Annotated in this window: 138 protein-coding genes, 1 tRNA gene and 1 pseudogene; 87 read left to right on the forward strand and 53 right to left on the reverse strand. The window is 41.6% G+C overall.

The window, feature by feature from the left end; all coding sequences use genetic code 11:
* Positions 1–332 precede the first annotated feature (332 nt).
* Positions 333–1,223 carry a winged helix-turn-helix domain-containing protein gene (locus AC1XUO_RS25960; RefSeq protein WP_483332756.1) on the reverse strand — a complete coding sequence of 297 codons (891 nt, stop codon included), beginning with the start codon at positions 1,221–1,223 and terminating at the stop codon, positions 333–335.
* A gap of 132 nt (positions 1,224–1,355) precedes the next feature.
* On the opposite strand from AC1XUO_RS25960, the gene AC1XUO_RS25965 reads away from it, so the two are divergent.
* From AC1XUO_RS25965 to AC1XUO_RS25980, 4 genes are all read left to right on the forward strand, one after another.
* Positions 1,356–2,438: a ligand-binding sensor domain-containing protein gene (locus AC1XUO_RS25965; RefSeq protein WP_483332757.1), complete on the forward strand. Its 1,083-nt coding sequence runs from the start codon at positions 1,356–1,358 to the stop codon at positions 2,436–2,438.
* Positions 2,439–2,498: 60 nt separating this feature from the next.
* The gene (locus AC1XUO_RS25970; RefSeq protein ID WP_483332758.1) at positions 2,499–3,161 is read left to right on the forward strand and encodes a YceI family protein; all 663 of its coding nucleotides are present in this window, start codon (positions 2,499–2,501) and stop codon (positions 3,159–3,161) included.
* 95 nt (positions 3,162–3,256) lie between these two features.
* Complete coding sequence (locus AC1XUO_RS25975; protein ID WP_483332759.1) at positions 3,257–3,526, forward strand: hypothetical protein; 270 nt, start codon at positions 3,257–3,259, stop codon at positions 3,524–3,526.
* Between the two features lie 13 nt (positions 3,527–3,539).
* Entirely contained in the window at positions 3,540–5,303 is a 1,764-nt protein-coding gene (locus tag AC1XUO_RS25980) for a serine hydrolase domain-containing protein (protein ID WP_483332760.1), read from the forward strand.
* 692 nt (positions 5,304–5,995) lie between these two features.
* Here the strand turns inward: AC1XUO_RS25980 and AC1XUO_RS25985 are convergent.
* Entirely contained in the window at positions 5,996–6,145 is a 150-nt protein-coding gene (locus AC1XUO_RS25985; protein ID WP_483332761.1) for a hypothetical protein, read from the reverse strand.
* A gap of 388 nt (positions 6,146–6,533) precedes the next feature.
* Here AC1XUO_RS25985 and AC1XUO_RS25990 point away from each other — a divergent pair, with 388 nt between their 5' ends.
* From AC1XUO_RS25990 to AC1XUO_RS26050, 13 genes and pseudogenes are all read left to right on the forward strand, one after another.
* Positions 6,534–7,226: a phosphotransferase enzyme family protein gene (locus tag AC1XUO_RS25990; protein WP_483332890.1), complete on the forward strand. Its 693-nt coding sequence runs from the start codon at positions 6,534–6,536 to the stop codon at positions 7,224–7,226.
* On the forward strand, positions 7,208–7,516 hold the full coding sequence (locus AC1XUO_RS25995; protein WP_483332762.1) for a hypothetical protein: 309 nt from the start codon (positions 7,208–7,210) through the stop codon (positions 7,514–7,516). Before AC1XUO_RS25990 ends, AC1XUO_RS25995 begins: the two co-directional genes overlap by 19 nt.
* 506 nt (positions 7,517–8,022) lie before the next feature.
* On the forward strand, positions 8,023–8,667 hold the full coding sequence (locus AC1XUO_RS26000; protein ID WP_483332763.1) for a thioredoxin family protein: 645 nt from the start codon (positions 8,023–8,025) through the stop codon (positions 8,665–8,667).
* An 817-nt stretch (positions 8,668–9,484) separates the two neighbouring features.
* Positions 9,485–10,721: pseudogene (locus AC1XUO_RS26005) on the forward strand (IS256 family transposase).
* 353 nt (positions 10,722–11,074) lie between these two features.
* The gene (locus AC1XUO_RS26010; RefSeq protein WP_483332764.1) at positions 11,075–12,226 is read left to right on the forward strand and encodes a hypothetical protein; all 1,152 of its coding nucleotides are present in this window, start codon (positions 11,075–11,077) and stop codon (positions 12,224–12,226) included.
* A gap of 628 nt (positions 12,227–12,854) precedes the next feature.
* Complete coding sequence (locus tag AC1XUO_RS26015; protein ID WP_483332891.1) at positions 12,855–12,920, forward strand: hypothetical protein; 66 nt, start codon at positions 12,855–12,857, stop codon at positions 12,918–12,920.
* A 287-nt stretch (positions 12,921–13,207) separates the two neighbouring features.
* Positions 13,208–13,768 carry a recombinase family protein gene (locus AC1XUO_RS26020; protein ID WP_483332765.1) on the forward strand — a complete coding sequence of 187 codons (561 nt, stop codon included), beginning with the start codon at positions 13,208–13,210 and terminating at the stop codon, positions 13,766–13,768.
* Between the two features lie 8 nt (positions 13,769–13,776).
* Positions 13,777–13,968 carry a hypothetical protein gene (locus AC1XUO_RS26025; RefSeq protein WP_483332766.1) on the forward strand — a complete coding sequence of 64 codons (192 nt, stop codon included), beginning with the start codon at positions 13,777–13,779 and terminating at the stop codon, positions 13,966–13,968.
* A gap of 68 nt (positions 13,969–14,036) precedes the next feature.
* Positions 14,037–14,213, forward strand: a complete 177-nt coding sequence (locus AC1XUO_RS26030) for a hypothetical protein (protein WP_483332767.1) — start codon at positions 14,037–14,039, stop codon at positions 14,211–14,213.
* A 63-nt stretch (positions 14,214–14,276) separates the two neighbouring features.
* Positions 14,277–14,486 (forward strand): DUF2683 family protein, encoded by a 210-nt coding sequence (locus AC1XUO_RS26035; RefSeq protein ID WP_483332768.1) that lies wholly within the window; start codon positions 14,277–14,279, stop codon positions 14,484–14,486.
* On the forward strand, positions 14,471–14,752 hold the full coding sequence (locus AC1XUO_RS26040) for a Txe/YoeB family addiction module toxin (protein ID WP_483332769.1): 282 nt from the start codon (positions 14,471–14,473) through the stop codon (positions 14,750–14,752). The genes AC1XUO_RS26035 and AC1XUO_RS26040 overlap by 16 nt, the downstream gene beginning before the upstream one ends.
* A 46-nt stretch (positions 14,753–14,798) precedes the next feature.
* Complete coding sequence (locus AC1XUO_RS26045; protein WP_483332770.1) at positions 14,799–15,236, forward strand: DUF5958 family protein; 438 nt, start codon at positions 14,799–14,801, stop codon at positions 15,234–15,236.
* 162 nt (positions 15,237–15,398) lie between these two features.
* Positions 15,399–15,779, forward strand: a complete 381-nt coding sequence (locus AC1XUO_RS26050) for a hypothetical protein (RefSeq protein WP_483332771.1) — start codon at positions 15,399–15,401, stop codon at positions 15,777–15,779.
* 687 nt (positions 15,780–16,466) lie between these two features.
* Here AC1XUO_RS26050 and AC1XUO_RS26055 read toward each other — a convergent pair.
* The 4 genes from AC1XUO_RS26055 to AC1XUO_RS26070 all read right to left on the reverse strand — a co-directional run bounded on the left by AC1XUO_RS26055 (position 16,467) and on the right by AC1XUO_RS26070 (position 27,715).
* On the reverse strand, positions 16,467–20,933 hold the full coding sequence (locus tag AC1XUO_RS26055; RefSeq protein WP_483332772.1) for a LamG-like jellyroll fold domain-containing protein: 4,467 nt from the start codon (positions 20,931–20,933) through the stop codon (positions 16,467–16,469).
* Positions 20,934–21,111: 178 nt separating this feature from the next.
* Positions 21,112–22,836, reverse strand: coding sequence for a 7TM diverse intracellular signaling domain-containing protein (locus tag AC1XUO_RS26060; protein WP_483332773.1), 1,725 nt, complete (start codon positions 22,834–22,836; stop codon positions 21,112–21,114).
* Between the two features lie 269 nt (positions 22,837–23,105).
* Positions 23,106–23,465 carry a hypothetical protein gene (locus AC1XUO_RS26065; RefSeq protein WP_483332774.1) on the reverse strand — a complete coding sequence of 120 codons (360 nt, stop codon included), beginning with the start codon at positions 23,463–23,465 and terminating at the stop codon, positions 23,106–23,108.
* 215 nt (positions 23,466–23,680) lie between these two features.
* Positions 23,681–27,715: a two-component regulator propeller domain-containing protein gene (locus AC1XUO_RS26070; protein WP_483332775.1), complete on the reverse strand. Its 4,035-nt coding sequence runs from the start codon at positions 27,713–27,715 to the stop codon at positions 23,681–23,683.
* Positions 27,716–28,045: 330 nt separating this feature from the next.
* Between AC1XUO_RS26070 and AC1XUO_RS26075 the strand changes: the two genes are divergently transcribed.
* The 10 genes from AC1XUO_RS26075 (at position 28,046) to AC1XUO_RS26120 (ending at position 52,777) form a co-directional block, all read left to right on the forward strand.
* Positions 28,046–31,429, forward strand: a complete 3,384-nt coding sequence (locus AC1XUO_RS26075) for a SusC/RagA family TonB-linked outer membrane protein (protein WP_483332776.1) — start codon at positions 28,046–28,048, stop codon at positions 31,427–31,429.
* An 11-nt stretch (positions 31,430–31,440) separates the two neighbouring features.
* Entirely contained in the window at positions 31,441–33,192 is a 1,752-nt protein-coding gene (locus tag AC1XUO_RS26080; protein WP_483332777.1) for a RagB/SusD family nutrient uptake outer membrane protein, read from the forward strand.
* A 111-nt stretch (positions 33,193–33,303) separates the two neighbouring features.
* Complete coding sequence (locus tag AC1XUO_RS26085) at positions 33,304–37,122, forward strand: polysaccharide lyase family 8 super-sandwich domain-containing protein (RefSeq protein WP_483332778.1); 3,819 nt, start codon at positions 33,304–33,306, stop codon at positions 37,120–37,122.
* Between the two features lie 100 nt (positions 37,123–37,222).
* Complete coding sequence (locus AC1XUO_RS26090) at positions 37,223–38,002, forward strand: glycoside hydrolase family 16 protein (protein ID WP_483332779.1); 780 nt, start codon at positions 37,223–37,225, stop codon at positions 38,000–38,002.
* Between the two features lie 618 nt (positions 38,003–38,620).
* Complete coding sequence (locus tag AC1XUO_RS26095) at positions 38,621–41,380, forward strand: DUF1553 domain-containing protein (protein ID WP_483332780.1); 2,760 nt, start codon at positions 38,621–38,623, stop codon at positions 41,378–41,380.
* Between the two features lie 28 nt (positions 41,381–41,408).
* A complete protein-coding gene (locus AC1XUO_RS26100; RefSeq protein ID WP_483332781.1) occupies positions 41,409–42,884 on the forward strand; it encodes a DUF1501 domain-containing protein in 1,476 nt (491 codons plus the stop codon).
* A 50-nt stretch (positions 42,885–42,934) separates the two neighbouring features.
* A complete protein-coding gene (locus AC1XUO_RS26105) occupies positions 42,935–44,437 on the forward strand; it encodes a c-type cytochrome domain-containing protein (RefSeq protein WP_483332782.1) in 1,503 nt (500 codons plus the stop codon).
* A gap of 283 nt (positions 44,438–44,720) precedes the next feature.
* Complete coding sequence (locus AC1XUO_RS26110) at positions 44,721–47,786, forward strand: SusC/RagA family TonB-linked outer membrane protein (RefSeq protein WP_483332783.1); 3,066 nt, start codon at positions 44,721–44,723, stop codon at positions 47,784–47,786.
* Positions 47,787–47,830: 44 nt separating this feature from the next.
* The gene (locus tag AC1XUO_RS26115; protein ID WP_483332784.1) at positions 47,831–49,408 is read left to right on the forward strand and encodes a RagB/SusD family nutrient uptake outer membrane protein; all 1,578 of its coding nucleotides are present in this window, start codon (positions 47,831–47,833) and stop codon (positions 49,406–49,408) included.
* Between the two features lie 75 nt (positions 49,409–49,483).
* Complete coding sequence (locus AC1XUO_RS26120) at positions 49,484–52,777, forward strand: VCBS repeat-containing protein (RefSeq protein ID WP_483332785.1); 3,294 nt, start codon at positions 49,484–49,486, stop codon at positions 52,775–52,777.
* 36 nt (positions 52,778–52,813) lie between these two features.
* Here AC1XUO_RS26120 and AC1XUO_RS26125 read toward each other — a convergent pair whose 3' ends face one another.
* Positions 52,814–53,839 carry an aldose epimerase family protein gene (locus AC1XUO_RS26125; protein WP_483332786.1) on the reverse strand — a complete coding sequence of 342 codons (1,026 nt, stop codon included), beginning with the start codon at positions 53,837–53,839 and terminating at the stop codon, positions 52,814–52,816.
* Positions 53,840–53,988: 149 nt separating this feature from the next.
* Between AC1XUO_RS26125 and AC1XUO_RS26130 the strand changes: the two genes are divergently transcribed.
* From AC1XUO_RS26130 to AC1XUO_RS26140, 3 genes are all read left to right on the forward strand, one after another.
* Entirely contained in the window at positions 53,989–54,915 is a 927-nt protein-coding gene (locus AC1XUO_RS26130) for an AraC family transcriptional regulator (RefSeq protein WP_483332787.1), read from the forward strand.
* A gap of 423 nt (positions 54,916–55,338) precedes the next feature.
* Positions 55,339–56,700: a sugar porter family MFS transporter gene (locus AC1XUO_RS26135; protein ID WP_483332788.1), complete on the forward strand. Its 1,362-nt coding sequence runs from the start codon at positions 55,339–55,341 to the stop codon at positions 56,698–56,700.
* Between the two features lie 13 nt (positions 56,701–56,713).
* A complete protein-coding gene (locus AC1XUO_RS26140) occupies positions 56,714–60,037 on the forward strand; it encodes a tetratricopeptide repeat protein (protein WP_483332789.1) in 3,324 nt (1,107 codons plus the stop codon).
* A 184-nt stretch (positions 60,038–60,221) separates the two neighbouring features.
* Here the strand turns inward: AC1XUO_RS26140 and AC1XUO_RS26145 are convergent, their stop codons facing one another.
* From AC1XUO_RS26145 to AC1XUO_RS26160, 4 genes are all read right to left on the reverse strand, one after another.
* Entirely contained in the window at positions 60,222–61,565 is a 1,344-nt protein-coding gene (locus AC1XUO_RS26145) for a hypothetical protein (RefSeq protein WP_483332790.1), read from the reverse strand.
* Positions 61,549–62,136, reverse strand: coding sequence for an RNA polymerase sigma factor (locus AC1XUO_RS26150; RefSeq protein ID WP_483332791.1), 588 nt, complete (start codon positions 62,134–62,136; stop codon positions 61,549–61,551). The genes AC1XUO_RS26145 and AC1XUO_RS26150 overlap by 17 nt, the downstream gene beginning before the upstream one ends.
* Positions 62,137–62,183: 47 nt before the next feature.
* On the reverse strand, positions 62,184–63,122 hold the full coding sequence (locus AC1XUO_RS26155; protein ID WP_483332792.1) for a hypothetical protein: 939 nt from the start codon (positions 63,120–63,122) through the stop codon (positions 62,184–62,186).
* 234 nt (positions 63,123–63,356) lie between these two features.
* Positions 63,357–66,110: a glycoside hydrolase family 2 TIM barrel-domain containing protein gene (locus AC1XUO_RS26160; protein WP_483332793.1), complete on the reverse strand. Its 2,754-nt coding sequence runs from the start codon at positions 66,108–66,110 to the stop codon at positions 63,357–63,359.
* Positions 66,111–66,428: 318 nt separating this feature from the next.
* On the opposite strand from AC1XUO_RS26160, the gene AC1XUO_RS26165 reads away from it, so the two are divergent.
* From AC1XUO_RS26165 to AC1XUO_RS26195, 7 genes are all read left to right on the forward strand, one after another.
* Positions 66,429–68,447, forward strand: coding sequence for a TonB-dependent receptor plug domain-containing protein (locus AC1XUO_RS26165; RefSeq protein WP_483332794.1), 2,019 nt, complete (start codon positions 66,429–66,431; stop codon positions 68,445–68,447).
* 32 nt (positions 68,448–68,479) lie between these two features.
* Positions 68,480–70,966 (forward strand): bifunctional YncE family protein/alkaline phosphatase family protein, encoded by a 2,487-nt coding sequence (locus AC1XUO_RS26170; RefSeq protein ID WP_483332795.1) that lies wholly within the window; start codon positions 68,480–68,482, stop codon positions 70,964–70,966.
* Positions 70,967–70,985: 19 nt separating this feature from the next.
* Complete coding sequence (locus tag AC1XUO_RS26175; protein ID WP_483332796.1) at positions 70,986–71,873, forward strand: YncE family protein; 888 nt, start codon at positions 70,986–70,988, stop codon at positions 71,871–71,873.
* Positions 71,837–73,750 carry a hypothetical protein gene (locus AC1XUO_RS26180; protein ID WP_483332797.1) on the forward strand — a complete coding sequence of 638 codons (1,914 nt, stop codon included), beginning with the start codon at positions 71,837–71,839 and terminating at the stop codon, positions 73,748–73,750. The genes AC1XUO_RS26175 and AC1XUO_RS26180 overlap by 37 nt, the downstream gene beginning before the upstream one ends.
* Positions 73,751–74,029: 279 nt before the next feature.
* Positions 74,030–76,453 carry an ABC transporter permease gene (locus AC1XUO_RS26185; protein WP_483332798.1) on the forward strand — a complete coding sequence of 808 codons (2,424 nt, stop codon included), beginning with the start codon at positions 74,030–74,032 and terminating at the stop codon, positions 76,451–76,453.
* Positions 76,454–76,594: 141 nt separating this feature from the next.
* Complete coding sequence (locus tag AC1XUO_RS26190; protein WP_483332799.1) at positions 76,595–78,232, forward strand: ABC-F family ATP-binding cassette domain-containing protein; 1,638 nt, start codon at positions 76,595–76,597, stop codon at positions 78,230–78,232.
* 453 nt (positions 78,233–78,685) lie between these two features.
* The gene (locus AC1XUO_RS26195; protein ID WP_483332800.1) at positions 78,686–80,245 is read left to right on the forward strand and encodes a GNAT family N-acetyltransferase; all 1,560 of its coding nucleotides are present in this window, start codon (positions 78,686–78,688) and stop codon (positions 80,243–80,245) included.
* A gap of 235 nt (positions 80,246–80,480) precedes the next feature.
* On the opposite strand, the gene AC1XUO_RS26200 is transcribed toward AC1XUO_RS26195, so the two are convergent.
* The 12 genes from AC1XUO_RS26200 to AC1XUO_RS26255 form a co-directional block, all read right to left on the reverse strand.
* The gene (locus AC1XUO_RS26200) at positions 80,481–80,888 is read right to left on the reverse strand and encodes a response regulator (protein WP_483332801.1); all 408 of its coding nucleotides are present in this window, start codon (positions 80,886–80,888) and stop codon (positions 80,481–80,483) included.
* Between the two features lie 44 nt (positions 80,889–80,932).
* Positions 80,933–82,060, reverse strand: coding sequence for a PAS domain-containing sensor histidine kinase (locus tag AC1XUO_RS26205; protein WP_483332802.1), 1,128 nt, complete (start codon positions 82,058–82,060; stop codon positions 80,933–80,935).
* Between the two features lie 358 nt (positions 82,061–82,418).
* A complete protein-coding gene (locus AC1XUO_RS26210) occupies positions 82,419–83,315 on the reverse strand; it encodes an NmrA family NAD(P)-binding protein (RefSeq protein ID WP_483332803.1) in 897 nt (298 codons plus the stop codon).
* A gap of 27 nt (positions 83,316–83,342) precedes the next feature.
* Positions 83,343–84,281 carry an alpha/beta fold hydrolase gene (locus AC1XUO_RS26215; protein ID WP_483332804.1) on the reverse strand — a complete coding sequence of 313 codons (939 nt, stop codon included), beginning with the start codon at positions 84,279–84,281 and terminating at the stop codon, positions 83,343–83,345.
* 73 nt (positions 84,282–84,354) lie between these two features.
* A complete protein-coding gene (locus tag AC1XUO_RS26220) occupies positions 84,355–84,918 on the reverse strand; it encodes a Crp/Fnr family transcriptional regulator (protein WP_483332805.1) in 564 nt (187 codons plus the stop codon).
* A gap of 243 nt (positions 84,919–85,161) precedes the next feature.
* The gene (locus tag AC1XUO_RS26225; protein ID WP_483332806.1) at positions 85,162–85,584 is read right to left on the reverse strand and encodes a DM13 domain-containing protein; all 423 of its coding nucleotides are present in this window, start codon (positions 85,582–85,584) and stop codon (positions 85,162–85,164) included.
* Positions 85,585–85,607: 23 nt separating this feature from the next.
* Positions 85,608–86,345, reverse strand: coding sequence for a hypothetical protein (locus AC1XUO_RS26230; RefSeq protein WP_483332807.1), 738 nt, complete (start codon positions 86,343–86,345; stop codon positions 85,608–85,610).
* 51 nt (positions 86,346–86,396) lie between these two features.
* The gene (locus AC1XUO_RS26235; protein ID WP_483332808.1) at positions 86,397–86,909 is read right to left on the reverse strand and encodes a DoxX family protein; all 513 of its coding nucleotides are present in this window, start codon (positions 86,907–86,909) and stop codon (positions 86,397–86,399) included.
* Positions 86,906–87,349 carry a YHS domain-containing (seleno)protein gene (locus tag AC1XUO_RS26240; RefSeq protein ID WP_483332809.1) on the reverse strand — a complete coding sequence of 148 codons (444 nt, stop codon included), beginning with the start codon at positions 87,347–87,349 and terminating at the stop codon, positions 86,906–86,908. The genes AC1XUO_RS26235 and AC1XUO_RS26240 overlap by 4 nt, the downstream gene beginning before the upstream one ends.
* Positions 87,350–87,379: 30 nt before the next feature.
* The gene (locus tag AC1XUO_RS26245) at positions 87,380–87,841 is read right to left on the reverse strand and encodes a YHS domain-containing (seleno)protein (RefSeq protein WP_483332810.1); all 462 of its coding nucleotides are present in this window, start codon (positions 87,839–87,841) and stop codon (positions 87,380–87,382) included.
* A gap of 9 nt (positions 87,842–87,850) precedes the next feature.
* Positions 87,851–88,396 carry a YceI family protein gene (locus AC1XUO_RS26250; RefSeq protein ID WP_483332811.1) on the reverse strand — a complete coding sequence of 182 codons (546 nt, stop codon included), beginning with the start codon at positions 88,394–88,396 and terminating at the stop codon, positions 87,851–87,853.
* A 39-nt stretch (positions 88,397–88,435) separates the two neighbouring features.
* Positions 88,436–88,939 (reverse strand): hypothetical protein, encoded by a 504-nt coding sequence (locus AC1XUO_RS26255; RefSeq protein WP_483332812.1) that lies wholly within the window; start codon positions 88,937–88,939, stop codon positions 88,436–88,438.
* Between the two features lie 352 nt (positions 88,940–89,291).
* Here AC1XUO_RS26255 and AC1XUO_RS26260 point away from each other — a divergent pair, with 352 nt between their 5' ends.
* The 3 genes from AC1XUO_RS26260 to AC1XUO_RS26270 all read left to right on the forward strand — a co-directional run bounded on the left by AC1XUO_RS26260 (position 89,292) and on the right by AC1XUO_RS26270 (position 94,037).
* Positions 89,292–93,137, forward strand: a complete 3,846-nt coding sequence (locus AC1XUO_RS26260; protein ID WP_483332813.1) for a hybrid sensor histidine kinase/response regulator — start codon at positions 89,292–89,294, stop codon at positions 93,135–93,137.
* A 275-nt stretch (positions 93,138–93,412) separates the two neighbouring features.
* Positions 93,413–93,691, forward strand: a complete 279-nt coding sequence (locus AC1XUO_RS26265; protein WP_483332814.1) for a type II toxin-antitoxin system RelE/ParE family toxin — start codon at positions 93,413–93,415, stop codon at positions 93,689–93,691.
* A gap of 13 nt (positions 93,692–93,704) precedes the next feature.
* On the forward strand, positions 93,705–94,037 hold the full coding sequence (locus tag AC1XUO_RS26270; protein ID WP_483332815.1) for a HigA family addiction module antitoxin: 333 nt from the start codon (positions 93,705–93,707) through the stop codon (positions 94,035–94,037).
* Positions 94,038–94,139: 102 nt separating this feature from the next.
* Here the strand turns inward: AC1XUO_RS26270 and AC1XUO_RS26275 are convergent, their stop codons facing one another.
* The 4 genes from AC1XUO_RS26275 to AC1XUO_RS26290 all read right to left on the reverse strand — a co-directional run bounded on the left by AC1XUO_RS26275 (position 94,140) and on the right by AC1XUO_RS26290 (position 98,187).
* Entirely contained in the window at positions 94,140–94,754 is a 615-nt protein-coding gene (locus AC1XUO_RS26275; protein WP_483332816.1) for a LysE family transporter, read from the reverse strand.
* Between the two features lie 2 nt (positions 94,755–94,756).
* Entirely contained in the window at positions 94,757–95,863 is a 1,107-nt protein-coding gene (locus tag AC1XUO_RS26280; protein ID WP_483332817.1) for an ATP-grasp domain-containing protein, read from the reverse strand.
* Positions 95,850–96,569, reverse strand: coding sequence for an NRDE family protein (locus AC1XUO_RS26285; RefSeq protein ID WP_483332818.1), 720 nt, complete (start codon positions 96,567–96,569; stop codon positions 95,850–95,852). The genes AC1XUO_RS26280 and AC1XUO_RS26285 overlap by 14 nt, the downstream gene beginning before the upstream one ends.
* A 139-nt stretch (positions 96,570–96,708) precedes the next feature.
* Complete coding sequence (locus AC1XUO_RS26290) at positions 96,709–98,187, reverse strand: sigma-54-dependent transcriptional regulator (RefSeq protein WP_483332819.1); 1,479 nt, start codon at positions 98,185–98,187, stop codon at positions 96,709–96,711.
* Between the two features lie 354 nt (positions 98,188–98,541).
* On the opposite strand from AC1XUO_RS26290, the gene AC1XUO_RS26295 reads away from it, so the two are divergent.
* Positions 98,542–98,931 (forward strand): YidH family protein, encoded by a 390-nt coding sequence (locus tag AC1XUO_RS26295; protein WP_483332820.1) that lies wholly within the window; start codon positions 98,542–98,544, stop codon positions 98,929–98,931.
* A 15-nt stretch (positions 98,932–98,946) separates the two neighbouring features.
* On the opposite strand, the gene AC1XUO_RS26300 is transcribed toward AC1XUO_RS26295, so the two are convergent.
* A complete protein-coding gene (locus AC1XUO_RS26300; protein ID WP_483332821.1) occupies positions 98,947–99,591 on the reverse strand; it encodes a Crp/Fnr family transcriptional regulator in 645 nt (214 codons plus the stop codon).
* A 26-nt stretch (positions 99,592–99,617) separates the two neighbouring features.
* Here AC1XUO_RS26300 and AC1XUO_RS26305 point away from each other — a divergent pair, with 26 nt between their 5' ends.
* The 4 genes from AC1XUO_RS26305 (at position 99,618) to AC1XUO_RS26320 (ending at position 103,375) form a co-directional block, all read left to right on the forward strand.
* Positions 99,618–100,532: a sulfite exporter TauE/SafE family protein gene (locus AC1XUO_RS26305; protein ID WP_483332822.1), complete on the forward strand. Its 915-nt coding sequence runs from the start codon at positions 99,618–99,620 to the stop codon at positions 100,530–100,532.
* A 154-nt stretch (positions 100,533–100,686) separates the two neighbouring features.
* Positions 100,687–102,108, forward strand: coding sequence for an MBL fold metallo-hydrolase (locus AC1XUO_RS26310; RefSeq protein WP_483332823.1), 1,422 nt, complete (start codon positions 100,687–100,689; stop codon positions 102,106–102,108).
* Positions 102,109–102,228: 120 nt separating this feature from the next.
* Complete coding sequence (locus tag AC1XUO_RS26315) at positions 102,229–102,792, forward strand: YeeE/YedE family protein (protein ID WP_483332824.1); 564 nt, start codon at positions 102,229–102,231, stop codon at positions 102,790–102,792.
* Positions 102,793–102,865: 73 nt separating this feature from the next.
* Positions 102,866–103,375 (forward strand): DUF6691 family protein, encoded by a 510-nt coding sequence (locus AC1XUO_RS26320; protein WP_483332825.1) that lies wholly within the window; start codon positions 102,866–102,868, stop codon positions 103,373–103,375.
* Between the two features lie 62 nt (positions 103,376–103,437).
* Here AC1XUO_RS26320 and AC1XUO_RS26325 read toward each other — a convergent pair whose 3' ends face one another.
* Complete coding sequence (locus AC1XUO_RS26325) at positions 103,438–103,968, reverse strand: NAD(P)H-dependent oxidoreductase (RefSeq protein WP_483332826.1); 531 nt, start codon at positions 103,966–103,968, stop codon at positions 103,438–103,440.
* 94 nt (positions 103,969–104,062) lie between these two features.
* Here AC1XUO_RS26325 and AC1XUO_RS26330 point away from each other — a divergent pair, with 94 nt between their 5' ends.
* Positions 104,063–104,428 carry a winged helix-turn-helix transcriptional regulator gene (locus AC1XUO_RS26330; RefSeq protein WP_483332827.1) on the forward strand — a complete coding sequence of 122 codons (366 nt, stop codon included), beginning with the start codon at positions 104,063–104,065 and terminating at the stop codon, positions 104,426–104,428.
* Between the two features lie 61 nt (positions 104,429–104,489).
* Positions 104,490–104,861: a hypothetical protein gene (locus tag AC1XUO_RS26335; RefSeq protein ID WP_483332828.1), complete on the forward strand. Its 372-nt coding sequence runs from the start codon at positions 104,490–104,492 to the stop codon at positions 104,859–104,861.
* Positions 104,862–104,914: 53 nt separating this feature from the next.
* Here the strand turns inward: AC1XUO_RS26335 and AC1XUO_RS26340 are convergent, their stop codons facing one another.
* Complete coding sequence (locus AC1XUO_RS26340) at positions 104,915–105,478, reverse strand: dihydrofolate reductase family protein (protein ID WP_483332829.1); 564 nt, start codon at positions 105,476–105,478, stop codon at positions 104,915–104,917.
* 260 nt (positions 105,479–105,738) lie between these two features.
* Between AC1XUO_RS26340 and AC1XUO_RS26345 the strand changes: the two genes are divergently transcribed.
* The 3 genes from AC1XUO_RS26345 to AC1XUO_RS26355 all read left to right on the forward strand — a co-directional run bounded on the left by AC1XUO_RS26345 (position 105,739) and on the right by AC1XUO_RS26355 (position 109,838).
* Positions 105,739–108,138 (forward strand): TonB-dependent receptor domain-containing protein, encoded by a 2,400-nt coding sequence (locus AC1XUO_RS26345; RefSeq protein ID WP_483332830.1) that lies wholly within the window; start codon positions 105,739–105,741, stop codon positions 108,136–108,138.
* A gap of 192 nt (positions 108,139–108,330) precedes the next feature.
* Positions 108,331–109,338: an FAD:protein FMN transferase gene (locus tag AC1XUO_RS26350; RefSeq protein WP_483332831.1), complete on the forward strand. Its 1,008-nt coding sequence runs from the start codon at positions 108,331–108,333 to the stop codon at positions 109,336–109,338.
* A 128-nt stretch (positions 109,339–109,466) separates the two neighbouring features.
* Positions 109,467–109,838: a hypothetical protein gene (locus AC1XUO_RS26355; protein ID WP_483332832.1), complete on the forward strand. Its 372-nt coding sequence runs from the start codon at positions 109,467–109,469 to the stop codon at positions 109,836–109,838.
* Positions 109,839–109,996: 158 nt separating this feature from the next.
* On the opposite strand, the gene AC1XUO_RS26360 is transcribed toward AC1XUO_RS26355, so the two are convergent.
* On the reverse strand, positions 109,997–110,911 hold the full coding sequence (locus AC1XUO_RS26360; protein ID WP_483332833.1) for a helix-turn-helix domain-containing protein: 915 nt from the start codon (positions 110,909–110,911) through the stop codon (positions 109,997–109,999).
* Positions 110,912–110,929: 18 nt separating this feature from the next.
* The gene (locus AC1XUO_RS26365; RefSeq protein WP_483332834.1) at positions 110,930–111,820 is read right to left on the reverse strand and encodes an NmrA family NAD(P)-binding protein; all 891 of its coding nucleotides are present in this window, start codon (positions 111,818–111,820) and stop codon (positions 110,930–110,932) included.
* Positions 111,821–112,119: 299 nt separating this feature from the next.
* On the opposite strand from AC1XUO_RS26365, the gene AC1XUO_RS26370 reads away from it, so the two are divergent.
* A complete protein-coding gene (locus tag AC1XUO_RS26370) occupies positions 112,120–115,329 on the forward strand; it encodes a TonB-dependent receptor (protein ID WP_483332835.1) in 3,210 nt (1,069 codons plus the stop codon).
* A gap of 112 nt (positions 115,330–115,441) precedes the next feature.
* On the opposite strand, the gene AC1XUO_RS26375 is transcribed toward AC1XUO_RS26370, so the two are convergent.
* Together AC1XUO_RS26375 and AC1XUO_RS26380 are read right to left on the reverse strand one after the other, a co-directional pair.
* Positions 115,442–115,798 carry a hypothetical protein gene (locus AC1XUO_RS26375; RefSeq protein ID WP_483332836.1) on the reverse strand — a complete coding sequence of 119 codons (357 nt, stop codon included), beginning with the start codon at positions 115,796–115,798 and terminating at the stop codon, positions 115,442–115,444.
* 78 nt (positions 115,799–115,876) lie between these two features.
* On the reverse strand, positions 115,877–116,674 hold the full coding sequence (locus tag AC1XUO_RS26380; RefSeq protein WP_483332837.1) for an XRE family transcriptional regulator: 798 nt from the start codon (positions 116,672–116,674) through the stop codon (positions 115,877–115,879).
* A 66-nt stretch (positions 116,675–116,740) separates the two neighbouring features.
* Here AC1XUO_RS26380 and AC1XUO_RS26385 point away from each other — a divergent pair, with 66 nt between their 5' ends.
* The 6 genes from AC1XUO_RS26385 (at position 116,741) to AC1XUO_RS26410 (ending at position 126,151) form a co-directional block, all read left to right on the forward strand.
* Complete coding sequence (locus AC1XUO_RS26385) at positions 116,741–117,478, forward strand: ImuA family protein (protein WP_483332838.1); 738 nt, start codon at positions 116,741–116,743, stop codon at positions 117,476–117,478.
* A gap of 186 nt (positions 117,479–117,664) precedes the next feature.
* Positions 117,665–119,161 carry a Y-family DNA polymerase gene (locus AC1XUO_RS26390; RefSeq protein ID WP_483332839.1) on the forward strand — a complete coding sequence of 499 codons (1,497 nt, stop codon included), beginning with the start codon at positions 117,665–117,667 and terminating at the stop codon, positions 119,159–119,161.
* 16 nt (positions 119,162–119,177) lie between these two features.
* A complete protein-coding gene (locus AC1XUO_RS26395; RefSeq protein ID WP_483332840.1) occupies positions 119,178–122,411 on the forward strand; it encodes an error-prone DNA polymerase in 3,234 nt (1,077 codons plus the stop codon).
* 628 nt (positions 122,412–123,039) lie between these two features.
* A complete protein-coding gene (locus AC1XUO_RS26400; RefSeq protein ID WP_090332246.1) occupies positions 123,040–124,014 on the forward strand; it encodes a ribonucleotide-diphosphate reductase subunit beta in 975 nt (324 codons plus the stop codon).
* 71 nt (positions 124,015–124,085) lie between these two features.
* Entirely contained in the window at positions 124,086–125,783 is a 1,698-nt protein-coding gene (locus AC1XUO_RS26405; RefSeq protein ID WP_483332841.1) for a ribonucleoside-diphosphate reductase subunit alpha, read from the forward strand.
* 107 nt (positions 125,784–125,890) lie between these two features.
* Positions 125,891–126,151, forward strand: a complete 261-nt coding sequence (locus tag AC1XUO_RS26410) for a DUF3072 domain-containing protein (RefSeq protein WP_483332842.1) — start codon at positions 125,891–125,893, stop codon at positions 126,149–126,151.
* Between the two features lie 87 nt (positions 126,152–126,238).
* On the opposite strand, the gene AC1XUO_RS26415 is transcribed toward AC1XUO_RS26410, so the two are convergent.
* The 8 genes from AC1XUO_RS26415 to AC1XUO_RS26450 all read right to left on the reverse strand — a co-directional run bounded on the left by AC1XUO_RS26415 (position 126,239) and on the right by AC1XUO_RS26450 (position 131,379).
* Positions 126,239–127,003: a methyltransferase domain-containing protein gene (locus tag AC1XUO_RS26415; RefSeq protein ID WP_483332843.1), complete on the reverse strand. Its 765-nt coding sequence runs from the start codon at positions 127,001–127,003 to the stop codon at positions 126,239–126,241.
* A gap of 23 nt (positions 127,004–127,026) precedes the next feature.
* Positions 127,027–127,512 carry a peptide deformylase gene (locus AC1XUO_RS26420; RefSeq protein WP_483332844.1) on the reverse strand — a complete coding sequence of 162 codons (486 nt, stop codon included), beginning with the start codon at positions 127,510–127,512 and terminating at the stop codon, positions 127,027–127,029.
* Between the two features lie 15 nt (positions 127,513–127,527).
* Positions 127,528–127,980 (reverse strand): GNAT family N-acetyltransferase, encoded by a 453-nt coding sequence (locus AC1XUO_RS26425; RefSeq protein ID WP_483332845.1) that lies wholly within the window; start codon positions 127,978–127,980, stop codon positions 127,528–127,530.
* 83 nt (positions 127,981–128,063) lie between these two features.
* Positions 128,064–129,200 (reverse strand): multinuclear nonheme iron-dependent oxidase, encoded by a 1,137-nt coding sequence (locus AC1XUO_RS26430; RefSeq protein WP_483332846.1) that lies wholly within the window; start codon positions 129,198–129,200, stop codon positions 128,064–128,066.
* 15 nt (positions 129,201–129,215) lie between these two features.
* Complete coding sequence (locus AC1XUO_RS26435; protein ID WP_483332847.1) at positions 129,216–129,371, reverse strand: chryseobasin-related MNIO class RiPP peptide; 156 nt, start codon at positions 129,369–129,371, stop codon at positions 129,216–129,218.
* Positions 129,372–129,514: 143 nt separating this feature from the next.
* Positions 129,515–129,817 (reverse strand): hypothetical protein, encoded by a 303-nt coding sequence (locus AC1XUO_RS26440; protein WP_483332848.1) that lies wholly within the window; start codon positions 129,815–129,817, stop codon positions 129,515–129,517.
* Positions 129,818–129,944: 127 nt separating this feature from the next.
* Positions 129,945–130,862: a cation diffusion facilitator family transporter gene (locus tag AC1XUO_RS26445; protein WP_483332849.1), complete on the reverse strand. Its 918-nt coding sequence runs from the start codon at positions 130,860–130,862 to the stop codon at positions 129,945–129,947.
* Between the two features lie 88 nt (positions 130,863–130,950).
* On the reverse strand, positions 130,951–131,379 hold the full coding sequence (locus tag AC1XUO_RS26450; protein WP_483332850.1) for a hypothetical protein: 429 nt from the start codon (positions 131,377–131,379) through the stop codon (positions 130,951–130,953).
* A gap of 141 nt (positions 131,380–131,520) precedes the next feature.
* On the opposite strand from AC1XUO_RS26450, the gene AC1XUO_RS26455 reads away from it, so the two are divergent.
* A complete protein-coding gene (locus AC1XUO_RS26455) occupies positions 131,521–132,480 on the forward strand; it encodes a helix-turn-helix domain-containing protein (RefSeq protein WP_483332851.1) in 960 nt (319 codons plus the stop codon).
* 87 nt (positions 132,481–132,567) lie between these two features.
* Positions 132,568–133,410, forward strand: a complete 843-nt coding sequence (locus tag AC1XUO_RS26460; RefSeq protein ID WP_483332852.1) for an oxidoreductase — start codon at positions 132,568–132,570, stop codon at positions 133,408–133,410.
* A gap of 109 nt (positions 133,411–133,519) precedes the next feature.
* Here the strand turns inward: AC1XUO_RS26460 and AC1XUO_RS26465 are convergent, their stop codons facing one another.
* Entirely contained in the window at positions 133,520–134,257 is a 738-nt protein-coding gene (locus tag AC1XUO_RS26465; protein WP_483332853.1) for a metallophosphoesterase, read from the reverse strand.
* Positions 134,258–134,617: 360 nt separating this feature from the next.
* Between AC1XUO_RS26465 and AC1XUO_RS26470 the strand changes: the two genes are divergently transcribed.
* Both AC1XUO_RS26470 and AC1XUO_RS26475 read left to right on the forward strand, forming a co-directional pair.
* Positions 134,618–135,775 carry a Gfo/Idh/MocA family protein gene (locus tag AC1XUO_RS26470; protein ID WP_483332854.1) on the forward strand — a complete coding sequence of 386 codons (1,158 nt, stop codon included), beginning with the start codon at positions 134,618–134,620 and terminating at the stop codon, positions 135,773–135,775.
* A 344-nt stretch (positions 135,776–136,119) separates the two neighbouring features.
* The gene (locus AC1XUO_RS26475; protein WP_483332855.1) at positions 136,120–136,548 is read left to right on the forward strand and encodes an SRPBCC family protein; all 429 of its coding nucleotides are present in this window, start codon (positions 136,120–136,122) and stop codon (positions 136,546–136,548) included.
* Between the two features lie 187 nt (positions 136,549–136,735).
* Here AC1XUO_RS26475 and AC1XUO_RS26480 read toward each other — a convergent pair whose 3' ends face one another.
* Both AC1XUO_RS26480 and AC1XUO_RS26485 read right to left on the reverse strand, forming a co-directional pair.
* Positions 136,736–138,691 (reverse strand): M12 family metallo-peptidase, encoded by a 1,956-nt coding sequence (locus tag AC1XUO_RS26480; protein WP_483332856.1) that lies wholly within the window; start codon positions 138,689–138,691, stop codon positions 136,736–136,738.
* A 791-nt stretch (positions 138,692–139,482) separates the two neighbouring features.
* The gene (locus AC1XUO_RS26485) at positions 139,483–139,869 is read right to left on the reverse strand and encodes a response regulator (protein ID WP_483332857.1); all 387 of its coding nucleotides are present in this window, start codon (positions 139,867–139,869) and stop codon (positions 139,483–139,485) included.
* Between the two features lie 233 nt (positions 139,870–140,102).
* Between AC1XUO_RS26485 and AC1XUO_RS26490 the strand changes: the two genes are divergently transcribed.
* The gene (locus AC1XUO_RS26490; protein ID WP_483332858.1) at positions 140,103–141,044 is read left to right on the forward strand and encodes a proline iminopeptidase-family hydrolase; all 942 of its coding nucleotides are present in this window, start codon (positions 140,103–140,105) and stop codon (positions 141,042–141,044) included.
* Positions 141,045–141,079: 35 nt separating this feature from the next.
* On the opposite strand, the gene AC1XUO_RS26495 is transcribed toward AC1XUO_RS26490, so the two are convergent.
* Together AC1XUO_RS26495 and AC1XUO_RS26500 are read right to left on the reverse strand one after the other, a co-directional pair.
* Entirely contained in the window at positions 141,080–143,461 is a 2,382-nt protein-coding gene (locus tag AC1XUO_RS26495; protein ID WP_483332859.1) for an ABC transporter permease, read from the reverse strand.
* Positions 143,462–143,647: 186 nt separating this feature from the next.
* Positions 143,648–144,337: a hypothetical protein gene (locus AC1XUO_RS26500; RefSeq protein ID WP_483332860.1), complete on the reverse strand. Its 690-nt coding sequence runs from the start codon at positions 144,335–144,337 to the stop codon at positions 143,648–143,650.
* Between the two features lie 200 nt (positions 144,338–144,537).
* Here AC1XUO_RS26500 and AC1XUO_RS26505 point away from each other — a divergent pair, with 200 nt between their 5' ends.
* Positions 144,538–145,092, forward strand: coding sequence for a TetR/AcrR family transcriptional regulator (locus tag AC1XUO_RS26505; protein WP_483332861.1), 555 nt, complete (start codon positions 144,538–144,540; stop codon positions 145,090–145,092).
* Between the two features lie 67 nt (positions 145,093–145,159).
* Positions 145,160–146,077, forward strand: coding sequence for an NAD(P)/FAD-dependent oxidoreductase (locus AC1XUO_RS26510; protein WP_483332862.1), 918 nt, complete (start codon positions 145,160–145,162; stop codon positions 146,075–146,077).
* A gap of 138 nt (positions 146,078–146,215) precedes the next feature.
* On the opposite strand, the gene AC1XUO_RS26515 is transcribed toward AC1XUO_RS26510, so the two are convergent.
* The 3 genes from AC1XUO_RS26515 to AC1XUO_RS26525 form a co-directional block, all read right to left on the reverse strand.
* On the reverse strand, positions 146,216–147,193 hold the full coding sequence (locus tag AC1XUO_RS26515; RefSeq protein WP_483332863.1) for an Rpn family recombination-promoting nuclease/putative transposase: 978 nt from the start codon (positions 147,191–147,193) through the stop codon (positions 146,216–146,218).
* 72 nt (positions 147,194–147,265) lie between these two features.
* On the reverse strand, positions 147,266–148,201 hold the full coding sequence (locus tag AC1XUO_RS26520) for a sugar phosphate isomerase/epimerase family protein (RefSeq protein ID WP_483332864.1): 936 nt from the start codon (positions 148,199–148,201) through the stop codon (positions 147,266–147,268).
* A 33-nt stretch (positions 148,202–148,234) separates the two neighbouring features.
* On the reverse strand, positions 148,235–151,069 hold the full coding sequence (locus AC1XUO_RS26525; RefSeq protein ID WP_483332865.1) for a PQQ-dependent sugar dehydrogenase: 2,835 nt from the start codon (positions 151,067–151,069) through the stop codon (positions 148,235–148,237).
* A 355-nt stretch (positions 151,070–151,424) separates the two neighbouring features.
* Here AC1XUO_RS26525 and AC1XUO_RS26530 point away from each other — a divergent pair, with 355 nt between their 5' ends.
* The 12 genes from AC1XUO_RS26530 (at position 151,425) to AC1XUO_RS26585 (ending at position 161,708) form a co-directional block, all read left to right on the forward strand.
* Positions 151,425–151,817: a hypothetical protein gene (locus AC1XUO_RS26530; protein ID WP_483332866.1), complete on the forward strand. Its 393-nt coding sequence runs from the start codon at positions 151,425–151,427 to the stop codon at positions 151,815–151,817.
* Between the two features lie 136 nt (positions 151,818–151,953).
* Positions 151,954–152,775, forward strand: a complete 822-nt coding sequence (locus tag AC1XUO_RS26535; RefSeq protein WP_483332867.1) for an MbnP family protein — start codon at positions 151,954–151,956, stop codon at positions 152,773–152,775.
* 60 nt (positions 152,776–152,835) lie between these two features.
* Positions 152,836–153,933 carry a cytochrome-c peroxidase gene (locus tag AC1XUO_RS26540; protein WP_483332868.1) on the forward strand — a complete coding sequence of 366 codons (1,098 nt, stop codon included), beginning with the start codon at positions 152,836–152,838 and terminating at the stop codon, positions 153,931–153,933.
* Between the two features lie 10 nt (positions 153,934–153,943).
* Positions 153,944–154,849, forward strand: coding sequence for a transporter family protein (locus tag AC1XUO_RS26545; protein WP_483332869.1), 906 nt, complete (start codon positions 153,944–153,946; stop codon positions 154,847–154,849).
* A 125-nt stretch (positions 154,850–154,974) separates the two neighbouring features.
* A complete protein-coding gene (locus tag AC1XUO_RS26550) occupies positions 154,975–155,814 on the forward strand; it encodes an MbnP family protein (RefSeq protein WP_483332870.1) in 840 nt (279 codons plus the stop codon).
* Between the two features lie 6 nt (positions 155,815–155,820).
* Positions 155,821–156,966, forward strand: a complete 1,146-nt coding sequence (locus AC1XUO_RS26555) for a cytochrome-c peroxidase (protein ID WP_483332871.1) — start codon at positions 155,821–155,823, stop codon at positions 156,964–156,966.
* Between the two features lie 48 nt (positions 156,967–157,014).
* Complete coding sequence (locus AC1XUO_RS26560; RefSeq protein ID WP_483332872.1) at positions 157,015–157,353, forward strand: hypothetical protein; 339 nt, start codon at positions 157,015–157,017, stop codon at positions 157,351–157,353.
* A 144-nt stretch (positions 157,354–157,497) separates the two neighbouring features.
* Positions 157,498–158,289, forward strand: coding sequence for an MbnP family protein (locus tag AC1XUO_RS26565; protein WP_483332873.1), 792 nt, complete (start codon positions 157,498–157,500; stop codon positions 158,287–158,289).
* A gap of 14 nt (positions 158,290–158,303) precedes the next feature.
* Positions 158,304–159,350, forward strand: a complete 1,047-nt coding sequence (locus AC1XUO_RS26570; RefSeq protein WP_483332874.1) for a cytochrome-c peroxidase — start codon at positions 158,304–158,306, stop codon at positions 159,348–159,350.
* Between the two features lie 58 nt (positions 159,351–159,408).
* Positions 159,409–159,888 (forward strand): hypothetical protein, encoded by a 480-nt coding sequence (locus tag AC1XUO_RS26575; RefSeq protein WP_483332875.1) that lies wholly within the window; start codon positions 159,409–159,411, stop codon positions 159,886–159,888.
* Between the two features lie 8 nt (positions 159,889–159,896).
* The gene (locus AC1XUO_RS26580) at positions 159,897–160,526 is read left to right on the forward strand and encodes an SCO family protein (protein WP_483332876.1); all 630 of its coding nucleotides are present in this window, start codon (positions 159,897–159,899) and stop codon (positions 160,524–160,526) included.
* A gap of 276 nt (positions 160,527–160,802) precedes the next feature.
* Positions 160,803–161,708 carry a PfkB family carbohydrate kinase gene (locus AC1XUO_RS26585; RefSeq protein WP_483332877.1) on the forward strand — a complete coding sequence of 302 codons (906 nt, stop codon included), beginning with the start codon at positions 160,803–160,805 and terminating at the stop codon, positions 161,706–161,708.
* Between the two features lie 57 nt (positions 161,709–161,765).
* Here AC1XUO_RS26585 and AC1XUO_RS26590 read toward each other — a convergent pair whose 3' ends face one another.
* A complete protein-coding gene (locus AC1XUO_RS26590) occupies positions 161,766–163,412 on the reverse strand; it encodes a L,D-transpeptidase family protein (RefSeq protein WP_483332878.1) in 1,647 nt (548 codons plus the stop codon).
* 77 nt (positions 163,413–163,489) lie between these two features.
* On the reverse strand, positions 163,490–164,758 hold the full coding sequence (locus AC1XUO_RS26595) for a pepsin/retropepsin-like aspartic protease family protein (protein ID WP_483332879.1): 1,269 nt from the start codon (positions 164,756–164,758) through the stop codon (positions 163,490–163,492).
* A 363-nt stretch (positions 164,759–165,121) separates the two neighbouring features.
* Between AC1XUO_RS26595 and AC1XUO_RS26600 the strand changes: the two genes are divergently transcribed.
* Positions 165,122–166,318 carry a sensor histidine kinase gene (locus AC1XUO_RS26600; RefSeq protein WP_483332880.1) on the forward strand — a complete coding sequence of 399 codons (1,197 nt, stop codon included), beginning with the start codon at positions 165,122–165,124 and terminating at the stop codon, positions 166,316–166,318.
* Complete coding sequence (locus tag AC1XUO_RS26605) at positions 166,290–167,063, forward strand: LytR/AlgR family response regulator transcription factor (protein ID WP_483332881.1); 774 nt, start codon at positions 166,290–166,292, stop codon at positions 167,061–167,063. Before AC1XUO_RS26600 ends, AC1XUO_RS26605 begins: the two co-directional genes overlap by 29 nt.
* A 425-nt stretch (positions 167,064–167,488) precedes the next feature.
* Here the strand turns inward: AC1XUO_RS26605 and AC1XUO_RS26610 are convergent, their stop codons facing one another.
* Positions 167,489–168,754 carry a hypothetical protein gene (locus AC1XUO_RS26610; protein WP_483332882.1) on the reverse strand — a complete coding sequence of 422 codons (1,266 nt, stop codon included), beginning with the start codon at positions 168,752–168,754 and terminating at the stop codon, positions 167,489–167,491.
* Positions 168,755–168,957: 203 nt separating this feature from the next.
* Between AC1XUO_RS26610 and AC1XUO_RS26615 the strand changes: the two genes are divergently transcribed.
* The 9 genes from AC1XUO_RS26615 to AC1XUO_RS26655 all read left to right on the forward strand — a co-directional run bounded on the left by AC1XUO_RS26615 (position 168,958) and on the right by AC1XUO_RS26655 (position 176,535).
* A complete protein-coding gene (locus AC1XUO_RS26615) occupies positions 168,958–170,103 on the forward strand; it encodes a class I SAM-dependent methyltransferase (RefSeq protein ID WP_483332883.1) in 1,146 nt (381 codons plus the stop codon).
* A 223-nt stretch (positions 170,104–170,326) separates the two neighbouring features.
* Positions 170,327–171,076: an SDR family NAD(P)-dependent oxidoreductase gene (locus AC1XUO_RS26620; protein ID WP_483332884.1), complete on the forward strand. Its 750-nt coding sequence runs from the start codon at positions 170,327–170,329 to the stop codon at positions 171,074–171,076.
* Between the two features lie 553 nt (positions 171,077–171,629).
* Positions 171,630–172,100 carry an Lrp/AsnC ligand binding domain-containing protein gene (locus AC1XUO_RS26625; RefSeq protein WP_483332885.1) on the forward strand — a complete coding sequence of 157 codons (471 nt, stop codon included), beginning with the start codon at positions 171,630–171,632 and terminating at the stop codon, positions 172,098–172,100.
* Between the two features lie 95 nt (positions 172,101–172,195).
* Positions 172,196–172,549 (forward strand): PadR family transcriptional regulator, encoded by a 354-nt coding sequence (locus tag AC1XUO_RS26630; RefSeq protein ID WP_235149520.1) that lies wholly within the window; start codon positions 172,196–172,198, stop codon positions 172,547–172,549.
* Between the two features lie 57 nt (positions 172,550–172,606).
* Complete coding sequence (locus tag AC1XUO_RS26635; RefSeq protein WP_483332886.1) at positions 172,607–173,638, forward strand: energy transducer TonB; 1,032 nt, start codon at positions 172,607–172,609, stop codon at positions 173,636–173,638.
* Between the two features lie 165 nt (positions 173,639–173,803).
* Positions 173,804–174,334, forward strand: a complete 531-nt coding sequence (locus AC1XUO_RS26640) for a 3'-5' exonuclease (protein WP_483332887.1) — start codon at positions 173,804–173,806, stop codon at positions 174,332–174,334.
* Between the two features lie 74 nt (positions 174,335–174,408).
* The gene (locus tag AC1XUO_RS26645) at positions 174,409–174,585 is read left to right on the forward strand and encodes a hypothetical protein (RefSeq protein WP_483332888.1); all 177 of its coding nucleotides are present in this window, start codon (positions 174,409–174,411) and stop codon (positions 174,583–174,585) included.
* Positions 174,586–174,756: 171 nt separating this feature from the next.
* Positions 174,757–174,830 (forward strand) — tRNA-Ala (locus tag AC1XUO_RS26650).
* 202 nt (positions 174,831–175,032) lie between these two features.
* Positions 175,033–176,535, forward strand: coding sequence for a choice-of-anchor I family protein (locus AC1XUO_RS26655; RefSeq protein ID WP_483332889.1), 1,503 nt, complete (start codon positions 175,033–175,035; stop codon positions 176,533–176,535).
* Positions 176,536–176,562: the final 27 nt, after the last annotated feature.

Raw genomic sequence — 176,562 nt, forward strand, 5'->3', positions numbered from 1 at the left:
AGTGTGGCCAGCTCACATCGAGCGGTAATTTAATGACGATGCTCACAGGATGGTTACACTTTTCTAAATTTGTATTATAGAGGAAATTTATATAAAAGTCCTGTTAAATTATTCGGTGGTTTTTATAAGACTTGGCTTGACAACTGACATATGTGCTGTCACATTTTCCAAAGTTGCAAGCATTAACTCTCATACAAGTAGCTTTAATTTCTGTACTAGGTTAACATGCACGGGCGCACTTACGATGCTCATGCTATCTTTGTTTCAAAATTTTAATTAACACATGTCCGCAAATAGATATTCAGTATTTGATTATGGCGTAGGTATTATTATCAAGAGTTAATTTCAAGCTTATATCCTTTGCCGCGTATAACAACGATCTTGATGTTTGGATCAAACTCAAGTTTTTTTCTAAGTTTTGAAATGAACATATCCAGACTGCGGCCTACTATAACACCTTCGTCTTCCCATATCTCTTTTTGCAGCCGGCTTCGATCGATAGTCTCGTTTGGAGACAATGCGAAAATGCGTAGTACACGGCTTTCGGTTCCGGTCAACTCTATTGTTTGGTCATTGATCATAAGCTTTCGGTTCTTATCATCGAACAATACTGCGCCTAAAGTGAACAAATCGGTATGCTCACCGTCAGCAACATCTCTATGCCGTTTAACAGATCTAAAAAAAATGATTCCAGCAAAAACTAAAAATGACAGTCCGGCCAGGAAATATTCACTCCTTGCTGTATTTTGGCCCTGTGGTTTAAATTTAATGTTAATCATGTAACATGCTCTGGGCTGCTTTCTGCCTTTACAGGCTATGATATCCTCTTTTTTATCGTTTGATATTGCGTAACCAAAAGCTACACTGGCGTCGGCGCAATTCAACACGTTAACAATGTAATCCGTTGCGAGCGGATCTTTGACCAAGAAACGCTCAGTGGTAGAGATCAGAGAGTCGGGTTGAAAAGTAAGATCATTTTCAAACGAAATCTGGTACACATTGTCAGCGGTCTTTTTTATTGGAAGCACCCTTGATGTGCTGTCGCCGGACTGTAAAAGCAGCTCATGTCCAATTCGGCGTAGCAAAATTTCTCTTCTGGAAGCATCAAAGTCATCACTGCCCGCCATATTAAAAGCTGCGCTGATCACGCAGATAGAAGAGAGTAATAATAAGCCGCACAGGTACTTATGTTTTCCGGAAAGGAGATTTAGGCTAACAGGCATAATGTCAAAATTTTATTTACAAAGTTTACATTTTTATTTACAATCCAGATTCCTTTCGCTGTGAGATATCAAAGTAATATTGCTCATCAATTTTTGCCTTTTAGTGAATTTTAAGAGTAAATAAAACAAATTATGAAATCCTCGCACATGTATGCTTTGTTGCTGATGCTTTTTGTTTGCAATTCCTGCGGACAAAGCCAAACTGATCTGACCAAAGAAAATACCAAGTCTGAAACCAAAGACCTAGCCACTGCCTATGGGCCTAATGCAATGGTTCGTAATGTAAAAAAGGGCAGAAATGGTACCGTTTTAATTGCGGCATCATTTGCTGGTGTATTTCGGTACAATGGAAAATATTTTAATAATCTCACAACTAAATTAGGTTCACGTAGATTCTGGGATGTTCTGGAAGATCGAAGCGGAAACCTTTGGGTCGCTACAACTGATTCAGGTGTTTATTATTACGACGCCAGACGGGCACTCCCCAATCAGGCAAAATCCTTTCAACATTTTACAAACAGGGAGGGGCTTGCCAATAATGCGGTAATGTCTATTTATGAAGATAAAGCCGGCATTATTTGGTTCGGCACAGCAGGTGGAGTAAGCCGTTACGATCCCAAACGAACAAAATCATTTCGAAATTTTACAACGAAAGACGGACTTCCCAATAACAGTATTACGACTATTTTGGAAGACAAAACCGGGAAATTATGGATTGGTACAACAGGGGAGGCCTGTTTTTATGATGGAAAAACATTTGCCGTTTTCAGAAATAAGGACGGTAAAGCTTTCAACAACGTTTGGGGTATAACCGAAGATATAAAGGGTAATATTTGGTTCGGTGCAACGATAATTGAAGACAGAAAAGGTGATACGCTGATCGTTACAGCCGGTCTTTGGCGCTATGACGGCAGTGCCTTTACCAAAGTTAACCAGAGGGGTACTTCTGCTATAATCGCAGATAAAAAAGGAAACATCTGGACTACCGGTGCAGTAAATCCTAATGGGGTCGGGTCCTGGAAACTTTTCCGTTATGATCAAAAGTCTTTGTACAATAAAAAGCCCGCTGTAACCGAAATAATGTCAATAGAAAAAATGCTTTGTGGGATTTTGGAAGCTAGTGATGGAAGTATCTGGTTTGGATCTATAAACGGAGTGTATCGTTATGATGGAAAGAACATCACGGACTTTAAAAGTAAAGTGGGTCAGAAATAATGTGTATTGCCGACTTAAAGAACATTGTCAATTATTATTAATCAATATTATTTCTGAAGTATGAATCACAAGCTATCAATCACTCACTTATTTTTAATTATTGCTCCTTTGCTCTTTGATTGCCATGGATCTGCAAAAAAGGAAAAAGAAAATGCATCGGCAAGCTCATTATCCTTACATGTTGGGAATGAAAACTATGTTAAAATTGATGCAAAGGAAAGTGTTGTGACATGGAGGGGTTATAACCTAAATGGCTTAAATAGTCAAACAGGGTATGTCTATATATCAAAAGGAGAATTGCTGATTGAAAACGGCGAACTTATGGGTGGTACAGTTGAAGTCGACATGAATACAATTGAAGATAAAAACCATGGGCGTGATAATAAACTCGTTAACCACTTAAAGGACCCTGATTTTTTTAAGGTTGAAAAATTCCCCTTTTCTACAATTACTATTACCAGGGTTGCGTCAATAAATGGTGAGAATAGAAAAGTTACAGGGAACCTTACCATTAAATGTATCACCCACCCAGTTACTTTTCCAGTCAAAATGGAAGTAAAAGACGGAATTGTCAAAGCGGATAGCAAGCTGGTCATTGATAGAACACTATGGGATGTCCGATATAAATCAGGAAAGTTTTATGATAATTTGGCTAATCAGGCTATGTCGGATTCCATTGAATTCCATATCAAAATGGAAGCAAAAAATAAGACGAACTATTAAGGCGCTAAGCGTTTCTTTTGAAACACTATTTTGTGATACTGTTGTACAGGCAATATTTTTGTGTCGTATATCCAACTTCTTAGGTGCTAAAATCCATGGCAATCCGTAAAATCGGCCGAAGCGGCAACTTTTACATTTGGTTAACCTTCTTTTACCAATCGTTAACAGACGCCAAAATAACAACGTTTAACTTTACGGCCACAGCAGTGGCGGCCAGCGCTGCGGTCGAAATCCCTGTAAGCAAAAAGGGAAATAAAAGAAATGTGTTTGTACATACAGCTCCAATTTTACTACGCAAGATCCTTTCGAACGGCCCAATGCCGGTGCTTTCTGCGGCGGCCGCTGCCGTAACAATTTTCAATTGAACATTTGAGATAAATGACCATTCTGACCAAACTATCCATGAAAAACCAACGTTTCTTTCTGATTCTTTCCTTTCTGTTATTTGTATCTCATGTCCACGCGGATGATTTGGACGATTTTATTCGGAGCCAAATGAAGAAGCGGGGTATTCCTGGTTTATCCCTGGCAATCATTCAGGACGGAAAAATCCTGAAGGCTCAGTCATATGGATTTATTGATAAGGACGGAAGAGTGCCTGTCACGACCAGCACCTTGTTTCAGGCAGGCTCGGTTAGTAAATCGGTTGCAGCTATGGGCGCTCTTTATCTTGTTGAACATAATAAACTTTCTCTGGATGAAAATGTCAACGTAAAACTTAAAAGTTGGAAAGTTCCTGATAATGAATTTACAAATGACAAAAAGGTTACACTGCGCGGGATACTCAGTCATACTACTGGTCTTACAGTGCACGGATTCCCCGGATACGCTGTGGGCGCGAAGATCCCTTCAGTAGTTCAGATTCTGGATGGGACAGCCCCGGCCAATACACTGCCGGTTCGCGTAGACTTTGTTCCAGGCTCCCGTTGGAGGTATTCAGGTGGTGGTTATACCGTCATGCAACAACTGATGGTGGATGTGACTGGTGCCACTTTTCCGGAATTGATGAAAAACAATGTGCTTTCGCCACTTGGTATGAAAAATAGTACCTACCAACAACCTTTACCTGCGGAACTGGCAAAATTAACGGCAATCGGTCATTACAACAATCGAAGTGTAGTGGAAGGTCACTGGCACATTTATCCTGAGATGGCAGCAGCGGGGTTGTGGACTACGCCGTTGGATCTGGCCCGATTCGCGATTAGTATTCAGAATGCTTATGCAGGAAAATCGGGAGGTTTATTATCACAGTCCATGACCCGCCAAATGTTGACAAACCAGACGAACAGGGATGGACTGGGTGTTTTTTTGCAGGGTGACAGTACTACGCTCCGCTTCAATCACAATGGGCGAGACGAGGGTTTTGATGCATTACTTACCGCTAGTGTGGACAAACGACAAGGCATTGTGATCATGATCAACGCGAATGATAACTCGCTTATGATGGGCAGGATTGTTGATTTTATTGCTAATTATTACCACTGGGATGGATTTCCTGTAAAGACTAAACCGGTCGCGGTGGTTTTGGATTCCAAAACTTTGAAGCATTTCGAAGGTCGATATGAATTATTTAATAACCGAATTGTCACTTTTGAAGCTGACAAGCAACGACTTTTTACCTTGGAAGATGGTTTTGCTGATGAAGAATTCGTGCCAGTCGCTAATAATACGTTTACATCGACCGACCGCAATGTTTCTGTTACCTTCACTACCGGCGCTGATGGAAATGTGACTGGCTTCATGCTTAAAGACAAAGACCAAGGTCATGAGCGAAAGGTTGCACGTATTGGGCCGCTTGTCGATGCCCATAAAACCAATGCCGATCCTGATCCGTCACGCACACCCAAAATCATGGCGGCTTTGCAGGCTATGATAAAAGGTGGTAAAATGTTAGAAGAGGCATCAGGACTCACTTTGGGAGCTAAACGCGATTTTGCAGAAGGAATGCGAGAGCCGGAAACTTTGAAATCACTAACTTTTATTCATTCAGAAAACGTTGCAGGCCGGGGAATTAAACGCCATGAAAGCGACGTAAACGAAATAGTAACTTACCAATTGAATTCCAATCAGCCGGATACCTATATACTCCTCCATCTGACCTCAGACGGCCTAGTTACGGATTACGATTTCGTTGAAAATTAATAGCTATTTGAAGCGAATTATGCCGGTACTTCGTTGCCGGCAATATTTTTTTCAGAGGCTGTTTCCCCCTCTACGCATTGCAATAATCCCTTCCAGCTGACAAGCGATACCCCTGGCGCTACCAGAGATGTATATAAACGATCCACAAATTGTTTGTATACCAGAAAAGGAATACTCGACCTCCTGCCTGTCTTCCAACAACTGGATTCTGTCGACTACTTGCTGCTTTAGCTAGTAATAAACTGAATTCGGATGTTTCCATTGGCCTGACAATTACCTAACTGTTTTCTTCGCTTAACTAGGTGTCTTCTAGTAATTCGAAGCCTTAGTTCTTTTTATATAAAATTTATTGCTCCGTCGTAATCTTGGGCGAAAAAGCTTACATGAGCAATACATTGCATGATAAAATAAATTATGTCTTTTTTTTAGTGAGGGAAAATATAAAGGGTTACAAATATTTTCAATCAACACTTGTTTATTTAAACGGTGGTTTTTTAGAGACTTGCCATTGATCCGGGTCGCAAAGATTAGTAGCCTTTAACCTGGTCAGAGATATTGCCTAAAATCTTAAAATTTTCCGGCAGCAGCTGTGCTGTATACATACGGTTCTAGCGATTTTGGTTGTCCGAAATACTATATGTAAAGTTTGATGGACAATAATGTCGCTTTCTGTTAGATCCGGATCCAACAACTTAATAATCCTTCAAGCCGGTAGGGAATGCTATGCCAATTTCCTGAGATTTGGCATCGGCGGGAACTAGCCCAGGTCTACGGGTAATACTTTTTTCTCTCATTCTGTTATTTGTCGTGTACATAAAAACGGTGCTGTATTCAATAGTCATATTGTTGATTTTGACTGTGGGAATTTAAATGTTTTATAACGATCTTCAAACTTAACAAATGAAAAGGGAAAACATATACGCAGCATTGCTGCTGTTTGTTACCGGCGCTGCGTCGGCACAATTAGAACAAGAGGCACAGGTACTCGCATTGTCCGATACCATTTTCAGATGCGAGCTCAACAATCAGGTAGATTCACTTGTTGATGTATCTCGGTTTTTTAAGCAACCCTGCTGAATCGTTAGCTTCCCTGAATTTAAGATAATGTAAGACTAGACTCAAAAAGAGCTAATTTTGAAATGATTTTACAGTTGATTTAGTCTGATCGATAATCAATCACGCAACTAATGCCGACAATACATGTGGACAGACCAGCAAGTATTCAAGAAAATGATCTTTCCTGCCAGTTATTCGACACTATGTCCGTCTGCATTAGCGGAGTTTGTGGCAGAGTCTTATAGATTAAACAATGTTGATTGCTCGCTTTTAGTCCGCGGTGTAGGCGATACATACCTAATCAATTCACACCAAGGGCGCTTCATCCTTCGTCTTTATCGTTCGTCTCATCGGAGTTCCTCTAATGTTCAAGCGGAAGTAGGGCTGCTTTTTACTCTAAAGCACGCAGCTGTGCCCGTTTCATATCCTATCATTGACCGTCATGGCGAAGCTATCCAGACCATCAACGCGATTGAAGGGCAAAGATGTGCAGTACTTTTCAGTTACGCGCCTGGTCAGGCAGAAAGAACATTAAATGAACGGCAGCTGTACATTTTTGGTCAGCAAATGGCGCGTTTCCATAAGTTTTCGTCAGCGCTGACATTAACAGGAGACAGATGGACTTTTGATAACAATACGACGCTTTTTGATCCGTTGGCCAAGCTAAAAGCAGCATTTGAGAATGACCAAGAAAGTTACGCCTGGCTACAAAATGCAGCGCGTCGCGTTGCTAGCCATTTAGCTTCCATTGACACCTCAAAATTGACAACCGGATATTGTCATTTCGACTTCCTTCCCAAAAACATGCACTTTGTAGGAGATTCAATAACATTTTTGATTTTGACTTTATGGGGCGCGGTTGGTTGATGTATGACATCGCATCATTCTGGCAACACATGGCTATCGAAGTTTATGCAGGCCGTATGACGCAGCAGGCTTTTGATAACAACTATACTATTTTCCTTTCCGGATACCAATCACATCGGCCAATTAAAGAGCAAGAGCTGGCGGCAGTCCCATATCTCTCGCTTGGATTTTGGTTGTTTTATATGGGTTTTCATACAACCCATGATCAGTTTTACAGCTTTATACAGCCTGCGCAATTGAAAGTTTATGTCGCATTTTTGAAACATCTAGAGACGAAATTTTGGTTCTAAAAATAACATCGTTTGTTCAGCATTTACTAAAAGGCATTTTGAGATAATGACAAGCCTTGGTATTCTGGTTTGGGCCATTAACGTACCAAACTCTGACATCAATTTCGGTTGTCTGGAATACTACATGTAAGCTATCGATGCAATAAAATCTCTAAGCTAGGTCCGTCCGTTATAAACCAGAAAAGCTTTTGGTTTTTAGAGGTGTATATACTCCTCAGAATTTGCATGGGCAGTATTGAGTTTCCGTTCGGTTTTTTTTTCCCATTTGTCATTTACCATCGTACGTGGAAACGGTGCTTTCTCTGACCAAGCCATTGGTACTTAAAAAACGATGTTAAGGGAACTGCGGTATTTAAATTTTAAGAAGGTAAATGTGGGTTCTATCGGACTTATTAAATCTTAGACACATCTATTGATTTAGTTACTCATTGTGAATATTAATTAAATTATATAATTGTCTTACTAACAGTATTTATTAGGTGATAACTATACCATTTTTGATTTTTATGCAGAAAAAATACAGAGTGATAATTTCAATATTGCTTGTAATATTAGTTCCTCTTATGGGGTTCTTCATTTATTCCTTTCCGCCCATTCTAGCTTATAAGATTGCGATTGGTTCTTTGTTATTGATCTACGTTCTAAATTTTAAGATAGACTCTAGCTCTAAGGTATTTACTGCTAGTAAGATTGTAACGACAATCTTACTACTCTCATTTAATGTCTTTTTAAGTTTAGTAGCTTTTACTGAGCTTAACAAACGTTCCGTAAGTGAGGCACTTTTTTCGACAGATACTGCAGTTATCTTTGAGGATTCGAGTTTTCAAAATGTTCTTTTGAGAGCCCAGAGGGAGAATAAGCTCGTGTTCCTAGATTTATATACTACTTGGTGTGGGCCGTGTAAAATATTTAATCGTACAGTACTCAACGACAAGGAAATTGCGGGTCTTATGAACCCTGTCTTTGTTAATTTTAAGGGTGATGGTGAAAAAGGTGAAGGTATTGAAATTGCAAAAAGGTATAATGTATATGCGTATCCAACATTATTAGTGATCGATGCTCAAGGTAACGTTATTGAAGATATTATGAAAAATGGGTTACCTGGGAAAGAAGATATGAAGGGAATTTTAGATAAGTATAAAATAAAATAGTTAGCGATTGCAAGCCTCATGACTTGTCGCAAATAACCTCCGTTTTTTGGTTCCGAAAAACGGAGGTTAACAGAATATTTGAGTTTAAGCAATAACTCTCTTGTTTGATGTAAGTTTTAGAATTGTTTTGCACTGTTTTAACATAAATATTTCGCACAGGCTGGTTCATTCAATACTGCACGTAAAAGCGATATCACTAACATTCGAAAGCATTGATGGGAAGAACATTCGCTAATTTTCTAACAAGAATGTCTATCTAGGGATGATCAATTTAGGTTGTCGGGAATACTACATGTAAGGTTTTGGGAAAGTCAACCGATTTCCCCTGGTGGCAGCTGATCCACTTTAACAAGTTAATATTGTCTCTTCCCAATTGTTCTTGGCCATCATGCAGAAAGCGGACGTTTTCGAGTACGCGGAAGCGGTCTGAGGCGGTTCCGCGTTGTCCCTTGCTTAACGGTAAAATCGTGATTTCTGGCCATGAAAGCTCCTTAGTCGGTTAAGGTATAACGACGCAAAAAGATTTTCGTATTCTGGGAACCTTATACCGGTTTTATACGTCGCTTTAATGTAAGCATAATCTTATGATACTTGATAATATCCTTGATGCTAGCTCTTCAATCACAAATCTATCGGGGTTAGTGAATGGGCTGCGTGTTGCTGGAAAGTATTATTTGAAAAAATTCAATGACGAACTCGAAGATTTTGAGCATCATATTAAAAAAAATGATTTCTCTGGAATCTTATACCGAGGTAGTGTTAAAATAACTGTGTAAAGGTACCTGCGGTATGCGGCTAATTTATAACTTTATACAGTATGGAAAACAAAGAACAACTCAAACATGCGATTAGGTCGAATCTGGGTTCGATCAAATCAGGAAAAGACCTGACAAATCTTTTCCAGGAACTCTTCAAAGAGACCGTCCAGGAGCTTCTTCAAGCAGAAATGGACGAACACTTGGGCTATGAAAAACATGCTTCCAACAGCAGTCATTTTGCAAATAGCCGTAATGGTAAAATACGCAAGCAAGTGAAGAGTAAGTACGGTCTGACGGAAGTAGAGGTGCCGCGAGATCGTGACGGAAGTTTTTCTCCGCAGGTTCTACCCAAGCGAAGGCGGGTAATGGATGATATAGAGGATCATGTTCTTTCGCTTTATTCACACGGCATGAGCACCCGTGACATTGAAAATCATATCAAAGAGCTTTATGGCGTTGATATGAGCGAAGCAACCATTTCTCATATAACCGACCGGATCATTGAGCATATAGATCAGTGGAAAAGTCGGCGGTTAGAAGCTGTTTATATGGTTGTTTGGCCGCGGCGGCGGACCGCTAGATGCGGTGGTTTTTAAGGTCCGTCAGGAGGGTAAAGTCATAAACAAAGCGGTTCAAATCGCCGTTGGTCTTAATAACCAAGGCAGAAAAGAAGTACTGGGTATGTGGACTTGTCAAAACGAAAGTGCATCTTTCTGGATGAGCGTGTTGACCAACCTGAAAAGCCGAGGTGTTGAAGACATTTTAATCAGCAGTACCGATAATTTAAAAGGGTTTACAGATGCAATTAAGGCAGTTTTTCCTGAAACGAAAACCCAAATATGTATTGTGCACCAATTACGGAATTCGTTGAAATTTGTTGTTTGGAAAGACAAAAAAGCCGTTGCTTCTGCCTTGAAAAAGGTCTACGATGCGCCAGATGCAGAGATTGCCTATCGTGAACTGGAAGCTTTTGAGACGGTTTGGTCGAAAAAATACCCCTACGTCGGGCAATCCTGGAAGGCTAATTGGGAGAATCTGACTACTTTTTTCGAATTCCCAATGGAAATTAGAAAAATCATTTATACCACGAATATAATCGAAAATATCAACCGAATCGTTCGTAAATACACTAAGACTAAAACGTCTTTCACCAACGATTCGGCAATGGAAAAGGCAGTTTACCTAGCTCTAATGCAGGTTTCCAGAAAATGGACCATGCCACAGAGAAACTGGCCAATTATGCTTTTGCAATTTATTAATATATTCGGGCAGGAAAGATGTCAAATCAAAATTTAATCCCTTTGCACAGTTCTTTTAACACGGGGCTTACACAGTTAATTTAACGCTCTCTATACCGACTTTATGCGTTACTGCCTCCCAACACTGCTGATTGACATTGTTCTTTTGATGATAGGATAGCGGTTGGCAAGAAAACATCCCTGTGCATAATTGATGTGGTCAAAACCGCTTGTCTTATCAGGTTCTCCATTTTTATCATACGCTTGCTATTCAATGCTCTTAGTTAACCGTGGGCAATTATCAGTATTAATCTTCCCGCGTCTTCGGGTTAGACGTTTCAATGGCATAATTGTAACCTATTTGCTTCTATTTGTCAAATGCTTAATTTAGACGAAACTCTCCTCTGAAATATGAAAGAATCTCTCGAATCTGCCCGGAATATCCATCATATAATAATTGTGATTTGTACAATAGTAGTAATTTTTGCCATCTCCATTATCCCGAAACCTAATCCATACGAATGGGCGATAAATGACATTTTAACATTAGAGGATACCATTGTAAAATTGGTTCAGGCAAATGAACTGAGACTGGAATACGGAGAGAATTTTAAAGTCTACCCGAAACAAACAATTATTTCGTCAAAGGTTGAAGACAGCTTAATTAACCTAGTAGAGAGCAATAATAACACGGTAAGATATAACATTTCAATCAGCTCAGAAAATGAGAAGTTGATTGAAGGAAATCTGGAGACTGCTCGAAATAATTTAATTTATACAGAAGCCATGAGAGATACCATAGCGAAAGATAGCGTCAGGAGAAATACAGAGACGTTTGATTCTTTGGTGTCTGCGGCAAGGAGAGAATACTTAAAAACCTTAAAAACCCCAACTAATCGTAATCCCAAGTATTTCAAAAAAAGCTTCTATAAACGAATAATTAATCTTCCACCGCCTCAGGATTACGATCCTGAAAAAGTTAAACTTGTCGAACTCTCTAGTCTTTCACAAGAAATCCGCGATACCTTAATGTTCGATAAACTGATTGAGGAGGTATCAGTATTTTACTATGTATATAAAGCGAATGAACTTAAATCTGTCAGTGAGGTAAAAAAATTATTTTACGAAGAAGCATTAAAATTTAAAGAAAAGCCAACCGATGATGTTGATATTTCTGGGATAAAGGTTGCTGCCAAAAACATGTATATAATCGCTCCTATAATAATACTTGGTCTGCTAGTCTATTTATTAACACTTGTAATACATATTAACTCTATTCTTAAGTTATCCTCACAAGCCGAAGAAGCAAAAGAATTTCCTTGGTTGGCCTTATTTAACAATAAGTTTAGTGGATCGGTTATGAACGCTAGCCTATTTTTATTTCCCCTTATCACCTCATTTTTCATTGTATGGGCATCGGATTTTGAGCCATACCTTAAGGTATATTGGATAGTGGGCTATTTTGTATGTTTTACAACAGTACAGTATTTTCTTGATGTCAAAATTAACAAACTTAAAGACCGAGTTTACTCAAACCCATTTGTTAACAATCCGGTTACGTAGTATGGTCATATTGTTATTCTGTGTCATTGATATTCCTCGTAAATACGCTTGAAAGCCGCCGTAAATTCCTTTTTAACTTTTTTGCCTTCTAAATCCACATGAATTGCCTCAGAATAAACGAGCTTATCCGGCAATATTGAACGTGAAAAGTCTAAGGTGCTCGAATATCCGGGGTTCATAGAATTATACAGATTTTAAAGTATTTTGAACGAGGTACAATTGCACTGCTCTTTTTTCTTAATCGCCCACATCATCGCACTCTTTCATTAGTTGCTCGGGGGAATTGGCATATCTTACCTGTCCCAGTGGATTTAACTTTTGAATGTATCTTTCGTGAGCCTGTTAGCGGACCGGAAAATAATTGGATGGTCACTGAAGCCAACAATGAAAGCTATTGATACTGTAATACCTGCCTGGAAAATGACTCAGAAAAACAGGCATATTACCGTAGAATTAACTTTCCATTTTGATCCTAGTATTTAATATGCATGCAACGAATTTAAAAATCTGTTGGCTAAACCACTTGTTACCAGAAGTATGAGCAGAAAAGGAAATTGCTGGGATAACGCGGTTGCAGAAAGTTTTTTCAAAACGTTAAAAAACAGAATGCATTTACCAAAACAAGTTTATAAATAAGCAGCAAGCGGGAATTATTATTTTTGAATACATCGAAATCTGGCGGCCCGCGGTATAACAGAAAATGGCTGCATTCCGCCCTCGGGTATGTGTCTCCAAAAAAATTTGAAGAGCTTTTAAACAAACAGGAAATTGCGGCTTAACATTGTGTCCTTTTTATTGTTGCAATTCCAAATTTTACCTGATATCAAAAGGAAGTCAGCGTTCATAAAAACGGAGGTTTAGTTGGTAATAGAAGATTATGAGAAATTCTCCCATTTTTTTGTGTATACCTGTCCAAACCTGTTGTACACGAAAACAAATTACAGTATATTTAGAAAAGTTAAGAAACGTGTACTTTTACATATGGAAATTGGTTATGCAAGGGTGAGTACCCAGGAGCAAAATTTAGATTTGCAATTGGATGCTTTTGGCAAGGCAGGAATAAAGAAAATTTTTACGGATAAGGTGTCAGGTGTTAAATCAGAAAAGCCGAGTCTAAATGAATTGTTAAAATATGCCAGACCTGGGGATACAATTGTGGTCTGGCGACTTGACAGGTTAGGTCGAACTACTGTGCAGCTCATTCAATTTATTGAGGAGTTGAGCAGGCAAGGAATAAATTTGCGGTCGTTGACTGAGCCTGTTGATACAAGTACGGCCACAGGAACAATGATTGTGCAAATTTTCTGTGTGTTGGCCGAGCATGAGCGAAACGTTCTACGTGAACGTACCAAAGCAGGGTTGACTGCCGCACGTGCCAGAGGAAGAACCGGAGGAAGACCAACTGGCCTAGTTCCAAAATACGAAAACATCAAAGACCTGGTTAAAACATCATACAACGCTAAAACTGCTACTATCGAACAGATAATGAATGCGTATAATATTGGTTCCAAAAGTACATTGTATAAAATTTTAAAATCATAAAATGTGAGATGATAACGCTAACCATTGAGTTGCCCGAAGAAGAGACTTCTATTTTTAAGGAGTTTTTGAGTAAAATAAATGGTAAGATTATTTCGGAAGACAGGGTGCCAAACAAGGAAACTATTAAAGCGATGAAAGAGCTTAAAAGTGGGAAAGGAGTGAGGGTAGGAAGTGTTGATGAACTATTTGAAAGTATATGAAAATGTTTCAAATAGTTACTTTCACTGCATTTCTGAAAAATTTGAAATTGCTTAAAAAACGTAATTAAATGGGAGAACTTAAAAATGAAATTGAAGATATTGCACATTTTCAATTAGCCATACTAACAGGTAAAAGGGTTGAATTGTCAAGCCGGGATAAAAAGCAGCTACTTGCAAAGGTCGCTGAAATAGAGGAAATTTTGAGCCAGATGGGAAAAAAATTGAAATTAAAAATATTTAAATAAATTCATCAAACATCTTGAAATATAATCAAAATGATTATATTTTTTTATAACAAAACCAAGATCATGGAAACATTAATAATTAAGGCACAAGGGGAAAAATTAAGGGCGCTTAAGGCATTCTTATCAGCTTTGAATATGCAATTTCAAAAGGAGGACGCATCTTCGGATGTTTTCTCGACGGAGCTAGATAAAAAGATCAAAAAAGCCAGAGCGGAAAGGCAAAGAGGTGAGGTTATTACGGTAACGTCTGAGAATTTATGGGAAAGTATATAATTCAACTATCAAAGGACGCTAAAAGCGACTTGCAGGCAATTAAGCGCTCTGGAAGAAAATCAGATATTGAAAAAATAAGTACTTTCTTAGGTGAGCTTGAAAATGACCCTCGATCAGGAACAGGAATGCCCGAAAGACTGAAACATTACGATGGAGAGGTGTGGAGCCGTAGGATTAACAAGAAAGACAGGTTAATTTATGAAATTTTGGAATTTGAGGTAGTAGTTTTTGTTGTATCTGCTCTTGGACATTACACTGATAAATAAGGTCTCAATAAACGAAGAAATATTATGAAAAACTATCTCCACATATATGTTAAAAATCAAAGACGCTCTTGAAATTAATAAGTATGGACAAAACCTTACCGACATAAATTCCATTTTAGATTCATTTAAACATTTTGACCTGAATGAGAAGCGAAGTTATTTGGATGAATTGTTGTGGCTTATTCAACAGTCAAAACCAAATGATGAGGATGTGGAGCCTGCTATCCAACAAAGTAAATTAAAATCGACTTATACGCCTTGTGTCCTACTAAAAAAAGGGGTTGCTCCTTACAAGCTAAGAAATATCATTATTTTACCGGAATGTGAACTTGAAAAGGCGGTAGTTTTGCTTATAAGTTTGTATAAAATAGCTTATCAAAGAAGATTTAACGAAGAGAAAAATTTTGGTGGAAAATGGTGGTATTCGGATTTATCAGATGAAAAAAACGTTAATGAAATAGAAAAATTATATCAAGGCGCGTAGCAGTAGATTACGCTTATTTGTGTTTAGAGGTAATGACATTGAAATTAATTTGTCTTAAATATTTTTTTCTGATTAATAATGATATTCTGCCGGTAATCTCAAAAAACGAATGATGGCATCGCAAAATAGCTCGTATAGTACCATCAGATTAAAAATCAAGAAATGAAGCCTTTTTATATTATAACAGGAATATTATTTCTCATTGCTTCAATTAGTTTTGTGTTTCAAAGTAAAAAAGAATTTATAATTCAAAAATACGGCATAATAGTACCTATGAGAAACATAGAAAAGCCTGGCTCTTGTATCGGCACTAAGGCAAAGTATTTTATGAAATTAGAGTATCTAGGAAAAACGTATCTCAAGCAAATAGGAGGAAATTATTGTGAATCACATTCAGTAAACGACATTGTTGATTTATGTTACTTAGAAGGCTATAATACTGTGCTCTTTCCTGATGAATCCGTTTATTTCCAAATGATTTCCAGTATTTTAATTGGTGTGATTGGAATCGCATCTTTTTTTTATGGATTGTTTTCAAAATAGAAAAATTTCCTAATTATGCTGCATTGTTAAAATAACATCTATTGATGAGTACCCTGTTGGCAAGCTGACGATTCAATAGATAAACTTTTTTCAAAAAACGATCTAACAAATGTTAAGCCTGATTAAGAGTAGAAGTGGATTCTGGATTGGCCTAGTTTCCGTAATGGTTTTAGCTATTGTACTTTTCCGTCATTATCAACCTGAGTGTGAACCATGTTTGTCTACAAAGGACTGTCCACCTTGTTTATCTGAAAAGCAATATTTTATATTATATTTCTTTACTTTAATTGAGCTAATTTTAGTAGGAGTGCACATTTTTGTTAGAAACAGATCAGGGAGTTAACCTCGTTTGAATATGTAGGAATCTTTGCAAAATTGTCTTAACAAACGATTACCTTATTTTAGGTATTGGTATATACGACAATAGCTGCAATATCAAAATCAGTCTCAAAAAACGAACTCAATTCGGTTGTCGGAAATAATACATTTCAGGTCAAAGTCTCAAAAAACGAATGGCTCTACCTCAATGCCTATTATGCCATTGTCAACTGGCTATAAGTTTTCCAGGAACAGCCGGCATCTTTAAAAGCGAAACTCAATAAAGGGAAAAAGACATTCATTCGTATGCAAATACCAATGAATGTCTTAACCATAGATTGAAAAGGCCATGCACCTTCTTCCGGATCGTTACGGTCTGATCAGCTTTCTTACAAATTCCCTGTTATCCTGTTTGAATCTGACAATGTTAACACCATTGCGAAGATCAGAAGTATTGATTTGAACTTTGGTTTGTCCGGAAAGCACTTTCACATCCATAATCGCTCTCTCAATACCCAGAATGTCGATGACTGACACCCGATATGTTCCGGCGGTGGCCGAAAGTACATCTACATACACTTTTTCTGCAACCACAGGATTAGGGTAAAATTCGCCTACAAAACCCGCTTCGTTTTCACCATTCAGCGATATGATTTTGGAGTAACTGAATTTTCCATCGTTATCGATCAATTTAAGTCTGTAATATCCCACAGATTCAGCAGCATATTTATCAACAAAACTATAACTAGTCAGATAGCTGTCTTTCAGGCTTTTAGTTAATACATCGCCAATCTTTTCGAAGGATTTTGCGTCAACACTTTTTTGTATTTCAAAACCTGCGAAGTCTTGCTCATCAGTGGTGGTCCAGGTAAGCAATGCTTTTTTAGCATCCGTTCTTTTGCCTGAAAATGATACCAGTTTGACAGGCAAAGGTGTATTTTGTGATTTGAGGAAAAATCCGCTGAATCCATTTACTTCAAAATTCACTTCCCACAGCTCCGTTGTGGGATTCCACCTGACAATAAGTTCATTACGGTCGATTGTCATAGTTGTTCCCGAATAACTCGATGGGCGGCCGGTCCCGTCACTGGAAACACCACCGATCTTATCGATGTACACATTGCCGTAGTTCATTTCGTCACCGTGCCAGGTAGGGAATTTTACACTCTTTTCGGCATTGTAATCGTCAAAGTCCTGCTGGGTGAAATATAACGTAAGCCGTCCCGTCGCACCGGAAGCATTCGTTCCAGGCGTAATTTCATAATGGCGTTTGATATAGTTCGCAGGCTGCTCAGTTTCAATCCACACCTTGCCGTGTACTGTTCCTGCCACTGGCGACTCCTCACCAACTGATTCAAGCCTGGCGATCAGCTCGCAGTCAGAGGTTACAATGTATTCGCTTTCATTTCTGGCAATTTCCGAGGTTACCGTAGTCAGACCGCTTGTGGGGACGGAGCCGGAAAACGAAATGCGGACCGGATCAGAATAATTAGAACAGCCTTGTACGTCAGTTACATACACAACATATTCTCCTTCGCCAGCAACAATGTCAGAACTGTTTTGACCGGAATTCCATGAATACGTATTGTTGGCGTCAGCAGGTTTAGGCGAAGTCCTTGTCGTCCAGTTGATGTTTTTAGAAAACCGGGCTTCCTGATTTTGGTCCGCCTGATTAACGGTCCAGTCACCTTGTCCTTCTTCGAATCGAAAATAGTTTACCAGAGAAGGAGTGCCTTCAGGAAGTACTTTATCCATATCATCCCGGATTTCCGTTCCGGTTCTCTCGCGGTTCCAGATTCTCAATTCATCAATACTGGCCCGTAAACCGCCACCTCCGGAGGCCATGCCTGCGACCCGGAGAAAAGTCGGGGTGCCCAGTGCATAGGGATTGTTCCCGATAGCGACAGCTTCTTCAACTCCATTGATGAAAATTCTAACAATCTTGGCTGACATGGACCGGGTAACAGCAATGTGGTTCCAAACGCCGGTATTAATATCACTCGTCGATTGAATGGTGTGATCCGCATTGGTATAACCACCGCCTATTCCAAAGGCCAGTTTTGATCCAAGTAGGCTGGTGCCAAAGTCCATGTTGACGCCGCCCACATCTCCGTCGACGATGCCTTTTCCATTAAACCATTGCGATCCTTCATTCCCTCTGTCGGTAGTTTTCAACCAGTATTCGATCGTGAAATCTTCGGATATTTGTCGGTTAAAATCCATCTGAGCATCATTTCCATCGAAATACACAGCAGGACTGCTTAACAGACCATTGGCGGTGAGCAGTACGGTACTTCCAAAGCAAAGTTCCGTCGGGCCATCTGCTGTGATCTTAGGTTTAGGAGTTTGTATTACATTCACCACAATGGTTTTCGTGTTCCTGCAGCCACTGCCGTCGTAGGTTGTGACGCTGTAAGTAGTCGTCTGGCTTGGACTTGCGATTACGTCAGGTCCCGAATTGGTATTTAATCCGTCACTCGGGGACCAATCGTAAAATGTAGTTCCGCGGGCAGAGAGCGTTGTGCTGGCTCCGGAGCAGATCATATCGTTGTTGGTGCTGACTGTGAAAACGGGAGGAAGGTTTACGGTAATTTCTATATTATTGCTGGCTACGCATCCGTTTGCGTCCGTGCCCACTACCCGGTAAACGGCGGAAGTCACAGGCGTCGCCACCACGTTTGATCCGCTGGTCGAGCTTAATTCACTGGAAGCATCCCATTTGTAGCTACTTGCGCCGGTTGCACTAAGAGTCGTAAAACCTCCCGCGCAAACCTGTTCAGGTGTAGCACTCAGCCCAATCCTAGGCAGGGCATTTACAACTACGGCGAAAGATCTTTCTGCAACACATCCATTTACATCCGTTCCGGTGACGGAATAAACGGTATTGGTCAAAGGCGTAGCGGTGACCGTCGAACCTGTCAGTTTATCAAGAGTCGAATTGGACTCCCAGATATAACTGTCAGCGCCACTGGCTGTTATGTTGGTATTGTTGCCGATACAAATGCTATTTGAACCCGTCAGCAGCAGGGTCGGGCTTTGCGCATTCACAGTTACCGATTGGCTTTGCGAGCATCCGTTGGCATCGGTACCCGTTACACGATAGGTGGTCGTACTTAACGGCGTGGCGATGACAACTTCGCCATTATCCGCACTAAGCGTTTGATTCGAATCCCAAATGTAACTGGTACCTCCGCCTGCCGTAAGCGTCACATTTTCGCCGGCGCAAACGTCCGGATCGGAGGTATTCACGGTGATGGCAGGATGGTTTACTTTGAGTATAATGCTTGATGTGAGATTACAACCCCGCTCATTTCTTCCGGTAACGGTGTATTCGGCTGTCTGTGACGGTGTGGTCGTTATGCTGCTGCCACTTCGCGAACTGATCGACGGACCGCTCCATGTGTATTGTATGGCACCTTCGGCGGTCAGTGTTGAGGTTGCACCTTCACAAAATTCTGTTGAGGATGCAAATAAGGTGATTACCGATTTGTCGACGACAACGGTATGGGAAGCGCGGCCGACGCAGCCGATTGGCGAAATGTTGGTAACCGTGTAGGTGGTGGTAACCAATGGGGACACAGTCGCCGAATTATCAGTGTCGGTGATTCCATTATCCCAGGTAAAAGTCGTTGAATAACCTTGTAAAGCCTGCAACGAAATACTCGTACCCGGGCAGATCTCCGCTGAATTTGAATAAACCACCATCCTCAGTTCATGTCGCTGGATAGCCACCCACTCCGATGCCGTGTTGGTACATCCGAAGGCATCAGTACCCGTAACGGTATAAACAGATTCGCGATCTCCATCCGGATCTGTGGGCGTTGCGCTAATCAGGTAGCCAGTGGTTTCGCTCAAACCGTCACCTGCTTCCCAGGCGTAGCTCACTGCGCCTTCCGCCGAAAGTTCAAATGGAGAATCAGCACAAGCCTCATCCGGAGCGTTGATCGTAACAGTTGGAAGCTCTTTAACGGTAATAGGGACATCCACGGTGCTACTGCACCCAAATTCATTCCACCCCGTGAGTTGATAAGTTATCGGTCCGATTGGTGTCACACGGACGATCTCGTTGTTGATGAACTCATGAGACCGACCGAACGGATCGTACCATGAATATCTCACACCGCCAGTGATACCAATGTCGATGGATTCGCCTTGGCATGAGAAGGTCGGACTATCGGTAGTCACAGCAATAACCGGATTAGGTGTAACATCGACCGTGACAGAAACTGCGGCAGTACAGCCGAGATATTCGGTTGCGGTTATCTCGTAGGTCGTTGTAGTTTCGGGTTTGACTGGTAAAGCCCCGTTAAAAAACTCAACACCATTACAATAGTAATTCCGAAAACCACCCGAAGCTCTGATATAATTCTGCGAACCCGGGCATTGATTATTAAAACTTGAGGTAACCTTTAAAACCTTTTTTTCGGCTACCTCAACGCTGATTTGCTGCATGGTAACCTCACAACCATCCGCATCAAATCCTTTAACATAATGCTCCCAGCGTCCGACGGAAGGGGTAACCGTGACAGATTGCGTGGTTGGAGTGCCGAAGCCGGGTTCAGTACCGGTCCAACTGAATGAGACTGCACCGCTTTGACTTGACGCCTCAAGGGTTTTTGAACTTCCGTTACAAAGTTCAAAATAGGCCGACGGTATCTGGATTCTTCTGGGACACGCGGCTTCGTCAGTTTTATTTGCGCGACTGCCGGCAGATAATGCGATGGTACTAAGTGAATCTGTATTTGCCGCGAGCCCACTGACGTGAAGCAAGAGCGCTGAAATAAAGGTGAACAGGATTTTAATACAGACTGAACCTGGTGCGTAGAGTTGGGGCATATAGGGTTATTTGATGTTAATATGAACAGAAATACTTTGCAGGAGCGAAGCAGGTTCAAATCAGTAAATTAAATTTTCTCTGACCAAAAACAGAGCGTAGACAAAGCGTAGACAGTTTGTGTAATATTCTGAAATACAGAAAGATAAATTTTGATAAAAAGTGAAGTTTCCGTCTCGGCTACTGAGTGTGGTCCGCCTGCTCCGTTTCGGGGATAGCCATTTTTTTTAACAGCCTGGTCTTGGACCGGCGGACACTGGCCGGGTCTATGTTGAGCAACGTAGCTATTTCTTTGTGCGATAAATTCATATGGAGGTAGGCGTACAGCCTTGTTTCCTTCGTGGTAAGCTGCGGATGGTTGGTTTTCAGTTCTTCAAAAAAATGCGGATGGATCTGGTCAAAATGCATCTTAAATTTTTGCCAATCCGTGTCGAAGTGCGAACTTCTGTCGATGAGCGTGCTCATTGCGCGCATGCCTTGCGCTGTGCCGGGGTTAGGCTTGCTGAGTAGTTGCATCTGGGATTTCAGGTAATTCAGCAGTTCGTTCTTTTGGACCATATGCAGGGTAGAAGTCGCCAGTTCGCGCTGGTTTGTCTCCAATCGCTCCTTCAAAAGTTCATTTTTGATTTTTTCAGAGTTGATGTCAGCATTCACTTTGGCGATCTCCAGCTGGTTGACCTGAACCAGGTAATCCACCTCTTTGAGGTTGAATTCCAGTTTCTGATTGTCGATCTCAGCAGCCAACAATGCACCTTGTACGGCCCTGGTCCGCGCTACCAGTGCAATGGACAGGGCCAGTGTTTGGGTCAGCACCACCAGTTCTGGGATCCAGAGATTTTCTTCATTCGTCAAGGAAATTATTAGGTGGGAAAGTGGAATGGCCAGCATAAACAGAAGCGGAATTCCATTCGCAAGCATAAATGGCCTGGCATATGGTAGCTTTCGGCGGTAGGCTTCGGTGCCGGTCATCAAAATCAGTAGAATGATAATGATGCAGAATAAATTGGCGAACGGCAAAGTATAATGTTCCATACTATAACCCGTCAGGTTGATGATCATGATACAGATTATCAGAATGGCATAAATGCCGATACTTCTTCGCAGAATCCTGTCGAGCAGGGGAAGTGTGTTTTTGGTATTCAAGAACATGCGTGTAATACCTGTAAATCCGGACAACGTGAGCACAACCGCCAAATGAATAATGATCCTATTCAGATCGTAATAGGTGATGATTTCATGCACATCAATATTAAAAACCCGGATCGGTAAAACTGGCACAAAAATCCATCTGTAACATGTAATATAAATGATACCGCCAAGCTGCGTGATCAAGTAATACAAGACGGTTCTGTCGCGGAAAGTAAAATACAGGTAGATGTAATTGAGTATGAAAATAAGTAGTACAACCAGGCAGCAAACCCAGGCAATGCGGATATTCTGCTCGTGCGCGGTGGCTGCTTTTTCCGGCTGAAACGAGACAATCAGTTTCAATTTATGGCCCTCATGCCCGAAACCTGTCAAGTCGATTTTAACAAAAATGGTAGTAGTTCTTTGTCCTGGGAAGCTGACCGGATGCCTGCCTAGTAATCTTGATCCGGTATTGTTCAGTGCGTCTTTGCGGCTTTCGAGCCACTTGTTCTGGTCGGGGTCAAAGTAGTAAAGAATATTTTTAAGTTGCGGGGAAACCCTCAGAACGTAATTTTGAGGCGCCCAGTGCGGGTTTTTAGCCGTTATTTTCAGCCAGTAAATGTTGCCGACTGCTATTGAATCCGGGCATTGCTGAAACCTGATGGTCGTGTCGTGGGAAAGCTTTTCAACGATGTATCCTCGGTCTGGTAAAATACCGAGCTCCACGGGCAGCGCTTTCCCGTTTTCATGAGCTAAAGTTAGTACGGGCTGGCACATTGCCCTGCACAGAAATAAGAACAAAACTAAACACAAAACTAATCTGCCCACGCACAAAAACTTTTATCTTCAGTATAAAAGTAATTATTGTAAATGGTTAAAAAGTTAAACTACCTATGTCTTTTTTTGTAAAACTATTCACGGTCAAAAAAAGTCAGATCTAGCAGTAAAATACGCCATTGCGAATTGAGATAGCTCGCAAAAGCGGCACACATTTTTGTAAAACATAATGCAAAATTGATAATAACAAAAAGGAAAGACTCTAAGAACTAGGAATCTGATTTTAAGCAAGAATCAGTTAAGATGATGATTTCTGGAAAGAGTGCTATCGAGCTTTCCGAAATATTTGGAATTACCGAGAATTCTCTTCTCACAGAGATAGGAGCGCTACCGTTCAGGGACTGATTGCTGCCACCAAGTCGCAACTTGATACCCGGGCTGCTTGCAAAGCTGGAATTATTGGTGAGGTTTAAAGAATTGTTTGCAAGAAAATCAAGCATGTTTAAACAGGAGTTTTTTATTCGTATAAAAGCGTAAATCGTGGAGTTTGGCAATTGTTTATTTTTAATTGCCTTATTATGAGTGTATTGTGAGATAGGTTCTAAGCCCTCTACTTCCACGAGAGTCATTTTCAAGGTGGAAAATTATTCAGTGCGTAAATCATAGAGTTCAAGGTTTTTTGCTTTGTAAGTATTTGAAATTAATCACTTACAAGTCAGGTACGAATCCCTTCGTCTCTGGAAATAATTATGACAAAATATCAAGATGATCCTTTGTGATAGGAACATTAATGTCTTGTTTAATTATGTCAAAAAATTGAAGCTGAATTTTAAACAAACTTCGCTTAATCTACAACCGAATATTCACTTGGCGTTTTTCCAAAATGTTTTTTAAACTCCTTACTGAAATATTTTCTGTCATCGTAGCCGACTGCATAAGCTACCTCATAAATTGTCATATTATGCTGTTGCAGAAGCTGAGCTGCTTTTTTCAGCCTAATAGACTTTAAAAAGTCATTGACCGACATATCAGTAACGGCCTTGAGTTTTTTATAGAGCACCGACTGACTCATACCAATTTTTTCCGAAAGCATGGCAACGCCAAATTCTGGATTGTCCATGAGCTCTTCGGTGATCTGTATAATCTTGTTTATAAACTGTTCATCAACGGTGTTGATCGGGATATTTTTAGGCTCCAGTGTGACTTGACGGCTGTATTTCTGCCTCATTAGTTCACGCGCCGTAAGTAAATTTCTGAGACTCAGTTCCAAGACCCGTAAACTGAAAGGTTTTGAAACATAAGCGTCCGCCCCGGTTTTCAGGCCGCTAACCTGATGACTGACAGAAGCTTTGGCAGTAAGCAATACCACCGGAATGTGACTGGTCCTTTCATCCGTTTTTAGTTTTTTGCATAGCATAAGCCCATCCATTTCCGCCATCATTACGTCACTGATGATCAGATCCGGGATCAGTTCAGTGGCAAAGTCCCAGCCCTGTTCTCCATTTTCTGCCTGAAAAACTTCATACGTTCCACACAAAGACTCGGCTAAAAATGTCCTGACCTCAGCATTATCCTCAACAAGCAAAACGGTCAGTTTCTCTCCCGGCGTTATTTGAATTATCTTGTTTTCAGTAACTTCATCTACTAATGAAATTTCTCTGCTTTCCTGCAAAACCTTGTCCGTCCTTAACTGCTCCGGAGCAAAATGCACATTTCCCTTTAACAGCGTTATGGTAAAACATGTCCTGCCCGTTATGTTATTTTGAGCTGGTCTACTTTCCACAGTCAAGCTTCCCTGATGCAGCTCAACAATGCTTTTTGACAAAGCAAGACCGATGCCGTAACCGGTATTCTGATTCCCGTGATCGTAAACCTGGGAAAAATTAACAAAAAGCTTGTTCAGATACTGAGGTGCTATGCCCTTGCCGTTATCCACAACCCTGATGTCCACAGAATTTTCCTTTTCCTCAACAAGCATTTCAATCTTTCCGCCATCCTGTGTGAACTTGTAAGCATTGCTCAGAATGTTGAAAAAAACTTTCTCCATTTGTTCGACATCAAAATAAATATCAATTTTTTCTGCATTGCTTTCAAAGGCAGACTCAATCTCCCGGTATTCCGAGGGAAAGCTAAAATCGCCAAATATATCTTTCAGAAACGGAATGATATCGTTTTGAGTAACCTGTAATTTGAGATGATTGGTTTCTGCCTTTCGGAAATCCATAAGCTCACTGACCAGTTTGAGCAGCCTGTCTGCATTTTTTCTTACCTGAACCAGATGTGACTGAATGAGTGAATCTTCTTTTTTCGCCATGATCAATTTTTCAACAGGGCCCTGTATCAGCGTTAGGTGTGTCCTGATTTCATGGGAAACATTGGTAAAAAAGTCAAGTTTGATCTGATGCAACTCGTGCTCCCGGCGGAACAATGCACTGAGATAGAAATAACGCGTCACAAACAAAATCACTGATGTGATGGCGATAAAGTACAAACAATAGGCCCACCAGGTTTTCCAGATCGGCGGTAAAACGTGAATGACTAAACGTGCAGGTTCCGTACTCCACACCCCGTCGTTATTAGCACCCTTCACCAGGAAGGTATAAGTCCCCGATGGCAGGTTAGTGTAAGTTGCCGAAGAAGTGCGTACATAATTCCAGTCTTTTTCAAATCCTTCCAACTGATAGGCGTACCTATTTTTATCCGGTTTGATGTAATTAAGCAGGGCAAAATCAATGGTGAAAATATTCTGGTCATGGGAAAAAGTTATCTCTTTCGTTAGGCTTATATCCTTTTCAAGGAGACCATCGTCAGCGCCAATGGCGACCGGTTTATTAAAAAGTTTAAGAGATGTAAGCACTACCGGCACAACAAATTCGTTGGTCTGAATTTCATTTGGGAAAAAGCTGACCAGACCGTTGAGTCCACCAAAAAACATTTCACCTGTTTTATCTTTGTAAAACGTGTTGGCCGTAAATTCATTTCCAGGCAAGCCGTCTGATACTGTATAGTTTTTAAAATTCTTCTTTTTGATGTCAAACCTTGACAAACCGTCCGAAGTGCTCAGCCACAGGTTTCCCTTATCATCATCCAGAATACCGAGTACGTTGTCGTTGGGAAGGCCATCTTTTTGCTTATAGGTTACAAAAGTGTTCGCTTTTCTGTCAAAACGTGTCAGTCCACCGTAATAAGCTCCAATCCAAATGATACCCAAGGCGTCCTCTATGACACAGTTGATGATTTTTGGAAACCTGTTTTTTGAAGTTTTAATTTTGGAATCCATCCAGACGATTTTTGTGGAATCGGCAGTGAGCATGTTGAGCCCTTCTGTTGTACCAATCCATATATTCCCCTTAGAATCTTCGTAAAAATTACGGATAAAATTCCCGCTGAGCTTGAATGGATTTCTGGTTTTAATATTAAAATGGTGAAACTTACCGGTTCTTCTGTCCAGCAAATCCACTCCATTCTGATCTGTACCCACCCAGATACGCCCACGGCTATCTTCCATAACGGCGCTCACATTGTCCGAGCTTATTGAAGAATTGTCGTCATGATTGTTTCTGAACACAGTGAATTTTTTACTGACAGGATCATAGCGATTCAAACCACCCAGGTGCGTCGCAATCCACAGGTTTTTGTCATCATCCTGGGCAATGCCCTTGACAAGATTGGAGGAAATGGCGTCCGAAACACTGGGTCCACTCTTGAAATTTGTAACGATTCCCGTTTTATCATCGAGATAATTGAATCCGCCTCCCTCAGTCCCAACCAGCAGGTCGCCGTTTTTATCACGGGTAACCGAACTCACCACATTATGGTTGATACTGTATTTTGATTTTCCTGTACGAAAAACCCTGAACGGCGTCTCATGCGAGTACACGACGTTGACGCCATTGTAATACGTCCCTAGCCAGATACTTCCACTTTTATCCTGAAAAATTGCATATAGTGAGTTCTGGCTTAAACTCGTTCTGTTTTCAGGCTCATGCTGATATGATTCAAACGTGAGGTTTACAGGATCCAGAATACTCAACCCTTCGAGCGTCCCGATCCACAAATTGCCCTTTTTATCAATAAAAATTCTTCTTATATTGTTATGGATCAGACTGTTTTTATTTATTTGATGCTGAAAACGCGTAAAATTGGACTGAGTTAAATTGAAGCGATTAAGCCCGCCATTTTTTGTGCCGATCCAGATATTTTTTTGTTTGTCCTCCGCTATTGCCGTGACAAAATTATCGCTCAGACTGCCTTTATCAGAAGCAACATTCTTGAAATTATAATACCGGATTCCTTTACTCTCAAATACCATTTTAGTCAGCCCTTCCGATGTTCCGATCCATAACTGATGTTTCGAATCCTCGAAGATCGTACGAACGTCCGCTCCTGCGAGCCCGTTTTGATATGACTCAAAGGTGTATTTATTTCGATCTTTCAGCCGATTCAAGCCTTTGTTTGTCCCAACCCACAGAATACCTCTGCTATCTTCAAAAAGGCAATTGATAATATTGCTGCTAAGCTTGTTTTGTTCCGTAGAGTCAGCCACCAGAAAAGAAGTGAAGGAATCCGTCTCCGGCATGTACTTATTGAGGCCATAACTTGTCCCGAACCACAGTTCATTCTTCGAATCGTTTAGGGCGCACAGTACATAGTTTCCGGATAATGAAGCCATATTACCCGGATCATTCTTGTAAATTTTAAATCCCCGGCCATCGAATTTATTTAAGCCGTAACTCGTGCCCAGCCATATAAAACCTTTGCGGTCCTGCGCAATCGCAAGCACAGAATTTTGCGATAAACCATTTTCAGAACTGAGATTATTAAAAACAAGCTGCTGCCCCAGACCATTGATCCGAAGACACAGAACCGACATGAACATCGTCAAAATGCTCAGTTTCGTTTTTAGTGGAAAGCATAAAAAACAAAACGGGTTCATAGGTACTTGGATATTTTCGTTTTCAAGAAAAGATACAAAGATAGGGTTGCAAAGAAACTAAAAATCACCATCTCCAATTTTAAATATTTGTCGATTCAATTGTAATCTACGGAGCATCCATTTATCACTAAAATGCGATGAAATTGTGTCTCCGCGGAAAATCACCCCTATTCCAACAGGATTTTCGCCCCGTGTGATCAGGCTATTTGCGGAATTTTGTTTGACTATTCCTAAATCAAACAAAATATTCCACTTTCAAAACCCAAAATCTCAATGAAGTATTCTACCAATCAAAAAAAAGGTCTCCTGCGGCAACTCCCTCCGTTAACGAGCCTGCTCAACGGACAGCTTGCCGCACATGTAACAGCAGGCACGCGGCTGATTGTTGCCATTGTTGGCCTACTATTTATCTGCGGTCCCGTTAAAGCGGCACACCCCTCAAATGTGATTTTTGCCATCAGCAATGCAGCAGAAATTTCCGGCAAAGTTACAGACGAAAAAGGTGAAGCACTACCCGGAGTGAGTGTGGTTGTAAAAGGATCACAGCAGGGAACCGTAACGGACGCTGATGGAAAATTCAGATTATCCCTGACAGATGGGAATGACAAATTTCTTGTATTCAGTTTTGTTGGTTACGACTCAAAGGAACTGCCAGTGGGTAACCAAACCAACCTGGATGTAAGCCTTGCGCCATCGACGAGTACGTTAAATGAAGTAATGGTTGTCGGATATGGCACACAGAAAAAAGTGAATATGACTGGCTCGGTGGCAGCTGTTGCCGCGAAGGATATTGAAAACCGGCCCGTAACCAACCTTTCCTCTTCACTGGCTGGTCTTGCACCGGGTGTAAGCGTGCAGCAGGGATCCGGTAAACCCGGTTCTGATGGTGCTACCATTCGGATACGTGGTACAGGAACCCTGAATAATAACGATCCGCTTATTATTGTAGATGGTATCATTAGCTCTATGGATGCAGTCAATCCCAATGACGTGGAAAGCATGTCGATTCTCAAAGATGCCGCTTCCGCTTCCATATACGGATCACTTGCGGGAAATGGGGTTGTGCTGATCACCACCAAAAAAGGTTCTAAAAACAAACTGACTGTCAACTATACCGGCATGGTTTCTGTGGCCAAGCCGATCAACCTGATCAAACAGGTAACAGATTATAGTCGTCATATGAACCTGATTAATGAAGGTTACCGTAATCTGGGTCAAAATAATCTGTTTTCTCAAGGCACGCTCGATGCGTGGCAGGCAGCAGCGGCTGATCCGAATGGCGTTACTGCCAACGGGGTACCGAACTCAATTGCATATCCAAACACCGATTGGATGAATACTGTGTTTGAGAACAACATTGTTCAAAATCATAACATCTCAGTCAATGGAGGAACAGAAAAAGCATCCTATCTGCTTTCTGCCGGATATCTTAACAACCCGGGAACAATGCCCAATACCGGAACAAAACGCTACCAGCTTCGGGCTAATCTAGAAACCAGAATCAATAAATTTATTACCATTGGTACGCAGACGTATGCATCCATTCAGTCTTATGACATGGGCAATACTTCAACAGCGTTTAATTTCCTTAGGCAAACCACTCCCGGAGTAGTTCCGTTTTATGATGGCAGATATGGTTTCGCTCAGGCACCAGAAGAATCCGCCACTGCCAACAACATCCTGTCATATTTCAATGATACAGGCGGTTCCAATCAGCAAAGCCGATTTAATACCACGCTGTACACCACTTTGAACCTGGTTAAGGGTCTCGCCATTGAAGCACGTTATAATTATCAGACGCGCTTTCAGGAATCCAATTCCCACACAAATCCGATAGACAGATGGAACTTTGCCACCAATACTGTTAAGTCATTTGCCTCCACGCCGGATAAGCTCAGCACGAATTATTCCTTTAATAAGGATTATGCAACGACAACCGATCTGGTACTACGCTACAACGCAGAGATTGGCGCTCATGCATTCGGGGGTATTGCCGGATATAATGAGTATTATTTCAACTATTACAACACCGGCGCAAGTATGCTTGGTCTTGTCGACTATGACATTACTACGCTGGGCTCAGGCACAACGATGTCCGCTATCAGCGGAACAGAATATGACAGATCCATGCGCTCGTTCTTTGGTCGGGTAAACTACGCCTACAAAGACCGGTATTTATTGGAAGCCAATCTTCGTTATGACGGTTCTTCGAAGTTCGCACCTTCCAATCGCTGGGGCATATTTCCTTCTTTTTCAGCCGGATGGCGTTTGTCGGAAGAGCCTTTCATGAAAAACCTGAATAATCATATTCAAAATCTAAAACTGAGAGCATCCTGGGGAAAATTGGGTAACAACAATATGAACGCTGATTTAAGCCGTGGGAATTATGATTACCAGGCAGTATACAACACCGTTGGCTATTCATTTAACGCAATACCGGCAACAGGCCTTTGGCAGGGAAAATTTGCGAATCAAAATCTTAAATGGGAAAGTACAACGGTTACCGGGCTGGGTCTGGAAGGTGCTGTGCTGAAAGGTGCGCTTAACTTCGAGATTGACCTGTATCGCAAATACACCGATGGTATCCTCACCACGCCTCCTATTCAGCTGGTGTTGGGAACCGCTACGGCACCAACCCAAAACACTGCCGCCGTACTTAACAAAGGTATTGAACTTACGCTCGGATATAGGGGTAAGGCAGGCCAGATCAGCTATGGACTGACGGGTAATTTTGCCTACAACTACAACAGAATTGATAAGTTTAAAGGGAAACTTGCAGAGGGCTGGACGGATGTAAACGGCACCAGAACCTACAAATCCAACCTGGGTGATGTATCCACCGGCGGCGACAACAGAATACTTGAAGGGCACACCATTGATGCCTTTCACATTCAAACATTGTACAGTGGAAATGGCTCTGGCACCAATACAGACGGAACAGTCAATATCAACGGTGGACCTAAGGACGGAATGATCCGGACTACACAGGATATGGCATGGCTTGAAGCCATGACGGCTGCCGGATATAGTTTTCAGCCGGGTGGAGGTATTGGGAAAGCCAGGATTTATTATGGAGATCTGATCTATGCAGACAACAATGGGGATGGTATCTATGGAAATAGCTACGACAAACAGTTTACAGGGACCAACAGAACGCCTAAGTATAACTTCGGTCTGAGGGGCGATATTTCCTGGAAAGGAATTGATGTATCGATGCTCTGGTCTGCAAGTACGGGCTTCCAGTATGTGTGGAACGTAACGGGCTACAATAATTCCATCGTTCAGAATGGTTTCTCCATACCGCTCGATGTGGCAAACAACCACTATTACTACAACGAGGCAAATCCATCCGATCCGGCCAACAACATTGATGGGAAAAGCCCTCGGTTGAAAAACACGACCGATGCGCAAAATAATGTTTCCAGCACTTACTGGCTGCATGATGCGAGTTATATAAAACTGAAAAACCTGCAGATAGGCTACACACTCCCGCAATCCATTGCAGGCAAAGCAGCCATTAATCGGGTCAGGATATATCTGTCTGGTGAAAACCTGCTGCTTCTTACCAAATACCCCGGCATGGATCCTGAGATAGGCGCTAACGTGGATTACCCAACACTTAAACAATTCGCATTAGGTATTAACCTGACGTTCTAAAATCTTTTATCATGAAAAAAATAATATTCATACTAACCACAGCAGCTTCTTTTTTTTCCTGCCAGGAAAATGTGCTTGACACCGCTCCTTACGACGCGGTAAGTTCGGCGACCATGTGGACAACCGACAACCTCACCGACCTGGGTGTAACCGGGGTTTATCAGGCGCTCAGATTAAATATCAACGCCTCTTCCGCTTCCGGAAATGAGCTGTATCAACTTGACAGATTTGGAGTAGGAGGGCAGGGACGAGACGCAGATGCACTTTTAATGGGAACCATTACACCATCCAGCAGTATGTTTTCCGACAATTACAGGCAGCTTTATGCCGGCATCAATCGTGCAAATGATGCCATCGTTAATATTCCTGAAAAGTCTCCATCATTACCCGAGAAAAAAGCCCGGTTGCTGGCGGAATGCAAGTTTCTTCGTGCGTATTTTTATCTGAGGCTCAACCAGCTATTCAAAGGAGTACCTCTTTTTCTGGAACCGATTACGCCCGACAATGCCAAAAGAGCCCGGTCCACCGAAGCGGAAATTTGGGAAGCAGTAGTAAATGATTTGACAGATTGTATCAACGAAACCAACCTGCCCGATAAATATGCCAAAGGCAACGCTTTATATGGACATATTACAAAAGGTGCCGCATACGCTTTAAGAGGCAAAACCTATTTGTACCAACAAAAATGGGCTTTGGCTGCCGAAGATTTTGCAAAAGTTAAAAACGCCGGATATACACTTTTCCCGGATTACAAAGCGCTTTTCAAAGCTGCGAACGAACAAAGCGATGAGATGATATTTTCCATCCAGAATATCGGGCTTGCCGGTTCGGGATCTACCACGCAATTTTTCTGCGGTACCCGTTCGTCCTTTGGTTCCAATTGGAATACTTATCTGATACACCCCGATCTGGTAGCGTTGTATCAAAATGCAGACGGAAGTAATTTCAATTGGGATGACATCATTCCAGGCTACGCCAATATGACTCCTGCTCAGCGTGAAGTTTTCTTTTTAAGAAATAACCTTACAGAGAATGAGATTAGCGCAGCAAAAAACAGAGGAGCTGATATGTCAAAATATCTTCCTTCGGGAAATGAGGAACGAATACTGAAAGTATATGCCAACAGAGATCCGCGTCTGGGTCATAATGTAATTACACCTTATTCTACTTATGCTGGTGTATTTGGGACCAGTAACGCTATCGTCACGATGAGATGGCCATACAGGTCGGAGGCAGCCACAGGTGGTGATCTGCGTACCGACACCCAGAGCTTTTTTTATTACCTGCATCGCAAATTTGTATACGAAGGAAATTCCGAACTTCTCAACAGAAGTTACGGACCTACCGACTTCCCCGTTATCAGATATGCAGATGTACTTCTGATGTGGGCGGAAGCGCTTAATGAGCAAAGTTTTAGTCCGGAAGCAGTTGCGCTGGTCAATCAGGTCAGATCCCGTGCCGGCGTGGGACTTCTGAATTCGTCAACCGCTACCACAGTAAGCAGCCAGACAGAATTGAGAGAAGCGATCAGAAATGAAAGGCGCAGAGAATTTCCCAACGAAGGAATCAGTTTTTTTGATGAATTAAGATGGAAATCCTGGAAAGAAAAAGTGTTTTATCCTGGTGCAGGTGTGCGCCAGATCTGGGGTGCGAACGTGCAAACCTATTCCTGGAAAGGCGATTATATATACAACTGGCCAATTCCTCAAACTGAAATGGAGATGAACTCCACGCTTACGCAGAACGGCGGATGGATTAACTAATCGTATCGATTGATTCGGGGAGCAAACCTGGTTTGTTCCCCGAAGTTTATTCTGAACCTATTGACTATTTCTTCATTACAGTAATAGACGTATACATTCTACTTCGACACAATGATGAAAACATATAAATTCCCAATCCAACTGTTTTTGCTGGTCGGTATTATTTTCTTTCTTTTTGTACATAAAGTCAATAGCCAGACACCTAACGATTTCGCAACCATTTCCAACCGGATTTTTGATACTTTCCAATCTACGGGAGGTGCTACACTTGATACCCAGGTAACATCATTATTGAGCACCTTAAACACTTCTTATGCCTGGCCGGATATTAATTATACCTCTACAAGCCAAACGGATTGGTCGCCGGGAAACCATCTCACGAGGATGGGGATACTGGCAAAGGCCTATTCCAAGCCATCCAGCATATACTACGGCGATGCTGATCTGAAAGAAAAAATAGAAGGTGTCATGAATTACTGGCTGACGTTAAGCCCCGTACCGGGCAGTTCCAACTGGTTTTACCTTTCGATCAGTGTGCCCAAAGATATTGGCAACACGCTGATTTGTCTGCGAAAATCTCCGGCTGGCATTTCCACTGCGCTGGAAAACCAGATGCTTGCCTGGATGACCAAAGGCACTGCCATTACTTCCTCTCCTGCAAAAGACGGCTCCAATTTAACGGATGTAGCACAGCACTACATCATGCGTGCCTGCCTGACCGAAAACCAGACATTACTTAACCAGACGATAACAACAGTCACCAATTCAATTGTCGTGACGACGGGAGAAGGTATCCAAAATGACAATTCTTATACAGCTCACGGGCCACAGTTGTATGTGTACGGTTATGGAAGAGAATATGTTTCCGGCATTAGCAATATTGCCATTTATGTTGCCGGGACTTCCTATGCTTTCGCCGCTGACAAGCTTGCCATTTTTTCAGATTTTGTGAGAAAAGGTTTTATCAAACCATCCCGCGGTGCCTATGCCGATTTTAACTTGTACGGACGCGGTGTAAGCCGTGCCAACAACGGTAAGGCGGATGTGGCCCTCATGGAAAAAGTGAAGGGCTTTGACCTGCCGACCCACGCGACCGAATATGACAACGCCATTCAGCGCATGCGGGAATTACAGCCTCCTTCCTACAATGTTTCGCCGGAACATATTCACTACTGGCGCACAGACTATACGGTTCACCATCGCCCAGGATACATGTTTGGACTGCGCAGCATTTCTTCCCGAAATGCAAAATCAGAAATGGGAAATGGGGAAAATATCAAAGGTTATTACCTGACCGAAGGCGTGAACTACCTAGGTGTAAACGGAGATGAGTATTACAATATTTTTCCGGTTTGGGAATGGAATAAAATCCCCGGTACCACCGTTCCGGAGATTACAACATATCCCGTCAGAACTTCTTGGGGTGTTAATTTCGGTACCGTTCCATTCGTTGGCGGTGTATCTGACGGAACCTATGGCGCCAGTGCTTATGCCATGAGTGACTATGGTACAACAGCAAAAAAATCATGGTTTTACTTTGATGAAGAAGTGGTTTGTCTGGGTGCCGGTATAAATTCATTAGCGGCGCAGGCTATCAACACGACCGTTAACCAATGTCTTTTAAAAACAGATGTGACCGTAGCCGATGCCTCAAATAATGTCAGCGTTTTAAATAGTGGAGTTCACGATTATACCGGCAATTTAAAATGGGCTTTGCAGGGAAATGTGGGTTACTTTTTTCCGGCAAACGGCAACATCTCATTAAGCAATCAAACCCAGACCGGAAGCTGGTCATCTATCAATACGACAGGATCTGCTGCTTCGGTTTCAGCCGATGTATTTAAGTTATGGTTCAAACACGGAACTGCTCCTGTCAATGCTTCCTATGCCTACATTGTAACGCCCGGAAAGACGACCGCTACGGAAATGCAAAATTACAACACAGGCAACGTCAGCATTTTATCAAACACGGCAACCGTACAGGCAGTGCGTCATAATAGTCTGGGAATCTGGCAGATTGTATTTTATCAGGCAGGAGAGTTTACTGCTGATCAGGTTACAGTCAAGGCGAATAAACCTTGCGTATTGATGCTAAAAAATGTGAATGGCACCGATGTAACTGTCCACGTTGCTGACCCTTCGCAAAGTGCTGCTCAGATATATCTGGGGATTAAAACCCCGCAGTTCACGGCATTACGGGCCTCTACATTCGTTATGCCACAGGGTGCTATTGCAGGAAGCACAATAAGTGCCACCATTTCAGATATAAACCCCGTTTATGAAATACCGTTGGAGCCCTTGTTGAAAATAACCAGCGTAGCTGATGCATTTGTCAGAAGCGGAGGGACAGGCAGCACAGCAGCATTTGCGACTACAAACTATGGCACAGACGCAGTTTTGACCATTAAAAAAGAATCGGCAGGATATGACCGTGAAGTATTTGTCAAATTTGATCTGAACAGTTTTGCTGCTAATCTTGACAGTGCTATTATCCAGTTACGGGTGAATAATGCCAATACTGCTGTTGCCAATACGAAATGGGGATTTTATTTAGTCGAAGACAATACGTGGACAGAAACGGGAATCAATTGGAGTAACAAACCAGCACATACGACCAAACTTGGCGAAATCACCGGAACACCTGCGGGTAGTATGGTAAAGCTGAATATCACATCGGCAGTAATTGGAAGACTGGCAGCAGATAAAATTTTGTCTGTGCATATCGCCTCTGAGCCCACCACGGCTGATGCCGCGATTATCAGTAAAACTGATGGCGCTTTTAATGCACGGGAAAATACTAACGCCGACTACCGGCCACAAATTTGGCTTTACGGGAAGGCTCAGGAAGAAGCTAAAAAGGACTCGATACTGGCTGTTGCAGATTCCTACGTAAGAAGCAACGGAAACGTGGCAAATAATTACGGGGCGCAGGGTTATGTAGTTGCCAGAAACAAATCCGATGATGTTCAGGAAGTTTACCTGAAATTTGATATGCATGGTCTGCGCAAAAACATCGTCAATGCGAAAGTCAGGCTTTACGCCCTAGAAAACGGTATAACAACAGGTTGGAATATTTCAAAAGCAGCAAACACCTATTCGACCAATACGGACGCCTGGTTTGAAACCGGTATTAATTGGAATAATAAACCGGCAGCCGACGACATTATTTCCAGTGCTACATCCCAGGCAGCAGCAGGGTATATTTATTTAGACATCACCACCGCCATGGCCACTATTCCGTCTGATAGTATTCTGACGCTGAAAGTAACGGCAACTACCGATGTTTACAGCTCCTTCCGTTCGCGCAATTTCGGGACGGATATTTTGAGGCCTAAAATTATCTATGAATATGCAGGAGAAACCTTTACAACGCCTCTTCCGGTGGAGCTTGTATATTTTAAAGGTGACACAAGACAAGGTACCATAAATCTTTCATGGGAAACTGCCTCAGAGAAAAATAATGATTATTTTGAGGTTGAACGCAGCGAAAACGCAAGAACGTTTGAGGCAATTGCAAAAATATCCGGTCATAAAACCACGGGTTCTGTTAACAAATATACCTATGAAGACCGTGAGATTGTTTCATCCGATAATAGTCTTTTTTATTATCGCTTAAAGCAGGTAGACCTTGATGGGACAAGTACTTTTTCTTCCATCATTACGCTGTCGCTGCCGAAGGCGGACAAGGTATTTTCAGTAGGTCCAAATCCTACTTCCGGAAAGCTGACCGTCTTTGCCAACGAGACTTATTCGGGAACAGTGACTTTGGCCATTTTTAATAAGGAAGGATATATTATAACTGAAAAACAGCAGTCAAGAGCTGTACGAACTGATTTTAATCTGGAACAGTTTCCCGCCGGGATATACTTTCTAAAAATTAAAAAGGATAATCTCGGACCGCAGATTTTCAAATTTTTATTAATTAAGTAATACCTGCCAGGGCGAGCCGTTTCTGGTGTAATGCCGGATATCGGTTCCCATTCTTTCTCAAAACCAAAACAAATAACGGACCTACTTTTTTTCAATACGTATGCGATTTTCACTGCCATTTACATTTTTAATATTACTTACAGGCCTTCTTTCTCACCCGGTAAGTGCCCAGCGAAAGCTGGTTTGGAATGATGAATTTAATTACCAGGGACATCCTGACAGTACTAAATGGGATTACGAGGTAGGATTTGTCCGTAACAAGGAACCGCAATATTATACATACAAAAGATTGGAAAACTGCCGGGTTGAAAACGGAAATCTGGTAATTGAAGCAAAGAAAGAATCCTACAAAGGCGCCGGTTATACGTCCGCGAGTCTGATCACGCTTGGAAAACAGGAATGGACCTACGGGCGGATCGAAGCCCGGGCCAAGGTACCCAAAGGAATCGGGACATGGCCGGCGATATGGATGCTGGGAAAAAACAGAACCGAAGTGAAATGGCCGCATTGCGGAGAAATCGATATTCTTGAATTTATCGGAAAAGACTCAACCCGGGTTTTCGGAACAGTACATTACTCAGACTCACTGGATAAATATCAAAGCGAAGGAAAAAGGCCGATTGTCGGAGCTCCTTATGAAGATTTTCACATTTATGCTGCTGAGTGGTACCCGGATCGTATCGAGTTTTATTATGACGATCTGAAATACTTTGTTTTTGATCTAAAAAAATCGGACAAATTAAGTGGTAATGCTTTCAAAAAAGAGTTTTATCTGCTCCTGAATCTTGCCTTGGGAAGAGAAGGAACGTTGCCGGGACCTTTGTCAGATGACGCGCTACCGTCAAAATACCTGGTGGATTATGTAAGGGTGTATCAGTAGAAAGTTCTGACATCTGAATAGGAGTGTATTCATTGTTTGCAGGACGTGTTAATAACGATGACTCGACAGGAGAATAACTTTTGAAATTTGGTAGTCATAAATAGAGATACAGAATTGAGATCAGTTCAATTTATATTATCGACTCAAAAGCCCGCTGCGTGATCCTTAGTTTTGAAACCATTAATCTTGATATTTCATTTGCAGTTCTTCTGCATGGCTACTCAAAAAATATTCCTTTTCAAGTTCATAGGGCGTTCGTGGCGGTATAAAGAATTTAGATATACCTGGGACTATTGGTTTGACTTTTTGCTTGATTGTGAGCCAGAGGTTGGGATTTATTTGCTATAATAATCTTTTTTGGTCTTCGGTAGAAACTAATTTAGCCTACTTCTTACGAATCGAACCATAAAAAGTCCATAAAATGGAATGGATTTAGCCAGTAAGCTTCGCCCTAAGCTCCTTTTTATAAAATTTCCGTATCATATAATTATCCATCCTTTTCCCAAGATTACCTATGGTTTAGTTTGGAGTAATAGTAGACATTTGCAAGGATAGTTTTACATTATTTCAAGGGGCTCATTGAGCCTTTTGAAATTTATTGATCCTTGTTTTGTCAATATGAAAAAATATATTTTTGTAGGTCTTATTGGTATAACCATTTCGCTTTCAGCTTTTTCGTGGAAGGAAAGTTTGTTTGGAAGTAAGGTAAATTACAACACAGAGGTCAAGCCAATTTTGAATAAACACTGCATGGGATGCCACGGTGGCGTCAAGAAGGCAGGGGATGTCAGTTTTCTTTTTGAGCATGAGATGCTGGAGCCAGGCAAATCGGGGAAGATCCCGGTTGTTCGAGGTGACGCTGATGCCAGTGAGATGATACGGCGGATTTTGACCGACGATCCGGATGAAAAGATGCCTCAGAAAGGAAATCCGTTGACGGAAGAAGAAGTCAAAACGCTGAAAGACTGGATCAACGAGGGTGCCGAATGGGAGAAACACTGGTCATATAAAAGAGTTGAAAAACAAGAGGTTCCATCATTGAATAATCTATGGAATTTGTACGGACTCATTGAGACGGATGAGAAAAGGTTTGCTAAAAATGAAATCGACAATTTCGTTATACAAAAACTGAAAAAGGAAGGTCTCAAAGTTTCTCCGGAGGCAGACAGGATCACCTTAATTCGCAGGGTAAGTCTGGATCTTTCCGGATTGCCTCCGACAGAAAAGGAAGTCAATGATTTTGTCAGTGATAAATCTTCTAATGCCTACGAAAAGGTTGTTGACCGTTTGTTGAAATCCTCCTCTTATGGTGAAAGGTGGGCCTCCATGTGGATGGACCTGGCGCGTTATGCAGATACGAAAGGTTATGAAAGTGATGGTGCCCGAACGATGTGGCGATACCGTGATTACGTGGTTAAAGCTTTTAACCAAGACAAACCTTTTGACAAATTCACGATAGAGCAGCTTGGCGGAGATTTATTGCCGGAAGGGAAGGATGGTTTTCCTGATAAAAATAATCTGATCGCTACGGGTTTTCATCGGAATACGATGACCAACAATGAAGGCGGTACAGAGGATGAAGAATTCCGGACTTCTGCCCAGATAGACCGGGTGAACACGACATGGGAAGTGTGGCAGGGGACGACATTTGCTTGCATTCAATGTCACAGCCATCCTTATGATCCGATCCCGCATGAGGATTATTACAAATATATGGCGTATTTTAATAATTCAAGAGATGAAGATCTGGCTGACGAATCACCAAAATTGAGGTTTTACAAGGGGGATGACTCAATGCGTGTGGAACGGGTTAAAGGTTGGATCAAAAAGTATAATCCAGCGCAAATCGAAGAAGTTACCCAGTTTCTGAATGTGATGGAACCCAAGATAAATTCCCACAGCTTTGTGAAGGGGGATCAGTCTACTGTGCTTGGCGTTTCTTATTTCGGTGTTAAGAATAAAGGAAATGCCAGGATTCCAAAGGTAAATCTGGAAAGGGCTGGTAATATCCTGATGAGTGTTTCCACAAAAGCAGAAAATGCAGTTCTGACGCTTCATCTGGACAATCTAAATGGGCCGCTTTTATCCCAAATTAAAATTCCCGCGAAAGACAGGGACACGGTTATTATTGCACCCATTTCAAAAATGGCCGGTAAACATGATATCTTTCTATCGCTTAACAGTCCAAAATCACCGGAAGAGTGGGTTAAGATCTCATGGATTTCCTTTCAGCCGGAACTGCCTGGTAATGATCAGCCAGAATATAAAAATATTGTGGCGGACTACGCCGCAGCAATGACAAAATCTACTGAAAGCATTCCTGTTATCTGGGAGGGAAGGGGTGATTTTGCCAGAAAAACGCATGTGTTTGTCAGAGGAAATTGGATGGTGAAAGGAGCAGAGGTAAAACCAGATGTACCTAAATTACTGGCACCTATGCCAAAGGAATTTTCGCGCGACCGTCTCGGCCTGGCCAAATGGATCGTGAACAGAGAGAATCCTTTGACCGGACGTGTCATTGTTAACCGATTCTGGGAGCAATTGTTTGGAAAAGGGATTGTAGAAACCGTTGAAGATTTTGGTTCACAGGGAAGTGAGCCCACCCATCCGGAGCTGTTGGATTGGCTGGCTGTCAGGTTTATGGAAGATGACCAATGGAGCGTCAAAAAACTTTTGAAAACCATTGTGATGTCGGGTACCTATCGCCAAAGTTCGAAAACCAGTCAGGAAAAGCAGGAGAAGGATCCTTATAATATCTGGCTGTCACGTGGGCCGCGCGTACGTTTAAGCGCAGAACAGGTTCGGGATCAGGCTTTGTCGTGCAGCGGACTACTTTCGAGAAAAATGTATGGGCCCGGGGTGATGCCTCCCCAGCCCGATAAAATCTGGCAGTCACCTTATAATGGTGAAAAATGGGTACTTAGTGAGGGAGAAGACAGGTATCGGCGGGGTATTTACACGTATTGGAAACGTACCGCACCGTATCCTTCCATGACCACATTTGATGCGCCAAGCCGTGAATTCTGTCAATCCAGAAGAATGTTGACCAATACGCCGCTACAAGCGCTGGTTACGTTAAATGACCCTGTATACCTGGAAGCTGCTGAAAAATTAGCATCTAAAATGAAAAAAAGGGGCAGGACGCCTGAGCAGCAATTAACGGAGGGTTATAGAATGCTCACTTTCCAGTCCATTGAGAAAAAGAATTTGAATGTATTGTTGAAAATATATAAAGAGGCTTTGGGAAATTATAAAAAGAAGCCGGCTGATGCCGATAGTATTCTTGTTTACGGAAGCGAACGTTCTCCTGAAATGGCAGCACTGACAATTTCGGCCAACGTGATGCTGAATCTGGATCATGTAGTGACGAAAGAGTAGACTGACAGACGGGTTAAAATCTTATACTATGGAAAAGCTTTTAAAGGAATTACAACATGCTAATCTGGAAAGCCAGACCAGGCGCCACTTTTTGCAGTCATGTGGATTTGGGCTTGGTGCGCTTGGACTAGGATCGTTGCTTGGCTCCTGTAATAATTCAGTTACCGAAACAGATACCGCCGGGAAGCTGGCATCAGCTAAAATTCCACAATTCGCTCCAAAAGCTAAAAGGGTTATTTACATCCACATGGCCGGAGCTCCGTCACAGCTCGAACTTTTTGACTACAAACCTGAGCTTTTGAAATACCACGGAAAGGATTGTCCGGCTGAGTTTTTGGAAGGAAAGAAATTTGCGTTCATCCAGGGAGTGCCCAAAATGCTTGGTCCGCAAGGGAAATTTAATCAATATGGAAATTCCGGAGCCTGGATATCGGATTACATGCCGCATTTGCAATCGGTCGCTGATGAAATCACGTTTATAAAATCCATGCATACCGACCAGTTCAATCATGCGCCCGCGCAGTTGCTTATGCACACGGGCAGCGCGAGGCTGGGCCGTCCAAGTCTGGGCGCCTGGTCTGTTTACGGGTTGGGATCGGAGAATCAGAACTTACCCGGATTTATCGTTTTAGCCTCTGGTGGACAACAGCCGGATGCCGGGAAAAGCGTTTATGGAAGTGGTTTTCTTCCATCCGTTTACCAGGGCGTGCAATGCAGAACAGGTGGTGATCCCGTTCTTTACGTGAGCGATCCGACCGGGATGAACCGTAGTATGCGAAAACAGACCATCGATGCGATCAATGATATTAACCGTCAGACCTATGAAGACGTACAGGATCCTGAAATCCTGACGCGCATCAGTCAGTATGAAATGGCATTTCGTATGCAAATGTCTGTGCCTGAGGTTATGGATGTTTCCAAAGAGCCACAGTTTATTTTGGATATGTATGGTGTAAAGCCCGGAGAAGGGACTTTTGCTATGAATTGTCTGCTGGCTCGCAAGCTTGTTGAAAACGATGTGCGCTTTGTCCAGCTTTTTGATTGGGGGTGGGATGCCCATGGAACTTCCAGCACAGCGAATGTGGAGGGAGGTTTAAGAGAGAAATGTCAGGAGTCGGACCGGCCGGTGGCAGCTTTGTTACAGGATTTAAAAATGCGTGGTCTATTGGAAGAAACCCTGGTGATCTGGGGTGGAGAGTTTGGCCGCACACCGATGCAGGAAAATAGAAATGGATTGGTGATGCCATATATGGGTCGTGACCATCATCTGGAAGCATTCACGATGTGGATGGCCGGTGGCGGGGTTAAGAAAGGATATTCGCATGGCGAGACGGACGAGCTTGGATATTACGGTGTGAAAGATAAAGTCCATGTTCATGATTTTCAAGCCACGATATTACACTTAATGGGTTTTGATCATGAAAAGTTTACCTATCCTTTTCAAGGACGAAATTTCCGCCTGACTGATACAATGGGAAAAGTTGTCAGCCAGGTTATTGCCTGAGCCTGATTCAACTGATCCGGAATTTTTAGACTGAATATTTATTTAATTGCATGACACTTCAAGTTATCGTTGCTTCGGATTTCACTACTTTCATTGGACGGTTCCACCCTGTTCTCGTGCATGCGCCTATTGGTTTTTTGTTGATAGCTGCTTTGCTGGAAGCCGGAAGACGCATGGGTAAAATTAGTGTGTCTGAATCAACAATCACCTTTATATTATTCTGGTCCGCTGTCAGTGCAACTTTTGCTTGTTTTGCCGGGTATCTGCTTTCTTTGGGAGGTGGTTACGATGACAAGCTTTTGAGCGATCACATGTGGCAGGGGATTGGTGTGGCTGCATTTGCATGGATAGCATTGCTGTTAAAATCCAAATTTTTCCAAAACAGAAAGACATTCCTGGCCAAATTGTACTTGCCGGCCTTTGGTCTCGCTACGATTTTAACAATGACAGCAGGCCATGACGGCGGGTCTCTGACGCATGGGGAGGGTTACCTGACGCAGTATACCCCGGAGCCATTTCGAAGCTTGGCGGGTATGGACACGATAAAAAAAGAAATATCAGCCATTCGGCCGATTGCAGATATTCAACAGGCAATTGTTTATCAGGATATTGTGCAGCCAATTCTTGAAATGAAATGTGTGCAGTGTCACAACGAAAAAAAGCAAAAAGGAGATCTCAGACTTGACCAGTTTGTCTCTCTGCAAAAAGGCGGAAAGGAAGGGCCGGTACTTATCCCGGGAAAAGGTGCCGAAAGCAGTATGATCACGAGGTGTTTACTACCGGAAGACGACGATGATCACATGCCGCCAAAAGGAAAACCGCAGCTGTCCACAGATCAGATCGCACTTATTTCCTGGTGGATCGATCAGGGCGCACCCGTTGACAAAAAAGTATCTGATATAAAAGTTACAGAACAGATCAAAACTGCACTTGCAGCCCTGGGTTCATCAGGTAATGATTCAAAATCAGAATTGCCCAAAAGTGCTGAGTCGGCTATTGCGAAATTAACTGTAAGTGAACCGAAAGAAAAGGATATCGAAGCACTCCGGAAAGTAGGTTTGCTCGTGAATCGGCTGTCTCAGGATCAAAATCTGATAGAGGTAAGTGCTGTGAATGCGGCAGAATTTGGAGATGGACAGATCAGTTTGTTATTACCTCTCGCCGAGCAAATCACATGGCTGAAATTTGGAAAAACAAAAATTACAGATGCTGGTCTAAAAGAAGTTTCAAAGCTTAAAAATCTGACCAGACTACATTTGGAGCATACCGCCATAGGTGACGCTGGTTTGGCAAACCTGAAATCATTAAAATATCTGGAATATTTGAATCTGGTAGATACCAGGGTTTCTGATTTAGGATTGAAAAATATCGTTGATAACAAAAGCTTGAAATCTATTTACGTATGGGGATCAGCGGTAACTGACAGCACTGTAAACCTTGTTGGTGTTAAACATCCCGGACTGTTGGTTGTCAATGGCTTGGATCAAGAAACTTTTGCCCGATTTACTACGAAGCGTGATACTTTATTGAAGCAGAATAATAGGGATAAATAAATCGTTCCGATTTATCCTTCCGAAAACCTATGCTGTTTCTATTAAGAAATTCTATTCGTGCCTGATTACCTCTGAGCTAGGAACGGCATGGTCAGGAGCTTCCATCTTCTGTCTTTTAATTAATTCTAAATTTTCATAGGATAATCCATCATTTGTGAAAATGCGTCCATTTTTTGTGACGGTATTATCAATGAAATTTGTAAATAAAAATAGAATAATAACTATTTATTATTTTAAAATATTAAGTTTTCGGCTTCCTTTTCTTCATTTTAAACAATTTGTTATGGAACAAACAATACTTTTAATCAAAAAATTATTTTTGGTTTTAATTTTATTCTCATCGCTGCGGGTCAGCGCGCAAAGCAGTCTTGAAGGGAAGGTGACTGGTGATAATAACGAGGTACTCCCCGGGGTTAGCATTGCAGTGAAAGGCACCAGCAAAGGAACTACCACAGATGCGCAAGGTAATTTTAAAATTGAAGCTTTGCCCGGAACCAAGCTGGTGTTTAGTTTTATTGGTTTTGAAACTCAGGAGCTGACTACCGACAATGCCAGTACCTTAAATGTCAGGTTATTGTCCAATTCAAGAGCACTTGAAGAACTGGTAGTAGTTGGATATGGTCAGGTGAAAAAAAGTGATCTTACGGCGTCTGTTTCGAGTGTAAAAGGCGCAGCAATTAAAGAATTTCCAGTTACCTCGCTTGATCAGGCGTTACAGGGACGTGTTTCAGGAGTGCAGATTTCACAGTCATCTGCGGCGCCGGGAGGTGGTCTGTCGGTGAGAGTCCGTGGCCCGAATTCCATTCTGAGTGGATCTGAACCACTTTATGTAGTAGACGGATTGCCGATTTACCCTGATAACAATGCCGTTGGAACAGGTGGCAATCGTCAGCCTTCCAACGCATTGGCCATGTTAAATCCAAATGATATTGAATCGATAGAGGTATTGAAAGATGCATCCGGGACTGCAATTTACGGTTCGCGCGGTGCCAATGGGGTGGTCATGATCACCACCAAAAGAGGTAAGGATGGCAGTGGACGATTCACATACGATGGATCTTATTCTTTTCAGAATATGGCCCGGAAACTGGATATGCTTCGCGCGGATGATTACATGCGGTATATCAATAGACTGGAAGTTAGCCAGGGCGGAGCCGGGAGATATAGCAACGACCAGATTTCAGCCGCAGGAGCGGGAACGAACTGGGTTGACGCAGTAACCCGGCCCGGTAGTATCCAAAGCCATCAGCTGACTTTTTCGGGTGGCAATCAAAACATGAAATACGCTTTCAGTGCTAATGTGCTTGATAACCAGGGAATTATTGTTAATACTGACTTCAAGCGATATGGTTTCCGTTTTAATCTGGATAATGACTTTTTGGGTGGAAAGGCTACATTGAGTAACAGTTGGTCATACAGCCGGTTGATTTCCAATAATGTTCCTACGGATCGGGGAGGTCCGGGAGGAATTATGATTACGTCGCTGGGACTTGATCCTACCGTTGCAGTTTATGACCAAAACGGTGGTTACAATTATCCAAGTTATGATGGAAGATTCAGTATTAATCCGGTTGCAGAGGCCAAAGAAGGATATGACCGCGACGCTACCAACCGTCTTTTTGGAACCACTGCCGTTACTTTTAATTTATTCAGCGGCCTTAAATTCAAAACCAGCATTGGTGCGGATATCGTAAGTGCAGGCCGGACTTCGTTTTTCAACAGCTTTACAAGACTTGGTCGCCAGAATGGGCGTCAGTTGGATAAGTTTAACAGGAACGTAACCAATCTGTTGAACGAAAATTTATTGTTCTACCACAAGGAGTTAAACCCAAATCACATTATTGACGCCACAGCCGGTTACACATTTCAGCATGAAGTAAACCAGTACGCCTCAGCATCTACTTTTGGCTTGCCTTCCGATGATGTAAACTCAATGAATCTGCAAAATGGCTCGAAAATTCAGACACCCTATTCCGGCAGACAGGAGTGGAATCTGCAATCTTTAATTGGCCGTTTTAATTATTCCGCTTATGATAAATATCTATTGACCGTCACGGTCAGACGTGATGGTTCATCAAAATTTGGCCCGAATAACAAACATGCCACATTTCCTTCGGCTGCCCTGGGCTGGAAAATTGCAAACGAAAAGTTCTTTACTGATTCAAGACTTAGTAATGTTTTTGACGACCTAAAGCTTCGGGTGAGTTACGGTGTTACCGGTAATTCTAATATTCCACCATACCAGTCTGTTTCAGGCCTTGTTCCCTACAACTATGTATTTGGAGGTCAGTTGACAGCGGGTTATGGTGCCAATAACATTGCCAATCCTGATCTTAAATGGGAATCAACACGGATGTTAAATATCGGTTTAAACACCAGATTGCTTAAAAACCGTCTTGATTTATCCGTAGACTGGTACAACACCAAGACATCGGATCTGCTTTTGTATGTTTCGATTGCACAGAGTACCGGTTTCAGAACTGTTCTGTTGAATTCAGGAACGCTTACCAACAAAGGGATGGATTTCGAAGCTAATTTCAAAGCCATTGATGGAGAAAGGCTGAAATGGGATATTGGCGGAAATATTTCTTATGTGCGAAACAAATTGACTGATCTTGGGGAAAGCACACCCTATTTTTCAGGAAGTCCAAGCGGCCATTTGGGTATCGACGGAAGCTGGGTGGAGGCGGGCAATCCGATCGGTGTTTGGAGAGGATATGAATACGCTGGTTTATTTACTACCGATGGCGAAGCTGCAACATATTCAGCCAGAGCGGGATATCCAAAATATACGGATGTTAACGAAGACGGAAAATATACTTCTGATGATTATAAGATCATAGGCAATCCAAATCCCAAATTCACCTGGGGGTTAAACAGTTCGCTGAAATACCGCGGTTTTGATCTGGGTATTTTCTTCAGAGGTGTTCAGGGAAACCAGGTAAGAAATTTACAGCAAGCTGAAATTGGAGATGGTGTGCAGAAAATAAATCAGCTTTCTAACATCCTGACAGACTCTTACAGCGCAGAAAATCCTAATGGCAATCGGCCGGTTATCGATGGTAGAAGAGATTTTATTTCATTCCGTAAATCTTCATTTTTTATTCAGGACGGTTCTTTTGTAAGGTTGCAAAATGTATCACTTGGTTATAACATACCATTTTCCAGCAACTTTATACGCTCTGCAAGATTATCCGTAAGCGGCCAGAATTTATTCCTGATTACCAAATACAAAGGTTTTGATCCGGAGGTGAACAATAGTGGACAAAGTAATTTGAACCGTGGTGATGATTACGATGCTTATCCCCGTGCACGAACGGTTACAGTAGGTGTCAATCTGGGATTCTAGTAAAAGGTAAAGTATAGTTTAACGGCATTAAAATTTTTAAAACAATGAAAAATAAATTTATACAACAGGCCAGGCTCGCGGTAGCAGTAGGTATGCTGATCACAGCTGGCTGTTCCGATCTCAAAGAAAAACCTGATTTCATTAATCCGGATAGTTTTTACAAATCAGCCACAGAGCTCGAACTGGGTGTAAATGCGGTATATGATGACCTGGGTATGGGAAACGGAGATTGGTCCAACCATTTTTATAACCGCTACGTATTTGAATGCCTGGTAGGATACCAGGTTGGATGGGAGAAAGGCCCTTTGCAATTCAATCTCGGGAACGTCAGTGCGTCAGATGACTATATCAATGCATATTGGCAACAATGTTACCGTTCTATTGATCGGGCCAATAAAATCATTGAAGTGGCCGACGCAATGAACGATGTTGGAAATGCTGATAAAGTAAAAAGAGTCAAAGCGGAAGCTGAATTTTTAAGAGGATTTTATTTTTACGAACTTCTGAGATATTTCGACAATCCGCCGATTAAAATAACTTCAACCAAAAGTTACAGTGATTTGCCTGATAACGCAGGTGGAAAGCGTAAAGTGATTGATCAGATCTATGCAGATGCAACGGCTGCTGCCTCGGTTTTGCCGGCAAGTTATACCGGAACAGACGCAGGACGCGCAACCAAATGGGCTGCAAAAACACTTCTGATGAAGGCGCAGTTATGGGATGAAAAATGGGTTGAAGCGAAAGCCACTGCTGAAGATATCATTGCAAACAGTGGTATGACTTTGTTTCCTGATTTTGTAAATAATTTTGATATTGATCATGAAAATCAGGGAGAGAGAATCTTCGAAGCCCAGATTTCAGCAAAAGCGAATTCATCGGAATATAACAATCATTCGGCGCATTTTAATCCGGAAGATTTTCCAAGTGATCTGGGAGGCGCAGGGTGGAGTTGGCTGAGCGCAACGAAAGATTTCAGAATGTCTTACCAGGAAAATGACAAACGCATCGGTGGCACTTTCGTTGAATCTTACCAAACCGGTAGAACGGCCAAAACCTCGGACGGGAAATTTCCGACGGTAAAATGGTCTGCGAAAGCGGATTACAACCTATCCAGATTTGGTGGCCTGGTAGACCCCAACGCAAATCCAAACAAACCGGAAGATTTGATTTTTAGCAAGGCCTGGTCTTCTAAATTGGTTGAGCTGGATAAAAATAATACGACTACTGAGAAGAATACGATCTATATGCGTTACTCGGAGGTACTTCTGGGACATTCGGAAGCTTGCAACGAAAGTGGCCAGGGTGACGCTTATGCCGGAATCAATAAAGTCAGGGCAAGAGCCGGACTGACTCCATTGGCTGGGTTGACAAAGGCTGGATTGCAGAGCGCCATTATGGACGAAATCATGCATGAATTTGCATTTGAACAAGTGACTTATCCGGAGTTACGTAGAAAAAGTAAATTTGGAGGAACGCCGGATTATCTGGGAGATTATATCAAACGTTACTCTTCTACGTATAATGTAGGTCGTGCACCAAAAGCGCGGGATTATGTACTTCCTATTCCTTTGATCGAGCTTCAGGGAAATCCAAATGTGGTACAGAATCCGGAGTGGAAATAAATTTCTGAAAAAGAATAATGCGGAGGGTCGTCAAGGCTCTCCGTTTTTGTGTTGAAATTAATAGTATTTTACAAAATGAAAATAAGGATCATCGTTTGTCTTTTATGGGTTCTGGCCGTTTCTTGTAAAAAGAAATCAGAGACACTTTTTACAGCACTTCCTTCGTCTCAAACGGGCGTGAAGTTTGTAAATACTGTAAAAGAGAACGAAGATTTCAATTTGATCGATTATTACTATGTCTATAATGGAGGCGGCGTGTCGGTTGGGGATATAAATAATGACGGATTGCCGGATCTTTATTTCAGCGGAAATCAGGTAGCAGATAAATTATATCTGAATAAGGGGAAATCTGAAAGTGGCCTTCATTTTGAAGATATTACAAAAACTGCCGGAATTAAAACGAGTGGATGGAGTACGGGCGTAACCATGGCAGATGTTAATGGCGACGGGCTTATGGATATTTATGTCTGTAAATCAGGTAACTATCCTGCCGAGAAAAGGAAGAATCAGTTTTATCTCAACAAAGGAAATATGCAGTTTGAAGAATGTGCGGAGAAATTCGGGATAGCGGATACGACATTTACAAATCAGGCTGCATTTTTCGATTATGATAAGGATGGTGACCTGGATCTTTTCCTGATCACAAGTACAAATCTGATCAGAAACCCCAACAAACTGGTTGCACCTGTGAATGACGGAAAAGGCCTTTCACCAGACAAACTTTACCGCAATGACGGCGTTAAATTTACGGATGTATCCATCCAGGCAGGAATTGTCCATGATGGAATGAGCCTCGGTTTATCCATTACCGATTTCAATGGTGATGGCTGGGAAGATATCCTGGTGGGAAATGATTTTTTATCCAACGATTTACTGTATGTAAATAATCAGGATGGTACCTTCATAGAATCTGCGAAAGAGGCGTTCGGGCATCACAGCCAGTTTACCATGGGAACCGACGCTGCGGATTTTAACAATGACGGGAAGGTTGATCTGATGACAGTTGATATGCTTCCTGCCGACAACGCGCAACGAAAACTGATGGCGGGGCCGGCTAATTTTCAACAGTTTCAGATGGCTACACAGTTGGGTTATCATCCGCAGTATATGCGGAATATGCTTCATTTGAATGCCGGATCAGTGGAAGACGATAACGGTAATAAGCAGGTCCATTTTTCCGAAATCGGCCAGTTTTCCGGCGTGTATAGTACGGATTGGAGCTGGTCGCCGCTTTTTGCAGATTTTGATAACGACGGGCTTAAAGATCTTTGTATCACAAACGGATACCTGCGCGACGTGACAGACCTGGATTTTGTAGCCTACAATGCCGAAATGGCGCAGGGAGGTGAGTCGGTAGAGGTCATCAATAACAGGATGAAAACGGAAGCGGTAAAAATGAAAACGCTTAAAAAGAATAATTTTATCTATCAAAACAATGGCGATCTGACTTTTACCAACCGGACAAAAGACTGGTTTGGCGAGTCGCCTTCCTTGTCAAATGGATCTGCCTACGCGGACCTGGATCGGGACGGAGATCTGGATCTGGTAGTGAACAATATAAACCAGGAGGCATTTATTCTGGAAAATAATTCAACAGGGAAAAACTTTCTGAATTTTAATCTGAAAGGGAAAAAGGGGAATACGGGTGGATTAGGTGCAGAAATAACCCTATACCATAACGGTACATTGCAGAAAATCCACCATGCTGTGACCAGGGGATATCAGTCTTCAAGTGATCATCAGGTTCATTTTGGATTGGGAAATAAAAAACTTGCCGATTCAGTTCTCGTTGTCTGGCCGGATGGAAAAAGTCAAACGGTCAGAAAACTGGCGGTCAACCAGATACTGACGATTGACTATAAGAACGCAAAATTTTCCATACCTGAAAAAGCGGTTTTACCCCCGATGATGAACGACGTTTCGGCACAATCCGGAATTAATTATCTTCATCAGGAAGAGCCTTATATGGATTATAGCCAGGAGCCTATGTTGCCACATCTGCTTTCAAAACAAGGTCCTAAAATGTCTGTTGGTGATGTTAATGGTGATGGATTGCAGGATTTTTTTATTGGTGGATCGTATCATCATCAGGGCCAACTTTACATTCAGAATACCCTTGGTAAGTTTGATCAGAAGCAGATCAAAGGGGTGATTGATCAAAAAGATGAAGAAGATACCGGTGTTTTGCTTGCCGATCTGGATGGTGACAAGGATCTGGATCTCTACATTGTGAGCGGCTCCAATGAGTATTTTGATGGTTCGGAATATTATCAGGACAGGGTTTATCTTAACGACGGTAAGGGGAACTTTACATTTGCGCCAAATGTGTTACCTGACATACGGCATAGCGGCTCCTGCGTCGTGGCAGCAGATTTTGATCATGATGGTGATCTGGATTTATTTCGCGGCGGCCGGCTTATACCGCTTGGTTATCCTAAGGCAGGAGAAAGCTGTATTTTACGTAATGACAACGGAAGGTTTACCGACGTAACCGATCAGGTGGCTCCGGGTTTAAGAAATATAGGAATGGTAACCGATGCGGTCTGGGCGGATATTGACAACGATTCCTGGCCGGACCTTATGCTGACAGGCGAACTCATGCCATTAACATTGTTTAAAAACACAAAAGGAAAACTGGCAGATAGCAATGCTTTTCCGTCTTCCAATGGTTTCTGGAACTGTGTCAAAGCTGCGGATTTTGATCATGACGGCGATCTGGATTTCATCGCTGGGAATCTTGGCTTGAATAGTCGTTACCGTTTTTCAAAATCACAACCTATGTCCATTTACAGTGGCGATCTGGATAATAATGGTCGTTATGATGCCATCCCAGCCTACTTTTTGGGTGGCGTTGAATATCCTGTTCCATCAAGGGATGAGTTGGTCCGGCAGGTACCCATGTTTAAGAAACGCTTTCAATCTTATGCTTTGTATTCCAACGTCAAAATGGACGAACTATTGACCGGAGAGCAGCGGAAATCTGTGATTGTCAGTCAGGCATTTGAGCAGCAAAGCGTATACATCGAAAACAAAGGCTCAGGGAAATTTGTAATCAAACCATTACCGCAAGCTGCACAATATTCAGTTGTACAGGATATTTCGATTGATGATGTTGATCGGGACGGGAATCCGGATATACTTTTGGTTGGTAATGATTTTACCATAGAACCCATGGCAGGGCAGTACGATGCTTTTTATGGTTTATTGTTGAAGGGAAATGGAAAAGGAGATTTTAATTCTATACCAACGGAAGTTTCCGGATTTTTTGCAGGTGGAGATTGCAGGAATATTAAAAAATTAACGGGTAAAAGAGACCTTTTTATTGTGTCGAGAAATACTGGATATGTTTCAGTATTTGCCAAAGAATAGAAATGTAGTAATTGTAATGAATTATTATTCAGTATTTTATTCTATAATTTCAAATGAATATATAGTTCTTGAATTAAAAATCTCACCCGGCAGCAGTAAAGTTGACGGGAAAGTTGGCTGGTTTGGAGAATCAGCAAAATGCTGGGTTTCAAGGCAAATTCCGGCGTATTGTGGAAAGTTTGATGCTTTCATTTTACCGTTTTCTTTGCCAAAATAATTTGCGCAATACACATGAATGCCTGGTTCAGTTGTATAGGTTTTCACAGCGATTCCGCTGGCTGGGCAAAACAGCCTGGCAGCCAGTTGAAGCTCAGGTGTATTTTCTTTCTTTAATAAAAAACTGTGATTAATTCCAAAATCCAGACGCATTTGATCATCGGTGCAGTGAAGTGCCTCACTTATTTTTTGAGGCTCAACAAATGAAAACGGTGTTTGCCGAACAGGATCAAAATGTCCGATTGGAACAGACTGCTCGTTGTTGGGAAGATATTGATTACTGAATATTTGAAGAAAATGGTTTTCTATCGTTTTATCCCGGCCGCCCGAAAGATTAAAATAGCTATGTTGCGTAAAGTTGACATGGGTAGGATTATCAGTAACAGCCTGATAGTCAATTTTTAATTCATTTTTGTCGGTTAAAGTGTATGATACCATGACTGTTAAAGTTCCCGGAAATCCTTCCTCCATATCTTGACTGACATACTGCAAGGTCAGCGAACTGGCAGTATGATTGACTGGCTCCCAAATTTTCTTATTAAATCCGTCAAATCCACCATGAAGGCATGTTTGCCCATTATTTCTGGAAAGTTGAAAACGTTTTCCTCCCAGCTCAAAACTTCCGTTTGAAATTCGGTTGGCATAACGGCCGATCACTGCTCCGATACAATGTTGATCAGTCAGGTAATCTTCCGGTAACTGAAAACCAAGAACAACATCTGTTATTGCTCCGGTTTTGTTCGGTACTTTCAATGATTTTATTATTGCCCCGTAATCCAGTATTTCGGCAGTAATTTCCTGATTATTTTTTAGTGTAAAAAGCGATATTCTTTTCTGATTTTGCACCGTTCCTGAGCTTTATTTTTTTACCTGTTCTGGTATTTCTCAACAGTACAAACTTAGTATGGTTTACACATGAAAAATTTGTACAAAATTTTCTTTGTGATAGACTATATTATTATTTTTTGCTTAGGTTTGCTGGAAAAGAGATTGTTATGAGTGATACTGCTATTTCCAGGAAAAGAGACGGCTTCGCTGGACAGCAGGCCATTGTGCTTCCCAAAAGTGTAATTGAAATTTGCTCGGAAACGCCTCCTGTTAGTTCGATGTATATAACGGATATGGGATTTTATCCCAAGGCACAATTTCATTACAGGCAGCGCCTTGACGGAGTTCCTGAAAATATTCTTATATACTGTGTAGACGGAAAAGGATGGGCCCAAATGCCCGATAAGGGAATAGTACCGGTTAAATCAGGAGAGTTTTTAATCATCCCGACCGGAACACCTCACAGATATGGTGCAGACGAAACACATCCATGGAGTATTTTCTGGCTGCATATCAAAGGAGAGCAGGCAACGACAATTGCCAGACTGATGATGGATTCAGGTAAAAGTCACATCAATGCCGTGCCTTTCGACGAGGAGCGTGTACGGCTTTTTGATGAAATGTATTATGCGCTGGAAAAAGGGTATGGGCTGGACAATCTTATTTATGTCAATATGACGCTCTGGCGCTTTCTGGTGTCATTTATTCAAAGCGATAAATTTACTTTGGCGAAGAAAACAACTGACAAAGATGCCATCAGTAAAACGATTGATTACATGCAGGAGAGTATTGACGCTTCCTTAAAACTGGATGACTTTGCGGCCTACGTTAACATCTCACCTTCGCATTATTCGGCTCTATTTAAAAAGAAAACTGGTTACGCACCCATTGAATATTTCAACCATCTGAAAATACAAAAAGCGTGTCAATATCTTCAGTTTACAGATCTTCGCATTGGAGAAATTGCACAAAAGGTGGGTATCAGCGATCAATATTATTTTTCCAGATTATTCCGAAATATCATGGAATGCCCGCCTGTGGAGTACCGGAAAAAAAGATTATTGCTTGAAGATAGCCTTCCGGAACATTTCTGAATTTCAGGATTTTTCTTTCGTGCAAGCTGTTAACGAAAGTTTGATTGTTTTACCCAGCCGATATCAGTGAACCTTGTACAGAAAAATATAAGAATACCGTAGTATAGTTCATCATTTTGATAAGTTAGTCCATTCTATAAAACAAATCAAAAAATCATTTTTGCATAGAAATATGCTGAATGTTTCTGTCAAATAATTTATTTCAGAAACTCACTTTTATCCGTAAAATCGACCCGGTCAATACCAATATAGACGACTCTGCTGTCATTTTGGTACGATAGCTATATGTCCTTTTGATCGATAAGATTTTGAGGGATTTAAGGATTTCTGTTACAAAATATTCCGTAACCTGTTGAAAGGTTCATAATTTATCTGACCCAGGATAAATTATCAGAAATGGCAACGCAATTAAATTTTTAATGAATGATCACGACGGACCTCAAATCAGAAACGATACAGTATAATGGCAATTACATTCTTGGAATATCCCTCATTTCGGCATTGGGCGGTTACCTTTTTGGGTTTGACTTTGCAGTAATTTCCGGAGCACTTCCATTTTTAAGAAACGAGTTCCAGCTCGATGTGTGGTGGGAAGGTTTTCTCACTGGTTCGCTTGCTTTGGGGTGTATGGTGGGCTGTATGTTTGCAGGTAAGCTTGCCGATTCTTATGGTCGTAAGCCAGGGCTTATCGTCGCGGCTGTGATATTTGCACTATCTTCCATTGGTATGGCATTCTCAGGTAACCTGGCAGTTTTCGTTATGATGCGGTTTGCTGCCGGAATCGGTGTTGGTATGGCCTCCATGCTCAGTCCCATGTATATCGCAGAAGTATCTCCGGCAGAAATGCGGGGGAGAAATGTTTCCATTAATCAATTAACGATCGTATTTGGTATTCTGATCACCAATATGGTCAATTACCTGCTCGCTGATCAGGGACCGGATGCCTGGCGCTGGATGTTTGGTTTAGGTGCTGTGCCTGCTGTGTTGTTTCTGATCGGTGTTTTATGGCTTCCGGAAAGCCCACGCTGGCTTATCAAAGACGGTCAGGTTGATAAAGCTCAAAAAGTATTGTCTAAAATCGGTAACGAACACTTTGTGAAAATTACGCAGGAGGCCATTGGAAAGACATTATTAGCTGCACCAAAGGCCTCCTTTTCAGAAGTTTTTCAAAAAGCGGTACGTCCTGCGTTGTTAGTCGGTATTACTCTGGCGGTGTTTCAGCAGCTTTGCGGAATCAATGTGGTTTTTAATTACACCTCCACCATTTTTGAGTCCATCGGAGCCGACCTTGATCGCCAGCTTCTGGAAACAGTAGCTATCGGCGCAGTAAACCTGGTCTTCACCCTCGTTGCAATGTGGCAGGTTGACAAACTGGGCAGAAGACCCCTGATGCTCATCGGTTCGCTGGGACTTGCGGTCACTTACATCGCGCTGGCGTATGTCCTCCAAAATGGTGCACCAGCTCTTGTTGTGTCGATGCTTGTTTTATGCGCAATAGCCCTGTATGCAACTTCGCTTGCGCCTGTCACCTGGGTTTTGATCACAGAAATTTTCCCTAATCATATCAGAGGTGTGGGCATTTCCATCGCTACGGTGTCGCTTTGGGGAGCCTATTTTATTCTGGTTTTTACATTTCCTGTTCTGGCAAAAACAATTGGGACTTATGGGCCATTTTACCTCTATGCGGCCATTTGCTTTCTGGGATTTGTTTTTATCAGAACCAGCGTGACCGAGACCAAAGGGCAAACATTAGAAAATCTGGAAGAGAGTTATTTCAAACATTAATTATAACACAGACATGGATCACGTTGAGATCTGGGAGTCAAAAGTTACCGTTCCTACTTATGAAGTAGGGGAGAAGGAAAGAAATCCCATGTTTTTTGAAAAAAGGGTATATCAGGGAAGCAGCGGCGTAGTTTATCCCAATCCGGTCATTGAGAAAATATTCGACACAAGGGTTGATAAGGAATACACAGGACTTTTTCTTGAAAACAAATATTTGAAAATCATGATCCTGCCGGAAATTGGCGGCAGGGTGCAATTGGCTTATGACAAGCTCAAACAAAGACATTTTGTCTATTACAATCAGGTAATTAAGCCAGCTCTGGTAGGTCTTACGGGACCGTGGATATCGGGTGGTATCGAATTCAACTGGCCTCAGCACCATCGCCCCTCCACTTTTGACAATGTTGATTACAGAATTGAAGAAAATGCAGATGGCAGCAAAACGGTTTGGGTCAACGAAATCGAAAAGATGTTCCGTACCAAAGGTATGGCCGGTTTTACACTTTATCCTAACAAGGCCTATCTTGAAATAAAAGCGCAGCTATATAATCGAACTACCTTGCCCCAGACATTTTTGTGGTGGGCAAATCCGGCCGTAAAGGTTAACGACGATTATCAGTCAGTCTTTCCTTCGGATGTTAATGCTGTTTTTGATCATGGAAAAAGGGATGTCTCCACTTTCCCTATCGCGACCGGCACTTATTACAAGGTAGATTATTCTCCCGGGACGGATATATCGCGATACAAAAATATTCCTGTACCCACATCCTACATGGCCATCAATTCAAATTATGATTTTGTAGGAGGGTACGAGCACGATTCGAAAGGAGGATTGTTGCATGTCGCTAATCATCATGTATCACCCGGAAAAAAACAATGGACCTGGGGACATGGCGATTTCGGCCAGGCCTGGGATCGTAACCTTACAGACGAAGACGGTCCGTACATTGAATTGATGACTGGCGTATTCACAGACAATCAGCCTGATTTTACCTGGCTGATGCCAAATGAAGAAAAATCGTTTACACAGTATTTTCTTCCTTATCATGATTTGGGTGTTGTCAAAAATGCGACAAAGGATATTTTGATCAATCTCGAAGTTGAGTCCGGATCGGCAAAAATACAGGTTCTGGTTACTTCGGTTCAGCTTCATACTAAAATCACGCTGGCGCAGGGCGAGGAGCAGTTTTTGGATACCTCAGCTGACATTTTCCCTGAGAAAATCTTTGAAACTACGCTTGTTTTACCTACTCATGCAGAACCGGATAAACTGGCCCTGATTATTTCTGATAGTTATGGAAAGGAATTGTTACGTTTTGAGCCTTCTGCCAATCAGATCAACGAAATCCCAAGTCCTGCCTTGGCACCCGGCCGTCCTCAGGAAATCGAAAATAACGAACAGCTTTTTCTGATCGGACAGCATCTGGAACAATACCGGCATGCCACTTATAGTCCTGTTCCTTATTACGAAGAAGCACTTCATCGTGATCCAAAGGATATCCGAAATAACAATGCTCTCGGTGCCTGGTATTTGCGGAGAGGTCAGTTTTTGAAAAGCGAGGCCTATTTCAAAACCGCAGTCGAAAGAGCAACGAGCCGGAACCCAAATCCTTACGATGGCGAGCCTTACTACAACCTGGGGTTGAGTCAATGGTTTCTGGAAAAAACAGATGAGGCTTATAAATCATTTTATAAAGCCTCTTGGTCTGCCGCCTGGCAGGATGCGGCATATCTTTCGCTTGCACAAATTGATTTGAAAAGGGGAGATTACAACTCAGCGCTTGAACATATCAATTTTTCTCTGGACCGCAATGCCCGCAGCAGCAAAGCGTATGTAGTCAAATCTGCCGTTTTGAGAAAATTGGGACGTTACGAGGAAGCGATAGAAGTTTGTAAGGAAGCAATACGTAGGGATGGTTTCAATCTGGCTGCAAGGTTTGAGCTGATTAAAATAGAGCAAATGATGAAAACCGGTGGAGCAGATTTAACTGCAATCCAAACCTTAGCAAGAAATGATGATAACAGTTATCTGGAATATGCACTGGATTATAAGTGGGCCGGACTGTACGAGGAAGCATCCGAGGTTTTAACATTGGCAGAAAAAGCTGGTTCCACCAATCCCATGATTTATTACCACCTGGCTGACGTCAGCAGAAGTTTGGGCGATGCAAAATTGGCAACACAATATCGTCAGAAGGCGGTAGCGAATAAACCTGATTACTGCTTTCCAAATAAACTGGAAGACATAAAGGTTTTGACTGCGGCTATGAAATTTAATGCTTCGGACAACTATGCGCCATACTATCTGGGAAATCTTTTTTATGATAAGCGGCAGTACAATGAAGCGATCGATTTGTGGAAAAGCTCGGCCTCAATTAACGCAAATTTTCCGACAGTCCTTCGAAACCTGGGTATCGCTGTTTTTAATAAAGAAAACAATGCAGAATTAGCACTGGATTATTTTGAAAGGGCATTTGCGCTCAACGAATCCGATGCACGTATACTCATGGAACTTGATCAGTTGTATCTGCGCCTGAACAGACCCGTAGCGGAACGGCTCGCATTTTTGAATCATCACAAACAAACCGTAGAGAAAAGAGACGATTTGTATCTTCAACTGGCTGCTTTATACAACCTGAACGGAGAGCCCGAAAAGGCACTGGAGTTGATTGAAAACCGCCAGTTTCATCCCTGGGAAGGAGGGGAGGGAAAGGTTTCGGGACAATACCAGTTTGCTCTGGCAGGACTTGCCTTAGATAGTCTGGCCAATGAACATTATCTGGAAGCGACGGTACATTTGAAAAAATCGCGGACGTTACCGCATAATCTCGGAGAAGGAAAACTGCCGGATGCACCTGAAAATGATATACTTTATTGGCTGGGGTGTGCCAGTGAAGGTTTGAATGAAAGTGATCAGGCATCTGACTATTTTGAAAAAGCTACAAAAGGAAATAGTGAGCCCTCTGCGGCAATTTTTTACAATGATCAGCAACCCGATAAAATATTCTATCAGGGGCTTGCCTGGAAAAAATTGGGAGAAAACGAAAAGGCAAATCAGATTTTTGAGAAGCTCATTGCGTATGGAGAATCACACCAAAACGATCAGGTTACGCTGGATTATTTTGCGGTATCCCTTCCGGATCTTTTGATTTTCGACTCCGATCTTGACTTGCTTAACAAAATTCACTGTTTATACATCATAGCATTGGGCCATCAGGGAATGGAAAATTTTCAATCGGCAGAAGTCCTGTTTAAGAAAGTACTCGAAGAAGATTGTTCTCATCAGGGAGCTATTCTGCACCTTGAACTGATTAAGAAGTCTTATTCGAGAATATGATTTTATTGCTCTGCTTATTACAGATGAAGTTTTTTGAATGCAGATTTGTTCTTTGGCATTCAAAAAACTTTACAAAATCCGGATATAGATTCGATCTCTAGTGGTTATTGTGATAATTGAATATTAATCTTTTCGTGTATGTGGGTAAGCTCTGATAGTCATATTGGCGGGAGGAAACTAGTTTTCATTTCAAATATCGGAATCCAAGCGACAGTCCAATCTGATAAGGCTGAACTTGAAATTTTGTATCCGGGTTTATCATTTTTGTGAAACTGTACTCCACGTATGGCCCTATATTAAGTTTAGAATTCTCACTGATTAAGATTTCTTTGCCGATCGCTACATTTCCCCATAAAACATTTGTTTTCGTTGTAAGTTCCCGCGAAAACTCCAGACCTACGTCGCCAAAGTAATTTTGAAAAACAGACCTATTTGATACTACGCCATGCCGTTTCAAGCCAAGACCGACAAATTTTAGCTTATTATTTTGTTGGTGTTGAATACCTTTTGTTACCAAATAATATTCCTCGTCGTTTTTTTGAAGTTCAAATTTGTCAGATTTGATTTCATACCGAAATGACTGATTCAACTGGCCATAACTAAAAAGTAATTGAAATGCTCCTTTTGTAATACCACCCGAAAATTTGTAACTGAGCCGGTCAGGATAAATCTCTGATGGGACGCTAACATTTTGATAAACCACGCCTGACGAGGCTTTTACAGTTAAAATCTGGACTGTGTTCAGTGCGACAGTGTTGAAAACAAAGCCAAGCCTAGTCCTGGTTCTACCTAAATTTTTACTCTCCTCTTCTTCGGCTGTTGAAGGAAATTCAATGCTCAGCCTTGGACCAAAACTGTACTGCTCAAAAGGTCTTTTGCCGATTGTATCCAAATTAAATGCTATTGGTATTACCCTGTTTTCTAAATCAGGATTATCAACTTGCTTCCCAAGATTTAATGAATTCAAAGATCGTTCCGGTTCTGTGACATCATCCTCGATCTGTTTTTGTCCTGACTCCGGTAATGCCGGAATAATATTTATATTTTTTTCGTAGGTATCGTCAATTTCGATTGGTTTGGAACCTCCACTCGACAGGCCAGCCGAAGCCGGCCGTTTGGGCACTTTTGGCTTGATTTTTGGAGTTTTGGAATTATTTTTTTGGTTGTGTAAACCGATTAATTTATTTCTGATTGGAGCGTCAATCACTTTATTTTGCGACACCTCAGTGTCATGCGCGACCTTCGGCGATTTGCTCAGGCTTGGGGAATTGCTTTCTTTATTGATGTTAACGGAAGCTGTTTCTTTCTCCGTAAAAATGGAAAAATATAATATTGAAGAGAGAACTAAAAAGGATATCAGTCCGGCAAACACCACACTTTTCGATCCGGCTGATTTCCAATAAGAACGGTTTGAGTTGGTCAAAATAAAATCATCCGATGATCTTTCCACTTGCGCTTCAAAGTCATCAAATTTTCGTTGCAGCGCCGCTTTCAGAGCGCTGTCAGTATCGTTATCCGGGGATTTCATAGCGACTTATACCTATTTCCTGTAATTTTTTCATTAAAATATTTCGTGCCCGATGATACTGCGAGCGCGCTGTCCCATCGGCTATTGATAACATCTCTGCGATCTCCGTATGTGTAAATCCATCGATCAAATGCAGGTTTACAATCATTCTATACCCGTCTGGAAGTTGAGATATAATGTTAAGTACAACCTCAATATCCAATTTGTCGATTAAAGATTCGTACTCCTCCGAGCAATCATTGTGGTCAACATTGTCCAAATTTACGTGAAGAAGTTGTTGTCGTGTTGTTCTGTTATAATAATTGATTGCTGTATTTATTACGATAGATTTAACCCAACGGTCAATCGATTCTATTTCCCTGACCTCTGTAATTTTTTTGAAGACCTTTATAAATGCCTCCTGAAAAATATCTTCACCCTCAGCATGAGTTTTTGCATAACGAATACAAACACCCATCAGTTTTGTCTTGTATTTTTTATAAAATTCAGTTTGCGCACTGGCTTCAAGCTTTTGACAGCCTATAACAAGCTCATTCAAACTTTCGTATTTTTTACTGCGAAAAAGCTTCATCGATTAGGGGTAGTGGGGAAACGCTATCAACTAAGTATTCACCACTTTCACTTGCGGTTACCTACGATTGCTATATTAAGTCGGGATGTAATAACATTTCCTTCCAAATCAAAATCCAGGGCGTAGCGATAGCCGCTGATTCCTTTAATGCCTAATAGAAAAACATGATAGCCGGATACGCCGTTCTCTGCGAATTTGTAATTCTGGTCACTTAGTTGAAGACCGGTATTTTTGGCAAAATTTTGGATGCTTGCGGGAAGAGCAGCTAGTGAGGAAATAGCCTCAACTCTTCTGAAAGAAACAATTAATTTTTTTTGATCATCAAAAATCATATCTCCGGTTTCTCCATTTACGTGATTGGTCCAGGTTGTATATTGTTTTTTGTTATCTGCAAGAACTATCACTTTGGCGAAAACATTTGCATAATTTTTGTCTAAAAGATAGTTGGATATTTGGTCATTAAGTTCGTAATAACTGAACTTATAATAACTTGTTACCGTAACGTCATAGTTATCTGATGGTTGATTATAGGTTCTGAATGTTAACAAATAATCCTTTTGGTCAACTGTAAACTTGGCTGTATAATTACGATCGCTTGCACTAGGATTCAAAATTTCCCGAAAATCGGAAAGCAGCCCTTTGTTAGGTGACAGAATAGGAATTACCTCAAAAAATTTTTTAATAGAATCAGGAACAGTTTCACTTATCAGTCTGTGGGTAGCGAGGATTTTTGACGGATTTAGCGTCGCATAATACTGAATTTCTCCTTCTGAAAATCTTGCTTCCCATTCTTTATCTTTTTCTATAGTTTCTATTGAAATTTCCTTTGCGTTGGGATATGCATCCGCCAGAACTCTCGCCACAGCATCAGGAACAGGCTGCTCTATTGGCGCTGGCTGTTCATCCTTCACTTTGCTGCAAGACGAAAATGTGCCAGTTAAAATCAAAAATAGGTATACAATTGGATTCAGAATGATTGTTTTCATCGCTTGTTAAGTTTAATCCAAAGTAATCTTCGGAACTATAATTTTGAGCCTAAACTAATGACACCAATTATTTACTGAACCGTTGCATTTGTGATGAAAATAAACAAAAAGTTTATGCTGGTTGTGATGAAATATCAGACGTATGGAACAGGGATTGAAGTTCATGCAAACTTTTTCAATTACCCGGTACAAGCCTGATTCTTTCTCTTCTTAAAAATTCATCAAAAGCTTAGGCTATTTACTGTCTGTTAGTTTAACTATTGATAACAGCTTATCAGCAGAAATGCTAACCTTAGGACTAAAAGCCGCCGAATTCATGTATTTCAGTAAGCTATGACGAAACTGCCGCGCTACGGCCCGATCTTCCAGATTTGTGCTTATGTCGAAACTACAAACCAGTAAACGCCCATTTCCGACAGCAGCTTCAAAGACATTAGCCAGTTGCCGGTTGTTCGCAAAATTATCAATCTGTCTGACGATGGGCGAAATGGTACTGTCTGGTAAAACCATTGCTGTTGATTGTGTACACAAATCCCACCATTGCCAGTCAGCGTGAAAATCGGTTGGAAATTCTTTCAAGGCCGGATGTTTTGGATCACATAACAAACCCGTTGCGCCTGCCTGTTCAGGAAAATGTACAGGGCTCCAGAACAACGGAATGAATTTCCCGGGCAGTCCATTAAGCTTTTTATAATCGGGATTAAGCAAAACTTTTTTTCCTTGTTCCAATGCGAGAACCGCTTCCTCGGGTGATTGCGTAATGACTACATCTGAATGCATATCAGGCAAATCTTTTGGATAAACCCAAATTTGCCAGGTGTTTGCGTAAGGTGTATTTTTCAAGGCTAATTTCAATGTCAGTTTTTTAGCTGTTTTGATTGAACCTAAGTTAATTTCAATCGCACCTAAACTAAATCCATTTCCAACCTCAACAGTTTTTCCTGCGAGCCGACCGGAGAATAGTAGCTTGCCTGACTCATCTGATAATGTCCACTCAGGACTAATATTACGCAATGATGCGCCGCTGAAATTTGCTAACTCGGCGGTCGCTCGGAATGTTTCCTGATTTGTATATGTAGCCTTCTCAAACCGAAGTAACGGGACCACCGGAGAACAAAACGCCCTGAATTCGGTTGGGGAAATAATTTCTTTGCTATCCCAGAACGCGTCCAGCAACCCTATGTCTGCCGTGCCTTGCCCCGGGAAATCGTGCAGGTCAAGCAGCTGGATTCCGCTGGCTCCTTTGGTTCGCAAAATCCGCTCCATTTCCTCCTTGTAAAGAAGAGCAGCCAGTTTTCCACTTGCTTTCAGATATGCGTCAGCCAGTGGGATCATACCTTTCTTTTTCAGGTCATCACGGATCGCGATCAGATTGACCGGAGCCATAACACCGGAATACTTACTGATTTCTGCGATATTAGGAAAAACGGCATATTGCCCAACTTCATGCGTAACGACCGGAACTGGTAATCCTGTTAAGGAGCTGGAATAATCCTCCATGAATGAAGGTGATTTCTGGTTAAAAATTACCTGTCCGCGTACCCATCCAAGTTTTGTTTCCTGTGTTACAAAATAATCGTCTGCCGGTTCCGGCCATTTGCCATGAGGAGGCTGAAAACTATAAGTTGTTGTGGTATATAAGTGCCGCGGATCAGCTTTTTTGAGCTTGGTAACAAGATTGTTTAAAAAGTCGAAATTGCCTTCCAGCTCATTTCCCATTGACCAAAAACAGAAAGATGGATGATTTCCGTACGCTTCACTGATGCACGTGGCCTCCTCAGATATAAATTTATCAGCCTTTGGATCTTCCCCAACCTGCAAACTCCACATGGGCAATTCCACCTGTAGATAAAATCCGAGGGAATCAGCGACATCAAATGCTGCTTTTGGCGGACACCAGGAATGGAATCGAAGGTGGTTCAAACCGTAAAGTTTTGCGGTATTAAAAACTTTTAACCATCCTGATTTATCCGTTGGCGGATGGCCGGTGAGTGGAAAAATCGCACTTTCCAGTGTGCCGCGCAAAAAAATCCGGCGTCCGTTGATATGCAAAACACTATTTTCATTCGATAACTGTCTTACACCAAAAGTTGTTTGGTAGCTACTTATCTTATCGTTATCATAAATGAACGTAGCATCCAGTTGATAAACCGAAGGCGAAAATTCATCCCAGTTTTGAAAATTTGTCTGAAGGTCATATTTGACTTCATATACAAAAACACCGGTATCAACCTGAACAACTTGCTCCTTCGCCGGCAAGTTCTTTCCGTTTAATTTTGCAGCCAGGTTTAATTTCCCTTTTAGTGCATGGCCGGTTTTGTTCTGAAATTTAATCCTTGTGGTAACCGACTTATCCGTACTACTCGGAAATGTCTGGATATGTTGAATGTTTACAGGTGTTTTCGCGGTTAAGCCAATTTTCCCGATAACACCATTCCAGATGGTTTGCGTGCCATCTGTGTATGCATGTGCAAGGTTTTGATAACTGATATCATATTGCCGGGTGTTGTTGATCCGCATCAAAATGGTATGGCTACCGGGCGTGAGCAGACCGGTCAGGCTATAGCGGTGCGGAGTTGTGAGGCTTTCCTGCTGCGTATGAGCCTCTTTTTCATCAATAAATACACGACTTTGCCAGAGCACACGTTCCAGGTATAGTTCAATTTCCTGACCTGCCCACGTAGCAGGAATATCGATTGTCCGTCTGTACCACGCAGTTCCAACAAACCGGTGGCGTCTGGCAAGCTGGTAAAGTGATTCCCTGGTTAGTGAAGGTTTAAATTTAATTGTATCTCCAAGAGAAGCTTCATCCGTTGTTCCCGGTAAATTAATTTTGCTGGAAAACTTACGCTTCAAAAAACGATGCGATCCGGCATCATCGCTATCAAACGCGACCTCCCATTCACCGGCAAGTGAAATACTTTTTTGACCATAGGATAATAATGGAAGAAGAAAAATAAATAGTATAAGTCTTAAAGTTTGCAGCATAGTAAATTAGTATAAACAACAAAATTATTATTCAATAGGGCAACTTCAAATGGCCGTTGTTCTGATATTGCTGGACAAAATTCTTATTTTAACTTTCAGCAAGGAATACTTAAAACATTTCCCTTAAAAAAAGCCAGTGCTCTATAATTTCTGACGTTAGGCTAGCTAATGGGCCTAAACTTCAGAAATAGGAAGATTTACCAACTGCTTCATTACCAAGACATTTAAACTTAACAAATTGGTAATCCTGCTGTCTGCTTTTCGCTAAATAGAAGACTTAGATTTACAACTTGTATTTATAAAGTTTACTGATCATCTATGAAGGTATTTTACAGCTTTCTTTTCATACTATCGCCTGCGTTTTCTGTTGTCGCCCAGGAGGGAGATTCTCTGCGTACTGAATTGCTCAATCAATTAAATGTCACGGCCAATCGTATCGAGGAGAAAACGTTTCAGACAGCGGGCTCTGTATCTGTAATTTCTTCCAGGACCCTGCAGGCCTACCAGCCGAGAACGACACCTGAGGCGTTAATGGGCTCCAACGGTGTTTTTGTTCAAAAAACAACCCATGGAGCCGGGTCGCCCTTCTTACGAGGATTGACAGGAAACCAAACGCTCATCCTGATCGATGGTATTCGTTTGAACAACAGCACATTTCGCTACGGGCCCAATCAATACCTGAACACGATTGACCCTTTCACAATCGACAAAATAGAAGTCCTCAGGGGTGGCGGTTCTGTCGGGTACGGCTCCGATGCGCTGGGCGGGACGCTTCAAATACTTACTTCAAATCCTGAATTTTCAGAAAAACCGACTGTTCATGGTAATGCCATAGCTCGCTACGCAACCGGGAATATGGAAAAAACACTGCGGGCGGGCGTAAAGCTTTCGGGATCACGTATCGCATTTTCGGGTGGCATCAGTGTCCGGAATTTTGGAGATCTTATAGGCGGGGATACAACCGGCAGGCAATCTCCGAGTGGTTATAAAGACCGGAATTTTGATGCAAAGTTGCTTTTGGGCCTAACCGACTCATGGACGCTAACACTTGCCCATCAATCCGTTTCTCAAAAACATGTACCGCTTTATTACCGCTACAAACTTGAAAATTTTGCCTTAAATGAATTTAATCCGCAAAAGCGTTCTTTGAGTTATTTTAAATTGAACGGAATAACAACAAGCAAATGGGCTTCTGAAATCTCGCTTACCGGTTCCTGGCAAGCGACTAATGAAGAGCGGTTGAGCCGCAGAAATGGCAGTAATAGTCTTAGGACGGAAACAGATAAAGTGAAGACCGCCGGCCTGATCTTCAACATACAATCCGATATTTCCGAATTCTGGAAGGCAAGTTCCGGTATTGAGATTTACAATGACCTGGTAAACAGCGACAAAGTAGATCAGGTGGATGGTGCCAGCCCGGTTGCAAGCCGCGGACTGTATCCCGACGATAGTAAATACCTGAATTATGCAATTTTTTCTCTTCATCAGTTAAAACTTGACGCCTGGCAGTTTTCTTTCGGTGGCCGGTTCAATGGTTTTCGGATTAAAGTCGCCGATGAAGTGCTTGGTAATGTAACAGTGAAGCCAAAAGCATTGGTCGGAAATGCTTCGATCTCCTATTTACTTCATGAACATTCCAACTTCTACACGTCTTTTCACTCAGCCTTCCGGGCGCCGAATATCGACGATATGGGAACGCTTGGGATCGTCGATTTTCGTTACGAGCTTCCTGCCTATGATCTGAAACCCGAAACATCTTACAACTTTGAAGCAGGTTATAAATTCCGTTCAGAAGGATTCGCCATGAGTGCGGCACTGTTCCAAAACAACCTGCGAAACCTGATCACACGTGTGCAGGTTGCCGGACAGAAAATAGATGGCATTGATGTATACAGGAAAGAAAACGTAGAGCGGGCTTACATCCGTGGCGCAGAACTGGAAGCAGAATATGCGTTGAGCGAGACCTGGAAGGTATACGGATCCGGAGCTTATATTTTTGGTAAAAATGTGACCAAAAATGAGCCGGTCCGCCGTATCCCGCCGCTTAATGGAAGATTCGGCCTGGCATATCGCAGGAGCCAATGGAATTTACGTCCCGAGGTTTGGTTTGCAGAAAAACAAACACGACTGGCTGCCGGGGATGCGGGCGATAATCGCATTCCAAAAGGAGGCACGCCGGGCTGGGTAGTCGTGAACCTGATGGCAGGTTTTGATGCAAAACATTTTTCGGTAAATGCAGTCGCCCAGAATCTTACCAACAAAGATTATCGTACGCACGGCTCCGGAATCAATGGTGTGGGCCGGAGCCTCTGGCTGACATTAACAGGGAAGTTTTAAAAACGGTATCATTAATAATATCCAAACTCACCATGACAAAATACCTGAAGGCCGGACTCGGCTTACTTCTCGCCGGCGTTGTCGCTTACGGCTGTACCAAAAATACCGGCTCTTCCGGAAAAGGCGAGGAATTAGCCATTTATAAAGAGCTTTCTTCAAAACGGATAGGCCTGCCCAATGGTTGGTCGCTTACACCCGTTGGCAGAAGTTTGGATCTGGATGATCTGCCTTTGAATCTGGTTGTTTCTCCATCGAAAAAGTACCTGGCTGTCACCAATAATGGGCAAAGTACTCAAAGCATTACCCTAATTGATGCAGCTTCTGAAAAAGTGCTGGATTCAGCCGGAGTAGCAAAATCATACCTTGGTTTGGCTTTCAGTGATGATGAAAGAACTCTGTATGCATCTGGTGGAAACGGCAATAAAATTTTGGTATATAACATTAAAAATCAGCAGCTAATTGCTGATGAGCCGATTGAGCTTGGCAAACCCTGGCCGGTAAAAATATCTCCAACAGGAATAGCAGTTGACGATGCTCAAAAAAGGATCTACGTAGTTACCAAGGAAGACAGCGCCCTATACATTTGTGATTCTCAAACAAAAAAGACGATTGGTAAATTAAATCTGGGTGCGGCGGCTTACACCTGCCTGCTTTCCAAGGATAAAAAAGAACTTTATATTTCGTTATGGGGCGGTTCACGCGTTGTGATTGTGAATACAGAAACACAGAAAATAGCAGCCGAAATAGCAACGAATAAAAACCCAAACGATTTGCTTTTAACCAAAGACGGCAAATTTTTATACGTAGCCAATGGAAATGACAATACCGTCGGACTTATTGATCTTACAAAACGCCAGATATCAGAAACTTTAACTACGTCTCTTTTTCCAAACGCGCCCGTCGGAACCACGCCTAATGGCCTGGCACTGAGTGAAGATGAGAAGGTTCTTTATATAGCCAATGCAGACAATAACTGTCTTGCAGTATTTGACGTAGAAACAAAAGGACGTAGCCATTCCATCGGATTTATTCCAACAGGATGGTATCCAACCGCTGTGAAAACGATCGGGTCAAAGATTTTTGTTACCAATGGAAAAGGATTTTCTTCCAAAGCCAACCCCAAAGGCCCTAATCCAAATTTATCAAAAGTCCCTCAGCAAATAGGACCTAACCCACAGGCTTACACGGGAAGAGAGCAGTACATAGGTGGATTATTTAAAGGCAACTTGTCGATCATTGATGCACCTTCTCCTCAGACCCTTTCCGCTTATTCCAGGTTGGTTTACGCAAACACGCCCTATACCAAAAACAAGGAATTAAATGCAGAAGGGGAAGTAGGGAACCCGATTCCGATGAAAGTAGGAGATAAGTCTCCGATTAAATATGTTTTTTACATTATCAAAGAGAATCGGACTTACGACCAGGTGCTTGGAGACATGAAAGAAGGAAACGGCGACGCTTCACTCTGCTTGTTTCCAGAAAAAGTGACGCCAAACCAGCATGCACTGGCCCATCAGTTTGTGTTGCTCGACAACTTTTATGTAGATGCAGAAGTAAGCGCGGATGGACATAACTGGTCGTCCGCAGCGTATGCCAATGACTACGTAGAAAAAAACTGGGTCACGAGCTATGGCGGTCGCGGGGGAACATACGACTATGAAGGGAGTAAAGATATCGCACATCCAAGAGATGGATTTATCTGGGACCATGCCTTACGTGCGGGCGTTACCTTCCGCAGTTACGGCTGGTTTGCAGACGAGGGAAAAGCGAATATCAAAACACTAGAGGGTAATTATTGTCCAACGTTCAAAGGGTATAATCTTGGATATATGGACATAGACCGTGAAGCAGCCTGGGAAAAGGATTTTGATGCATTGGTAGCTGCTGACAAACTTCCAAGGCTCAATACACTTCGGTTTGGAAATGACCATACTTCGGGTGCCAGCCTTGGAAAACCAACTCCGTTTGCAGCTGTGGCCGATAATGACCAGGCAGTAGGGCGTTTCGTTGAACACCTTTCCCAAAGTAAGGTTTGGAATGAGTCGGTCGTGTTTATCCTGGAAGACGACGCGCAAAATGGCCCGGATCATGTGGACGCGCACCGCTCACCTGCCTATGTTGCCGGCGGTTTTGTGAAAAGAGGTTTTGTGGACCATACCATGTATTCGACTTCTGGGATGCTTCGTACGATGGAGCTGATCCTGGGTATAAAACCGATGAGTCAATATGATGCGGCCGCCACGCCGATGTGGAGATGTTTTAACAGAACGGCTAATCCGTCAGGTTTTACATCAAAAGAAGCCGGAGTCGACCTTTACCAGAAAAATGTGGCTGTGAATTCAAATTCGCGCCGTTCCGATCAGTTTGATCTTTCAGTACCTGATGCAATTGATGACCTTATTTTTAGCGAAATTGTATGGCAAACGGTGCGTGGAGAAAAAAGCATCATGCCAGCGCCGCGCCGTGGTGCTTTTGTAAAACTTGAAAAAGGCGGTGATCAAGACGAGGATGAAGATTAATCAAAAATCAAAAAACACTATGAAAAAGGTCTTGCTCCTGATTCTATCTCTGTCATTTACGTTTAGTGCTACGGCTCAGAAATGGGTTGCAAATGCGCCTTCGGGCAAGGAATATCTATATCAAAGCGACAAAGGGAAAACAATCATTCCCAATGGGCGCTATTTAACGCCGACCGGCAAGCAGCTAACGGTGGCACCTCACCCTTATGGTCTTGCGCTGAGCTCGGATGGTACCATTGCAGTGACGGCCAATTCAGGAATCAATCCTTTTTCAATCAGTGTATTGAATAACATTCTGACGGCAAACCCATCCGTAAGGCAAATTCCTGAGGGGCCAAAAACGGACAAAGGGATTTTGGAAGCCTGTTTTATGGGGTTAGCCATTACGCCGGATAACAAAACGGTTTATGTCGCGGGTGGACAAACCAATAAGATTTTCCTTTTTGATCTTCAAACAGGAAAAAATAAGTTGACCATCAACTGTAACGCCTCTGAGAATGGCATCAAGTACAGTCATGGCTACATTGGCGATATGGTCCTGACCAAAGACGGGTCTACCCTTTATGCTGTGGATCAGATTGGATTCCGGCTAATGGTGATTGATACTAAAACCAATAAAATCAAAAGCAATATTCCCACTGGCCGGTATCCGTTTGGAATTTGTCTTTCGCCTGATGAAAAGCACATTTACGTGGCTAACGTGGGTGTTTTTGAATACAAGCCTTTTACAGACCTTGATAAAAACAATCTGAAAGAAACGGCTCATAAATGGCCATCGACCAAATATGGTTCCAAAGAAATGAAGGAGGGTATCCCCGAAAAAGGTGTTCCTGCGCTGGGTGACCCGAATGCGCTGGAAGCATTTTCTGTATGGAGCTACGATCTGACGAATGCCAACCTGTGGTAAAAGCCAAGATAAAAACCGGGATCCTGGTCGGTCAGATGGTGGAAGATTTTCCGGCCGTGGGCGGTAGCAGCCCTAATTCTCTTGTCGCAACGGATCAGTTTGTGTTTGTTAGTAACGGGAATAATGACTGTGTATCGGTAATTGATATTGCAAAAGATACTGTCGTGAATACCTTGCATCTCAATCCCGAACCGCGGCTTGGCTCGCTTCGCGGGCTTATTCCATTTGGTGTCGCCGTTTCGCCGGACCAGAAAAGACTATTTGTGGCCGAAGCGGGAATTAACGCCGTCGCGGTTGTTGATATTTCAACGATGAAAGTAATCGGGCATATCCCGACAGGCTGGTTTCCGAGCAAATTGAAAGTAAGCCCAAATGGCAAACAACTGATTGTGACCAATGCAAAAGGAATGGGCAGCGGCCCAAACGGCGGTAAGGATTACAAGCTGGGAAGTACAGGTAGTTATATTGGCAGCCTGATGAAAGGCACTGTTTCTGTGATCGATATTCCGGATGATAAGGAGCTGGCTGGCCTGACAAGAAAGGTGCTTGACAACAATTTCATTTTTACACAGGTCTCGCCAAACGCTCAAAATCCTGTTCCGGTATATCCTGGTGCATCCGAAACACCCATTAAACACATCGTTTTTATTTCAAAAGAGAACAGGACGTATGATGAAGTTTTCGGGCAGCTTACTTCCGCGAACGGTGATTCGACCATCGCCAGATTTGGCTTAAAACGAAATTTTGAAAACAGAAATAAGACGTTGGCATTAAAAGCTGTCGATGTGATGCCGAACCATTTGGCTTTGGCCAAACAATTTGCAATTTCTGATAACTACTACTGTGATTCAGATGTATCTGCTGACGGGCACCGATGGCTGGTTAATACCTATCCGAACGAATGGGTTGAAACCGGAACTGCGGCTGCGTATGGTGGAGGCCGAAATATGGTGGACACTTCGTCGGCTCCGGGTAATCTGTCCTTTTACGGCTCAGCCGGAAGTATCTATCCGGAGGATTATAACGAAGCCGGATCGCTATGGGACCATTTGCAACGCAATAAAAAGGATTTTTTCAATTTTGGATTTGGGGTTGAAATGGCCGCTAATTATTCGGACAGCACCATGAAACACATTGGCGAACTGTACACGGTCAACTACCCGCTGCCCGAGCCGCTTTATGACAAATCGTCAAAGCTGTTTCCAACCTATAACATGGCGATTCCCGACCAGTTCCGGGCTGATGTTTTTATGAAGGAATTCAATGAGAAATGGACTGGTGACGGCAAAACGCTTCCTTCCATGCTGACATTGATGCTGCCGAATGATCATGGAACAAACGAACGGGCAGATGCAGGATTTCCCTTCCGTGAAAGTTATATGGCCGATAACGACCTGGCTCTTGGTCGCACGATTGAATTTTTGTCGCATACCCTTTACTGGAAAAATATGCTGATTGTCGTAACTGAGGATGATCCGCAGGGAGGTGTTGACCATGTGGATGCACACAGAAGTATTTTGATGACTATGTCACCTTATATCAAGCGTAATTATGTTGGAAAGCAGCATTACAGCTTCGGTAGTATTTTCAAAACTTTCTGGCATATCCTGGGCATTCCATATCTGAACCAATATGATGCAACAGCAACAGATATGAATGATCTGTTTACTGACAAGCCTGATTTTACTCCTTACAATGCGGTGCCAATCGATCCACGTTTATTTGATCCGCAAAAAGCCCTTGATCCGTTTGATGAAAAGTTCGACTGGAAAGCATTTTCAGAATCAGAAGAAATGGACCGAACAGAAACCATGCAGAAACGACGGATGGAAGATGATGAGCAGCTGCGAAAGAATAAAAAGGTGCAAAAACCGTAAGATTAAAGTTTTCTATTAAGTTATTTGCGGGTATCTTTGGTTAGCCAGGGATACCCGTAATTGCATTACAACGGTAGGTAAATCAGTTTCTGAAAGTCTTCAAGTGTCAGGCGAATTAATAAAAGAGGCCAAAATAATATCGTGTTAAGTTCAGTTCAAAAGGAATACTGAACTTATAACTTATTTTTTCGTTTTATAACTAAAAAATAAGTTATAAATTAGCCGGCATTACTGATGATATGTCTCAAACTCATCATCTTAACATTATTCATTTTGGCTATGATACGAAATTACATCGCAGTTGCCTGGCGTAATCTGCTAAAATATAAGGCGATTTCGTTTATCATGATTTTTGGATTGGCTTCTAGTACGGCAGCTTTCCTGCTTATTGCTCAGTATGTGTTTTCTGAGTTTAGTTATGATGACTTTCATACCAATGCTGATAATATCTATCGTATCCGGCTTGATGATTATAAACAGGACATTCTGACGAATAGCAGTGTAATCAGCTACCATGCCGAAGCGCCCGCCATTAAAGAAGCTTTTCCGGAAGTAGAAAATTTTGTTCGTTTGCACCGGGCTGATGGTATGATCAGTTACCGGAAAGCAACGGGTGAACTGGTCAGCCATCACGAGAAAAAAGCATTTTATGCTGACTCTTCTTTATTCAGCGTATTTTCATTCCCGCTGCTAAAAGGTGATGCCAATCTTGTGTTGCGCCGGCCTGAGTCGGTTGTGATTTCAGAAACGATGGCGCACAAATATTTTGGTCAGGAAAATCCGATTGGAAAAGCGCTTCATTTGAACTCGGATTGGCAGGGAGGTGACTATGTAGTGGAAGGCGTGTTCGCGGATATTCCGGCAAACAGTCATATCCATTTCGATTTTGTTTTTTCCATCCAAAATCTGCTCAAAAACCAGCAGTTTGCCAATGGGGGGTGGTATTGGACAAATTTTTATACATATCTGCTCCTAAGACCAGGCACCTCACCTATTGCATTGGAGGGCCGGTTGTCTGGTATAATCGAAAAGCATATTGGTAAACAACTGAGGAAATATAGGATCAGGCAAACGTTTGTTTTACAACCCGTTGCTACAATTCACCTCTATTCCCAAACGGCTTCGGAAGTCGAAGCAAATGGCAAAATTGTTATCGTTTATGTACTCATTTTTGTCGCTATCCTGATTCTAGCTATCGGCTGGCTTAATTATATCAACCTATCCACGGCGAGAGGGATTGAACGCGCAAAGGAGGTAGGAATCCGCAAGGCATTGGGTTCTGAAAAGAGACAATTAATTCAACTGTTTTTTGTTGAATCCCTGGGTATAAATCTGTTATCCATGCTAATTGGAGTTGGTCTTTTTTTACTGGCGCAGATCATTTTTAGTGACTGGATTCAGCCTAATAGTGGCTTTTCCATGCGTCAGGAGCCCTTATTTTGGATCGTATCCTTAGCGGTAGTTTGTCTGGGATTCTTTCTTTCAGGATTATATCCTGCTTTTATCCTTTCCTCATTCAAACCAATTTCCATTTTAAAAGGGTATTTGCCGAAACAAGCAGGTGGCGACTCGTTCCGTAAGGCCTTGGTGGTATTTCAGTTTACCGTTTCGATTTTCCTGATCATCGCCACGCTGGTCATTAATCAGCAGCTTAATTTCATGCAGAAGCAGGATTTAGGAATGAACATTAACCAGAAGCTCATAGTAAAAGCTCCAAAAGTGTTACGAACAGATAGCTTTACGAATGACATTCGCTTTTTCAAGGATCGGATGTTTGCACATACAAGTGTCCAACATGTGACTGCTTCCTCCGAAGTTCCGGGTCAGGAAATTTTCTGGAAGGACGAATGGCAACGGTTCCATGATGCCACCGCCGATTATCAACTGTGCAGTATGTTGGCTGTCGACGAAGATTTTATTCCAACCTACAAAATCAACTTGCTGGCGGGGCGAAACTTCAATAAAGAATTAATACTTGACAATGAGTCGGTTATCATCAATGTAAGTGCATTAAAAGCTTTTGGCTTCACGATCCCCGAACAGGCTCTTAATCAGGAAATCGGCAATGTACAACCCAAAAGGATTATCGGTGTCGTCAATGACTTCCATCAGCAATCGCTGAAAACGGCCAATCGTCCTATTGTTTTTCAGCACATTCCCTGGAATAGTAGCTTTCTGACTATTGCACTTCGGAGCAATAACATGAGGCAATCAATAAGTATGCTGCAAAAAACCTATCAGGAAGCATTTCCTGGCAATGCGTTTGAGTTTTTTTTCTTAGACGATCATTTTCAAAAACAATACGAATCCGATAGACGTGTAGCCATTTTGTTCAGTTGGTTCTCAATTGTAGCGATTTGTATTGCCTGTTTAGGTCTTCTGGGTCTGGCTATGTTTACAGCTAAAAATCGCACAAAGGAAATCGGTATTCGAAAAGTGCTGGGAGCCAACGCTGGCAGTGTTGTCATGTTGTTATCCAGGGATTTTCTTAAGCCAGTGGGTCTGGCTATTTTACTGGCTTCCCCTCTTGCCTTTTCCGCTATGAAGTGGTGGTTACAGGACTTCGCCTATAAAACTGAGATCGCATGGTGGACATTTGTGGTAGCCGGTGGGCTCGCAATCGGGATTGCCCTGGTTACCGTAAGTTTCCAAAGTGTCAGAGCAGCATTGAAAAATCCTGTTAAGAGCTTACGTGGCGAATAAGTTCTGGGATTACAATCGTTTAGATTATTACCGTCCATCACCAAAAAATCATCAAGCGAATAAAGACAAGCGTCAAAAATTTACTTTTTTCGTTTCTTTCAAAACGATAATCGTAGCTTTGCGGCTCCAAAAAATGAGAAGATGATTACAATTGAAAATTTGGCCGTTGAATTTAGCGGTTCAGTCCTTTTTAGCGAAGTTTCCTTCGTAATTAACCCTACTGATAAAATTGCCCTGATGGGTAAAAATGGAGCGGGGAAATCCACCATGATGAAAATTATTGCTGGTGAACAAAAAGCCAATCGCGGTCATGTACGTGCACCTAAGGATGCCGTGATCGCTTATTTGCCGCAACATTTACTGACCGAAGATAACTGCACCGTTTTCGAAGAAGCTGCCAAGGCATTTAAGCAGGTTTTTGAAATGCGTGCAGAAATGGAAAAACTGAATCACGCGCTCGAAACCCGCACCGATTATGACAGTGATGAATACATGTCCATCATCGAGCAGGTTACTGAGATAGGTGAAAAATATTACCAGCTGGAGGAAGTTAATTACGACGCGGAAGTTGAGAAAGCCTTGAAAGGATTAGGATTCAGGCCGGAAGATTTTCATAGACAAACAAAGGAATTCAGTGGCGGATGGCGTATGCGGATTGAGCTGGCCAAAATATTATTGCAAAAGCCGGACCTTATTTTGTTGGATGAGCCTACCAACCATATTGATATTGAATCGGTCATGTGGCTGGAAGACTTTCTGGTGAATAAGGCCAATGCCGTAATGGTTATTTCCCACGACCGTGCGTTCATTGACAACATTACGAATCGTACGGTTGAAGTAACCATGGGGCGAATTTTTGACTATAAAGCCAACTATTCCCATTATCTGGTATTGCGTGAGGAACGCAGGGCACATCAGGTGAAGGCGTATCAGGAGCAGCAGAAAATGATTGCTGACAATATGCAATTCATTGAACGCTTTCGCGGTACCTATTCTAAAACCAATCAGGTTTCCTCCCGCGAGCGTATGTTGGAGAAACTGGAAATTATCGAAATTGATGAAATTGATAATTCTTCCCTGAAACTTCGTTTTCCACCCTCGCCACGGTCGGGCGACTATCCGGTTACCGTGAAAGATGTTTCAAAATCCTATGGAGATCAGGTTGTGTTTAAAAATGCAAGCATGACTATTTCAAGAGGGGAAAAGGTATCTTTTGTGGGCCGGAATGGGGAAGGGAAATCAACGATGATCAAGGCGATCATGGGTCAGATCGATGTGGACGGAACCTGCCAGCTTGGACATAATACCAAGGTTGGGTATTTTGCGCAAAACCAAGCATCCTTGTTAGATCCCAATCTGACTATTTTTCAGACGGTGGACGAGGTCGCAGAAGGAGATGTAAGAACCCAGATTAAAAATATTCTGGGCGCCTTTATGTTTCAGGGAGAAGATATCGACAAAAAAGTGAGTGTTTTATCCGGTGGAGAAAAAACGCGGCTTGCCATGGTGAAGTTGCTCCTGGAACCTGTAAACCTGTTGATTCTGGATGAACCTACCAATCACCTGGATTTAAAATCCAAAGATGTTTTGAAAGAAGCACTTAGAAACTTTGATGGTACGCTGGTGCTGGTTTCTCACGATCGTGATTTTTTACAAGGGCTGTCCCAGAAGGTATTTGAGTTCAAAGACAAACGGGTCATCGAACATTTTGAAACGATTGATGCTTTTCTGGAACGTAACCGGATAAAAAGTATAGCAGATCTCCAACTTGCCAAGTAGGCCATGATTGTCGGCTCCTTAGTCTGGTCTTTGATGGAAGGATACCATCAAAGACCAGTAATTCTTATATCTATCCCTTTTTAGAAGGAAACGTTCAAAGGCTAAATACGTCAATACTTCATCTGTTTTTATGCTGAAACGTATACATTAAACGCTTGTACCTAAGCCTTGGGAAAAAATAAAATCCGCTTTACCAAAAGGTTGCCTTTAACAGTTTTACAACCTGGCGTTACCAATTTAACAAGAAAACTTAACTGTTGTTTCTTTGTTACTTCTCTTTATTATTCGCAATTTTAACCGAATCCGGGGTTTTGAAAGACCCCCAAAAACGATCGCAATGACAATTTGCGTTGAAAGGTAATCAACAGAATAATCAGTTTAAATTAACCGCTGCAACAGCAAAACAATCTCCGGATTTACCCTGCATTGGCAGATAAATCGGAGTGAAAAGATATGGAAACAAACAAAGACGCAAAGTCAATTGAGAATATTGAGCTGGTTTTTCTCAAACCGGAAGATTACGAGGAGATTAAGGAAATGATGATTGAGACCTATTCCAGTATGCCGGATGCCTATTGGAAGGAACATCACATCAGAACACTGACGACCATTTTTCATGAAGGGCAGGTGGGTATCAGGGTAGATAATGAACTGGCAGGATGCGCCTTATCCATTATCGTTGATTACGAGAAAGTTGATACAAAACATACTTACCGCCAAATAACCGGAAATTATAGTTTCAACACCCATACGAAGAAAGGAGATGTATTGTACGGGATTGATGTTTTCATACGGCCTAAGTTCCGCGGGCTCAGACTGGGGAGGCGCTTGTATGATTACAGAAAAGAGCTTTGTGAGAAATTAAATCTTAAGGGAATTATATTTGGTGGCCGAATCCCCAATTACCATCAGTATTCCGATACGATTTCTCCCAAAGAGTACATCGAAAAAGTACGTAATAAGGATATACACGATCCTGTCTTGAATTTTCAGTTGTCTAACGACTTTCACCCCGCCAGAATATTACAAGGGTATCTCGAAGGCGACAAAGATTCAAATGAATATGCAGTATTGCTGGAATGGGATAATGTTTACTACGAAAAAAGCTCAGATCAGGCCGCTTTCACCAAGTCCATTATCCGGCTGGGGTTGGTACAATGGCAAATGAGGTTGTATAATGACTTTGATGAACTGATGCAGCAGGTTGAATATTTCGTGGATGCAGTATCGGGTTACAGATGTGACTTTGCCCTGTTTCCAGAGTTTTTCAATGCGCCGTTAATGTCGGATTATAACCACCTTGCAGAAGCAGATGCGATCAGGAAGTTAGCCGAATATACCGAGAGAATTGTCGCGCGATTTTCTGAGCTTGCCATTTCCTACAATATAAATATCATTACCGGGAGTATGCCTGAGGTGGTCGATAACAGTCTTTATAATGTAGGTTATTTATGCAAGAGGGATGGAGGAATCGAACGATTCGAAAAGTTGCACGTAACGCCGGATGAGGCAAAAGTGTGGGGTATGCAAGGAGGCAGTGCCTTGAAAACTTTTAATACTGATTGCGGAAAGATCGGTATCCTAATCTGTTATGACGTTGAGTTTCCGGAATTGAGCCGGATCCTGGCCGATGAGGGAATGAATATTTTATTCGTGCCTTTTCTGACGGACACCCAAAATGGTTATTCCAGGGTAAGAAACTGTGCGCAGGCCCGAGCCATTGAAAATGAATGTTATGTTGCTATCGCCGGAAGTGTAGGCAACTTGCCGAAAGTCCACAACATGGATATTCAGTATGCACAATCCATGGTTTTCACTCCTTGTGATTTTTCATTTCCTACTAACGGAATTAAAGCCGAAGCAACTCCAAATACGGAGATGATCTTAATCGCCGACGTAGATATTGATATGTTGAGGGAATTAAATCAATTTGGGAGTGTAAGAAATTTAAAAGACAGAAGAACTGATATTTATTCGATAACGCGTACCAATGAGGGTAAAGAAAAAAAATAATTTTTTCTGAAGCGAAAACGAGCGAGTTAAGTTATTATATAAAACAAAGGAGGGGATTATCATTCAATCCTCTTTTTTGTTTTTATGTATAAATTAAGCCTGGTTTTTGTGTCTGGCCTTTATTTGCAATATAGGGTTATTCGAAGCTTACAATGTTTTAGATGTAAATCTGCCTGAAGAAGTAAGCTTTTAAGTGGGATGAGGTGCCATCGAAACATCAATTTAATACCTGCTTTCAGATTTTGTTAAGATGATCCAATGTCAGGGGTTTTGAGAAAAAACCACTCACGAGTGCGTGATCCTGAGCTCTTTTTATATCAGACGGATCGATAGAAGACGATGTTATAAAAAAAGTAAACTGATCGTGATTAGATAAATTAGTCTGAATAAGTGCTTCTAAAAACTCCCATCCATTCATCCGGGGCATATTAATGTCTAAAAAAACCAACGTCTTTAATTGGTCCAGGGAATTGCTGTTTATTTCCTGAATAAACCGAAGTGCAATTTCCGGATCGGTATAAATATGTAAATCGGCGTCTTTTGCGTACTTGGTAACAACAAATTTTGACACAATATTGTTGATTCGATCGTCATCCACGATGATGAATCGCTGGTATAAACAAACTGTGGTTTCTGACATCATAGAAGAGGGGGGTATGAAATAGTGAAGTGATCCTTTTTGTAATCCTACGTGAATTTCTGGTTGAAATAAATCTTAAAGGTAGTGCCCTCGTTGACGCTGCTTTCTACTTCGATTTTACCGTGCATTGCCTCAATTTGTGTTTTTGTAATGTATAAGCCAAGTCCCCGTGAATCATTATTTTTATGGAAAGTCTTGTACATGCCGAAGAGCTGATCTTTATATTTTTCTATATCAATACCCAATCCATTATCCTGAAAAGTCAGGATTTTGTAATGCTCATGCTCATAAAAACTTACGACGATTCTCAAAGCTCTTTCAGGTGATCTGTATTTTACAGCATTTGTAAGAAGATTTAGAATAATACTTTCAAAATATGCAGGGTTAGTATTTAAAACCTGGGTTCCCTCAAATATGTATTCCACCCTGACATCTGCATTGCTAATTATTACCTGTATACTTTGTATCACCCTGTCGATCTCCTCAAAAACATTCACTTCGATCATTGGCAGGGTGGTATGTGCCTGAATCGAGATAATCTCGTTCAAGTTATTCAACGTGTCGTTCAGGCTGGTGGTGCTTTCCTGAATTAAATCCAACGCCGATTGATAATCTCCAAGCTCATCGCTAATGTTTAAAATCCCCTGAATGTTGGCTACATGAGAGCGAATATTATGAGATGTAATGTATGTAAAATTTAATAAACGTTTGTTCTGTTCAGCGGCAATATCTACCAGGCTGCGTAACTCTTCCTGTTTAAGAATTAAGGGCGTAATGTCATGGCCTATACAGAGGAATTCAAACGGATTTCCATGGTCGTCCTTCAAAATCTTAAACTCCCACTGCGTAAAGAGTACCCCATTGGGGATTGGTTTTCTAAGCATTACCCAACGTGGCGTATCGGGGTCTTCAAAACATAATTGCACCGTTTCCATACAAATGTCATGATCCTGTTGCATAACAAGCGTCAGTGAATTTTTCCCGAGCCATTCTTCGGATTTCACGTTTAACATTTTGCAAAAGAATGGATTTAAGTACGTGTAGTTGCCGTCCAGATCTGTTTTTATGATATAAAAAGAGTTATTTTCTATGATGGATCTGAAATAAGCGTCGTCCGTTTGGGCTTGTTTACCCAGACCTGTATCCTGAGCACTTAAAATTTCTTTCTTGATCATCTTTCTTTTAAAAATATATAATAAAAGGACGTGTAAACATTGTAAACAAAATACGGTATAGAACCTCCAAAGCTACATTGAAAGATACTTTCCTTCTATTCTTTACCAAAAATCAAGCCAGTAAAACGCCGATCTTTTCAAGGTAATATGGCCTGAACGGAATCTCCTGAGTTTTCCTGGTTCGAAAGATTTTTTACACAAATTATGTATAGATATATTAGTAGAGCCGGTAGTGCGAAATAAAAAAGGTAATCCTTTTTAAGAATTACCTTCAATCACGAATAGCACTTTAAAAATTGTATAATCAGGCAAATCCTATTTGGAATCGCCCGCCAATTTACATGTTATCCCAGCCGTTTTATATTACAAAAGACTTAATATACTCTAAACTACTTGTCCAGTTTAGGTTTACATAACGTTCATTACTTAGTTGTTTGTGATGGGTTGTCATCATGGAATACATGTATTGTGCTTGCTGCCATTTTGCATAAAGTTCGTTTTCACCGGCGGGATTATCGGCTCTTTGCTTTTTGATAAATCCTGCAAATTCTTCGAGGCTGGAGAGCTGCCGGATCCTGAACTCCTGGCCGGTAGCTTCTTTCACATCAGCCAATAAACTGTTTGGACTGACCTGGAAACTTGCAATCTGCAGATCCCGGGGTGCGCTTTCGTCCAAAGCCACTTCTGCGGTAAAACCTGCGGTATCATCCATGGTGGTGAAATCCAGTTTCCAGTCTGCTTTTTCTCCCCAGTAACCAATGCTCTTGTCTTTTAAATTCAAAACAGGCGTATTGTATTTTAATATATCGGCAAACGCTCCGTTGAAAACCGAAGATGCTTTGATAGCAGTGCTGTCCAGATAGTCCTTAAATTGCCTTCTCAAATCAAAATTCCTGTTTTCGCCTGGAACCAGATCATTATAGTCTGTGCAAAAATCGGAGGGAATAAATCTTGGCACGATTGCCTGCAAAGCACCATCCAGGATTCGTTTTTGTAAATCCACGATTACATCACCAAGTCCGGCCAGAGCGGAAACTACGCAATGTACACCTGCACAGGCCTTTGCAATGTCGTCAATGCTGTTTAGATCAGATTCGATTACACTGACGCCCATTTTCGTGAGACTGTCTATTTTTTCCGGATCGGTGGAAGTCCGGACGATGGCACTGACGGCGGCATCTCTTTTGATCAATTCCCGACAGATTCGGTTTCCTAAATTACCAGTCGCGCCGGCTACTAAAATTGCTTTTTTCATTTCTGTACTTTTATAAAATATTAAATTTCAGGATGCGAGAAAGTTTAAAATTGCTTCGGTAACCGGTTCAGGTTTTTCTTCAAACAGATAATGTCCGCTGTCTAAAATCCCGGTTACGATCACATCTTTTGCAACATAGGGCAATCCCATTTTCATATAACTGTAACTGACATAACTACCGATCGCGAGAACAGGCATTGTAAGTGGCCGATAGTTTTTTGAATCCTCGATATCCTGGGTAAAAGATTGATACCAGGCATTTGCGGCGCGAATGCTGTCGGTATCATTGTAGGCGGCAGCGTAGATTGCTCTTTCAAATGCGCTCATCTTGTTATCATCAATCATAACGTATGCAAATAGCCAGTCCAGAAGATATTGAAACCGACCTTCTAATATCTTTTCCGGTAATTCTTTCACCTGATTAAATCCCATCCACCAGGCGTAGGGCATATTGGCGTCCATTTTATTGCCAAAAGTGCCCATTGCCGGAATCAACGGCATTTGCATCATACCTTCACTCGGATGCGAGCCGTCCAGCACAATCAGTTTTTCAGTGGATTCCGGATAATTGAATGCGAAACTCATGGCGACCATACCACCAATGTCATGGCCCATGATGTTCACTTTTTCCAGTCCCAGTTGCTGAACCAATTCGAGAATATCGGTTGCCATTGTCTTTTTATCATAACCCGTCGCCGGTTTTTCCGAACTGCCCATACCTCTGATATCGACAATAATTATCCGATATGATTTGGCAAGTTGTGTGGCAACCGGAAGGTAGGAATACCAGGTCTGAGGCCAGCCGGGCAGGCAAATCAGCGGAGCTCCGCTACCGCCCTCGACGTAATGCAGCTTCACCCCGTTTACAGTGGCATAGTGGTTGGTGAAACCCGGGAAATTTTTGATTAATTCATCGTCAGAATATGGATTCTGATCATTTGATGATGTGTTTGTCGTCTGAGTCATCGTTTTGTTTTTTGAGACTCAAAGGTAGATGCCTGGTGGCTCGGGGAAACTACCAAGTGGTAGATTACGAAAACTAACGGATGTTTTTTCTGATCCTGCTTAATGCATTCGGGGTGATGCCAAGTACCGCGGCCAGTTGTTTTATAGGTACTTTTTGCAGAAATTCAGGGTTATTCATAAATTCAAGATATCGCTCCTCGGCCGATAAGGTTTGGAAATTCAGAATCTGGTCTATCATTCTTACCGACATCGCCTCCCAGATTTTTCTTCCAAATTCCTCCCAAACGGCCACGTGTCCGTACAAAAAATCCATATCTTTTTTTTCGATCACAATCAGTTTGGTATCTTCTATGGCTTCAATATTGAAGCGGGTAGGTTTTTGTGGATTCAAACTTGAAATTTCTGTGAAGAATTCATTTTTAAACGTAACCCAGGTTGTATTTTCCTGGTCATTCAGGTAATAAAAAAAACGAACGCCACCAGAAACAATAAAAAAGTACTGGTTTGCAATTTGCCCTTTCCTCAAAATAACTTTGCCTTTGGAAACGTGCTTTTCCGAACACCTTGAAAGTACAAGTTGAAGGTCCAGATCGTCTATCCAGATAATGGTTTTGATAAATGTTATAAATTCTTCCATTAGGCGTTCTTAAAACCAGCTGTCAGCCGTTGACATGTTATCTGTATTTAGAAAAATTAATTTTTTAAATTTCTCTAAATAGCAAATTAATTCTGGGTTACAGAAGCAATGGAGTATAATTGATTCAAAATAAATGCACCTGGAAAACAAGGACGTGAATAGTTGGGAAACTGCAATACTGAATTAAATCAGTGCAAAGACAATTTTGCAGATAACTAAGTTTTCCTGATCTGACATATATTTTCATTCCCCCAAAAGTGCCGACCCAAACAGGTGATTGTACTGCTGACAGTGTATCAGGGCATATTTGTATTTTGTAAAATCGGGCATTCCGGTTATCGGATACACCTGTGTACCGCTCACTGATTTCAGCAATCCAAGATCAATGAAATCTTTTGGTGTAGCTTCCTTCGACAAATAAACATGCAGGTCCGGACCATTGTTGGTTTTAAAATCGTCAAGAACGAGACTGTGCTTTCCGTCATTTGTAATGATTTTGGCCGAACCGGACACCGTTTCTCCGCCTATACCCATAAATTTCCCTTTCACATTCACTACCGCCAGGCTGTCGACACGCTCCATCAGAGGTTCAACAGGCGTATTTTCTTCTCTTTTGCAGCCAACGATAAGTAGCGTAATGAACAAGATGCATGTTAGATTTTTCATGATGATTGGTTTAAATGATGTGATTAAAATTGATAGGAAACACCGAGGCCAAAATTATTTGCCTTGTTTCTGAACCGGTCTATTTCTGATCCGTCAGGTGCGATTTGCTCGACTGTTCCGGCTGTGTATTCAGTAAACAGAAATTGGTAAATCGCCCGAATGCCCCATTTCTGGTTTATTTTATATTTCAGAAAAAACTCCGAATTAAGCGAACCTTTGTCGTGATCGCCCGTGAGGAGCAGGTTAAATGCAGTAGGTTTCGAATCCGGGTCGGTACTGGTTTTGCAATTGCTTTGAAAAACCGAAGAAGATCTCCTTCCAAAGGATGCCCCGATCAGGTCAATATTGAATCCAGCGCTTATTTTGGAATTGAAGTTATAACCCAGGTTGATGGTGACATTCAGTGCATTCACGAATGGACGCTGGACGGTAAGTGTGTCCCAGTTTTCGGTTTTTTGTCCTGCAAAAAAAATCAGAAATGGTGTGGTGAAGGAACGTGTCAGACTTGCCGGCCCTGCTGTGGTGTAAATCAATTTTGAACCTGTTGCACTGGTAAGCCTTGCGCCAAGACCTGCTTCAATTTTTCGTTTCTTTCCGATACGCCAGTTGTAAACGTAAGAGAACGCGCCCGTTCCCTGTGATTTTCCAATAGTTCCAGCCAGGTCGATAAACTGGTTTATTTTAGGATTTTCTATTTGCTGCGCCTGTGCGGTGCCAGCATTGGCCAGAATGCAGAGTAGGACAATTATTTTTGTTTTCATAAGTTTCAGGTTAATGGAAAGTAAACCTTAAAGTGCTTCTATGTTACTGAATTAGCTTTTAAACTCTTTGCCGGTCAATTTTTTGAGAAAGAATAGCAGTCGGTTCTTTTCAAAAACCAGGAGCAAAATGCAGCATACAAAAACGATCAGGGCATAGATGAAAAGCTGGCCGTGATCACCTTGCACCTCAATACCAAGAATCGTAAGATGGGAGATCAGCGCGCCTGAAATCACGCCCAGCGCAATAATTGCGCCAATTCCAGTTGTAAAAGGAATAAGTATCAGGATCGCGGCTACCAGCTCAGCAATTCCCGAGCCGATTCGTCCCCAGGGCTCCATCCCCAGTTTTGAGAAAATGTAAACGGATTCTTCTGCTGCTGTAAACTTGAAAAACAACGTTTGAAGCAAGATAACTGCCGGAACTATACGCAGTACCCAGAACAGGAATTTCTTGGGTTGATTCAACATAAGGTAGGTTTTTTGAGATTGAAGATGATGATCCGAACCATTTACACGTGATTTCTGAAAGCCAACAGCCAGAAGCTGACTGCTAACTGTTTTCAAGGTTTGTCCTTAATTTCTACCCAGTTTTTATCCGCTTTTTCAATGTATCCAACCTGATCTTTATTCCAGATTTGCTGTACTTTTTTGTTGTAATTGAAATAAAGCTTCTTGTCTTTTACGGTCCAGGTGTCGGTTTCAGTCGGTGCTTTGTGGCCGTCTGCTGTGCCATACGCGCAGTAACCGCCGTATTGGGGCGCATATTTTTCAGGCTCCTTTTTGAACATATCCAAATTTTCCTGGTTAGCAAAAAGCCAGTTCGTGTCTTTCCAGTGGTAAATAAATTTTTCGCTGCCTTTTGTCGCTCTGGCATCCGTATGGAACGCAACGACATCATATCCCCTGATGGCCGTACCGTCTTTTTCAAAGATTTCTGATTTTTGCGCAAATGCAGCTGTGAGACTGAACATTAGGATAAGAGAAACAAAAACGATTTTTTTCATGATCATGAATTGAAAGAAAAGTAAAAAGGTTTATTGGGTTATTTTAGTCCAGTTGGCATCTGCCTTGCGTTTTAAACTGGACTCATCTTTGTTCCAGGTTTTCAGTGTATTGTTGAAATATTTGTTGTAAAAAAGGTAGAGTTTACCGTTTAGTATTTTAAATGTTTCAGGGTCAACCTCAACTTTTTCGCCGCTTGCACCCATGGCATACGCGCACCATCCGCCATATTGGGGTTTGTATTTTGCAGGATCCGCTTTGAACAGATCCCGGTTTTTGGCCGATGAAAAATAATAGGTTATGCCTCCGTCCGAAGCCGAGAATGATTTATTCCCCTCAACGGCCTTGCCCGCGATAAAATAGGCCACCGGATCATAACCATCGAGGGCCAGGCCCGACTTGGAGATATTACCCTGTTTTTTAGCAACATCCTGGGCGTAAATTACGGATACTGAGATCATGATCAGGAGAAGAACAGTTATTGACTTTTTCATCGTGTTTGTCTATTTTTCGGATAATGAAGGTGATAAATGCAGGTCAAAATTCAGCTTCACTTTTTCTGACATGCCAAGTGTGTTACCGCCAAACTTCCAGTCTTTCCGGTTAATTTCAGCTGTCCCTTTCATGTTGGCATTGGCGCCCGTTTTAAGAAAAGTAAATGGTATTTTTATACTCCTGGTGACTGTTTTGAGCGTCAGATCGAAGGTGCCCACGTAACCGGAAGTTGTCCTTTCAACTTTTGTTGATTTCATGCTAATCTTCGGAAATTTGGCAATTTCGAAAAACTGGTCTTTCTCTTTCAAATGCCTGTCTCTCATATTGTTATCTGTAAAAATCGTGGCAGTATCTACGCTTCCGGCGATTGTTGCGGTTTCGGGATGAAGCGGATCGAAAATCACAGTCCCCTTGAATCCTTTAAAAGTACCCTTCACATCTGCCCCAAACATGCTTGCCAGAAAGGAAATATCAGCAGACTGAACATGCCAGGTCTGGGCTTGCAGCAGGTTTGGAGCAAAAATACAGGCGGTAAATAACAAGTATTTGATCATCGTTCAGGTTGGTTTTATCGGATTTGGCAGCGATTCAACTCAGGCCGTTTGTTTGTGTTTCACGGTTGAGTAGGCAATTCCAAAATTTCCGGGCAGGGAAACATGTCTGAAATCAATTTTCACGGCAATCGCCATAATGGCCATGTGGTGCACGGCATGTTCCACATTATAAAGGAGCTCTCTGTAAAATGTGGTGGTGATCCTGATATCCTTGCTGGCATCAGATGAGTAAGAGGCTTCCAGTTTCAGTACCATATCGTCTTTCATCATACGCATGTGTACAATGAGTTCCTTCATTTTGGAGATGGCCTGGCTGGGATCATTTTCAAGTTCCAGGTTGCGCTCTCGTTCGTCATAATTAATTCTCCCGGTGATACCTGCCCGAATTGCCAGATCATAGAATTCAAGAATATGACGTAAATGCCGCCCCACCGAGTTTGCCGAAAGCAGGTCAAGGGATCTGTTGTATTCTTCCTTTGAAAATTGTTTTGTCATATTCATAAGCTGACTTAAAATTTCTATGGAAACATCTTGTAATTTCATAGCTTGATGTAGGTTTTTGACTGGCGTTCTTTGATACTCATTGTTCAAAGGATGTGCCATCCTGACCGGAGGCGTGAAATGTGCCCGTTATACGTTTACAGCGCACTATTTGATCAATTTCAGGATTTATGCCGAAGTGCCTTATTCACGATATTTCGTAACCTTCCTGCTTTTTCGTAAAAAGTAGTCATTGCGTTTTATGGTCACCGTATACTATTTTAAATGAAAAATACCCCCTGTGCCGGTCTCTGTAGGCAATAATGCAAAAGGTTGATTTTAAGAAACGGGCGGGAACAGATATTGAAGAAATTGGAGATAACCATTACAGCAATTAATTCGTCGAGGCGGGCTTATGAAAATATTTTTGAAATGTTTTTTTGTATGTATTTTCTCGTTAACTGGCCTTTGGTCGACGGTTTCGGCGCAGGGTGTGGGGACGCCATTGATACAGCATTTTAGTCCAAAACAGTACCAGGCGCACCCTGAAAACTGGGCCATTGAACAGGATCAGCGCGGTATTCTTTACATAGGAAATCAAAGTGGCGTGCTGGAATTCGACGGGAGCAGCTGGAAACTGATTGAAGTGCCTGGCACCGCCGTCAAAGCGTTGGCAGTTGGCCGGGATGGACACGTTTATCTGGGAACCGCAACCGATTTCGGTTATCTGCTTTCTCGGCCAGGTGGACAACTTAAATACGTGTCTCTGAGCAGTTTGTTACCGGTACCGGAACGAAATGTTTTGCCAATAAATAACGTTTTCAGTGATTCAACGGGTGTTTATTTTTGCACAACAAAAAAGATATATCATTATCAGGGTAGCAAAAAACTGAAAATATACACAGCCACTAACCGTTTTTTATCGGCGAATTTTATTCGGAATACCCTTTATGTGCAACAGGCATCCGGCGAGCTCATGCAGTTGGCAGGGAATACGCTGAAACCTGCACCGAATGGCGGTCAGTTTGTCGGTTTAAATCTTAGGGCATTGTTAGAATTTTCAGAAAACCGTCTCGTAGCGGTCACGGAAAAAAATGGTTTGTTTGTCTTTTCCCCATACGGCCTTTCGAAGAAAATGCAGCCTTTGAAAACATCGTCAGACAACTGGCTGAAAAGTGCAGGAATTACCTGGGCGATATGCTCTTATAACAAAGAATCGAAATCTTACCTGTTTTTTATCTCAAGTCAGCTGGGTGGCATCCGCATTCTGAATGACGACGGCGCTGAACAAATGCGACTTGATGCGGGAACCGGATTCAACCAAAACAGCATCGCCTCTTTGTATCTGGATAAGCAGCTTTCTCTGTGGGCGATGACGGGCAGCGGTATCTGCCAGATCGGTTACAATTTACCCGTAAGCCGGTTTGGTGCCAGTCAGAATATCCATTCCACTGTGTGGAGTATCACCCGCCATGAGGGCCGGCTTTATGTCGGGACAGGCATCGGTCTGCTAGGCTGGAATAATCTAGAAAAGGGCTTTGAGCCCGTGGCGGACATCAGGTCAGCATGTAGGACTTTGCTGTCGGACGGCACAGACCTGTATGCCGGTACGTCGGAAAGTATTTTCAGGATTAAAAAAAATAAAATCGTGCAGGTTTTACCAACCGGCGGCGAGTCGGTTTATGCGTTGTTGCGACCGAAATTGCACCCGGAACTGCTTTTTGCTGCGCTTTCGAATGGTGTGTTTTTGTACCGGATGAAGAAGAATTTGTGGGTTTCTGTTGGCCGGATCAGGGAATTGAATGCGGATTGCCGTTCGCTGGCTGAGGATCCGGAAGGTATGGTTTGGGTGGGAACCAACAAGAATGGTTTTTACAGACTGGATTTAAAAGACGGTGTCAAACCGGATCTTACACACAAAAAATTGGGAGCCGGGCTCCATGACCACTCCTGGAACTATGTGTTCCCTACGGCCAAAGCACCCAGATTTACATCGAAAAACCATCTTTATGAATTCAACCGGCAAAAGGGTGAATTTGTAGAAATACCCGGCCTCAAAAGTGTGTTGCGGGATTCTGCAAACAGTGCGCCTTATTTTGTAGAGGACAGTGCCCGAAACTGGTGGTTTGCAAACCCGCTTGGGATACTCCGTCAGATGCCCGATGGAAAAACGGAGTGGGACAGCCTGAGCCTGATGCCTATTCAAAGAAAAGGTTACAGTATTTATCCCGAAAAAACGGGAATTGTCTGGGTTGGGAATGACGAAGGTTTGTACCGGTATGACGGAATCCAGATGGCCATGCACCCTTCTTATCCGGTATTGATCCGGGAAGTTAGGCTACTGTTAAATGACTCACTACTCAATATCTCTGACCAGAATCTTAACCATACATCCGTACTAAAAACACCTTTGGCTTACAATTTTCGCGATATATCATTTCGTTTTGCCGCTACGAGTTATGTGGGAGAAACTGGAAATGAGTTTCGCTATAAGCTAATCGGAGAGGGCGTCATGGCGACCGACCTGGAATGGTCGCGCTGGTCTAAAGAGAGCTGGAAAGATTATACCAATTTACCAGCGGGACATTATGTTTTTCATGTCATGGCACGGAATCCTTACCGCGAGCTAAGCCAGGAAACGAGTTTTACATTTGACATCCAGGCCCCATGGTATCGAACCTGGTGGGCCTATTTATTGTATTCATTGATTGCGTTCCTGCTTGTCTGGTTGGTAATCTGGCTGTATACACGACGGTTAAAAAATGAAAAAAACAAGCTTGAAAATCTGGTGGATAGCCGTACTGCCGAGGTGGTAATGCAAAAAGAAGAACTTGTGGAACAGGCCGCCCGTTTGCAGCTGGCCAAAGAAACCGCCGAACGAGCCAACCATGCCAAAAGTGAATTTCTGGCCAATATGAGTCATGAATTACGGACACCACTGAATGGAATTTTAGGTTTTGCACAGGTACTTCAGCGTGAGCCAACATTGACAACTGGCCAGGAAAAAGGGTTGGCCGTCATCAGGAAAAGTGGTGAACATTTATTGAACCTGATTAATGAAGTGCTGGATATTTCAAAAATTGAGGCACAGCGACTGGAAATCCAAAATGCAGCATTTAGTCTTCATGGACTGCTGGATGATACAGCGAGCCTTTTTCAATCCCGGGCAGAAGAAAAAGGACTTACCTTTTGCATGGTAGCCGATCAGAATTTACCCGCGGTTGTAGTGGGTGATGAAAAGCGGATCGTCCAGGTGCTCAATAACTTACTCGGAAATGCCATTAAATTTACTGAAAAGGGGTCGGTAACTTTCCGGGTTGCTTGCGAGGTAATGCAGGCCGGGTTATATAAAGTTAAATTTGAGGTAACCGATACCGGTATAGGCATTTCGGAAGAATTTCTGAGTGAGATTTTCCTGCCCTTTCACCAGGTAAAAGACCGTCGTTTGTTTTCTGAGGGTACCGGACTTGGCCTGGCCATTGCGAATAATCTGGTCGGGCTGATGCATGGAACGCTGAGCGTGACAAGTGAGGTGGGACAAGGGAGTGTTTTTAACCTCGAACTGTTACTTAGGCAAGTTGATGCGGAGTCGGCAACTGCTTTGTCGGAACAAAGGATTACGGGATATGCCGGTACAAAAAAGACGGTGTTGGTCGCGGATGATCATGCTGAAAACCGTCAGATTGTGAATGAATTGTTGACGTCACTGGGTTTTCTGGTATTGGAAGCGTCTGACGGAAAAGTAGCCGTAGAACTGGCATTGACCGCCATTCCCGACCTCGTGATTATGGACCTGGTTATGCCGAACCTGAATGGTTTTGAAGCAGTAGCCAGAATGAAGGAAAACCAGTCGTTGTCAAACACAAAGATGATTGCTTGCTCAGCCAATGTTTTTGAACAAAATCAACAACGAAGCCTGAATGAAGGTTTTGATGAATTTGTATCCAAACCCATCAACGTAACGGCCCTGTTGTGCTCCATCGGCAAGTTGCTGGACCTGGAATGGACCTATGCAAACCAGTTTCAATTGAAGGATTCCGAGGAAAAATCTCCTGAAACAACCTACGAACTTCCACCACTTCCCGAGTTGGAAATGTTGCGGGAATACGCATTGAAAGGGGACATTCAGGGAATTCTGGATTCGTTGGATCAGATAGAACTTCGGTATCCGGAGTCAATTGCCTTTGTGAAACAGTTGCGTAAATGGGCAGGGGAATTTGATATGGGGCGGATAAGGGGATGGTTGGCGGTGAATATATAATGATATTTAGAGCCTGTATAAATTTAAAATTGTTTATCGTTTATTTTTTAAAGGAAACAAGACATGTTGTTGAAGGAATAGCGGACCCGCAAGAACAATTATCCCTGCGGAGATTACTTTCTACCAAACTGGATCGCTCCAAATCTTAATTTCTTTTTTCTGAATTCGAGAAAAATTTATCATGGAGGTACTTATCTTCCTTGTATTTAGGCTGTTCAAGTGATAAAAATAGTGAAATATTTGTAACATGTAACGTTATATGTTACATTGGCGTTATGATTAAAAGTTTTCAGCATAAGGGCTTGCGGCTATTCTATGAGGATGAAGATCCCCGGAAATTACCTGCAGCTCATATTGCCAGAATTCGTAGTGTTTTAACCCGATTAGAGTTTGCCGCTTCATTGAATGATATCGGAACACCCGGATCGCGACTGCATCCACTTTCTGGTAAATACGACGGATTTTATGCAGTCAATGTATCTGGAAACTGGAGAATAATTTTCAGATTTGAAGATGGAGATGCATACGATGTTGATTATTTGGATTATCATTAATTAGACAAAAGGAATGAAAAGAGGCATGAGACCAGCCCATCCTGGGGCACTTATCAAAGAAACAATAGAAGGTTTAAAAGAGGAAACCGGACATAACTATTCACAGGAAGAAATAGCGAAAGGTTTAGGCGTAACCCGTAAAACCCTGTCAAACATTTTAAATGAGCATCAGGGCGTTAGTTCTGAAATGTGCGTGCGTTTATCCGAAGCTTTTGGCACTAGTGCAGAATTTTGGTTAAATGTGCAACGTAATTACGATCTGTGGCACGCTGAACGCACCGTAGAACGTAAAACAGTGCAGCAATTCTGGCCACTTCCGGATCAGAATGACTTACAGCCTGCGTAGGGATGGCATCTGTTTTTATATTATAAAGACTCCGTAAGGTGACAGAGATCCTATTTCTCACGGTCCCAACAAAATTCAAACTACATCCAAAAACCCCTTCAATCACCTCCAAAGCGAAACAAACTGAAACACGGCAAGAAAAATAAAAAGAAATCCGATCATCCGATCCATACGATGCTGGTGGGAAGTGACCCAGTTCGTTAGAAAACGGCTGCCGTAAATGAATGGCAATAACCCGGCAATGGTGCCGAGAGAAATGCCAAATACATATAGAAGGATCAGTTCATTTTCCGCAATTCCTATCAATCCATTACGCTGTAAAAGTGTCGTGTACAATATCCAGAAGGGAAATGCGACGAGATTGAGGATACTCAACAGGGCTCCAAGGTAAAATGAGGAAATCGGTTTCTGTTTGCTACTTGACAGACCGTTTCGTTTACGTATGTAATAGATGCCCATCCCAAGTAATGTGATGGTCGCAACGACCTCTGTTACAGCTCTGAGAGCGGGGAAATCCATGATGGATTTAGTTAATTGCACCGAAATATAACTGTAAATAAATTCTACCAGCGCACAGGCGAGAGCAAAACGAAAAGCCGCGTGAATTCCTTTTTTTAGCGAAACGTCCATAATGGTGATATTCAGCACACCCAACGGAAGTGTACCTAAAAAACTCACAACCAATCCTATAAAAAAGTTTAAATACAGCGTTGGCATGGTTACTTTGGTTGTCTGTCTGTTTTGATGCGTTTTAAAATCATCCTTGCCTCTTTGAAAGACATATACGGAACTCCTTTTCGGTGGTTGAAACGGCTGATCTTGTACAATACCTGCCAATGGTGCAGCAGCACTTTCCAGCCTTCCAATATGGAGAAACCCGGTTGGTAAATGTGCGCTGGCTCGGCCCCGGCGCCGTTCAGTTCCATGATTTTTATGTTTTGTCCCAGATAAAGATCTTCCAGATTTTTGCACCGCAGGTCGTATCGTCCAAAATAGAATCCTTGAATCCCGGTGCTGATCCGGTCAAAAACGGCTGTAAGTTCCTCGTTGATCAGGTGATTGGCATTCAGGAATTTGGTACCCAGACAATGATTTCCAATAGAAACCAGCGTCATCTTTTCATTTTCTTCCAACACTTTTGTTAGCGAAGATTCATATTTCACTTTCAGCAGATCCCATTGCAGAACGGCCCGTTCATTGGCCAAAATAAGTTCTGCAAGGGTGTTGTAACCATTTCCTGTCACACTCAGAAATTCTTTTTGCACAATTGAAGATATTGTCCCGCCCGGCTGATCCGGCATCCGGTAGTAAAACACGCCTAATTCGAGGGGATGGCTGATGTATTCCTGTATCAAATAATCGACCGGGCTTTTTTTATGATAATTTTCCAATGCATCCACATCTGCGATTTTCTCGACACCCCAGCCACGCTCCCCCGCGTTGGGTTTGGCAATGACCGGGAAGTCTAAGCCTGCAAAGCGAAGTTTGTCCCCTAGGCCTGATTCTTCTGTGCTGCATTTAACAAATAGCGTGACAGGCTTAAAATCGTCGCTGATCAGATTGAGAATGTCAATTTTTGATTCACCCAACATCCCGCCAGACTCAATGGAAGGATTGGATGCGGAAAAGAAAAAGAACGATCTGGCCTTGATCGAAAGCCAGATCCAGTAGATAAAAACCGGAACGTACACGACGGAAAACGGCCAGTATTCCCAGCTCTTTAAACGGATTAAAAGCGTACTTTTTGTACTTGTAAATTCCTTCCTTTTAGAGGCCGAATTTTCCCCGGTTTTGGATACTGGTTCCAGTTGATCAATTGGATACATAGTTGTTTGATAATTTTTTCTCCGTTAACTCACAGTGAATCAAGTCTTCATAAATCATTTCCATTTTTCCGCCAGACCTGACGATACTGGTAAGGCTGACGGTTGCATACAGGTTGGCCCTTCTCATGCACACGGCATTTTCCCGGTCGCCGTCACCCGCAGTTTTGTGGAAGGTGCGGATACTTTCCAGCGATTGTTCCGGGGCCGAATTGAGCCATCCTGAAAACCATAATTCCCGCCGTGTTACAATTTCGGGCGTGTAAAGTGTTGCCGATGACCATATATAGGACTGGGACGCATCCTTTTCTTTTATAAAAAGCTTACTGCCCGTCCAGCGGAGGATAAAAAGTTTCCCTGTTTCGATCAGTAGCAGTGTAAATGGCTCCAAGCCCTTGAAATCGTATTCAGATGCAAAGCTATTGATTGTGAAAAATTCAAATGCATGCAAAACCACCAATCCCCGGCTGTGCTTGTAAGGCGGCTTTGGCACGTGAGCAATAAATGCACCGTTGAGCAGGCATACGGTACGCGTTTTTGAAGTGGCGATCCAGCTTCCCCTTCCGAGGGGATCTTTTGGGAATGTCACCTCCTGGTCGTGGTATATGATCGGATCCGACAGTTTTGCTGGCGGACGCGTGATTTTCTCGTCCCTGCTGGATGTCAGGATAAAACCGTCTTGAAATGGAAGATAACTTACCGTACACATATTGATTTCCTTTTTGAAAGGATCATCAATTATTGTTCCAACGTGCTAATTCAATATTTGTGCTGTAAGTCAATCGTTTATGTAATTTAGATAAGGCTTTTAGGCGCACCTGCATTTTCGATATTTCGTGAAAGTTCTTTTAAACCGTAAACTGATCCGGTCTTTTAATGCCCAGTTTTCGCATCCTGGAATCCAAAGTGGTAGGGATCATATCCAAAATTTCGGCCGCTCCGTTTTTTCCGCTTACTTTCCAATGTGTTTTTTCAAGTACCAAAAGAATATGCTCCCGCTCGCATTCTTCCATGGTCATCAAATTTCCTTTTGCAGTTGCAACCGGTTTTCGCGGAGACCAGTCTTCGAGCACCAACGACCGTCCGGGTGACATGATGATGGAGCGCTCCACCACATTTTCAAGCTCACGGATATTGCCCGGCCAGTGATAGGCCGTCAGCGTATCGATCACTTTCTGGGGGATCTGGTCAATGACCTTACCTTGCTCTGCGCCAAGTTTCTGGCAAAAGTGTCTGATCAGCAATGGTATGTCTTGTTTTCGTTCACGAAGCGGAATGCTGAACACGGGAAACACGTTCAGGCGGTAATACAGATCTTCACGAAAGCGCTGCTCAGCAATTTCTTTTTCCAGGTCTCGGTTGGTCGCTGCAATGATCCGGACATTTACTTTTAAAGTTTTGGTGCTTCCGACGCGTTCAAACTCACCCTCCTGCAATACACGCAGTAATTTTGGCTGCAAATCCAGAGGCATTTCCCCAATTTCGTCCAGAAATATAGTCCCGCCATCGGCCAGTTCAAAGCGTCCCTGTTTCTGCGCGGTTGCTCCGGTGAAAGCTCCTTTTTCATGACCAAACAATTCGCTTTCAATCAGACTGGCCGGTAAAGCGGCGCAGTTCAATTTGATCAAAGGACGGTTTTTTCGGCCGCTCAGATTGTGAACCGCCCTGGCGAGCAGTTCCTTGCCCGTCCCGGATTCGCCCGTGATGAGAACGGTGCTGTTGGTGGGAGCCACCTGTCGTATTTTTATCAAAACTTTTTCAAAAACCTTACTCTGGCTGATGATGTCGTCCGGATTTTTGGATTGCTTAATTTCTTCTTTCAGATAAACATTTTCAGCCTGCAACTGATCTTTCAGCTCTTCAACCTCGGTAAGTGCTTTGTTCAGATCGGCCGTGCGTTCCGAAACAAGTTGTTCCAATTTTTGCCGGAGATTGGCCAGCGCCAGGTGTGTCCCAATGCGAGACTGCACTTCGTGGATATCAAAAGGTTTGGTAATGTAATCCACCGCGCCCATGTTGAAGCCGTTGATCTTATTCACTGTTTCGGTAAGGGCGGTCATAAAAATGACCGGTATCGCCTTGGTGGCATCATGATCTTTCAGCTGCCTGCAGGTTTCAAATCCACTCATTCCGGGCATCATCACATCCAGCAGAATGAGGTCCGGCAGGGCATACCGAGCCTGTTCAACCGCACTTTTCCCGTCCGTCGCCACCAATACTTTATAACCCGCTTTGGACAGCACATCGAACAGGATACTGATATTGTTGGGCGTGTCGTCAACAATTAAAATTATATTCTTTGTGTGGTTTAGTGTGTCACTTTTCATGGTTATAACAAAATGAATTACAGTACCGGTTTTACGATTTGGTGGTACAAGGAGTTTTTTTCTGTGTTATTTCTGATTTATTTGTAAAACAACAAACATTAAAACAACAAAATGTACGCCATATTCTAAAATAATCATGAATTATAATAATACATGAAATAATTGAGAATTCTGGAAAGATGTATGGCAATCAGTGTAGTTCAAAATTACTTTTGCCTACTTAAAGTGTAGGATTTAATAGCAGATAGCTCCGGGGCACACTTATTGTTCAGTTAAAATTTATCCTGGTAAATGCAGTGTACTTTTACCCGATGTGCCTTTTGCAAAGATTTATGTGTATAAAAGTTTAATCCAATGGATCAAAAAGAAAATAATTCCGGCCCAAAACCTAACGATTTTTTGGCAAACGAAAGAACGTATCTGGCCTGGATCAGGACTGGAATCGGTATAATGGCATTTGGTTTTGTAGTAGTTAAATTCTCTTTGTTTGTCAAACAGATCGGTCTGGTTTTGGGAACCACGATTAATGTTCAGTCTCGGGGATACTCCGCTTCAATCGGAATTGTTTTGGTCGTAATCGGCGTGTTGTCAATAGTTTTGTCTTTTTCCCAATATCGTAAAACAGATAATCAGCTCAAAAGCGGTACCTATCAGCCATCCACACTACTCACAACAATCTTAACCGGAATCATCGTTTTGATCAGCGTAGTGTTAATTGTTTATCTCATGCAAAGCGTTAACTGAGTTTTTGGTAGAGAATCACAAAGCCAGAAGCTCAATAGCATTTCTGTGCAGCTTGATTTTTCTATTTTGCTCCATTTTTTTAAGCAACCGCGAAACAACTTCTCTTGACGTATTCAGATCATGGGCAATTTCCTGGTGGGTAATGGATATGAGGTTGGTTTTTTCGGTTTCAAATTGGTTTTTCAAAAAGAATTCCAGCCTTTCATCCATACTCTTGAAAACCACACTGTCGAGGACAACCAAGAGTTCTTCGAAACGTGCGCGGTAGTTGGCAATGACAAAATAATACCAGCTCTTATACTTCTGCATCAGCTCATCCATGAGCTGTATCGGGATCATGATCGCGACCGTGTCTTCCACTGTCTTCGCCATAATCTCGCTGGCTTCCTGTCTGGTATTACAGATCATTGAAAGCGCACAGGCTGTTCCTGATTCCAGATAATATATAAAAGCTTCCTCTCCGTCATCACCCTGGCGGTATAGTTTTACGCGCCCGCTTCCAATCAGCAGTGTATGTTTGATATATTGTCCGGTCCGCATAATCACTTCTCCGGCAGGTATTTCTTTTAGTATGCAATCATTTATTAACTGCTTTTTCAGGTCTGGTTCGAAATCAGGAAAAACAGTGTCAAGATAATAGGAAATGCTTTCACGCGCCATTAGAATATTCGATAAGGTGGAATACAATGATATACATTAAAAGGCCAATAAAAGATTCCGCCTGGATTATTTTTCCCTATGTGATATTTATCACCGTCGGCGCGGGACAAACTTCTGAGTTTTGTAAAATAAATGATACAAAAATGGAAATTGCAGCTTATATAGCCTCTGTATTTATTGGTGTTTCGCTTGGTCTGATTGGCGGTGGCGGGTCAATTCTGACTGTACCGGTTTTGGTATATATGTTTGGGATCAGCCCTCTGGTTTCAACGTCTTACTCACTTTTTATCGTTGGTTCTACAAGCCTTCTGGGTGCGTTTGGAAATTACCGGAAAGGGGCAGTCAGGATAAAGACAGCATTGATGTTCGGCAGTACTTCCATCACGACCGTATATCTTACCCGTAAGTTCCTGATCCCGCTAATTCCTGAAAATCTGTTTAAAATAGGCGAATTTTATGTGACCGAGTCTTTGCTTACCATGGTTCTTTTTGCGGTACTAATGGTTGCTGCTTCCGTGGGTATGATCCGGAGCAAGGAAAGGAAACCGGGCTGTCTGGAGTGTGATCTTAAAGGAAATATGATCAGGATGTTACTGAGCGGAATCGGAATCGGATTAACAACCGGGATTCTCGGCGCAGGCGGTGGATTTCTTTTGATCCCCACGCTCGTCCTGGTCCTGGGTATGCCGATGAAGGAAGCAGTAGGCACATCACTGCTGATTATCGCCCTGAATTCGCTGATCGGTTTCGCCGGAGATATCGGACACTTTGTTATCGACTGGGTTTTTCTTTTGAAAATAACTTCCATTGCTATGTTGGGGATTTTTATTGGTGGAATGATCGGCAGACGGGTGGACGCATCCTTACTTAAAAAAGGCTTTGGATGGTTTGTGCTGGTGATGGGGATTTATATTATTTCAACAGAGTTGTTTCACATTTGATAGCGCTATGGCCGGAATCGAAAGAGGAGATAAGTAAGCCGGTTTTATTTTCAGAAAAAAACACATTTTTCTTGCTAAGTGATAAATATCACCGACTATCAACCCAGCGTAACGGAAATTTGTATTAGAGATTAAAAATTAACAGAATAAGGATATGAAACTGGAACAAATTTATACGGGTTGTCTATCACAAGGTGCCTATTATATTGAGAGCAAAGGTGAAGCAGTGGTGATTGACCCGCTGCGTGAGGTCGACTCGTACATAGAACGTGCCGAAAAGGATGGAGCCAAAATCAAATATGTGCTGGAAACCCACTTTCATGCGGATTTTGTGTCTGGCCATATTGACCTTGCAAAAAAAACAGGAGCGAAAATTGTGTTTGGCCCCACGGCAAGACCAGATTTTGAAGCGTATATAACTACCGATGGCGAAGTACTCCGGGTAGGAGATATCAGCTTCAAGGTGTTGCACACGCCAGGGCATACCATGGAAAGTACCTGTTATCTCTTGTCGGATGAACAGGGAAAGCAGATCGGTATTTTTACAGGTGATACTCTTTTTATTGGCGATGTTGGCCGTCCTGATCTGGCGCAGAAGGTATCCGCTGATTTGACACAGCAGAAACTTGCCGAGTATCTTTTTGATTCGCTGCGAAACAAAATCATGCCTTTGGCTGATGACATCATTGTGTACCCTGCACATGGTGCCGGCAGTGCCTGCGGTAAAAATATGAGCAAAGAAACAACGGATACGCTGGGTAACCAGAAGATGTTTAATTATGCCTTACGGCCCGATATGGGTAAAGCGGAGTTTGTGAAAGAAGTGACAGACGGCCTGTTGCCGCCTCCTGCTTATTTTCCCGAAAACGTGATGATGAACATCAGAGGGTATGAAAGTATTGATACTGTGCTTGAAAGGGGATGCCGTGCTCTTGACGCTCCTGCCTTTGAGGCGGCAGCCAACGAAACGGATGCTGTGATGCTCGATACCCGCGATGCCGAAATCTTTGCGAAGGGATTTATTCCCAATTCGATCAATATCGGTATTAACGGAGGTTTCGCTCCCTGGGTTGGTGCGCTGATCCCCGATATCAAACAGAAGATTTTGTTGATCACCGAGGAGGGGCGCGAAGAAGAAGTGGTCACCCGTCTGGCGCGCGTAGGTTATGATCATACGATCGGGTATTTGAATGGAGGGATCGGGGCGTGGATAAAAGCCGGCAAGGAAATTGATCAGATCGAGTCTATCCGTGCGGATCAGGTGGTTGAACGTTTAGGGCAAGATGCTTCGGCAGTAGTGCTGGATGTACGCAAGGCTAGTGAATATTATGCTGAGCATGTCCTTGGCGCTGAGAATGTGCCATTGGATTACATCAACGATCATCTGTCGCAGATTGATAAAAATAAAACATATCTGGTACATTGTGCTGGAGGGTATCGTTCCATGATTTTTAATTCCATATTGAAAGCGAGAGGTTATGATAATCTGATCGACGTACAGGGCGGGTTTAAGGCAATTAAGGAATCGGGCAAGGTGGAAGTCAGCAATTATGTTTGTCCAAGTACGATGTTATAAATTGAAAAAAAGGAATTGTATCAATATGGTTTGGCGAATGCGAAATCCTTTGGAATTGAAATCTTTAATGGCAGTGCCAGAGCATTCTTACCCAAAAAAATACATTAACAATCTTTGAATATGTTAGAAATATTAAAACAACCCTGGCCCTGGTATGTGGCCGGTCCGCTGATCGGGCTTACAGTGCCGGCCCTTTTAATTCTGGGAAATAAATCTTTTGGCATATCCTCTTCACTGCGACATGTTTGCGCGATGTGCCTGCCAGGTAATATTTCCTTTTTTCAATATGACTGGAAAAAGGAACTCTGGAATATGTTTTTTGTGCTCGGTATATTTTTCGGTGGCGTGATTGCTGTTAACTTTCTTGCTAATCCCGCACCTGTTCAGGTAAACCAGGAGCTGATCCATGAACTTAAACAATATGGTATCACTGATTTTTCGTCGCTGGTGCCTGTTGATCTGGTGAGCTGGGATAGGCTATGGTCATGGCCAGGGTTTATTATGATGGTCGGTGGTGGTTTTCTTGTTGGTTTTGGAGCCAGATATGCGGGTGGATGCACCAGCGGACATGCGATCATGGGGCTCTCTACCCTGCAATGGCCGTCGCTGGTGGCTACGGTATGTTTTATGATTGGTGGGTTTGTGATGGCAAACTGGATACTCCCTTTGATTTTAATGCTCTGAAATAATATCATACCGTTTCAAACGAGCCATCATTTCCTATTGTTGATTTTATAGAAACTGAAAATTAAAAAACATGCAAAATTTACAGGCAGACCCTGTCGCGAAAAATGAACATGACATCCGGGCAACGGATGCGATCTGTATTAATGAAAGTGAAAAGCAACATCAATGGTATTATAATCTGAAATATCTTTTGGTCGGACTGGTTTTTGGTATTCTCTTTGTTAAGGCCGAAGTGATCAGTTGGTTTCGTATCCAGGAGATGTTCCGGCTGCAATCTTTTCACATGTACGGCATAATTGGCAGCGCCGTTGTGGTTGGTATGTTCTCAGTATGGCTCATCAAGCGATTTGAGATTAAAACCATTCATGGCGAAAGGATAACTTTTACAGATAAAAAATTCAATAAAGGCCAGATTTATGGTGGATTGTTATTTGGTCTTGGCTGGGGATTGACCGGCGCCTGTCCTGGTCCGATGTTTGCGCAGATCGGTATCGGTGCCACTGTTGTGTTGGTAACATTACTGAGCGCCATAGCCGGGACCTGGGTTTATGGCCGGTTCAGAGAAAATCTCCCGCATTGAAACGATCAGTTTAGGAAAATTTTCATTCATCGGTCAATACCCAGGTGTATTAACCCAGCGTTCTAGAATGCGTTAAGAAAGTCCATATACAGCGGGACACTCTTTTCAACAAAATCAACAGAAGTATTGTATTCCATGCCATAGTATGCAAATAATGGCCTGTAATCAGCTTTTACATATTCGAAGGAAAGTTGGAACGGGCGGATTAATTCTTCCAAAGGGTATTTATATACTCCTGACGGCTCAAGTTCTTGCTCATCAACACCTAACGAGATGGCAAGGGCAACTTTCTTTCCACCAACTTTATATCCACTTTTGCTGCCATACGCCCATCCATGCGTTAATACTTCATCAAGCCATTTCTTGAAAAACCATGGACAATTAAACCAGTAATACGGAAACTGAAAAACGATCCGTTCATACTGTTCAATCAGTTTTTGTTCAGCTACTATATCAATCCGCTCGTCAGGATAAATTTCATATAATGAGTGAACAGTAAACTTATCGGGAAATTTATTAAGTTCCTCAACCCACCTTTTATTGATGACAGAGTTTTCAATATCCGGGTGTATAACGATTACTAATGTTTTCATTTTTTCAACTTTAATTATAAAACAAAAGTAGCGTGCTTACTGTAAGTTTTGTAGGTTAGCGTCCCATTGTGAGGTACTATAAAAAATGTAAGTAATGACAAAAATCAAAGAATCGTCAACCAATTTTGCTAATAAAACAGCGTTGGCAGATGAATGTCCGGAGGTATATGCAACCAACCTTATTGGCGGCCAATGGTCTTTGGTGATCTGTTCCTGGTTGCTGAACGGAAAATTGAGATTTGGGGAATTGAAAAGACATTTGCCAAACATAACAGAACGAATGCTGACCCTGCAATTGCGAAAGCTTGAAGCAAATAATATAGTGAAACGCACCGTTTATGCTGAGGTTCCGCCAAAAGTGGAATATGAGCTGACTTCCATCGGATATGAATTGGGCCCCATTATTAAACAGTTGGAAAGTTGGGGAGAAAAACATAAAATGACCTACGGTGAAGCATGAGAGTTTTGCCGGGAATTAAGTTAATTTAGAAAAAATACCTTCCATTATTCGTGGCACAATCATGAAATATTTTTTGCTCCTATTGAATCTGATGCTATTAAACGGATGTCAGAAAAATGATTATACCGCTGGGACGATTGTGAAGCAGGGAGAAACCTATGAGATCGGTGCAGTGTTACCGGAACTTCGGTTTATTAAAAACGATACCGCTCATGTTGCGCTTTATCCAAGTGCAAGAGTATTTTATCTTGACCTGAGGATCAAAAATAGTGAACACTATATCCGCATGATCCGTTCGGCTCAGAAAGATAATCTCCCGGTGAGAGCCCGGATTTTTACGAGGCCCTATTCGCTTGCCGGTGAGGAGATTTCAGAAATATATCCGCCTACGGCCAAAGATATCAGCGACTTTAAGGCCGCAATGCGTCCTTAATGAATTATTTCATCGCGCTTAATTACGCCCCGATAAGTTTCAGAATTGAGATATTATTCATTATGTAGTTTATAGTGAAGCACCGTCACGCCGCATTGATATGGCTTTGCACTGATTAAGGTTAGTTTTTGACGCTCGTTCAGCAAGTCAAAAATCCTCATTCCTTTATTGATTATTACTGGATTAACAAACAGATAAAACTCGTCAATATGGCCGCCGGCGATCAGGGAAGATACAAATCCGGCGCCGCCATATACCAGCATATCTTTACCATTTGCATTCTTTAATCTGGCTATTTCTTCGGCCAGGTTTCCTTTGGCAAGCGAGGTATTTGTTCCAAACGGCAGATCCAGTGTTTTGGAAAATATGACTTTCGGAATGTTTACCATTTTTTGTGCAAAGGTAATTTTATCACTGTCCGTCTTAAATCCTTCGAAATGGGGAATGAATTTTTCTGCCATTTTTCTACCAATAAGAAGCGTATCTGATTGATCCGGCAACGCGTCTATTAACTGCCAAAGCTTTTCGTCTGCACTTACGACCCAGTCTTCCTCACCATTAATTCCTGCAACATATCCGTCAACAGTTATCTGCATTTGCAATCTTAGTTTTCGCATGGCTTGTCAATTATTTTGAAAAATAATTTCAAGTTATCAAATTTTTTTCTTTGGAATACACAGATATCAAGTGCCATGCTGCTGGACATATAATTCATCACAAACTAACCTCTTAATGGGTTTTGATAATTGCTAAAATATTGTGGTACAGAGTTTTTAATTAGATAAATTTTAGCTGAGATTAAAAAGTGATTAAACTTTGCTATTATTTTTTTGTCTAAAAACTAACGTTCCCTTTCGGCCAAAAATCTCATCCCGATATGAAAAATTTTTTGATTTATTTTTTATTGATTATTCCATTTGTCCATGATGTGAACGCTCAGCAGCCGTCCGGAGGTTTTTCAATCAAAGGGAAACTGGAAGACACGGATAAAAATCCGGTGCTCTTTGCCAGTGTTGCGTTGTATACCGTCGCTGATTCTGCGTTGGTTGGTGGCGTCACTTCTGATGAAACGGGAAATTTTAATTTGCCGGCCGGGCCTGGGAATTACTTTCTCAAAATTACATTTTTGACCCTTGATGAGAAAATTGTTCCCGATTTGAAGGTGGCAGGAAAGAACGTTAATCTGGGGACGATCAAAATGACTGCGAATGCAAAAGTGCTGCGTGAAGTTGTTGTGAGAGGAGAAAAAAGTCAGATGGAGCTGCAATTGGACAAACGGGTGTTCAATGTTGGAAAAGACATGAGCAACCTGGGTAGTAATGCATCCGATATTTTGAACAATATGCCGTCTGTAACCGTTGACGTCGACGGAAATGTGGCACTTCGCGGAAGTGGAAATGTTCGGATCCTTATCGATGGAAAACAGTCGGGAATGGTAGGGATGAATCCTGCGGAGGCACTTAAACAGATACCCGGCGACCTGATCGAAAGCATCGAGATAATTACAAATCCGTCATCACGTTACGATGCGGAAGGGGAAGTTGGGATCCTAAATATTGTGATGAAGAAAAATATCCGGTATGGACTGAACGGTTCTTTTACCGGAACTGCCGGTTATCCTTCCAATTTTGGCGGATCGTTCAACGTCAATTATCGGAAGAAAAAGGTAAACCTGATCGCCAGTTATGGTCATTTGTATAGAGAAGGGCCTGGGCGTGGATTTTCAAGACAATCCTATACAGGTGCCGACACAAGTTTTGTATATGAGCAGAAAAATAACAGAACACGAGGCGGTTATTCCAACAGCTTCATGGTTGGGATGGACTATTTCTTAAATAAATATAACACACTGAACGCGACGTTATCATTTCGAAAATCCAGAAATACAAATACATCTCTTCTTGAATACAGGGATTTTGACTTAAATAATAATCCAACAAGAACAGTTCTCCGTAGCGAGAACGAAACGGAGCCGAGGGCAAACTTTGAGGCAGCTTTGAACTATAATAAAACCTTTGAAACGAAAGGAAAGAGTCTGAGTTTTGTAGGGAAGTATATTTTAAGTGATGAGACGGAAGCTGCGTTATTTAATGAAAGTACGCAAGGGGAAGCCACCAGTATTGTACAACGGTCATTTAATACCGAGGATGAAAAAAATATTCTTGTTCAACTTGATTTTATACAGCCATTTGGCAAAAACGGGAAAATTGAAACCGGATTAAAAAGTTCTGTACGTTTACTTGATAATGATTTTTCAGTGCATCAACAGAATCTGCAAATGAACTGGGTTATCCTGCCCGATTTTGATAACAGGTTTGCCTATGATGAGAAAATCCATGCAGCTTATCTGATGGCGAGCAATCAGTTGGGAAAAGTTTTTATCCAGGCCGGGCTTCGCGGAGAGTATTCTGATATTAAAACAGAGCTGAAAAAAACAAATGTAGAGAATCGTCGTAAATACTTCAATCTGTTTCCAAGTGTACATTTGTCGTATAAATTAAAAGAAAGCCAAACGCTACAATTAAGTTACAGTTACCGGTTGAGCCGCCCTGGGTTCAGAAGCTTGCTTCCTTTTTCCAATTTCAGTGATTCCCGCGTATTCAGAGCCGGAAATCCTCTTTTAAATCCGGAATATACCCATTCCTTTGAGGCAGGGCATTTAATGAATTTTGAGAAAGGGACACTTCTTTCCAGCGTTTATTATCGTCATAGGTTAGGTGTTGTAGAAGATATCACCTCTGTCGATTCTACTGGTTTTACGACGGTAACCCCGGTAAATTTATCAACAGGTGATTCTTACGGTTTTGAGTTTAATCTTACCTATGATCCTTTTGACTGGTGGAAATGGGCTGCGAACGCCAATGTTTTCCGTGCTCAGAATCAAGGCGTTTACAATGACATTATCTTAAAAAGTGATACATATAGCTGGACAAGCAGGATATCGTCGAGATTAACACTTCTTAAAAACATCGATTTTCAGTCGTCACTGAACTATCGCGCACCCAGAAGAACGACCCAGGGTAGAGAGCTTTCTCAATATTCCATCGATCTGGGTCTTTCCCGAGATATTTTAAAAGGCCGGGGAACAGTCACCGCCAGCGTCCGCGATTTGTTTAATAGCAGAAAGCGGCGCAGTATTACTGAGAATGCTGGATACTATTCACAATCGGAATTTCAGTGGCGCGCCAGACAGTTTTTAGTAACTTTTTCTTACCGACTTAATCGTACAAAAGAAAAGGAGCGGGGTGCTGACGATGGAGATAACGAGGATAGATAAAAAAGAATTTTGGTCCGATTTGTGTTGAAATAAGCTGAAGGTTTTTGTTCCAACATATAACGCGGCTATTTCATGTTCTTAACCTGAAAGTTACTTTTCGAACGGATTCATAAATGATTTGTTTTCAATATTGTTCTAATTTCGCTGAAAAATGAAGCGCATTTAGGTTAGTGTTGTTAAAAAATCTCCTGCATGAATAGAATTTCAACTTGGTTCATCGTATCAGTAACTATATTATTATGCAGTTTGCAAACTGCAAATGCACAGGTACTTCGAAAGCGCACGACGCTACTTATGGGCAGCCGGTTTGACATTACGATCGTTGGACAAGACTCCCTTTCGGCCGAGGCAAATATTGATACCGTCATTGCGGAAATATCCAGAATTGAAAACCTTATTTCGGATTGGAAGGAAACGTCGCAGGTATCTAATGTAAACAAAAATGCCGGAATTCAGGCTGTAAAGGTTGATAAGGAACTTTTTGAGCTAACTAAACGAGCCATTCGTTTTTCAGAAATCACCGGGGGTGCCTTCGATATCAGTTTTGGGTCTATGGAAAAGGTGTGGAAATTTGACGGATCGATGAAGGAAATTCCATCTGCTGAAACTGTTCAGCGTTCAGTGGCGAAAGTGGGCTATAAAAATATTATACTGGATAGCACGAACTCGACGATTTTTTTAAAACTGGAAGGGATGAAAATTGGTTTCGGATCCATAGGAAAAGGTTATGCTGCGGATCGGGGTCGGGCTATCATGTTGGCGCAGGGCATTAAAGCTGGTATCGTAAATGCGTCCGGAGATATGAGTACATGGGGCAAACAACCTAATGGAAAAGACTGGATTGTCGGCATTACAAACCCGTTTGATACTGAGAAATTAGTGGGAAAAATTTCTTTGAAGCAAGCAGCAGTGGCCACTTCCGGTAATTATGAAAAATATATAGAAATTGAAGGTAAACGATTTTCTCATATTATAAATCCACTAACCGGATATCCTGCCAGAGGTGTGGCCAGCGTAACGGTCATCGGGCCCGAAGCAGAAATGGCTAATGGTTTCAGTACTGCGTTGGTCGTATTAGGAGAGCAAAAAGGTATAGAGGTCATTAGTCAGTATCCTGATTATCAGTGCATTTTTATTACGGACAACCATAAGGTAATCACTTCCGGTCTATTAAATAGAAGAAATTATCGTTTGAAATAGATGAAACCTGTGGTGTCAATTTTTGGTATTTGACTTTGATAAAATATAAATTGTTTGGTAATTAAATTTGTATAATTTTGGAATCAAAATGTTCAAGTCCTTCTGAAACAATCTAATTTAATTTACAAATGATGAAGACAAAGTACTTCCTGATGATGATCATGGCTGTCAGTTTATTTTCAATTGCCGCCATTAAAACAGAAATAGCCGATGATATTATTGGTACCTGGAAATATTCAATTTCCAATGTTCCACCCGAATATGAATCCGGGTATATGACATTTGAGCAAAAGGATGACAAAACTATTGGGTACATGGGTGATGATAAGCAGCCTATGCAGGAACTTTCTATCGATCAGGGAAAAGTTAGTTTCCAAACAAATTTCGATGGTGGTTTGATTAAATATACGTTGACGCAAACAGGCGATTCCCTGAAAGGCGCCGTATCAACTCCTTATGGTGAATTTCCAGTCGTAGCTGTAAAGGAAGCGAAGAAATAAACAGTCAGGGAATAAATGTTTTTGATAAGAGAGGATATTTTCACGTATCCTCTCTTTTTTTACAATTTAGAGTCTAATCGTAAGCCGAAGTTGGGAAAATTAAGCCGCAATAATTAATGAAAATTGATAGCAAATCCGATTAAAACCTTTCCTGGTGATCAGTTGAATGACTGTCTGAACTCCAAAGGGGAAAGATCAGTTTTTGATTTAAACAACTTGCTGAATGACTGAGGATGCTCAAAACCAAGGTTGTACGCAATTTCGCTTACCGACAAAGCCGTTACGGATAATTGTTCTTTAGCTTTTTCAATAAGTTTATCATGAATGTGCTGCTGGGTACTTTGTCCGGTCAAAACTTTAAGCATACCACTGAGGTAACTCGGAGATAAATTCAATGAATCAGCAATAAATTGAACTGTCGGTAACCCTTGTTTTGATAGAGAATCGCTGTTAAAATAATTGGCCAAAAGTTCTTCCAGGCGGTTCAATACCTGATGATTGGTTATTTTTCTCGTAATAAACTGACGTTGGTAAAACCGTTCAGAATAGGTAAACAATAATTCAAGCTGTGCAATGATGACGTCCTGACTGAATTTATCAATGTTGGAATGATATTCCTGTTCGATGTTCTGCAAGATTCCCGCAATCATCATTTCTTCTTTTGGAGATAAATGCAACGCTTCGTGAACGGAGTAGCTGAAATACTCATATTTTTTTATTTTTTGAGCCAAAGGAGTATTCCACAAAAAGTCAGGGTGGAGAAGCAGCGACCATCCCTTATGTTGTATCGCTGTGTCAGCTTCAATGGAAAAAACCTGCCCGGGAGAAATAAAAAACATGACTCCTTCATCAAAATCGTATTCCTGCTGCCCATACTTCATTTTTGCATTGAAACTGCGTTTCAGAGCAATGGAGTAAAAATTATTGACAATACTCTTGGGCTCGTCCTCGCGCAACCGGGTGACATTTTCAAAATTAATAACGCTGATCAGCGGATGTTCCGGCTTCGGCAGATATCTGAACCGATGCCATTCTGCGATTGATTTAATCCGATAAGGCTCTGTTTTCGTCATAACCCAATTTAGTAAATTCTACTTAAAAGCTAACGCAAATTCGCGGGCAAATTCTTCCATTTTTACCTTTCCTAAAATACGGGATTTATTTTTGTGATAATCTGCTGCCAGCAACCCGCTTTCTAAAGCGCCATACATTTCTACCAGACCCGCTGCAATTTCAGGTTTCATCCCGGCATCTTCCAGTCCCTGTTGTACCTGTTCATCGGCAACAATCTTCCATTGTAAATCAGATTTTCCAATTGCTGCTCCCAGGATCCGTGCAGTTTCTGGCCCGGTAAGTTCTTCGCTGGCTACATACCGAACTTTCCGTCCCTGAAAACCGGATTCAATTTCTTCCGCAACCACGTCAGCAATGTCCATTGGAGAAACCCATGGAATTACAGAAGTTCCATAATTTGTTATAATCGCCCCGGCTTTTTTGATCATTTCAACATAGCCATATAAATTATAATAAAACGAAGTTGGGCGGATATGGATGACTGAAATTTTTTGAGATAATTGATCCAGAATTTCTTCTACGCCATGTGCGCCTAGTAAAATCCCGGAACCCTTTTCTAATTCGCCGCCAATGGTGCTGAGATTAATAACGCGTTCCACACCGGATTCCTGAATCGCGTAAGCAAAATTATCGCCTATTTCACGATAGTATACCATCAGGTCAAGAGAATGATCGAAATAGTTAGCGGGCGGAACCATCGTATATACCACGTCTGAGCCTGCAAAATTTGCTTTTAGGAAAGCTGCATCCTGCAAAGACCCGATTGCAGCTTCTCCTCCCAATGTTTCAATGTCTTTTCGTTTTGCTTCATTACTGCTGATTACAGTTACCTTATGCCCCTTTTGCAACAATTTTTCTGCGAGCGGCTTCCCAATATGGCCCAATGAACCTGTTAATGTGATTTTCATTTCTTTGCGTTTTTATGATAAGGCAAAGGTGCGCGGTATTCGAGATTGTTAAGTAGCCGAATCTACTGTTGTTGTAGCCAGAAAGTGGGATTGTGATTGTTTACAAATTGATCCTTCGTTTTTACTTAGTATGAATAATCTAATTTGGATTTAAGGAAAAAAATACTGATTCACAGATTTTCATATAACTAAAATGCTATTTAGTATTGTTTTGACTGAGTTCATGATAAGTTAATGTTGAGTTAACGACAGGAACATATTTGAAGACCTTTTTTGCGCTTTAATTTATCAATTTACTCATGCAAAAAAGATTTTTACTTACTTCAATCCTGATTTTATGTTGTACGTTTTGCTGTTTTTACGCCGTAAAGGCGCAAACAACACAGGCGTCAATTTCAGGTACGATTTCCGACAATCAGAATACTGAACTTGCAGGTGCAACAGTTCAGGTGAAAAATGAATCAACAGGGTTTTCTACTGCGACTTCTACCAATGCAAAAGGGGAGTATGCCTTTAAAGAATTACCATTGGGCGGTCCTTACACCGTTATTGTAAGTTATGTTGGTTTTGGTGAGCAGAAAAGAACGGGTTATCTTCTTCATCAGGGAGATGCGATCAAAGTGAAAATCGAAATGATGGAAGCTGGTCAGACGCTTGAAGTGGTGCAGGTTGTTGCATCCGGGATAAAAAACAAGATCGAAAATATCGGAGCTTCTACTGCCATCTCTGCCCGTGATATCACAAGATTGCCGGTTAACGGACGTAATTTTACTTCGTTGATGGAGCTTTCTCCGTTAAGCAGAGGTGGAAACATTTCAGGTCAGCTGGGCTCGTCAACCAATTATACCATCGACGGCATGAACGCGAAAAACCCGACTTCTGCCGGATCAACAACCAGCAGAAGTGGTGCGCCTTATTCTATTTCTATCGAAGCCGTGCGTGAATTTCAGGTTGTGACCAACCAGTATGACGTTACCTACGGTCGTAGTGGTGGTGGTACGGTAAGCGCCGTTACGAAATCAGGTACGAATAAATTCAGTGGTAGTGCTTTCAATTATAGCCGCGCTAACTGGCTTTCAAGTCCGTACGATATTCGTGGAAACAAATTAAATACGACATTTTCAACGAATCAGTTTGGGTTTTCATTGGGCGGCCCGATCATCAAAGACAAACTGCACTTTTTTGTAGCCTGGGATCATCAGCAGGATACACGGCCTTTTGTCATTGCGGACGTTTTGACGCCTGCTGACGAAAATCGTTTCAATATTACAAAATCTACTTTGGATAAATTTGTTGACATTGCGCGTAATAAGTATGGCGTTGCCAACACACCTCAGTATGGAACTTTTGACAAAAAACGTGGCTCGGATGCTGTGTTTGCACGTATTGACTGGCAGATCAACAAGAAAAACCTTCTGACGATCCGCGACAATTTTACAAGCGACAGAAATAAACTGGGTCTTCAGGATAACACGGCAATTAATATTTACGAATCTACTGCGAATGATTACAATGTTGACAATAGCCTTTTAGCTTCTCTTCGTTCGTCGATTAATGCTAAGGTTACCAATGAATTGAAAGTTCAACATTTATATACCTATCAGAAAAGCAGCCCTGGTGATCAGCTTCCTGCTGCCAACATTCCAAGAGCAATTGTGGAAGGTGTTGTATCGACTTTAAGTGATGGAACTTCAAAATCTACCAATATCCAGATGGGCGGTCACCGTTTCGCGCAGGAAGGATTTACCAACAATGTTTTACAGCTTGTCGATAATCTTTATTACAACACGGACAAAGTTGAATATACATTCGGTATTGATCTGATGTATACCAATTCAAAATCAACCTATGGAAGTGAAGTGAACGGACGTTTCCATTATACGGTAGATGCTGCTGCCGGAAAAACTGCATTGGATAAATTCAATGATTTACAGCCTTACCGTTATTACCGCGAGGTGCCTTTGATGGATGACTGGTCCGTAAAAGGTAATATTATGAATGCCGGGATTTATGGTCAGATGAAAACAAAACTGGCCTTAGGTCTTGATATGGTTGCGGGTCTTCGTCTGGATTATGCACATTATCCAACATCACCGCTTAACCAGACACTTTATGATGAACTGGCAATCCGGACAGATCACCGCTTGAAATCATTTGTAGTGCAGCCGCGTCTTCAATTTACATGGGATGTGAATGAAAGACATACGGATATCGTTCGTGTCGGTGGTGGTATTTTTGCATCTGATATCAACAACTATGTTTTGATAAACAACCTTACATTCGACGGTAAACATTTGGCTACTGTCGATGTACGTTCTCCAAATATTCCAACGCCGAATTTTAATGAGTATCGTTCGAATTATGGCAGTATTCCAAGCCTTGATGCATTGCAGGTGCCAACGATTAATACCAATGGCCCTGATGCACGTGTGCCGGTTATGTACAAAGCCAACGCATCATACAGTCATTATTTTACGGATAAGTTAAGAGTTGGCGTTGCCGGGTATATGACTTTGGGACGTAATAATTATTTCTATGTTGACAGAAACATGGCGGATGAGCCATTTTTCCGACTTGCCAACGAAGATAACCGCGGAGTATATGTGCCTTTGAGCTCAATGCCTGCGAACGGTGCAGGTGACTGGTTGCAAGGACGTAAAAGTACAAAATTTGGTCGTGTTCTTGAATTGAACAGCCAGGGGAAAATTAACCAGTTTGCCCTGGTAGCCGATGCGACTTATCAGTATTTTAAAGATGGAGAAATCACGATGAGTTATACTTACAACGATACCAGGGATAATACTTCTTACAATGGTAATGTGGCTAATACTGCTACTTTGGTTTTACCCGTAAAAGATGATCCGCGTAATCTTTCTAATATGACTTACTCAGATAACCATTTCCGTCATAAAATCGTATTCTACGGATCGCTGCCTTCGTTCTATGGTGTAAATGTGGGTATCCGTTATTCAGGAATTGGCGGAACAAGATACACGCTTTTGTCAGGTGCTAACAGTAATGCCGACTTTGTTTCAGGAAGTAATGACCTTGCTTACGTTTTTGATAGAAACGATCCAAGCGTTCCTGAAAATGTGAGAACAGGATTACAGGCTATTATTGACAATCCAAATGCGAGCCAGAGTGTGAAGGATTACATCAATAAATCTTCTGGTAAAATGGCGGAAAGAAACGGCGGTATCAATAATTTCTACGGAATCTGGGATTTGCGTGTTACGAAGAAATTCAGAATTTACCGATCACAAAGTATCGAACTTTCAGCGGATATTTTTAACGTAGCCAACCTGCTTAAGAAAACCTGGGGAAGAAACGAATCTTTGGGAAGTCAGGCATTGTATGCATTGGGTATTCCGGCTACATCGACATCAGCGGCAGTTCCAGGTTTTGATAAAGCCAACCAGAAATTCGTATATCGTGTAAATACGGCGGGTATCGTTACGCCATCCGGAAATCCTTATCAGTTCCAGCTAGGATTGCGTTATGCTTTTTAAGTAAAAAATGATTTAAGTAATAACTAAATATTAAGGTTTTGAATAAGCAGATTACCTGTTTTTTCAAAACCTTAATTTTTTATGTGTTTGATCAGTGTAATATTAATAACAATTAATTTCTTGGTTTTACCTCTGTTACTTCAAATGGAAGAGGGCTGATATTCATTAATTCCATACCGGGGAAAGTTAGGAAATAACCGCTGATGAGAACTTTCAGGCTGTCTTTCGCAAATTCCATTGGCAGATTACAGCTTCCCCATGCATTATTTTCCCCAGGTTTGATTTGGTAACTTGTAGGTTGATTCGCAAGTTTTACGGCCACGATCATGGCTGGTACATTTTCCGCAAATTGTTCTGTACGGGTTAAAGTTACACCCGGATAGGAGCACGTTGTTTTGGAATCAATTTTATTTTTATCACAGCCGGTTAGTATGAATGCGGCTAAAATGATAATCAGTAAGTGTTTCATTAAAGCTCGTTTTTTACGAAGACACCATTATGCTTTGCCGGGTTGTAACCGATTGAATTTATTATTGAAAATCGTATTTCATTTTTTCTTAACCTCCGAATGTACGGCCACCAGCAGATTTTTTATTTGCTGCAAATCGGTTTCATTTTCCGGTAAAGTGTCAGTCTGGTGTTTATAATATTTCCATATCTCCAAAACATCCTCACTATTCACTTCGAAGGGCTGGTATAGGCTGTTCAGGGATTTTAGTAACAACTGGCTCTCATTTTGCACCGTTACCATTTTAAAAACAAAATCCTGATTTCCTTTCAAAATCACTATACAAGGCGTTTCAGGTTTCAGGTTTTTCCAATCCTGAACATATTCCGCAATAACATCACTGCCTTCCGGAATTGGCAACATCGAATCGCCGACAGTCGGGAACATGCGGAAAGTGCCCCGTTCCGGTAGGTTTGGCAGCGAAAAGCGTGGAAGGGCTGCCAAATATTGAGGATCGTTATATCCGGCCTGATATCCGGCCTTTGCTTTAATCGGCACGTATTCGGTGTTTTCCCGATTCTCCTTGTCTACGGTAATCGCCAGCACGCGAATCTGGCTTCCGGTCATGTAAACGTCGTTTCCGGATTGAAGTTCTTTAAGTTTAAAATCTCCAAGCTTCGTCAGATCCACTTTTAGCAGCGTATCCACGCTGACCTTAAAATATTCTGAAAATTTAATGAGATCCTGCGCAGAAGGATTTTTTGTCTTACCGGATTCGAGCGCCTGTAATTTATTTCTTGACAGATTAAGTACCTCTGAGATGTCCTCCTGGCTGAATTTTCTCCTTTCCCGAAGGAGCCGGATGTTGCTATGAAAAAAAAGAGTTGTAGTTGACATCGTATATTGTTATAATTGGAAACATTATTTTGTTGCTCACAGTAACAAATATACTTTTTTTTTACAATGATACAATCTGCGCCTAAAAATGATATGCTGGAAAAACTGCAAATGGAGATTCTTTCTTTGCAGGGATTCCGGTTGCCTTCGGGTAGTCAGCGTATTGATTTTGGTTTGGGGAAAATTGAATCAGCATTTCCTAACAAAACTTTCCCGGTAGGTGCGGTACATGAATTTTTAAGCGGAAGCCCGGAGGATTCTGCTGCGACCACCGGTTTTATGTCAGGGCTCATAAGCCGGCTGATGGGAGAGTCCGGCACTTGTTTATGGATAAGTAATAAACGAACAATTTTTCCGCCAGCGCTGAAAGCATTTGGAATTGCGCCGGACCGTGTAATTTTCATAGATCTTACTACCCAGAAGGATGTATTATGGGCAGTGGAGGAAGCGTTGAAATGTGAAACCCTGGCAGCCGTAGTTGGAGAATTAAATGAAGTAACTTTTACACAGTCACGCAGGTTACAGCTGGCGGTTGAAAAAAGCAGAGTGACTGGTTTTTTACATCGCCATAACCCTAGAATTGTAAATACACTGGCTTGCGTTTCCCGTTGGAAAATTACGCCATTGAAAAGTGAACTGGAAGAGGATATGCCTGGTGTCGGGTTTCCGCGCTGGCATGTTGAACTTCAAAAAGTTCGTAACGGCGAGCCAGGAAACTGGCAAATGGAATGGGCGGCCGGGCAGTTCCGGCATGTTGAGATTGTTCCTTCGGAGTTAAAAAGACAATTGCTGCAAACGGGTTGATGCACTGTTTTTGAAAATTTTTGACCATGCCATAAGGCAGAATTTCTAATTGAAGTGGAGTGAGTTATTTCTGATTTATTAAAAAAATTCTTGCCTCTTATACTACTAATTGTTATTATTGGAAACAACTATTTGTTGCTGATAGTAACAATATTCAAAAAAACCGCATTTTAACCACTTGAAAACATGTCTCGACGTTATGCTACAATCTGGTTTCGCCATTTAACTACAGACTGGTTTGCCATGCAACAGCCGGCATTAAAGGAAATGCCTTTTGTGTTAGCCTCTCCCGAACGCGGAAGGATGGTGGTGCGTGCTGCCAATCTGCTTGCAGAAAGTAATGGCGTTGAAACAGGTATGGTAGTGGCAGATGCAAGTGCCGTATTTCCTGATCTTCAGGTGCTGGACGATGACCCGGAATTATCCGGAAAACTACTGCCCGCATTGGCAGAGTGGTGTATACGTTATACACCGATCGCCGGGATAGATTCCCCCAATGGAATAATTCTGGATATTTCAGGCTGTGCACATCTCTGGGGCGGAGAAAAAGCTTACCTGAAAGATATTGTGATTAAACTGAAAAGTTCAGGATATGATGTTCGTGCAGCCATTGCAGATACAATTGGTGCTGCCTGGGCGGTGTCCCGGTATGGACAGATTTCTCCAATCATTGGCCCTGGCGAACAGGCTGATGCACTGCTGACACTTCCGCCAGCTGCTTTGCGTTTGGAACAGGGTATCATTGAGCGACTGCATAAGTTAGGTTTGTATCAGATACGCAATTTCATTGGTATGCCCCGGACAGTACTTCGAAGGCGTTTTGGTCAGGCACTTTTAGACAGACTGGATCAGGCGCTGGGTCCGTCAAATGAAACCATAATACCGGTTCAGCCATTGGAACCATATCAGGAAAGATTGCCTTGTCTTGAACCCATTGTTACAGCAGCCGGAATTAAAATTGCTCTGCAACGTCTGCTGGAAAAGTTGTGTCAAAGATTGTCAGGCGAAGAAAAGGGACTTCGCGCAGCAACGTTTAAGGGGTACCGTATGGACGGGAAAGTGGAACAAATTGATATCGTTACGAATGGTCCCTCATGTCATGCAACGCATTTATTTAAACTTTTTGAACTAAAAATAACCAGGATTGAACCAGCCCTTGGAATTGAATTATTTGTTTTGGAAGCAAACCAGGTGGAAGATATTGACCCGGTTCAGGAAACACTTTGGAAGGTATGCCGTGCTGATGATACCAGCTTGCTGGAATTGCTTGACAGATTGGCGGGCAGGGCAGGAATGAATTCCATTCACAGGTATCTGCCAGATGAACATTACTGGCCGGAACGTTCGGTCAGGCAGGCTGCTTCATTAAAAGAACAATCAGAAACAAATTGGCGGACAGATCGTCTCCGGCCGGTTCATTTGTTGGCAAGGCCGGAAATGATTTATGTCAGTGCACCAATACCGGATTATCCGCCAATGTTATTTCGGTATAAGGGAAAAGTGCATAAGGTCAGCAAGGCAGACGGACCGGAGCGGATTGAACGGGAATGGTGGCTGGACGAGGGTTTACATCGGGATTATTACTGTCTGGAAGATGAATCAGGTGCCCGGTATTGGATTTTCAGGCTTGGATATTACGACGGAAATAAGCCAGAATGGTTCATTCACGGTTTTTTTGCCTGATTAAAAAGCAAGTGGCATGAGTTATACAGAATTACAGGTTACCACTAATTTCAGCTTTCTGCGCGGTGGATCGCACCCGGAAGAACTGGTTGAGCAGGCTGCACTTTTAGGATATAAGGAAATTGCGATAACGGATCATAATACCCTGGCAGGAATTGTGAGAGGTCATGCTGCGGCAAAAAAGCTGGGCATCAGAATTATCCCGGCCTGCCGTCTGGATTTGCTTGATGGACCTGGGCTTCTTGCATACCCGACCACAAAGGAAGCTTATTCACAGCTCTCAGGATTATTGTCGGAAGGTAATCTCCGGGCGGAAAAGGGGAAGTGTCATTTGTACAAGGCCGATGTATACAGGTATGCAAAAGGAATAAAATTTATTGCCGTGCCGCCTGCGTCGTTGAATGAAGTTTTTGATTTTGATCCTTCATTTCATTCGTCGTTAAAGGAATACCGGCAGTTTTTAGGAAAAGATCTGTACATCGCTGCTTCGCGTTCATACCAGGGTGACGATACTAAAAAACTTTACAGAATTTCGCAGCTGGCAAAGCGGCTGGATGTTCCCATGGTGGCCACTAATGATGTTTATTATCACAATCCCGGGCGGCGTGAATTACAGGATATTGTTACCTGTATCCGCGAAAAATGTACGATCCATAATGCAGGATTCAGGTTGTATCAGAATGGGGAAAGATGTTTGAAACCCATAGAAGAAATGCAGCGGCTTTTCAGGAAATATCCTGATGCCATCCGCCGTGCCCGGGAAATTGCCGACGCATGCCGGTTTTCGCTGGATTCGCTGACCTATATTTATCCGGAAGAAATTACAAAAGAAGGACGCTCCCCAATGGAGGAGCTGAAATATTTGACCTGGAAAGGCGCAGCAGAACATTTTGGAGAAAATCTGCCGGAAAAAATTATTTCTTCCATACATCACGAAATGAAATTTATTGAGGAAATGGACTATGCTCCTTATTTTCTCACTGTTTATGACATTGTTCGTTTTGCAAGAGAGCAAAAAATATTGTGTCAGGGTAGAGGCTCGGCCGCTAATTCGACGGTTTGTTTTTGTCTGGGAATTACTTCTGTAAACCCTACCAAATTTGATCTTTTGTTTGAGCGATTTATATCATCCGCACGAAATGAACCGCCCGATATTGATGTGGATTTTGAACATGAACGGCGGGAGGAAGTCATCCAATATATCTACAATAAATATGGTAGAGATCGGGCGGCCATTGTCGCAACGGTAACCCAGCAACATCAGCGCGGCGCGATCAGGGATGTAGGTAAAGCGATGGGGCTTTCGGTGGATGCCATTAATCGGCTTTCCAGTTCAATCTGGGAATTTACGGATGAATGGTTTGAAGGAAAACGGATTGCAGAGCACGGTTTTAACCCTGAGGATAAACACCTTTTAAAAATACTTGATCTGACGAAGCAGTTCATGGGTTTTCCCAGGCAGCTTGGGCAGCATACCGGCGGATTTGTGATCACACGCGGAAAACTTTCAGATCTGTGTCCGATACTGAATGCGCGGATGGAAAACCGGACTTGTATTGAATGGAATAAGGATGACATTGATACGCTGGGTTTTTTAAAGATCGATGTGCTCGCACTCGGTATGCTGACCTGTATCCGAAAGGCGTTTGATCTGGCTAAAAAACATTACAACATGGATCTTACGCTCGCCAATATCAAACAGGACGATCCTGTGGTTTATGAAATGATCAGCCATGCGGATACAATTGGTGTTTTTCAAATTGAAAGTCGTGCACAGCAATCCATGCTTCCCAGGTTAAGGCCGAGCTGTTTTTATGATTTGGTGATAGAAGTGGCCATTGTACGTCCCGGACCAATCCAGGGAGATATGGTGCATCCGTATCTGCGCCGGAGAAATGGCGAAGAAGCTGTCGAATATCCTTCGCCTGAGTTGAAGGCGATTTTGGAAAGAACACTGGGTGTCCCGCTTTTTCAGGAGCAGGCGATGAAAATTGCGATTGTCGCGGCAGGTTTTACAGCAGCCGAGGCAGATGAACTGCGCCGGAGTATGGCCACTTTTAAAGTGAAAGGAATGGTAACGCGTTTTGAAAAAAAACTGGTGGATGGTATGACGGAAAGAGGTTATACCGAAGAATTTGCAAGACGTGTTTTTAAGCAGCTGGAAGGTTTTGGAAGTTATGGATTTCCTGAAAGCCATGCGGCCAGTTTTGCTTTGCTTGTTTATGTTTCGTGTTGGATAAAATGTTACCTGCCCGATGTTTTCGCTACGGCCTTATTAAACAGTATGCCCATGGGATTTTACCAGCCCGCTCAGATTGTCATCGATGCCAGAAAAAATAATGTAGAGGTTCAGCTGGTAGATATTAATTACTCCAATTGGGATAATCTGCTGGATGAAAGTGTTGATGAGAAAGAATATTATCCGATCAGACTGGGATTTCGACAAATTAAGGGATTGCGGGAGGAAGATATAGTTGCTCTTGTTTCAGGAAGAGATCGGCCATACACCAGTATACACGCGCTACGCGATGCGGGGGTTTCTCAATCTGCGCTTGAAAGATTGGCGGATGCCGATGCGTTCCGGTCAATTGGTCTGGACAGGCGGCAAGCTTTATGGGAAGTGTCGGCACTGAATGACCGGCCAACGGGATTGTTTGCAGGTCAGCCTTCGGAAAGCAGTTTTGAAAAGGTCGTGCAACTTCCAAAAATGACAGATTCGGAGCATGTCGTTCAGGATTATGTCTCGACTTCTCTGTCTTTAAAAGCGCATCCGGTAAGTTTTGTTCGTGAAAAGCTGACCTTATTAAAAGCACTGACTACGAAAGATCTTGGCATAACAAACGAAGGCAGGATTATAAAAGTAGCCGGATTGGTGTTGGTAAGGCAACGGCCAGGTACGGCGGGAGGTGTCTGTTTTATCACCATCGAAGACGAAACTGGTTTTGCGAATCTGGTTATTTTTCAGAGCTTATTTGAAAAATACCGCAAAGAAATTCTTCGTTCGCGCCTGTTGATGGTGGAGGGGAAACTTCAAAAAGAAGGCGAAGTGATCCATGTTATTGTGAAACGATGTTTCGATATGTCCGGGTTGCTTCGGAAACTGCATGCGACGGAGCAGGATCCTGCCTTACTCACACTTTCAAGAGCCGATGAGAAAGATGAGTACGTTTCCCAGGCCATTAATAAACGAACGCAGGTGCGGAAAGACGTTCAAGCTGAAATTTTTCCTTCCGGAAGAAATTTCAGGTAAACAGGGCATGAACATTCTATTGTTTTTATTAAAATCAACTATCGATAATTTTGTTTTTTTTAGTTAAGAATATTATAAATGTACAAAATCTGTACTTCTAATGGTTGCGAATTTAAAAAGGAAAATATTTGTGGAATGATCAAAAATTTGAAATTCAGGCTTTTTGGAGAATCTGCATGATCCTTTTGAAGTCATTTATGGAAATTTTCTCCTTAATCTTAAATCATCTGGCCTTTATGGTCGGTCTGTCCATAATTTACTGTATTGATATCTAAAATTTTACCTAAATAAATTTATTTAATTTTTTATCAATTAAGAGATTTAAAAATAAAAGTTGACAAATTTTATACACTAATTTACTGATAATAAGACGAATAAATAATTTTGTTAATTAAATAGTTTACAAATTTTTAAATTTAAATTAATAAATATGTAAGTTTACAGCCCGGAAAATATGAAATTAATGTAGCGACATATTGGTTGAAACATTTAAATATCCTATTCGGAATGAAGCAAAAAATCGCTTTGCCAGTGTGTTTATTTAGCTCAAAATAAAAGTTATTTACTTGATATACACCGGAAAGGCTCAAACGATTCTAACATTATAATTTATAGATAGCATTTTTTTATGAGTATTTTTGATAAACGTTTACAATACAAACCATTTGAGTATCCGGAAATATTACAATTTACGGAAGCGATTAATAAAGCTTACTGGGTTCATTCAGAAGTAGATTTTACAGCAGACACACAGGATTTTCATTCGCATTTGAACGCGGCAGAAAGAAACGCTGTGAAAAATAGTTTGCTCGCGATCGCTCAGATCGAAGTGGCTGTTAAGTCGTTCTGGGGCAATCTTTTTCACCATTTGCCAAAACCTGAATTCAATGGTCTGGGAAGCACGTTTGCCGAATGTGAATTCCGCCATTCGGAAGCTTACTCACGTTTGTTGGAGGTGCTTGGATATACCAATCAGTTTGAGTCATTGGTAGAAATTCCTGTGATCCGTGAGCGTATCGATTATTTGTCGGAAGCTTTGGGAAATTCAAAATCTACCGATAAAAAAGAATACGCGTTCTCGCTGATCCTGTTTTCGATTTTGATCGAAAATGTAAGCTTGTTTAGTCAATTTGCGATTATTTTATCTTTTGCCCGTTTCAAGGGTTTGATGAAAAACGTCAGCAATATCATCGCCTGGACTTCCATTGATGAGCAGATTCATGCAAATGCGGGAATTTATCTTGTAAATAAAATCAAAGAAGAATTTCCTGACATGTTTGATCAGGAAACAGTGGCAGAGATCACCCGTTTGGTGCGCTCGTCTATCGATGTGGAATCCCGCATCATCGACTGGATTTTCAGCGAGGGTGAAATCGACAGCATCAATAAGGAAGATCTGATCAATTTCATGAAGTATCGCGCAGACGACAGTCTTCAAAAAATTGGTTTACCCCGCCAGTTCAACCTTGCGATCGCGGATGTGAAATTGCTGCAATGGTTTGAAGAGGAAGTTTTTGCGAACAGTCTGGATGACTTTTTTGCAAAACGTCCGGTGGATTATACCAAACACGACAAAAGTATTTCAGCATTTGATCTGTTCTAGAAAACAAAATTCTGATCGAAATTTTTTAAGTAAAACTGAGAAATCAACAACATATTAATCATAAAAAATAAATGAAAGTTGCCGAATTAGACCTGCTGGAAGGTGTCACTCCCCAGTACGAAATGGAGAAATTATGGTGGAAAAACACTGAAAGCGAGCAGGTTCTAAACCGTGGATATTTGTTGAAAGGCGAAACCGTGGAAGGAGCGATTGAGCGTGTTTGTGCCGCAGCCGCAAAACGTTTGTACCGTCCTGAACTGAAAGAAGCTTTTCAGGAAATGGTTGAGAGAGGCTGGATGAGTTTAAGTTCTCCAATCTGGGCAAATATGGGCACAGAGCGTGGATTGCCTATTTCCTGCTTCAACGTGCATGTGCCTGACAATATTGAAGGTATCACACATAAGCTTGGAGAAGTGATTATGCAAACCAAGATTGGCGGCGGAACCTCTGCTTATTTCGGTGATTTGCGTGCGCGCGGAAGTGCTGTGACGGATAATGGAAAAAGTAGTGGAGCTGTAAGTTTCATGCGTCTTTTTGATACGGCCATGGACACGATTTCTCAGGGCGGAGTGCGCCGCGGTGCATTCGCAGCTTACATGGATATCGATCATGAAGACATAGAAGAATTTTTACAAATTAAAGATATTGGTCACCCGATCCAGAATCTTTTTTCAGGCGTTTGTGTGCCTGATTACTGGATGCAGGACATGATCGATGGTGACATGGCCAAAAGAGAAATCTGGGCGAAAATTTTACAAAGCCGTCAGCAGAAAGGTCTTCCATATATATTTTTTTCTGACAATGTGAACCTGAATAAACCACAGGTCTACAAAGACAAAAATCTGCGTATCAACGCAAGTAATTTGTGTTCGGAAATTATGTTGCCGTCGACAGAAGATGAGTCCTTTATCTGCTGCCTGTCGTCCATGAACCTAGAATTATATGACGAATGGAAAGATACGGATGCGGTGAGATTGGCGATTTTTTTCCTTGATGCTGTTCTTCAGGAATTTATTGAAAAAACAGAAGGAAATCATTTCCTGGCTAGCGCAAACCGTTTTGCGAAACGCCACCGCGCGCTTGGTCTTGGCGTTTTGGGATGGCATTCATATCTGCAGAAAAATATGATTCCGTTTGAAGGAATGAAGGCAAAACAGCTTACAACACAAATATTTAAAGCAATTCAGGATAAATCAGAAAAGGCGACGCAAGAACTTGCGCTGATTTATGGAGAGCCGGAATTACTAAAAGGATATGGTCGCAGAAACACAACTTTGCTGGCTATTGCGCCGACAACTTCTTCATCTGCCATTCTTGGTCAAACCTCTCCGGGCATTGAACCATTCAGCAGTAATTACTACAAGGCAGGTCTTGCAAAAGGTAATTTTATGCGTAAGAATAAATACCTGAAAGTATTACTGGAAGAGAAAGGTTTGGACAATGAGGAAACCTGGCGAACGATTATGCTGAATCATGGAAGTGTGCAGCACATGCCCGAATTATCTGCTGAGGAAAAAGATGTTTTCAAAACTTTCAAAGAAATTAGTCAGCTGGAAATTATTCAGCAGGCTTCGATCCGTCAAAAATATGTGGATCAGTCTCAAAGTTTAAATCTGAATATCCCTTCCAATCTGCCGGTTAAAGAAGTTAATAAATTACTTATTGAAGCCTGGAAGTTAGGTGTGAAAACGCTTTACTATCAGAGAAGTCAAAGCGTTTCGAAAGAATTGGTGACGAGCTTGGTAAGTTGCCAGTCCTGCGAATCGTAAAAGATTTTTAGCTGATTTAAACATTGGTAAGTTGATAAACACAGATTGAGCCGGCAAAACGCTGGCTCAATTTTTTTATCCCTATGAATAACTTAACATAACTTCATATGGCAACTAACGATCAAAATTCGACTGAGGAAAATCAGAATCCGTCAACTGGCAATCAGGAAATAAAAGGCTCAAATACCGTAAAAGATCCGGATGAATGGACAACTGGTGACGAGCCTATGACTGGCGCGCAGCAATCCTATTTGAAAACGCTTTCAGATGAAGCGGGTGAAGAATTTGATGAAACGCTTACCAAAGCAAACGCTTCAAAACGTATTGAAGAGTTACAGCAAAAAACCGGTCGCGGACAAGAGAAATAAGCGGGCAGGGGAAATAAAATAAAAGCATCAAATTGAAGACTGGGTTTTTCTCAACTTCAATTTGGTGCGTTATTTGTATATAAATGTTCAAAAAGTTGCTTTCATCAGTATTCTTTTAAAAGGAAAAAATACCGGAGACTTGGGGAATCTGCTTTTCAAACGCACCTTGTATTCGTTGATAAAATTCTGTTTATTTTGATCATCCAGCTTTTCCAGGTAAGGTATCAGAGCAGTACCTGAAACCCAATCAAACAGCGCATCCGAGTCATTCAGCACAAGAGGATATATTTTTTCGAAAACAGTGATACCAGTTCCTCCATTCTCAAACAATAACTCGGCATAATCGTCAATATTCAGCACAGTATCCGCCCGGTCCCAATTATTAAAATGTGGTTCAAAAAGCGGATCCGAAGCCAGTTCGCTGAGCATTCGGTTTGTCAGGTTATGGTTTTGAGCGGGCAACTGGATTGCGAGCTGGCCACCAGATTTAATCGAAGAAATAATTTCCGGGAAAAGTGATTTATGATCTTTAACCCATTGAATTGCCGCGTTGGAAAATACCAGATCCCACTGCATTCCGGATTGTAACTGCTCCTCAATAGATCGTTGCTCGAAACGAACATGCTCATTTTCAAATTCCCTGGCATCATCAAGCATCTCTTTAGAAGAATCTACGCCCAGCACTTTTGAATCAGGTAACATATCAGCCAATTTTCTGGTCAATTCTCCTGTTCCACATCCCAGATCTATAACTTCCAAACCTGGCATTATTTCGATCAGAGCAGCCAGGTCGAAAAATGGCAAAAAACGTTCTGATTTAAATTTATTGTATGTATTCGGATTCCAGGCCATTATCAAGTTCTTACGTAGTAAATTTAGTTTCGCCATTGAAACGACTTTTCATCGATAGCTCGCATCGTGCATAAAACTCCGTTCAAATGATCATACTCATGTTGTAGAAGTTCAGACAAGTCATCCTGCATTTTCCATTGTTGCGGCTGCCAGTTTTCATCCAGATAATTTATTGTCAAATATTTGTGCCGTTTGACTTTCACAAGTAAGTTGGGAAAACTCATACAATCGTCCCACATTTCAAACATTTCCTCACTCAGATCGGTAAATTCGGGGTTAATGAAAACGACGGGTTTATCAATATTCATGTAGATTAATCGCTTCATGATACCTAGTTGAGGAGCAGCGATCGCTCTTCCGAAATTGTATTTTAGCCGGATCTCCTGCATGACGTTATGGAGGTCATCAATCCAGCCTTTTACAAACGGAAGTTCTGTTTCCAACACCGGTTCGCAGACTTCATAAAGAAGCGGATGGCCAAGTTGCAAAATATCGTTTAAGCCTTTCATAAAGGATAAAAGCTGTTAAATTAGTTCTTTTTCGAAACAAACGCTGTTTTCAATCCCGATATACTGGCCATAGTTTGGAATAATCTTGTAGCCATTCTTTTTGTAAAATGCGATGGCTTCCGGTTGTCGCTTTCCGGTTTCCAGAACACATTTTGAATAGGACATTTCTGTGGCCCACTTTTCGAGTTCCCTTAGAACAGAAGACGCAACGCCCATTCCACGGCCTTCGGGAGAAGTATACATTCGCTTAACTTCCATCGTATTTTGATCAAATTCTTTAATAGCCCCGCATCCAATAGGTGCTCCATCTTCGAAGGCAACAACGGTATGTCTGATTTTGTCAACTTTGTTGAATTGGGAGTAAAAGGAATGATCTTCACCGTCGCGGATTGCAAGGTCGGCGTCCAGCTTTTTTACCAGAAAAATAAAATCCTCGTCTGTGGAATCTGTTCGTTTTAAGGTGATCATTGAATGAATCTGTAAATTATTAATGCCGGAGAATATGTTTGCGGCAATTTAAGTTAATTATGGTTTGATCTGTGAAAAGGCAGTTATAAAAACCCATCCCGCCATTTTTGAGCAATAGCCATGGCCGTCTCCAGCATATATGGCTCCCAGTTTTCAACTTTCCATTCCGAATGATGGAGTGCTGATTTTGATAATAACTGTCTGGCGTGATTAAAGTTTTCGGCCGTTTCCAGGATTGAAGATAATTGCAACTGTTGTTCAAAAAGTGACAGGTCTTCAAGTGGAAATTGTGTTAAGGATACCGTTTCAATGGGGAGAAAATTATTGAATAATTTATCCGAAAAAGCATACTGTTTCTGTTTGACAATGGCGTCCATTTTTAGGAAATCCTGCTGAAAGGCCAGTTGGCTTTCTATGGAATCTAGCGCAGTTCCCATTTGTTCGAGCACGACAAATTTAAGGTTTGGACACCTGGGCATTGTTGCTTTCAGCAGTTCGAATACTTCCTTTGGAACTGCGTCGTCGTGCGTGTCGCGTCTTATTCTTTCGCCCCGGGAAGTTTTTCTTTCATCCCAGCTACCGCCTGAAATATGTATCTCACGCACTTTTTCGAGTGGGTACAAAGCTATAATATCTTGAAAATCTATATTGAAATTATGAATCTGGCAATAAAGATTATGGAGATCAAGAATGATAAAACCATTAACGCTTTCTACCAGCTTGGAAAGAAATTCGCCGTGGTTTTTAACTTCTTCTACTGAATAAGAAAATGCCAGATTCTCCAACCCCACAGGGCACTGACAGGCTTCGTGAATTCTCTTCAATCGGTCAATACCGATTTCCAGAAAAGTTTTGGTGTAAGGGATTCCAATCGGTGCTCCTTTGTGAAAATCAGAGCCGGTCATAAATCCAAAATGGTCTGTGATATGATCAAACCTGAACTTCCTGGAAAAAGTGTTAAGTTTTTTCAGCCAGGCATCTTGCCCGGGAAGCCATTTGCCCGAAAATAGTGAAAAATATACGCCATGACCCACAAGTCTGCCCTCGTTGGCAAATTCTGAAATCAAGCCAGAAAACCATTCCGGTATTTCGTCATACTTGAAAAGCGTGTCAAAAGACCACTCAATCGCTTCAACTTTTCCCTGTTCGAAAAGCGGGAAAGCTGCCGATAAGATATTGGTATCCAGATTGCAGGCAATGGATGAAAGGATCTTGGACATGGGTATCAAATGAAATCAACCCATTCCACAAGCCGGGCAGGGATCCAGTTTTTTAGCTTTGGCAGCCTTTTCTTTTTCGGGACTTACGCTATCGTTTGCACATGCGCTGATTGTAGTGCTGACAACGACGGCTACGGCAACGGCTTGAAGAACTGTTTTTGAGATTTTCATATTGGCTAACGGTTTAGTTAATAAGTTACGAGCTTGCTCACTCTGAACATAAAGACTCCATATTGCGAAATATGGTTGTAACCTGGTTCGCATTTTTGTCAAATAAAAAAGCCAGGCCATCATAGCCCGGCTTAAAAATCTGTTTAATTTAATACCTCCCGATCAAACGTTTTCTCAAATTCTTTGATTGACTTTCTGAGATGTTTATCGGTTAAGCCACTGTATTGAAATTGTAAAACTCTGGCTCGTTCGGCAGTCAGTTTTTTAAGTTTCCAATATTTTGGGTGGCTTAATTGGATCGGAGGATGGAAGTCTTCATCTTTCGTGTCCTTAATCAAAACTTCTGTCTCAATTATAACTTTGGAAAGATCTGCGGCCAACTTCCCTCGTGTAATCACTTTCGCCAAACGTCCCAAGTCAAGGACAAAAACTTTTTCATGTTTCATTATTTTATTCTTCAAAGTACTTTCCGGACTGCAAAGATATTAATAGAAAAGTTTAGCAGGCAGTACTTAATGAAAACTTAATGTAATTTGTATTTTGGGAGATCGATAAAATATTATTTGCTAAAAGTTAAATCATCCACTTTCGCTCCGTGGTAAAGGATATAGTCAGCCACATTTTGTAATCTCCTTTTATCATATCAAAAAGCTCCTGACGGATCATATCCAGATCTGTAACTTTCATGTCTGACAGGCTTTTAGGTAATAAAAAATCAATTTCGATTGTGTAGCTGCTACCGGTCTTAGCAACCCTTACCAGTGAATCCAGGAAATTATATTTTTCTGCGATCTTGTCAGATGCCGTATGGATATTTTCTTCCACTTCGTCATCGGGTGCGAACTGTAACAATTCCCGAATATTTTTCCAAAATGTCCGGGTTGGTATCCTTAAAAATACCAGGGAAATTATGACGACCATCGCTGGGTCCAGATAGGGAATGACAAAGGCCAAGGTGGTATTTTTAAAAAAATGGCTTAGCGATAATCCACAAAGAACGCCCAAACTTAAAAGTGCGTCGAGCTGCCATTCTGTTGATTCAATCCTGACATATTCAGATTTCAATTCCCGGGCTTTTTTTCTGAAAAACAACCATAAAAGGAAGCATCCGATAATTGAGAAAACCAGATAGGGAAGCGCAATGCCAAACGCTACTGTTTTGCCACCGTTCATGATATCAATCACCGACGTAGCCAGGGAATAAAGACACAAAAAGATAATGACAGATGACTGGACGGTTATGGCAAATGGCTCAAATTGCGATCTGCCGAATGGGAGATTATCGTCATCAGGTTTGCGGACAAAATTATTGACAAGGAGCGAAACACCGGAAAGGCTAAGGCCTACCATTGAAAAAAGTGCATCAAAAATAATGGATTTTGATTCGCCCAAAATCCCCACCGCGATAGCCCAGATGGTCAGCAAAGAACCTATGGCAATCGAAATTTTAATTAATTGTCTCTCCTGAATTCGTTTTTGCCGGGCATTCATAATAGGGGAAATAAAGACCTAAGTGTCTGATCCTTAAATAAACAACAAGAAGTCGACCGGATTTGTTTGGTAAGAAGGTTGCAGAATGTTAAAATATACCAACTTTTAATTTAATAGTGCCTTTGGAAGTGGATTCGTGCTCAGGAATGTAGGTGATACTCACTTTACTGTTATCAGGTTCTCCGTAAAAATCCCTTTTCAAAGTTCCGTTAATATTTCCGGCAGGAAATCGGATAACTTCTGAATGAGTTCTTTTGAAGCTGCCGGCCTTCGGAGTGTCTTTGTGATAAAAATCTAATTTTAGTTTATAATCATCGTTTGCATAACCCTCAACCTTAATGATCAAAGCGCTGTTTCCTGACTTATCCGGAGTTTCCCATATATTTTCAGGAGATCCGATATGATGAATTAAATGCTCTTTGTAAGTTGGTGAGAAGCAATAATAAATGCCACCCATAATTAATAATATAATCGAAACTCCCACAAGAAGCCATTCTTTTCTGTTAATCCACATCATTAAAATGTATCATTTTCTTACTGATTCACAAAGTTATTCAATCGTCTTGTATATAATCGTGAGTTAACAATAAGATAATGTAGGACAGACTGTTGCGGATTTTGGCAGTGGGTTTTAATTCTCAAATTCAGGTTAATTAATATGAATCTGATAATTTTGGATATGGAAAGAGCAGATATACCACGGTTAGCATTAGCCTCGTTTGCAGAGGTGAATTACAAAGTGCCGTTTCTAAATGTCCAGCATTATCCTCTTGCTACCAATTATTTCAGTATTAAAAACAGAGAAAATCATCCGGTTGTTGATTACATTTCACCAAATCGCAGGCAGTTTTTCAAGATATTCCATATGACTTCCGGGACAGGTATATTGACTGTCGGACTGCACCAATATACACTTGGGCCAGGAGATATTGCATTCTTACATCCGGATGAGATCATGTCATGGCAAACGACATCAAAAGAAACCGGAGGACATTTTTGCCTTATCCATCCCAAATATTTTGAGTACGAAACAGACCATGTGTTACAATTATTGAGAAATTATCCATATTTCAAGGCTTCCAAAGCTGTGGTGCAATTGACTGAAAATCAGTCTGCTGAAATAAATCAATCTTTTGAGTCCATTGTCAGGGAAGAGGAAGGTGACAATGAGGACAAAAAGCAGGCAATATTGCTGCATTTTCAACTGATATTACTGGCTGCCCGGCGAGCAGGAAAAACCCTGCCTGACCAGACTGTTCCGGAAAGTTATGGATATATTCATGGTTTTCTGTCTCTGCTCGAATCTGCATTTCAGGTTCAGGACGATGCTGTAAAATTAAAGACGGCCGCAGAGTTTGCAGCGCAACTTCATGTGCATCCGAATTATCTGAATTCCTTGGTAAAAGAACATACCGGAAAAACATTGAGGGAACATATTCAGGAACGTTTGATGTATGAAGCCAAGGTGCTGCTGATTCAAACGGACTGGGATATTAATCGTATCAGCTTCGGCTTAGGGTTTTCAGGACATGCAGCTTTTACATCATTTTTTAAAAAGAAAGAGAATATTTCCCCCTCGATTTTCAGAAGAAATGCGTTTACCCAGGCGAATCTTTGAAACTCGCAAGTATCCCTATGTTATGAATAAGTGATTGCCGCGCTGATGAAGGTTCCTTTGTATCACCAAATTTAAACATACAAAGAAATGGAAAATCAGGGCAAAACATGGTTTATCACGGGAGGGTCACAAGGAATCGGTCTTTTACTGGCACAAACGTTATTGGCCGATGGGCAAAATGTCGCAGTTACAGGTCGTAATCTTGAAAATCTCAAATCTGCGATCAGTACGGATTCGAATAATTTTTTACCACTGCAAGTCGATCTCACCGATGAAAAAAGTGTAGAAATGGCCGTTGAATCAGTAATTGAAAAATTTAAATCTATCGATATTTTAGTAAATAATGCCGGATATGGTTTGATCGGAGGTATTGAAGAAACGTCCGCCAAAGAAGCCAAGGCTATTTTTGATATCAATGTTTTCGGTTTGTTGAATGTAACGCGTGCCGTCTTGCCACATATGCGTGCGGCGAAGTCTGGCCATATTATTAATTTGTCAACGGTTTTTGGTTTAATTGCGGGTGCCGGTTGGGGACTTTATTGTGGGTCCAAATTCGCAGTGGAAGGCTTGTCTGAAGCTTTGGCACAAGAAGTTCAGCCATTCGGTATCAACGTTACTATTATTGAGCCGGGGTATGTTCGTACCAATTTCCTGAAAAGTGGTACAATCGCTCATCCTGAGAACCCAATCGCGGCTTACACCGCCATTCAGGAAGAGAAACGCAAACATTCCGATGACGTGCCGGGCACGCAAATCGGAGATCCTCAAAAAGTGGCCGAAGCTATTTTCTCTGTTTCAAAGCTCGCAGAGCCTCCTCTCCGCCTTTTACTGGGATCCGATGCGTTACAATTTGCCAACTACAAAGTGCAGATGTTACAAGAGGGGATTGAAGCGAACAAAGTGATAACGCTTTCAACTGACTTTTTGTAATTTAAAATTACCGTTTACATACTGAGCTCAGTTTTTGCGACTGAGCTCAGTGTTATTTTATGATGATGACGAACAGATTTTAATATTTCATTCTCGCAAGCTTAAAAAGTCAGAAATATATTTTTTCACTCTCTTCCGGATATAAATCAATAATCAGATCACTTTGCCAAAACTCTTTTGTTTTGACATCCATGGCTGTCAGTTTACCGTTTTTCTTCACGCCGGTATCCATATTCCAAAGGTTCGCTGCATGAATTGGTACTTCGCTGCCAAATTTTAATGTAGGGGTATGTCCGATGAAAATTTCGTTAAACAAACTAAGTCTGACCGGAAAATGATCAGTCGGGAGCTGCTTCATGTCTTTGAATATCATCGCTGTTTCTAGCAGTGTCCGGTCGTTGAAGAGATAGTTTTCGTACATTTCTTTTGCCGGGCCTTGCTGTGAGGTAAAACCAGCATGAACATAAAGGTTTTGTTGATCGTCTACATAAAAACTCCTGAATTTTCGGAGGAAATCGCGATGTTTTTTCTTCTCGACTCCACTGTAAGAGCCATAACTTCGCAAAGTGGATTGTCCGTCACTTGCCAGCCATAACGGATCGGCATGTCCCGTTTCCAGCCATTCCTCTAACCAAACGTCATGATTTCCTTTCAGGAACACACAGTTAAATCGGGTATCCAGTTCTATCAAAAAGTCAATCGTTTGCCCGGACTCTGGTAAACCATCTACATAGTCTCCAAGAAAAATGAGTCGGCTGTTTTCATCCGGCTTGATTAATTTAATGATTTGGTTCAATGCTTTTAGAGCACCATGGATATCGCCAATAACATACGTTTCCTGCGCCATTTTATTCTGTTATATGTGATTTATTCAGTTATCATGAACGGATAAAATATTTGTTCCAGCCGGAAAAACTTCTTGTCACCCCGATTTTTAGAAAACATGGTGAGTTTTTACTCATAAAACCGTTATTTCAAGTTATTGCTTCCTCATTAATCAAGAATCCAAACGCGCTCAGAATGCTGTAAATAACTTTATTTACAATTTATTTTTTATCAGAAAATGGGCAAGGCATCGATTATTTCTGGTCGTAAAAGTTACATTTAAAGAAATAAAACTTACGTGAATAGAAAAATTTATATTAAGCCTGACTCCAAAAGTGCTTTTAGTAAGAAGTAGCTATTAATTGATTAGAAAATACAGATCATGACAAAACACCTGAATGTCGGTATAGTAGGATATAAATTTATGGGGCGCGCGCATAGCAATGCCTGGCTCAAAGCACCTTTCTTTTTCGATCTTCCGGCCAAACCGGTTTTGAAAATAGCATGTGGTCGACAAGAAGGTTCTCTAAAAGAATTTGCGTTAAAATGGGGCTGGGAGAAAACGGAAACGGATTGGAGGAAATTGGTAAGCAATCCTGAAATCGATATTATTGATATCGCCCTGCCGCAAAATCTTCATTATGAAATTGCCATGGCTGCGGCAAAAGAAGGTAAACACATTTTTTGTGAAAAGCCGCTTGCCATGAACAGAAAACAAGCGGAAGAAATGGTGAAAGTTTGCGAGGACAATAAGGTCAAACATTATTTGAATCATAATTACAGAAGAACTCCGTCGGTTGCTTTTGCAAAGAAAATGATTGAGGATGGGAAAATCGGGCGAATCTTCCATTGGCGGTGTGCATATCAGCAGGATTGGATCGTCGACCCAAACTTTCCATTAACCTGGCAACTGCGAAAGGAAACTGCCCAGGCTGGCCCGCAATGGGATTTGAACTCCCATGCGGTGGATCTTGCGCATTTCCTCGTGGGAGATATTGAAACGGTATCCTGCCTGACTACCAATTTTATAAAAGAACGCCCCCTGGCTGATGAAACCACTTCCGGAAATCTCAGTGCTGCAACTTTGGGTGATCAAAAGGGAGAGGTCACGGTGGAGGATGCAGCTTTGATGATGGTGCGTTTTAAAAACGGCGCAATAGGTTCTTTCGAAGCGACACGGTTCGCAACGGGCAGGAAAAATGGACTTCGATTTGAGATTTATGGAAGTAAGGGAAGCATCCTTTTTGATATAGAAAGGATGAACGAATTGCAATATTATTCTCTAGCGGACGAAGAAGGAACGCAGGGTTTTCGACTTATCCAGACCACGGAGTCTGTGCATCCGTATGCCGGACACTGGTGGCCAGCCGGGCATATTATAGGTTATGAGCATGCTTTTGTGCATGCTGTGGCGGATTTTGTTAATGCCATAAGCAATGATACTGTAATCGAACCGAGTTTTTACGATGGATTAAAAATCATAGAAGTATTGGAAGCAGGAATCCAGTCAGCAGATTTAAATAAACAAGTCGTGTTATAAAAAAAATATCGCCAGCGTTTTCTCCCTTGTTTTCCTATCATCAGGTTTTGTTTTAAAAGCGTAAAAAGTCTCCCGGACGAATAATATTTATGCGAAGCAAAATCTGGTCGCCTGGTGTTGTTCCCTATGACGATAAAACCTGAGGCCGGGTTGAACGAGCAGAGATGCGTAATTAATCAGTATTTAAGATGTTGGCATAAGATTGGAGCGAAAATAGATAGTTTACCGGATTTATTTGGTCGTAAAGTGACCTCTAAATGTCGTAATTGTACAGTGTTCAACAGAGGTCGTGGGTTTACCTTTGTAATAGAAAATCAGAAACATTCACCTCAAAAGATATTAAAATGGAAGCTAAAAACACACCGGTAATCACTGTTCAGGTTTTGATCAACGCGCCAACAAAGAAAGTCTGGGAATTCTGGACTGAACCGCAGCATATAATAAAATGGACTTTTGCATCGGACGACTGGCATGCGCCTTATGCCGAAAATGATCTCCGAATTGACGGAAAATTTAAGACAACGATGGCCGCAAAAGACGGAAGCATGAGCTTTGATTTTGAAGGTATTTATACTGATGTACAAACCTATAAATTAATTGAATACGTTCTTGGCGATGGCAGAAAAGTGAGTATCTCCTTCGAAAGTGGGGATAACGTCACAACAGTTACGGAGACATTTGATCCGGAAAGTGAGAATTCAGTCGATTTGCAGAGAGACGGATGGCAAGCCATTCTGGACAATTTCAAAAATTATGTTGAAACTGCCGTTTAACGTTTTTCGAAAATTAATTTTATCCTTAACAGGTTATTGGTTAGCCCAATGACCTGTTTTTTTTTCTGCAATATTGAAATTTCACGTCTCTGACAATTTACCAGGGCTGATGTGCTGACTATTAATTCTTTGTTTGGTCTTGTATAAAAGCGACTTGCCGGATAACCTAATCTGCGATAATCGGATATTATCTTATTACAACTCTTTTGACTTCTGTTTTTCTACCTGAATCTTTTGTTGGTATCACATAAACATAATAAGTTCCGCGGGGAAGGGTCGCTACATCAAACTGTGTTCTCCTGGCCGCAATGACGCTTGCTGTATCGCCTGAATTAGCTATTGACCGTACCAATGTAGACTTCTCATTGAAAAGTAAAATCTCTTTCGGTAATTCCGTTTCAGCAGTTTCGCTTTCGAAATCTACATTGATAACATTCGTCGCAGGGTTTGGATAAACAATTGCGCCGGTGTTTGTGCATTTCCAATTGTATTCCAGTTTTTCAGAAAGCGGCGTTGTGCCACATGCATTCGTTATGTTGCCCTGGATGAAGTGGCTCGTGCCACACATACCGCCATTTATTTTAACAGCGTTTTCAAACCCTGATTTCACAAGCGTTCCGTCAAGAAACCAATTGTAAGTTGAGTGAATTATTTCTGTCGTATTTACTGCGACAATACCATAAGTATCAACCGTAGTAAGGGTTGTAGTAACACTTGGAATCCCAACATAAATTACTTTTGTAAATATTAACGGTCTGCCACATACGTCGATGCTTGCTGTTATTGTGGTTTCACCAGATTTTGTTCCAACCCGTTTAGCCAAGCCTGTTGTTACATCGATTGTAAGCACAGATTCGTTGCTGCTAGACCAGGTTGCCGGAACACCCAGTAAATTCATCCTGTACGTAGAAGTGGCGGAACACAATGTAGAATCTCCGAGTACTTCAAAAGCATATTCTGAGGTCAGCAAAGCCTTTCCGTTCGCGGTTATCCAATCATTTATTTCAGCCTGTGAGAAGTCAGAGAATGCCAGTGCTTTATCCAGTCCGCTGCACATGATCGTTTTAGTAGTTGTCGAGCATCCGGATTTTGCGTCTGTCGGGTGAGATGCGTTAAAATTATGTCCAATTTCGTGCGCCACGGTAAGATATTCATTTGAGGTACCGTAGGTAAGCGAATAGGCCATATTTGGTGTTTTCCCAATCACCCCTTTGTTTGCAATGCCTAATGTAAAGGCTTCCAGAAACTTAGATGTGAACAAATGCGCTACATCTCTTTTTACTTCGGTCCTGTTTTTATTCCAGTAGTTCGTGAATTCCTTTAACAGCTTTGAAGGATCCGTTGAGGTGTAAGGATCGTTTGCTGTGGTGTAAACGTGCTGATAATTAACCATAAGACGGATGTTAAAAGTACTCATATAAATTCCCGCCACAATATTCATATCGTTCAGGATACGTGCATTCGTGTTTTTGCCATTGTTTTTGAAGTACTCAAAATCAGCGTCCGTAGCCACTTCAAGAATACGGCATTCATTGTTGAAAGTTTCAGAAGTTCTGGCAGAAGCCTGTGCTTTGCTTACCGCCTGACTTATTGGCTCATCCAGGCCACATTTTCCATCAATCTGCTGAACATCAGCGACATTGAATATAACATAACGATTTTCGGTATCTTGTGTTCTTGTAATATCTGCTAAGGGCTCAATCGCATAAAAACCTGCATTTCCGTCACTTACGATACCTTTTATTTGATCGTTGTCAATATATAAACGAACAAACTGAGATGGATCATTATTGGCATAACCTGAATAAGTATTGCAAACTGCGGTTGAATTATCAGTAATTTCTCCGCTTTCGGTAGTCATAACAGACTTATAATCAGCTGTTCTGATTTCAGTTTGTTGTAGCGTGAGATCCAGCGTAAGGTTGGTTGATACTGCAAGTTTTAACCTGGCTTGCAGGGGATTTCTTTTTACAAAATTGTTTAGTGCAGCAGGTTCCAGTTGTATTACATTTAAAACTTTAACCAGCCCATCGAGCTTTTGGATCTCCGAGTGGTTAAGTTTTGCAGGAACGTTTAGTTGAGGTACGATCTGAGCATTTGCAACCTGACTAAGGAAGCAAAAAACAAGAAAAAGATTTTTCATAATTCGAGTAAAACTGATAGAAATAGACGGAATTCAGAATTCAATTAAATTCTGTAAAATTTTTAAATTGGGTTTACGTAAGCCGGCATATTACCGATTAAAGTAATTCTACGAAAAAGTTTGATTTTTGAACTTTTAGGTGGTTTTGCCATGCCTGAAACTAAGTAAAAGAAGAAAGTCGGAATTGCAATCAAATTTTTATACAATTTTCATTAAAATATATACAATACTACTCGTTTGTAGAATTCCTTACTTCAAGCCTTACAAGTGATTTATTGGATGGCTGTCGACTTAATATTTTAAATGGAAATGTTAGATAACTTTCTGATTTTAAGCGATTATACTTCTTTTTGCTTCGTGAAATATAAATTTCTATATGTAACCGATTATGTTACTTGATTTAACTTGCAGTAGTACAAACATTATTTGGCAGAGCAACATTTGTAGATATACTAATTAACTGGCACCCTTTAAATCTGATTTTTATCAAATTTAATTATTCCGGGATTTTGGGATATGTTTAAAGAGTGTTTTCGGGATTGGTTTTGACTATTATCCGAATTTTCTGCACTTCTAACGCATGATCTTAAATTAATCTACGGTTTGGGTTTGGAACAAAGAAATCTGTGCACAGTTGATGCCATGTCCACGTTGATTTCCATCATTATTAATCTATACATTTCTGGTGTTATTTTTACGCAAATCGATCTGAAGTAGAATTGTTATTTCGTGGAATCTTCCGCGATATGGTATTTGCGCTGTGAAACGTATTGAGATGTCAACAAACTAGATTACGACAAACCGAGTTGAGCTTTTAACAGACTTTTTAAATCTTCAAAATTGTCGGGCTTGGTAATAAATGCCAGTGCGCCCAGGTTTTTGGCTTCTTCGGCAACACTTTTACTGGAAGAAGTTGAAAAAACAATAACTGGAATATCTCTCAAAAAATCATCCTTTTTTATTTTGATTAGAAATTCCTGCCCGCTGATTATCGGCATATTAAGATCCAGAAAAATGAGGTCGGGAGTAAGGGTTTTTGCTGATAATTTAGCCAAAGCCTCACTTGGCTTATCGAATGCACGACATTCCACCGATGAAGTTACAGACTGCAATGCGGCCTGAAAAATTTCCAGATCATCTTCGTCGTCATCGATCAGTAAGATATTTTGATACAACATCTGAATTGGAGAATGTTTATAGTACTAATTTACGGTAAAGAAATTGTAAATCAAGGGATCTGTTATTAACGTATCATCCTGACTTTGGTGACTTTGAAAATGTCAGTGTTAATTCGGATATTTAATGCGGGCCATTTCGCCTGAGATAGAAAAAATTAGCCAATCCGGAAGATTTATATCTTTCAAGTACCGGAATTGAAAAAAGTGTATTCATATTTTGTAGAAATATTTTCATGAGATTTTTCAGCGTTTTACTATTCGTAACTTTTCTGCTCACGGGAAGCACCATCAAAAGACTTGTTCCAGGCGAAGGTTTTGTTGAGGTCAAAGGTGGGCGTATATGGTATAAAGTCGTGGGTTCGGGAAAGGGCGTTCCACTTTTGCTGATCCATGGCGGGCCGGGAAGTAGGAGTTGCGACGGCATTCCCGCCTATTCGATATTGGGTAACGACAGGCCCATTATTTTCTATGATCAGCTGGGTTCAGGGCATTCCGACCGGCCATCGGACACTACGCTTTGGCAGTTACCAAGATTTGTGGATGAAATTTCGGCATTGAGGAAAGAGCTTGATCTAAAAGACGTAAATATTCTGGGAAGTTCATGGGGAGGTTCAGTGGCGGTGGAATATATGCTTTCACTGAAACCGGAAGGTGTAAGGTCGGTAATTTTTGCGGGCCCGTTAATCAGTACCTCGCGCTGGATGCGTGACGCGAAAATTTTGTTGTCACAGCTTTCCCGGCCTGTGCAGGATACGATACAAAAATATGAAGGCCTTAAAATGTACGATCATAAATCCTATGTCGCGGCAACGGATTCATTTAATATTCAGTATCTAAGCAGAAAGCCAGGCGCGCGGATTCCCGTTCCAGACTGCGAGAAGTCGGCGAAATCTAACAAGGAAATTTATCGGTATATGTGGGGCCCGACAGAATTCAATGCAACAGGAACGCTCAAATCATTTGAAAGAGCCGAACGTTTGCATGAAATCAAGGAGCCAGTTCTTTTCATAGCAGGTCGCTTTGATGAGGCGCGCCCTGAAACAATGTACGAGTTTCAAAAAGAAATCCCGGGTGCAAACGTTGTGATCATAGAAAACGCGGGACACAATAAGGTGCGGGATAATCCCGAGGCATATCTGAAAGCGATCAGGGATTTCCTGAATAAGGTCAAATAATCATCAGCGAAGATTCCTAAATGAAGCAACCTGTGTCAGTCCGTTTTTAGACTTTTCACAGGATTTCTAATTGCCGCTTTCACACTGTGAAAACTGATCGTAGCGAAGGCGACAAGTACCGAAATCGTTGCTGCCGCTGGAAAAATCCACCACTGGATATCGATTTGGTAAGCGAATTTTTGCAGCCACAAGTTCATTGCATACCAGGCTACCGGAGAAGCAAAAACGAACGAAAGCAATACAAGTTTTAGGAAATCTTTTGACAAAAGTCCGACGATACTTTCTGTTGAAGCTCCCAAAACTTTGCGGATGCCGATTTCTCTGGTTCGCTGCATTGTGCTGTAAGATGCAAGACCAAGCAAACCAAGACAGGAAATGAAGATCGCCAGTAAAGCAAAGTTGAAAAATAATTTTTCAAAACGATCTTCGCGGCGATATTGCCGATCAAAAAACTCATCCAGAAAGTAGTAGTTGAAAGGCTGGTCTGGTAAGTAGGTCTTCCATAGTTTCTCGATTGAAGCAACCGTGTTCTGAATATTTTTCGCATTCAACTTCACAGAAAGAAACGGCGTTTCAGAGGGATCAATACGTATGGTCAGGGGTTTGATCGTCTCATGTAATGAAGCAAAATGAAAATCTTTTACGATACCAATGATCCTGCCTTCTCTTCCCCACTGTTTAAATTTTTTACCAACTGCTTCCGATGCATTTTTATATCCAAACAGCTTAGCGGCTGTCTCATTGATAATCATCGCGCTTGTGGAATCTGTGGCTTGATCTTTTGAAAAGTTTCTTCCCTCCGCCATTTTAAGCTTAAACTGAGGGAAGTATTCAAAATCAACCATATACAATCCTAAATGCGCCACCTGAAAAGCGCCGCTTTTATTTTCTATTTCAGAATAAGCTCCATCATATCCGTCTCCCGGCACACTGGAAGATGCTGCGATCGATTCAACGCCTGATAATCCGGAAATTGATTCCCGTAAAGCTGCGCCGTTTTGATTTACTTCTGCCCGGATTACCAGCAGCTGATCTTTTCTGAAACCAAGATCACGCGTTCGTAAAAATGTCATCTGGGTATACACTACGAGTGTACCGATAATTAAAATTATTGATATCGAAAATTGAATCGTTACAAGTCCTTTCCTCAAAAGAATTCCTTTGAAACTTGTTGTGAAACGGCCTTTTAGGACATGAACTGGGTCAAAAGAAGATAAGACAAAAGCCGGACAAATTCCGGCACATGCACCAATGGCAATGGCAGTAAAAAACAAGAAAATCAAAAATGAGATATTCCCAAAAATGCCATCGCTGATCGTTTTTCCCGCCAGATTATTAAAGGAAGGGATCAGGATCGATGCAAATATTATGGCAAGAAAGAAAGCAGCCATACTTACAAGTATCGATTCGGAAATGAACTGTCTTGCCAGTAAATTTTTGCTTGCTCCGAATGACTTTCTTATACCCACTTCTTTTGCTCTTTCGGCGGAGCGGGCAGTTGAAAGATTTATAAAATTGATACATGCGATCAACATGATAAAAACTGCAATGGCCGAAAAAATGTAATTGTTTGATGCGCTACCTTTTTCGTGATCACCGCGTGTGGAATGAAGGTAAATTTCCAGCAATGGTTCAAGCGTTAGTATATACCGGACTTTTGCCTCACGGAACATTTTTCCAGCATGGGTTTCCAGAAAAGGAAAGAATTTATTTTCAAGTGACCTCGTCGAAGTGCCCGGTTTCAATAATAAATAAGAGACGGCGCCAAAGTCACTCCAATCCCGGTCCAGGTCTTTGTTCAGTCTTTGCGTAAAGGTGGACATGGAGATGAACATATCTCCCTTAATATGAGAATTGGCTGGAATATCTTTCATGACGCCGGTAACTGTCGCACTCAAATTGTCGCGTGACAAAGTCAGTATTTGTCCGATCGGGTCATTTTTCCCAAAATATTTCTTTGCTGTTTTTTCAGTTAACACAATACTCAGCTGCTCTTTCAGTGCGGTTGCAGAGTTTCCCTGGATAAGTTTAAAATCAAAAACATCAAACAAACTGGAATCTGCGAAGAAGGCCTTTTCGTCTTTAAACAGGACGTTGCCTTTCCGGATATGGAGATTGGCTGCATTTATTCTTGTAAAAGCCTTAACTTCCGGGAAATCATTTTTCAGAGATGGCGCCGTAGACCATGTACTTACATCAACTTTTAAGGTTTCGGAAGGAGTTTTTATATCGGTCACCAGCCTGAAAATCCGATCAGCTTTGGTATGAAAGGTATCATAACTTAACTCAAAAGAAACATAAAGGGCAATGAGAAAACATGCGCACATGCCGACAGACAAGCCTAAAATATTGATCAGAGAGAATATTTTATGCTTCCAAAGATTCCGCAAAGCAATTTTTAAGTGATTTTTTATCATGGGCGAGCACTGTAAAAATGGTTCTGATCAGGAATGAAGCGGTGATTCGTATCTTGTATTTAAAGTATTTTATCCTCTTGATATAACTGTCCCGCAGCGAATATTTCTTTGATTATCAGCTGGCTGAAAAAATCAGCACGTACTTGCCGGGTGTTTATTCTGGATTTGAAGTAATAGTTTTTTATCTCAAAATCCCTGGTAATGACTGATCTTAATTTTAATAATTTTCCCATCCTTAAAATCAAGGTGAAGTACGTCCATCATTTTGTTGCCAAAAGTGTAGGCAAAATACCAGTTTGGAGCGTTTTTCATCATCGGATCGTAGTTTGTGGTAAGATCTTTGGTAAACATCGAGATGCGTTCGAATTTATTCCGGTAGGCACTGAGCTGACTTATCTTTACCAATTTTCTGTATAAAATCTCTACGTTATCTCCGTTTTGTATTGCTGTATCTGCATTTCCATTCGATGGCCAACGCGTAAGTCTTGTCCCTTTGTTTAAATAAATAGCTGAAACTTTATTATCCTTAAACGAAATTTGTACACCCATATCTGTCCCTTTTTGTTCATCAAGGAATATAGATTGGTAAAGTGGAATCCGATCCTGCAATTGACTCACATCCGTAAAGATATTGCCGACAATATTTATATATTTTAAGTCAAGCGTGTCACTTAGTTTTTGAAGCGCAGAATATGTATGCTCGCCCGTAGCATTAATTTTAACTCCCAGATAACTGCCTGACATGAGACTGTCAGTCCCTATAAGCTGCGTTTGGGGTGGACAGTCACAAACAACCGGCGGTATGTCCGCAGTGTCTTTAATACAACTACTAACAAAAAAGAGGAGAGCACTGGCGATGATCAGGGTAATTTTCATGAGCTAATAGATTTTTGGTTTATCATCAGTGACAATAAGCTGTCTGATTTGGTTGGAATCTAACCAAACTTTGTAATTGATGAATTCCTGCAATCTCGAAATGCTACGAATTGAATTAGTTTTCTCAAAGCAAATATAATTACAATAATATGTCACATATATGAGAAAAATGTCATAGTTTTGCGAGTAAATAAATTAAAATGAAGGACACGAAACAAAAGATCATCGACGCGGCAATTACTATTTTTAATGAGGATTATTCCGCGCCGTTGGAAATCGTTGCAGACGGTGCAGAAGTTACCAGACGAACGTTACATCGTTATTTCTCAGATCGGCAGGACCTTGTCAACGCATGCCAAAGTGTAATGCAGGAAAGTTGCAGAAAAGCAATGGAAGCTGTGCATGCCGATTTCAAGGATCCTTTGGAGCGATTTGAAAACATGCTTTATGCGGCAATTGATTGTGGTGTGAAGTTTTCTTTTTTACGGAGATTGCACAATAACGAGCATCATACTCATTCGCAACATAACAAAGATTGTAAAAACTACGACCGGACTTTCAACAAATTCAAAAGCACGTTGGACGAACTGAAGAACGCGAAGTTATTGGATGAATCTTTGACTATGGAGTGGATTGAGATGCTGATGACCGGAGTCGTCACAGCTGCAATTAATTCGGAGAAAGCTGGAAGTGTGGCAAAAAACAATATTAAAAAATTTGCCTGGCATTCCCTTAGCAAGGGTATTCTTGCTTAAATTTTTTTGCAAAATAATGTCTCAGAAACGAGAAAAATATACACTAATAGAGACAAAATAATTTGATATGGATAATAATAATTTTGATGTGATCATTGTTGGTGGAAGTTTTGCCGGTCTGTCAGCAGCTATGGCTTTAGGGAGGGCCATTCGTAAGGTTTTAATAATTGATGCAGGAAAACCGTGCAATGCCCAAACGCCGCATTCGCATAATTTTCTAACGCAGGATGGAAAGACTCCGGCTGAGATTTCTGCTTTGGCAAAAGATCAGGTTCTGGCTTATCCAACTGTTAGTTTGGAAGCCGATTTGGTAAATGAGATATCGGGAGAAAACAACAATTTTACGGTTCAGACTGCGCTCGGAAACCGCTATTTTGCGAGGAAAATTCTTTTGGCCACGGGGGTAAAAGACATTATGCCGTCGATTCCCGGATTTGCAGAATGCTGGGGAATTTCAGTGATTCATTGTCCATATTGTCACGGGTATGAATACCGGAATCAAAATACCGGCATACTGCTTAACCATGAAATGGCATTTGAATTTGTCAAGCTGATTGATAACTGGACGCAAAAACTGACGCTTTTCACAAACGGAGCACCAATTTTTGATAAATCGATTTTTCAAAAATTGAAAAATCCCGATTTTAAGATCGTTGAAACGGAAATTAGCGAACTTGTTCACGAGGCAGGATATCTGAAACGGATAGTATTTTACGATGGCAGTTTTCAGGAGTTAGATGCTTTATATGCTAAAATTCCTTTCACCCAGCATGCCGATATTCCGATCAAACTGAATTGCGCTTTCGACGATATGGGATACGTCAAGGTTGATGAATTTAAAAGGACATCAGTGGACGGGGTTTATGCCGCAGGAGATATTACATGGGCATTTCGCTCAGTGGCTTTGGCGACGGCAGCAGGAACGATGGCCGGAGCCTCTATCAACAAGGATCTTATTGAAGAGAAATTTCAGGATATTATTTGAGTGTAATTTAAGCTGAGAAAAAGTCAAAATTACATTGAGCATTATAGAATTTATTAGTCTGTCCATGTCTCAGAGAAATTCTGGTGAATGCAGAATTTTTTCTGAGGCAAAGAGCAGAAAGATACCGTTTTGTTATTGTCAAGGTTTAAAAATTTCATTTCTAAGTTTCTTCACAAAGCTCACATCAACACCAACCATTCCCGCAATTTTTTCATCATCAAAAGTTGTTTCGGAAAGAAGTGATTTCGTGACATCCAGGCTCTTTAAATATATTCCTTGTTGCAAACCCTCTTCCAGCCCTTCTGCTTTTCCCTTATGTTTTCCTTGCATTATTCCTTCCTCAATTCCTTCTTTTTTCGCTCTGTCTAAAACAAATTCCCTGATTCCCATAGTATTTTTGTTTTCAGTTAATTCTTCAATCACCTGCTCAAATTTAACTTTATAATCCTTGTTTTCAAAACGAACATAAAGTTGTAAAAATAACAATAGCCCGTCAATTTTTTTCTTTGGAATATTGCGCCTGTACAAGTTTCTGAGAAGTCTGAATTTCAGATTAAATAATTGCTCGTCGTTCAATCTTTTACTTTTCAAACCGAGAAGAACTGTTAGTATTGCGATCGAAAAAGGGTTGTCGTCATCTTCAAGCTGTTTTTCGTCCTGGTCTAGCACTTTGCAGGTATTGAATTTGAAAGAATTCACTGTCCCCATAAAGCTGGTTTCATAACTATTGATATGATAGGATTTATTCGAGTCAGTAAATATTGCTATCGCAGTAATCGGGGCGCGATAACGATCCAGAATACGATAATAATAAGTGAACATCCGGAGCGCAAAATCTTTGTCTTTCTGTCCCTGAACCTCGATGTGGGCTAAAATCCATTTGGTTTCGCCCTTCTTCGTCAGGACCTTTACCAGTTTGTCAACATGTTTCGGCGCTTTACTCTCCTCAGCTGGAAATAGAACGGAAAGTTCTTTATCCAGATAAGTGAATCCTTTCTTTATATCAAAAACCTCATCGGCATTGGGAAAGAAAAATCTTAGAAAGTCGTCGAAGATATTTTCGAGCAATCCTTTCCATAAAGCGTCGTCAGTACGTCTGATTAGTAATTTTGTCATAGTAAAAAAGAGAAGCCAGCTTTTCACAGCTGGCTTCTCTAAGACGTAACAATTTGGTTTAGGTTTCAATATTTAACCAATAACTTTTGTCAGATTAGTATAACAGGTCTGAATTGTATCAAAGGATGGCGCCAGGTCATATTCGACAAAGAAGTATTTCATTCCTGAAATTTTCGCAGCATCAAATATTCGTTTAAACTCAACCACTCCATTACCAACTTCTGTGATCGTCTGAAGGTCTTTCTTGATGTCTTTCACGTGCCATAACGGGAAACGGCCCGGATGTTCCTTGAACAATGCAACTGGATCTTTTCCGGCTTTGGTGGCCCAGGCAAGATCCAGCTCCATTTTTACGAGGTCTTTATCTGTCTGTGAAAGAACCATTTCATATGCTGTTTTCCCTCCCTCAACAGGATCAAATTCCGTTGCATGGTTGTGATATGCAAATTCGATTCCGGCTTTTTTAGAGGCTTCTCCTGTCTTTTGGAATACTTCGATTGAATTTTTAACCTCATCCATTGTTCCGACCGGCGTACTGGCACAAACCAGAAAACTCAGCTGAGCTTCTGCCGCATCATCCACCAGCTGCTGATAATTGTCGCGAAGATTCATCATCACTGGGATTGTGATTGGTTTTCCATCTGAGCCAACTGGCATTTTCCGCCCGGGTGGCATTTTAAAAGGTGCTCCAAGTGCATGATGTGCACGCCACTTTAAGCCCAGGTCTTCAGCCAGTTTTTTAAATTCTTTTGGGTTATAACCATAATATCCTCCACGCGAGCTGAATGCAGTTTCTATTTCCTTATATCCGATGGAAGCAATTTTTTCAAGTGTACCTTTCGGATCATTATTCATTTTCTCGAAAACAGTGAACAATTGAATACCAACGGGTTTTTCCGCTGTAAATAAGTCAGCTATTCCTGATGCTTCTGATAGATATGGTAAGGCTAGACTTCCTGCCGCCAATGCGCCCGCTTTTCTAAGAAAACCCCTTCTGTTATTGTGCATAAAAAGGAAAATTAGTAGGTTAAATAATTTAGACTATTGCTGAAATTTAATCTTGGAGAATGACATCAAAGGCTGAATGGCCTTGGCGTCATTGTTTTTAAACACAAAATAAATATCATGTTTTCCAGTAGTATCTTTCAGTTTGATCTTGACCGGCGGACGTGCAAATGGATTGCGACGCTTGGCTGGTTCTCCTGGTTTCGCATTTTTCTTTTCACTTTCCATTTCAGCCATTACTTTCGCAATATCTACCTCCGGCGCTATTTCAACCTTTTCTGTTCCTACCACAGGCCCTGTTGGTGAGTCCAGTCTTACCTCGACAGTTCCTCCAACGCTCCCCTCTCTTTTTTGCGCCGAGGCATCAAGTTCAAGTTGATCAATACCCGAAAGATCGATGTCCTGTAATGCCAGATAGCTGTCATTGAATGTTACCATGCTAAAACCTAAACCTGCCACACCCAGGGCCTTTAATTCCGTGCCTTTGGAAATAGAAGCCTCTGCGGCAAATACTTCCGGATTTCTCAAGACTATCATTTCCTCAGAGGTTTGTGCCGGAATTGTTTTTGCACCGCTCACGGCCCGATCGGTAAATGCAGCGCGAATGATTACAGAACCTTTTCCATTATCACCTTTTGGAATTTCTGGTTTATAATCACCTTTGATAGGTAGCGTGCTGAGCGTTTTGTCAGTACTGTTCAAAATATATTTGACAATGACTTCTGCATCAGCAACCGGTAGGGCAGGATGTGCCGCCATGGCAACTTCTCCCCAGACACCCGATCCGCCTTCCAGAACTTTTTTGACAAGTTTGTCGAGCGCGCCGGACTGGCCTTTGTATTTATTCGAAATATCAGCGAAAGATGGGCCAACCGATTTTGTATTTGGCTGATGACAAACTTTACAGTCACTTTTGCTCATTAGAACCTGGGCAACTGCAAACTGCGTGGATGCATCTACACTGCGCTGACTTTGAATAACTTCCGCATAATCAAAACCTTCGGAAGTATAATCAATACTAACCGCGACCTGTTCCGGTTTAATTTTTCCGTCCGACAAACTTCCATCTTCTTTGTCGCTCACATTTACTGCATAGGCAATAGGTTTATCAGCAAAGAAAAAAGTTTTATTTCCGGCAAGATCCACTGAAACTTGTGGCGGCTCGTTACCTGCCACGATTTTTAATGATTGCGTATTGCTTGCTCCTTTTGCATCTGTTACCGTCAAACTGGCTGTGTAGACCCCCGATTTCGCAAAGGAAACTGTTGGACTGGCTGTGGCAAAAGTTCTTGGTGCAACACCAGCTCCGGTTATTTTCCAGCTATATTTTAAAGCGTCACCATCAAAATCTTTTGTTCCTTCGGAAGATAATTTCGCTGAAAATGGAACCGTTCCGCCTTTTTTATCCGTCGAAACCTGTACAATCGGCTTGCGGTTTCCTCCATTATATTCAATTCTTACCAAGCGGGAATTATCACTTTTTCTGAACCAGTTACTGCCATATTCCAGAATGTACAAATCGCCGTCCGGGCCAAATTTAATGTCTATCGGCTGTACCGGATGGTAACCCGGAAGCACGCGTTCCATAGAATCATAATCTCCATTTTCCTTCATCGATATCGCCATGATCCAGCCGCGCGAAAAGTCGGCGGCGATCCATTTATTTTCATAATATGCAGGCCATGGACGTTTCGGATTTACAAAATCAGATTTGTGATAAACCGGTCCGCCGGTTGCGCTTCTTGAACCAGAGCCGACCAACGGGAATTTCTCAGAAACACCATAAGGGTAATAAATGAAATTTGGTGCTGTTGAAGGCAGTTCTTTTAATCCGGTATTGTTCGGTGAAGAATTGATCAGATTATTCGGATCTTTTTTCTCCAACGGTTTATTCGCTGCATAATCATAAACCGGAAAAGCCTGGTTGTCTGCAACGAACCACGGCCAGCCGAAATTGCCCGGTTTTCGCGCCTGATTTAACTCGTCATAACCTCTCGGTCCAATATCCGAATCTTCATTTGCATCAGGACCAACCTCACCCCAATATACATAACCTGTTTTGCTGTCAACAGCAATTCTCCAGGCATTTCTGTGGCCCATAGAATAAATTTCAGGGCGCGTTTTTGCCGTTCCTTTTGGGAAAAGATTTCCTTCGGGAATTGTATACGTGCCGTCTGGCTCAGGATGGATTTTTAGAATTTTCCCTCTCAGATCATTCGTATTTCCTGCATGTCCCTGATCGTCCCAACTGCTTCTTCCCTCACGCTCATCCGTCTGAGCAGCTTTCTGATTTCCGGTATTGTTGCCGACGGTCAGATAAAGATTTCCAGACTTGTCCCAGGTCATACCGCCGCCCGTATGACAGCAAACTTCTCGTTGGGTTTCAACTTCTAAAACTGTCTTTTTTGAACTCTCAACCAACTGGTCTTCTCTAATTTCCCAGCGTGTAAGAATGTGTTTTTTCTCTGTCGGGTGTGCGTAATAGAGATAGATCCAGTGATTTTTTTCATAATTCGGATCCATTGTAAATCCCATCAATCCTTCCTCCGCTTCTTTTACTACGCCATCCGCACCCGTATACTTCGTATTGACGGGAATCATAGCAATCAGATCTGTTGATTTGGTGGCTGGATTATACTTTTTCAGCGCTCCTTTTCTTTCAATAATGTAAGCAGATCCATCTTTTAATACTTCAAAAACCATGGGTTCATCCAGGTTCTCAGCAACTACAACTGGTGTAAACCTGCTTTCATCAGGCTTTGGGGGACTGTCCTGGACAGTGAAAGAGGCCAGGAATGCGAGCCCGGCGACTTGTAAACTTAATTTTGTAAAGCGAAGAATTCGGGGGTACATCGAGGATTGATTGATCATATAGTAAGGTTAAAAATAACACTCATGAAATATACTAATATTTTAAGAAAATTTAGTTAAATGTGAAGAGCTGTCAGATGCTCGATGCGGCAATTTTCTTTCCATGTATTAGTATTAAATTTAAAATATATTGATAATCAGTAACTTATCGGGGTGGAAATCTGCACGGTATTATCGTGCCTTTTTCAACAGAAGAGAAATGTATCCTTGATTTTGTATTAAAATGAATCAGATCCTGCGCACTTCGTCTTGCACAATAATGGAAATAACTTTATCTTAAAAAACATCGTGACCAATTCTTGATTATATTTGCAGCCTCTGAATACATGTACAAGCGAAATTATTTTTATACAAATTGAAAAGTATTAAGAAACAATGGATAGCAATGAGTTTGCTAACGCTGATGCTTGTGAAAGCATGGGTGCTTCCGTTGTTATATCTGGACTTTGAAATTCGCCGGGACTATATTGTCGCCAATTTGTGCGTGAATCGCGATAAACCGATGATGCATTGCAACGGTAAATGTTACCTTGCCAAACGTATCGCCGATGCCAAAGAAAAAGATGCCAGACAGGCTGAAAACGATTATTTGTCACATCTTATTTATCAGGTCATGGACAGCAGGGATTTGTTGTTTTCAGCAGCTCCGGTTACGTTTGAAATTATTACTTCCATTCACTACCAATACAATTCTCCATTTTTAGCGCGCAATCCGATTGCTGATATTTTTCATCCGCCGCTGGTTTAACTGATTTATTTTAAAGGTATTTACAAAATTGAGTTTGCTCAAAAGGCAGATTTTCATTGCTTTTTGGTTCATGCCGAACTGAGAGCTCAATGATTGTATTTATCACGCTTAGAGTTTTCAGATTAAACCTTATATTATGAAAGTTGAATTTTCATTCATCTATATATTCCTGTTTACAACCTTTCTCTTTTCTTCTTGCAGCTCTGATGAGGCTGTGCCTGATACAAATCCCGAAGGAAAAGGGGACATCGTTTTTTATTTTGATAACACGGTTGGTAATGAGCTTCTTGCGCTCAGCAATACTAACTATAAAAATTCAAGTGGAGAGAGTTTTCGGGTAACGGCTCTGAGCTACTATGTCTCTAATTTTAAACTGCAAAGGAAAGATGGCGGCGAATACGTTATTCCACAGGATTCCAGCTATTTTTTGATTAACGCCTCGGACAAAAACTCGTATGAGGTCAGATTAGAGAATATTCCGGTCGGTGATTATTCCGGTGTTTCATTTTTATTAGGGGTGGATAGTGCCAGGACGGTTTCTGCTTCTGAGAAACGCAAAGGTGTTTTAGATATTTCTGCTGGTCAGCCGGGTGCTGCCATGTATACAAGTGCTAATGACGGATATACATTTTTAAAATTTGAAGGCACTTCCGCGTCAGCATCCAGTGGGAAATTCGAGTACCAAATTAAAGGATTTGGAGGCGCAGCAACAAAAACCGCAAATAATATTAAAACAATAAATATTCCATTTACGGGTACTGTGGCGAGCATAACAACTTCAAAATCGCCGGAAGCACATCTTCTGATTAATATTCTGAAAATATTTGACGGAAATACAAAGGTAAGTATTGCAGGTCTGCCGCAAGCTACAACGCCGGCTTTGACTGTGCCTCTGGCAAATAATTTAACGACGATGTTCACATTGGATCATATCCATCCGACATCCAGTGCTCATTGATTATAACTGTCAAAATCTGTGAAATTATTTAGTAATATAATACTCCGAAAGGTTTTTGTAATGCCTGTTTTGGTATTATTGGCAGGAGCGGCGTGGCTGACTCTAATGGTTGGTGCATGTAAATCGGAGGATAATGTCGAGCCGGAAAATGCTGCTCCGACGCCATTGGTATGGAAAAAGCCTGCCAATTTTCCAGATCCCGTTTATGACCTATCAAAAAATCCATTAACCGTTGAAGGGGTTGAACTTGGAAAATTCTTGTTTTATGATGGAATGCTTTCCCGGACCAATGTCATCGGCTGTGGAACTTGTCACCAACAGCAATCGGCGTTTACACATCACGGTCACGAATTGAGCCATGGTGTTGATGATCAGCTCGGCAAGCGAAATACGCCTTCGATTCAGAACATGGCCTGGAACCCGCTTTTCTTTTGGGATGGCGGTGTACGCGATATGGATTTTGTGCCTTTTAATCCGATTGAAAATCCAATAGAAATGGGAGAAACAGTTAATCATGTTTTAGAGAAACTGAGGTTAACACCGAATAAATCAGCCAAAATTCCGGTCGATTATCCAAAGATGTTCAAAGCCGCTTTTGGCACGCCTGAAATTACGACTGAACGCATGATGAAAGCCCTTTCCCAGTTTATGACTACAATGGTTTCGGCAGAATCGCGGTATGACAAATTTGCGATGGGCGACGTAACGGCACTTTCTGTGGAGGAGAAGGAAGGATTAATACTTTTTCGGAAAAATTGCAGCTCCTGCCACGAAGGCGAATTGTTCACCAATTACAGTTTTCGAAACAATGGCCTGGTGCCTTTGAAAAACGAAGATCTTGGACGGTTTGATGTTACCCGCAAAGAATCAGACCGAAATACCTTCAAGGTTCCGAGTCTGCGAAATGTGAGTTTTACTGCGCCTTATATGCACGACGGCCGCTACAAAACGCTGGGTGAAGTACTTGAACATTATACCGACAAGGTAGCGAATTTGGCAACGCTGGACTCTGCATTTATTCAGAAAAGTGGAAAAACAGGCCTAAACCTGACAGATATCGAAAAGGAAAGTATCATTGCGTTTTTGAGAACACTTAGCGACGATAATTTTATAAAAAATAATGCTTTTTCCGATCCGGGAATTGGTAACGCCTTTTAACATATTAACAATGAAAACATTTCGATTTTTTCTTTTAACACTTTTATTGCCAGCCGCTTCACAAGCCTGTGATATCTGCGGTTGTGCAAACAGTGGATCGTATTTCGGTCTTATGCCACAGTCGAATAAGTCGGTGATCGGGATTCGGTATAATTACCTCAGTTTCACAACGCACCCGTCGAGCCAGGTTTTGCGTACGGAAGAAAAATTTAATGTCACGGAGCTTTATGCGAGGTTTTTCCCGATTAAGCGGGTGCAGGTCATGGCTTTTCTGCCATATCGTATGGATCAGCAGGTGACAACTTCCGGTACCAAAAAACAAAAAGGACTGGGGGATATGACAATTCTGGCAAATTACAATATTCTGAACACGCTGATGGATACCGAAAGCAGCTCAAAATTTAGTCATACTTTGCTTGTTGGTGGTGGAATAAAGCTGCCAACCGGACGGTTCAAATATGATGAAAATGATGTTTTGCAGGTTGCGAATGCGAATTTTCAGCCTGGTACAGGAAGTACAGATTTCATCGTTAACGCATTTTATACTGTAAATCTTGATCAATGGGGTTTAGGTATAAATGTTTCCAGAAAGTTTAATACCACCAATTCTCAGGACTACAAGTTTGGGAACCAGCTTTTTGGTACAATGGATCTTTACCGTTCTTTCAAAGTTGGAAAAGTTACGCTGACGCCAACCGTCGGATTGTATGCTGAGCAGTCGGGAAGAGGCAGAAAAAATGATCTTCTTTTGGACGAAACAGGAGGGAAACAATTGAACGGAACCGTTGGTGTGCATTTGTTTTCAAACCGCTGGACGCTAGGTGTTAATGGACAAAAGCCAATTAGCCAACGAAGTAATTCCGGACATGTGGTTGCCAAGGAAAGAGTGTTAGTACAGTTAGGATTTCTTTTCTAGTACTAGCATAAAGAAATGTCGCAGTTCGTTCTGTTTTATATAATGAATCGTTCAGTTCAGCCGTTTTGAGAGTAACCGGCTGATTAAGTTAAATGAAATTTAAATATTGATTTAGTCAAAAAAATATGAAAAAACTTATTTATTTATCCTCGATTCTTTTCATCGGCGCATGTGTGATGGTTGCCTGTAATGACTCAGACCCAGGACTTGGTCCACCCCTAATTATTCCCGATGGCCGTATGGTTCTTAAGTTTGACAATATTGCCGGAAACGAAGATCTCGTTTTAGATAACAAAACCTATTCAAACAGCTTTGGAGAAGATTTGACGATATCAAAGTTTAATTATTTCGTTTCAAATTTTAAACTCATAGAAGAAGGTGGAGGAAGTTACATAATACCACAGGATTCAAGCTATTTTAGAATTGTCGAATCAGATCCTAAAACGCAAACGGTTATCTTAAATGGAATTCCCCAGGGGAATTATACCGGAATCGAATATATCGTCGGTGTTGACAGTTTACGGAGTGTTTCGGGTATCGAAAAAAGGGGAGGAGCGCTGGATCCATCCGGCGATATGGCGGGAGATGGCATGTACTGGGCATGGACTTCCGGTTATATTTTTGTGAAATTGGAAGGAAGTTCTTCAAAATCCAGCTCTCCCAATGGTAAGTTTTACTATCACATAGGCTTCTATGGCGGGTTTGATAGCAAGGATAAGACAGTCAATAACATCAAAAACGTGAAGATAAATTTTACCGGAGATAAAGCGATTGTTACAGGTCAAAGTGTTCCCGAGGTACGTCTAACCGCTGACGTGCTGAAAGTATTTAATGGTCCTAATCCGGTCAGCGTGGAAAAAAATCCAAGTATCATGTTTGATTTTACACTTTCATCCGGCGTGGCGAATAATTATAAATCCATGTTTGGGTTTGGGGAAATAAAGCAGAATAGTCTCGCTAAATAGGAATGTATGAATTGTGGATTTTGTGATGTTTTGAAAAGGATAAGCTTTCTTCCGGGTATGCTGCTCTTGCTTTTGCAAGTTAGCATCTCCTGTTCGTCCGGTTCCGGAGGAAATACAGAAGAGCCTGGTCCCGATCCCGAACCCACAGGTCCAACTGCGCTTCAATGGATAAAGCCAGCACATTTTCCTGATCCGGTCTACGATCTGACTAAAAATCCTTTGACGGTTGAAGGTGTTTTGTTAGGGAAATTTCTGTTTTATGACGGAATTCTTTCGCGGACAAATGTCATTGGCTGCGGCACTTGTCACCAGCAGTCATCTGCATTTACACACCATGGACATGAATTAAGCCACGGAGTAGATGATCAGCTCGGGATACGCAACGCGCCATCGGTTCAGAATATGGCCTGGAATACTTCGTTTTTCTGGGATGGAAATGTCCACGTTCTTGATTCGGTACCGTTGAATCCAATACAGAATAAAGTTGAAATGGATGAAACGATGGATAATATCCTGGCCAAGCTCAGAGCGACGCCGAATACGAGCTCCAAGGTACAGGTCGATTATCCAAAAATGTTCAAAGCTGCTTATGGAACAAATGAAATTACCTCTGAACGGGTTAGAAAAGCATTGTCACAGTTTATGATGACAATGGTTTCTGCCGACTCAAAATATGATTACTTCGTTCTGGGAGATGCAGCTGCTTTAACAATGGAAGAAAAAACGGGAATGAATATTTTTAAACAAAAGTGTTCATCGTGCCATTCCGGAGAGCTATTTACTGATTTCAGTTATCGCAACAACGGATTACAGCCGATCAAAATTGATGACCAGGGCAGATACGCCATTACTAAAAATGAATCTGACCGCTATAAATTCAAGGTGCCAAGTTTGAGAAATATTGCGCTGACTGCGCCGTATATGCATGACGGAAGATTTGCCACACTGGAACAGGTGCTTAATCATTATAGCGACAACGTGCAGTCTTCCGCGACACTCGATGATATTTTCAAATCTCCAACCGGGAAAACAGGTATCAGTCTGACCGCCGCTGAGAAGCAAAATGTCATTCTTTTTTTAAGGACTTTGAGCGACGACCAGTTCGTACGCAGTGCAGAATTAGCTGACCCTGGCGTCGGAAATGCTTTTTAAATTATACTAATGCGTTCGTTTTTAGCATATATCTTACTGTTTTCAGTCATGCTCCCCACGATTAGTCCGTGGGGGACAATCGCGTATTTTCATTTGAACCGGGATTATATCGCAAAGGTGCTTTGTGAAAACCGCCAGCGCCCGGAATTGAAATGTAACGGTCAATGTTACCTGGCAAAAAAACTGAAACAACAGGAAGATAATAAGGACAAGGAAACCACAAATCGTGTTCAGAACCTTCCGGTTTTGCAACTCTTTACACAAGCTGTTGTCTCATTTAAATTCAGTGCCGACAATTCCTATTTTTTAGATAATCCTTTGTTTTTCTATCAATTAGCAGTTTATATTTCTCCTGATTCCCGTTTATTAAGACCACCACAAGTTTAAATAATTGATCCCGAATTTTGTGTTTTATTACATCTTTTCCTGTCAGATATCCTCTGCTGGATGCGATGTGGTCGGACATTGTTTTGTCCGTATTCACCATAATTTCTCAATTATTTCAAACAGCATATTAATAATTAACTTACTATGAAACGAATTTTCATTTGCGCCTTTGCAGCTTTCCTTTTTTCTTCTTGCGATGATAATAATGATACAACAGATGTACAACCTGTTGAAAATGCAAAAACGACCATCACTTTCGACGCGCGTGTGGGCAATGCAGATTTCGCTTTAAACAAGGATTTTACGATCGGGAGCAGAACATATAATTTTTCAAAGTTGCGTTACTGGGTTAGCAACGTGACACTGGTTGATGCCAAAGGCACTGAATATCTGATCCCGGATTCCTACTATTTGATGGAGGAAGTTGGGGATCTGAATCTTTCAGGTACAATTTCCGACAGCCTGACTTACCCTGCGCGCAAAAGAGAGTCGATTGATGTAGAGGATATTCCGGCGGGAGAATATAAGAGCATCAAATTCTCGATTGGAATAGATGCCAAACACAATGATAATCTGAGTTTGCAGGCAGGCGAATTGTCCATTGCCAATGGGATGAGTAACATTGCCTGGATGTGGCATACGAGCTATATCTTTTCGTCGGTTGCGGGATCTGTAAAAGAAGGGACAACAAGCGCAAATTTTCTTGCTGAAACGGGATTAAATGCAAACTATAAGACGGTTTCAATAGATTTTTCTGCCCTTGTTAATTTTTCCACGGCGAAAGGCGTTGTCTTGAATCTGGATGTGACAAAGGTTATCGACGGAATTGATCTGATCAAAACGCCGAAAGTAAATGCTGCGCAAGCTGCGGTGATGTCCGCCCTGGCTACGAATTATGGAACGAAAGCATTGACTTTTGGCAGTCTTTCTAACTAGCACGATTGGAATTTTTGAAAAAAAATCTCTTATATTTTATCGGATTAGGTCTTTTTTTAGCTGCTTGCGGTAAAGAAGAGTCTGTTGATCCGGAGCCGCTTAACTATCAGTTCGTGGTTCCGGACAACTTTCCACAGCCCGTCTGGAACACAGAAAATCCTATGACCAGAAATGGTATCGAGTTGGGTAGAATGCTTTTCTACGACGTGCGGTTATCAGGAAACAATAGAATTTCCTGTGCGAGTTGTCATGATCAGAAGCTGGCTTTCAGTGATGGAAAGGCTTTGAGCAATACCGGCGTTTCAGGTACCGTACTTCATCGCCACGCGCCTGCACTGATCAACCTTGCCTGGGCAAATAATGGTCTTTTTTGGGATGGAGGCTCGACAAACCTGGAATCGCAGGCATTTGGACCATTGACAGCGGCAGATGAGATGCATCAGGATTTGTTCGAACTTGTTGACGAACTTAATAACGTGCCTGAATATGTTAAACGGTTTGAGCTTGTTTTTGAGGACAAAATCAGTTCTCAAAATATAGTGAAAGCGCTGGCTCAATTTCAAAGGACACTCGTATCTTCAAATTCCAGGTACGACAAGTTTAAAAGAAATGAGCCGGGAGGAAATTTGTCAGCGATGGAATTGCACGGAATGGAGCTGGTACGCCAAAAATGCCAAAGCTGTCATGCAGGAGCATTATTTACAGATAATAATTTTCATAACAACGGAATCGATGCTGATTTCAGTGATGATCAATACGAGGGACTTTTTCAGGGGAGGTTCAGGGTCAGTTATAATCCTGCTGATCTGGGAAGTTTTAAAACCCCCACACTTCGTAACGTCGCGCTTACGGCGCCCTATATGCATGACGGACGATTTGCAAATCTGGCAGATGTGATTGATCATTATTCCAATAAGATACTGGTTTCACCAACACTGGACAAGCAGATCCCAAACAATGGATTTCAGTTTAGTGACGTTGAAAAAAAGGCAATCCTGGCATTTTTAAAAACACTCACGGATGAGGAATTTATAACGAACAGCGAATTTGGTGAGCCTTGATGACTGCATTAGTTTGCCATTACATAGACATAAAATCAATTATTCAATTACATAAATTATGAAAAAGTACCTATTAATAGCTTTGACGATCACCTTTTTATATGGTTGCAACAGCGCGAACGAAAAGAAAAATGAACATGAAGAGCATGCACATCACGATTCTGACATTCCCGTAAGCGACCAAACCCAGGAAATGCTTGCCATTCACGATAGTATTATGCCGAAAATGGATCAGCTGATGGATTTCAAAAAGCAGATCAGTCTGGACATAAAAAAAACAGACAGTCTGATGGCGATTAAATCCAGCACCAATTTAAAGGCACGAAAAGAAGAAGCCCAAAAACTGCATGCCGAACTTGACAGTGCGGATAAGGCGATGATGGGATGGATGCACGGGCTCAAATTGGACACATTGAAATCGCTGGATAAAACGCAGGCCGAAGCTTACGTGGCGGATCAGAAAACGAAGATTGAAAATGTAAAAGTTCTTATGACAAAAAGTTTGAAGGACGCCAGCGACTTTATTGACAATAACTAAAAAGTGATATGAAAGCAAATTTGATTTGGCTGATTATCATCACAATGGTGATAGCAACAAGTTGTGAGACTAAAAAGTTACCGTATCTGGGTGAGCCCGACGTAGTAAAAAAGGTGGTTGACGGAAAAGAGATGGAGGAAACAATTTACCCGGTAATCCCTGACTTTTCTTTCACAAATCAGGAGGGGCAAACGGTTACCCAATCGGATTTTAAAAATAAGGTATATGTGGCTGACTTCTTTTTTGTTACCTGTCCGACCATTTGTCCGATCATGAAGAAGAATATGCTGACGGTTTATAAAGAATTTAAGGATAATCCGGACGTTAAAATTCTTTCTCACACGATTGATCCTGAGCATGATACACCTGATGTTTTGAAAAAATATGCTTCGGATCTGGGTGTTACGGGATCTATGTGGCAATTTGTAACCGGCGACAGGGAGAAAATTTATGATATCGGCCAGAAACATTACATGGTCAGTGCGATGGAAGATTCCAGTCAGGCAGGCGGTTATATTCATAGCGGGGCCTTCGTTTTAATTGACAAAGACAGGCATATCCGAGGGATGTATGACGGGACTACCGAAGAGGGTACAAAAAATTTGAAGGAGGATTTAAAAGTACTTTTGAAAGAATAATAAAAAGTAGCTGACCAAAAATCAGCTACTTTTTTTGTTTCTAACGGATACATTAAAATAATCCAAAAATCAGAAATTTTACTTTTTTCAGATTTGCCCTGCGATTTGAACATTTTCAAGAACTATAATAAACCCGGTATTGTTGGCTAATGATGACGCGTAAAGAAAACCGTAACATAAAAATAACAGTAAGGAAATATTGATGGCCAGTTTCGCTGGATATTACTTTTTTAAGCTGTTGAAAACCATTTGTTCACACCGATTATTTCTATAAAGATGTACGATATTTGTACGATAGGGCATATAACGCTGGATAAAGTAGTAACGACCAAGTCTGTTAAACACATGCCGGGCGGTACTTCGTTTTATTTTTCAAAGGCGATTCAACAGTTCGATATCAATTATGTTTTGGTGACCGCGCTGGCGCAAAGTGAGATGAACGTTGTTGAAGGGTTGCGCAGTGACGGTATCAGTGTCCATACTTTGCCGAGCGAGCATTCGGTATATTTTGAAAACATTTACAGTGAAAACCAGGATTACCGCGAACAGAATGTTTTGCAGAAAGCCGCTCCTTTTGGTGTTTCAGTAATGCCTGCGGTGGATGCAAAAATCTATCATTTAGGCCCTCTTTTGTCTGATGATATTTCTGTCAATCTGATCCGTTTTCTTTCTTTGAAAGGATTGGTTTCCCTTGATGTTCAGGGACTTTTACGTTCTGTTGTTGATAAAAAAGTAATTTATCACGACTGGGCGGATAAGAAGGAAGCGCTACCCTACGTCTCAATTTTAAAGGCAAATGAGCATGAGATGGAGGTGGTAACGGGCTGGTCGGATGTGCAGCAGGGTGCGCGTTACCTGGCAGATCTTGGCGTTCAGGAGGTAATTATTACTTTGGGAAGAAGGGGTTCACTAATTTTCAAAGATGGAATTTTTCATGAAATCCCTGCCTACAAGCCGTCCGCAGTTATTGATGCTACGGGCTGTGGAGATACTTATATGGCTGGTTATCTTACCAGAAAAGTGCAGGGAGGTGATATTCAGGAATCCGGTGAATATGGGGCTGCGATGGCGACACTGAAAATTGGATCGTCCGGACCATTCTCCGGCGACGCAGCAACGGTTGAGGAAATTCTTAAAAATGGCGTTGCAGAAAAATGTAATGTGTTACAAGTTGGCTTGTAATGTTCAACTTCATAAAAAACAAGAAAACCGGCTTTAGCCGGTTTTCTTGTTTTAGGATTAATCATCTAATGCAATGTCATCTGTTTCTCTGCTGAAAAGATGTTCAACCATCTTCTTGTCATGGCCGTAAATATCCTTTCTGAAATTTAAGGCGCCGTTTTGGTCCACCCAGACAGTGAAATAGCCTATGAAAACCGGAATCTCAGCCTTACCTCTCAGGCGGACATATTTTTCCTTACCAAGATTCATTGCAGCCGTAATTTTTTCGTCTGTCCAGGTACTGTCTTTTCTTAACAAAAATTCAGCCAGTTTTTTTGGTTCCGACAGGCGAATGCAGCCATGACTAAATGCTCTGCTTGATTCTCCGAAAAGATTTTTGGATGGCGTGTCGTGCAGATAAATGTTATAACTATTAGGGAACAAAAATTTTACCAGCCCTAATGAGTTTCTTGGACCAGGTTTTTGACGAACAGCATTTCCATTCCATTCCATGTTATGCCTGGCCAGATAATTCGGATTCTTTTTGATTCCCGGTAAAATTTCATTTTTTAAAATACTCGGAGGGACGTTCCAGTAAGGACTAAATACGACCTGGTTTAGCGTTCCTGAAAAAATCACTGTACTATGCGCTTCGGAGCCCACAACGACATTCATATTAAATGCCAATTTGCCATCCTGATACACATGGAGCTTAAACTCAGGAATATTGACCAGCAAATAATCGGTCGAAGGCGTGGCAGGAACCCAACGAATACGCTCCATATTGATCAAAATCTGTTGAATTCTTTTTTGCACGGGAACATTCAGTTCTCTGAAAAAGGAAGCTCCGATTTGTCCATCCTGTTTTAGTCCAAAACGCGACTGGAAACTTTTGACCGCCCGTGTCAGCGTTGTGTCGATCAGGTCTGTACTGTCAGCTTCCGGTAAATCGCCCAAGGCAAAAAGCCTGCTTTTTATTTCCGGAATAATGTCATACCGATTTCCTTCCTTGTATTTTTTCTTACCCGCCGGCAATGAATCCCAGGCGAGTTCTTTGCGGATTTTATAGTAATTCAACAGATTTTCTTTCAGCAAATTATACTGCTTATTGACCGGTTCGTAATCCGAAAGATTTTGTGCTTTATTTTTCAAAAGCGAGTCCAGAAATGCTTCTGTATTAATTTTTTTTCTCGGAATAAACCAATTGAGCTCCTGCGTATTAATACGATGATCGCCTGTATAAGCCTTGCTCGCATAACGGAAAAATTGTTCCGTCAGAAGAAGCTCAGTATTCAATACCTCAGCGTCGCCCGGATTTATTTTTTTTAATAATTTGAGCGAATCAATCTTTGAAACCAATGCAGGATTGTATAATGAACTATCTCCGGAATAATGGATGTAGTCATTTTGCATACCGATAAATGTTAGGACAAAGTCGGCAAGACCATCCGGAAAAAACCACGCAAACTGGTAATTTCTGTGATTGTAGAAGCTCAGGATCTGATTGCTGATGCTGTCATTTTCCGACTTTTTCAGGAATTGATTCAATGCAACGCTGTCGACGAATAATTCGGTGTAAGAATTTTTTATCGTGATGGTAGTATCACGAACGGCAATTTCCGGCAGTTTTTTCTCTTTCTTCGCGCAAGAAGTCAGAAAAGCGCACAATAACAGTAAGATCCAGATATAATTTTTAGTGTGTGTTTGGGTGTATTTCGAAACCATATTTAATTTGAAGTGAAGAGATTGTTGGGAAGAAATTAGGTGATATTACCTCAAACTACTAAATTTTTTCGATAAAGTCAGATTATCCGTTGAAGTTTAACCAGGGCAAAAAAAGTTTTCTGCTCTCTGGTAACCATAATATCCAGCGCTTTTCCATCACCTTTTTTCATCAGTTGATAAACCTCATTTATATTCATTTCCTTGACGGAAGTACCATCTATAAACATAATTTGATCACCCTTTTTCAGTCCGGCTTTTTCACCGGGAGAGTTTTCTTTGACATGATCTATGAAGTAGGCATCCAGTTTTTCGCCCGCAGCCAATATATCCAGCCCACTCATATTATACTCAAAACCTTCTTTTATGCGACTTTTAATCGGTTTGAAAAGGACATATTTTTCAGGATAATTGAAGGTAATTTTAAAACGACGAAGCATATCGCAGCCAATACTTCCCTGCCGGTTGTTCCGGTCCTCTAATTTTATTCCATAAGCTAAACTGTCAGGAAATGAGGTTAGGACATTTGCGAGCTCGTTTGATCCCAATTTGATCGCGTCAATCCGACCTAAACTTCCACGTACCGCACCGTTCAGACCAAGGCCTTCACGAGGTTCAATGACTGACTCCGGCAGAGAAATTTTGTTTTGAGCGGTATGGTCGATTAATAGTGCATTCCCTGCTCCGGTATCCAACATCAGGCGCAGATCCCGAAAATCTTTGCCTGCGATTTTAGCATCCGTTGAGATGTAGGGTTTTGCATTTTCAATAAGGATCGGCAGTTTATCACCATTTTTTGTATTGTATTTATATTTGGTGGGCAGCGTCAGAAGCAGTTCTTTTCTGGCAAAATCGAGCGTAACAACAAAACTGTTGAAGATTTCATATCCAATGATCCCATGAATCGGCACGCCGGCATAACCGGAAAGGCTCGTAATCGGCTCGTCGAGGACAAGCATATTGTGCTGGTTCACTTGCATGTGATGCATGGATAGGGAGTTTCCGATCGCTGTCTGTCCGCCTATCATATTTCCATCTCCCAAGCCCTCAATCATCATCTTTCGTCTCAGGTCGAGCTTGCTTTTGTCCAGTGCAGTCGGATCGGTAACAATCGTATTCGCAACTCCGGAATCAAGAATGAAATTTAAGGTGTCCGAGCCATTAATCTGTATAGGAATAATAATCAGATTCGACCGGAATTTGAAAGGAATTCGGTCATGTTTACGATTTCCAGTCAAAAAAAAGCCACTTGCGGTCTCTTTGGATGGCTTCTTTTCGGCATTTACATGAGCCGGAAAATGTATATAAAATATGGTTAATACGAATATTAGCCATTTTATCTTTTTCATTTTTCTCTGAGGACTAAATTTTATTACCCTTAAATCATTAATTTTAATATTATTATTTTGTTAAATAAATGACTAAAACCATGAAATTTACATTGTAAATGTAACATGATATGTTTAGAAAATGCGAAAAAATAGGGATGACCGGCATATTTAACTTGCTGAATTGTAGATTGGAGCGACCGATATGAATCGCTAATTAATCTTTACGTCATTCAAATAAGAAAAAGTGCAGTTCAGATAATATTGAACGGTAATACTTAGGTCGATTTCTAATTTTATATTCATACTTAATTTGTTCAAGATCAGGAGTCTGAGAAATAAATCTATTTCAAGCATTCTTTTAATGACCTAATCGTGCTTTATATGCACTTCGTTCAACGTTTACTTTCGCAGTCAAAACTTCCGCTGACACTGAAACAGTTCTGGTGGTATGCCCTTGCGTATTGGAGTATCTTCGCCTTCATCACCTTCGGTCAACTCAGTATGTTGTGGATTTTGAGGGAGGGTTTGATCATGCAATATCACGAAACTTTCATCTGGCTGCTCGACGGATTGTTCTGGTGGTCGACGACACCGCTGATTCTGTACGCTTCGTTAAAAATTCCCATCGCTTTTAAACAGCGCAAGACAGTATTGATCAGACAGGTTTTTCTCCATTTTCTCATCGTCACGTTTTTAAATATTTTTCTAAATACTTTCCATTATCTGGTTACCAATCCGATTATGTTCTGGGCTGTCGGCAAATCTGTTCCGGCAGAGAAATATTTATTTTCGCTTTTTATGGCCTTTACCGCGAGTTTTAGTCAATACATGTTGCTTGTCATAGGTTTTAATAAGGTATCATATATTTACCGTTACCAGGCATTGAAGCAGGAGCATTTTAAAACAGAGCTTACCAATGAGCAGTTGCGTGGGCAGCTGGCAACAGCGCAATTACAGTCGCTAAAAATGCAGTTAAACCCGCATTTTTTGTTTAATACGCTGCATGCGGTCGTGAGTCTGATGATAAAAAATGATATCAGAAAAGCTACACAGATGATCACTACCCTGAGCGACCTTTTACGCGCTGTGCTGATAAACCAGCAAGCGGATTTCATTCCATTGCAGGAAGAAATAAAATTAACGCAGCATTACCTGGCCATTCAACAGATCCGCTTTCAGGATCGTCTGAAAGTGGAATATGACATCGATCCGGCTACCGGATTGTGTTCCGTTCCACAATTAATTTTGCAGCCGATCGTGGAAAATTCATTCATGCATGGAATTTCGGAACTGACAACAAATGCTGTGATCCGGATTACCAGCAGGATCGAAGGTACATTTCTTATTCTGGAAGTGATTGACAACGGGGTAGGAAACAAGCAACGAAAAGTCACGTCAGGAACCGGTCTTGGGTTAAAAAATACAATGCTCAGATTGCAGCAGGCTTATGGCGAAAAAGCAAGTCTCGATTTTATTCACCCGCCGGATGGCGGAACGATTGTAACCTTGTCATTTCAAAGTCAAATTAAAAATAAAAATCAGGAAAAACATGACGTATTGCTGCCTTATCATCGATGACGAAATACTGGCAAGAGACGTGATTCGCACATTTTTATCTGCGGATTCCACCATTCGCGTTGTGGATGAGGCTGCGAATGGAACACAGGCGGTGATCAAAATTTTGCAGCACAAGCCAGATATTATTTTTCTTGATATTCAAATGCCGGAGCTCGACGGTTTCGAAGTTTTAAAAGAGATATGGCCTCATCATCAGCCATTTGTAGTTTTTACCACCGCGTACGACCAGTATGCCTTGCGTGCCTTTGAAGTCAACGCAATTGATTATTTGCTAAAACCTTTTGATGAAATACGGTTTCATCAATCGTTGGGGCGATTGAAAGAGCGGCTGAGCCAGCAGTCGCAGCCCAGGATTGATGAGCTGGTTACCAGGTTGTTGAACGAGCAAAAGGAGAATAAAGAAGGGGATTTTTTGCAACGAATTTTGGTGAAAGAGGCTGGACGTATGTATCTGATCAAAGTTGAGGACATCACGCATTTTGGCGCCGACGGAAACTATATTTCCCTGCACACATTGACGAAAACCTATACGATCTATGAAAGTCTGACCAGCCTCGAAAACCGCCTTGATCCTTCGCTGATGATCCGGGTGAGCCGGTCGAATATCGTCAATATAAATTTCATTTCCGAGATGGAAACTTATTTTAACGGCGAATATATTGTTCACCTGGCGGGTGGAAATAAGGTAAAATGGACGAGAGGTTACCGCGATACGATCAAGGCCTTTTTAGCAAAGATGGGTTAGGAAGTATCACTTGGTTTACTTAGTAAAGCTTGGTTGCCCAATACCGTTAAGTCACAAAAGTTGTATCATGGATACGAAGCGGCAAAATTTGTGAAGTGAATTTTTCAGGAGAGTTTTTTTTTGATTAATACAGTCAGATAGCCATGTTAAGTAATTCTTTATTATTTCAATCATCCAGATTCGCGCTTTTAAGTATATGTCTTGCCGGCTTTTGGGCATGTCAGAGTCCGGAGCAAACATGTTATTCAACACAAGACCCATGCAGGAAGCTAACGACTAAAAATCTGAAATGGGAATATGATGAGTTAAGTCAGAAACTGATATTTTCTGATCAGGTTTCTAAAGAATTTTCCAGCAGAGAGGCCGATATGGTTAAGTCAAAAAGTTTCACAGGATGTGTCAGTGGCACGATCTAGCATAATACTTTAAAACGCCTGGAAAATCACTTTGTCCTTACTTGACAAGCTCACTTTTTGAACAGCCCCGGTTCCCTGAAATGTATAAGATATTCCGATAATACTGACTTCATTTTTGGGCATAGGAAATTCTACGGCCATTTTTTCATCCACAAAATATTGAATATTTGATCCGTTGCTTTTGCAGGAAACCTTGACCCATTTCGAAAAATCCACCCCAAAAGCCGACAAATCATCTTTTTTTCCGGAAACAAAATGATTGACGCTTAAAAGATTTAATTCAGATATGCAGCCTTTTATGGAAAGTGGAATAACAATTGGGATACTATCGGTAAAAAGTGTGATCCTGGTTAACTGGCACACGGCAGCACCGTCCCGAAACTCATTTTTAATTTCACTGCTGAATGAGAAATTTTTTAATGAAACAGGTTCGAAGTTGCCGACATTCGCGTAAGTCACAACGGGCGGTTTCGGCTGCATTGGAATGTTTTTCTGGCTGATAACCGGAATTGGCAACCTTAATATACCATCGGTAACAAATTCCGAATCTTTGAGATAAACCGGAATATCTTTCCCATCAATCGTGCCCAGCCAGCCGTTGGTCGGAACTAAAAGCTTATGCTCTCTGATAACCTGATCTCCAACAAGAAGTTTGGCAATAAACAAACCCGGTTCATAATAAATAGAGGTGTGTTTGTGCAGGTTTTTTTCAACCAAAGTCCGTTTATTATTATCCCAAGACTGCTGGATAAAAACCGAATCGCCAGGTGCGTGTGTTGCATCGTAGGTGAACACTACTGAATTGGGAATTCCCCTGGTAATAGGCTGGCTGCTGAACGAAAAATCTTCGGCATTTAACTGCGCTTCGCCTTTGTCAAATGCAAAAATGCTGACTAATCCAACGATCAAAAGGAGCGCAAAAATCCAGGCAATATTCTTGCGCGAAGTAGTCTTACGCGTTGGTTCACTGCTATCCGCCGGATCCGGAGCCTCTTCCATATCTGGTTTTTTCGTTTTTATAAAATTGCGCCAATCCGCATAACCCGCAAATTTTGCCAGTGTATTCAATGTCGTTACGCTCGGCAGATGGTTATATTCAGCCCGTCCCCAGATTCTTCGCAGCGTGCTAACACTTAATGAAACGCCGGTGTCATCCAGAATAAGCTGGCTCAGATTTTCAAAATCGATACTTTGCCAGCTCTCGGAAGCACCCCAATCAAGCTTTTGCTCAATTTCTGTCTTACATCTTACAAGCTCGTTAACCTCGGATGTCATTGGTTTTCAGTATGATATAACTTGAAATAACTTGACCAGAATTTGATAAGGAAGATAATGGCCATCCGCTTAGGTTTGTCGTAGGTAAGCTGTAACCTATAACCAAACCTGTTTTTTAACAAAGATCTGAAAGTATGAATAAAGGTACACATTTGTCAACTCGGAAAATTTTATTCACAACTTATCAATCCATATACAAAGCCATGAAAACAATACTGTTCATTGTGTTATGCTTAAATTCTATTTCTGTTTATGCTCAAAAAAATAAGAAGCAGAATCGCGATCAAATCAATTCTGCTCTGACGATTCCCTTAAATGCCGACAACTGGGATTTTCCGGAAGGAAAGGTGGAGTTTGCCGAAGTTGATTCCCGGCCATCGATGAAGATTTCGCCCAACGGTGTGCAGGCGATATTGAAGAACACGGAATTTGCTAATGGAACGATCGAATTCGATATGATCCCTAACGACCCGTATTTTGCTACCATATATTTTCGCTGGCAAACTCCAAAAGATAATGAGTGTTTTTATTTAAGAACAGATCAAAACAGAGACTCGACTGCAACCGATGCGGTTCAATATGCACCGTCCGTTTCCGGAGTGAATTTATGGGATATGCTGGGTCATTTTCAGGGAAGCGCTTATTTTTGGAAGGATGGCTGGAACCATGTGAAGATTGTTGTTTCGGGTTTTCAGATGCGCGCTTATGTCAACGATATGGCACGGCCGGTTATCGAAGTTTCAAGACTTGAAGGTAATACTTCGAAAGGTACAATTGCGTTCGAGGGCGATTGTGTTGTCTCTAATGTGGTCATTAAAAAAGACCAAATTGAAAATTTATCGCCGCTGCCCGGTGCAGATCTGACCAATCATGACCCGCGTTATATTCGCCGCTGGCTGGTTAATAAACCCGTCGAAACGCCAAAAGGAATCGATTTTAGTGTTGATTTGATGCCTAAACCAGAGGATTCCTGGGAGGTGATTAATTCAGAAAGAATGGGATTAATCAACCTGACCAGAAAATTCGGAGGGCATCAAGGTATGCGTAAGATCGTTTGGCTAAAAGTAAATATTGAATCGAAAACGGCACAGAAGAAAAAGATATCGCTTGGTTTCAGCGATGAGGTCTGGGTATTTTTAAACGGACGACACTTGTATGTTGACAAAAATTTGTACGGTTCACCGATTATGAAAGAGCCAGTGGGAAGATTGTCACTTGAAAATTCCTCATTTGAGATCCCGTTCAAAGAAGGGAAAAATGAGATTCTTATTGGTGTAGCTAATTACTTTTTCGGCTGGGGAATAGTTGCCAGACTCGAAAATATGAATGGTATTTCGATAATAAAGTAACGCGACAACAGGGATCAGAAATTCAAACAACTGCTTACAGTCAGGTTTTTAAACGGCCTGACTGTAAGCAGTTGTTTTTTACTTGCCAATCATTATATACTTGCACGTAGTAGGATTGTTGTCTCTCAATATATTTTGGTACAATTATTTTCAGCTAGACCAAATCAGTCGAAAAATGTCAAATCGCATTTTGCCACCCGAAGTAATCGTCTAAATTAAATTCATGGGATCGTTTGAAAATAAAGTTGTTGTAGTAACCGGAGCTGGGAAAGGCATTGGGTGTAGTGTTGCGTTGGCTTATGCAAAAGAAGGTGCAAAACTCGCGGTTATTGACAGAAAAAGAGAAGATCTGGAAGAAACCGAAAATCTGTTACGGCAGCATGGAGTAAAAGTTTTTTCAAAAATCATGGACCTCACACAACCAGGCGATATCGTAGATGCCTTTTCTGAAATTAAATCAGCATTTGGTAAGATCGACATTTTGATTAATAACGCAGGAGTGGGAAAAAGCAAGTCTCCTTATGATCTGGATATTGACGACTGGGATTATGTTTTAAATACAAATCTTCGTGGAACATTTATTTGCAGCAGAGAGGCAGCAAAAATGATGAAGGAAAATGGAGGAGGTGCGATCATTAATATTTCTTCGACAAGAGCATTAATGTCTGAACCAAACACAGAAGCCTACGCAGCATCGAAAGGTGGAATTCTGGCACTGACACATGCCCTTGCAATTTCGCTTGGGCCTGATAAAATTATGGTCAATGCAATAAGTCCCGGCTGGATAGAAACGGGCGATTATAATGAACTAAAATCCGCTGATCATAAACAACATCCGGCAGGCCGCGTTGGGAAGCCGGACGATATTTCGAGGGCATGTTTATTTTTAACAAATATTGAAAATAATTTCATAACCGGATCAAATTTTGTCATCGATGGAGGCATGACCAGAAAAATGATCTATGAAGAGTAGCTAAGGCAGGTAACTACCAGCAGCAAACGTAAAGAAGTTTTTTAGAATGTATGGTTGTGAAAAATGGCGTTTGCAGTTTAGAGAGGTACATTTTGATGTTAAATGAAAAAACACGCAGGTTTCAAAATGAACCCGCGTGTCAAATTACACTTCATCAACAAACTAAAAACCAAATAAAACTACTACGAAAAAAATCGCTTGTCAAGTTTTTTTTGCTGTAGGAGGGGGATTCGAACCACCCACGGTGCGGTTAGCCGCGATACAAAATACTGTTGGTGGTCCACCCCAGTCGACTCTCGTCGGCATTATACCGTGTTTATCCCTGATTCACCACCCCCGAGACAGGAGGGCATGGCTGCCAATTTCATCACCCTACAATGTGATATTTTGTCGATTCCGGAATTTAAAATAAATTGTCGTTCCCGGAATGACAATGCAAAAGTAAGGCGTTAAATTTAAAATATAAAATTTTTGCATAAAAAAATCGAAAAATTTACGATATTTCTATAAATTGCTTAAAAACATTGCCAAAAACTCAACAAAAATCCTCTTTATGCAAAAATATTCAGATATAGACAGTACTGATTTAAGAATTCTATCGCTGCTGATCGAGAATGCGGCACTGCCGTATACCGAGATAGGAAAACGTGTGTTTGTGTCTGGCGGTACAGTTCATGTGCGTATGAAGAAGATGGAACAGCTGGGTATTGTCAAGGGGTCACAACTACTCATCGATCCGGCAAAACTTGGGTGGGATATCAGTGCTTTTCTTGGCGTATATCTTGACAAAAGTTCTCTGTATGAGCAAGTAGCGCAAGAGTTGGAACGTATCCCGGAGGTAGTAAATATTCACTACACGACCGGTATTTACAGTATTTTCGTTAAAATCGTTTGCAGGGACACAGGCCATTTAAGAGAGATCCTTCACGATAAAATTCAAAAAGTGAGTGGAATTCAACGAACCGAGACCTTTATTTCGTTAGAGGAGCGTATTAACCGCTCCATTCCGTTAACTGACGATTAAAACTTTTTGAGTTTTTTTACTAAATTCAATAAATATAAATTTGGTTATTGTATATATAAAAAACTTATATATATTTGTAAGGTAAAAACTGACTTATGGATACGAACACAACAAGTAACGAATACGTGCGTGGTACGCTTAAAACCATAGTTCTTAATTTGCTGGCCGAGGAAAAACGTATGTATGGTTATGAAATTACACAGGAGGTTAAAGAGCGGACAGGCGGGGCGATTGCATTAACCTTTGGTGCTTTATATCCGGTTTTACACAAATTGGAACAGGAAGGACTGCTTGTTACCGAGTCTGTCGAAGTTGATGGCCGCTTGCGTAAATATTATTCTTTAACGACGCCCGGAAACGAAGCTGCGCGGGCTAAAACGAATGATCTTGAACGTTTTGTGGATGCGATCCGTTTATTGCTTGCGCCGAAAATCATGGCAACGGAATAACTGATTACTGGCTAATAGTTTTTATAAAATCCTGTAATACCCTAATCTCCTTTACAGATGAAACGCCTTCAAGAAAACCGGATCGAATTGCTTAGCAATTATTTGAAAAAGAATGGTTTAAGTCCGGAATTGCTTCCGGAGATTCTCGATCATTTGGCGTGCGAAGCAGAAGAAAGACTTTGGGATGGGGATTCGTTTGAGCGTGTTTTCAGCGGAATCGTTGAAACTGCTGATCCGGATACACTCCAAATATTGAGTGTTGAACATAATCATCTATTAGCCATGGAAAAAACATTAAACGACATCGTTTTTGAAGGAAGAAACAAGTCTTACGGTGCCTACCAGCTCCGAAAAGGGTACAACAGCACCATGCAGCGATCAGTTTTGCTCGGTGTGACGTTCTTTTTACTTATTATGCTTTTACCTAATCTGTATGCAAGGCTGGTGCCCGAACCTGAAAAGGACGACATTGGATTCGAAGTGAAGTTGACTACCGTTGACATCAAGCCTGACGTAACACCTCCACCGCCAGTTCCCGTAGAACAGCCGAAAGCCGAGCCTCAGCCAAGCACGAAAAAGTTTCTTTCCTATGATGTTTTGCAGGACAATATGGTTGTAGAGGAAGCTACACCGCCCACTGTGGAGGATTTGCAGCATGCATTACCCGGACAGGAAACGGTAGAGGGGAACTCCGATATCCTGGACATCGCCCCACCAACGGCCGAAGCTCCGGCTGGAAAAGGCAAGGTTGTGGAAGCGGAAACTCCTAAGGAAGAAACATTCATAGTTGTTGAGCAGTCGCCTGCTTATGCTGGTGGTAATGCAGCAATGGCCGAATTTTTAAGGAAAAATCTGAAATACCCGACACAAGCATCACGGGCCAATATTCAGGGAAGAGTTTTTGTTTCGTTTATCGTAGGCTCTGATGGAAGGATTGAAGACGTGCATACGCTGAAAGGAATTGGTTTCGGGTGCGATGAAGAAGCTGAACGCGTTATAAAGCTCATGCCAAACTGGAAAGCTGGAAGGCAGGCGGGAAACCCTGTGCGCGTGCGTTTTAATTTGCCAATTGTGTTTCAACTTGACTGAGTAAAAGACAGTATATAACATAATATATATTAGAAATAATTTTAAGAATCCTCGCCATTTGCGGGGATTTTTTCGTTTTTTTGTAATTAAAATGAGTTATTAAAATAGATAGTTAAGGACTTCAATAAACACGATTTATTAACCTATGCAGATACCCGTTAAGTAATGTACGCCATTGTTGATATAGAAACAACCGGAGGAGGAGGAAATGCACGTATCACCGAAATAGCTGTTTTTCGTCATAATGGAGTGGAAATTGTAGACTTCTTTCACTCCCTGATTAACCCAGAAATATTTATTCCACCATTTATTACCCGGCTTACCGGCATTGACAACCTGATGGTCCAGGATGCGCCGACGTTTTCTGAAGTTCAGGATTCGGTTCGGAAATTGACCCGCGACGCTTGGTTCGTAGCCCATAATGCCAAGTTTGATTATGGGTTTCTGAAAAAGGAATTTGGAGCACTCGACGAGTATTTTCAGAGAGATTTGCTTTGCACTGTTCAGCTAAGCAGGAAAATATTTCCAGGCCTTAAATCTTATAGTTTGGGGAATCTGTGTGAAAGTTTGCAAATACTGATAGAAAACCGCCACCGTGCCGAAGGAGATGCTGCCGCGACAGTCAAACTTTTTGAATTGCTTTTACAAAATGACCTTCAGAAGCTGATTCCGATGGATTACGCCGGAATCGTGTAATGGAAGCGCAGAGACATGTGGAATGATTTTTATAATAATAATTGGTAAATTAATCAACCTAAATTATTATTCGCATGAAATCTTACATAAACTTCCTCATCGTCTTCTTCCTAATGATTGGCCTAACGAGCTGTGAACTTGCCGGTGGCATCTTTAAAGGCGGCATGTGGTTTGGCGCGATACTTGTGATTGCCGTGATAGGATTAGTTATCTGGTTATTTACGAAAATGCTCGGCGGAAACAAAAGCTAGAAGCGATAAAAGATAAATATAGGGATAAAGCAGGGTCAAAAATGGCTGCTTTATCCTTTTTTAATTTACTGGCTGTAAGTTTGTTACTCTTTAATTGAATTAATATAATTGAAAAATGCATTCATTTCTTGGTTATCCGGATTCTCTCCTACATATTTGCACTCCAAACAAGGGGGATTAGCTCATTTGGCTAGAGCGCTTCGCTGGCAGTGAAGAGGTGATCGGTTCGAATCCGATATTCTCCACAAAAATATATTTCGAGTCGAAAAAGCCGCCCAATAGGGTGGCTTTTTTGTATTTCCCTGTGTCTGATATTTCAATTAAAGACAAGCCCGTTGTACCAAAACTGAGAAAACATACCTACGTTAAAAAATTGTTAAGCTTTTAGAAATCAACAGGATCAAGTTGTTCGCGACGTAGTTTTGCAGTTTAACTACTCACAACATTATGTTTCAAAAAACTACTCTTCCTGCGTGCACATTGCTGGTTTTGCTGGCCATAGGATGCACAGATCACTCCATTGAGCAACCTGGTTCTGAAAATGCTGCATCCTTTGGTGAGGTGGCTCAGATTGACCTGGGTGGAACGGCTGCCTCTGAGATTTCAGCATACGATCCTGCGACAAAGAGACTTTTTACGGTTAATAACGATTCGATAGCGATCGTGGACGTGCTTGATCTTTCTTCGTTTCCAACCATTAAAAAATTACAACATATCAATGTTTCTGCGCTCGGCGGGGTGGCAAACAGTGTAGCGGTGTCGGAAGGGAAGTTAGCCATTGCGCTTGAAGCAACCAACAAACAGCAAAATGGAAGCGTTATCGTCATCAATACATCCACACTCGATCAAATCAGACAAATCACCGTTGGTGCTTTACCTGATATGGTAACATTTAGTCCGGACGGAAAGTATATCGTGACTGCGAATGAGGGTGAGCCTAATGCTGATTATTCTGTTGATCCGGAAGGCTCTGTGTCAATTATCAATGTACAGGATAATTATAGCATCAAAACACTCACGTTCGGTGGATTCGAAAGTTCATATACGCAGTTAGCTGCAAACGGCTTTCGTATTTTTGGTCCAAAAGCAACTTTTGCCCAGGATGTTGAACCAGAGTATGTTGCTATTTCAGAAAACTCAAAAATGGCCTATGTAACCTTACAGGAGAATAACGGAATTGCCGAAGTAGACCTGGAAAGTGGGATGATCGTAAAAATTAATCCGCTTGGAACAAAGGATTACAGTCTTGCGGTTAATGCGATTGATCCAAGCGATAAGGATAACAAAGTTGCACTGGGTCAGTGGCCGGTTAAGTCGTTTTTCATGCCGGATGCCATCTCGTATTTTTCTGTAAATGGAGCAGGTTACCTGATTACAGCCAATGAAGGTGACGCCCGTGAATATTCTGTTTTCGATGAGCAGGCTCGTGTGAGTTCGCTGAAACTGGATGCTACTGCGTTTCCTAATGCAGCTACACTAAAATTACCTGAAAATATTGGCCGTCTTCGGGTAACCAATACTTTGGGCGATACGGACAAAGATGGTGACTATGACGTTTTGTACGGATTTGGCGGCCGCGGTTTCAGCATTTATAATGCGGCGACCGGTCAGTCGGTTTACGAATCAGGAAAAAGTCTGGAAGAGGAAGTGATCAAGGCAAATATCTATGACGATGAACGCTCAGACGACAAAGGTGTGGAACCAGAAGGAGTTACTGTTGGCTGGATGAATAATAAGCTGGTTGCATTTGTAGCACTTGAACGCGTGGATGCCATCGCCGTTTATGATGTGAGCAATCCTATTGCACCAACGTTTCTTCAGATAATCAAAACCGGAGACGCACCAGAAGGAATTTTATTCATTGCCGCGGATAAAAGTCCAAATGGAAAAGCTTTGCTGGTATCTTCAAATGAAGGAGATGGGACAGTTAAATTTTATCAAACAAATTAATAACCGGTCGGTTTGATTGTTTGATAT

Source organism: Dyadobacter sp. HNCC25DJ186 (assembly GCF_056895235.1).

Coding starts and splice junctions, on each gene's coding strand:
- AC1XUO_RS25960 (WP_483332756.1), bottom strand. CDS start 1,223: ATGCCTGTTAGCCTAAATCTCCTTTCCGGAAAACATAAGTACCTGTGC.
- AC1XUO_RS25965 (WP_483332757.1), top strand. CDS start 1,356: ATGAAATCCTCGCACATGTATGCTTTGTTGCTGATGCTTTTTGTTTGC.
- AC1XUO_RS25970 (WP_483332758.1), top strand. CDS start 2,499: ATGAATCACAAGCTATCAATCACTCACTTATTTTTAATTATTGCTCCT.
- AC1XUO_RS25975 (WP_483332759.1), top strand. CDS start 3,257: ATGGCAATCCGTAAAATCGGCCGAAGCGGCAACTTTTACATTTGGTTA.
- AC1XUO_RS25980 (WP_483332760.1), top strand. CDS start 3,540: ATGACCATTCTGACCAAACTATCCATGAAAAACCAACGTTTCTTTCTG.
- AC1XUO_RS25985 (WP_483332761.1), bottom strand. CDS start 6,145: ATGACTATTGAATACAGCACCGTTTTTATGTACACGACAAATAACAGA.
- AC1XUO_RS25990 (WP_483332890.1), top strand. CDS start 6,534: ATGATCTTTCCTGCCAGTTATTCGACACTATGTCCGTCTGCATTAGCG.
- AC1XUO_RS25995 (WP_483332762.1), top strand. CDS start 7,208: ATGGGGCGCGGTTGGTTGATGTATGACATCGCATCATTCTGGCAACAC.
- AC1XUO_RS26000 (WP_483332763.1), top strand. CDS start 8,023: ATGCAGAAAAAATACAGAGTGATAATTTCAATATTGCTTGTAATATTA.
- AC1XUO_RS26010 (WP_483332764.1), top strand. CDS start 11,075: ATGAAAGAATCTCTCGAATCTGCCCGGAATATCCATCATATAATAATT.
- AC1XUO_RS26020 (WP_483332765.1), top strand. CDS start 13,208: ATGGAAATTGGTTATGCAAGGGTGAGTACCCAGGAGCAAAATTTAGAT.
- AC1XUO_RS26025 (WP_483332766.1), top strand. CDS start 13,777: ATGATAACGCTAACCATTGAGTTGCCCGAAGAAGAGACTTCTATTTTT.
- AC1XUO_RS26030 (WP_483332767.1), top strand. CDS start 14,037: ATGGGAGAACTTAAAAATGAAATTGAAGATATTGCACATTTTCAATTA.
- AC1XUO_RS26035 (WP_483332768.1), top strand. CDS start 14,277: ATGGAAACATTAATAATTAAGGCACAAGGGGAAAAATTAAGGGCGCTT.
- AC1XUO_RS26040 (WP_483332769.1), top strand. CDS start 14,471: ATGGGAAAGTATATAATTCAACTATCAAAGGACGCTAAAAGCGACTTG.
- AC1XUO_RS26045 (WP_483332770.1), top strand. CDS start 14,799: ATGTTAAAAATCAAAGACGCTCTTGAAATTAATAAGTATGGACAAAAC.
- AC1XUO_RS26050 (WP_483332771.1), top strand. CDS start 15,399: ATGAAGCCTTTTTATATTATAACAGGAATATTATTTCTCATTGCTTCA.
- AC1XUO_RS26055 (WP_483332772.1), bottom strand. CDS start 20,933: ATGCCCCAACTCTACGCACCAGGTTCAGTCTGTATTAAAATCCTGTTC.
- AC1XUO_RS26060 (WP_483332773.1), bottom strand. CDS start 22,836: ATGTGCCAGCCCGTACTAACTTTAGCTCATGAAAACGGGAAAGCGCTG.
- AC1XUO_RS26065 (WP_483332774.1), bottom strand. CDS start 23,465: ATGACTCTCGTGGAAGTAGAGGGCTTAGAACCTATCTCACAATACACT.
- AC1XUO_RS26070 (WP_483332775.1), bottom strand. CDS start 27,715: ATGTTCATGTCGGTTCTGTGTCTTCGGATCAATGGTCTGGGGCAGCAG.
- AC1XUO_RS26075 (WP_483332776.1), top strand. CDS start 28,046: ATGAAGTATTCTACCAATCAAAAAAAAGGTCTCCTGCGGCAACTCCCT.
- AC1XUO_RS26080 (WP_483332777.1), top strand. CDS start 31,441: ATGAAAAAAATAATATTCATACTAACCACAGCAGCTTCTTTTTTTTCC.
- AC1XUO_RS26085 (WP_483332778.1), top strand. CDS start 33,304: ATGATGAAAACATATAAATTCCCAATCCAACTGTTTTTGCTGGTCGGT.
- AC1XUO_RS26090 (WP_483332779.1), top strand. CDS start 37,223: ATGCGATTTTCACTGCCATTTACATTTTTAATATTACTTACAGGCCTT.
- AC1XUO_RS26095 (WP_483332780.1), top strand. CDS start 38,621: ATGAAAAAATATATTTTTGTAGGTCTTATTGGTATAACCATTTCGCTT.
- AC1XUO_RS26100 (WP_483332781.1), top strand. CDS start 41,409: ATGGAAAAGCTTTTAAAGGAATTACAACATGCTAATCTGGAAAGCCAG.
- AC1XUO_RS26105 (WP_483332782.1), top strand. CDS start 42,935: ATGACACTTCAAGTTATCGTTGCTTCGGATTTCACTACTTTCATTGGA.
- AC1XUO_RS26110 (WP_483332783.1), top strand. CDS start 44,721: ATGGAACAAACAATACTTTTAATCAAAAAATTATTTTTGGTTTTAATT.
- AC1XUO_RS26115 (WP_483332784.1), top strand. CDS start 47,831: ATGAAAAATAAATTTATACAACAGGCCAGGCTCGCGGTAGCAGTAGGT.
- AC1XUO_RS26120 (WP_483332785.1), top strand. CDS start 49,484: ATGAAAATAAGGATCATCGTTTGTCTTTTATGGGTTCTGGCCGTTTCT.
- AC1XUO_RS26130 (WP_483332787.1), top strand. CDS start 53,989: ATGAGTGATACTGCTATTTCCAGGAAAAGAGACGGCTTCGCTGGACAG.
- AC1XUO_RS26135 (WP_483332788.1), top strand. CDS start 55,339: ATGATCACGACGGACCTCAAATCAGAAACGATACAGTATAATGGCAAT.
- AC1XUO_RS26140 (WP_483332789.1), top strand. CDS start 56,714: ATGGATCACGTTGAGATCTGGGAGTCAAAAGTTACCGTTCCTACTTAT.
- AC1XUO_RS26145 (WP_483332790.1), bottom strand. CDS start 61,565: ATGAAATCCCCGGATAACGATACTGACAGCGCTCTGAAAGCGGCGCTG.
- AC1XUO_RS26150 (WP_483332791.1), bottom strand. CDS start 62,136: ATGAAGCTTTTTCGCAGTAAAAAATACGAAAGTTTGAATGAGCTTGTT.
- AC1XUO_RS26155 (WP_483332792.1), bottom strand. CDS start 63,122: ATGAAAACAATCATTCTGAATCCAATTGTATACCTATTTTTGATTTTA.
- AC1XUO_RS26160 (WP_483332793.1), bottom strand. CDS start 66,110: ATGCTGCAAACTTTAAGACTTATACTATTTATTTTTCTTCTTCCATTA.
- AC1XUO_RS26165 (WP_483332794.1), top strand. CDS start 66,429: ATGAAGGTATTTTACAGCTTTCTTTTCATACTATCGCCTGCGTTTTCT.
- AC1XUO_RS26170 (WP_483332795.1), top strand. CDS start 68,480: ATGACAAAATACCTGAAGGCCGGACTCGGCTTACTTCTCGCCGGCGTT.
- AC1XUO_RS26175 (WP_483332796.1), top strand. CDS start 70,986: ATGAAAAAGGTCTTGCTCCTGATTCTATCTCTGTCATTTACGTTTAGT.
- AC1XUO_RS26180 (WP_483332797.1), top strand. CDS start 71,837: ATGGAGCTACGATCTGACGAATGCCAACCTGTGGTAAAAGCCAAGATA.
- AC1XUO_RS26185 (WP_483332798.1), top strand. CDS start 74,030: ATGATACGAAATTACATCGCAGTTGCCTGGCGTAATCTGCTAAAATAT.
- AC1XUO_RS26190 (WP_483332799.1), top strand. CDS start 76,595: ATGATTACAATTGAAAATTTGGCCGTTGAATTTAGCGGTTCAGTCCTT.
- AC1XUO_RS26195 (WP_483332800.1), top strand. CDS start 78,686: ATGGAAACAAACAAAGACGCAAAGTCAATTGAGAATATTGAGCTGGTT.
- AC1XUO_RS26200 (WP_483332801.1), bottom strand. CDS start 80,888: ATGATGTCAGAAACCACAGTTTGTTTATACCAGCGATTCATCATCGTG.
- AC1XUO_RS26205 (WP_483332802.1), bottom strand. CDS start 82,060: ATGATCAAGAAAGAAATTTTAAGTGCTCAGGATACAGGTCTGGGTAAA.
- AC1XUO_RS26210 (WP_483332803.1), bottom strand. CDS start 83,315: ATGAAAAAAGCAATTTTAGTAGCCGGCGCGACTGGTAATTTAGGAAAC.
- AC1XUO_RS26215 (WP_483332804.1), bottom strand. CDS start 84,281: ATGACTCAGACGACAAACACATCATCAAATGATCAGAATCCATATTCT.
- AC1XUO_RS26220 (WP_483332805.1), bottom strand. CDS start 84,918: ATGGAAGAATTTATAACATTTATCAAAACCATTATCTGGATAGACGAT.
- AC1XUO_RS26225 (WP_483332806.1), bottom strand. CDS start 85,584: ATGAAAAATCTAACATGCATCTTGTTCATTACGCTACTTATCGTTGGC.
- AC1XUO_RS26230 (WP_483332807.1), bottom strand. CDS start 86,345: ATGAAAACAAAAATAATTGTCCTACTCTGCATTCTGGCCAATGCTGGC.
- AC1XUO_RS26240 (WP_483332809.1), bottom strand. CDS start 87,349: ATGAAAAAAATCGTTTTTGTTTCTCTTATCCTAATGTTCAGTCTCACA.
- AC1XUO_RS26245 (WP_483332810.1), bottom strand. CDS start 87,841: ATGAAAAAGTCAATAACTGTTCTTCTCCTGATCATGATCTCAGTATCC.
- AC1XUO_RS26250 (WP_483332811.1), bottom strand. CDS start 88,396: ATGATCAAATACTTGTTATTTACCGCCTGTATTTTTGCTCCAAACCTG.
- AC1XUO_RS26255 (WP_483332812.1), bottom strand. CDS start 88,939: ATGAAATTACAAGATGTTTCCATAGAAATTTTAAGTCAGCTTATGAAT.
- AC1XUO_RS26260 (WP_483332813.1), top strand. CDS start 89,292: ATGAAAATATTTTTGAAATGTTTTTTTGTATGTATTTTCTCGTTAACT.
- AC1XUO_RS26265 (WP_483332814.1), top strand. CDS start 93,413: ATGATTAAAAGTTTTCAGCATAAGGGCTTGCGGCTATTCTATGAGGAT.
- AC1XUO_RS26270 (WP_483332815.1), top strand. CDS start 93,705: ATGAAAAGAGGCATGAGACCAGCCCATCCTGGGGCACTTATCAAAGAA.
- AC1XUO_RS26275 (WP_483332816.1), bottom strand. CDS start 94,754: ATGCCAACGCTGTATTTAAACTTTTTTATAGGATTGGTTGTGAGTTTT.
- AC1XUO_RS26280 (WP_483332817.1), bottom strand. CDS start 95,863: ATGTATCCAATTGATCAACTGGAACCAGTATCCAAAACCGGGGAAAAT.
- AC1XUO_RS26285 (WP_483332818.1), bottom strand. CDS start 96,569: ATGTGTACGGTAAGTTATCTTCCATTTCAAGACGGTTTTATCCTGACA.
- AC1XUO_RS26290 (WP_483332819.1), bottom strand. CDS start 98,187: ATGAAAAGTGACACACTAAACCACACAAAGAATATAATTTTAATTGTT.
- AC1XUO_RS26295 (WP_483332820.1), top strand. CDS start 98,542: ATGGATCAAAAAGAAAATAATTCCGGCCCAAAACCTAACGATTTTTTG.
- AC1XUO_RS26300 (WP_483332821.1), bottom strand. CDS start 99,591: ATGGCGCGTGAAAGCATTTCCTATTATCTTGACACTGTTTTTCCTGAT.
- AC1XUO_RS26305 (WP_483332822.1), top strand. CDS start 99,618: ATGATATACATTAAAAGGCCAATAAAAGATTCCGCCTGGATTATTTTT.
- AC1XUO_RS26310 (WP_483332823.1), top strand. CDS start 100,687: ATGAAACTGGAACAAATTTATACGGGTTGTCTATCACAAGGTGCCTAT.
- AC1XUO_RS26315 (WP_483332824.1), top strand. CDS start 102,229: ATGTTAGAAATATTAAAACAACCCTGGCCCTGGTATGTGGCCGGTCCG.
- AC1XUO_RS26320 (WP_483332825.1), top strand. CDS start 102,866: ATGCAAAATTTACAGGCAGACCCTGTCGCGAAAAATGAACATGACATC.
- AC1XUO_RS26325 (WP_483332826.1), bottom strand. CDS start 103,968: ATGAAAACATTAGTAATCGTTATACACCCGGATATTGAAAACTCTGTC.
- AC1XUO_RS26330 (WP_483332827.1), top strand. CDS start 104,063: ATGACAAAAATCAAAGAATCGTCAACCAATTTTGCTAATAAAACAGCG.
- AC1XUO_RS26335 (WP_483332828.1), top strand. CDS start 104,490: ATGAAATATTTTTTGCTCCTATTGAATCTGATGCTATTAAACGGATGT.
- AC1XUO_RS26340 (WP_483332829.1), bottom strand. CDS start 105,478: ATGCGAAAACTAAGATTGCAAATGCAGATAACTGTTGACGGATATGTT.
- AC1XUO_RS26345 (WP_483332830.1), top strand. CDS start 105,739: ATGAAAAATTTTTTGATTTATTTTTTATTGATTATTCCATTTGTCCAT.
- AC1XUO_RS26350 (WP_483332831.1), top strand. CDS start 108,331: ATGAATAGAATTTCAACTTGGTTCATCGTATCAGTAACTATATTATTA.
- AC1XUO_RS26355 (WP_483332832.1), top strand. CDS start 109,467: ATGATGAAGACAAAGTACTTCCTGATGATGATCATGGCTGTCAGTTTA.
- AC1XUO_RS26360 (WP_483332833.1), bottom strand. CDS start 110,911: ATGACGAAAACAGAGCCTTATCGGATTAAATCAATCGCAGAATGGCAT.
- AC1XUO_RS26365 (WP_483332834.1), bottom strand. CDS start 111,820: ATGAAAATCACATTAACAGGTTCATTGGGCCATATTGGGAAGCCGCTC.
- AC1XUO_RS26370 (WP_483332835.1), top strand. CDS start 112,120: ATGCAAAAAAGATTTTTACTTACTTCAATCCTGATTTTATGTTGTACG.
- AC1XUO_RS26375 (WP_483332836.1), bottom strand. CDS start 115,798: ATGAAACACTTACTGATTATCATTTTAGCCGCATTCATACTAACCGGC.
- AC1XUO_RS26380 (WP_483332837.1), bottom strand. CDS start 116,674: ATGTCAACTACAACTCTTTTTTTTCATAGCAACATCCGGCTCCTTCGG.
- AC1XUO_RS26385 (WP_483332838.1), top strand. CDS start 116,741: ATGATACAATCTGCGCCTAAAAATGATATGCTGGAAAAACTGCAAATG.
- AC1XUO_RS26390 (WP_483332839.1), top strand. CDS start 117,665: ATGTCTCGACGTTATGCTACAATCTGGTTTCGCCATTTAACTACAGAC.
- AC1XUO_RS26395 (WP_483332840.1), top strand. CDS start 119,178: ATGAGTTATACAGAATTACAGGTTACCACTAATTTCAGCTTTCTGCGC.
- AC1XUO_RS26400 (WP_090332246.1), top strand. CDS start 123,040: ATGAGTATTTTTGATAAACGTTTACAATACAAACCATTTGAGTATCCG.
- AC1XUO_RS26405 (WP_483332841.1), top strand. CDS start 124,086: ATGAAAGTTGCCGAATTAGACCTGCTGGAAGGTGTCACTCCCCAGTAC.
- AC1XUO_RS26410 (WP_483332842.1), top strand. CDS start 125,891: ATGGCAACTAACGATCAAAATTCGACTGAGGAAAATCAGAATCCGTCA.
- AC1XUO_RS26415 (WP_483332843.1), bottom strand. CDS start 127,003: ATGGCCTGGAATCCGAATACATACAATAAATTTAAATCAGAACGTTTT.
- AC1XUO_RS26420 (WP_483332844.1), bottom strand. CDS start 127,512: ATGAAAGGCTTAAACGATATTTTGCAACTTGGCCATCCGCTTCTTTAT.
- AC1XUO_RS26425 (WP_483332845.1), bottom strand. CDS start 127,980: ATGATCACCTTAAAACGAACAGATTCCACAGACGAGGATTTTATTTTT.
- AC1XUO_RS26430 (WP_483332846.1), bottom strand. CDS start 129,200: ATGTCCAAGATCCTTTCATCCATTGCCTGCAATCTGGATACCAATATC.
- AC1XUO_RS26435 (WP_483332847.1), bottom strand. CDS start 129,371: ATGAAAATCTCAAAAACAGTTCTTCAAGCCGTTGCCGTAGCCGTCGTT.
- AC1XUO_RS26440 (WP_483332848.1), bottom strand. CDS start 129,817: ATGAAACATGAAAAAGTTTTTGTCCTTGACTTGGGACGTTTGGCGAAA.
- AC1XUO_RS26445 (WP_483332849.1), bottom strand. CDS start 130,862: ATGAATGCCCGGCAAAAACGAATTCAGGAGAGACAATTAATTAAAATT.
- AC1XUO_RS26450 (WP_483332850.1), bottom strand. CDS start 131,379: ATGATGTGGATTAACAGAAAAGAATGGCTTCTTGTGGGAGTTTCGATT.
- AC1XUO_RS26455 (WP_483332851.1), top strand. CDS start 131,521: ATGAATCTGATAATTTTGGATATGGAAAGAGCAGATATACCACGGTTA.
- AC1XUO_RS26460 (WP_483332852.1), top strand. CDS start 132,568: ATGGAAAATCAGGGCAAAACATGGTTTATCACGGGAGGGTCACAAGGA.
- AC1XUO_RS26465 (WP_483332853.1), bottom strand. CDS start 134,257: ATGGCGCAGGAAACGTATGTTATTGGCGATATCCATGGTGCTCTAAAA.
- AC1XUO_RS26470 (WP_483332854.1), top strand. CDS start 134,618: ATGACAAAACACCTGAATGTCGGTATAGTAGGATATAAATTTATGGGG.
- AC1XUO_RS26475 (WP_483332855.1), top strand. CDS start 136,120: ATGGAAGCTAAAAACACACCGGTAATCACTGTTCAGGTTTTGATCAAC.
- AC1XUO_RS26480 (WP_483332856.1), bottom strand. CDS start 138,691: ATGAAAAATCTTTTTCTTGTTTTTTGCTTCCTTAGTCAGGTTGCAAAT.
- AC1XUO_RS26485 (WP_483332857.1), bottom strand. CDS start 139,869: ATGTTGTATCAAAATATCTTACTGATCGATGACGACGAAGATGATCTG.
- AC1XUO_RS26490 (WP_483332858.1), top strand. CDS start 140,103: ATGAGATTTTTCAGCGTTTTACTATTCGTAACTTTTCTGCTCACGGGA.
- AC1XUO_RS26495 (WP_483332859.1), bottom strand. CDS start 143,461: ATGATAAAAAATCACTTAAAAATTGCTTTGCGGAATCTTTGGAAGCAT.
- AC1XUO_RS26500 (WP_483332860.1), bottom strand. CDS start 144,337: ATGAAAATTACCCTGATCATCGCCAGTGCTCTCCTCTTTTTTGTTAGT.
- AC1XUO_RS26505 (WP_483332861.1), top strand. CDS start 144,538: ATGAAGGACACGAAACAAAAGATCATCGACGCGGCAATTACTATTTTT.
- AC1XUO_RS26510 (WP_483332862.1), top strand. CDS start 145,160: ATGGATAATAATAATTTTGATGTGATCATTGTTGGTGGAAGTTTTGCC.
- AC1XUO_RS26515 (WP_483332863.1), bottom strand. CDS start 147,193: ATGACAAAATTACTAATCAGACGTACTGACGACGCTTTATGGAAAGGA.
- AC1XUO_RS26520 (WP_483332864.1), bottom strand. CDS start 148,201: ATGCACAATAACAGAAGGGGTTTTCTTAGAAAAGCGGGCGCATTGGCG.
- AC1XUO_RS26525 (WP_483332865.1), bottom strand. CDS start 151,069: ATGATCAATCAATCCTCGATGTACCCCCGAATTCTTCGCTTTACAAAA.
- AC1XUO_RS26535 (WP_483332867.1), top strand. CDS start 151,954: ATGAAAGTTGAATTTTCATTCATCTATATATTCCTGTTTACAACCTTT.
- AC1XUO_RS26540 (WP_483332868.1), top strand. CDS start 152,836: ATGCCTGTTTTGGTATTATTGGCAGGAGCGGCGTGGCTGACTCTAATG.
- AC1XUO_RS26545 (WP_483332869.1), top strand. CDS start 153,944: ATGAAAACATTTCGATTTTTTCTTTTAACACTTTTATTGCCAGCCGCT.
- AC1XUO_RS26550 (WP_483332870.1), top strand. CDS start 154,975: ATGAAAAAACTTATTTATTTATCCTCGATTCTTTTCATCGGCGCATGT.
- AC1XUO_RS26555 (WP_483332871.1), top strand. CDS start 155,821: ATGAATTGTGGATTTTGTGATGTTTTGAAAAGGATAAGCTTTCTTCCG.
- AC1XUO_RS26560 (WP_483332872.1), top strand. CDS start 157,015: ATGCTCCCCACGATTAGTCCGTGGGGGACAATCGCGTATTTTCATTTG.
- AC1XUO_RS26565 (WP_483332873.1), top strand. CDS start 157,498: ATGAAACGAATTTTCATTTGCGCCTTTGCAGCTTTCCTTTTTTCTTCT.
- AC1XUO_RS26575 (WP_483332875.1), top strand. CDS start 159,409: ATGAAAAAGTACCTATTAATAGCTTTGACGATCACCTTTTTATATGGT.
- AC1XUO_RS26580 (WP_483332876.1), top strand. CDS start 159,897: ATGAAAGCAAATTTGATTTGGCTGATTATCATCACAATGGTGATAGCA.
- AC1XUO_RS26585 (WP_483332877.1), top strand. CDS start 160,803: ATGTACGATATTTGTACGATAGGGCATATAACGCTGGATAAAGTAGTA.
- AC1XUO_RS26590 (WP_483332878.1), bottom strand. CDS start 163,412: ATGGTTTCGAAATACACCCAAACACACACTAAAAATTATATCTGGATC.
- AC1XUO_RS26595 (WP_483332879.1), bottom strand. CDS start 164,758: ATGAAAAAGATAAAATGGCTAATATTCGTATTAACCATATTTTATATA.
- AC1XUO_RS26600 (WP_483332880.1), top strand. CDS start 165,122: ATGCACTTCGTTCAACGTTTACTTTCGCAGTCAAAACTTCCGCTGACA.
- AC1XUO_RS26605 (WP_483332881.1), top strand. CDS start 166,290: ATGACGTATTGCTGCCTTATCATCGATGACGAAATACTGGCAAGAGAC.
- AC1XUO_RS26610 (WP_483332882.1), bottom strand. CDS start 168,754: ATGACATCCGAGGTTAACGAGCTTGTAAGATGTAAGACAGAAATTGAG.
- AC1XUO_RS26615 (WP_483332883.1), top strand. CDS start 168,958: ATGAAAACAATACTGTTCATTGTGTTATGCTTAAATTCTATTTCTGTT.
- AC1XUO_RS26620 (WP_483332884.1), top strand. CDS start 170,327: ATGGGATCGTTTGAAAATAAAGTTGTTGTAGTAACCGGAGCTGGGAAA.
- AC1XUO_RS26625 (WP_483332885.1), top strand. CDS start 171,630: ATGCAAAAATATTCAGATATAGACAGTACTGATTTAAGAATTCTATCG.
- AC1XUO_RS26630 (WP_235149520.1), top strand. CDS start 172,196: ATGGATACGAACACAACAAGTAACGAATACGTGCGTGGTACGCTTAAA.
- AC1XUO_RS26635 (WP_483332886.1), top strand. CDS start 172,607: ATGAAACGCCTTCAAGAAAACCGGATCGAATTGCTTAGCAATTATTTG.
- AC1XUO_RS26640 (WP_483332887.1), top strand. CDS start 173,804: ATGTACGCCATTGTTGATATAGAAACAACCGGAGGAGGAGGAAATGCA.
- AC1XUO_RS26645 (WP_483332888.1), top strand. CDS start 174,409: ATGAAATCTTACATAAACTTCCTCATCGTCTTCTTCCTAATGATTGGC.
- AC1XUO_RS26655 (WP_483332889.1), top strand. CDS start 175,033: ATGTTTCAAAAAACTACTCTTCCTGCGTGCACATTGCTGGTTTTGCTG.